The sequence below is a fragment of the Liquorilactobacillus aquaticus DSM 21051 genome, from assembly GCF_001436755.1.
In the GTDB taxonomy this organism is placed as follows: domain Bacteria; phylum Bacillota; class Bacilli; order Lactobacillales; family Lactobacillaceae; genus Liquorilactobacillus; species Liquorilactobacillus aquaticus.
The window spans coordinates 205,933-423,867 of the sequence record NZ_AYZD01000015.1 but is presented as its reverse complement, the minus strand read 5'-3'; the positions used below and the strand labels follow the sequence as shown (position 1 = coordinate 423,867).

Annotated in this window: 211 protein-coding genes, 3 tRNA genes, 1 pseudogene and 2 other annotated features (1 of these 217 only partly in view); of the genes and pseudogenes, 184 read left to right on the top strand and 31 right to left on the bottom strand. The window is 37.1% G+C overall.

Going from position 1 to position 217,935, the window contains the following annotated elements; genetic code table 11:
• Nucleotides 1-420: 420 nt before the first annotated feature.
• From FC19_RS05445 to FC19_RS05420, 6 genes are all read left to right on the top strand, one after another.
• A complete protein-coding gene (locus FC19_RS05445; protein WP_057875975.1) occupies nucleotides 421-723 on the top strand; it encodes a hypothetical protein in 303 nt (100 codons plus the stop codon).
• A 54-nt stretch (nucleotides 724-777) separates the two neighbouring features.
• Nucleotides 778-1,224, top strand: a complete 447-nt coding sequence (locus FC19_RS05440; protein ID WP_057875974.1) for a universal stress protein — start codon at nucleotides 778-780, stop codon at nucleotides 1,222-1,224.
• A 38-nt stretch (nucleotides 1,225-1,262) separates the two neighbouring features.
• Nucleotides 1,263-1,595 (top strand): hypothetical protein, encoded by a 333-nt coding sequence (locus FC19_RS05435; RefSeq protein ID WP_057875973.1) that lies wholly within the window; start codon nucleotides 1,263-1,265, stop codon nucleotides 1,593-1,595.
• Between the two features lie 159 nt (nucleotides 1,596-1,754).
• Nucleotides 1,755-2,180, top strand: a complete 426-nt coding sequence (locus FC19_RS05430; protein WP_057875972.1) for a hypothetical protein — start codon at nucleotides 1,755-1,757, stop codon at nucleotides 2,178-2,180.
• 373 nt (nucleotides 2,181-2,553) lie between these two features.
• Complete coding sequence (locus FC19_RS05425) at nucleotides 2,554-4,002, top strand: APC family permease (protein ID WP_057875971.1); 1,449 nt, start codon at nucleotides 2,554-2,556, stop codon at nucleotides 4,000-4,002.
• Nucleotides 3,999-5,336 carry an aspartate aminotransferase family protein gene (locus tag FC19_RS05420; RefSeq protein ID WP_057875970.1) on the top strand — a complete coding sequence of 446 codons (1,338 nt, stop codon included), beginning with the start codon at nucleotides 3,999-4,001 and terminating at the stop codon, nucleotides 5,334-5,336. Before FC19_RS05425 ends, FC19_RS05420 begins: the two co-directional genes overlap by 4 nt.
• A 317-nt stretch (nucleotides 5,337-5,653) precedes the next feature.
• Here FC19_RS05420 and FC19_RS05415 read toward each other — a convergent pair whose 3' ends face one another.
• On the bottom strand, nucleotides 5,654-6,211 hold the full coding sequence (locus tag FC19_RS05415) for a nucleotidyltransferase family protein (RefSeq protein WP_057875969.1): 558 nt from the start codon (nucleotides 6,209-6,211) through the stop codon (nucleotides 5,654-5,656).
• Between the two features lie 181 nt (nucleotides 6,212-6,392).
• Between FC19_RS05415 and FC19_RS05410 the strand changes: the two genes are divergently transcribed.
• The 27 genes from FC19_RS05410 to FC19_RS05280 all read left to right on the top strand — a co-directional run bounded on the left by FC19_RS05410 (nucleotide 6,393) and on the right by FC19_RS05280 (nucleotide 37,313).
• Complete coding sequence (locus FC19_RS05410) at nucleotides 6,393-7,619, top strand: acetate/propionate family kinase (protein ID WP_057875968.1); 1,227 nt, start codon at nucleotides 6,393-6,395, stop codon at nucleotides 7,617-7,619.
• Between the two features lie 161 nt (nucleotides 7,620-7,780).
• On the top strand, nucleotides 7,781-7,984 hold the full coding sequence (locus FC19_RS05405) for a hypothetical protein (RefSeq protein WP_057875967.1): 204 nt from the start codon (nucleotides 7,781-7,783) through the stop codon (nucleotides 7,982-7,984).
• A 414-nt stretch (nucleotides 7,985-8,398) separates the two neighbouring features.
• Complete coding sequence (purE, locus tag FC19_RS05400; protein ID WP_057875966.1) at nucleotides 8,399-8,887, top strand: 5-(carboxyamino)imidazole ribonucleotide mutase; 489 nt, start codon at nucleotides 8,399-8,401, stop codon at nucleotides 8,885-8,887.
• Nucleotides 8,880-10,001, top strand: coding sequence for a 5-(carboxyamino)imidazole ribonucleotide synthase (gene purK / locus FC19_RS05395; protein WP_057875965.1), 1,122 nt, complete (start codon nucleotides 8,880-8,882; stop codon nucleotides 9,999-10,001). Before purE ends, purK begins: the two co-directional genes overlap by 8 nt.
• A 13-nt stretch (nucleotides 10,002-10,014) precedes the next feature.
• On the top strand, nucleotides 10,015-11,313 hold the full coding sequence (gene purB, locus FC19_RS05390; RefSeq protein ID WP_057875989.1) for an adenylosuccinate lyase: 1,299 nt from the start codon (nucleotides 10,015-10,017) through the stop codon (nucleotides 11,311-11,313).
• Between the two features lie 276 nt (nucleotides 11,314-11,589).
• Nucleotides 11,590-12,315, top strand: a complete 726-nt coding sequence (gene purC / locus FC19_RS05385) for a phosphoribosylaminoimidazolesuccinocarboxamide synthase (protein ID WP_057875964.1) — start codon at nucleotides 11,590-11,592, stop codon at nucleotides 12,313-12,315.
• Complete coding sequence (gene purS / locus FC19_RS05380; RefSeq protein WP_057875963.1) at nucleotides 12,308-12,556, top strand: phosphoribosylformylglycinamidine synthase subunit PurS; 249 nt, start codon at nucleotides 12,308-12,310, stop codon at nucleotides 12,554-12,556. Before purC ends, purS begins: the two co-directional genes overlap by 8 nt.
• Nucleotides 12,556-13,242 (top strand): phosphoribosylformylglycinamidine synthase subunit PurQ, encoded by a 687-nt coding sequence (purQ, locus tag FC19_RS05375; RefSeq protein ID WP_057875962.1) that lies wholly within the window; start codon nucleotides 12,556-12,558, stop codon nucleotides 13,240-13,242. Before purS ends, purQ begins: the two co-directional genes overlap by 1 nt.
• Before the next feature lie 11 nt (nucleotides 13,243-13,253).
• Nucleotides 13,254-15,470, top strand: coding sequence for a phosphoribosylformylglycinamidine synthase subunit PurL (gene purL / locus FC19_RS05370; protein ID WP_057875988.1), 2,217 nt, complete (start codon nucleotides 13,254-13,256; stop codon nucleotides 15,468-15,470).
• Nucleotides 15,446-16,903, top strand: coding sequence for an amidophosphoribosyltransferase (purF, locus tag FC19_RS05365; protein ID WP_057875961.1), 1,458 nt, complete (start codon nucleotides 15,446-15,448; stop codon nucleotides 16,901-16,903). The genes purL and purF overlap by 25 nt, the downstream gene beginning before the upstream one ends.
• Entirely contained in the window at nucleotides 16,900-17,937 is a 1,038-nt protein-coding gene (gene purM / locus FC19_RS05360) for a phosphoribosylformylglycinamidine cyclo-ligase (RefSeq protein WP_057875960.1), read from the top strand. Before purF ends, purM begins: the two co-directional genes overlap by 4 nt.
• Before the next feature lie 10 nt (nucleotides 17,938-17,947).
• Nucleotides 17,948-18,538 (top strand): phosphoribosylglycinamide formyltransferase, encoded by a 591-nt coding sequence (gene purN, locus FC19_RS05355; RefSeq protein ID WP_057875959.1) that lies wholly within the window; start codon nucleotides 17,948-17,950, stop codon nucleotides 18,536-18,538.
• Nucleotides 18,535-20,073, top strand: a complete 1,539-nt coding sequence (gene purH / locus FC19_RS05350; protein ID WP_057875958.1) for a bifunctional phosphoribosylaminoimidazolecarboxamide formyltransferase/IMP cyclohydrolase — start codon at nucleotides 18,535-18,537, stop codon at nucleotides 20,071-20,073. Before purN ends, purH begins: the two co-directional genes overlap by 4 nt.
• Nucleotides 20,074-20,092: 19 nt before the next feature.
• Entirely contained in the window at nucleotides 20,093-21,358 is a 1,266-nt protein-coding gene (purD, locus tag FC19_RS05345) for a phosphoribosylamine--glycine ligase (RefSeq protein ID WP_057875957.1), read from the top strand.
• Between the two features lie 115 nt (nucleotides 21,359-21,473).
• A complete protein-coding gene (locus FC19_RS05340; RefSeq protein ID WP_057875956.1) occupies nucleotides 21,474-23,069 on the top strand; it encodes a putative polysaccharide biosynthesis protein in 1,596 nt (531 codons plus the stop codon).
• Between the two features lie 201 nt (nucleotides 23,070-23,270).
• The gene (locus FC19_RS05335; protein WP_057875955.1) at nucleotides 23,271-24,176 is read left to right on the top strand and encodes a LysR family transcriptional regulator; all 906 of its coding nucleotides are present in this window, start codon (nucleotides 23,271-23,273) and stop codon (nucleotides 24,174-24,176) included.
• 216 nt (nucleotides 24,177-24,392) lie between these two features.
• Nucleotides 24,393-25,784 (top strand): MATE family efflux transporter, encoded by a 1,392-nt coding sequence (locus FC19_RS05330; protein WP_057875954.1) that lies wholly within the window; start codon nucleotides 24,393-24,395, stop codon nucleotides 25,782-25,784.
• A gap of 97 nt (nucleotides 25,785-25,881) precedes the next feature.
• Complete coding sequence (locus tag FC19_RS05325) at nucleotides 25,882-26,088, top strand: hypothetical protein (protein WP_057875953.1); 207 nt, start codon at nucleotides 25,882-25,884, stop codon at nucleotides 26,086-26,088.
• A gap of 49 nt (nucleotides 26,089-26,137) precedes the next feature.
• Nucleotides 26,138-26,208 (top strand) — tRNA-Gly (locus tag FC19_RS05320).
• Nucleotides 26,209-26,507: 299 nt separating this feature from the next.
• Complete coding sequence (argS, locus tag FC19_RS05315) at nucleotides 26,508-28,208, top strand: arginine--tRNA ligase (RefSeq protein ID WP_157061260.1); 1,701 nt, start codon at nucleotides 26,508-26,510, stop codon at nucleotides 28,206-28,208.
• 252 nt (nucleotides 28,209-28,460) lie between these two features.
• Complete coding sequence (locus FC19_RS05310) at nucleotides 28,461-29,171, top strand: Crp/Fnr family transcriptional regulator (RefSeq protein ID WP_057875951.1); 711 nt, start codon at nucleotides 28,461-28,463, stop codon at nucleotides 29,169-29,171.
• Between the two features lie 65 nt (nucleotides 29,172-29,236).
• A complete protein-coding gene (argR, locus tag FC19_RS05305) occupies nucleotides 29,237-29,707 on the top strand; it encodes an arginine repressor (RefSeq protein WP_057875950.1) in 471 nt (156 codons plus the stop codon).
• 99 nt (nucleotides 29,708-29,806) lie between these two features.
• Nucleotides 29,807-31,936, top strand: coding sequence for a PBP1A family penicillin-binding protein (locus FC19_RS05300; protein ID WP_057875949.1), 2,130 nt, complete (start codon nucleotides 29,807-29,809; stop codon nucleotides 31,934-31,936).
• Between the two features lie 74 nt (nucleotides 31,937-32,010).
• On the top strand, nucleotides 32,011-32,349 hold the full coding sequence (locus FC19_RS05295) for a YlbF family regulator (RefSeq protein WP_057875948.1): 339 nt from the start codon (nucleotides 32,011-32,013) through the stop codon (nucleotides 32,347-32,349).
• Between the two features lie 191 nt (nucleotides 32,350-32,540).
• Complete coding sequence (locus FC19_RS05290) at nucleotides 32,541-33,743, top strand: metallophosphoesterase family protein (RefSeq protein ID WP_057875947.1); 1,203 nt, start codon at nucleotides 32,541-32,543, stop codon at nucleotides 33,741-33,743.
• Between the two features lie 3 nt (nucleotides 33,744-33,746).
• On the top strand, nucleotides 33,747-36,311 hold the full coding sequence (locus FC19_RS05285) for an ATP-binding protein (RefSeq protein ID WP_057875946.1): 2,565 nt from the start codon (nucleotides 33,747-33,749) through the stop codon (nucleotides 36,309-36,311).
• A 27-nt stretch (nucleotides 36,312-36,338) separates the two neighbouring features.
• Nucleotides 36,339-37,313 (top strand): 3'-5' exoribonuclease YhaM family protein, encoded by a 975-nt coding sequence (locus tag FC19_RS05280; protein WP_057875945.1) that lies wholly within the window; start codon nucleotides 36,339-36,341, stop codon nucleotides 37,311-37,313.
• 165 nt (nucleotides 37,314-37,478) lie between these two features.
• Here FC19_RS05280 and FC19_RS05275 read toward each other — a convergent pair whose 3' ends face one another.
• The 3 genes from FC19_RS05275 to FC19_RS05265 all read right to left on the bottom strand — a co-directional run bounded on the left by FC19_RS05275 (nucleotide 37,479) and on the right by FC19_RS05265 (nucleotide 39,268).
• The gene (locus tag FC19_RS05275; RefSeq protein WP_057875944.1) at nucleotides 37,479-38,357 is read right to left on the bottom strand and encodes a peptidylprolyl isomerase PrsA; all 879 of its coding nucleotides are present in this window, start codon (nucleotides 38,355-38,357) and stop codon (nucleotides 37,479-37,481) included.
• Between the two features lie 173 nt (nucleotides 38,358-38,530).
• Nucleotides 38,531-38,833, bottom strand: coding sequence for a hypothetical protein (locus tag FC19_RS05270; protein WP_057875943.1), 303 nt, complete (start codon nucleotides 38,831-38,833; stop codon nucleotides 38,531-38,533).
• A gap of 12 nt (nucleotides 38,834-38,845) precedes the next feature.
• A complete protein-coding gene (locus tag FC19_RS05265) occupies nucleotides 38,846-39,268 on the bottom strand; it encodes an HIT family protein (protein ID WP_057875942.1) in 423 nt (140 codons plus the stop codon).
• A 412-nt stretch (nucleotides 39,269-39,680) separates the two neighbouring features.
• On the opposite strand from FC19_RS05265, the gene FC19_RS05260 reads away from it, so the two are divergent.
• The 4 genes from FC19_RS05260 (at nucleotide 39,681) to trmB (ending at nucleotide 43,313) form a co-directional block, all read left to right on the top strand.
• Nucleotides 39,681-40,421, top strand: coding sequence for an ABC transporter ATP-binding protein (locus FC19_RS05260; protein ID WP_057875941.1), 741 nt, complete (start codon nucleotides 39,681-39,683; stop codon nucleotides 40,419-40,421).
• Complete coding sequence (locus FC19_RS05255) at nucleotides 40,414-41,628, top strand: ABC transporter permease (RefSeq protein ID WP_057875940.1); 1,215 nt, start codon at nucleotides 40,414-40,416, stop codon at nucleotides 41,626-41,628. Before FC19_RS05260 ends, FC19_RS05255 begins: the two co-directional genes overlap by 8 nt.
• 63 nt (nucleotides 41,629-41,691) lie before the next feature.
• Nucleotides 41,692-42,504 (top strand): phosphotransferase family protein, encoded by an 813-nt coding sequence (locus FC19_RS05250; protein WP_057875939.1) that lies wholly within the window; start codon nucleotides 41,692-41,694, stop codon nucleotides 42,502-42,504.
• Between the two features lie 170 nt (nucleotides 42,505-42,674).
• Nucleotides 42,675-43,313 (top strand): tRNA (guanosine(46)-N7)-methyltransferase TrmB, encoded by a 639-nt coding sequence (gene trmB, locus FC19_RS05245; RefSeq protein ID WP_057875938.1) that lies wholly within the window; start codon nucleotides 42,675-42,677, stop codon nucleotides 43,311-43,313.
• An 8-nt stretch (nucleotides 43,314-43,321) separates the two neighbouring features.
• Here trmB and FC19_RS05240 read toward each other — a convergent pair whose 3' ends face one another.
• Nucleotides 43,322-43,648 (bottom strand): hypothetical protein, encoded by a 327-nt coding sequence (locus FC19_RS05240; protein ID WP_057875937.1) that lies wholly within the window; start codon nucleotides 43,646-43,648, stop codon nucleotides 43,322-43,324.
• A gap of 150 nt (nucleotides 43,649-43,798) precedes the next feature.
• On the opposite strand from FC19_RS05240, the gene FC19_RS05235 reads away from it, so the two are divergent.
• From FC19_RS05235 to FC19_RS05100, 28 genes are all read left to right on the top strand, one after another.
• A complete protein-coding gene (locus tag FC19_RS05235) occupies nucleotides 43,799-44,119 on the top strand; it encodes a thioredoxin family protein (protein WP_057875936.1) in 321 nt (106 codons plus the stop codon).
• A 203-nt stretch (nucleotides 44,120-44,322) separates the two neighbouring features.
• Nucleotides 44,323-44,937, top strand: coding sequence for a YtpR family tRNA-binding protein (ytpR, locus tag FC19_RS05230; RefSeq protein WP_057875935.1), 615 nt, complete (start codon nucleotides 44,323-44,325; stop codon nucleotides 44,935-44,937).
• A 120-nt stretch (nucleotides 44,938-45,057) separates the two neighbouring features.
• Complete coding sequence (locus FC19_RS05225; RefSeq protein WP_057875934.1) at nucleotides 45,058-47,361, top strand: DNA translocase FtsK; 2,304 nt, start codon at nucleotides 45,058-45,060, stop codon at nucleotides 47,359-47,361.
• A gap of 87 nt (nucleotides 47,362-47,448) precedes the next feature.
• Nucleotides 47,449-48,774 (top strand): UDP-N-acetylmuramate--L-alanine ligase, encoded by a 1,326-nt coding sequence (gene murC / locus FC19_RS05220; protein WP_057875933.1) that lies wholly within the window; start codon nucleotides 47,449-47,451, stop codon nucleotides 48,772-48,774.
• A gap of 203 nt (nucleotides 48,775-48,977) precedes the next feature.
• Nucleotides 48,978-49,460, top strand: a complete 483-nt coding sequence (locus FC19_RS05215) for a MaoC/PaaZ C-terminal domain-containing protein (protein ID WP_057875932.1) — start codon at nucleotides 48,978-48,980, stop codon at nucleotides 49,458-49,460.
• Nucleotides 49,460-50,164 carry a Bax inhibitor-1/YccA family protein gene (locus tag FC19_RS05210; protein WP_057875931.1) on the top strand — a complete coding sequence of 235 codons (705 nt, stop codon included), beginning with the start codon at nucleotides 49,460-49,462 and terminating at the stop codon, nucleotides 50,162-50,164. The genes FC19_RS05215 and FC19_RS05210 overlap by 1 nt, the downstream gene beginning before the upstream one ends.
• 138 nt (nucleotides 50,165-50,302) lie before the next feature.
• Complete coding sequence (gene polA, locus FC19_RS05205; RefSeq protein WP_187327535.1) at nucleotides 50,303-52,978, top strand: DNA polymerase I; 2,676 nt, start codon at nucleotides 50,303-50,305, stop codon at nucleotides 52,976-52,978.
• Nucleotides 52,979-52,992: 14 nt separating this feature from the next.
• Entirely contained in the window at nucleotides 52,993-53,820 is an 828-nt protein-coding gene (mutM, locus tag FC19_RS05200; RefSeq protein ID WP_057875929.1) for a DNA-formamidopyrimidine glycosylase, read from the top strand.
• Nucleotides 53,821-54,420, top strand: a complete 600-nt coding sequence (gene coaE / locus FC19_RS05195; protein ID WP_057875928.1) for a dephospho-CoA kinase — start codon at nucleotides 53,821-53,823, stop codon at nucleotides 54,418-54,420.
• Nucleotides 54,421-54,458: 38 nt separating this feature from the next.
• Nucleotides 54,459-54,968, top strand: coding sequence for a transcriptional regulator NrdR (gene nrdR / locus FC19_RS05190; protein ID WP_057875927.1), 510 nt, complete (start codon nucleotides 54,459-54,461; stop codon nucleotides 54,966-54,968).
• Nucleotides 54,969-54,982: 14 nt separating this feature from the next.
• Nucleotides 54,983-56,365, top strand: a complete 1,383-nt coding sequence (locus tag FC19_RS05185) for a replication initiation and membrane attachment family protein (protein ID WP_057875926.1) — start codon at nucleotides 54,983-54,985, stop codon at nucleotides 56,363-56,365.
• Nucleotides 56,366-56,391: 26 nt separating this feature from the next.
• Nucleotides 56,392-57,321, top strand: a complete 930-nt coding sequence (dnaI, locus tag FC19_RS05180) for a primosomal protein DnaI (RefSeq protein ID WP_057875925.1) — start codon at nucleotides 56,392-56,394, stop codon at nucleotides 57,319-57,321.
• Nucleotides 57,322-57,630: 309 nt separating this feature from the next.
• Nucleotides 57,631-59,583, top strand: a complete 1,953-nt coding sequence (gene thrS / locus FC19_RS05175; protein WP_057875924.1) for a threonine--tRNA ligase — start codon at nucleotides 57,631-57,633, stop codon at nucleotides 59,581-59,583.
• A gap of 70 nt (nucleotides 59,584-59,653) precedes the next feature.
• Nucleotides 59,654-59,786, top strand: a sequence feature (ribosomal protein L20 leader region).
• A 45-nt stretch (nucleotides 59,787-59,831) separates the two neighbouring features.
• Nucleotides 59,832-60,332: a translation initiation factor IF-3 gene (gene infC, locus FC19_RS05170; protein ID WP_057875923.1), complete on the top strand. Its 501-nt coding sequence runs from the start codon at nucleotides 59,832-59,834 to the stop codon at nucleotides 60,330-60,332.
• 29 nt (nucleotides 60,333-60,361) lie between these two features.
• Entirely contained in the window at nucleotides 60,362-60,562 is a 201-nt protein-coding gene (gene rpmI, locus FC19_RS05165; RefSeq protein ID WP_057875922.1) for a 50S ribosomal protein L35, read from the top strand.
• Nucleotides 60,563-60,726: 164 nt separating this feature from the next.
• Entirely contained in the window at nucleotides 60,727-61,086 is a 360-nt protein-coding gene (rplT, locus tag FC19_RS05160) for a 50S ribosomal protein L20 (protein WP_057875921.1), read from the top strand.
• A gap of 158 nt (nucleotides 61,087-61,244) precedes the next feature.
• A complete protein-coding gene (locus FC19_RS05155) occupies nucleotides 61,245-61,778 on the top strand; it encodes a YqeG family HAD IIIA-type phosphatase (protein ID WP_057875920.1) in 534 nt (177 codons plus the stop codon).
• Nucleotides 61,771-62,889 (top strand): ribosome biogenesis GTPase YqeH, encoded by a 1,119-nt coding sequence (gene yqeH / locus FC19_RS05150; RefSeq protein ID WP_057875919.1) that lies wholly within the window; start codon nucleotides 61,771-61,773, stop codon nucleotides 62,887-62,889. Before FC19_RS05155 ends, yqeH begins: the two co-directional genes overlap by 8 nt.
• Before the next feature lie 17 nt (nucleotides 62,890-62,906).
• Nucleotides 62,907-63,218, top strand: a complete 312-nt coding sequence (yhbY, locus tag FC19_RS05145; RefSeq protein ID WP_057875918.1) for a ribosome assembly RNA-binding protein YhbY — start codon at nucleotides 62,907-62,909, stop codon at nucleotides 63,216-63,218.
• A 30-nt stretch (nucleotides 63,219-63,248) separates the two neighbouring features.
• On the top strand, nucleotides 63,249-63,878 hold the full coding sequence (locus tag FC19_RS05140) for a nicotinate-nucleotide adenylyltransferase (RefSeq protein WP_057875987.1): 630 nt from the start codon (nucleotides 63,249-63,251) through the stop codon (nucleotides 63,876-63,878).
• Nucleotides 63,871-64,470 carry a bis(5'-nucleosyl)-tetraphosphatase (symmetrical) YqeK gene (gene yqeK, locus FC19_RS05135; protein ID WP_157061258.1) on the top strand — a complete coding sequence of 200 codons (600 nt, stop codon included), beginning with the start codon at nucleotides 63,871-63,873 and terminating at the stop codon, nucleotides 64,468-64,470. Before FC19_RS05140 ends, yqeK begins: the two co-directional genes overlap by 8 nt.
• Before the next feature lie 10 nt (nucleotides 64,471-64,480).
• Nucleotides 64,481-64,837: a ribosome silencing factor gene (gene rsfS, locus FC19_RS05130; protein WP_057875916.1), complete on the top strand. Its 357-nt coding sequence runs from the start codon at nucleotides 64,481-64,483 to the stop codon at nucleotides 64,835-64,837.
• 2 nt (nucleotides 64,838-64,839) lie between these two features.
• A complete protein-coding gene (locus tag FC19_RS05125) occupies nucleotides 64,840-65,580 on the top strand; it encodes a class I SAM-dependent DNA methyltransferase (protein WP_057875915.1) in 741 nt (246 codons plus the stop codon).
• Between the two features lie 13 nt (nucleotides 65,581-65,593).
• A complete protein-coding gene (locus FC19_RS05120; protein ID WP_057875914.1) occupies nucleotides 65,594-66,742 on the top strand; it encodes a nucleotidyltransferase in 1,149 nt (382 codons plus the stop codon).
• Nucleotides 66,743-66,821: 79 nt separating this feature from the next.
• The gene (locus tag FC19_RS05115) at nucleotides 66,822-67,355 is read left to right on the top strand and encodes a YceD family protein (RefSeq protein ID WP_057875913.1); all 534 of its coding nucleotides are present in this window, start codon (nucleotides 66,822-66,824) and stop codon (nucleotides 67,353-67,355) included.
• A gap of 88 nt (nucleotides 67,356-67,443) precedes the next feature.
• Entirely contained in the window at nucleotides 67,444-67,623 is a 180-nt protein-coding gene (gene rpmF, locus FC19_RS05110) for a 50S ribosomal protein L32 (RefSeq protein WP_034986545.1), read from the top strand.
• Nucleotides 67,624-67,779: 156 nt separating this feature from the next.
• Complete coding sequence (yihA, locus tag FC19_RS05105; RefSeq protein WP_057875912.1) at nucleotides 67,780-68,364, top strand: ribosome biogenesis GTP-binding protein YihA/YsxC; 585 nt, start codon at nucleotides 67,780-67,782, stop codon at nucleotides 68,362-68,364.
• A 19-nt stretch (nucleotides 68,365-68,383) separates the two neighbouring features.
• Nucleotides 68,384-68,683, top strand: coding sequence for a nucleoside triphosphate pyrophosphohydrolase family protein (locus FC19_RS05100; RefSeq protein WP_057875911.1), 300 nt, complete (start codon nucleotides 68,384-68,386; stop codon nucleotides 68,681-68,683).
• 164 nt (nucleotides 68,684-68,847) lie between these two features.
• Here the strand turns inward: FC19_RS05100 and FC19_RS11620 are convergent, their stop codons facing one another.
• The gene (locus FC19_RS11620) at nucleotides 68,848-68,994 is read right to left on the bottom strand and encodes an SPJ_0845 family protein (protein WP_169790473.1); all 147 of its coding nucleotides are present in this window, start codon (nucleotides 68,992-68,994) and stop codon (nucleotides 68,848-68,850) included.
• 232 nt (nucleotides 68,995-69,226) lie between these two features.
• Between FC19_RS11620 and FC19_RS05095 the strand changes: the two genes are divergently transcribed.
• From FC19_RS05095 to uvrC, 3 genes are all read left to right on the top strand, one after another.
• The gene (locus FC19_RS05095) at nucleotides 69,227-70,687 is read left to right on the top strand and encodes an ABC transporter substrate-binding protein/permease (RefSeq protein ID WP_057875910.1); all 1,461 of its coding nucleotides are present in this window, start codon (nucleotides 69,227-69,229) and stop codon (nucleotides 70,685-70,687) included.
• The gene (locus tag FC19_RS05090; RefSeq protein WP_057875909.1) at nucleotides 70,680-71,417 is read left to right on the top strand and encodes an amino acid ABC transporter ATP-binding protein; all 738 of its coding nucleotides are present in this window, start codon (nucleotides 70,680-70,682) and stop codon (nucleotides 71,415-71,417) included. Before FC19_RS05095 ends, FC19_RS05090 begins: the two co-directional genes overlap by 8 nt.
• Nucleotides 71,418-71,585: 168 nt before the next feature.
• A complete protein-coding gene (gene uvrC / locus FC19_RS05085; RefSeq protein ID WP_057875908.1) occupies nucleotides 71,586-73,367 on the top strand; it encodes an excinuclease ABC subunit UvrC in 1,782 nt (593 codons plus the stop codon).
• A 13-nt stretch (nucleotides 73,368-73,380) separates the two neighbouring features.
• Here the strand turns inward: uvrC and FC19_RS05080 are convergent, their stop codons facing one another.
• Nucleotides 73,381-74,292 carry a cation diffusion facilitator family transporter gene (locus FC19_RS05080; protein ID WP_057875907.1) on the bottom strand — a complete coding sequence of 304 codons (912 nt, stop codon included), beginning with the start codon at nucleotides 74,290-74,292 and terminating at the stop codon, nucleotides 73,381-73,383.
• A 347-nt stretch (nucleotides 74,293-74,639) separates the two neighbouring features.
• Between FC19_RS05080 and obgE the strand changes: the two genes are divergently transcribed.
• Together obgE and FC19_RS05070 are read left to right on the top strand one after the other, a co-directional pair.
• Nucleotides 74,640-75,953, top strand: a complete 1,314-nt coding sequence (gene obgE, locus FC19_RS05075; RefSeq protein ID WP_057875906.1) for a GTPase ObgE — start codon at nucleotides 74,640-74,642, stop codon at nucleotides 75,951-75,953.
• A gap of 47 nt (nucleotides 75,954-76,000) precedes the next feature.
• Nucleotides 76,001-77,908 carry an acyltransferase family protein gene (locus FC19_RS05070; RefSeq protein WP_057875905.1) on the top strand — a complete coding sequence of 636 codons (1,908 nt, stop codon included), beginning with the start codon at nucleotides 76,001-76,003 and terminating at the stop codon, nucleotides 77,906-77,908.
• Between the two features lie 109 nt (nucleotides 77,909-78,017).
• On the opposite strand, the gene FC19_RS05065 is transcribed toward FC19_RS05070, so the two are convergent.
• Nucleotides 78,018-78,302, bottom strand: a complete 285-nt coding sequence (locus FC19_RS05065) for a hypothetical protein (protein WP_057875904.1) — start codon at nucleotides 78,300-78,302, stop codon at nucleotides 78,018-78,020.
• Between the two features lie 237 nt (nucleotides 78,303-78,539).
• Between FC19_RS05065 and rnz the strand changes: the two genes are divergently transcribed.
• From rnz to FC19_RS05035, 6 genes are all read left to right on the top strand, one after another.
• Nucleotides 78,540-79,478, top strand: a complete 939-nt coding sequence (gene rnz / locus FC19_RS05060) for a ribonuclease Z (protein ID WP_057875903.1) — start codon at nucleotides 78,540-78,542, stop codon at nucleotides 79,476-79,478.
• A 14-nt stretch (nucleotides 79,479-79,492) separates the two neighbouring features.
• Entirely contained in the window at nucleotides 79,493-80,302 is an 810-nt protein-coding gene (locus FC19_RS05055; protein WP_057875902.1) for an SDR family NAD(P)-dependent oxidoreductase, read from the top strand.
• A gap of 25 nt (nucleotides 80,303-80,327) precedes the next feature.
• On the top strand, nucleotides 80,328-80,675 hold the full coding sequence (locus FC19_RS05050) for a lipopolysaccharide assembly protein LapA domain-containing protein (RefSeq protein WP_057875901.1): 348 nt from the start codon (nucleotides 80,328-80,330) through the stop codon (nucleotides 80,673-80,675).
• 26 nt (nucleotides 80,676-80,701) lie between these two features.
• A complete protein-coding gene (gene recJ, locus FC19_RS05045; RefSeq protein WP_057875900.1) occupies nucleotides 80,702-83,020 on the top strand; it encodes a single-stranded-DNA-specific exonuclease RecJ in 2,319 nt (772 codons plus the stop codon).
• Between the two features lie 13 nt (nucleotides 83,021-83,033).
• Nucleotides 83,034-83,552, top strand: coding sequence for an adenine phosphoribosyltransferase (locus FC19_RS05040; RefSeq protein WP_057875899.1), 519 nt, complete (start codon nucleotides 83,034-83,036; stop codon nucleotides 83,550-83,552).
• Between the two features lie 131 nt (nucleotides 83,553-83,683).
• Complete coding sequence (locus FC19_RS05035) at nucleotides 83,684-84,346, top strand: potassium channel family protein (RefSeq protein ID WP_187327538.1); 663 nt, start codon at nucleotides 83,684-83,686, stop codon at nucleotides 84,344-84,346.
• A 141-nt stretch (nucleotides 84,347-84,487) separates the two neighbouring features.
• Here FC19_RS05035 and FC19_RS05030 read toward each other — a convergent pair whose 3' ends face one another.
• Complete coding sequence (locus FC19_RS05030; RefSeq protein WP_057875897.1) at nucleotides 84,488-87,136, bottom strand: YfhO family protein; 2,649 nt, start codon at nucleotides 87,134-87,136, stop codon at nucleotides 84,488-84,490.
• A 259-nt stretch (nucleotides 87,137-87,395) separates the two neighbouring features.
• On the opposite strand from FC19_RS05030, the gene FC19_RS05025 reads away from it, so the two are divergent.
• From FC19_RS05025 to FC19_RS04995, 7 genes are all read left to right on the top strand, one after another.
• The gene (locus FC19_RS05025) at nucleotides 87,396-89,459 is read left to right on the top strand and encodes a peptidoglycan D,D-transpeptidase FtsI family protein (RefSeq protein WP_057875896.1); all 2,064 of its coding nucleotides are present in this window, start codon (nucleotides 87,396-87,398) and stop codon (nucleotides 89,457-89,459) included.
• 140 nt (nucleotides 89,460-89,599) lie between these two features.
• The gene (gene rpmG, locus FC19_RS05020; RefSeq protein ID WP_057875895.1) at nucleotides 89,600-89,749 is read left to right on the top strand and encodes a 50S ribosomal protein L33; all 150 of its coding nucleotides are present in this window, start codon (nucleotides 89,600-89,602) and stop codon (nucleotides 89,747-89,749) included.
• A gap of 54 nt (nucleotides 89,750-89,803) precedes the next feature.
• Entirely contained in the window at nucleotides 89,804-90,358 is a 555-nt protein-coding gene (locus FC19_RS05015; protein WP_057875894.1) for a 5-formyltetrahydrofolate cyclo-ligase, read from the top strand.
• Nucleotides 90,359-90,364: 6 nt separating this feature from the next.
• Complete coding sequence (locus FC19_RS05010; protein ID WP_057875893.1) at nucleotides 90,365-91,024, top strand: rhomboid family intramembrane serine protease; 660 nt, start codon at nucleotides 90,365-90,367, stop codon at nucleotides 91,022-91,024.
• Between the two features lie 33 nt (nucleotides 91,025-91,057).
• A complete protein-coding gene (locus FC19_RS05005) occupies nucleotides 91,058-91,270 on the top strand; it encodes a YqgQ family protein (RefSeq protein WP_057875892.1) in 213 nt (70 codons plus the stop codon).
• Nucleotides 91,271-91,290: 20 nt separating this feature from the next.
• Entirely contained in the window at nucleotides 91,291-92,250 is a 960-nt protein-coding gene (locus FC19_RS05000) for an ROK family glucokinase (protein WP_057875891.1), read from the top strand.
• A gap of 66 nt (nucleotides 92,251-92,316) precedes the next feature.
• Nucleotides 92,317-92,727: a rhodanese-like domain-containing protein gene (locus tag FC19_RS04995; RefSeq protein ID WP_057875890.1), complete on the top strand. Its 411-nt coding sequence runs from the start codon at nucleotides 92,317-92,319 to the stop codon at nucleotides 92,725-92,727.
• 85 nt (nucleotides 92,728-92,812) lie between these two features.
• On the opposite strand, the gene FC19_RS11320 is transcribed toward FC19_RS04995, so the two are convergent.
• Nucleotides 92,813-92,989: a DUF3042 family protein gene (locus tag FC19_RS11320; RefSeq protein WP_083488359.1), complete on the bottom strand. Its 177-nt coding sequence runs from the start codon at nucleotides 92,987-92,989 to the stop codon at nucleotides 92,813-92,815.
• 122 nt (nucleotides 92,990-93,111) lie between these two features.
• Between FC19_RS11320 and miaA the strand changes: the two genes are divergently transcribed.
• The 4 genes from miaA (at nucleotide 93,112) to glnA (ending at nucleotide 97,158) form a co-directional block, all read left to right on the top strand.
• Nucleotides 93,112-94,041 carry a tRNA (adenosine(37)-N6)-dimethylallyltransferase MiaA gene (gene miaA, locus FC19_RS04990; protein WP_057875889.1) on the top strand — a complete coding sequence of 310 codons (930 nt, stop codon included), beginning with the start codon at nucleotides 93,112-93,114 and terminating at the stop codon, nucleotides 94,039-94,041.
• A gap of 6 nt (nucleotides 94,042-94,047) precedes the next feature.
• A complete protein-coding gene (locus FC19_RS04985; RefSeq protein ID WP_057875888.1) occupies nucleotides 94,048-95,310 on the top strand; it encodes a methionine gamma-lyase family protein in 1,263 nt (420 codons plus the stop codon).
• Nucleotides 95,311-95,400: 90 nt separating this feature from the next.
• Nucleotides 95,401-95,790 (top strand): MerR family transcriptional regulator, encoded by a 390-nt coding sequence (locus FC19_RS04980; protein WP_057875887.1) that lies wholly within the window; start codon nucleotides 95,401-95,403, stop codon nucleotides 95,788-95,790.
• A gap of 24 nt (nucleotides 95,791-95,814) precedes the next feature.
• The gene (glnA, locus tag FC19_RS04975) at nucleotides 95,815-97,158 is read left to right on the top strand and encodes a type I glutamate--ammonia ligase (protein WP_057875886.1); all 1,344 of its coding nucleotides are present in this window, start codon (nucleotides 95,815-95,817) and stop codon (nucleotides 97,156-97,158) included.
• A gap of 121 nt (nucleotides 97,159-97,279) precedes the next feature.
• Here glnA and FC19_RS04970 read toward each other — a convergent pair whose 3' ends face one another.
• Complete coding sequence (locus FC19_RS04970) at nucleotides 97,280-97,597, bottom strand: hypothetical protein (protein WP_057875885.1); 318 nt, start codon at nucleotides 97,595-97,597, stop codon at nucleotides 97,280-97,282.
• 183 nt (nucleotides 97,598-97,780) lie between these two features.
• Here FC19_RS04970 and gmk point away from each other — a divergent pair, with 183 nt between their 5' ends.
• The 11 genes from gmk (at nucleotide 97,781) to FC19_RS04915 (ending at nucleotide 109,878) form a co-directional block, all read left to right on the top strand.
• Entirely contained in the window at nucleotides 97,781-98,401 is a 621-nt protein-coding gene (gene gmk / locus FC19_RS04965) for a guanylate kinase (RefSeq protein WP_057875884.1), read from the top strand.
• Nucleotides 98,398-98,610, top strand: coding sequence for a DNA-directed RNA polymerase subunit omega (rpoZ, locus tag FC19_RS04960; RefSeq protein WP_057735979.1), 213 nt, complete (start codon nucleotides 98,398-98,400; stop codon nucleotides 98,608-98,610). Before gmk ends, rpoZ begins: the two co-directional genes overlap by 4 nt.
• Before the next feature lie 274 nt (nucleotides 98,611-98,884).
• Nucleotides 98,885-100,081, top strand: coding sequence for a bifunctional phosphopantothenoylcysteine decarboxylase/phosphopantothenate--cysteine ligase CoaBC (coaBC, locus tag FC19_RS04955; protein ID WP_057875883.1), 1,197 nt, complete (start codon nucleotides 98,885-98,887; stop codon nucleotides 100,079-100,081).
• A 16-nt stretch (nucleotides 100,082-100,097) separates the two neighbouring features.
• Nucleotides 100,098-102,515, top strand: a complete 2,418-nt coding sequence (gene priA, locus FC19_RS04950) for a primosomal protein N' (protein ID WP_083488367.1) — start codon at nucleotides 100,098-100,100, stop codon at nucleotides 102,513-102,515.
• A 23-nt stretch (nucleotides 102,516-102,538) separates the two neighbouring features.
• Nucleotides 102,539-103,495, top strand: a complete 957-nt coding sequence (gene fmt / locus FC19_RS04945; RefSeq protein ID WP_057875881.1) for a methionyl-tRNA formyltransferase — start codon at nucleotides 102,539-102,541, stop codon at nucleotides 103,493-103,495.
• Nucleotides 103,485-104,828: a 16S rRNA (cytosine(967)-C(5))-methyltransferase RsmB gene (gene rsmB, locus FC19_RS04940; RefSeq protein WP_057875880.1), complete on the top strand. Its 1,344-nt coding sequence runs from the start codon at nucleotides 103,485-103,487 to the stop codon at nucleotides 104,826-104,828. Before fmt ends, rsmB begins: the two co-directional genes overlap by 11 nt.
• A gap of 16 nt (nucleotides 104,829-104,844) precedes the next feature.
• Nucleotides 104,845-105,597: a Stp1/IreP family PP2C-type Ser/Thr phosphatase gene (locus FC19_RS04935; RefSeq protein ID WP_057875879.1), complete on the top strand. Its 753-nt coding sequence runs from the start codon at nucleotides 104,845-104,847 to the stop codon at nucleotides 105,595-105,597.
• Nucleotides 105,594-107,582 (top strand): Stk1 family PASTA domain-containing Ser/Thr kinase, encoded by a 1,989-nt coding sequence (pknB, locus tag FC19_RS04930; RefSeq protein WP_057875878.1) that lies wholly within the window; start codon nucleotides 105,594-105,596, stop codon nucleotides 107,580-107,582. The genes FC19_RS04935 and pknB overlap by 4 nt, the downstream gene beginning before the upstream one ends.
• A gap of 103 nt (nucleotides 107,583-107,685) precedes the next feature.
• Complete coding sequence (gene rsgA / locus FC19_RS04925) at nucleotides 107,686-108,561, top strand: ribosome small subunit-dependent GTPase A (protein WP_057875877.1); 876 nt, start codon at nucleotides 107,686-107,688, stop codon at nucleotides 108,559-108,561.
• 11 nt (nucleotides 108,562-108,572) lie between these two features.
• Nucleotides 108,573-109,229: a ribulose-phosphate 3-epimerase gene (gene rpe, locus FC19_RS04920; RefSeq protein WP_057875876.1), complete on the top strand. Its 657-nt coding sequence runs from the start codon at nucleotides 108,573-108,575 to the stop codon at nucleotides 109,227-109,229.
• Nucleotide 109,230: 1 nt separating this feature from the next.
• On the top strand, nucleotides 109,231-109,878 hold the full coding sequence (locus tag FC19_RS04915; RefSeq protein ID WP_057875875.1) for a thiamine diphosphokinase: 648 nt from the start codon (nucleotides 109,231-109,233) through the stop codon (nucleotides 109,876-109,878).
• A gap of 233 nt (nucleotides 109,879-110,111) precedes the next feature.
• Here FC19_RS04915 and rpmB read toward each other — a convergent pair whose 3' ends face one another.
• Complete coding sequence (gene rpmB / locus FC19_RS04910; protein ID WP_057875874.1) at nucleotides 110,112-110,297, bottom strand: 50S ribosomal protein L28; 186 nt, start codon at nucleotides 110,295-110,297, stop codon at nucleotides 110,112-110,114.
• 285 nt (nucleotides 110,298-110,582) lie between these two features.
• Here rpmB and FC19_RS04905 point away from each other — a divergent pair, with 285 nt between their 5' ends.
• From FC19_RS04905 to rplS, 15 genes are all read left to right on the top strand, one after another.
• Nucleotides 110,583-110,945: an Asp23/Gls24 family envelope stress response protein gene (locus FC19_RS04905; protein ID WP_057875873.1), complete on the top strand. Its 363-nt coding sequence runs from the start codon at nucleotides 110,583-110,585 to the stop codon at nucleotides 110,943-110,945.
• Between the two features lie 44 nt (nucleotides 110,946-110,989).
• Nucleotides 110,990-112,681, top strand: coding sequence for a DAK2 domain-containing protein (locus FC19_RS04900; protein ID WP_057875872.1), 1,692 nt, complete (start codon nucleotides 110,990-110,992; stop codon nucleotides 112,679-112,681).
• Between the two features lie 99 nt (nucleotides 112,682-112,780).
• Nucleotides 112,781-114,820 carry an ATP-dependent DNA helicase RecG gene (recG, locus tag FC19_RS04895; protein ID WP_057875871.1) on the top strand — a complete coding sequence of 680 codons (2,040 nt, stop codon included), beginning with the start codon at nucleotides 112,781-112,783 and terminating at the stop codon, nucleotides 114,818-114,820.
• Between the two features lie 10 nt (nucleotides 114,821-114,830).
• Nucleotides 114,831-115,862 (top strand): phosphate acyltransferase PlsX, encoded by a 1,032-nt coding sequence (gene plsX, locus FC19_RS04890; protein ID WP_338037339.1) that lies wholly within the window; start codon nucleotides 114,831-114,833, stop codon nucleotides 115,860-115,862.
• Nucleotides 115,863-115,895: 33 nt separating this feature from the next.
• Nucleotides 115,896-116,138 carry an acyl carrier protein gene (gene acpP, locus FC19_RS04885; RefSeq protein WP_057875869.1) on the top strand — a complete coding sequence of 81 codons (243 nt, stop codon included), beginning with the start codon at nucleotides 115,896-115,898 and terminating at the stop codon, nucleotides 116,136-116,138.
• A 223-nt stretch (nucleotides 116,139-116,361) separates the two neighbouring features.
• The gene (gene rnc / locus FC19_RS04880) at nucleotides 116,362-117,057 is read left to right on the top strand and encodes a ribonuclease III (RefSeq protein WP_057875868.1); all 696 of its coding nucleotides are present in this window, start codon (nucleotides 116,362-116,364) and stop codon (nucleotides 117,055-117,057) included.
• 33 nt (nucleotides 117,058-117,090) lie between these two features.
• Nucleotides 117,091-120,636 (top strand): chromosome segregation protein SMC, encoded by a 3,546-nt coding sequence (smc, locus tag FC19_RS04875; RefSeq protein ID WP_057875867.1) that lies wholly within the window; start codon nucleotides 117,091-117,093, stop codon nucleotides 120,634-120,636.
• A gap of 49 nt (nucleotides 120,637-120,685) precedes the next feature.
• Nucleotides 120,686-121,693 (top strand): signal recognition particle-docking protein FtsY, encoded by a 1,008-nt coding sequence (gene ftsY, locus FC19_RS04870; RefSeq protein ID WP_057875866.1) that lies wholly within the window; start codon nucleotides 120,686-120,688, stop codon nucleotides 121,691-121,693.
• A gap of 22 nt (nucleotides 121,694-121,715) precedes the next feature.
• On the top strand, nucleotides 121,716-122,054 hold the full coding sequence (locus FC19_RS04865; protein ID WP_057875865.1) for a putative DNA-binding protein: 339 nt from the start codon (nucleotides 121,716-121,718) through the stop codon (nucleotides 122,052-122,054).
• A gap of 16 nt (nucleotides 122,055-122,070) precedes the next feature.
• Entirely contained in the window at nucleotides 122,071-123,504 is a 1,434-nt protein-coding gene (gene ffh, locus FC19_RS04860) for a signal recognition particle protein (RefSeq protein WP_057875864.1), read from the top strand.
• Between the two features lie 121 nt (nucleotides 123,505-123,625).
• A complete protein-coding gene (gene rpsP, locus FC19_RS04855) occupies nucleotides 123,626-123,901 on the top strand; it encodes a 30S ribosomal protein S16 (protein WP_057875863.1) in 276 nt (91 codons plus the stop codon).
• 11 nt (nucleotides 123,902-123,912) lie between these two features.
• Nucleotides 123,913-124,161: a KH domain-containing protein gene (locus FC19_RS04850; protein WP_057875862.1), complete on the top strand. Its 249-nt coding sequence runs from the start codon at nucleotides 123,913-123,915 to the stop codon at nucleotides 124,159-124,161.
• A gap of 67 nt (nucleotides 124,162-124,228) precedes the next feature.
• On the top strand, nucleotides 124,229-124,744 hold the full coding sequence (gene rimM / locus FC19_RS04845; RefSeq protein WP_057875861.1) for a ribosome maturation factor RimM: 516 nt from the start codon (nucleotides 124,229-124,231) through the stop codon (nucleotides 124,742-124,744).
• On the top strand, nucleotides 124,744-125,481 hold the full coding sequence (trmD, locus tag FC19_RS04840) for a tRNA (guanosine(37)-N1)-methyltransferase TrmD (RefSeq protein ID WP_057875860.1): 738 nt from the start codon (nucleotides 124,744-124,746) through the stop codon (nucleotides 125,479-125,481). Before rimM ends, trmD begins: the two co-directional genes overlap by 1 nt.
• 99 nt (nucleotides 125,482-125,580) lie before the next feature.
• Nucleotides 125,581-125,931 (top strand): 50S ribosomal protein L19, encoded by a 351-nt coding sequence (rplS, locus tag FC19_RS04835; protein WP_057875859.1) that lies wholly within the window; start codon nucleotides 125,581-125,583, stop codon nucleotides 125,929-125,931.
• Nucleotides 125,932-126,108: 177 nt separating this feature from the next.
• Here the strand turns inward: rplS and FC19_RS04830 are convergent, their stop codons facing one another.
• The gene (locus tag FC19_RS04830; protein WP_420805486.1) at nucleotides 126,109-127,056 is read right to left on the bottom strand and encodes an ISL3 family transposase; all 948 of its coding nucleotides are present in this window, start codon (nucleotides 127,054-127,056) and stop codon (nucleotides 126,109-126,111) included.
• Between the two features lie 650 nt (nucleotides 127,057-127,706).
• Here FC19_RS04830 and FC19_RS04825 point away from each other — a divergent pair.
• Both FC19_RS04825 and FC19_RS04820 read left to right on the top strand, forming a co-directional pair.
• Nucleotides 127,707-128,009 (top strand): hypothetical protein, encoded by a 303-nt coding sequence (locus tag FC19_RS04825; RefSeq protein ID WP_057875858.1) that lies wholly within the window; start codon nucleotides 127,707-127,709, stop codon nucleotides 128,007-128,009.
• Nucleotides 128,010-128,103: 94 nt separating this feature from the next.
• Nucleotides 128,104-128,175, top strand: a tRNA-Asn gene (locus FC19_RS04820).
• A 129-nt stretch (nucleotides 128,176-128,304) separates the two neighbouring features.
• On the opposite strand, the gene FC19_RS04815 is transcribed toward FC19_RS04820, so the two are convergent.
• The 3 genes from FC19_RS04815 to FC19_RS04805 form a co-directional block, all read right to left on the bottom strand.
• On the bottom strand, nucleotides 128,305-128,613 hold the full coding sequence (locus tag FC19_RS04815) for a hypothetical protein (RefSeq protein WP_057875857.1): 309 nt from the start codon (nucleotides 128,611-128,613) through the stop codon (nucleotides 128,305-128,307).
• Between the two features lie 385 nt (nucleotides 128,614-128,998).
• The gene (locus FC19_RS04810) at nucleotides 128,999-129,436 is read right to left on the bottom strand and encodes an ImmA/IrrE family metallo-endopeptidase (protein ID WP_057875856.1); all 438 of its coding nucleotides are present in this window, start codon (nucleotides 129,434-129,436) and stop codon (nucleotides 128,999-129,001) included.
• A gap of 43 nt (nucleotides 129,437-129,479) precedes the next feature.
• Nucleotides 129,480-129,797: a helix-turn-helix domain-containing protein gene (locus FC19_RS04805; protein ID WP_057875855.1), complete on the bottom strand. Its 318-nt coding sequence runs from the start codon at nucleotides 129,795-129,797 to the stop codon at nucleotides 129,480-129,482.
• A gap of 251 nt (nucleotides 129,798-130,048) precedes the next feature.
• Here FC19_RS04805 and FC19_RS04800 point away from each other — a divergent pair, with 251 nt between their 5' ends.
• Nucleotides 130,049-130,258: a MarR family transcriptional regulator gene (locus FC19_RS04800; RefSeq protein ID WP_057875854.1), complete on the top strand. Its 210-nt coding sequence runs from the start codon at nucleotides 130,049-130,051 to the stop codon at nucleotides 130,256-130,258.
• 584 nt (nucleotides 130,259-130,842) lie between these two features.
• Here the strand turns inward: FC19_RS04800 and FC19_RS11315 are convergent.
• Nucleotides 130,843-130,962: a DUF4044 domain-containing protein gene (locus tag FC19_RS11315; protein WP_083488357.1), complete on the bottom strand. Its 120-nt coding sequence runs from the start codon at nucleotides 130,960-130,962 to the stop codon at nucleotides 130,843-130,845.
• 205 nt (nucleotides 130,963-131,167) lie between these two features.
• Between FC19_RS11315 and asnB the strand changes: the two genes are divergently transcribed.
• From asnB to recD2, 29 genes are all read left to right on the top strand, one after another.
• Complete coding sequence (gene asnB / locus FC19_RS04795) at nucleotides 131,168-133,051, top strand: asparagine synthase (glutamine-hydrolyzing) (protein WP_057875853.1); 1,884 nt, start codon at nucleotides 131,168-131,170, stop codon at nucleotides 133,049-133,051.
• 36 nt (nucleotides 133,052-133,087) lie between these two features.
• On the top strand, nucleotides 133,088-134,287 hold the full coding sequence (gene dapG, locus FC19_RS04790) for an aspartate kinase (RefSeq protein ID WP_057875852.1): 1,200 nt from the start codon (nucleotides 133,088-133,090) through the stop codon (nucleotides 134,285-134,287).
• A gap of 4 nt (nucleotides 134,288-134,291) precedes the next feature.
• Nucleotides 134,292-134,660, top strand: coding sequence for a DUF3397 family protein (locus tag FC19_RS04785; protein WP_162261182.1), 369 nt, complete (start codon nucleotides 134,292-134,294; stop codon nucleotides 134,658-134,660).
• A 268-nt stretch (nucleotides 134,661-134,928) separates the two neighbouring features.
• On the top strand, nucleotides 134,929-135,360 hold the full coding sequence (mraZ, locus tag FC19_RS04780) for a division/cell wall cluster transcriptional repressor MraZ (protein WP_057875850.1): 432 nt from the start codon (nucleotides 134,929-134,931) through the stop codon (nucleotides 135,358-135,360).
• A gap of 10 nt (nucleotides 135,361-135,370) precedes the next feature.
• Nucleotides 135,371-136,324 (top strand): 16S rRNA (cytosine(1402)-N(4))-methyltransferase RsmH, encoded by a 954-nt coding sequence (gene rsmH, locus FC19_RS04775; protein WP_057875849.1) that lies wholly within the window; start codon nucleotides 135,371-135,373, stop codon nucleotides 136,322-136,324.
• Between the two features lie 18 nt (nucleotides 136,325-136,342).
• A complete protein-coding gene (gene ftsL, locus FC19_RS04770; RefSeq protein WP_057875848.1) occupies nucleotides 136,343-136,708 on the top strand; it encodes a cell division protein FtsL in 366 nt (121 codons plus the stop codon).
• Nucleotides 136,705-138,855, top strand: coding sequence for a penicillin-binding transpeptidase domain-containing protein (locus FC19_RS04765; RefSeq protein WP_057875847.1), 2,151 nt, complete (start codon nucleotides 136,705-136,707; stop codon nucleotides 138,853-138,855). Before ftsL ends, FC19_RS04765 begins: the two co-directional genes overlap by 4 nt.
• A 16-nt stretch (nucleotides 138,856-138,871) precedes the next feature.
• On the top strand, nucleotides 138,872-140,356 hold the full coding sequence (locus FC19_RS04760) for a UDP-N-acetylmuramoyl-L-alanyl-D-glutamate--2,6-diaminopimelate ligase (RefSeq protein WP_057875846.1): 1,485 nt from the start codon (nucleotides 138,872-138,874) through the stop codon (nucleotides 140,354-140,356).
• Between the two features lie 3 nt (nucleotides 140,357-140,359).
• Nucleotides 140,360-141,322 carry a phospho-N-acetylmuramoyl-pentapeptide-transferase gene (mraY, locus tag FC19_RS04755; protein WP_057875845.1) on the top strand — a complete coding sequence of 321 codons (963 nt, stop codon included), beginning with the start codon at nucleotides 140,360-140,362 and terminating at the stop codon, nucleotides 141,320-141,322.
• Between the two features lie 44 nt (nucleotides 141,323-141,366).
• Nucleotides 141,367-142,743, top strand: a complete 1,377-nt coding sequence (murD, locus tag FC19_RS04750) for a UDP-N-acetylmuramoyl-L-alanine--D-glutamate ligase (protein ID WP_057875844.1) — start codon at nucleotides 141,367-141,369, stop codon at nucleotides 142,741-142,743.
• On the top strand, nucleotides 142,740-143,840 hold the full coding sequence (gene murG, locus FC19_RS04745) for an undecaprenyldiphospho-muramoylpentapeptide beta-N-acetylglucosaminyltransferase (protein WP_057875843.1): 1,101 nt from the start codon (nucleotides 142,740-142,742) through the stop codon (nucleotides 143,838-143,840). Before murD ends, murG begins: the two co-directional genes overlap by 4 nt.
• A gap of 31 nt (nucleotides 143,841-143,871) precedes the next feature.
• Nucleotides 143,872-144,720 (top strand): cell division protein FtsQ/DivIB, encoded by an 849-nt coding sequence (locus FC19_RS04740; protein WP_057875842.1) that lies wholly within the window; start codon nucleotides 143,872-143,874, stop codon nucleotides 144,718-144,720.
• 150 nt (nucleotides 144,721-144,870) lie between these two features.
• A complete protein-coding gene (ftsA, locus tag FC19_RS04735) occupies nucleotides 144,871-146,193 on the top strand; it encodes a cell division protein FtsA (RefSeq protein ID WP_057875841.1) in 1,323 nt (440 codons plus the stop codon).
• 24 nt (nucleotides 146,194-146,217) lie between these two features.
• Nucleotides 146,218-147,480: a cell division protein FtsZ gene (gene ftsZ, locus FC19_RS04730; protein ID WP_057875840.1), complete on the top strand. Its 1,263-nt coding sequence runs from the start codon at nucleotides 146,218-146,220 to the stop codon at nucleotides 147,478-147,480.
• 35 nt (nucleotides 147,481-147,515) lie between these two features.
• Nucleotides 147,516-147,941: a cell division protein SepF gene (locus tag FC19_RS04725; protein WP_057875839.1), complete on the top strand. Its 426-nt coding sequence runs from the start codon at nucleotides 147,516-147,518 to the stop codon at nucleotides 147,939-147,941.
• A gap of 20 nt (nucleotides 147,942-147,961) precedes the next feature.
• Nucleotides 147,962-148,240 carry a YggT family protein gene (locus FC19_RS04720; RefSeq protein ID WP_057875838.1) on the top strand — a complete coding sequence of 93 codons (279 nt, stop codon included), beginning with the start codon at nucleotides 147,962-147,964 and terminating at the stop codon, nucleotides 148,238-148,240.
• A 12-nt stretch (nucleotides 148,241-148,252) separates the two neighbouring features.
• Nucleotides 148,253-149,038, top strand: coding sequence for a YlmH family RNA-binding protein (locus FC19_RS04715; protein ID WP_057875837.1), 786 nt, complete (start codon nucleotides 148,253-148,255; stop codon nucleotides 149,036-149,038).
• A 24-nt stretch (nucleotides 149,039-149,062) separates the two neighbouring features.
• Nucleotides 149,063-149,785, top strand: a complete 723-nt coding sequence (locus FC19_RS04710) for a DivIVA domain-containing protein (protein WP_057875836.1) — start codon at nucleotides 149,063-149,065, stop codon at nucleotides 149,783-149,785.
• A gap of 265 nt (nucleotides 149,786-150,050) precedes the next feature.
• On the top strand, nucleotides 150,051-152,849 hold the full coding sequence (ileS, locus tag FC19_RS04705) for an isoleucine--tRNA ligase (RefSeq protein ID WP_057875835.1): 2,799 nt from the start codon (nucleotides 150,051-150,053) through the stop codon (nucleotides 152,847-152,849).
• A 216-nt stretch (nucleotides 152,850-153,065) separates the two neighbouring features.
• Nucleotides 153,066-154,058, top strand: a complete 993-nt coding sequence (dapF, locus tag FC19_RS04700; RefSeq protein ID WP_057875834.1) for a diaminopimelate epimerase — start codon at nucleotides 153,066-153,068, stop codon at nucleotides 154,056-154,058.
• Nucleotides 154,055-154,603 (top strand): NUDIX hydrolase, encoded by a 549-nt coding sequence (locus FC19_RS04695; protein ID WP_057875833.1) that lies wholly within the window; start codon nucleotides 154,055-154,057, stop codon nucleotides 154,601-154,603. Before dapF ends, FC19_RS04695 begins: the two co-directional genes overlap by 4 nt.
• 6 nt (nucleotides 154,604-154,609) lie before the next feature.
• Complete coding sequence (locus FC19_RS04690; RefSeq protein ID WP_057875832.1) at nucleotides 154,610-154,894, top strand: hypothetical protein; 285 nt, start codon at nucleotides 154,610-154,612, stop codon at nucleotides 154,892-154,894.
• An 11-nt stretch (nucleotides 154,895-154,905) separates the two neighbouring features.
• On the top strand, nucleotides 154,906-155,592 hold the full coding sequence (locus FC19_RS04685; protein ID WP_057875831.1) for a 5'-methylthioadenosine/adenosylhomocysteine nucleosidase: 687 nt from the start codon (nucleotides 154,906-154,908) through the stop codon (nucleotides 155,590-155,592).
• Nucleotides 155,593-155,606: 14 nt separating this feature from the next.
• Complete coding sequence (locus FC19_RS04680) at nucleotides 155,607-156,779, top strand: cysteine desulfurase family protein (RefSeq protein ID WP_057875830.1); 1,173 nt, start codon at nucleotides 155,607-155,609, stop codon at nucleotides 156,777-156,779.
• The gene (locus FC19_RS04675; protein ID WP_057875829.1) at nucleotides 156,766-157,110 is read left to right on the top strand and encodes a DUF1831 domain-containing protein; all 345 of its coding nucleotides are present in this window, start codon (nucleotides 156,766-156,768) and stop codon (nucleotides 157,108-157,110) included. The genes FC19_RS04680 and FC19_RS04675 overlap by 14 nt, the downstream gene beginning before the upstream one ends.
• A gap of 121 nt (nucleotides 157,111-157,231) precedes the next feature.
• The gene (gene mnmA, locus FC19_RS04670) at nucleotides 157,232-158,359 is read left to right on the top strand and encodes a tRNA 2-thiouridine(34) synthase MnmA (protein WP_057875828.1); all 1,128 of its coding nucleotides are present in this window, start codon (nucleotides 157,232-157,234) and stop codon (nucleotides 158,357-158,359) included.
• Between the two features lie 174 nt (nucleotides 158,360-158,533).
• The gene (locus FC19_RS04665; protein ID WP_057875827.1) at nucleotides 158,534-159,193 is read left to right on the top strand and encodes a histidine phosphatase family protein; all 660 of its coding nucleotides are present in this window, start codon (nucleotides 158,534-158,536) and stop codon (nucleotides 159,191-159,193) included.
• 16 nt (nucleotides 159,194-159,209) lie between these two features.
• On the top strand, nucleotides 159,210-159,881 hold the full coding sequence (locus FC19_RS04660) for a tetratricopeptide repeat protein (RefSeq protein ID WP_057875826.1): 672 nt from the start codon (nucleotides 159,210-159,212) through the stop codon (nucleotides 159,879-159,881).
• The gene (gene recD2 / locus FC19_RS04655; RefSeq protein ID WP_057875825.1) at nucleotides 159,881-162,364 is read left to right on the top strand and encodes an SF1B family DNA helicase RecD2; all 2,484 of its coding nucleotides are present in this window, start codon (nucleotides 159,881-159,883) and stop codon (nucleotides 162,362-162,364) included. The genes FC19_RS04660 and recD2 overlap by 1 nt, the downstream gene beginning before the upstream one ends.
• A 46-nt stretch (nucleotides 162,365-162,410) precedes the next feature.
• Here the strand turns inward: recD2 and FC19_RS04650 are convergent, their stop codons facing one another.
• The 3 genes from FC19_RS04650 to FC19_RS04640 form a co-directional block, all read right to left on the bottom strand.
• Nucleotides 162,411-163,421: a diacylglycerol kinase family protein gene (locus FC19_RS04650; protein WP_057875824.1), complete on the bottom strand. Its 1,011-nt coding sequence runs from the start codon at nucleotides 163,419-163,421 to the stop codon at nucleotides 162,411-162,413.
• Between the two features lie 261 nt (nucleotides 163,422-163,682).
• Nucleotides 163,683-165,359, bottom strand: a complete 1,677-nt coding sequence (rnjA, locus tag FC19_RS04645; protein ID WP_057875823.1) for a ribonuclease J1 — start codon at nucleotides 165,357-165,359, stop codon at nucleotides 163,683-163,685.
• Nucleotides 165,356-165,574, bottom strand: coding sequence for a DNA-directed RNA polymerase subunit epsilon (locus tag FC19_RS04640; RefSeq protein WP_057875822.1), 219 nt, complete (start codon nucleotides 165,572-165,574; stop codon nucleotides 165,356-165,358). The genes rnjA and FC19_RS04640 overlap by 4 nt, the downstream gene beginning before the upstream one ends.
• A 255-nt stretch (nucleotides 165,575-165,829) precedes the next feature.
• Here FC19_RS04640 and FC19_RS04635 point away from each other — a divergent pair, with 255 nt between their 5' ends.
• Nucleotides 165,830-166,309, top strand: coding sequence for a hypothetical protein (locus tag FC19_RS04635; protein WP_057875821.1), 480 nt, complete (start codon nucleotides 165,830-165,832; stop codon nucleotides 166,307-166,309).
• Nucleotides 166,310-166,416: 107 nt separating this feature from the next.
• Here FC19_RS04635 and def read toward each other — a convergent pair whose 3' ends face one another.
• Nucleotides 166,417-166,971 carry a peptide deformylase gene (def, locus tag FC19_RS04630; RefSeq protein ID WP_057875820.1) on the bottom strand — a complete coding sequence of 185 codons (555 nt, stop codon included), beginning with the start codon at nucleotides 166,969-166,971 and terminating at the stop codon, nucleotides 166,417-166,419.
• A gap of 182 nt (nucleotides 166,972-167,153) precedes the next feature.
• Here def and FC19_RS04625 point away from each other — a divergent pair, with 182 nt between their 5' ends.
• The 15 genes from FC19_RS04625 (at nucleotide 167,154) to holA (ending at nucleotide 183,998) form a co-directional block, all read left to right on the top strand.
• Nucleotides 167,154-167,438 carry a UPF0223 family protein gene (locus FC19_RS04625; RefSeq protein WP_057875819.1) on the top strand — a complete coding sequence of 95 codons (285 nt, stop codon included), beginning with the start codon at nucleotides 167,154-167,156 and terminating at the stop codon, nucleotides 167,436-167,438.
• A 15-nt stretch (nucleotides 167,439-167,453) separates the two neighbouring features.
• Nucleotides 167,454-168,239, top strand: coding sequence for an inositol monophosphatase family protein (locus FC19_RS04620; protein WP_057875818.1), 786 nt, complete (start codon nucleotides 167,454-167,456; stop codon nucleotides 168,237-168,239).
• Between the two features lie 156 nt (nucleotides 168,240-168,395).
• Nucleotides 168,396-170,246 carry a translational GTPase TypA gene (typA, locus tag FC19_RS04615; RefSeq protein ID WP_057875817.1) on the top strand — a complete coding sequence of 617 codons (1,851 nt, stop codon included), beginning with the start codon at nucleotides 168,396-168,398 and terminating at the stop codon, nucleotides 170,244-170,246.
• 313 nt (nucleotides 170,247-170,559) lie between these two features.
• Nucleotides 170,560-170,835, top strand: coding sequence for a DUF1507 family protein (locus tag FC19_RS04610; RefSeq protein WP_057875816.1), 276 nt, complete (start codon nucleotides 170,560-170,562; stop codon nucleotides 170,833-170,835).
• Nucleotides 170,836-170,847: 12 nt separating this feature from the next.
• On the top strand, nucleotides 170,848-172,020 hold the full coding sequence (locus tag FC19_RS04605; protein ID WP_057875815.1) for an FtsW/RodA/SpoVE family cell cycle protein: 1,173 nt from the start codon (nucleotides 170,848-170,850) through the stop codon (nucleotides 172,018-172,020).
• 76 nt (nucleotides 172,021-172,096) lie between these two features.
• The gene (locus tag FC19_RS04600) at nucleotides 172,097-175,528 is read left to right on the top strand and encodes a pyruvate carboxylase (protein ID WP_057875814.1); all 3,432 of its coding nucleotides are present in this window, start codon (nucleotides 172,097-172,099) and stop codon (nucleotides 175,526-175,528) included.
• A gap of 44 nt (nucleotides 175,529-175,572) precedes the next feature.
• On the top strand, nucleotides 175,573-176,676 hold the full coding sequence (locus tag FC19_RS04595) for a CAP-associated domain-containing protein (protein ID WP_201782313.1): 1,104 nt from the start codon (nucleotides 175,573-175,575) through the stop codon (nucleotides 176,674-176,676).
• 11 nt (nucleotides 176,677-176,687) lie between these two features.
• Complete coding sequence (locus FC19_RS04590; protein WP_057875812.1) at nucleotides 176,688-176,990, top strand: YlbG family protein; 303 nt, start codon at nucleotides 176,688-176,690, stop codon at nucleotides 176,988-176,990.
• A gap of 3 nt (nucleotides 176,991-176,993) precedes the next feature.
• The gene (gene rsmD / locus FC19_RS04585) at nucleotides 176,994-177,551 is read left to right on the top strand and encodes a 16S rRNA (guanine(966)-N(2))-methyltransferase RsmD (RefSeq protein WP_057875811.1); all 558 of its coding nucleotides are present in this window, start codon (nucleotides 176,994-176,996) and stop codon (nucleotides 177,549-177,551) included.
• Nucleotides 177,552-177,556: 5 nt separating this feature from the next.
• Nucleotides 177,557-178,033 (top strand): pantetheine-phosphate adenylyltransferase, encoded by a 477-nt coding sequence (gene coaD, locus FC19_RS04580; RefSeq protein WP_057875810.1) that lies wholly within the window; start codon nucleotides 177,557-177,559, stop codon nucleotides 178,031-178,033.
• Nucleotides 178,034-179,050, top strand: a complete 1,017-nt coding sequence (locus FC19_RS04575; protein WP_057875809.1) for a SepM family pheromone-processing serine protease — start codon at nucleotides 178,034-178,036, stop codon at nucleotides 179,048-179,050.
• A gap of 377 nt (nucleotides 179,051-179,427) precedes the next feature.
• Nucleotides 179,428-180,138 (top strand): helix-hairpin-helix domain-containing protein, encoded by a 711-nt coding sequence (locus tag FC19_RS04570; RefSeq protein ID WP_057875808.1) that lies wholly within the window; start codon nucleotides 179,428-179,430, stop codon nucleotides 180,136-180,138.
• A gap of 66 nt (nucleotides 180,139-180,204) precedes the next feature.
• Nucleotides 180,205-180,681, top strand: a complete 477-nt coding sequence (locus FC19_RS04565; RefSeq protein ID WP_057875807.1) for a ComE operon protein 2 — start codon at nucleotides 180,205-180,207, stop codon at nucleotides 180,679-180,681.
• A gap of 56 nt (nucleotides 180,682-180,737) precedes the next feature.
• Nucleotides 180,738-182,957 (top strand): DNA internalization-related competence protein ComEC/Rec2, encoded by a 2,220-nt coding sequence (locus tag FC19_RS04560; RefSeq protein WP_338037338.1) that lies wholly within the window; start codon nucleotides 180,738-180,740, stop codon nucleotides 182,955-182,957.
• Nucleotides 182,958-182,969: 12 nt separating this feature from the next.
• Nucleotides 182,970-183,998: a DNA polymerase III subunit delta gene (gene holA, locus FC19_RS04555; protein ID WP_057875805.1), complete on the top strand. Its 1,029-nt coding sequence runs from the start codon at nucleotides 182,970-182,972 to the stop codon at nucleotides 183,996-183,998.
• A 189-nt stretch (nucleotides 183,999-184,187) separates the two neighbouring features.
• On the opposite strand, the gene rpsT is transcribed toward holA, so the two are convergent.
• Entirely contained in the window at nucleotides 184,188-184,442 is a 255-nt protein-coding gene (rpsT, locus tag FC19_RS04550) for a 30S ribosomal protein S20 (RefSeq protein ID WP_057875804.1), read from the bottom strand.
• A 288-nt stretch (nucleotides 184,443-184,730) separates the two neighbouring features.
• On the opposite strand from rpsT, the gene rpsO reads away from it, so the two are divergent.
• The 11 genes from rpsO (at nucleotide 184,731) to FC19_RS04495 (ending at nucleotide 198,567) form a co-directional block, all read left to right on the top strand.
• On the top strand, nucleotides 184,731-185,000 hold the full coding sequence (gene rpsO / locus FC19_RS04545; protein WP_057875803.1) for a 30S ribosomal protein S15: 270 nt from the start codon (nucleotides 184,731-184,733) through the stop codon (nucleotides 184,998-185,000).
• A 191-nt stretch (nucleotides 185,001-185,191) separates the two neighbouring features.
• The gene (locus FC19_RS04540) at nucleotides 185,192-186,241 is read left to right on the top strand and encodes an aspartate-semialdehyde dehydrogenase (RefSeq protein ID WP_057875802.1); all 1,050 of its coding nucleotides are present in this window, start codon (nucleotides 185,192-185,194) and stop codon (nucleotides 186,239-186,241) included.
• A gap of 15 nt (nucleotides 186,242-186,256) precedes the next feature.
• On the top strand, nucleotides 186,257-187,129 hold the full coding sequence (gene dapA / locus FC19_RS04535) for a 4-hydroxy-tetrahydrodipicolinate synthase (protein WP_057875801.1): 873 nt from the start codon (nucleotides 186,257-186,259) through the stop codon (nucleotides 187,127-187,129).
• 15 nt (nucleotides 187,130-187,144) lie between these two features.
• Entirely contained in the window at nucleotides 187,145-188,857 is a 1,713-nt protein-coding gene (locus FC19_RS04530; protein ID WP_057875800.1) for a ribonuclease J, read from the top strand.
• A 169-nt stretch (nucleotides 188,858-189,026) separates the two neighbouring features.
• Nucleotides 189,027-189,929, top strand: coding sequence for a hypothetical protein (locus FC19_RS04525; protein ID WP_057875799.1), 903 nt, complete (start codon nucleotides 189,027-189,029; stop codon nucleotides 189,927-189,929).
• A gap of 209 nt (nucleotides 189,930-190,138) precedes the next feature.
• Complete coding sequence (gene tuf, locus FC19_RS04520; protein WP_057875798.1) at nucleotides 190,139-191,326, top strand: elongation factor Tu; 1,188 nt, start codon at nucleotides 190,139-190,141, stop codon at nucleotides 191,324-191,326.
• A gap of 442 nt (nucleotides 191,327-191,768) precedes the next feature.
• Entirely contained in the window at nucleotides 191,769-193,085 is a 1,317-nt protein-coding gene (gene tig / locus FC19_RS04515) for a trigger factor (RefSeq protein ID WP_057875797.1), read from the top strand.
• Between the two features lie 180 nt (nucleotides 193,086-193,265).
• Nucleotides 193,266-194,513 carry an ATP-dependent Clp protease ATP-binding subunit ClpX gene (clpX, locus tag FC19_RS04510; protein ID WP_057875796.1) on the top strand — a complete coding sequence of 416 codons (1,248 nt, stop codon included), beginning with the start codon at nucleotides 193,266-193,268 and terminating at the stop codon, nucleotides 194,511-194,513.
• A 165-nt stretch (nucleotides 194,514-194,678) separates the two neighbouring features.
• Nucleotides 194,679-196,100, top strand: coding sequence for an NADP-dependent phosphogluconate dehydrogenase (gene gndA, locus FC19_RS04505; protein WP_057875795.1), 1,422 nt, complete (start codon nucleotides 194,679-194,681; stop codon nucleotides 196,098-196,100).
• Nucleotides 196,101-196,327: 227 nt separating this feature from the next.
• The gene (locus FC19_RS04500) at nucleotides 196,328-197,014 is read left to right on the top strand and encodes a response regulator transcription factor (RefSeq protein WP_034986724.1); all 687 of its coding nucleotides are present in this window, start codon (nucleotides 196,328-196,330) and stop codon (nucleotides 197,012-197,014) included.
• Nucleotides 197,015-197,025: 11 nt separating this feature from the next.
• The gene (locus FC19_RS04495; RefSeq protein ID WP_420805489.1) at nucleotides 197,026-198,567 is read left to right on the top strand and encodes a HAMP domain-containing sensor histidine kinase; all 1,542 of its coding nucleotides are present in this window, start codon (nucleotides 197,026-197,028) and stop codon (nucleotides 198,565-198,567) included.
• Between the two features lie 91 nt (nucleotides 198,568-198,658).
• On the opposite strand, the gene yidC is transcribed toward FC19_RS04495, so the two are convergent.
• Nucleotides 198,659-199,588, bottom strand: coding sequence for a membrane protein insertase YidC (yidC, locus tag FC19_RS04490; RefSeq protein WP_057875793.1), 930 nt, complete (start codon nucleotides 199,586-199,588; stop codon nucleotides 198,659-198,661).
• A 148-nt stretch (nucleotides 199,589-199,736) separates the two neighbouring features.
• Nucleotides 199,737-200,009: an acylphosphatase gene (locus FC19_RS04485; RefSeq protein WP_057875792.1), complete on the bottom strand. Its 273-nt coding sequence runs from the start codon at nucleotides 200,007-200,009 to the stop codon at nucleotides 199,737-199,739.
• Between the two features lie 117 nt (nucleotides 200,010-200,126).
• On the opposite strand from FC19_RS04485, the gene FC19_RS04480 reads away from it, so the two are divergent.
• From FC19_RS04480 to FC19_RS04435, 10 genes are all read left to right on the top strand, one after another.
• Complete coding sequence (locus FC19_RS04480) at nucleotides 200,127-200,897, top strand: TrmH family RNA methyltransferase (RefSeq protein ID WP_057875791.1); 771 nt, start codon at nucleotides 200,127-200,129, stop codon at nucleotides 200,895-200,897.
• 131 nt (nucleotides 200,898-201,028) lie between these two features.
• Complete coding sequence (locus FC19_RS04475; protein ID WP_057875790.1) at nucleotides 201,029-201,529, top strand: HD domain-containing protein; 501 nt, start codon at nucleotides 201,029-201,031, stop codon at nucleotides 201,527-201,529.
• Between the two features lie 98 nt (nucleotides 201,530-201,627).
• A complete protein-coding gene (locus FC19_RS04470) occupies nucleotides 201,628-201,966 on the top strand; it encodes a winged helix-turn-helix transcriptional regulator (protein WP_057875789.1) in 339 nt (112 codons plus the stop codon).
• A 42-nt stretch (nucleotides 201,967-202,008) separates the two neighbouring features.
• Nucleotides 202,009-202,247 (top strand) — a binding site (T-box leader).
• A gap of 77 nt (nucleotides 202,248-202,324) precedes the next feature.
• Nucleotides 202,325-203,371 carry a phenylalanine--tRNA ligase subunit alpha gene (pheS, locus tag FC19_RS04465; protein WP_057875788.1) on the top strand — a complete coding sequence of 349 codons (1,047 nt, stop codon included), beginning with the start codon at nucleotides 202,325-202,327 and terminating at the stop codon, nucleotides 203,369-203,371.
• 12 nt (nucleotides 203,372-203,383) lie between these two features.
• The gene (gene pheT, locus FC19_RS04460) at nucleotides 203,384-205,795 is read left to right on the top strand and encodes a phenylalanine--tRNA ligase subunit beta (protein ID WP_057875787.1); all 2,412 of its coding nucleotides are present in this window, start codon (nucleotides 203,384-203,386) and stop codon (nucleotides 205,793-205,795) included.
• A 135-nt stretch (nucleotides 205,796-205,930) separates the two neighbouring features.
• On the top strand, nucleotides 205,931-207,070 hold the full coding sequence (gene mltG, locus FC19_RS04455) for an endolytic transglycosylase MltG (protein ID WP_057875786.1): 1,140 nt from the start codon (nucleotides 205,931-205,933) through the stop codon (nucleotides 207,068-207,070).
• Nucleotides 207,071-207,134: 64 nt separating this feature from the next.
• The gene (gene udk / locus FC19_RS04450) at nucleotides 207,135-207,785 is read left to right on the top strand and encodes a uridine kinase (RefSeq protein WP_057875785.1); all 651 of its coding nucleotides are present in this window, start codon (nucleotides 207,135-207,137) and stop codon (nucleotides 207,783-207,785) included.
• Between the two features lie 104 nt (nucleotides 207,786-207,889).
• The gene (greA, locus tag FC19_RS04445; RefSeq protein ID WP_057875784.1) at nucleotides 207,890-208,366 is read left to right on the top strand and encodes a transcription elongation factor GreA; all 477 of its coding nucleotides are present in this window, start codon (nucleotides 207,890-207,892) and stop codon (nucleotides 208,364-208,366) included.
• A gap of 294 nt (nucleotides 208,367-208,660) precedes the next feature.
• Nucleotides 208,661-209,413, top strand: a complete 753-nt coding sequence (locus tag FC19_RS04440) for an NADPH-dependent oxidoreductase (RefSeq protein ID WP_057875783.1) — start codon at nucleotides 208,661-208,663, stop codon at nucleotides 209,411-209,413.
• Nucleotides 209,414-209,469: 56 nt separating this feature from the next.
• A tRNA-Ser gene (locus FC19_RS04435) sits at nucleotides 209,470-209,557 on the top strand.
• A 381-nt stretch (nucleotides 209,558-209,938) separates the two neighbouring features.
• Here FC19_RS04435 and FC19_RS11465 read toward each other — a convergent pair.
• On the bottom strand, nucleotides 209,939-210,214 hold the full coding sequence (locus FC19_RS11465) for a hypothetical protein (protein ID WP_157061257.1): 276 nt from the start codon (nucleotides 210,212-210,214) through the stop codon (nucleotides 209,939-209,941).
• Nucleotides 210,215-210,388: 174 nt separating this feature from the next.
• Here FC19_RS11465 and FC19_RS04430 point away from each other — a divergent pair, with 174 nt between their 5' ends.
• Complete coding sequence (locus FC19_RS04430) at nucleotides 210,389-210,919, top strand: GNAT family N-acetyltransferase (protein WP_057875782.1); 531 nt, start codon at nucleotides 210,389-210,391, stop codon at nucleotides 210,917-210,919.
• Nucleotides 210,920-211,390: 471 nt separating this feature from the next.
• Here the strand turns inward: FC19_RS04430 and FC19_RS04425 are convergent, their stop codons facing one another.
• Entirely contained in the window at nucleotides 211,391-211,606 is a 216-nt protein-coding gene (locus FC19_RS04425; protein WP_057875781.1) for a DUF378 domain-containing protein, read from the bottom strand.
• A 478-nt stretch (nucleotides 211,607-212,084) separates the two neighbouring features.
• Here FC19_RS04425 and FC19_RS04420 point away from each other — a divergent pair.
• Nucleotides 212,085-212,360 (top strand): annotated as a pseudogene (locus FC19_RS04420) (hypothetical protein); the annotation flags it as partial.
• A 307-nt stretch (nucleotides 212,361-212,667) separates the two neighbouring features.
• On the opposite strand, the gene FC19_RS04415 reads toward FC19_RS04420, so the two are convergent.
• The 5 genes from FC19_RS04415 to FC19_RS04395 form a co-directional block, all read right to left on the bottom strand.
• Nucleotides 212,668-212,883 carry a hypothetical protein gene (locus FC19_RS04415; RefSeq protein WP_057875779.1) on the bottom strand — a complete coding sequence of 72 codons (216 nt, stop codon included), beginning with the start codon at nucleotides 212,881-212,883 and terminating at the stop codon, nucleotides 212,668-212,670.
• Nucleotides 212,884-213,267: 384 nt separating this feature from the next.
• On the bottom strand, nucleotides 213,268-213,630 hold the full coding sequence (locus tag FC19_RS04410; protein WP_057875778.1) for a DUF2513 domain-containing protein: 363 nt from the start codon (nucleotides 213,628-213,630) through the stop codon (nucleotides 213,268-213,270).
• A 688-nt stretch (nucleotides 213,631-214,318) separates the two neighbouring features.
• A complete protein-coding gene (locus FC19_RS04405) occupies nucleotides 214,319-215,974 on the bottom strand; it encodes a hypothetical protein (RefSeq protein WP_057875777.1) in 1,656 nt (551 codons plus the stop codon).
• A 26-nt stretch (nucleotides 215,975-216,000) separates the two neighbouring features.
• Complete coding sequence (locus tag FC19_RS04400; protein ID WP_057875776.1) at nucleotides 216,001-217,362, bottom strand: CotH kinase family protein; 1,362 nt, start codon at nucleotides 217,360-217,362, stop codon at nucleotides 216,001-216,003.
• A 24-nt stretch (nucleotides 217,363-217,386) separates the two neighbouring features.
• Nucleotides 217,387-217,935: the 3' portion of a DUF4956 domain-containing protein gene (locus FC19_RS04395; protein WP_057875775.1), read on the bottom strand. Its footprint extends 129 nt past the window's final position; only the last 549 of its 678 coding nucleotides appear in the window; its start codon lies off the right edge, out of view — the gene reads right to left on this strand; it ends in the stop codon at nucleotides 217,387-217,389.

The window sequence follows — 217,935 nt, the reverse complement described above, 5'->3', positions numbered from 1 at the left end:
TTGATCCATTTAAAAAGTCAAAACGAGATTAGAATAATGCGGTAGCGGTTGGTAGTCTTTTGTTGAGGCCTTTTAAAGGGCTTTTTGCGTTGGATAAGTCCTTCTAGGGCTAATAAAAAGTCACCAGCTATGCTGGTGGATATTTACTGTTTATTATTAATATCACTTGCAATTGAAAGATAAGAAATGCACATAAAAAATAGGATTTCTTTGATTAGATACGTGAAATTAAAAAAAATGGAAAGATTTGCTATAAGAAACTAGTACATACGGCTGTTCAATTTTTAAATACGATATTTTGGTATTTTACGCGAGCGCCAACTTCGCTGATAAAATTATCCGCTTGCATTCGAGTAGCTGTTAAACTAGAATTAACATTAAATGTAAGCGAAATCATTATAGAGAGTGGGGATTTTTGTTATGCACGAAACGACTAGAAATTATCTGATTGAAAGGGCTAAAATTTATCGTCAAGAAGCACAGCGTGCAATTGAACTTTTCGTGTCCGATGAAGAATATCGCGCACAATTGATTGAGAAAACGATAATTAAATCGTGCCGTTCCGAATTGGAAAATAAATTACAAGGTCTAGATACAAATGATTATTATAAATTACTTGGGGAAATGGACTTGTTTTTGAACAGCCCAAATACCCTATTTGAGCGTTTGGACTGGGTTCGTATAAATTGTCGAATCTATATAGATAGCGCAACCAAGTGTTGAAGACAAGTGAATGTAATAATGTTATAATTAGGTAAAGAGAAGGGGTGGAGGTTGATGGCACAAAAATATCAGAAAATACTGGTACCGGTGGATGGTTCGGATAGCGCTGAAAGAGCATTAGAGCGTGCAATAGCAATCGCTAAAAGAAATGCTGCACATCTTGATATTTTGAATGTAATTGATGTAAAACATTTTGCCAGCAATGTGGGAGGAGTAATTGATCCAACCGGTGATATTATTTACTCAACTTTTGAAAATGTTCAGTCATATTTAAAGGAACTTGAAGAAAAGGTTTTAAAAACTGGATATAAAGATGTTTCTATCCATGCTCGCTTCGGTTCGCCACGAACGATAATCTCAAAAGAGTTTCCAGATGAATATAATTCAGATCTGATTGTCATTAGTAAAACAGGTTTGAATCCTGTTGAACGGATACTGATGGGAGCCATTACTGATTATGTGATTCGTATGGCCCGTTGCGATGTGATGGTCGTTCGTTAAAAATAATACAGGTGGAAGTGTTGAAGGGGGATTGATCAATGACATGGCTTGAAATCATCGCTGTTGGCAGTTTGGGAGTTTTGATTGTTTATAATTTAAAGACAAGTTTAGCAGTTAAAAAACTTCGAAGTAAGATGAATGTTGCGAAGGCTGAAAAAATAGCTGTCACTGATGATCAGGAATTGTTGGGTGTTGCTGCCGATAAGAAGAGATGGCTGCTTTTAGGACAGATTCTTTTCTGGATTTCAGTTGCCATGGCATTTTTTGCATCATTGATTGAGGTGGTGTATTTTCTAGATTTGTATACGATTACCTCGATATATGTTAATTATTTGGATAAAAAAGTTATTAAAACTATTAATAAAGCATAGCTGAAGGATAGGTGCACCTGGTTTTTGTGTGCAAAATCTATCTGGAGGTTATTTTTTTTTTAAGTCTCATTTAAACTTATCGTAAACAAACTTTTTTATGTTAAAATTCCCGTATATCTCATGATATAGCTCAAGTAAATTGAATTGGAGATTTTAACAATGAATATTATGAAAGAATACGGAATTTCACTTTTGAAAGCCCTAGTTTCTTTTATTGTTTTATTAGCGCTAGTTAATTTAATAAAAAATACAAACTGGGAACTACTTTTGAATTATTATTTAATCAGCAATTATATAATGCTTTATCCATTCAACCAGCGTTTTCTTGAAAAAAAGAGCGTAGATATAAGAGAAAACGATGAGAAACTGTCACGAACACGAAAAAGCAAGGATTCAGGGCCGAGAGTGGATTCAAATGAGGAACAAGATACAATGTCACGTGTAAAAAATGTGCAGACAATCAAAAACGATCCAAGAGATCTTCTAATGAATACAGGGCTTAGTTTTATAAAATACGTGTTTTTGATTATCTGCGCTCCGGTTATTTTTATGCAGTTTTATCTATTGGGAAAAAATATATTATGATCGTTACTAGACTTTATTTTTTAGCGATTGATTGTTAGATGGTAATTTTTGTAAAAGCAGGGTGTTGAATTAATTTTTTTGAAAGTTGAATATCATGGCGAGAAAAGACTATAACAGGTCGAGCAAGCATTTCAGAATATGCTTGTGTAGTTAAATGATGTCGTTGGGTATTTTTTTAAATTAACCTAAGGAATATATTTTATAATATTTAAAAATATTATTTTTAATCTTCACCTAATAAAAATAAGCCTAAAGCGCTCTGGGTACTTATTTTATGAGAGTTTCTCTTAGCAACTTACATTGACTTTTCTAATATATTTGTTATAATTTCTCTAACTTGTTGTAATTTTATTTATATTGTGGAGGAATACATATGAGAAATCTCATAAAAAGGCTTTTCTTGAAAGAGGATCCTAATGTCTATCAAGACAAGGACTCTCATTTAGAGCGCGTTTTAACTGTCAAAGACTTTCTGGCATTAGGTGTGGGTACGATTGTATCGACTTCTATTTTTACGCTACCAGGTGTTGTTGCTGCATCTCATGCAGGTCCTGCAGTTGCGCTATCGTTTCTTGCAGCAGCTATTGTAGCAGGATTAGTGGCATTTGCATACGCTGAAATGTCATCTGCTATGCCCTTTGCTGGTTCGGCATACTCATGGATCAATGTTATTTTCGGTGAGTTTTTTGGTTGGATTGCTGGGTGGGCTTTGTTAGCAGAATACTTTATAGCTGTGGCTTTTGTTGCTTCCGGATTGTCAGCTAACTTTAGGGGATTGATCGAGCCCTTGGGAATAAAGCTTCCGAATTATTTAGCCAATGCACTTGGAACTAACGGTGGGTTTATTGATATTATTGCTGTTATTGTAGTTGTGTTGATTGCATTATTATTGTCACATGGAGTTTCTGAAGCTGCACGTGTTGAAAATATTTTGGTTGTACTAAAGGTTTTAGCAATTTTAGTTTTTATTTTTGTTGGACTGACAGCTCTGCATAAGGCAAACTATACTCCATTCATTCCAGAGTATCATAAGAATGCTGATGGTTCTGCTTTTGGTGGATGGCAAGGAATTTATGCAGGAGTTTCGTCAATCTTCCTGTCATACATTGGTTTTGATTCGATTGCCGCAAACTCTGCAGAAGCAAAAAATCCGCAGAAAACAATGCCACGTGGTATCTTAGGATCACTTTTGATTGCGGTCGTTCTTTTCGTTGCCGTTTCATTAGTTTTGGTGGGAATGTTCCATTATTCTAGTTACGCTAACAACGCTGAACCAGTTGGTTGGGCTTTGCGTCAAAGTGGGCATCCAATTGTTGCAATAGTTGTACAAGCGATTGCAGTGGTCGGGATGTTTACAGCCTTGATCGGTATGATGTTGGCTGGATCACGTTTATTGTATTCATTTGGTCGTGATGGCATGCTACCAAAATGGTTGGGTGTCTTGAACGATAAAAAACTTCCAAACCGTTCCTTATTAGTTTTAGGGATAGTTGGAGTTGTTTTAGGAGCGCTTTTCCCATTTGCGTTCTTGGCTCAACTGATATCAGCAGGAACGCTCATTGCGTTTATGTTCGTTTCTTTGGGGATTTATGCCTTGCGCTCACGTGAAGGCAAAGATATACCTGAACCAGCCTTCAAAATGCCTTTTTACCCAGTTCTACCAGCTGTAGCATTCTTAGCTGCATTAGGAGTTTTCTGGGGTTTGGATTTTGATGCTAAGATATATGCGTTGGGCTGGTTTGTTCTAGGCCTAATTATCTATTTTGCTTATGGTATGCATCATTCATACCTTAGCAAACGCGCAGAAGGACCTAAAAAATGACTGCCAACAAAAAATTACTAGATAAAGAATCTAACGCGCTTGCTAAAACATCAAGAATCAATTATTTTGATGTTGTTATTGAGTCAGGGAAAGGCGCTGTTGTCAGAGATGTTGAGGGGCATCAGTATATTGACTTATTATCCAGTGCTTCAGCAACGAATACGGGGCATGCGCATCCACATGTTGTTAAGGCTATTCAAGAGCAGGCAGCAAAATTAATCCAATACACACCAGCATATTTTGCAAATGCTCCGGCTGCAAAGTTAGCTGAAAGGTTGTGCGCTTTAGCTCCAATAAGTGGGGCTAAAAAACTGGCATGGGGGAATTCAGGTTCAGATGCAAATGATGGAATTATTAAATTTGCCCGTGCTTATACGCACCGTCCTTATCTTGTCAGCTTTATGGGTGCATACCATGGTTCAACATATGGTTCGATGACCTTATCTGCTGTCAGTCTGAATATGGCACGTAACATGGGGCCATTATTACCGGATGTAGTTAAGGTTCCATATCCTGATCCATGGAATCGATTAGCTGGCGAGACTGAAGATGCTTTCGTTGATAGAATGTTTGCTGAATTCAAACGTCCATTTGAAACATTTCTTCCGGCTGAAGAAACGGCATTGATTATCATTGAACCAATCCAGGGAGATGGCGGAATTGTTAAGGCTCCGGTTGCCTTTGTACGTAAAGTGGCTGAGTTTGCACATGCACATGGCATTTTATTTGCTATCGATGAAGTCAATCAAGGTTTGGGAAGAACAGGGAAATGGTGGTCAATACAGCATTTCGGAATTGAACCAGATTTGATGTCTGTTGGGAAATCACTTGCTTCAGGACTTCCTTTAAGTGCTGTGGTCGGTCGCGCAGAGATAATGGATTCCTTGGATGCTCCTGCCCATTTATTTACAACTTCGGGAAATCCTGTTACTACTGCTGCTGCGATGGCGACTTTAGATGTTATCGAAAATGAGCATCTTGTGGAGCGATCTGCTCGGTTGGGTGAAGAAGCAAAAGAGTTTTTTGAACGTGAGAAAACCAAGCATGCATTTATAGGTCAGTATCGCATGTATGGGCTTGACGGTGGGATAGACATAGTTGATCCGACAACCGAAAAACCGGATGCAGATGCAACGACTAAATTAATTTACCGAATTTTTGAACTCGGAGCAATTATGATTAGTCTTAAAACAAATGTTTTGCGGTTTCAACCACCGTTGGTCATAACAGATGAGCAATTGCATAAAGCGTTCAACATTATGGCACAAGCTTTTTCGGAATTGGAAGAAGGAAAATTGAGCTTGCCTGATAATGCTGATAATATAGGATGGTAATGAAAAAATATTCTCAGTTATAAAAATTAAGGTCTGAGTCAAAATTTATTTTTTGACTCAGACCTTTTATATTTGCAATATCCGCGTTAATGTAGCACAGCAATCAGAGAATTCCACCTAATGTTGAATTGTTCACTATCAGTGCAAGACCAAATGCACAATTCGTTATTAGTATCTAGCTTTTCTTGATTTGATCTAATTAATGTTTTTAATTAATGTATCTTAAAGAATATTCTCGGGCTCAAGAAAATTAGTAGTATGAAAAAAGCAAAACGCTTTTTTGTTTCTAGCCCCAGTCATCTCTGATTTTTGAACTATTAGTTATCAAAAATCGCCGTTTCTGGCCATTTAGCAGGCCAATTTTTTCTAAGCATACGTTTACGATAATATTGCATTTTTTTAGAGTCTGCCATAAACAAATTTGTTGGATGAGCTTCTAAATTAAATAGATCTTCTAATCCATATGGAGCAATTATTTCGATGTTAGCATTTTCAAGATAAACACCAACAGCACTGCATGTTTCAGGTATTGATGCAATGGCCGCACGTAAATTTTTGCCATAAGGTTGTCTGCTATCAGAGGTGGTTAAAGCAATGTTTTGCAAGTTCCAAAGATATTTTGAATATTTTTGTGTAACAATCGCTTGTTGTGTCAGTAATTGCTCATAAGTTTCTGATTGATCACTATATATGATATCAATATTGTTTTGCAAAATTGAATAAGGTTGTTGCATTTTCGCGCACCACACAAGGTTTCGAACGGTTCCTGCGCAGAGTGCCCAATTTTGAAGATGTAAACTATTGATAATTCTTAATAATTCCATGAATTCTGGGGTTTTTTTAATAAAATTGTTCAATTCTTGTTTATATTTCATGCTGTTCCTCCAACAAAGTTCTAACAATTATTGTAATTTGTTTTTGGAAAGAATAAAAGCCCATTTTTGGCTAAAAGGACTAATAAAATATTGGATTGGCAAGATACTAGTGAATTTTGTTGCTAAGTTTGTTATATTATATATATGAAAACGGTTTAAATAAGAGCTGGGAGGAATTGTTATGCAAAAAATTATTGCAATTAATGCTGGAAGTTCGAGTTTAAAGTTTAAGTTATTTGAAATGCCGAAAGAAAAGGTGATTGCTAAAGGTCTTTTCGATCGAATAGGTTTGGATGAAGGAAAAATAAAAATCGAATATAATGAAAAACAAAGTTTTGAAAAAAAGGAACATATCGAAAATCATTCTAGTGCAGTTAAAAAACTGCTTGATTTGTTGTTAAAGCTTGATATTATAAAAAATTATGCCGAAATAACAGGGGTTGGTCATCGAGTTGTTGCTGGAGGAGAATTCTTCAAAAAATCAGTAGTGATTAACACAAAAGCGATGCGTCAAATCAATGAATTAGCTGAGTACGCTCCTATTCATAATCCAGCTAATTTAATGGGGATCAAAGCTTTTAAAAAAATACTTCCTGATGCGATCGCTGTTGCGGTCTTTGATACTTCATTCCACCAAACTATGCCTAAAGAAAATTTTCTTTATAGTGTTCCATATGAGTGGTATCACAATTATGGAGTGAGAAGGTATGGAGCGCATGGAACCAGCCATCGTTATGTTGCAAGCGTGGCGGCAGAAATGATGAAGAAACCCATAGAAAAGCTTAAAATTATTACTTGCCATTTGGGAGCTGGAGCATCGATTTGTGCTGTAAAAAAGGGTAGGTCTTTTGATACCTCAATGGGCTTTACACCATTGACGGGAATTACAATGGGGACTCGATCTGGTGATACGGATGTTTCTATGATTTCTTTTATGATGCAGAAATTAAAAATGCATTCAATGCCTGAAATTATATATGATTTGAATAAAAAATCAGGTTTATTAGGTATCTCGGGTCTTTCTTCAGATATGCGTGATATAGAAGAAAAGAAAAAGACGAATATGAGAGCGCAGCTTGCTGAAGATATTTTTGTTAAGGATGTTGTTAAATACATTGGAGCCTATACAGCAGAAATGGGCGGGTTGGATGCAATTGTCTTTACAGCAGGAATTGGTGAAAACTCATCTCAAATTCGAGAACTTGTGATGAAGAGACTTTCTTATATGGGAATAACAATCGATGAAGAAAAAAATAGCCAAAGGGGTAAAGCAGAATTTATCTCAAGCTTGGATTCGAAGGTTGCGGTTTTGATGATTCCCACAGATGAAGAGCTCATGATAGCTCGAGATGTTCAAACCTTAGCTAATCAAAACGAAGATACGCGGGCAAAAAAATACGTCAGATAAAACGTAAAAAGATTTTATTACAAAAACATTAATTTTTTTAAAACGTTATTTTTTTGACAATTAACTGTAAACTAACCGTAACATAAAATGGTTCACAAACATGTCAAAACGTGTTAGATTAGTCAAGTCATCTAATCAACTAATTTTTAGGGGGTTTTGTCATGAGCAACAAATTTGATCTTTTGGAAGAGTATCAGGCTGCAGAGGCAAAAATTGCTGAACTTAACGATGTTTGCGAAAAAATAAGTCATAGCAGCCGTGGACGCCATCTTTTGGATGCTTACGATGAAAAAAGACGCGATGCGCAAGCGGAGCGTGATCGCCTAGGGGTTATACTGGAAGCTATGTCTGCGGCTGAAGATTAAAATTTAAATAAGTAAACTACCTGAGGGGTCATAGCTAAGAATTTTCATAGCTGTGGCCTCTTTTTTAAAAATAAAATGTTTCAGGTGTCAATACTAAATTGCCTATCACTTATAAAAGCAAAAGTGAATATTCCATTTTAAGCTATGACTGTTTTGACAAAGGTCATAATTTATCTTTTGTTGAGAAGTCATCTTAATTTGTGAGAGCTTTTATTAGTTATTAAGATTTCTACTATAAATAAAAAATTGAATATTTTTTTTAAATAGCTAAACGAAAGCTGTATGCATTATCAAGTCTAGATGCTTTTTTGAGTTTAACACGTACAAATGTACAAATTCAGATGAAATAGTTCGATTTTTATTTTGACATTCATTTTTTGATTTGTTAAGCTAAATGAAAATGGAGGGATAGATGTGAGCAGTGAAATAGACATTGTTATGGGTAGTATTTCAGATTGGGAAACCATGAAACAGACTGCGCTTGTTTTAGATCAATTTCAAGTTAATTATGATAAACGTGTGATTTCGGCACATCGGATGCCGGATGAAATGTTCGCTTTCTCTAAGAAAGCAGCATCTAATGGTACTAAAGTTATTATTGCGGGTGCCGGAGGAGCTGCTCATTTACCAGGGATGATAGCAGCTAATACGATTTTGCCAGTTATCGGTGTTCCCGTGCAGAGTCATGCACTTAATGGTCTTGATTCATTGTTATCAATTGTTCAAATGCCAGCAGGAGTTCCAGTTGCAACGACAGCGATCGGAACTGCAGGGGCAAAGAATGCAGCTTTATTGGCAGTGCAGATATTAGCTGTTAATGATAAAAAGTTGCAATCAGAGCTAAGTGATTTTCGTGAGAAGCAGCACGATAAATCTGTGGAAAGCGGTGAAAAACTTGTCTAAATTCGTTGCACAAGGTAAAACAATAGGTATTATTGGTGGCGGCCAATTAGGGCAAATGTTGACATTCTCAGCTAAAAAGGCTGGATTCCGTGTGATTATTTTAGACCCGAATCCTGATTGTTCTGCTGGTCAGGCTGCAGATGCGCAGATAGTGGCACCATACGCTGATTTAGAGGCAATTGAGAAATTAGCACAGCGTTCTGATGTGCTTACTTACGAATTCGAAAACGTAGACTTGCAAGCTCTGGAAGATGCAAAGCAGCTGGCTTCTATCCCTCAAGGTACGAAATTACTCGCTATTACTAAGGATCGAATAAAAGAAAAAACATTTTTAAAAGAACATGGTTTGAGAGTAGCCCCTTTTGCAGCAATCAATAGTGTGTTAGATTTAAAAGAGGCAGTAGAAAAAATTGGATATCCATCGGTGCTGAAGACGTGTCAAGGCGGTTATGATGGGAAGGCTCAAGTTGTGTTGAAACAAAAAAGTGATTTAGCTGAAGCTGCGGAACTTATTGAAAGGGGCCAGTGCATTCTTGAAGGTTGGGTTCCTTTCGATAAAGAGTGCTCGGTGATGGTTGGGAGAAGCATAAGTGGTGAAATTTCAGTCTTCCCAGTAAGTGAAAATATTCATCGTAATCAAATCTTGCATGAAAGTATCGTGCCAGCCCGTTTGCCAAATAGCGTTCTGAAAGAGGCACAAAAAATGGCAATTCGTATTGCTGAGGGAATCGACCTATGTGGCATTCTTGGAGTGGAAATGTTTGTTAGTTCCGAAGGCAAGATTTTTATTAATGAGTTAGCTCCGAGACCACATAATTCCGGGCATTATTCGATTGAAGCATGTAATTTTTCACAGTTTGATATTCATAATAGGGCTATTTGTGATTGGCCGATGCCGAAAATAAAGCTGCTTCAGCCAGTTGTGATGGTAAATGTTTTAGGGCAACATGTGAATGGATGCGCTCAACTAGTTAAGGATAAACCGCAATGGCAATTTCACGATTATGGTAAAGGTGAGGTTCGTAAAGATCGTAAAATGGGTCATGTTACGATTTTAACAGATAATATTGAGGAAACTTTGAGTGAAATCAATAATACAAAAGTTTGGAATTGAAGGAGAAAAAATAATGATTTCGAGATATTCACGACCAGAAATGGCAAAAAAATGGACTGATGAAAAAAAATATGAATGTTGGCTTGAAGTAGAAATCGCCGCCGATGAAGCGTGGTCTAAACTTGGGCATATACCCGAAGAAGATGTGGCTAAAATTCGGAAAAACGCACGTTTTAGCGTTGATCGTATCTTGGAAATTGAGCAAACAACACACCATGATGTTATTGCATTTACGCGCTGTGTTTCTGAATCTCTGGGTGATGAAAAAAAATGGGTTCACTATGGTTTAACTAGTACAGATGTTGTTGATACAGCTTATGGTTATCAATTAAAGCAGGTTAATGAGTTGCTTCGTCAGGATTTAGCTCAATTTAAAGAAATAGTCGCTAAAAAGGCTAAAGAATATAAATATACTGTTATGATGGGACGAACACATGGTGTTCATGCCGAACCAACCACGTTCGGACTAAAAATCGCACGTTGGTATTCTGAAATAAAGCGAGATATTGAACGTTTTGAACATGCTGCCGAGGGAATAGAAGCTGGAAAAATCAGTGGAGCTGTGGGGACCTTTGCAAATATTGATCCATACGTCGAAAAATATGTTTGTCAAAAGCTAGGGATTCGAGCACAAGAAATCTCAAGTCAGGTACTTCCGCGTGATTTGCATGCTGAATACATATCTGCGTTAGCATTAATTGCAACAAGTCTTGAAAAATTTGCAACTGAAATCCGTGGGTTACAAAAGTCTGAAACGCGTGAAGTTGAAGAGCATTTTGCAAAGGGCCAAAAGGGGTCCTCGGCTATGCCGCACAAGCGAAATCCGATTGGCTCTGAGAACATTTGCGGATTAGCCAGAGTGGTGAGGGGACATATGGTCACTGCTTTTGAAGATATTACTTTATGGCATGAACGGGATATTTCTCATTCATCTGCTGAACGGATTATTTTACCCGATACAACTATCTTGATCGATTATATGCTTCATCGTTTTGGAAGCATTTTAGATAGTTTGACGGTATTTCCAGATAATATGAAGCGTAACATGAAGCGAACGTTTGGATTGATTTATAGCGGACGAGTTTTACTTAAATTGATTGATACTGGCATGAGCAGAGAAGAAGCCTATGATTTGATCCAGCCAAAAACCGCTGAATCTTGGGATAAGCAAGTCCAGTTCAGGCCATTACTTGAAAGCGATCCAAAGATTATGGCAAGCTTAACTCCGGAGGATCTCGACGATGCTTTCGATTATCATTGGCATCTACGACACGTCGATGATATTTTTAAACGCATTGGCTTAGATGACTAAAATATATCAAATAAAAGAGCTAGAGCAAAATGAGAGTTTTGCTCTAGCTCTATTTTTATTGTTCGCTTTTAAAGAAATTAATTTTTAATTTGGACTATTGTACTAACTTATTTAAATTTAATGAAAACATTTTTTTTGAATTATTATCTAAAGTTCGGCAATCCGCTATTGACTATTAACTAAAAAATTGTTAACCTTTAACACAAATAGCGATTGTTTAAACTGCTTTTTTAACTTATAATTCGCGTTTTAATATAGAGGAGACGATTTTTTATTATGGATAAGCTTGTTTATTCTGGAAAAGCCAAACAAATGTGGACAACTGATGACGATGACATACTTCGTGTTATTTATATGGACCAAGCGACAGCATTGAACGGCAAAAAGAAAGATCAGATTGCTGGCAAGGGAAAACTTAATAACCAGATCTCAACTTTAATTTTCGAATATCTAACAAAAAAAGGTATAAAAACACATTTTATTCGAAAAATTTCTGATACTGAAGAACTGGTAAGAAAGGTTAATATCGTGCCGCTCGAAATGGTTACGCGTAATATCGCAGCCGGTCATTTTTCAACACGTTTTGGAATAAAAGAAGGACTAGCTTTCGAGACCTCTGTAGAAGAAATGTATTTTAAAAGTGACGAGTTGGATGATCCGTTTATAAATGAGTCACAAGCAAAGGCTTTAAACGTTGCAACTCATAATGATTTGTCGACGATGTGGGCAATCTCACGTGAAGTAAATAAGTTATTAACAGAGCTTTTTAAAACAGTAGGGCTTCAATTAGTAGATTTCAAACTTGAATTTGGAAAAACAAAAGATGGCGAGATAATTTTAGCGGATGAATTTTCACCTGACAATTGCCGCTTATGGGACTTAAAAAACAAGCAGCATATGGATAAAGATGTTTATCGACGTAATTTAGGAGATTTAACTTCTGTTTACAAAGAAGTTCTTGAACGTTTGCAAAAGCAATTAGGAGGATCAGTAAATGATTAATGTCCGTATATTTGTGACTTACAAGGAATCAGTCTTTGACCCACAAGGGGAAACGATTACTGAAGCAATTCATAGTTTAGGTCATAGTGATGTAAAACAAGTCCACGTCGGCAAGTTTTTCGATGTTCAAGTTGATAGTAGCAAGGAAAATGTGGAAAAAACAATTTCTGAAATTTCTGAGCAATTGTTGGTGAATTTTAATTTGGAAACTTATCATTATGAGATTATGGAGGAAGCCTGATGAAGATCGCTGTTGTTGTGTTTCCTGGTTCAAACTGTGACGTTGACCTTTATGAGGCATTGCATACGGTTTGTCGTGCAGATGTTGAATATGTATCTCACAAACAGAAAAGTTTAGCGGGATTTGATGCGGTGATGCTTCCTGGTGGATTTTCATACGGAGATTATTTGAGAAGTGGAGCAATCGCACGTTTCAGTAATATTATGCCTGCAATCATTGAGTTCGCAAATGAAGGAAAACTTGTTTTTGGAACTTGCAATGGCTTCCAGATATTAACTGAAGCAGGGTTGCTTCCTGGGGCACTGAAACAAAATAACAGTCTAAAGTTTATTTGTAAAACAGTTGAACTGGAAGTTGTCAACAATCAAACACCATTTACTTCATTGTATGAAGCAAATGAACATATTAAACTACCGATTGCACACGCAGATGGAAGTTATTATGCAGAAAAAGATGTTTTAGAAAAACTTGAAGAAAATGGGCAGATTGTTTTTCGTTATGCAGGTGAAAATCCGAACGGAAGTTTAAACAATATAGCAGGGATTACTAACGAGAAGGGCAATGTTTTAGGGATGATGCCTCATCCGGAAAGGGCAGTTGAAGCTCTACTTGGTAATGAGGATGGTTTACGTCTTTTCAGATCATTACTCGCTAATGGCAAGAAAACAGAGGAGGCTGCACGTTGATTGCAACTGAGATGAGTCCGCAAGAAATAAAGAGCAAGAAACCATACTTGGAATGGGGTTTAAGTGAGAAAGAATATAATTATATTTGTGAAAAATTACTTAAACGATTACCTAATTATACAGAAACAGGACTTTTTGCGGTTATGTGGAGTGAACATTGTTCATATAAAAAATCTAAACCTGTGTTACGTGAATTTCCAAGCAAAAACGAACGTGTTTTGCAAGGGCCAGGTGAAGGAGCGGGAATCGTTGATATCGGAGATGGACAAGCAGTTGTTTTTAAGGCAGAAAGCCACAACCATCCTTCAGCCGTAGAACCTTATGAGGGTGCAGCCACAGGTGTTGGCGGAATTATCCGTGATATTTTCAGTATGGGAGCTCGCCCAATCGCTGCACTTGACTCTCTGCATTTTGGCGAAATTAATCAAGCACGTACAAAATATCTAATTAACGAAGTTGTTGCTGGCATTGGTGGGTATGGTAACTGTATGGGAATACCAACTGTTGGCGGTGAAATGACTTTTGATGAATGTTATACTGGGAATCCCTTAGTTAACGCTATGTGTGTCGGTTTGATGGAACAAAAAGACATGCAAGTCGGCCGTGCCAAAGGAATTGGAAATGCTGTTATGTATGTTGGAGCTAAGACTGGACGAGATGGAATTCATGGGGCAACATTCGCGTCTGCTGACTTCAGTGATGAAAAGGAAACACAACGCTCTGCAGTTCAGGTTGGCGATCCGTTCATGGAAAAATTATTGATGGAAGCTTGTCTTGAATTAACGAACAAGCACGCTGACTGGCTTGTTGGAATTCAGGATATGGGTGCGGCTGGGTTAGCTTCATCCAGTTGTGAAATGGCTTCTAAGGCAGAAAGTGGTCTTGAATTAACCCTGGATAATGTTCCCCAGCGTGAGCCGAAAATGTCTGCTTATGAAATCATGCTAAGTGAATCGCAAGAGAGAATGTTACTTTGTATTCGGGCTGGATTTGAAGAAGATGTTGAGAAGCTTTTTGAGAACTATGGGCTTGAGGCTGTTGTGATCGGCAGAGTGGTCGAAGGTCATCAGTATCTTCTTAAACATAAAGACAGAGTTGTAGCAGATATACCTGTTAGCAGTTTGACTGATGACGTTCTTGAAGAAGAAAGCCAAGAAAAAGTACCTTTACGTATTCTTCAAACGCGAGAAAATCAAAATTGGATACCTCAAATTAACGATGTAGGGGAAACTTTGAGAAAAATGTTGCAGCAGCCTACTATTGCTTCTAAAAAAATGTTCACTCAGACGTATGATTCGCAAGTAAGGACGAATACCGTAGTTGGGCCTGGAAGCGATGCAGCTGTCCTTCGTATTCGTGGGACAAAGAAAGCTTTAGCTATGACGACTGATGGGAACGGGAGGTTTGTCTATCTTGATCCGAAAATTGGTGGAAAGATGGCAGTTTTAGAGGCAGCTGCTAATTTAATTGCCAGTGGAGCATTGCCTTTAGCTCTGACAGATTGTTTGAACTATGGAGACCCCAATGATCCAGAGATTTATTGGGAGTTGCATCAGTCTGTTCTGGGGATGGCAGCAGCTTGTCGTGCCTTGAATACGCCGGTTATTTCAGGGAACGTTTCGTTATATAATGAAAACAACGGAGAGGCCATTTATCCAACTCCAATGGTTGGGATGGTAGGCTTGGTTAAAGAGCTTAAATATGCTGTACCGTCTTTTGTTCAGCAACAAGGTGATCTTGTCTTTATAGTCGGTAATACCGAAGAAGATTTTGCGGGGTCAGAACTACAAAAAATGATCACTGGAGAAATTAAGGGCAATTTGAACGATGTTGATGTTGCACAAATGTCTTCTAGAATGATGAAACTTTTAAGTGCGATGAAAAAAGGCTTGGTTAAAAGCGCACATGATTTAAGTGAAGGTGGACTTGCCATTGCATTAGCTGAAACAACGTTTGGAACAAAGTGTGGTCTTGACATCAAAACGCATTTGAATGGTGAGGAACTTTTCAGTGAAACACCAGGAAGATTTGTTGTTACGGTTGCACCAGAAAGTCAAAAATTATTTTTAGATGAAATACAAGATGAAGAAGTAACGTATGTCGGTACAGTTACGAATAATAAAAAGTTGACTGTTGCGTATGAAAATGGACAATTTGATCTAGACTTGAAAAAAGCTGAAGGATTGTGGGAGGAAGCAATACCATGTCTTATGAAATCAAAGGACTGAATGAAGAATGCGGTGTTTTTGGAGTTTGGGGAACATCAGAAGCAAGCCATCTAACGTACTTCGGACTTCACAGTCTTCAACATCGTGGTCAAGAAGGAGCCGGAATTGTTACTAGTGACGGGAAAAAATTGCAGCAGTTCAGAGGACGAGGATTGCTAGCAGAAGTTTTTTCTAATAAAGATGATTTAGAAAACTTAAGAGGTGATGCAGCTATAGGGCACGTTCGTTATGGTACAAGCGGAAACAACACGCTTGCAAATGTTCAACCATTTCTGTTTCATTTTCATGATGGGGATGTTGCCTTGGCTCATAATGGAAACTTGACAAATGCTGCTTCATTAAAACGAAAGTTAGAAGACGAGGGAGCTATTTTTCAATCAACGTCTGACACAGAAATTCTAATCCATCTTATTAGACAAAAAAAAGATATGGATTTTGTAGAAGCCTTAAAAAAGAGCTTGAATCAGATACATGGTGGTTTTGCTTTTGTTATTCTGCGTAAAGATAGTTTGATTGCTGCACTTGATCCAAATGGATTTCGTCCTCTTTCAATTGGACGTTTAGCTGGCGGTGAATATGTTGTCGCGAGTGAAACCTGTGCCTTTGATATGATCGGTGCACAATTTGTTAGAGATGTTCAACCAGGTGAACTGATTACCATCGATAAAAATGGGATGCATATTGATCATTACACTCAAGAAACGCAGCTTTCAATTTGTTCCATGGAGTACATTTATTTTGCGAGACCTGATTCGATTATCCACGGTGTAACTGTTCATAACGCACGCAAGAAGATGGGAAGATTATTGGCAAGACAATCTCCAGTTGAAGCTGACATGGTAATCGGAGTTCCTAATTCGTCATTGTCAGCGGCCAGTGGTTTTGCGGAAGAAAGCGGATTGCCGTATGAAATGGGGTTGATTAAGAGTCAGTATATTGCACGGACTTTTATACAACCAACCCAAGAACTTCGTGAACGCGGTGTAAAAATGAAGTTGTCGGCTGTTAGAGGTGTCGTTGAAGGAAAACGTGTCGCAATTGTCGATGATTCGATAGTTCGTGGAACTACCAGCAAACAATTGGTTCATTTGCTTAAAGAAGCCGGAGCTAAGGAAGTCCATATGCGTATTGCCTCCCCGCCGTTGCGTTTTCCATGTTTCTATGGTATCGATATTTCTACACGTTCAGAATTAATGGCAGCAAATTATACAGTTGACAAAATGCGTAAGATTATGGATGCAGACTCGCTTTCGTTTTTAAATATTCACAATCTGATTAAAGCTATTAATCTTCCAGACGCTAAGGGCGCTCCAAATGGAGGACTATGTGTAGCTTATTTCGATGGTAAATACCCGACACCATTATATGATTACGAAGCCGGTTATTTGAAGTCGTTGAAACAGCAGCGAACACGGGAGGTTATTGGTAAATGAGTCGTTATCAAGATGCAGGTGTGGATGTTAATGCAGGTTATGAGCTTGTTCGTAAGATTAAAAAAGATGTTGCTCAAACTGCAAGAACAGGCGTCATGGGGAAATTGGGCAGTTTTGGTGGGTTGTTTGATTTGAGTGCAGTAAATGTAAAACAGCCAGTTCTAGTTTCAGGTACAGATGGTGTAGGAACGAAATTAATGATAGCTCAAAAAATGAAAAAACATGATTCAATTGGAATTGATTGTGTAGCGATGTGTGTGAACGACATTTTAGCACAAGGAGCGCAACCGTTGTTTTTCCTAGATTATATTGCAACCGGTCATAATGATCCCACCAAAATCTCGGAGATAGTGCATGGTGTAACTGAAGGCTGCCAGCAATCCGAAGCATCACTTATTGGAGGCGAAACAGCTGAAATGCCTGATATGTACAAACCTGATGAGTATGATTTAGCTGGGTTTGCAGTAGGTGTGGCCGAAAAAGAAGCATTGCTGACGCCGGTCCTGCCTCAAACAGAGGATGTATTAATTGGTTTGCCTTCCAGTGGTCTGCATTCAAATGGTTTTTCATTAGTAAGGAAAATTTGCTTCAAGGATAATGATCTTGCGCTTACTGATAGACCAGAACAATTTCAAGGGGAAACACTTGGAGATGTTTTGTTAAAACCAACTAAAATTTATGTAAAAACAGTTTTGCCATTGATCAAAAAAGGGCTTATTCATGGTGTTAGCCATGTTACAGGCGGCGGTCTAATCGAAAATCTGCCGAGAATGTTTGAAGATAAGTTTCAAGCCGTTGTAAAAAATGGATCATGGCCAGTATTACCTGTTTTTGAATATTTAGCAGATTTGGGGAATTTAAGTCAACAAGATTGTTTTGAGACTTTCAATATGGGGCTAGGAATGGTTTTAGCGATCGAACCAAGTAAAGTGGATGAAGTTAAAAAGATATTGACGGCTGAAAATGAGCCATTTTACCAAATTGGGAAATTAGTTGAACGTTCTGAAAATGAGGGTAAAATAAAGATCAAGTGAGGAATAAATAATGAAGGTTGCAATATTTGCATCAGGTAATGGAACGAATTTTGAAATTTTAGCGCAAAAATTTGAAGATAATGAATTGGCTGGAAAATTAACTCTTTTATTTTGCGACCATCCAGATGCACCTGTTGTCACACGTGCCAAAAACCACCACGTTCCTGTGAGAGCTTTTACTGTCAAGGAATGCGGGGGTAAATTACCATACGAAAAAAAAATAATGGAACTTTTAAAAGAATTTCAAATAGATTTTATTATTTTAGCGGGCTATCTGCGTGTTATTGGCCCAACGATTCTGCAGAATTATGAGGAAAAAATTGTGAATTTACATCCAGCGTATTTGCCAGAATATCCAGGGTTGCATTCGATTGAGCGGGCTTTTTCCGATCATCGGACGCAAACTGGTGTCACAGTTCATTTTGTCGATGATGGACTAGACTCAGGCCCCATTATTGTGCAGCAGCGGGTTCCGATCTTAGCAACAGATAGCGTGGAGACTTTAGAGCGGCGTGTGCATGAATGTGAACATCAACTCTATCCACAAGCTATCAAAGAAATTTTACTTGAAATTAACAAAAAGGAGCAAAATGATCAATGAAAAGAGCATTAGTCAGTGTTTCCGATAAAAAAAATTTAGTCCCTTTTGTCAGCAAATTGGTAGAGCATGGATTTGAGATTATTTCAACTGGCGGAACTAAGCACGCTTTGGAGGAAGCTGGTATTAGTACAATCTCAGTTGAGACGGTGACAGGGTTTCCTGAGATTCTTGATGGACGTGTCAAGACTTTAAATCCTTTTATTCATGGTGGCCTCCTAGGTCGACGTGACCTGCCTGAGCATGTTGAAACTATGAAAAAATTGCATATTAAGCCAATTGATCTGGTATGTGTCAACTTATATCCTTTCAAAGAAACAATTGAGAAAAAAGATGTCGATTTTGAGACGGCAATTGAAAACATCGATATTGGCGGTCCAAGTATGCTGAGAAGTGCTGCGAAGAATTTTCATGATGTGACAGTTGTTGTGGATGCTGACGACTATGCCTTAGTCATCAAGGAACTAGATGAGCGAGGCGAAACAAGTCTCAAAACGCGGTCAAAGTTGTCTGCAAAAGTCTTTAGACATACAGCAGCTTATGATGCATTAATAGCAAACTATCTGTCAGAGCAGGCTGAAATTGAAGCACCAGAAAAATTGACCTTAACATATGAACTAGAGGACACGATGCGTTATGGCGAGAACAGTCATCAAAAAGCTTGGTTTTATAGAGATGCTCTTCCTAAGGAATATTCAATAACTAATGCAAAACAATTGCATGGAAAACAGCTTTCTTATAATAACATCAAAGATGCTGATGCCGCTATCAGAATTGCGCGTGAATTTGCTGAGCCAACGGTGGTTGCATTGAAGCATATGAATCCTTGTGGGATTGGTCGTGCTGAACAGATTGAACAGGCATGGGATCGAGCATATGAGGCAGATTCTATTTCTATTTTTGGAGGTGTTATCGTTTTGAATCGCAAGGTCGATTTGAAAACGGCAGAAAAAATGCATAAACTGTTTTTGGAAATTATCATTGCTCCTGGGTTCGACGACGATGCGTATACAATTTTAGCTAAGAAAAAGAATTTACGACTGCTGACGCTTGACTTTGCTAAAAAGGATGAACCTGCCAAAAAAGAAGTTGTTTCAGTTATGGGCGGTTTACTAGTTCAAGAACAAGATGTTTTGCAGGAAGATCCTAATAATTGGGATGTAGTTACAGAAAATGCACCTACAAGATCGCAGCTGCAAACACTCCTGTTTGCATGGAAGGCTGTTAAACACACTAAAAGTAATGCAATTGTAATTGCAAATCAAGAAAGAACTTTAGGAATTGGTGCAGGTCAGCCTAATCGTATTGATTCAACCAAGATTGCAGTCAAGCATGCGCTTGATGCGATCAATGATGATGCTGTACTAGCAAGTGATGCATTTTTCCCGATGGATGATTGTGTCCAATATGCCGCAGAGCATGGTATTAAGGCAATTGTGCAACCTGGTGGGAGTATCCGTGACAAGGATTCAATTGCGATGGCAGACAAGTATGGGATTGCGATGGTTACGACAGGAGTTCGCCATTTTAGACATTGATCTAGGAGGATGAAAACTAATGAAGAAAGAATTTAAAGTATTAGTTGTAGGCTCCGGTGGACGGGAACATGCAATCTGTAAATCACTACTTCAAAGTCAAGGTGTTGAGAAGGTATATTGTGCTCCTGGCAATGTTGGAATGAAAGCCGATGGAATCGAGGTTGTTGATATTCCTGAATTGGATTTTGACAATTTAAAACATTTTGTTAAAAAAAATTCGATTGCTTGGACTTTTGTTGGGCCTGAAGATGCTCTTGTCGCTGGAATTGTTAATTCATTTAAAGAGGAAAATCTAAAAATATTTGGACCTGATGCAATAGCCGCACAGTTAGAGGGATCTAAAGATACGGCTCTTCAGTTTATGCAGACTTATCATGTGCCGACGGCAAAGTTTGCATCATATAGTACTGTGAAAGATGCATTACTTGGGCTTCAGCAATTTGATTTGCCGGTAGTAATTAAGGCAGATGGTTTAGCAGCAGGTAAAGGTGTAACAATTGCGCAAAATAAGAAACAAGCAGAAATGGTAATCAGAGAACTATTTACAGGTGATCAGAGCAAGGTAGTTTTAGAGGAATTCTTGGATGGTCCAGAGTACTCACTCTTTGTCGTAGTTAATAGTAAGAATTACCGTATACTTCCGGTAGCACAAGATCATAAGCGTGCATATGATCTTGACAAAGGTCCTAATACGGGAGGAATGGGTGCTTACAGTCCGGTCCCTCAATTAGCGAAGAACGATTACCAGTTGATGTTAAGAGATGTTGTTGAGCCTTCAATCAAGGGCTTGCGGGAAGCTAAACTCAATTATTGTGGTATTTTGTATATTGGCCTTATCTTGACATCTAAGGGCCCTAAGGTAATCGAATACAATGTTCGTTTGGGTGATCCAGAGACACAAGTTGTTTTGCCGCGATTGAAGAATGATTTTGCGGAATTAATAAGTGCCTGCGTTAACAATGAAGAACTGCCTAAAATTTCAATTTCAGAAAAAGCATGTTTAGGTGTTGTGGTTGCAGCTGAAGGTTATCCTCAGAATCCAATAAAAGGTCAGAAACTACCTGATTTTTCAACTAGTGAAGGAATTGAAGTTGATTACGCTAATGTTAATGGAGACTTAGCTGCTTTAAAGGGAAATGGTGGAAGACTTTTAACCGTTTTAAGTAAAGGTAAAACAATTGAAGAGGCACAAAGGAATGTTTATGGTTATCTCAAAGAAAAAGCTTTTGAAAATTGTTTCTATCGTAAGGATATTGGTAGGAGAGCAACTAAAAGAGCGTATTAATGGCTAATGGGTATGTTATTTTTAAAAATATTTACAAAACTTTGGATAATCTTCTAAAAAAAGGGCCTACAAAATGTTAAAATGGGTTTTGATTTGCAAATAGGAGTTATCTGAGATGAAAAATAAATTACTTTCTGGTGCTTTTTGGATGTCGTTTGGGAGCATTTTCTCTCGAGTATTAGGTATTGTTTATCTAATCCCTTGGTTGATAATGTTTGGAAAGGACCAAAATCAAGCTCAAGCTGTTTTTAACTCGGCGTATACGCCATACTCTTTATTCTTAGCTTTAGGAACTGCAGGTTTTCCTACTGCGATTGCACGACAAGTTGCTTCTTACAATTCGCAGAATAAATTTCGCAATAGTATTCGTATTTTTAAGTACGGTTTTCTTTTTATGATGATGACTGGTGTTTTTTGTGGAGTGCTATTGTATCTTGCAGCACCATTCATTGCAGCGCACAGTTCGGTTGTCTCTAAAACAGCTGCTACTACGGCTATTTATTATTTAGTTCCAACAATGATTATCCTGCCTCCTATGAGCTTTATTCGAGGATTCTTTCAAGGTAATCAAGATATGAAACCGTTTGGTGTTTCGCAGTTATGGGAGCAGTTTGTACGTGTTCTTTTTATTCTTGGTGCAACTTTTGTTGTACTTGAGGTATTCCACAAAAGCTACATCGCAGCTGTTAATTTTAGCACATTTGCAACCTTTGTGGGAACAATTGCGAGTTATATTTACTTATTGAATTATGCGCGGACTAAGATGCCTGAATATCGCTTGCTTTATCAGGAAAGTATGCCGGTAGAAAAGCAAAATATTTTGATACTGTTTCGAAATATTGTTTCAGAAGCTTTGCCATTTGTGCTTATTGGTTCAGGAATAACAATCACTCAATTTTTTGATCAAGTGACGTTTAAAAACATTGTCACTAATTTGCTTGGGGCAACTGTCCAACAGGCGGAATTAATGTATACGTATTTTGCGGCTAATCCAAATAAAATTACAACTGTGGTCGTTTCGTTGACGATTGCGATCTCTGAAACGACTTTGCCTTTACTGGCACGTTATTATGATCGGAAAGATAGAAAAAAAGTTAGTGAAGTCATCGGTCAGAATATTGATTTAATGTTTTTGATTCTTCTACCGGCAGTAACATTACTGTTGGCCTTGTCATGGGAAGTAAATGGAATATTTTTTCAGTTTGATACCTATGCCGCGAAGTTGTTGGCGATGGCACTAGTTTCAAGTATTAGTCTCGCGCTTTTTACAGATTTTTTCACAATAGTACAAGCTATGGGAAAACATCGTCTGGCTATCCGTTATTTATTTGTTGGATTAATTTTGAAATTAGTTTTGCAAATTCCTTGTGTTTCACTATGGGGGGCTTTTGGTGCAATTATAAGTACGATGATTGCTTTTTTGGCTATCAGTTTATTGGCGTTCAGGAGAATAAATGAAGACAATCTATTGCCTGGACAGTTGAAAAACGTCAAAAAAGTAATTTTTATGAATGTATTGTTGTTTTTGACGGCTTTTTTAGTTCAATATTTAATGGGCTTTGTGTACATTCCGCATACTAAAATAACAGCTTTCCTGTATTCTGTTATTTTTGCACTTTTGTTCGGTGTTGCTTATGTTGTGATGCTTGACAAAACAAAACTTTCACAGAAGATACTGGGTAAAACATTTATTATGAAAAAAAAGCACTGACCAAAAAATTTACTATGATTAAGAACTAAGGCTGGAGAGCATCAATCGCTCCAGTCTTTTGTATATTTATAATTCTCAGATTAAACTATTTTTGAAAAAGTCTTGCATTTGCTTTAGTATGAGTGTACCTTAGTTCTATAATTAAAATTACTCAATAATATTGTTATAAAATGAATTGAATTCACTTAAGGAGAATCTTTAATGTCTACGTTTGCTTACGAAGTATTTAGTGAGGTAGCAAAACAAAAAACTTTTTTTGCTACTGCGACGCAGCTGAACGTTACACCTTCAGCAATAAGCCATTCAATTGCGGGCCTAGAAAAAGAACTCGGTTTTTCGCTTTTTATTCGCAGTCGTACAGGTGTTAGATTGACTCCTGATGGGCAAAAAGTTTTGCCGATTATCCAAGGAATTTTAAATGCAGAAGCAAAGCTTGCTGAAGAGGCTGCGCGAATTAATGGATTGAATGAAGGTCGAATTAGAATTGGTGCATTCAGTAGTGTGTGTATTAATTGGCTGCCAGATATCATTCGCGGTTTTAAAAAAATGTATCCCAACATTGAGTTATCTGTAACGCAAGGAAATTTTAACGAAGTAGCCGAGCAAGTCAGACTGGGAACGTTAGATATTGGATTCAGTGCTCTTCCTATTAAGGAAAAACTTGAAGTGATTCCACTTCATAAGGATCCAATATACTGCATTGCGCCAGAGAAATTCAAACCGCAAGAAGGAAAAATAGTAACACGTAGTGATATCAAAGAGAAAAATTTTATTTTGCAACAAATTGATTATGATCGAGATACGAAAAGAGCATTGGACACGTACAATGTCTCTGTTAACTCAATTCATTATAGTATTGATGATGCTTCTATTATTGCGATGGTCGAAAGTGGACTAGGTTTGGGCATCTTACCAGAGCTGGCTCTGCAGAAATTATCTGGGAATGTTAATCATTATCCCTTCAAAGAGAAGTTTTACCGAACTATCTGCCTAATCTCGCATTCAGAAGCACAACAAACTCCTTCCACGCGTGCATTTGTAAAGGTTATTCAAGAGTATCTGTTTGAACGGTACGGAGATGAAATTAAGCCCTTTGAGAATATATAGTGGATGCAGCGAAAAATAAGCCATTTCTCTTCAATTTGAGATAAAAACGGTTGTTTATAAAGACAAGTATTACATTTTCTTTTCAATCAGAAAAACTGCTGGTATACACTATCGTTATAGAAATAATTGTGCTATCATGAAAAAACGTAATTTCTAGAGCTTATAGTATAATATTTGTTCGGGTAAGATACATTTGATTTAATAAGGAGGCAAAGAGTGAAGGAATTAACTGAAGGAAGTCCAATAAAGCTTATTTTGATGTTTACCATCCCCTTGCTAGTTGGGAATTTGTTTCAGCAGTTATACAGTATTTCAGATACTTTGATTGTTGGTCAGACTCTTGGAGTTAACGAACTTGCAGCGGTCGGAGCGACTGGAAGTATTCAATTTTTGATTATTGGATTTGCACAAGGATTGACAGCTGGATTATCGATAATGACGGCTCAATATTTTGGAGCGCATGATTATCAAAAAGTTAGGGTTAGTTTTGCAGCCAGCATCATTATTTGTTTAGGGGCGACTCTGATTTTAACTTTTTTAAGTTTGTTTTTTATTAGTGACATTTTAAATTTGATGCAGACACCAGCAGCAATAAAACAAGATGCTCAATTGTTTATCTCAATCATTTTTGCAGGTATTTTTTCTTCGATGGCTTTTAATTTGTTAGCTAACATTATTCGCGCCCTAGGAGATAGCAGGACGCCACTTTACTTTTTGATAGTCGCTGCAGTAGTTAACATCATACTTGAGTTGATTTTTATATTGATTTTCGGGATGGGTGTTGAAGGAGCAGGTTTTGCTACTGTGATTGCGCAGATTTTTTCAGTTGTATTATGTGTTATATACATTATGAAGAGAATGCCTTTATTGCAAGTGCGAAAAAGCGACTTCAAAAAGGTGACTAGTCAGGAATTGCGGAAACATTTATACGTTGGATTACCAATGGCCTTCCAAACTTCTATTATTGCGATCGGTTCGATAATGATACAGGCGGCACTTAACAGTTTGGGAACGACAGCAGTAGCGGCAACAACTGCTGCTAGTAAAATAGATCAGGTTGCAATTCAGCCAATGATGTCTTTTGGGATAGCAATGGCAACATTTACTGCTCAAAATTTTGGAGCTCACAAATATGACCGCATATTGAAGGGTGTGAAGCAGAGTCTTTTAGTTTCTGGGGCTTTTAGTATTGTCGCGGGTTTGTTAATTATTCTATTTGGCAGAGATTTAGTTGTACTATTTGTTGGGAAATCAGCAGAAGAAGTTTTAAACCTGTCGCAACTTTATTTCAATGTCAATGGTTCGTTTTATTTAATACTCGCAACCGTGTTTATTTTGCGTTACACGTTGCAAGGACTAGGAGAAAGTGTCATTCCGACACTAGCAGGAATTGCGGAGTTGTTAATGCGTTGTTTGGCTGCCTTACTTTTAGCGACTTCTGTCGGTTATGTTGGAACTTGTTTTGCTAATCCCTTGGCTTGGTTTGCTTCATGTCTTGTATTGATTTTCTCCTATGCAAAGGCCATGAAAATGCTAAAACAAAAACAAGGTGATATCACGATTGAACAGCAGAAGGTAGAAACACAGCGAGTTGAATTACGCCAATAAGTTGTTAATAGTAAAAGCTGTTAAAATTAAGTAAAAAAGTTGCATGCATGTTTTATATTTGATATTATGCTTAAGATGTATGAATGAAGGTGAGTTAATGGAGGCAAACTTCGAAATCGGTGAAAAAGTAAAATGCAAAAAATTTGGTGCATTAAATCACGATTTTGTTGGATCAATTGAAAAAATCTATGAAAATTCTGCAATGGTCTCAATAATTGAACATGATGATTCTGATGAGTTAGCAGTCAGCGATTTTCACAAGAGAGCAATTGTCCGTTTAAAAAGTATGAAGAAAATTTCTTAAGAATGAAGCTGACACATCTGTAGTTTTGTGATATACTACTTTGTGTTGTGCGGGTGTAGTTTAGTGGTAAAATCCCAGCTTCCCAAGCTGATGTCGCGAGTTCGATTCTCGTCACCCGCTTTGTAAAAGGTTGCGTCCTGCGAAGGGCGTTTTTTTATTTCAGGACTAGGAATTGCATTTTTTTTTTGATACAATTAGGCAGAGCTTAAGAAGAAAGAGTAGTAGGCTATCTAAGTTGAAAGCGAGCCTGGGATGATGAAAGCCGGGTAATTGAAATAGCTGAATCGCACTTTCTGGAATGTCCAATTAAATAGTTGAGTGGATTACTGATCAATTAGAGTGGTACCGCGGGAAACTTTCTCGTCTCTTACATTTATTTAGTGTAGGAGTTTTTTTATTGTCAAAACAAGGAGGAAATTATGAATTATAAAGAGATCGTTGTTGATGCATTATACGCTGCATTGGAAGGACAGTTGGAAAGAAGTATAATTGAGGATGCAATAGAAAACCCTAAAAGTTTAGCTTTAGGCGACTTTGCTTTTCCAGCTTTTCCGTTAGCGCGCATATTTAAAAGGGCTCCTCAGATTATTGCAAGCGAAATTGCAAGTAAAGTTGATCAAGGAAATTTTGATAAAGTGCAAGCTGTTGGCCCATATGTTAATTTTTTCCTAGACAAAAAGGCATTCAGTAACGATGTTTTGCATCAAATTCTTGCTGAAGGTTCAAGTTATGGAGACCAAGATTTAGGAAATAATGGCAATGTTACAATTGATATGTCTTCGCCCAACATTGCTAAACCAATTTCAATGGGGCACTTGCGTTCGACAGTAATCGGAAATTCAATCGCAAAAATTTTGGAAAAAACTAACTATCATCCTATTAAGATAAATCATCTCGGTGATTGGGGAACTCAATTTGGTAAATTGATTGAAGCATATAAACTCTGGGGAACTGAGGAAGAAGTTAAGGCAGACCCCATCAACAAATTGCTTGAGTACTATGTACGTTTTCATAAAGAGGATGTTGAGCATCCGGAGCTCGACGATGAAGCACGTGCATGGTTCAAAAAACTTGAAGATGGTGATCCAGAGGCAGTCCGCTTATGGAAGTGGTTCCGTTCCGAATCATTGAAATCTTTTATGAAAATTTATAATAAATTAGGTGTTGAATTTGATTCATTTAATGGTGAAGCCTTCTACAATGATAAAATGGATGAGGTTGTCTCACTTCTTGAACAAAAAAAATTACTTCAAGAAAGTAGAGGAGCGCAAATTGTTGATTTAAGCAAATATGATTTAAATCCGGCCTTGATTAAGAAAACTGATGGAGCTACTTTGTATATTACACGTGATTTAGCGGCTGCTATTTATAGAAAACGGACCTATAATTTTGTTCAATCACTTTATGTAGTTGGCAACGAGCAGACCAATCATTTTAAACAGCTCAAAGCAGTTTTAAAGGAATTAGGCGAAGAATGGTCGGATGACATTCACCACATCCCATTTGGCTTGATAACACAGGGAGGCAAAAAGCTCTCAACACGTGCAGGCCGCGTGATTCTTTTGGATGAGGTTTTGGATGATGCGATGACACTTGCTAAGAAACAAATTGAAGAGAAGAATCCAGATTTGAAAAATAAAGAGAAGGTTGCTAAGCAAGTTGGTGTAGGGGCTGTTATCTTCCATGATTTGAAGAATGAACGTATGAATAATTTTGATTTTGACTTGGATGAGGTGGTCCGCTTCGAGGGTGAGACTGGGCCATATGTACAGTACACGCATGCGCGAGCAATGAGTATTCTACGCAAGTCAGAAGACAAAGCCTTAAGTGGAGGTAAAGAAGAAAATTATCAGTTGGATGATGAAGAATCTTGGGAAGTTTTACGCCTATTAGAATCATTTTCAATGATTGTCAAACGTGCTGTCAAAGAATATGAACCTTCTGTGGTTGCAAAATACTCTTTGCACCTAGCTAAGTCTTTTAATAAATACTATGCGCATACTAAAATTTTGAAAAATGATGAACAGTTGACGGCTAGATTAGCACTTGCCAAGAGTGTGGCTTCAGTGTTGAAAGAATCTCTACGTCTTCTGGGCGTTCAAGCACCTGAAGAGATGTAATTATTATTAAGTACTGAATTGCTTATTTAAACAAACTATAAAATAATATATTTCAAATATACGAATTGGGATCCTTTGACGAGATGTTGGTTTAGTCATGGGGTCTTTTTGTTTAAAAAAATTAGAGAAAAAATAATCTAAATCATTTAAGAAAACGCTTTCTAAAAATTTCACTGTGTTGTAAAATATCTATATAATATAATTTAGTTTTATTCATTTAAAAAACTACTAAGTTTAATGGAGAATACACAGATGGAAAAAGCACAGCAAGTTTTAGTAAGAGAAAAGTTAAAGCAGCTGAGAATGAAGTCATTGTTAGATCGGCAATCAATTGATGATGTTTCATCTATTAGCACATTCAAGGAATTCAGCCATAAAAGTAATATGGGGTATAGAGCAGGCGATTCTTCTAAGGTTTATCTGATAGTAAGTGGAATTGTCAGTGTGAAGGTAAGTAACGAAAAAGGTAGAAATGTTCGCTGTTTTTTACTAGGGAGAGATGATTTTTTTCCAGTACTCATGTTTTCAGCTAACGATACGAGTAATGTCTTATTTGAAATAAGTACTTGTTCGAAGGTCGAAGTATTAGTAATACCTGCGGAAGAAATAAAAAGGCTAGCTAAAAGAAATAAGACAATTCATAAATTATATATGCAAATGAGAGACGAGCTTATTGCAGAGCGTACGAACCATGCTATTGATGTGTCTGCGCCGCAAATGAAAGAGCGAGTCATCGAGGAACTGCTTTTTATTGGGAAAAAATTTGGTGAGACATGTCCTGAAGGAGTAAGAATAAAAAATCACTGGATAACAAGAGAAATACTTGGATATGTGGTGGGAACAACACCTAAAACTGTCAGTGCAACTTTTTCGAGGTTAGAGAAGGATTCATTGGTAACTTTGTCACGACATGTATGGATTTTAAAACCCATTTTTTTTGAAAAGTATAAGTACTTAGGGTAATGGCTCGTTTAAACTGAAGAGGTTTGATATAATAGCTCTAAAACAGTGTTGGAGAAAGGTGCATTATGAAAAAAGAGGAAAGACAAGCAAAAATAGAGCAGATAATCAATCAGAATGAAATTGCAACGCAGGATGAACTAATGAAGGCCTTGTCAAACATTGGAATTAAATCGACTCAGGCGACTATTTCACGCGATATTCGCGAAATGAGAATAGTTAAGGAACAAGGTGCAAGTGGGCAACTTCACTATGCAATTTTTAAGGGGAATCGTCAATCTGAAGAGGAGAAACTTTTTGAAAACATCCATGAAATGGTAACGGATATTACACAAGTGGAGTTTATAAATATAATTCATACATTGCCGCGAAATGCTAATGTGTTGACAGCAATCATTGATGATCTGAAACTCAAAGAGGTTGTAGGAACGATGGCAGGATACGACACAATTTTGATTATCAGTAAATCACGTGAGGATGCTGAAGCTGTTGAAAGACTGTTTATGAAATATATTGATAAAAATAATTTGGACGATTAATCTTTTAATTATACATTAAAGTTATTCTTTTCAATTTGATAATTTAAACCGTATGATAAAATGTAGTAAATAATCCACGAAGAGGTTGAGCATAAAATTATGAAGTATGATTCATGGATAGATTTTATCAAGGAAAATGTTAGAAAATTCTATAAGTATGCAACTAACTGGATAAAAAGAAAGTTTTGGCGCTACCAAATTTGGCGGTGGCTAGCAGTTGCTTTCTTGAGTGTTTTTTTAAGCATAAGTATTTACCTTATTTTTGTTGCGAAAACTGCGAATGTCGGCGATTTAAAAGCTGAGTTAGAGCAATCAACTGAAATATATGATTATCAAGGTAAGAAGGCTGGACATTTATATTCGCAGAAGGGGACTTGGAAATCTCTTGATAATATCTCAGTAAATATGCAGAATGCTGTGTTGTCAACAGAAGATCGTAATTTTTATCATGAGTACGGTTTCTCCTTTAAAGGGATTGGCCGTGCTGGTATTCTGTACTTGAAAAATAAGTTGCTGGGACGCAGTTACATTAGCGGTGGTGGAAGTACCTTAACACAACAGCTCGTAAAAAATGCTTTTTTATCACAAGAACAAACTTTTTCACGTAAAGCAAAAGAAATATTTATTGCGATGCAGGTTGAAAATGAATACTCAAAAAAAGAAATATTAACTATGTATCTCAATAATGCGTATTTTGGGAATGGTGTTTGGGGAGTCGAAGATGCTTCAAAAAAATATTTTGGTGTTAGTGCCAGTCAATTAAGCGTTGATCAAGCTGCAACTTTAGCAGGAATGTTAACGAACCCAAGTGGTTTTAATCCGATTGATCATCCTCAAAGATCTAAGCAACGTCGAAATGTTGTTATTGAGTTAATGGCAGAAAATCAAAAAATTTCTAAATCTCAAGCAAAAGTGTACAAGGCACAAAACATGGTAGTGGATGATGAATATCAGTATGAATCTGGTTACAAATATCCTTACTATTTTGATGCAGTAATTAATGAAGCAATAAAAAAATACGGACTTACAGAATCACAGATTATGAATAGAGGTTACAAAATTTATACATCTCTTAATCAAAACTACCAGACAAGTCTACAAAATAGTTTTGCTGATTCTAGTTTATTCCCCTATAACGCTGAAGATGGAACACAAGCGCAAGGAGGGTCAGTTGTCATGGATCCTCAAACCGGAGGTGTAGCTGCTGTAGTTGGCGGTCGATCCGGCTCGCATGTTTTTAGAGGTTATAACCGTGCTACACAGCTTGTTAGATCACCAGGTTCGACGATTAAACCGATTGCGGTGTATACTCCGGCTCTTGAGGCAGGATATCACTATGATTCTGTTTTACAGGATAATTTAAAGTCATACGGAACAAATAAATATACCCCACATAATTGGAACAATGTTTATTCAGGAAAGATTTCTATGTACAAAGCTTTGGCAGAAAGTAAGAATGCAGCAGCTGTGTGGCTTTTGAATAAAATTGGAGTTCAGTCTGGTTATGACATGGTTAAAAAATTCGGACTAGGTGTAACAAAAAGTGACGATAATCTAAGTTTAGGTTTGGGCGGACTCACAAAAGGTGAATCTCCTTATCAGATGGCTAGTGCCTATACTACTTTTGCTAATGAAGGTGTTAAGAATGAGTCGCACTTTATTACAAAAATTATTGATGCTTCAGGGAAGGTCATTGTTGATAACACGTCACCGTCTTCAAAGAGAATCATAAGTGCTAAAAACGCTAAGGAAATGACGAGTATGATGATGGATGTCTATAATATTGGAACTGGGGCAGATGCTAAACCGAGCGGATATACGATTGCCGGCAAAACTGGAAGCACACAGAGCGCAGACGGAACCACAACTAGTGATAAAGATCATTGGTATGTCGGATATACTCCTGACGTAGTAGTTGCAACATGGGTTGGTTTTGACTCATCTAAACATTCATTGACAGATGAGGGGACCCGAGGAGGAGCGTCACTTTTTAAGGATGAAATGGAATCTATAATTCCAGCGACTAAACAAACATCATTTGGGATAAAAAGTGCATCAAGTAAAGTAGCTGCTTCTGAAAAGAAGAATAATGGTATATGGAATAGCTTGAAAAATGCAGGAGAAAGTGCCAGTGATAATGTATCTAAGTCAACTTCAAGTATAAAAAAGAAGGCCGCCGATTTATTTGATTCGGGCAAGAAGAAGATACAGGAATGGTTAGGACAATAATTGATGCTTTGGAAGTGCAAGATATAATGTTACAATTAAAGTGTGTTTAATAACGAAACAAGGAGGAACTTTTTATGATTAATATATACGATTCTGCTAACCAATTAGAACAGAACTTACGTAAAACAGAAGAATATCAAGAATTAAAACAAGCCTATGCAGAGGTAAAGGCTGATGAGCTTTCTTACAAGCAGTTCAAGGACTTTCAAAAAGCTCAAATGGAATTTCAAAGCAAACAAGCTAAAGGTGAATTGAAAGATAGTGATATCGATACAATTAAAAGTTTAGGTGAAAAGATTGAAAAGAAAAAGGTCATCATGACTTTGATGGAAAAAGAGCGTAAACTTGCGCAGGTTATGGACGAAATTAATAAAATAATGTTTAAACCTGTGAATGAATTATATCAAGATTAAACATAGCAAAATTTGTAAGCACACAAAATAACGTGCAGGAATGGGGTAATGTTCACTTGGCCGCTATCTGGGCGTTGACACTCCAAATTTTGATCAAGAAGCACGAATTATTTTTGAATGATATAATTCGTGCTTTTTGTGTTCGTTAATAAAGAATGAAGAAGGTAATTTTTTGAGAAAGGACGATAGTAGTGAAATTTATTCACACCGCTGATCTTCACTTAGACAGTCCCTTTGAGGGATTAAAGAAGATTCCAGATAATTTCTCGAAGCAATTATATAAAGCTTCAATGACCGCTTTTGATGAAATGATCAAAGATGCGATTAATAAAAAAGTAGATTTTATTCTTATTGCAGGTGATCTATATGACAATCCGCATCCAAGTGTCACTGCCCAACTTTTTCTGCAGAAAGAATTCACTAAACTTAAGCAATTTGGAATACCGGTTTATCTTTGCCTTGGCAATCATGATTTCCTTGATTTAGAGAAGACAAAACTGGTTTATCCGGAGAATGTATATGTTTTTCCAAATAAAGTTGTAACAAAAGAATTTTTTGCAGATGGGCAGCCTGTGAGCTTAACCAGTTTTAGTTATGGAAAACAATGGGTTAAATGTCAAACTAGTTATTTCCCTATAAAAGGTTCTGAAAAATGGCATTTGGGAATGTTGCATGGAGAAGTGAGTTCCAATTTTGAAGAAGCTAAGTATGCTCCTTTTTCATTATCACAGTTAAAAAGCAAGAATTATGACTATTGGGCTTTGGGTCATATCCACAAGAGAGAAATTCTTAGCGAAGACCCTTGGATTGTTTACTCCGGTAATATTCAAGGAAAGAATATCAAAGAAATTGGAGTTAAAGGGTACTATTTAGTTGAAGAGCAGGAAGGTCAATTAGTTCCAAATTTTTGTCCGCTGACTGGAATTCAGTGGGTTGAAACAGTTTTAGGATTTGAAAAAGAAGACACATTCGAACAACTAAAAACTAAAGTTGAAACTAAACTGATTGATATCAAAAAGGCCACGCCATCTGCGCGGGCATTTGTTATGAGAATAATTTTGAAAGCCCCTCTTGATTTCGATTCTAGTTTAAAAGAACGTATTATAAAAGGCGTATTGTTGGGTCAAGTTCAGAGTGATATGCAGGATGACCACAGTTTGTTTTTGTACGATATTGCTATAAACACTGTCCGCTCACAGCAGAAAAATTTTTGGGATATAGATACGGAAAAAGAGGCAGCTAACTTAGTTTTTCAAGAAACTACTTTGTATCGATTAGCAGACAATTTGGTAAAGTATCGCTTTATCGATGAACATTTTGCACAGCCTTCAATAGCCAAAAGTATCAAAAACAAATCAAGGGCGTATCTTGAGGAAGAAATGGATGGAGAATAGTTTATGAAAATCATAGCCGTTAAAATTTATGGTTTTGGAAAATGGAGTGATGTTTCATTTGATTTAAATAAAAAACTAAAGTTCATTTATGGAAACAATGAGGCTGGAAAGACAACTTTAAGGGTTTTTATAACCAGTATTTTATTTGGATTTGCAACAAAGCGTAAGCCTTTTGAACAGTATCACCCTAAAAATGGCTCAAGGTACGGTGGTTGTCTCAAGGTAGAAACTATCGATGGGGAGTTTATCATTGAGCGGATTGAAGGAGGTCACGGTGGAAAACTGAAAATTACAAACGTGCAGACAGGTCAGCTTTACCCTGAAACTTTTCTTGAAAAGTGGCTCGGACCAGTAACGCTCAAACTTTTTAATGAAATTTATTGTTTCGATCAAGATTCACTACATCAAATTGGTTTACTAGAACCTGAGGAACTTGAAAAAAGCCTTTTGAGTGTGGGTACCAGTGGAAGTCAAAAAGTTTTTGAAATTCAGGAGAAGTTTCAAAAAAAAGCAGATGAATTATATAAACCCAATGGGCGTGTTCCAATACTGAACAAATTGTTAAAACAATATAAGCAAAAGAAAAAAGAAGTAGATGAAGTGCGCTCGAAAACAAGCCTTTTCAGTGAATTTACTCTGGATATTCAAAACGAAGCAAAAAGTAAGCAGAAGCTCGAAGAAGAAATAAAAAAGTATGAAAATGAATTATTAAAAATGCAAAAAGCAAAAAGCCTGTGGTCAGCGTATAGTCAATATCAAGCTCTTAATAAGCAAAAAAAGAGCAACTCTTTTGACATGAAAGTAACGGAAGAAGATTATCAAGTAGTTACAGAGGCAAAATTGGCTATTGACAGTGAGAAAAAAATGTTGCAATTGGTCGAAGATAAAATCAATTCATTAGTTGGTGATAATCAGAAGATAGAATCAGATGATTTGAGCTACTTTAAATTACATGAAGATGAGTTTAGTAATGTTTTTCAAATGTTGGATAGAGTGAGTGGATCGATCGAACGAATAAAACAGCTTAGAAGTCAGTTGGCAACTTTAGAAGAAGAACGTAATCAACTCATAGAAAAGAACAGTTGGGAAGATAAAACAATACAAGCTTTTTCAAGAATGGACATTAAACGTTTGTTATTTCTATTGAAACAAAATACAAGAGGAGTCGAGAATGATACTCAGTTGGTCAGAAGACGGCCAAAAACAAAAAGTGTTAAATCTGAATATTCTTTTACGCTGTGGGGCGGTTGTGCAGCATTATTATTCTTGATCGGTGCCTTAATTATACCAAGTGGCATGACGAAAAGTGCATTTATAGGATGTTTCTTAATTACAGGAATCGTCCTGCTTTCAAAATATTTTTCTAGAATACAGAACGGTGGAAATAATTTTGAGAATGTTGGAACAAATACGGCTGAGATTACGAAGATATTAGAGGAAGCGGGGTGTCAACTGTCTTTAAATTATCTTCAAACTAAACAAATTGATCTTAATCACTGGTTTGAATTAACAGAAAAAGTTAATGAATGTAGATTAAATGTAGCCGAAAAGGAAAAACAGTTAGTGGCAATCAAGGAACAAACATTTTTCTGTGAAAAAAAGTTGGTGTTATCAGCAGATTCCTTACAACGAGTGGAGCAGTTGCAAGCATATAAAAGGAGAATTTCACCTTTACTGCGTGAACAGCAAGGGCATTCACGTATGATAGCTTCTTATGAAGAAGAAAAGAAAAAAAGAATTTACAAGATTAAGGTTTTATCTTCAGAGTTGCATAAGAAGATTACGGCGTATGGGAAGAATAGCATTACCGATTTTGAAAGAGATTATGCGGCACAAAAAGAACATTTTGAAGATAATATTAAATTAACTAATCTTGAATCACAAATAGATTCTCAAACAATGGGTATTTTAGATAATAAACGTAATCTAAGCAATTTAGAGGCAGACTATGAGACCATTTTAGAAACTTTAGAGTCCGAAAGAAAAGAATTGAAACGAATTGTCACTGATATTACAGAGAAAAAGGTGCGTCTTGAGCAGTTGGGTCAATACGATAAATTGCAGGTAATGGAGCAAGAACTAACAAATCTTCAAACAGAGATTATTGAGCAGTCAGAAAATTGGGTTGCTTTTAATGCAACAAAGCAATGGCTTAAGCGTATTTTAGAATTGTCCTCGCAAAATAATCTTCCAGAAGTAGTTCGATTGGCTGAAAAATATTTTATGCGTTTAACAAATCATCATTTTGAAAAAATATTGCTTTCTAAGGGACATTTAAAGCTTGTTTCAAATAACAAAATTAACTATGATGTCGGAGAATTATCACGAGCAACCACGGAACAGCTTTATATAGCTTTACGTTTCGCATTTATTGCTAAAGCAAACAAGAAATACCGTCTGCCACTCATCGTTGACGATGCTTTCGTAAATTTTGACAAGAAACGCAAGGAAAGTATGTTCGCGTTATTACAGGAAATCAGCAATAAAACGCAAATTTTATGTTTTACAGTCGATATTGAGCCATTCTATGATAAAGTTAATGAGGAAGAAGTTTTAATGATCGGATAGAACGAGAATGGAGAGGCAGGAACAGAAATGAAGCAAAGAAAAATATATGATTATGCGGTTGATGAAAATGTTGAATTATTTGTTTTAATCAAATCTGCAGAGGTACGACTAGCTAAAAATGGGAAAAAGTTTATTGCATTTAATTTCTCCGACAGTTCTGGAGAAATCAGTGCAAAGTTTTGGGACGCTTCAAAAGATGATATCGCTAATTTTAAACCTGGTCAAGTCGTTTTATTAAAGGGAAAAAGAGAAGTGTATAAGAACAACCCACAAATAAAGATTTACCATATGCGTCAAACAACAGAAGAAGAACCTATGAATCCAGAACTTTTTGTTAAGACAGCTCCGGTTCCAAAAGATGATATGGAAAAGGAAATTAATCAGGCACTTTTTGAAATTACTAATCCAAACTGGAATAGGGTCGTAAGATATTTGTTGCGTGAGCATCATGATGCTTTTTTTAGTTTTCCTGCTGCTAAAAAAAATCACCATGCATTTGATGGAGGTTTAGCGTATCATACACTTTCAATGTTACGTTTAGCCCATTCAGTTGCAAAACAGTACTCTGATGTGATTAATGCGCCATTACTATACGCAGGCGCGCTTCTCCATGATCTGGGGAAAACAATTGAATTATCAGGACCAGTTGCTACAAAATATACACTTGAAGGCAACTTGATTGGTCATATTGTTTTAGTCGATGAAGAAATTGTCAAAGCTTGTCAGCATTTGAAGATTGATCTTGCAAGCGAAGACATGATTTTATTGAGACATATGATTCTTTCCCATCACGGGCTGCTTGAGTATGGCTCTCCAGTTCGACCACACTTGATTGAGGCAGAAGTCTTACATCAAATCGATGAGCTTGACGCGTCTATTCAAATGTTAAAAGGTGCATTAAATCACACGGAGTCAGGGAACTTTTCTGAAAGAATTTTTGGGATGGACGGACGTAATTTTTACTGTCCGCAGGAGAAAACGCAAGTCAGTGAAGATGATTGAAGTATTAAGATGGATCAGAAGATTTAAATAGTTTTGGGTGTAGATGAAATGTAATATTAAAATTTAGTCCAAGTTTTTTCTATATCTGAATTTGGCGAAAAAAAAGAAGTGTGGCTGGGAGAAATAATCTCCGTTACAGCCACACTTCTTTTTATTTAAGCAAAATTAATTTGATGAGCTTGATGTTGAAAGATAGTTGGAAAGAATATCTTTCAAGTCTTTATCTTTGATCGAAACGTTACCCTTTTTCAAAACTTTAGAAACAACACTTTGAAGAGAGGAAGAACTGTTCATCTTGTTATCGATGATTTGAGTCTTCAATTCAGCAGTGTGATCAGACATCTTGCCTTTAGCAGGTTTCTTAATAGATTTGATAACGTGATACCCGTAACTTGTTTTGATTGGATCTTTTGTATATTCACCTTGTTTTAAAGCAAATGCAGCTTTTTTGAAGGTTGAGTCTAAAGATGTATCAGTGTTGTCAAAGGCAGAAAGTTTACCACCCTTGTTCTTTGTAGCTGAATCCGTCGAGTATTCTTTAGCAAGTTTGGTAAAATCTCCACCACTTTGAAGTTTTTTAATAACTTCTTGAGCGGTTGCCTTTTTGGCTACAAGAATATGAGCAACAGTCGTTTTAGGTTCATAAGATTTCCATTGCTTTTCAAGCTGCTTATTGGTGATCTTCGTATTTGCTTTAACAGCTTCACGAAGGAGTAGACTTGAGCGGATTTGTTTCTTTAAGCTAGACTTAGTCATTCCATTTTGTGTTAAAACAGAGCTAAATGAAGAACCATATTGACTCTTATAAGTATTATATTGCTGTGTTACTTTTTTGTCGGAAACTTTGTCGCCATATTGTTTTTCAAGAACCTTGTCTAAAATCATTTGTTGCAAAATTTGTTTGCCAGACGAAGTCTTTTTCATACTATCGTAGTATTCACTTTCGGTGATTTTTCCACCAGATGTCGTCGCAACTGTTTTTGAACATGCTGCAAGACTTAACGTCATAAGAACTCCTGCTACACCAAGAACCCATTTTTTCATTATAGAAAACACATCCCATTCATAATTTTCTTTGTATGCTTACAGCTGAAAACATACAAACTAACGATAATAACTATAACACAATGACAATAAAAGATTGGGTAAAATGGAAAAGTTTACCAAAATTTCAGTTTTTGCCCAATCTTTACGAAAAAAATAATAAATTAATTTTATTATTTAGATTGTGATTTTTCAATTTTATCGAGATGTGGTTTTATTAAGAATTGAAATTCATTAATTTCGTCCATTAATTCTTCAAAAACTGGTGAGTATTTGTCAATATCGTGTGAGAGATTTTTAAAGTTTTTGGAGACACGGCCGGTTTTATCGATGATTTCATGCAGATCATCTTTCAACCCCATATACTGTGCCTTAGCTTGTTTTCCTTTACGATGAAGCTGATGATGAGAACAATATACTATGACAGCAGTACTTGCAATAACTCCAATCAAACCAATTTTTTGAGATGTTTGCAATCTTCATTCCTCCTAGAATTGTTTTTTTATTTGAGCTGCAATTTGAGTAAGTTTCTCCTGCTTGTAGTTCGCAGAATTATCTACAAAAATCATTTTAAAGTCATCTTTGCTTGAGTAACGTGGAATAAGATGAAAATGGGAGTGAAAAACTGACTGGTATGCTATTGCCCCATTGTTATTAACAATATTCATACCCTTTATGGAACTATCGCTAGCTTTTATGGCACGAGCAATTTTAGGAATACGCTCAAACACAGAGGCTGCCAGAGTTTGATCGTATTCAAAAATGTCGGCAACATGTTTTTTAGGAACGACCAGAGTATGACCTGGAGTTGTTTGTGAGATATCTAAAAATGCTTTGACTGCCTCATCTTCGTAAATAGTGGTGCTCGGAATTTCACCGGCTATTATTTTACAAAAAATACAATTTTCCATAGTATAACCTTCTTTCAGACTTATTCAATAACAAGTATACACTATATGTGGCCTTCAGGGTGTCCTTTTAGAGTGTTTAGATCATGTTAGTCGGGCATATACGAGTAAAAAATCAACAAGAACTTCTGAATGATTTTAAATAGCTACATTCCGTATCCTATAGGTAAGCTGGGTGTATTTGATTGATCCATTTCCTTTATCGATTTTGTCTAAACGAGTTCCGTAAGTCAAAATACTCTGCCTAATGTCGAATTATTCACAGTAAAAAAACACGCCATGTCCGTAATCTTGCGTTAGAACTTAAATTTTACCGACTTACAGCACACGCTTATTTTAAACTGCTTCCTTAAAAATATATGCTATAATATCCCTAAATTATCACTAACAAAAAGCTGAAAGGAATATATTTGTAATGACATTAAAAATTAATGGTCTAGTTGGAGGATATTCCCAAGTGCCAGTTTTAAAGAACATTTCTTTTGAGGTTCGTGCTGGCGAAGTAGTTGGTCTTATAGGCTTAAATGGTGCAGGGAAATCGACAACAATTAATCATGTTATTGGATTACTGACTCCACAAAAGGGCAGTATTATCATCGATGGTGCAACATTAATGAAAGATCCAGAAACCTACAAAAGTAAAATGGCTTATATTCCTGAGATCCCGGTATTGTATCAGGAACTGACATTAAGAGAGCATATTGATCTGACAATAATGGCATATGGTTTGAATAAAGGAAAGGCATGGCTAAGGGCAGAATCACTGCTTAAAATGTTCAGACTTTCAAACAAACTAGAATGGTTTCCTGCTAATTTTTCAAAAGGGATGAAACAAAAAGTAATGATTGTATGTGCTTTTTTGACAGAGGCAGAACTTTATGTAATCGATGAGCCGTTTCTGGGGCTGGATCCATTAGCGACCAGGGATTTATTAAACCTAATTCAAAGTGAAAAAAAACGCGGGGCTGCTGTATTGATGTCGACTCATGTCCTTAGTACTGCGCAAGAACATTGTGATTACTTTGTACTTCTTCATGAAGGGAAGATAAAAACACAGGGTACATTTGAAGAGCTTCGCAATGTATATCAGAATCAGCAGGCTACATTAACAGACATATACCTCGGATTGACTCAGGAAGTGACAAACCATGGATAATTTGTGGAATGTGCGTTTGAAAAAATATCAGCGTGTGCTCTTGCATTATTCAAGATTTGTATTGAACGATCATTTTGTGTTAGCGCTGTTGTTCTTTGTTGGTGGCTTGGGTTTAGGATATTCAAATTTTTTAAGATCATTACCTAATACACTTGAGTGGTGGAGCAGACCATTAATGGTAGTGATCTTTGTTTTAATGCTTCAAATGGGTAGTTTTGTGTCTCTTTTGGATGAACCCGACACTATTTTCCTTTTGCCGCTTGAAAATAAAATGTTTTCTTTTTTAAAACGAGCTTTTACGCATTCGTTTTTTATTGCGCTCTTTTTTCAGTCGTTGAGTATGTTGATTTCAATTCCCTTTCTACAACAGGGGGTGCATTTAAGAACGGCAGAAATTTGGTTGCTTTGGTTAACACAATTATTGTTAAAGGCGGTTTACCTTGGACGTTTTCTCATTATTAGTTATGATGTTAAGGTTGACAAATGGTGGATGAAATTATCTGTCGAATTTATCATTCCAGTGTCAGTTATGATTTTGACTTTCTATTTGTCGGCATTTATTGCGTTGTCGTTGACATTGGTTAGCTTGGTAGTAATGGTATATCTCATCAGAAAAGCTGCTAAAAAAAATGTATTTCGTTGGAAACGAATGCTGCAAATTGAAAATCATCGAATGATGAGCCTATATCGTTTTATAAATCTTTTTACAGATGTTCCACAGGTAAAGGGAAGTGTTCACCGTTTCAAATTACTTGATGCTTATTTGCCAAAAATGAAAACTTCAAAAGATGTTTTCAAGTTTCTATATTGGCGTGCTCTAGTAAGAAAAAGTGAATATAGCAGTCTGTATTTAAGACTTAGTGTGCTGGGGTTTGTCGTTCTGATTTTTATCCCGAACATTATATTAGCGATAATATTGACGATGCTTTTTATGTATTTAGTTGGTTTTCAATTACTACCGCTCTATAATGACTATGATGATATAATCTTTACACATATCTATCCGTTAAAAAAGGCTGATAGACTTGCCAATTTTAGAGGGGTTCTCCGCTGTTTATTATTACTGACAGGTGTATTATTAGTTGCGGCAAGTGTGCTTGCAACGCATGCTTTGGTTGAGACACTAGGAGTAGCTGGAACCGTTCTTTTGATGATTGTCTTTCTAACGGGTAACTTTTTGACAAAATATGCAGTAAAAAATACTTGACACTCAGTAAGCGAGTTTGTAGACTTGTACTAGTTAGGTATCGTGTAGAGGAGATTGGCCAATATGGATTTCAGACTGGATGACGGTTGGCAAATTCGGCCGATTGGCGGTAACACTGGCATGGCTTATGTGGGTACAAAAGAACAGGAAAAGCTTTTTATAAAGCGAAACACTTCTCCTTTCTTGGCAGCTCTCTCTTTAGAGGAAATTACTCCACGTTTGGTGTGGACACGGCATATTTCGACGGGGGATACATTGACAGCACAGGAATGGCTTAATGGCCGTTGCTTGACTCGTGAAGAAATGAAGGATAGGCGAGTTGTGGAGCTGCTGACTAGAGTACACAGATCAAATGTACTTAAGAAAATGCTGTGGCAGGTTGGCGGTCGCTATGTTTTCCCTGAAGATTTGTTAGCAAGTTATTTTCGGGGGTTAAGCAGTTCACTGCGGCAGCACCCTTTACTGAAAAATGTCGCCAATAGGTTGAGATCTAACCAGCCCAAGTTTGATCATCGGGATTATAGTGTTTGTCACGGTGATCTGAATCACAAAAATTGGTTATTATCAGATTCGAATCGACTGTATTTGGTTGACTGGGAGTCAGCAGCATTGGCTGACCCGGCCATGGATCTGAGTGTGTTGATGTGTCAGTATGTCCCACGTAAGGACTGGAAAGAATGGTTGACAGCTAATTTTGATAAAAACCTGACCGATACGTTTCAACAGCGCATCGCTTGGTATTGCAGGTTGAACTTGCTGTTATCAGTCAAAAATCAGTGTGAGCGTGGTCATTTCATAGAAATGAACCAAGACATATTAAAGCTTGCTGACATATCAAAGAACCAGGGGGGCTATGACTTTACATTATTTGTCTAATTACCTGAGTCAAGGGTTCAATTGATTATAAAGGGATGGGACATGTAATTGTTGTAGATCATTTTCTGGTCCAAAGGATATTTTTAATGTTATGGTGAGCTGAAACAAATGTTTTTTTGTTCCAGCTTTTTTTATTTTTGTATGATTATTTAATTACTAGGAGGAAAAATATGCGTTTACGTAATAAACCATGGGCGAGGCCTTTGATCGAAGCCAATCCGCAGTTTATCACAACAGATCCAAAAAAATATCGAAGTGAATGGCAAAAACGATTCAAAAAAATTGCGCCGTTATTTGTTGAGATCGGGACAGGTAAGGGACAGTTTATTATTGAAATGGCACAAAAGCATCCAGAACGTAATTTTATTGGTATCGAACTTCAGACTTCTGTGGCAGCAGTTGTTTTGAAAAAACAACTTGAGCTGAAATTGGATAATTTACAATTAATTTGTGCGAATGGCAGTGGGGTAAGTGAGTACTTTGAAGATGGTGAAGTTGCTGTTATCTATCTTAATTTTTCAGACCCATGGCCAAAGAAAAAGCAAGCCAAGCGAAGGTTAACCTACCCGACTTTCCTAGAACAGTATAAAAATGTATTGGAAAAAAAGGGACATCTTGAATTCAAAACCGATAACCGTGGACTGTTCGAATACTCCTTAAAAAGTATGAATAACTTTGGAATGATTTTTGACAAAATTTCGTTAAATCTTCATCAAAGTGACGAGGCAGAGGACAATGTTATGACTGAGTACGAGGAAAAATTCAGTCAAAGAGGACAGGTTATTTACAAATTAGAAGCTCATTTTTGATATTTTGTTCATAAACGCTGTAAATCGAGCACACCACCTGTTTTGGCATCCGCTAAAAATTTGTATTGAATAAGCTGGTGATCTTCCATGCGGGAAAGCCCGCCGCTGTAAACCTGTGTTTTAAAAGCAAATTTTTGAAATGGCTGAGTGAATGTGCTAATCCAAGCTCCTTGAATAGGTGTCTCTTCTTGGAAAGTTCTTTTGATTTGTTTAAGTATCTTTTGCGGTGAGATGTAACTTTTTCTCTTAGCTAATCTATTTGCATAAATACCAGTGGCGAAACCCACCAGAAGTCCTAGGGACAAGGGTATATTGTTTGATTTGAAATCTATCATAGCGTTTCTCCTGAAAAATTAATTTAATGTTTAAAGTATAGCACCAACCGCAACTAAAAAAAACGTTTTAGATTTCATAACATAAACAAAAAATTTTTTTTAATTTTAAAAAACGTTATAATGTAAATCATAAATAATAGGGAGGATATTATGAAAATTCTAGAAAAAATAAATGCTATTGATTTGGAAAAAAAATTGAGTTCAGGTACTTACGTGCTTTTTTTTACAGCCGATTGGTGCCCTGATTGTCGTTTTATCAAGCCGGCAATGCCGCAAATTGAAGAAAAATATACTGAATCAACTTTTATTCAGGTCGATCGGGATGAGAACATTTCTTTATGTCAAGAATTAGGTATTATGGGGATTCCCAGTTTTGTGGTATATCGTAATGGTAAGGAAATTGCACGTTTTGTTAACAAAGATCGGAAAACAAAAGAAGAGGTAGAGCGTTTCTTAGATCAAGCAGTATAATTACTTTGGTGAGTTTTTTCAATATGAAGTATATCTCAAAAAAACAAAAATATTAGCTGTATTAAGCTGATATTAAAAAGCAGATTTCTGTTGTAGTAATTCGGGTTTGTTAAAAACATATTTGAAAAGCACAGAGTTGGGTTGAGTGGTATAAGAAAAAGTTTAAATGCGACTCTGTTGCGAAAAAAGGAGAATTAGATTTAATGTTGATTGCTAGTTACAATCCTAGTAATTTGGGAGATATATTGATCACAATCACGCATGCAGACACACTGCAACAAAAAGTAGACATAAAAAATAATATCGTTCGCATCAGAGATGCTGAGACCGGTAATTTACTAGGTTACAATTTTTTTAATGTTTCTGATATTATTGGTTCTTTGAACGGACAGGGACAAGTTAAATTGAATGATGATCAACTGGCTGATCTTAATAAAATATTGGCTGAAACTGGGTTTGAAGATAAGTTGGTAGCTGATAACAAGCCAAAATTTGTTGTTGGGTTTGTTGAAGAACTGAAGGAACATCCAGATTCGGATCATCTTCACGTAACCAAAACAAGGATTGATAATGGAGAAGTATTGCAGATTGTTTGTGGAGCGCCAAATATTGCTCAGGGTCAGACTGTTGTTGTTGCTAAAGTTGGGGCAATGATGCCGAATGGAGAAATTATTTGGCCAGGAAAGCTGCGCGGTGTTCAAAGTGAAGGCATGATTTGTTCTGCGAGAGAATTAAATCTTCCAAATGCACCTCAAAAAAAAGGTATTTTAGTGCTTTCGCATGAAAAATATCCTACAGGCAAAGAATTTGTTTTTTAAAGAACTGATGTGATTTTTTCAACTCAAAAGATAGAATGACTTTTCTATGATAGAATGGGCTAGTAGAGATGGTAAATAACATTGATACTAGCCCAATTTTTAGTGTTAGGATGAGAAGCGATGCAACATTACGATGGCCCGGCTTTTTATCGTATGCAAAAAGCTGAGGGAAAAGATAAAAAGCATATTGAAAGAAGTATGCAAGAGCAGATTCATAAAAATAGGAATAAAGAACAGCACAAGACAAAGATCAATCAATTTAAACAGGATCGGAAGGTTAGCGGACATGCTTTTCGGCCAACATATGTTCCTCCGCCTATTTTAAAACTGCAAAAATTTGCTAGTGAACAGGCAAAGTATGATCATCTTTTTGTGCAGCTAAAGAAGGAAAGAGAATCCTTTCTTCTTTTCGGAGGAGAAGGTGAATATCATAAGAACAACGTAATCATCCTCGAAGATGAAAATACTGCGCAAAAAGTTATACCAGAACCAGAGCAGCATGTTGAAGTAGAAGCAAAGAGTGTTACAAATGCGGACATGAATCAAGCTGTATTTGGGAATGTAGCTGATGAATCAGAAACTGAAGAACAAGACGAAAAGCTACTGAAAAAGAAAGACAGTTTGGTTGAAAATAAAGAAGCAAAGATTTTAAATAATAGTCAAAATGAACAAAGTATTGCTGAACATGTTGATATATCAATTGATAAAAGCGATAAAAAAACAGTATCCACAAATAATAACAATAATTTCTTTTTGCCGACGGTTGGCAAAAATGAGGTGAATGATACTGATGTTGAAGAGAAAGGCATCGAACGTGAGCTTGTTTTAGCGCAGACAGTCACAGATGTGAAAATTGACAATGACGAAAAAAAGATTGGACCGCAATCTGATAAAATCATTGTCCCGAAAAAGAACGAACTTTATGAAGGTAATGAAAACGAGACAGAAGAAAAAACTCTGCTTAAGTCGGATAGAGAGATGGAAGGCTGCCCAGCTCAAAGTGTAAATGAAGAGTATCAATATCCTCCAGTTTCATTGCTACCAGCTCCAATAAAAAATGAAGATGAATCAATGGATGAATGGGTGCTTTCCCAAATCGATGTTTTGAATGAAACCTTAAAGTCGTTCAATGTGAAGGCGAGTGTAAAGGATTGGACAATTGGCCCAGCAGTAACTCAATTTGAAATTGTTTTAGGCAGGGGAGTCAAGGTCAATAAAATAACTAATTTAAGTGATGATTTGAAACTTGCACTTGCTGCTCAGGATATTCGGATTGAGGCTCCGATTCCTGGGAAAAGTAGTGTTGGTGTTGAGATCCCTAACCTGCATTCTCGACCGGTCATGTTGTCAGAGGTTTTGACCTCGGACCTATTTGTTAAGAAAACATCCCCACTTACAGTTGCTTTGGGAGTCGACTTGTTTGGAAGACCCAAAGTTACGGATCTCCGAAAAATGCCGCACGGATTAATAGCTGGAGCAACTGGTTCAGGAAAATCAGTTTTCATTAATAGTATCTTAGTTTCATTGTTATACAAAGCTACACCTGCCCAGGTAAAATTACTACTGATTGATCCTAAGGCAGTTGAATTGGCCCCATACCATGAAATTCCGCATTTATTATCACCTGTAATTTCTGATCCTGCAGCTGCGGCAGCGGCATTGAAGTGGGCCGTAGAAGAAATGGAAGAGCGCTACCAACGTCTTGCAGCAGGTGGTGCAAGAAATATTGAGGGCTATAATTCAAAGGCTGAAAAGCATGGTGACTACGGATTAAAAATGCCGTATATTGTGATTATAATCGACGAGTTGGCGGATTTGATGATGGCTGCATCGTCAGAAGTTCAAGATTATATTGCAAGGATCACACAAAAGGCTCGGGCGGCAGGCATCCACCTGATTATTGCGACACAGCGACCAAGTGTTGATGTGATAACAGGAACGATAAAGAACAATATTCCCACGCGAATAGCATTTATGGTTTCGAGTCAAGTGGATTCCAGAACCATCTTAGATTGTTCCGGGGCCGAACGACTTTTAGGTCGTGGGGATATGCTCTACCTAGGTAATGGTGAAAGCCAGCCGACGCGAATACAAGGAACATTTGTAGAAAATGAAGTCGATCAAATTAGTGATTTTGTACGTACTCAAGGGAGCCCAAAATATGCATTTGATCCGGCAAGTCTTAAAAAGAAGATAGAACGTAATGATCAAGAAGATGAACTTCTTCCACGTGTATTAGATTACATTGTGAATGAAGAAAATATTTCAACATCGAAATTGCAAAGGGTCTTTTCAATTGGCTATAATCGTGCTGCCAATATCATTGATGATCTTGAGCAAAAGCAATATATTTCACCTGCAAGAGGTTCAAAACCGCGTGATGTTTTTTTAACACAAGCTGGTTTGGATAAGTTAAAAGATTAAATAAGATGTTCAAGGTTTTAAAACAAATGCTGTCTATTTATGGTAAAATATGCAATGATTGCGATGATAGAAAAGAGGATAATTATAATGGACACCACTTACTATTTTGTTGGGATCAAAGGTACAGGAATGAGTTCTTTGGCGTTGCTCCTGCATGACCAAGGGCTGAAAGTTACTGGTTCTGACATAGAGAAATACACTTTTACACAACGCGGATTAGAGTTAGCTGGAATAAAAATATTACCTTTTGATGAAAATAATATTCATGAAGGTTTGACGATTGTGGCAGGAAATGCCTTTGATGACAATCAAAAAGAAATAAAAAAAGCCCGTAAAATGGGATTAGAGGTAATTCGTTACCCAGATTTTTTAGAAAAATTGATACAGAAGACGACAAGTATTGGAGTGGCGGGTGCTCACGGTAAGACAAGTACCACTGGACTTTTGGCGCATGTTTTAGGTGGTGTATCTCCAACAAGTTATCTTGTGGGCGATGGTTCAGGCAAAGGGGTACCTAACGCACGTTTCTTTGTTTTTGAAGCTGATGAGTATCGGCGACATTTTGTGGCGTACCACCCGGACTATGTAATTATGACAAATATTGATTTTGATCATCCTGATTACTTTACTGGGATTGAGGATGTTTGCGCAGCATTTTCAACGCTTGCCTCACAAACCAAAAAAGGAATTTTTGCCTGGGGAGAAGACAAGAATCTTCGTAAACTAAAATCAGAAGTTCCAATTCATTACTATGGAACTGAGGAAAATGATGAGTTTAGAGCTACTAATATCAAACGTACGACGAAGGGATCTTCCTTCGATGTATATCGACATGATGTGTTCTTAGGAAATTATCAAATCCCATTGTTCGGTGAGCACAATGTCTTGAATAGTTTAGCGGTGATAGCTGTTTCGTACTTTGAAAAAGTTGATCAAGAGGAAATAAAGCATGAGTTGTTGAGTTTTAAAGGTGTAAAACGTCGCTTCACAGAAAAGTATGTCGCAGACGTAACTATTATTGATGACTATGCGCATCATCCTTCGGAAATTAAAGCAACCCTTGATGCCGCACGCCAAAAATACCCGAAAAAGAAGATTATTGCGGTTTTCCAACCACATACATTCAGTCGAACAATTGCCTTGATGGATGATTTTGCAGCTAGTTTGAATATGGCTGACCAAGTCTTCTTGACAGATATATTCAGTTCGATTCGTGAACATGGTGGAAATGTGTCTAGTGCCGATTTAGGAAATAAAATTACTAAGGGTGGTTCAGTTCTGAAGTTGGACAATATGTCGCCCTTGCTGGATTTTCATGATGCAGTTGTTATCTTTATGGGCGCGGGTGATATTCAGAAGTATGAGTATGCATATGAGAAATTGTTGAGCAACTTAAGCTATAAAAACAATTAAATAATCAAACGAGCAGCGATAATGCTAATATAAGCGATGGTGTGTAGGTATTTTTAACATCAAATTTAAAGATGGGACTTTGCCTGAACAGTACTTCGATTTAGTTTTTCACTCTGCTCGTTTTTTATTTGGCACATATACATTGAGCACGTGAAAATGATATGCTAATATATAGACAAGACTATATGGAGGTGGCGCAATCTATGTCAGAAGATTCGCATAGAAAGGGTAAAACGATTGATGAAATAGTGGAGGGGGATTCTCTTACAGTCAATGAGAGCCTTTCAGATCGAGACATATTACTTTATTTGGGAATGACGAATGATAATAATCCTTTGTATATTCAACATGAGTACGCAAAAGAGATCGGTTACAAAGGGCCGGTTGTACCTCCTGTATTATTAACCGGTATCATTACTAGTTCTATTTCCAAACTTTTGCCAGGCCCTGGGAGTGAAGTTGTCAATTTATCTGTCAACTTTATGCTACCTGTTTACCATGATGAAAATGTAACACTAAATTTTGAGGTTATTAAGGTCGATATGATGAAGGAAGTAGTTACGCTTTCCATTACTGGGACTAAAAACGAAGATGAGCGTATTGTGGATGCCATAGTGATGGTAAAACCTCCGAAAAAAAGGTCAGTTTCGCTCAATGGTATAAATATTGAAGAGGTGAATGCTTAATGAACAATGAACAACAAATAGTAAATTCAAGTCGTGAAGGATTAAACAGTTTTTTAACAAAAATGTATAGTTTTATGGCTGGCGCTGTTGGTATATCTGCGGTAGTGGCGTATCTTGTTTCGAACGTTTATTATCAGCAAACAATGAGTTTTATGGCTCAAAATCGTTACATGATGTGGCTCTTGATTGCAGCTCAATTTGGTATTGCAATCGGAATGTCATTTAAGGCTGATCGTTCGCCGCTTGCTTCTGGAGCGGGGTTGGTATTGTTTTCCGTAATTGAAGGCTTGTTTTTTGGGATAATCCTAACGGCTTATGCTTATCAAGATGTAACAATGGCCTTTGTTTCTGCCGCAGCTGTTTTTGTCGTCCTAGCCATTATCGGAACGATTACAAAACGTGATTTGTCACGTATTGGAACTCAGGCTTTGGCAGCATTGATCGGATTGATTGTTGTTTCAGTTATTAATATTTTTCTCCAAAGCTCTATGATTGCTTTTGTATTTTCCTTCGTAGGAGTGATTATCTTTACTGCTTTAATCGCTTGGGATGCACAAAAGTTTAAACTTCTTTATCATCAGACCGCTGGGCAAGTCAACACTAACAGTTTGGCTCTGATGGGAGCTCTGCAGCTCTATCTTGATTTTGTCAATTTGTTTATCAGTTTGCTGAATATTTTCACAGGTTTTAATGGTAAAAATTAGATTTAAAAAAGCTAAGGAGGCTAGGGCGTGTTAGTATTTTGCCCTAGCCTTATTTATTTGAAAAAGAAAACAGTAAGGATTTACGATTGTGACGATAATTTGCAGGTAATGAAGATAGTCTATTTAAAGGAGTTTTAAGTGGTGGAAGATAAAAAAAAATTATTGTTAATTGATGGAAATAGTGTAGCATTTAGGGCTTTCTTTGCTTTACATCAATCGTTGGAGCGTTTTGTTAATCATAATGGACTGCATACAAATGCAATTTATGGTTTCAAAACCATGTTAGATAACATCATTGAAAACGTTAATCCAACGCATGTTTTGGTTGCTTTTGATGCGGGCAAGAAAACATTTCGCAATGGTAAGTATTCTGATTATAAAGGTGGACGTTCAAAAACTCCAACAGAGCTCTCTGAGCAATTTCCTTATGTAAAAAAAATGTTGGATGCTTATGGCATGAAACATTACGAACTCCAAAATTATGAAGCAGATGATATTATTGGAACGCTTGCACAACAAGGTGAAAAAAAGGGATTTGAGACAACAATAGTCACAGGAGACCGTGATTTGACACAGTTAGCGACTAGTCAAACAACTGTTGCAGTAACACAAAAAGGTGTAACGGAAGTTGAAAATTATACACCGGATCATGTTGAAGAAAAATATGGTTTGACACCTAGTCAAATTGTAGACATGAAAGGATTAGTTGGGGATAATTCAGATAACTATCCAGGGGTTGCTAAGATTGGGGAAAAAACAGCGGTTAAACTGTTAAAACAATTTGAATCAATTGAGGGTATTTATGCAAATATTGACGATATAAAAAAATCTAAAATGAAGGAGCACTTGATCGAAGACAAAGAGAAGGCCTTTATGTGTAAAGATCTTGCTCGTATCAGGTGTGATATACCACTTGAAGTGGGCCTTGATGATATTGCATGGACAGGAATAGATGAGAAGGAGCTTGTGGAGTTTTTCCAAGAAATGGATTTTAAACGCTTCTTGGAAAAAATGAAAACAGACAGTCAAAATGATACTTCACGCAAAGTCATCGAAAATGTTGATTTCATTGCTTTATCACAAAAAAAGTTGGATCAAATTGATCTTAATGAGGATGAAGAAATTTCTTTTTACCTAGAAATACTTGGTGAAAATTATCATAATGCACCTCTAGTCGGTTTTGCTTTGAATATTGGAACTAAATATTATGTTGCTAGAGATACAAAACTTTTAAAAAATTCAAAACTGCGCAAATTTTTAGAGAATGAAAACTGTTCCGTTGATGTGTTTGATGGAAAAAGAACTTTTGTGGGCCTTAATCGCCTCGGAATTCATCTGACGGCAGTAAGATTTGATTTGTTATTGGTCTCATACCTGCTTGATACAAGTGATAATAGCAATGATTTGGGAAAACTGGCTCAAATGCATAACTATACGCAGGTACTTGAAGATGAAGAGATCTATGGAAAAGGAGCCAAGCTTAAAATTCCAGAAAAAGATGCAGAATATTTCGGACATTTGTGCAATAAAGTTCGAACAATTAAAGAATTAAGAAAGTCAATGATGCAAAAGTTGGCCAGTAACCACCAAGAAGAACTTTATTACAATATTGAACGTCCCTTGTCAATTGTCCTAGCTGAAATGGAAATAGATGGGATAACGGTTGATACCAATAGATTGGAAGAAATGGGGAGCGAGTTCAAAGAAAGAATCAGTGAAATCAAAGAAACGATTTACCAGGAAGCTGGAGAGAAATTCAATCTTAATTCACCTAAGCAACTAGGCGTCATTTTATTTGAAAAAATGAAGCTGCCCGTAATAAAGAAAACAAAAACAGGCTATTCGACTGCAGTCAGTGTTCTAGAAAAACTGCGTGGGATGGCACCGATCATTGACAATATTTTGAAATATCGCCAAATTGCAAAAATACAATCGACATATATTGAAGGTTTGCTGAAAGTAACTTTTAAAAAAGATAGTAAAGTCCATACGCGCTACACGCAAACCCTAACATCGACTGGACGTCTTTCTTCAGTAGATCCTAATCTGCAAAATATCCCGATTCGTTTACCAGAAGGAAAGAAGATCCGACAGGCTTTCATACCGCAGAAGAAGGGATGGCAAATTTTTTCTTCTGATTATTCACAAATCGAATTACGCGTACTGGCCCACATCTCACATGATGCTAACATGCAAACTGCCTTTTCAGAAGGACAAGACATTCATGCGAATACGGCTATGAATATTTTTGATCTTGATTCACCAACGGATGTAACGAGTAATATGCGTCGTCAAGCTAAGGCGGTAAACTTTGGAATTGTCTATGGAATCAGTGATTACGGATTAGCGCAGAATATTGGTATTTCAAGAAAGCAAGCTAAAGAATTCATTGAAAAATATTTTCAAGTATTCCCAGGAGTCAAGGAATATATGGAGCGTATTGTTGAGAGTGCACGTGAGAAGGGATACGTTGAAACTTTGTTCAAACGTCGCCGCTACTTGCCAGATATTCACAGCAGTAATTATAATGTCCGTTCTTTTGCGGAAAGAACGGCGATGAATACCCCTATTCAAGGAAGTGCAGCCGATATTATAAAGGTTGCAATGATTAATATGCAGAAAATGCTCAAAGAAAAGGGACTTAAAACTAGGATGTTGTTGCAAGTTCATGATGAACTCATTTTTGAATCTCCAAATGCAGAAATTCCTATCTTGGAAAAAGTTGTCCCAAGTGTGATGGATGCGGCAGTATCGCTTGATATACCACTCAAAGTTGAGAGTTCACATGGAATAACATGGTTCGATGCAAAATAAGGGAAGTGTAACAAATGCCAGAATTACCAGAAGTTGAAACAGTTCGCCGGGGACTAGAGAAAATGGTTTTGGGGGATACAATTGAACAGGTTAGTGCCTTGTATCCTAAGATAATCCAAGGTGATCCAAAAAATTTTTGCCAGCTCCTTAAAGAGCGCAAGATACTATCCATTGATCGCCGAGGAAAGTATTTGATTTTCAATCTTAGTGGCGAGCTCTCGTTGATTTCACACCTTAGAATGGAGGGAAAGTATTTTGTGAAATCAAGCAGCGATCCATTAGAAAAACATACTCATGTTGTTTTTTCGCTACATGGTGGAAAACAGTTGCGTTATAATGATGTGCGAAAATTCGGACGAATGGAATTGGTACCAACATCCCAAAAGTTCGAAGTTTCAGGAATAAAAAAATTGGGACCAGAACCAACCAAGGCCGCTTTTGACACAAGTGTTTTTTATCACAAGCTGAATCAAAAGAAAAAGGTTGTTAAAACAGCGCTTCTTGATCAAACACTTGTAGCTGGATTGGGTAACATCTACGCAGATGAGGTCTTATGGTTAAGCCGTATTCATCCAGAAACACCGTCATACCGGTTAAATGAACAAGAGGTCAAACTACTACACGATAATATTATTATAGAACTTGCAAAAGCAATCAGAGCCGGTGGAACTACTATTAGAACATATACGGATGCTTTTCAGCATCTTGGATCGTTTCAATTTGAATTGCATGTATACGGGAAAAAAGGCATGCCCTGTGAACGTTGTGGCGCTTCTATTGAAAAAATCGTTGTAGGGCAGCGTGGAACTCACTTTTGTCCAGTTTGTCAGAAGGTTAAGTAAATGACATATATTTTGGGCTTAACTGGTGGAATTGCAAGCGGGAAATCAACTGTCAGCGAGTTCTTGAAAAAAAAAGGTGCAACGGTGATTGATGGTGATCGTATTGCTCGACAAATTGTTGAACCTGGAACGGTTGGTTTGGAAAAAATAAAGCAGACTTTTGGAAATGAAATCGTTAAAACTAATGGAAAGTTGGACAGAGGACGGTTAGGAAAAAATGTTTTTGCTAACAAAAAACATTTAAAACAATTAAATGCAATAACTGGGCCGCTTATCAGACAAAAAGTTGAAGAATTGATTGATCAATCAAGAAAAATGAAAGTCAAATTGCTTGTTTTAGAAATCCCCCTTCTTTTTGAAGGACATTATGAAAAATACTGTGACAGTGTTATGACAGTTTGTGTTCCATATAGTGTTCAATTAAAACGCTTGATGAAACGAAACGGTTTAAACATTGATGAAGCCGAGAAGAGAATTAAATCGCAAATGAGTCAGGCTGAACGTAACAAACGTGCAGATGTTGTCATTGACAATTCTAAACAAGTTGAAGAAACCTTAATGCAAGTGATAGAATGGCTTATAATGAATAAGTTTGCATAGCACAAGAAAGAAATAATTCTTTTAATGAGGTGAAGGATATGAGATGTCCCCATTGCCATCATAATGGTTCACGCGTTGTCGACAGTAGGCCTGCTGACGATGGTCATGTAATTAGGCGTCGTCGGGAGTGTGAGGCTTGTGGTTTTAGGTTTACGACTTTCGAGAGAGTGGAAGCCACACCGCTGTTGGTAATCAAGAAAAATGGCACGCGTGAAGAGTTTAATCGCGAAAAAATACTTCGTGGGGTGATTCGATCAGCCGAAAAAAGGCCAGTTGGAATGGATGAAATCACACGAATTGTTGATGAAGTTGAAAACAAAGTGCGTTCTCTTGGAGAAAATGAAGTTTCCAGTCAATTAGTCGGTGAATATGTAATGGGTTTACTGGCAGATGTTGACGAAATATCTTATATTCGTTTTGCGAGTGTTTACCGCCAATTTAAGGATATGAGTGTTTTCCTAAAGGAATTGCAGGAAATGATGGCTCGTGATAGGAAAAATAAGAATAACGGTGACAATAAGGAACAGACACCAGATGACAAGAAGTAAAGGATGTGTTTGTCATGAACGGAGGCTGGCAGGAGATGTCTCCTAGAGATGGTTACGTGGTTGTCTCAAACGAAGTAATATTTGATAGTGATATGGATGTTATACTGCGTCTTTACCAGCCATTAATGGGGGTAACTGCATTTGGATTGTATTCCTTACTTAGGACGCAGATTGAGATGAAACCGCAAATCTCTGTTCGTAAAATGCACACAAGGCTGTTTGATCTGTTAGGAATAGGATTACAGCCTTTTTTTGAAGCACGCTGTAAGCTTGAAGCATTGGGATTACTGCGAACTTTTGAAAAAAAAGATGAGTTGGGAAAATTAGATCTTTACATTGTTCAACCGCCCCAGAAACCACTGGCTTTTTTTAAAGATGATTTATTGCGAGCCTTACTTTTAGAGACGGTCGGTGAAGAGTATTTTAATGAGCTGCAGTCAACTTATCTTCCAAATAGATTAACAAATTTCAAGGGAACTGAAACAACAAAACATTTTTTAGATGTTTTTTCGTTACAGACACAAGCTTTGTACAATGCTGCGAACGCTGAACAAGGCCAAACTGAAGAAATTCCCAAAGGTATAATTTTAGATGAGGACAAAAGTGGGTTTGATATGAGATTTTTGCAGCAAATGCTAGCCAAATCATTTATCGATGTCAAACAAGTTATGGAACGAAAAGAAAAAGTTCTAGTAGCTCATGAAGTTTACGGCCTTGATGAGCTTGAAGTAACGCAGCTTTTGGAAGAAGCCGCTAATGTACAGACAAATAAAGTTGACTTTCAGGTTTTTATGTCTCTGCTACATCAAAAATATAGTGATCGAGAGCATCTGCGGTCAATTATACCTAAAGATAAAACAGATATTGTAGCGTCGAAGACAGCCGCCAGTGAAAATAGTGGTCTGAATAAAGCTGATCAGGCACTATTGAATGCATGTAAAGCATATGCTCCAGCAGAATTTTTGCGAGTTTTAAAGTCAGAGAAGGGAACTTTTGTTACGACAGCGGAGAGAAATACGCTTGAATGGGTATCAGCGAAAAGGTTATTTAATAATGCAGTTATCAATATTTTAATTCACTACATGATAGTTGATCGTGGCATGTCTGTTTTGAACCGTGCTTTTTTTGAAGCAGTTGTGGCGGATTGGGCACAAAAGAAAATCAAGGATCCAAAAGAAGCAATGAAACAGGTACGAACATTTAATTCGAAAAAAAGGCAAAAAAACTATCCATCTTCTGGTTACTCTAAGAAAAGCAGGCGTACTAATGTCGTTCAAAAAGAGGAACTTCCTGACTGGGCTCAAGAAGGGTACAAACCTAAGCAGGTTTCAACTGTAAGTGAAGAGGAACGGAAAAAAATCAAAGAAAAGTTAAGTCGTTTTCGTAAAAAGAAATAAAAATTGTGGTTGAGGGAGATGACGGAATGAAAGATGTTGGTGAACAATTAGCTGAAAAATTGAAAAAACGTAATTGGAATAAAAACTATCGTCAATTGATTCGTGATGCGTTTGAAGATGAAGAAGTTAAAAATTTCATCCGTGACAATCAAGCTGGACTCTCGCAAGAAGATATTGCCAAGAGCGCTAGTAAGGTGTATGAATTTGTTAGCGTAAAAAACAAAATAAAAAGAGGCGAAGAAACACTTGCTCCAGGATATGACCCGCAATTGACTCTCAACAATCATTTAATAGATGTCACCTATGTTCCTAGTGAGGCTCTGATAATACAGAAAAAGAGACAAGCTATTTATAATCGTGTCCACTCAATCAACATGCCGAAGGATATCCGTGATGCGGAGTTGGCCGACTATGATCTTGAAGGACGAGAGCTGGCGGCTGAGGCAGCTGGCCGCTTTATTGTTGAGTATACGAATGCCCCTAAAAAATTTCATCGTGCGATGTATTTGCAAGGAAGTTTTGGTGTTGGGAAAACTTATCTTCTAGGTGCGATTGCGAATGGTTTAGCTGAAGAAGGTGTGACGTCTACATTACTACATTTTCCTAGCTTTGCAGTTGAAATGAAAAATTCAATTGGAAGCAATGGAACAATGAAAATGGTCGATGAAGTTAAAAGAACACCTGTTTTGATGTTAGATGACATAGGAGCGGATCAGCTTTCAAGTTGGATAAGAGATGATATTTTAGGAGTAATTCTTCAGTATCGAATGCAAGAAGAATTACCAACTTTTTTTAGTTCCAATTTAGATATGATACAGCTTGAAAAACAATATCTGACAACAAATAACCGCGGTGAAGCGGAGCCGCTTAAAGCCAAACGTATTATGGAGCGAATCAGATTCTTGGCTGAGGAGTTTAGGATTGTTGGTCGAAACCGCCGTCAATTTAAAAAATAATTTTGACTTGAACGGCAAGTCTATTAGTGGTTTAATATTAGATAGTTGATGTAGGAGATAAAAGGTTTATGAATTCAGGGATGAGTAATCTTGACTGAAAATTACTCAGGCTGTAAGCTTACCACTTCTATTTTTTATCTGGTGAAAAGTCAGATCGGGCTGCGTCCGTTAACAACGTGTTTGAGGAGATTGCAAAGTCAGTTTTTCTTATGTAATCTTGAATTTGGGTGGAACCGCGTTAATTAACGTCCCTAATGTGTTTTAACACATTAGGGCTTTTTTATTATTATAATTTGGAGGAAACTTAATATGGGAAAAATTAAAATTACATTTCCAGATGAAACGATCAAGGAGTTTGACAAGGGAATTACAACTGAGGATATTGCTAAAACAATCAGTACAAGTCTTGCCAAAAAGGCCGTTGCAGGTTATTTTAATGGAAAATTGATCGACTACCAACAGGGATTGGTTGAAAATGGAACGTTGAAAATCATCACCAAAGATTCAGAAGACGGGGTAAAAGTTCTATGGCAGACAGGTTCAATTTTATTGGCAAGTGCATTGTCTGAATTATATCCTAAAATGCACTTTGGCGAAGGAAAAGTGACAGAACATGGTTTTTATTTTGATACAGATAATGCTGAGGGTCAGGTAGCTGAAACTGAGTTTGATAAAATTTCACAAAAGATGAAAGAGCTTGTGAAAGCGAATATGGCAATCAAATATAAAGTTCTTAACGAACAGGAAGCTTTAAAAGCTGTTGATGGTGATCCTTATCGGATGGAACTGGTCAAAAAAGCAGCAGCCGAAAATGATGGTCAAGTAGCTGTCCATGTGCTCGGGGATTTTGTCGATGTCTCTGACGGTGCAAAATTAGCAACCACCAAAGGAGTTAAAATTTTTCAAATACTCTCTGTGGCGGGGGCATATTGGAAAGGCATTTCAAGCAATCCAATGCTTCAACGTGTTTATGGAACATCATTTTTCAAGCAAAAAGATCTAGATGCTGAATTAAAACGTCGTCAAGAGGCGCGTGAGCGTGATCACCGTGTTATTGGCAACGATTTGGATTTGTTTTTTGTAGATCCTAAAGTTGGCGCGGGTCTGCCTTATTGGATGCCAAAGGGTGCAACAATCAGAAGAACGATTGAACGATACATTATTGACAAGGAAGTTTCACGTGGTTATGAACACGTTTATACTCCAATTCTTGCAAATCTCGATTTATACAAACAATCTGGGCATTGGGATCATTATCGTGAAGATATGTTTCCACCAATGGACATGGGTGACGGAGAGATGCTTGAACTGCGTCCAATGAATTGCCCCTCACATATTCAAATTTATAACCGCCATATTCGATCATATCGTGATCTTCCACTTCGGATTGCAGAATTAGGCATGATGCATCGCTATGAAAAATCTGGTGCTTTGACAGGCTTATCTCGTGTACGTGAGATGACATTAAATGATGGTCATACGTTTGTTACGCCAGATCAAATCGAAGAAGAATTCAAACAAACACTTCAGTTGATGGTTTCGGTCTATAGCGATTTTGATATTACAGATTATCGTTTCCGTCTCAGTTATCGTGATCCTAAAAATACACATAAGTATTTTGATGATGATGAAATGTGGGAAAAATCACAGAAGATGTTAAAAGCTGCAATGGATGATCTTGGCCTTGACTATTATGAAGCAGAAGGTGAAGCTGCCTTCTATGGCCCTAAACTGGATGTTCAGACAAAAACTGCACTGGGCGGCGAGGAGACGCTATCAACTATTCAATTAGATTTCTTGTTGCCGGAAAAATTTGACTTACATTACATCGGTGCTGATGGCGAAGAACATCGACCAGTTATGATCCATCGTGGAATCGTTTCTACAATGGAGCGTTTTACAGCTTATTTGACGGAAATTTATAAGGGAGCATTCCCAACTTGGTTAGCACCGCAACAAGTTACAATTATCCCTGTGAAGAATGACTTGCACTTGGAATACTGTGAAGCATTGCGTGACCGCCTGGTAGCAAATAAAATTAGAGTTAATATTGATGAAAGAAACGAGAAAATGGGCTATAAGGTCAGACAGGCACAAGTCAACAAAATCCCTTATATTTTAGTAGTCGGTGATAAGGAAGTTGCAGAAAAGGGTGTTTCAGTTCGTCGGTATGGGCAAGATAACACTAAAGAAGTAAAGATAAATGATTTTGTAAATGAAATACTTGCAGATGTAGCCAGCTATAGTCGAGAAGCAGAATAAATGTAAGCCTGATAAACTTGAATAATAAGCTTGACTTGTGTGTATGACAATGATAATATAAGAAAAGTTGAGAAAAAAGCAGAAGCACCCGCTTCTCGCCTTGAGAACACTTTTGTTCCCGGGCACTTATAAAGTGAGTTTCGGATTGAACGAAGTGAAGAAAGCGGGAGGCTTAGTGATAAGTTTCCCGTTTTTTCTGCATTTTCTCTGATTATATTTGGAGGTGAAACACCATAGCAGTTGATAAAATGGTAAACGAAGGTATTCGAGCACGTGAAGTGCGTCTGATTGCTAGTGATGGCTCTCAGCTTGGTGTTAAGTCCAAGCAGGAAGCTTTGCGCTTAGCTGAACAGTCGAATTTAGATCTAGTTTTAGTTGCACCGAAAGCAAAGCCGCCAGTTGCCAGAGTCATGGATTATGGAAAATATCGTTTCGAACTGCAAAAGAAGCAGCGTGAAGCAAGAAAGAAACAAAAGGTCATCAATGTTAAAGAAGTTCGGTTAAGTCCAACGATTGATATTAATGATTTTAATACCAAGATGAAAAATGCACGCAAGTTTCTTTCTAAAGGAGACAAAGTTAAGGTATCTATCCGATTTAAAGGTCGTGCAATTACACATAAGGAAATTGGTTATGATGTTTTGAACCGGTTCTCAAAGGCAACTAATGATATTGCGACGGTTGAATCAAGAGCTAAAATGGATGGGCGTAGCATGTTTTTAATGTTAGCGCCTAAAGCCGAAAATTAGGCTTTTTAACATAGGAGGAAGAAAGTATTATGCCAAAACAAAAAACACATCGTGCTTCAGTAAAACGTTTCAAACGAACAGGAAATGGCGGCTTAAAGCGCTCAAACGCTTTTACTAGTCATCGTTTCCATGGAAAGACGAAAAAGCAACGTCGTCAATTGCGTAAAGCATCAATGGTATCTGCTTCAGATATGAAGCGTATCAAACAAATGCTTTCACAAGTTAGATAGCTTATGCATTTTTCGGATTTTTAAGGTTCATTAATTGAAAAATAAAATCACATGTGTGATTAGTAATACATCTCAAAAAAGAGATATGTGTTCTAAGGGCAGATCCGCATATAGCGAATAATATTGTAATTTACACCCTTAGACTAATTTAAGGAGGAATTTTCATGCCACGTGTTAAAGGTGGAACAGTTACACGCCAACGTCGTAAAAAAATGATCAAATTAGCAAAGGGATATCGTGGGTCAAAACATATCCAGTTTAAGGTTGCTAAGCAACAAGTTATGAAATCTTACCAATATGCATTCCGTGATCGTCGCAAGACTAAATCTAATTTCCGTAAATTATGGATTGCTCGTATTAATGCTGCTGCTCGCAATAATGATATCAGTTACAGCAAATTGATGCATGGTTTGAAACTTGCAGAAATTGAAGTAAACCGTAAAATGCTAGCAGACTTAGCGATTAATGATAGTGCTGCTTTCACTTCTATTGTTGAAGAAGCAAAGAAAGCTTTAGCTAAGTAGACAACGTAAGCAAGAAGAGAGAGTCTAGGACAAAATTTGTTCTAGACTTTTGTTATATCTAGATAAATTAACTGTACAAGTAGCAATCATAAATTTTTGCGCAATTTAATAAAAGTAGCATATAATAAATAGGTCAAGAAAAAATAGGAGTGTGTTATATGTTTGCACGTTTCAAGCCAACCTGGATGCTTGAATCAATTTATGATTTGACACCAGGAGATTTAAGAAGAAATGGGATCAAGGTTATATTAACAGATTTGGATAATACTTTGATTGCATGGAATAACCCTAACGGAACATCTGAATTAAAACGCTGGTTAGAAATAATGCGTGCGGAGTCAATTCCCGTCATCGTTGTATCTAATAACAGTAAGAGACGTGTTGCCAAAGCCGCGGCGCCCTTAAAACTTCCCTTTGTTTCACGTGCACTAAAACCCTTTTCGCGAGGTATAGATGAAGCAAAGAAAAAATTCAAACTGGAAAGTAGCGAACTAGTATTGGTAGGCGATCAGCTTGTGACGGATATTGCTGCTGCTAATTCAGCTGGTATTAAAAGTATTTTAGTTAAGCCCATTATTGAAACTGATGCATGGAATACTAAAATTAATCGCTTTTTCGAAAGAATTATTAAAAAAAATTTGATAAAAAATAATGTTATTTCATCAACATGGGGGCATTCATTAGATGAATAAAGAGAACGAAGAACTGTATTGTATTGGTTGTGGGGCATTGATTCAAAGTACTGATCCTAAAGGTGTAGGATATGTTCCAAACTCAGCGGTTCAAAAAAAAGGTGAAGAAGAGGATTTATATTGCAAACGTTGTTTCAGATTGCGTCACTATAATGAAGTGTCTGATGTAGCATTAACAGATGATGATTTTTTGAAAATCTTAACACAGATTGGCGAAACAGATTCATTAATAGTTAATGTGGTTGATATTTTTGATTTCAGTGGTTCAATTATACCAGGGCTTCAGCGTTTCGTCGGTGATAATCCGATATTGATCGTTGGTAACAAGGAAGATCTATTGCCAAAGTCTCTGAAAAGATCTAAGTTGAGGGATTGGATTAGGCAAAATGCTAATATGCAAGGACTGCGACCAGTTGACGTTGCCTTGGTAAGCGCCAAAAAAAATCACATGATAGATTCTTTGTTAAAGTTAATTGACAAACATCGTAATGGACGTGATGTTTACGTAGTAGGGGTTACCAATGTTGGAAAATCGACGTTAATTAATCAAATTATCAAGCAAAAAACAGGAATTGCTGAATTAATTACGACCTCCCATTTTCCGGGAACAACTCTTGATAAAATTGAAATTCCTCTGGACGATGAACATTTTCTCATTGATACACCGGGAGTTATTCATCAGCAGCAGATGGCACATTTTCTTTCAGGTAAGGAACTAAATATTGCTGTACCGCAAAAAGAAATTAAACCTAAAGTTTATCAACTGGGAGCGGGACAAACACTTTTCCTAGGTGCTTTAGCACGTTTTGATTATTTGGCTGGGGAAAAGAAGGGTGTAGTGGTTTATGTCGACAATAATCTGATGATTCATCGAACAAAGACAGTTAATGCTGAAGTTTTCTACGAGAAGCATGCAGGAGAATTATTACAGCCACCAATTGCTGAAAATATAGAAAAATTACCGAAGCTTGTTCGTTTTGAATTTAAAACAACTCAAAAAAGTGATCTTGTTTTTTCTGGATTAGGGTGGATTACGGTCAATGCAGATACGATTATTGCTGGATGGGCGCCAAAGGGAGTCGCAGTTACATTACGAAGAGCAATGATATAAATTTTAAGGAGGAAACCATGTCGTTAACTGGGAAACAAAAACGTTTTTTAAGAGCACAAGCACACTCATTGAAGCCGCTTTTTCAAATTGGGAAAGAAGGATTGAATACAGTTTGGATTAAAGAAGTTAGAAATGCTTTAAATAAGCGCGAGCTAGTAAAGATCAATCTTTTACAGAATGCTCCATCAGATACCGGTGAAGTTCGTAAATATTTAGAGGCAAAGACAGATATTCAAGTCGTTCAAGAAATAGGGCATATTCTGGTTCTTTACCGACAAGCGGATAATATAAAAAATCGGGATATCTCGAATAAATTGAATGAAGTATAAATTACTGTTTTGGAGGTATGAGAAGTGACTGTGCAAACAGTGAAAGACCCGCAGACTTTGACTATATCAGAACCTGATTTTGGTAGAAATAAAAAAAGAATTGGAATTCTGGGAGGGACTTTTAATCCGCCGCATCTAGGACATTTAATTATTGCTGAACAGGTTGCAGATCAATTAGGTTTGGAACGTGTACTTTTTATGCCGGATTCTAAACCGCCGCACGTTGACCATAAAGAGTCAATCAGTCCATTCGAGCGTGAACAAATGGTTGAGTTGAGTATAGCTGGAAATGATCTTTTTCAGATGGAAAAATGTGAATTGGAACGAGGAGGAATAAGCTATACCTATGACAGCATCAAGCTTCTACAAAAGTGTCATCCTGAATATGAGCTTTATTTTATCATCGGTGGCGACATGGTTGCCTACCTCCCTAAATGGCATAAAATTGAACAGTTGATCAAAATGGTTCATTTCGTGGGTGTCATCCGTGAAGGCTATCCTCAGAAAAGTCAATATCCAATTATGTGGGTTGATATTCCGTTGATTAATATCAGCTCAACTTTAATTCGTCAAAAACTGAGCCAGCACTGTTCTATCAAATATCTAGTACCTGATGCTGTTGAAAAATACATTTATGAAAGGGGACTATATGATGTTTGATTTAAAGTATCACAAAAAGTACTTTGCTGGGAGCAGAGTGGAGCTATGTACTAAAGTTCAACAGAGTGTCGGTGAAAAACGCTATCGGCATATTTTAGGAGTGGAGAAAGCTGCTATAGAACTTGCGGGAAAAAATGCTGTAGATGTTGAAAAAGCAAGTATTGCGGCCTTAGTTCACGACTATGCCAAGGAACGAAGCGCTGAGGAATTCAAAAAGGTAATTGACAGAAAGCATTTAGATCCAGATTTATTGAAATGGAATAATTTTATTTGGCATGGGGTTGTTGGTGCCGAGATCATTGAGGATGAACTTAAGATAAGTGATCCAGAGATATTAAATGCCGTCAGACGTCATACTGTCGGTTCTGTAAAAATGACGCAGCTAGATAAAGTAATTTATGTTGCTGATTTTGTTGAAGAGGGGCGCGTATTTCCTGATGTAGATTTTGCACGTACAATTGCATTCAAAAATTTAGATCAGGCAGTTGCTTTTGAGACTAAACACACACTGCAATATTTATTGTCTGCGAATAAGACAATTTATCCCACGGCGATTGAAACGTATAATCGTTGGGTAGTCGCAGTAAATTAAGGAGAATTAGATGAATAGCAAAGATATTTTAAAGGTAGTTGTTGAAGCGGCAGATCGTAAAAAAGCGGAAGATATTATTGCGCTTGATGTTCATAAAATAAGTTATGTTGCTGATTATTTTGTGATTATGCAGGCTGATTCCGAGCGTCAAGTAAAAGCGATTGCTGATACGATCGAGGAAAATGCTGAGAAAAATGGAATTGTAATCAAGCAGGTTGAGGGAAAAAATAGCGGTACTTGGATACTTATAGATCTATCCGATGTAATTGTACATGTTTTTAAAACAGAAACACGTCGTTTTTATAATTTAGAAAAACTTTGGTCAGAAGCGCCTCTTGCTGACGTTACTGAATGGGTAACTGATTAAAAATGGTTTATACAACATTTGCTCAACTATATGATGAATTGATGGAACCGAAAATGTATGAACAATGGTGTTCATTTATTGAAAAACAAGTTCCAACGCTCTCAACGGCTCAGATTTTAGATCTTGCTTGCGGAACGGGAAGACTAGCTGTTTTGCTGGCTCAGAAGGGCTATGATGTTGTCGGCTCCGATTTGTCTGCGGATATGTTAACTTTGGCCGAAGAGCATGCAAGAGATAAGCAGGTAAATATTCCCTTGATAGAAGCCGACATGCTTGATTTAAGTGAACTAGCTGATTTTGATGTTGTCACTTGCTGTTTGGATTCTCTGTGTTATATGGATGACGAAGAGAGTATGCTAAAAGTTTTCAGGCAGGTGTATGAACATCTACGAAAGGGTGGTTACTTTATTTTTGATGTAATTTCTCCTTATCAAACAGATGTCGTGTATCCTGGATATATGTATAACTATACGGATGATAACCGTGCTTTTATCTGGCAGTCGTATGAAGGTGACCAGCCTCACAGTGTGATCCATGATCTAACTTTTTTTGTGTATGATAAACACAAAAAAGGTTATGCGCGTTTGAATGAGACACATTATGAACGGACCTATTCTTTACCAGAGTATAGAAGAATTTTAAGTGAAGCAGGATTCAAAAGCATAAAAGAATTTGCTGATTTTGGAGATGCTGAGCCTTCCGAGACAACAGAAAGATGGTTCTTTGTTTGCCATAAGATATAGGAGGAGAGTTGCGGTGACAGTAGTTGGGATAATTGCCGAATATAATCCTTTTCATAATGGACATCTGCACCAGCTTGAGCAGATACGCACTCAGTTTCCAGATGCTACGATTGTTGTGGCAATGAGTGGTAACTTTTTGGAACGGGGAGAGCCAGCCTGTATTGATAAGTGGACACGGACTAAGCTGGCTTTAAGTGCAGGTGTGGATTTAGTTGTTGAATTACCGCTTGTTTTCTGTGTGCAACCAGCTGATCGCTTTGCACTAGGTGCAGTAAAAATTTTGAAAGAATTGGGTGTTCAAAAATTGTTTTTTGGTGCCGAGCACGCTGCATATGATTTCAATTTGATGGCAGAGAAAACTATGAAGATTCATGGGGATTTTTCTAAATATAATGAATCTTACGCTGCTGCATATCAACGAGCCGTTCACGAAAAATTAGGATACAGTGTTGATCAGCCTAATGATCTTTTAGGTTTGGCATATGCACGAGCAAATCGAAAAATGGGATCTCCTTTCGAGCTAATACCACTTCAGCGGGTAATTGCAGGGCATCATGATCTTTTTTTAAGGGAAAAAAAGCATATTGCTAGTGCATCTGCTATTAGGAAACAGCTGGAAAAACAGAACGTGAGGGAAATACGTAAATATGTTCCTAGTTGGACCTTTAATAGCCTGACCGAACAAAGAATAACTTCCTGGAAGAATTTTTGGTTACTGCTGTACTATCAGATCAAGACAAGCAGTTTGGAGAGGATGAGGAAGTTATACGATGTTTCAGAAGGGCTTGAATATCGTGTAAAGCAACAAACCGAAAAACTTCCAGAGAATGCAGTGTTTGATGACTGGATCAAAGCGGTCAAGTCGAAGCGGTATACATATACTCGTTTGTCACGATTAGCGGTGACCATTCTTATCCAAGTTACATCAGAAGAGGTCAGAAAGATTGAAGAAGATCCTTATATTAGACTGTTGGGTTTTAGCGATAAAGGCCGCTTTCATTTGAACAGGGCAAAAAAAAGATGCAGATATCCCATAATAACGAAAGTCGATAAAAAAACTAAAGAGGACCTTCTAGCCGTTGACTACCGCGCAGGAACAGTATATTCATTGGTAAATAAAGTTCCACAGGATTTAGGTCGTTTTCCTTTGTATTTTGAATAATTAGCTGTCAAGGAATAAACGTTGACATTGCTTTGTGAGACAGGTATAATTACTCTTGTTGTATTAGGAGGAGATTTGTATGAAGTGGTCTCTGAGTGAGTTGAGTCAAAAGGGAGCAAAGCCTCTCCATATTGATACAATGGTTGACGTTACTGCATCGATTAAGAAACGGAATAAGGATATTCTTGCTATTTCGTTGGCGCATGTTAACGGGCTGTTTTCGATGGATAGCTTAGGTTTGTTGGGGTATTTAGAAGTAGCGGTTACCGTGACTGTACCTTCAACAAGATCTTTAAAACCGGTCGAAATACCGCTTAAGTTTAATACGAGTGAATATTACGTCAGTCATCATGAATCTAATATGGAGCGCTTTGGTAGTAATGATGTTGTGATTATTCTAGATAACGACGTTATTGACTTAGATCAGATTGTTGAAGACAACGTTTTGTTGCAGATTCCGATGAAAATTCTAACCGCAGAAGAGAAACAACAAACGGCGGAATTTCGTGGTGTAGATTGGAATCTATCAGAGGAAGATCATAAACGCAACGATGATGATCATATTGATCCTCGGATGGCAAAACTGAAAGATTTTTTTAAAACTGATAAATGAGTCAGCGGATGGTTGCAAAATTAGTGAATACAAAGTACAATTCTTCTTGTTGAATAATTTATAATTAACTTAAAGGAGGTGGCTGTCAATGGCAGTACCAGCACGTAAAACTTCAAAAACACGTAAGAGATTACGTCGGACACATTACAAGCTACAAGTGCCAGGAATGAGCGCTTGTCCAAATTGTGGTGAATTAAGAAAATCACATCATGTATGTTCAAGTTGTGGTTACTATGGTGACAAGGAAGTCGTTAAAGTATCGAAATAAAACGAGTTTCAATTACAATGAAATAGTAGCATTCCAGGCTTATATGTCGTGGAATGCTTTTTTTCTATAACTAATTATAAAAAAATATTTGAATATTTTAATAGGGATAAAGCTAAGATATATGGTAGAATTTATCAAGATAAGGAGGCAACACAGATGAAAGTGCATAATGTTGAATTGACAATTAGCGCAGTCAGACCAGAACAGTATCCTGGTGATGGGTTTCCAGAAATTGCATTGGTTGGTCGTTCTAATGTTGGAAAGTCATCACTAATCAATACCTTAATTGGTCGTAAAAGCTACGCGCGTACGTCTGGTCAGCCCGGAAAAACGCAGACGCTGAATTTTTATAATGTTGAATCAAAGTTATTTCTAGTTGATGTCCCGGGATATGGTTATGCGAAAGTTTCAAAAAAAGAACGTGAGAAGTGGGGGAGAATGATTGAAACCTATTTAACAAAGCGCCCCAGCCTCAAGGGTGTAATTTCATTGATCGATGCTCGACACGAACCTACTGAACTTGATATTCAAATGTTGGATTTTCTACATTATTATCAGTTGCCAGTTTTGACCGTCGGTACAAAAATAGATAAGGTATCGCGTTCCAAGTGGAACAAAGTGACAAGCAGCGCATTAAAAAAGATAGGCTTTTTGAATAAAGATGCTTTTACTTTGTTTTCTGCTGTTGATAAAACTGGAAATGATGCGATTTGGGCTTGGATTGAGAAGATGACAAAATAAGATTGAAAGGGTGCTGGCAATGGAATTTAATGAGTATCAAAAGGCTGCAAAAAGAACTTTATATGGTAATGAACAAGTTCTGACAAACTGTGCATTGGGTCTTGCAGGTGAAAGCGGACAGTTGATCGATCTGATTAAAAATTACACCTTTAAAGGGAAAGATCTAAATCGCTCTGAGATGGTGCATGAGTTAGGGGATGTTCTTTGGTATTTATCTCAAATTGCAGCTTGGGCAGATATTCCATTCGATGAAGTGGCTGAAGATAATATTCAGACACTCAACAGACGTTATCCACATGGATTTTCACAAGATAAGTAGAAAATTTTTAGTATTAAGTTACATAACAAGAAATTTTTTATAATAGAATAGTAAAAAAATCTCATCCAAGGCTACAAACTGCTTTTAACGAATCAGAGTTACGGTTAACTCTTCGGAAAAAAGTTTTTAGCTTTGTTTGAGATTCTTTTGCATAGCCTAATATGTTACTGGGCAGAGTCTTTATTTTGGTGGGAATCTTTTTTTGCTTTTTCACTATTTTTTTCTTTTTTCTTTGGAGGTTCAACAGGATCGACTGCAAATTTTTCAAACATCTTATCTAACTGATTTTGACGGTTTACTGTAAGTCCCATAGTGGTATAATCACTCCTTTATCCTTAACTAGTGGTTGACTTTAGTCACTCAGTACAGGATAACAGTTTTTAAAACTAATTTCAATTAATTAACTTGTTGTATAAAAATGATAATAATATCATTTTTATGAATAAAAAATGCCTTTTTGAGTATTTTATTGCATAATAATTCCTGGTGAGGTATAATTTTTCCTGGTGGTAGCTTGTATTATCCCAGAAGGAGAAAGAATGCATGAAGAAAAACAAGTTTTTTTTATTTATAATTATTTTTTTATTAGCACTTATCATACCTTTTACACATGTGAAAGCTGCGAGTGATAATTACTTACAGAAAGTGAAGGACAAAGGCACGTTGGTCGTAGGAACAAGTGCCGATTATCCTCCATATGAGTTTACAGCAAAAGAAAATGGCAAAACAAAATACGTAGGGCTTGATATTTCGATTGCGGAAAGATTTGCTAAGGATATTGGCGTCAAATTAAAAATTAGGAATATGAACTTTGATTCACTTCTAGTTGCGTTAGAAACACATAAAATCGATATGGTAATCGCAGGAATGAATCCAACACCTGAGAGAAAAACGAGTGTTGCTTTTTCCAAGATATACTATACCGGTAATCAGTATATGCTCATCAATAAAAGTGATGCGGCACGTTTTAAAAAAATCAAAGATTTTAAAGGTCAAACAATTGGTGCTCAGACAGGTTCATTGCAATATTCGTTGGTTAAACAGCAGATGAAGGGCAATGATGTTAAGGGTTTGGCAAAATTAAATGACTTAGTAATAGCTCTACAATCACATAAAGTGAATGCTGTCGCAATGGAAGAGGCAACCGCAAAAGCATTTGCCGAAAATAATCGAAATCTAAAAGTCATTAATCCAGGCTTTGATATTGATGCAAGTCAAACTGGCTCAGCAATTGGTTTTTCTAAGGGAGCAGATAGTCTTGTAACAGCAGCAAATAAAACAATTGATGAGATAAAAAAAGACAATCTTATCAATAAGAAATACATTCCAGCTGCAGCTAAAAATATGACTGCTAACAGCAAAAAGAAGTCAATGATGAACTATTGGACATATTTTGCCAAAGGGATTGAATATACCTTGATTATCACGGTAGTCTCGGTGTTCTTTGGTTTTGTACTCGGGACGCTATTCGCTTTAATGCGATTATCTCGCAGCAAATTTGTACATGGTTTGGCAGTTTCATACATTGAGTTTGTGCGTGGGACCCCTCTAATGGTTCAGGTCATGTTTGTTTATTTTGGCGTTGGTGCAGTTATCCAATCTTTACCAGCTTTGGTTGCAGGTATTATTGCGGTTTCTTTAAACTCCGCTGCTTATGTTGCTGAAGTCATCCGCTCAGGGATTGAATCAATTCCTTCCGGGCAAACGGAGGCTTCAAGAAGCTTGGGAATGTCTCAAAAAGAAACATATCGCTATATCATTATTCCTCAAGCTTTAAAAAACATTTGGCCAGCATTAGGAAATGAGTTCGTGACCCTCATCAAAGAAAGTTCTATTGTGTCAATTATCGGTGTGACCGATCTGATGTATCAAATGCAGTTGGTGCAATCTGCAACTTATAAAGGGGTTATTCCGATTTTTATCACAATGGTTATTTACTTTTTGATGACGTTTGGTCTGTCTAAAGTTCTGGGTTATTTTGAAGGGAAGATGAAACATGCCTAATTTAATTGAAGTTCAAAATCTAGGAAAGTCTTTTGGAGATAATGAAGTTCTTAAAAATATTAATGAAAGTGTCAAGAAAGGCCAAGTAATCTGTGTGATCGGTCCTTCAGGTTCTGGAAAGAGTACATTTTTGAGATGTTTGAATGTGCTTGAAACGCCCTCAACTGGGAAAGTGTTGTTTGAAGGCAACAGTCTAACAGGTATCAGTGAATCTGAACTAAACAATCTTCGCGAAAAAATGGGAATGGTTTTTCAAAGCTTTAACCTTTTTCCAAATATGAATGTTATTGAGAATATTAAATTGGCACCTCTCCGAGTTAAAAAAATTTCGGATACTGAAGCAACTCAGCGAGCAAAGGAATTGCTTGAAAGAGTTGGGCTGGCGGATAAGGCTGAACAATATCCCCAAAGCCTTTCTGGGGGACAGCAACAACGGGTCGCAATCGCTAGAGCACTGGCTATGAATCCAGAAGTTATGCTTTTTGACGAACCTACTTCAGCGCTTGATCCAGAGATGGTGGGGGAAGTCTTGAAAGTTATGCAGGATTTGGCAGAATCTGGAATGACGATGGTCGTTGTTACCCATGAAATGGGTTTTGCCAAAGAAGTAGCAGACGAGATTTGGTTTATGGCAGATGGTTCTATCCAGGAAAAAGGAACCCCAGAAACATTTTTCAAAACACCCAAAACGGAAAGAGCCCAAGATTTCTTATCCAAAATTTTAAATTAGTATTTAAAGTAAGGTTCAAATAAACATTATACAGGTCTAGAAAAAAGCAATGTTTTCGTTTTTTGAAAATATTGCTTTTTTATTGAAAAGTTTTGTTTCATTCTATAAAGTTAAAGGTGCTTGTAATATAATATGAAAGTAATTACACAGTGAAAGGATGGTTCTAAAGTGGCAACAAAGCATATTGAAAAAAAGTTGAAATTATTGCCCGATCTGCCAGGTTGCTATGTGATGAAGGATATTAATAGTCAGATTATTTACGTTGGGAAAGCGAAGAATCTAAAAAATAGGGTGCGTTCTTATTTTAAAAGTGCTCATGAGGGGAAAACCGCGAAACTGGTTTCTGAGATAAGAGATTTTGAAACAATCATAACCTCAACTGATAAAGAAGCCTTTCTGCTTGAAATAACACTTATTCAGAAGCACAAGCCTTATTATAATATTAAATTGAAACGTGGAACAGGTTATCCATATATAAAAATAACTAATGAAAAAGATCCAATTATAAAAATTGTTAGCCGAGTAAAAAAAGATGGTGGTTATTATTTTGGACCTTATCCAAATGTTTATGCTGCGGAAGAAACAATGCAGCTTCTGCAAAAGGTTTATCCACTGCGGCGTTGTAATGGATATCAAAAGCGCCCTTGTTTATATTATCATATGGGGCAGTGTTTAGGAGCTTGTTTCAAAGAAGTGCCGATGAAAGATTACAATGAACAAATCAAAAAGATAAAATCTTTTTTGAATGGAAATGTTGGCAGAATTAAGCAGACATTAACAAATAAAATGAAACAAGCCTCTACAAGTTTGGATTTTGAAAGAGCTGCTGAAATAAGAGATCAAATTCGGTACATTGAAATTACAGTCGAAAAGCAGCAAATTATTTCGAATGATAATACACCGCGCGATTTGTTCAATTTTTATATGGACAAAGGATGGATATCTATTCAAGTCTTCTTTATACGGCAGGCGAGACTGATAAAGCGAGAGAAAAGAATTTTCCCTTGTATTGATACTCCAGAGGCAGAATTAGAGTCATTTATTTTGCAATTTTATAATAGAAAAAATAACGTTATGCCTAAGGAGATTTTGGCCCCCGAAACTTTGAATAAGGATGTTCTAGCAGATATTTTGAATCGACCAGTTAGAACTCCATATCGAGGGCAGAAAAAGGAGCTCCTAAACCTTGCTGAGAAAAATGCACGTTTAATACTGGAAGAAAAATTCAGGTTACTTGAATTGGATGATCGAAAGACAACCGGTGCGATGGATGAAATAACAGAAGCTTTAGGGCTCCCTAATGGGCATCGGGTCGAAGCTTTTGATCATTCGCACATTCAGGGGGCAGACATTGTTTCTGCCATGGTTTGTTTTATAGATGGTCGTCCAGAGAAAAATGAGTATCGCAAGTATAAGCTGCGAACTGTTAAACATGCAGATGAGGCTGCAAGCACACGTGAGGTAATTAGAAGACGTTATACACGTCTGTTGAAAGAACATGCTCAGCTGCCAGATCTGATTTTGATGGATGGTGCTGAAATTCAAATTGAGGCTGCCAGGGATGTACTTGAAAATGAATTGGGTCAAAAGATACCTGTAGCAGGAATGGTCAAAAATGAACATCATAAAACTGCTGATCTGATGAATGATAAGTTTATGAAAGTTCAGCTTGATCCAAAAAGTGAAGGATTTTATTTGTTGCAAAGAATTCAGGATGAAGTCCATCGTTTTGTTATAACATTTCACCGCAAGACACACTCAAAAAATTCTTTGGCTTCAAGATTAGATCTGATTCCAGGGGTAGGACCGAAATCGCGCGTCAAATTGCTGCGCAAATTTGGATCGATGAAAAAAATTGAGACAGCTACTGTGAATGATATTCAGGAAGCAGGAATTTCAAAAAAAGTGGCACAAACTATCAAAATTAGTCTAAAAAAAAATAGTCATTAGCTGTGAAACACAGTTAATGACTATTTAATTCGTTGGGACGGACAGGTTCATAGTCGACATCCCAAGGCTCTACGTGGACATCTGTATCAAGAACACCATATTTGCGACGCAGCAAACTTTCAATTTTCTCAGTGATATGGTGACTTTCGCGAACGGACATCTGTGGATCAACCCAGATAATAATATCTACAAAAATATTCGCACCATACGAACGTCCTTGGATATTGTGAACCAATTCGACTCCAGAAATCTTGCTAACAGCATTTGTATATTTAGCAAGAAGATCATCATCAAAACCATCTGATAGTGAAAAAGCACTGTCGGAAAAAATGTTGTAAGCAGTCTTTAAAATGGTTAGGCCGATAAGCAAGGCGGCGACACCATCTAACCAAGGCATTTTAAAGTTTGCCCCGACGATCGTAATCGATGTTGCAAAACTGGTTAAAGCATCGTTCCGAGTATCCTTTGCGATTGCAAGCAGTGAGGCAGAGTTGATTTTTTTCGCCAAATAAGAATTGTGTAGATATACACCAAACATAACACAGCCACTAAACAATCCAACGAAAAGAGCGTAAATATCAGGAATTTCTTTCTGACCAAATACAATGTCGTTGACAGATGAATAGAGTACACTGAGAGCAACCAACAGCATGATAAAGGAAGTGATTAAAGTTGCCAATGTTTCAGCACGCCAGTGTCCGTATTGATGATTTTGATCAGGAGGCTGTTGAGCTAGACGCAAGCCAATCATAACTGCACATGACGAAAAAATATCTGTTACGTTTCCAGACCCATCAGCTAATAGGACTTCTGAGTGGCTTATTTGACCAATAGTGATCTTCAAAAATGATAGTGTAATATAAGCAATGAGGCTTATAATTACGCCCTTTTGAGCAATTTTTAAGTTTTGATAGCGCTGTTGCATAGTCAAAAGGCTCCTTAATAATATTTTGTATAGAAAATTAAAAAAACTTTTGCTGTTCAAACGAAAATGCGACACAAACTTTATTATAATATGTTTTGGTATCACATAATCGATTATAGAATAATTTTGGCTCAAAGCAAACACTAGTACATCATTTGTGAAAAAAATTAAAGTAAATTTGTGTTAATATGCAAATTTTGACCGAACACTTGAAAACTGTTATAGTTGTGCAAGGCAGTTTAGCATTAATTGCTGAAAAATAAAGAAGTTTAATTTTTAAAGTTAATGAGAATGAGAATGATAATTTTTTATCAAGTCCCCCATCTATAGAAAGGTGAGTTGTTTAATTGTTTGTAGATCAGGTAAAAATAAATGTTAAAGCCGGAGATGGTGGCGACGGAATGGTTGCTTTTAGAAGAGAAAAGTATGTTCCGAATGGCGGACCGGCCGGCGGTGATGGTGGAAAAGGCGGAAGTATTGTACTGAAGGTTGATGAAGGCCTGCATACTTTGATGGATTTTAGGTATCATCGTCACTTTAAAGCCAAGAGCGGCGGAAAAGGTATGATTAAAGGAATGTATGGAAGAGGTGCTGGAGATCTGTACGTTTCTGTACCTGAAGGAACAACGGTGACCGACGCTGAAACTGGGGAAGTCTTAGGTGACTTGCTACATAATGGCGATGAACTAGTAGTTGCTCGTGGCGGCCGTGGTGGGCGTGGCAACATTCATTTTGCAAACCCCCGAAATCCAGCACCTGAAATTGCAGAAAATGGTGAACCAGGAATTGAACGTGTTTTAAAACTTGAACTAAAAGTGTTGGCAGATGTTGGATTAGTTGGATTTCCATCTGTTGGTAAATCAACTTTGCTTGCCGCTGTGACTAGTGCTAAACCGAAAATTGCGGAATATCATTTTACGACCTTAGTCCCAAACTTGGGAATGGTACGATTAGAAGATGGGCGTGATTTTGTTATGGCTGATCTGCCGGGCTTGATCGAGGGAGCATCCCAAGGTGTAGGTTTGGGAATTCAATTTTTGCGTCATGTCGAACGGACAAGGGTCATTTTACACGTGATTGATATGAGTGGCACAGACGGCAGAGATCCATATAATGATTTCCTCAAGATAAGCGAGGAATTGCTTAATTATGACAATACTTTATTAGAAAGACCACAAATCATCGTTGCAAGTAAGATGGATTTACCAGACTCGCAGGATAAATTAAAAGAATTTAAAAAAGCAATGAAAAATGATCACACGCTAAAAGAAAATCCAGAAATAATTGAAATCTCATCTGTTACACATATCGGGCTGAAGAAACTACTTCTTAAAACAGCTGAGCTCCTTGATAAAACACCCACATTTCCAACACTTGCTGAACGCGAACAGCAGAAGCAAGAAGAGGTTGCTGAATATGTTTATTCAGAGAATAATGGAGAATCTTTCCAAATTACGCGTGATCCCGATGCAACGTGGGTACTAAGTGGCGAAAAAATTGAAAAGTTATTTAAAATGACAAATTTGGATCATGATGAAAGTGTTATGCGGTTTGCACGGCAGCTTCGAGGCATGGGCGTCGATGAAGCTTTGCGGCAGAAAGGTGCCAAGCAGGGTGACCTTGTAAGAATTAATAAGTTTACCTTTGAATTTGTTGAATAAGTACGATGGTATCCAAAATGTTTTTAAACTTTGAGGTTGATTAAGGGATGGACAGAAAATTTAAAAAACGCCGTTATATTGACGGTTTTGACGGTATTCGAACTTTAGCTGTGGTAGGGGTAATCTTATATCATTTGATGCCTTATAATATTCAAGGAGGCTATTTGGGAGTCCCTATTTTCTTTGTTTTGTCAGGTTATTTGATTACAGATTTATTAAATCAAGAAATGCAGCAGAATGGACGAATCGATATTTTAGCGTTTTATAAACGGCGAGTAAAGAGACTTTATCCAGGACTAGTGACAATGGTCTTGGTAACAGTTGCTTATATAACATTGTTTCAGCGGGAGTTACTGACCAATATTCGACAGATCATGATTACAAATTTTGTCTATGTTTATAATTGGTTTCAGGTTATTCACCGTGAGTCCTATTTTGACAGATTTGGTCCCCAGTCTCCATTCACACATTTATGGTCTCTTTCGATTGAAGGTCAGTTTTATTTGTTTTGGCCACTATTGTTAACGTTCTTATGGGTTGTTGTTCGAAGAAAACAGCCTATTTTTGACGTTATCTTTGTTGGTGCTTTTGTCTCAGCAATTTTAATGGCATTACTCTATAAGGAAGGTCAGGACCCCTCTAGAGTTTATTACGGAACAGATACGCGAATGTTTTCAATTTTGTTGGGTGCGGCACTATCGATTTTGTGGCCTAGCACATCTTTGAAGAAAAAATTGCCAAGTATTGCAAAACATACTCTGAATCTCGCAGGTATTATCTCGCTGATATTGATTGTATGGATGTTTTTTAACATGTCTGGCGAAAGCGGGTTGACATATCATGGAGGAATGTTTTTCTTCTCCTTGCTTTCAGTAATTTTAGTAGCAACCGTTGCTCATCCAGGCGCGAATATGAATGACCTAATGACCAACCGTTTCTTTTCTTGGTTAGGGAAGAGAAGTTACGGAATATATTTGTATCAATACCCGGTAATGGTTTTTTACGAAGCACGTGTTACCAATATTGCAGCTCATCCATGGATGCATGCATTATTTGAAATTATAATTATAGTAGCTGTTAGCCATTTTTCATACACCTATATTGAGCGACCATTGCAGCACTTTAATTATGCGTATACACGAGAAGCTTTATTGGAGTTCTTCAAAAAAAATTCACACTATGGCTGGAAGAGGTTTTGGGGTACGGGTGCATTGATAATTGTTTTTCTTGCATTGTTAGGTGTGATACAACAACCAGGCGCAAGAGCTGTGTCAGGCACTCAAAAGTTACAGAATACTCTTCAGAAGAATGAACAAAAAGTCGCGGAAAATAATAAAAAAGACAGCTTGAAAACAAACAAAAAAGCTCATGCGCAGAGTAAAGAAAGTTCTTCTCAAGCCCAGAAAAAGGTTGAGTACAAAGAGAGTGTCGGGAGTAAGGTCTCGACCAATGGCAGTTTAAGCGAAACAATGAAGAAAAAAGCACAATCTTTGAATATTACGGCGGTAGGGGACTCGGTGTTGGCTGATGGTTCTGTAAAATTGCAGGATATCTTTCCTCAGATGTACATTGATGCTAAAGTTGGTCGCCAAATGTCTGATGCAATTGCGGTACTTCAAGGATTAGCGAATAGCGGTAAATTAGCGGATTCAGTGCTGCTAAGTATTGGAACAAATGGTCCTTTTACACATGAGCAGCTGAAATCAATCATGGACATTGTCGGCAGCAGAAGAAAAGTTTATTGGATAAATACACATGTTCCGACACGTCGTTGGCAGGATCAAGTCAATGAGTCGCTGAGTTCAGCTTCAAAAGAATATCCTAATTTAAAAATTATTGATTGGTATACTTATAGCAAAGATCATGCAGATTGGTTTTATGATGATAATGTGCATCCAAATGAATACGGGTTAAACTATTACAGCACATATATTGCTAAAAGTATCCTGAAATAAGAGCAGTGTTCTAAGGAACATAAAGTGATACACATAATTTTTATTTGAAAGGGCTGAGCAATTCGTTAATAATTGCTGGCCTTTTCTATTTAATTAGACAAAAAAATTTTTATGAAAAAAGAATTTGTGTCTGGGTTAGTCTGTAACCAAAGACTAATGCTTTTTGACTGCCGCAAGAAACACTTATTTTTAAATGGTCATCTGGTAAGCTGGCAAGCGATTCTTTCAGATAACCAAGGGTTAAGGGTTTACCAGCTGTAGCTGAAACAAGAATAATGTCTTGAGCAGTTTTTTGAATTGAAATGATCGGGAGCATCTTGTTTTGTGACTCGAAAAATACTTGAAGATGATTTTTTAGATCTGCAAGTGAAAGTTTAAAATCCATCGTGCGCATTTATAAGACTCCTTGAGGGTTGTCTGCTACTGATTTATGATGATATTATAATATTCGGCAAGAAATCAAACAAGCTGATTGGAAATTTTGTTGAAGATTAGCGTATATTTTTGAATAGAGTATAATCTATGGTATGGATGAATCACAAAATAGGTTATGCTAATTTGGTAATTTAATTAAAAAATAGTCATTGTTTAGAGTTTAGATTAAATCATGACTAATGGATTGGAATAGGGTATGGAATTAGAATTTTTAGGAACAGGTGCTGGCTCTCCAGCAAAAACGCGTAATGTAACAGGAATTGCATTAAAATTACTCGAAGAAATCAATGAAGTTTGGCTTTTTGATGTTGGTGAAGGGACACAGCATCAGATTTTAAGGACCACGATTCGTCCACGCAAAATTAGTCGTATTTTTATCACACACTTGCATGGGGATCATATCTTTGGATTACCCGGTTTTTTGAGTAGCCGTTCCTTCCAAGGGGCTCAAAAAAATGAGTCATTAACAATATATGCTCCAAGAGGTGTACAAGATTTTGTGCAGACGGCTTTGCGGGTTTCACAAACTAAGTTGTCTTATAAAATAAACTATGTTGTTTTGGATCAAGAAAAAGTTATTTTTGATGATGAACGTTTTCGTGTAATTGCTAGACATTTAGACCATCGTATTGAGTGTTTTGGCTTTCGAATCGAGGAAAAGGATTACCCAGGAGAATTAATGGTTGCTCGTTTGCAAGCTGACCATGTTCCAGCTGGGCCCTTGTATGGACAATTAAAGGCAGGCAAAACTGTTACACTTGAAGATGGACGTATTATTAGAGGACAAGACTATTTAGGAGCCCCCAAAAAAGGACGAACTATTGCAATTTTAGGCGACACACGTCAAACTGGTAATATCGCATTATTGGCCCAAGATGCAAATGTTTTGGTGCATGAAAGTACTTTTGCGAAAGATGAGGCGCAGCTTGCTTATAGTTATTACCATTCTACATGCGTCCAAGCAGCTCAAATTGCAAGAAAATGTGATGTTAAAAAGCTTATTTTGACACATATATCTGCACGTTACGTTGGTCAGAAAGCACGTTTGCTTGAAAAAGATGCAAGAAAGATTTTTAAAAACACTAAATTAGCAAATGATTTTGATGTTTTTAAAATTCCCTTTTCAAAGAAATAGGAGGACAAAACCAAATGAAGAATTATAAGGATCTGAAAGACTTACGAAATCGGATTGCACTTGTGACAGGGGCTTCTTCAGGATTGGGCGAGCAAATTGCATACCAATTGGCTAAAAGAGGCGCTATTGTTGTGGTGTGCGCACGGCGAGTAGATCGCTTAGAAGTTGTTAGTCAAAGATGTCAGGAACTGTCAGGAAGGCTTTCAATGGCTTTGAAACTCGATATTGCACAGCCAAATCAGATCGAACAGGTCGTTAAACGAGTTGAAAGCGAGTTAGGACCAATAGATGTCTTGGTTAATGATGCAGGATTTGGTTTAATGGAAAATGCACTTGACTTTGATATGGATGTTGCCGAGAAAATGTTCAGAGTAAATGTTTTGGGCTTGATGTATATGACTAAGTATACTGCGCTGAAAATGGCGGGCCGAAAGAGAGGTGCAATTGTTAATGTTGCTTCTGTTGCTGGTAAAATAGCGACTCCTAAGTCAGCGGTTTATTCTGCTACAAAAGCAGCAGTTTTAGGATACTCAAATGCTTTGCGTTTAGAACTAAGAGCATTAGGGATAAGTGTTTTAACAGTTAATCCAGGACCTATCAAGACAGATTTCTTTAATATAGCTGATAAAAGTGGACATTATCTTGAAAACGTCGGCTTGTTTGTCTTGGATCCTGAAGAGACGGCAGAAAAAGTTGTGAAGACGATCGGGACATCACGTCGAGAATTAAATTTACCTTACGTGTTTCAAGTTATGCATCATTTCTATCAATTATGTCCTTGGATGGGAGATTACTTAGCAGAAAATTTATTTAATAAAAAATAAATTTAAAATAGAGGGGGAGTTCAATATGAAAAATCAAGGACGTCTTTTGACTGCCTTAGTGGTTGCTTTATTAATCGTTATTTTTGCTTTGCTCAATACACAATCAATTGAAATTAGTTTTGGCTTTTGGAAATTTAGTTTACCTCTAGTCTTAGTCCTCATTGTATCGGTTCTACTGGGTGTTCTTATAACAGTTTTAATGTCAACAGTAACAACTTTGCGTTTGAAGTCCGAGCTTAAAGAGAGCCGCAGAAAAAATGCCGAAATAAAAAATAATGAAAAAAAACGCTATGAAGAAGAACTAGCGAAAGTTACCGCAGAATATCAGCGTAAAATGAATGAACGTAGTACAAAAAAAACACAAACGGATTAGTCAGGCAGTAAGTAGGAGTTGATTTTTTGTTTGAGGCACAGTATGCTTGGAGATTTTCATCAACTGATTTTGGAGATGACGTAAAAGAAATATCTGAGAAAATGAATTTGAACCCTTTAGTTGTTCAGCTTTTAACGTCCGAGGGTTTTAAGAGCGCAGATCAGATAAAACACTTTTTAAGTCCAGATGTTACAGATCTAAATGATCCTTTTCTAATGCACGACATGCAAAAGGCCGTTGAAAGAATTCAAAAAGCTATCGTACATGGACAGCAGATTGTTGTCTATGGGGATTATGATGCGGATGGCATTACAAGCACAACATTGATTTATGAGGCATTGGAGCAGCTTGGGGCAAAGGTAAAATATTACATTCCCGATCGTTTTAAGGATGGTTATGGCCCAAACAAAAGTGTTTATAAGCAGCTGATTAAAGATGGAACGGAATTGATTTTAACTGTTGACAATGGAGTTTCAGGGTTTGACGCAGTCCAATACGCGAACACTCACAACGTTGATGTTATCATCACTGATCATCATGAATTACCACAGAAGTTACCGGAAGCCTATGCAATTGTTCATCCTAGGTATCCTGGTCAGAACTATCCTTTTGGACAGCTAGCTGGTGTCGGGGTCGCTTTTAAATTAGCATGTGCTTTACTTGATGAGCTTCCTTCTGAAATGTTAGATTTAGTTGCAATTGGCACAGTTGCCGATTTAGTGCCCCTAGTTGCGGAGAATAGGGCACTGGTCACATTTGGCTTGAATATGTTGCAGAATACTCAGCGTCCAGGACTTGAAGCGCTATTTAAAGTAGCGGGTTTGACGCAGTCAATGATAAATGAAGAAAATATTGGTTTTGCGATAGCCCCGCGCCTCAATTCATTAGGGCGTTTAAAAACAGCATCGCTTGGGGTTAAGTTGTTAACAACTTTGGATAATAAAATTGCACAAGAAATAGCACAAGAAGTCCAACAGTTGAATCAGAAACGTCAGCGGTTGGTTGAAATGACAACAATTGAAGCTCTTGACATATTAGAAAAACAAGATAAGCATCTTGTTAATGTCGTTTGTAAAAGAGATTGGCATGAAGGAATTCTAGGAATTGTAGCTAGCCATTTAGTTCAGAAAACTGGGAGACCCTCAATTGTTTTAAGTGCTTCTGCGAAAGAAGCCAAGGGATCAGGCAGATCCGTTGAAAAATTTCAGATGTTTAAAGCTTTAGACAATCATAAAGAACTAATGCAAAACTTTGGCGGACATCATATGGCTTGCGGGCTAACTATTTCATTGGATAAGCTTGATGAGTTTCAGAATGCTCTTGATCAAGAAGCCCAGAAGCAAGACTTAGATAAAGTTGAAAAACCAAGCCTGCAGATAGCAGCAGAGTTATCATTCAATGATATTGATGAAAAGTTGATCAATGATTTAAAATTATTGGCACCTTATGGTAATGGAAATTCTAAACCAATCTTTGCTTTCACTGATTATAAAATTTATGAAGCAAAGCTAATAGGGAAAAAAAGAGATCATTTAAAACTTTCAATCGGTCAGAAGGACAAGAAGATAGATGCACTTGCTTTCTCGGTGGGTGAGAAGGGAAAAGCAATTGTTTCTGACAGCACTCCTTTGAAGTTTGTGGGTCAGTTGAGCCAGAATGTGTGGAATGGAAGAGTCAAGCCACAAATTTTAATATCTGACTTTGCATATCATGGTCAAGCTTTTTCGTTGATTGACAAACGAACAAAGAAATTGCAAAAAACGATGTTTACAAATAACGGCACTTATGTTTTTTTTAACGAGAAATTATATCATCAATTGCAAGATTATCTCCCTGTATCAGCAAGAACGCTGATCGGTGAAAATTGTGCAATGGATAAGTTTGAAACAACAAATTTAATTTTGGTTGATTGTCCGCCTTCACTTAGTTTGCTTGCAGCTTTGTTAGAAAAAGTTTCAGTAACGAAAATAACAATGATTTTTTATCCATACCAGTCTGCTTACTTAGAGGGTATGCCAACAAGACACGATTTTGCAAAAGTTTATCGTTTTGTTATGTCACATCAGAAAATCGATATAAAGAAAAAATTACCACAATTAGCGACGTATTTGAAGTTAAAAAAGGATCTGTTGATTTTCATGTTACAGGTGTTTTTTGAAGTTGGATTTGTTAAAATGGATAATGGATTAATGACGGGATATATCACAGATCAAGTTATTGATTTAAAAGAAGCACCCACCTATCACTCTAGGCAACAATTGATTGAGGCCGAAAGTGTACTACTGACAAGTAGAACTGAGGAGTTGAAAAGATGGGTTCTTCAGCATATGACAGTTGAAAACTAAAGGAGCGTTCTTAATGGCATTAGATTTGACAAAATATGTGTCCAGTATACCGGACTATCCAGAAAAAGGGATTATTTTCCGGGATATCTCCCCTTTGATGGCTAATGGTGAAGCTTATAAGCAAGCAACAGCGCAAATTGTACAGTTTGCACGTGATAAGGGCGTTCAAATGATTGTAGGGCCTGAGGCACGTGGATTCATTGTGGGCTGTCCAGTGGCCTATGAACTTGGTGTAGGTTTTGCTCCGGCACGTAAAAAGGGGAAGTTGCCTCGTGAAACAGTAAAAGCAACTTACACTTTAGAATATGGAACAGCAGAACTTTATATGCATAAAGATGCTGTTAAACCAGGGCAGCATGTTTTGGTAACTGATGATTTGCTAGCTACAGGTGGCACAATTGGAGCTACTATTGATTTGGTTGAACAATTGGGCGGAATTGTTGTTGGATGTGCATTTATAATTGAATTGGATGCGCTAAAAGGACACGAAAAAATAAAAGATTATGATGTGTTGACCTTAATGCATTATTAAATCGGGCAGTCCAAAAAAGAAGGTCAAAACAAATTTCTTTGTTTTGACCTTCTTTATTGTATTTATCAATTTTTGAAAAAAGAATATTATAAAAAAAGCTATGGATTTAAATTAAGGAGTTGATAGCGATGATAAAACAAAATTTTGCAATTATTGGTCTAGGCAGATTTGGCGGAAGTATTTGTGAAACTTTGGCATCTGCAGGAGCAGAAGTTTTAGTGATCGATAAAGACGAAACGCGAATTAACGACTACAAGAATATTGCAACACAAGCTGTTATTGCTGATGCTCAAGATGAGAATACACTAAAAGAGTTAGGGATCCGTAATTTTGATCATGTTGTGATTGCGATTGGGGAAGACATCCAAGCTAGCATTTTAGTAACATTGATGGTAAAGGAACTTGGTGTGAAGTATGTTACAGCCAAAGCTCAGAATGAATATCATGCACGTGTTTTGACTAAATTAGGAGTTGATAAAGTTGTCCATCCTGAGCGAGACATGGGCGTTCGTATTGGTCGAAACTTGATTTCAAAGAACATGTTAGATTACCTAGATCTTTCTTCTGATATTAAAGTTGCTGAAATTCGTGTGACGAGTCGAAAATTTGCAGATAAATCACTTGAGTCGCTTAATTTCCGCAGTAAATACTCATTAAATGTAATTGCCATCCGACGCGAAAAAAAGGTTGAAATAGCACCTCAAGCTTCGATGGCACTTGAATTAGGTGATAGTTTGCTTGTTGTTGGCCGAAAAAAAGATGTTGAAAATTTTGATAAATTGATGGAGCAATGAGTAATAAAAATAGGAGCAGCCCCCAAACGTGATTTGGGCTCAGCTCCTATTTTTTTAAGTATTTGTACAACATGTTTTGGTAGTTGGGTAATTTTTCTAAACAAACATTACGTTCCAAAAATATTTATGGTTCAATGTGGATTACCGACGTTTGGAAATTCTTTTTTTAAGCTTTAAACAGGATGGCAAAAGGATTAGGACCAGAGTCAGCAAAGTTATCAATAGTCCAGTGCCGAAATAAGGTGGCCAGTAACTTAATTGTATTTTATTCTTTCCCTGCGGAAGATCAAAGCCGAGAAAGGTACCTTGAACTTTATACGTCTGAACCTTTTTACCATTTAATTTAACATGCCACCCTTTGCTGTAAGGAATTGTTGATGCGAAAATTTGATTGTGACCGGAGACCTTCACTTCTCCTGAAAGGGAACGTTGAGATGCATGGTTGAGCTTCACCTGCTGTTTTTTGATCTGAGTCAGTTGTTGTTTGACCAATCTGTTGTTTAAACGATACAGAACAAAATTATTAAGCCAAAGTGAAGGCTTCTTGAATTTGGCAGTTAAAATAATTTCGTTGTTTTTTGAATGATTGGCAATATTTACGATGACAGTGTGCCGGAAAGTTCCATATTGTTTAAGTGGTTCATTATTAAGAAAGAGAGTGACATTGTCTGAATCCAAGGAAGAACCAAGCGTCAAATAATATGAATCATTAGTCTTAGGTGTAAATTTGAAAACAACTTGTGCATCTTTTGAAAGATCATTTCTACGTAATGTAGCATCAGTGAGATTTACTTGCTGATTTACATTCTGAAAAACAACCTCGTTAAAATCAACAGCATTGAAATATTTTACATTTGTGGATGTATTAGTGATATCTGATAGCCATTGAGTTTGATAATTGATAGGATTATCATAGAATTCTTTCAATGTCTTCAATTTCTTATTAGCAACATATCCTAAGCTGATAGCATTAGGGTTGCGATAAATTTTGGTCAGATTATTGGTTGAAACAGGTGTATAAGTTTTCAAATCAGGTTTTTCTGTTAGTGAAGTAAGTGGCTGTTTACCAGAGACTTCGCTTTCATCTTTAGCAGATATAAAATATTTCATATTTAAAAGAGCATCAGAAATAATGGTTCCATTGGAGTATGTAACGTAGTTATCTCCATCAGGGCTGCCTAACATACCATAGAAATCAGGGATTGACTTTTCAAGAGCTGAACTAAAGTAAGATCCGCTATTCAAACCATTTGCTAGGCCATCATTTTTGGTGCGACTATATACTTGGCCTGTGCGATATAATGATTGATCTCGTGTGCTCAGTGTTTTACTGTTTTTACTTAAAGATGAAGCAGGCTGACTATATTCTGACTGAGTTAAATAACTGAGATTATTTAATGAATAAACAGCATTTGCACTGACTTCGATCACTGAAAGAAACAAAAGGAGATAAGGAATTAACTTAGAATATTTGGTATTTGGATGAGCAAAAGCACCTAAAACAATTAGTGTCAGCGCAGCAAATAGGGCTGTAAAAGAAAGATTCTCCTTTGAGATATAGCTGAATTTCTTGATATTGTCTAAAACATACCAGATTATTCCAGCATAAATAAAAGCTGCAAGTCCAATTTTCCAAGTTTGAGGAAGTTCCATCTTTTTAAAAGATCTTGCGGCGAGATAGATCATCCAGAAGCTAACAATGAAAGAAAATCGATAAGGATACCAGACCGGAAACTGGAAACCATGCCAGAGCAGATCAAGTGGCTCGAAGCATAAGGACAAAAATAAAAATGCTGTTATAACGAAAGCTACAAAACGTTCCTTAAGTTTAAATCTATTATTTATAAAATATGTCAGAAAACCAATCAATGCTAGTGATCCAACAAAAAGATTAGGATAGCCTGAGGGCATTTGTTCGAAGTTGAATGAACCAATAATAAATTTCGAGAGCATTTTTAATGGCTGATATTCAAATTTGAAACTAATTGATTCTTGGGTGTACTGCCCTTTGCTGTCCAGCAGGGAAAAAAAGGTTGGTATCAAGATAACTGCAGCAAGACAGATTGCAGATAATGAATGTAGTATAAAGAGCCACAGATGGGTAAAAAAAGTTTTTGCATTTTGATAACTGACAGTTTCATGCCAGCAAAAGAAAAGCAACAAAAACAAGCAAATCATATAACCCATATAATAATTATCGATCAACATCAGACCAAGCATTAGAATATAAGCGATGCTCTTTCCCTTCACAGTAAGCTGTATTAAACAATAAATAATAAGCGGGAGAAAGATTGCTGCATCTAACCAGAGGAGATTGAGCTGATTTGCGATGAACCAGCCCATGAGAGCATAGCTAGTTGAGAAAAGTGGCAAAGCAGCTCCCTGTTGCATTTTTGTTTTTTTCAAAAGGAATGCAAAAGATAATCCCGCACATCCATATTTAGCAAGTGTTATAAACATGATGCCAGCAGTAAGGGTTTTGCCAGGAAAGAAAAGAAGAAGCAAGTTAAAGGGACTCATCAAGTAATAGGCCCACTCACCCAACATGCCACCCCCAAGAGCTTTGGAGAAAGAATAAAAGAAGTTGCTGGGATCATGCAGAAGTGTTCTTCGGAAAAACGCAAAAAAATCGATATACTGCTGGCCCAGATCAACCGTGAGTAGGCTGCTTTTTCCAAAAGGATACATTTGACGAAAAATAAAATATCCCAACATGATAATAACGGGCAAAAAGAAGCTGCATATTAAAGCACGATTCTTTTTCAAAAAACTATCAGATTTTGTTCTCATAAATATAGCTCCTAATAAAAATTATTTTATCTTATACACCTAACTTTAATATAGATTGTATGTAAAGTTTAGCACAAGCACATAAGTTTTATTAAATTTTACATGATTAAACCTTCAATTTATAATCGTTTATGGTAGGATATAACTTGAGCTGTTAAGGGCTGACTCTCTTGTTCAAAGTTATTTAGTACATTCTAACTAAATATACATAAGTTAGGATTTGTTAATGAATTCATAGTCACAGTAAGGGGTACGAACGGTGAAGTTTTTAAAGAAAACAACTAGAAAAAATAAACAAGGTAAATCGCAAATTCCATTTCGTTTAAATTTTCTTTTTTTTGTGGTCTTCCTTCTTTTTGCTGCATTGATTGCACAATTGGCGTATTTGCAGATTATTAATGGAACAAAGTTTGAATCAGAGGTAAGCAGTACTGATACACAGACTGAGACTAAAAACGTGCAACGGGGCATGATTTATGATTCTACTGGTAAAGCGCTGGTTGCCAATAATGCATCTCGAGCAATTACTTATACCAAGCCATTAAGTGTGACCTCACTGCAAATGTATAATATTGCGAATGATTTGGTAAAATATACCAGTATTGATACCAACACTTTAACGGCTTCCAACAAGGCAGACTACTATCTTGTAGTTCCACAACATCTAAAAGATGTTGAGAAAAGGATTGCTGGGTATAAAAAATTGAGTGATAGTGAACTTTATAGTGCTTCAGTTGCTTATGTCAAGAAAAATAAACTGACAGAGAACATGAGTTTAAAACAGAAAGAAGCAGCCGTTGTATATTCGAAGATGAGTGGAGCATATTCTTTGTCAACGGTCTATATCAAATATAGTGGAGTTACAGATACTGAGATGTCGCGAGTCGGAGAAAACCTTGCATCAATGCCTGGGATTAAGGTTGGGACTAGCTGGTCGCGTAGCTATCCGAATGGAGAATCGGTTAAAAGTGTTATTGGGACAGTTACTAGTGAAAAACAAGGACTGCCAAGTGACCAGATTAATAGCTTGCTTGCACAAGGTTATTCACGCGATGACAGCGTAGGATCGAGTTATATTGAATCTCAATACGAGAATGTCTTAAAGGGAACTAAATCAGTTACGACTCTTGAAACTCAAAATAACAAAATAACACGTGAAATTAAAACTTATGGCGGTAAAAAAGGTGACAATGTAGTGTTAACTATTAATGCTGCATTCCAGCAGAAGGTTCAAGATATAATGAAAAGTGCTGTCGAAAGTGTTGGCAGTGCAAATCCATACCTGCCAGGAGCCTATGCGGTAGTAATGAATCCGAATACTGGAGGAATATATGCATTGGCCGGGGTAAGTCGCAATCTGGAAACTGGGAAAGTTTCCGAGAATGCGCTTGGCGCAATCAATCAATCATTTGTTATGGGTTCTGTTGTCAAAGGTGCTACGGTCATGGGTGGTTTGATGTCAGGCGTTATCTCTCCGGAAGATAGTACATTAGTTGATGAACCTATTAAATTGCAAGGAACCGCTACAAAATCTTCTTGGTTCAATAGTTCAGGTTCAAATAACATGTCTTTGACCGCTTCAAATGCGTTGATGGTTTCTTCTAACTCGTATATGATGCAATTGGCGATGAAAGAAGGGGGCTTCAAGTACAGCTCTGGTTCAGCTTTAAGCATGTCGACCTCGATTTTCAGCAAACTGCGTGGTTTCTTTAATCAGTTTGGTTTGGGTGTGAAAACGGGAATTGATATTCCAGGTGAATCGACGGGATATGAGGGCCCATCGACTCAGTCTAATATAGGTAAGGCACTTGACCTTTCTTTTGGGAACTATGATTCTTACACGACTATTCAGCTTGCACAATATATCTCAACAATTGCTAATGGTGGTTACAGACTTCAACCTCATGTACTTCAATCTATCCACGGGACGAATAAAGATGGGACATTGGGGCAAACTAAGGCTGAATTTTCACCCAATGTATTAAACGTTGTCAGTGCCAGTCAAAACCAATGGGGTGTTGTTAAGACAGGACTATGGCGCGTAGTTCATGGTTCTAGCACTTACAGAACTGGTGGAACGCTGTCAGGTGTAAAACCTGCAGTTGCCGCCAAAACAGGTACAGCTCAAACTTATCATGGAGAAACACCAACGGAAACATTAAGTGCAGTTTCTTATGCACCTACTAAGAACCCACAGGTTGCAGTTGCTTTAGTTTTTCCTGGGATGGCAGATAGTACTACTAGTCATATTAATACACAAACGGTATCATCGATTTATTCTGCATTTTGGAAATATGTTCAATCAAGCGATGGGTTGGATTAAGATAACTTGAATGGACTGTCAAGTCTTTTTCCTTAACAAATTCTAAAAAGGTCTAGCATCGCGTACAAAAAAATGATATGATATTACCGTTAAAGGCTTAAAAGCTTTATTGAATGAGTGTAGTTTGGAGGTTTGAGAAAATGCGTGTACACATTACATTAGAATGTACTGAATGTCATGAACGGACATATCTATCAAGCAAGAATAAGCGTAACAATCCAGATCGCTTAGAACTCAAGAAGTTCTGTCCTCGTGATAACAAAGTAACATTGCATCGTGAAACAAAGTAGCAACAGGATTTTTCTCCTGTTGTTTTTTGTTATAGATAAGGGAGTTTTAACCGAGTGGAAACTAAAGAAGCAATTAGACATGCACAATTAAATAAGATCTCAAAAAATAATAAAACATGGACAAATTCAATAAATGAAATAAAGTTATATGAGTCGCTTTTTGCAGATTCGATATGGAAAACGGCTCAAGTTGTTGGTGTGACACTCAGTTCAGATAATGAGATTGATACAAAGCCAATTATTTTACAAGCAAGGTTACAGTCTAAGAAAGTGTGTGTGCCACGTACACGCGATCAGTATCAGATGGACTTTTTCAAGTTGGAGAGTAGAACTGTTATCAGAAAAAATGATTTTGGAATCTATGAACCACGGGAAAATATTAACCTGATTCAAAAAAAAGAAATTGATTTAATGATCGTTCCCGGCATAGCTTTTTCTCTTATGGGTGACAGAGTAGGGTTTGGCGGCGGCTACTACGATCGCTATTTATCAGATTTTAAGGGAACAACGGTTTCTCTAGCAGATCCTCTGAGATTATATGAGGACCGAACATGGAGACTGGAGAAGACTGACCAACAAATAGATAAAATCGTGACAGTAGAAAGGTGAGATTGGATGGGTTCTTGGACACACAAACCATATATTACGTATGGTTTAATTGTTATTAATGTAATCGTTTTTTTACTAATGACTCTTTTGGGTGGGAGCGAGAATATCTCTGTTCTAGTAGCCTTTGGAGCTAAAGTAAACAATCTGATTCTTGAAGGACAGTGGTGGCGCTTTATTACACCAATGTTTATCCATATTGGTTTCGAGCATATTTTGCTTAATATGATAACCCTATATTTTATTGGTACTCAAATCGAAAATTTTTTTGGTAGTGGACGCTTTTTGACAATCTACTTAATTAGTGGGATAGGTGGAAACATTGCAAGTTTTACCTTCAATCCAACAGCACTTTCTGCTGGCGCAAGCACTGCTCTATTTGGACTTTTTGGAGCATTTTTAATGTTAGGTGAATCTTTTAGGGAAAACCCATATATTCGGGCGATGTCAAGACAATTTCTCCTACTCGTGATTTTGAATGTTATTTTTGGATTTTCTGGTAATGTTGATTTAGCTGGACATCTTGGGGGTCTTTGTGCAGGCTTTTTAGCAGCATATATTGTAGGAGTGCCCATGATCGGTAAAATACCCGCAGTAAAGCGAATTGTGAGTTTATTGACAATTATTTTTGTCAGCGGCTTATTATTAACGATGGGTTTTAAATTGTAGAAATATCCATTATAATTGATGGGAGATGTTTCCATGAAAGAACTTTATGATGTACAGCAATTGCTAAAAAAATTTGGAGTGTTTGTCTATGTTGGGAAACGTTTGTGGGATATAGAATTAATGGCGCTTGAGCTAGATCATTTGCACAAGGCAGGTGTGATTGATAATCAAACGTTTATAGCGGCTAAGCTGGTTCTATCGCGTGAACATAGGTTTGAAGAGAAAAAAGAACGAAATCGCAAATGACGACGGAGGGATATTATATTATGGAAAAAAAAATAATTGGTGTTGATCTTGGTGGAACAACGATTAAGTTTGCTATCTTAACTAAAGAAGGAGAAATTCAGCAAAAATGGAGTATTGAAACTAATATTCTAGATGAAGGGGCACACATCGTGCCTGATATTGTAACTTCAATCAAGCATCACTTGAGGTTGTACAAAATGGAGCCTAAACAGTTTATCGGTATTGGAATGGGTTCACCTGGTACAGTGGACCGTAAAAAAGGAACGGTTACAGGAGCATATAATTTAAATTGGAAGAGTGTCCAAGAATTAAAGAAAGTGATCGAACAGGAAACAGGGATCAAATTTACAATTGACAATGATGCAAATGTGGCAGCTTTAGGTGAGCGCTGGAAAGGTGCCGGTGAAAATGATGCTGACGTTGCCTTCATCACCTTGGGAACTGGGGTTGGTGGTGGAATTGTTTCAAATGGAACCTTAGTTCACGGAGATGGGGCTGCTGGGGAAGTCGGACATATGAACGTTGAACCAAACGGATATTTATGTACTTGTGGAAACCGTGGTTGTCTTGAAACATATGCTTCCGCTACGGGAGTTGTCAGGGTTGCACGTGATATGGCTGAGGAGTTTGCAGGCAACTCGCAATTGAAGAAACAATTAGATGACGGTCAGGAAATTACCGCAAAAATTGTCTTTGATTTGGCAAAAAAAAGTGACATCTTAGCTAAAATGGTTATTGAAAGAGTATGCCATTATTTAGGAGTGGCATGTGCTAACATCGGCAATTTACTGAATCCTTCCTTTATCGTTATTGGCGGTGGTGTTTCAGCAGCTGGAGATTTTTTATTGAACAACGTAGAAAGTAACTTTAGAAAGTATGCATTTCCATCAGTTCGTGAAACAACGCAATTGCGTTTAGCCCAACTTGGAAATGAGGCAGGGGTAGTTGGCGCTGCTTCGTTGGCACTATCTTTGGAATAGTGTTTTTGTGAGAAGTGTTATTAAACAACAGAGTTGATTATTTTATTTGAGAGGAAGATATAGACGATGATTTTACAAAAAATATCGGTTTGGGGAATTATCGATGTTGTATTATTAGTGATCTTGCTAGCTATCGTTGGCAATCAGCTGTATTTATGGCAGAAAGGCCGACGGGTTGCTAAAATAGTTGAGAATGATGAGTTCCAGAAAGGAATGCATCGGGGGCAATTAATTGATTTGCGCGAAAAGGACAGTTTCAATGCTGGTCATATTATGGGGGCCAGAAATGTTCCGTTTGGTCAGTTTCGGGTCATGAAAAATTCTATTCGGAAAGACATGCCCGTTTATTTATATGACCAAGGTAAATCTTTAAGCACAAGGATAGCGATTAAATTACATAAGGATGGCTACAAGGATATTTATATTTTGAAGTCAGGTTTTGAGCGCTGGAATGGTCGCGTTAAAAAAAGTAAGTAATTTAATTTGAAAAAAATGCGAGTTATTTGCAATGGCAAATAGTTCGCATTTTTGTTCGATACTAGATAATTTAGAGAAACGACCTTTAATATTGGTGTGCTGAATGACGCTTGCGAATTGCACGACGGCGGTGTTCATCGATCATAGCTTCTTTTTCTTCAACAGGATCGACAACAGTTTTTTTAAAAGCATAGAAACAACCTGCTGTGACACCAACAGTAGCTGCAACACCGACAAAAATTCCTTTAGCAAAGTTTTTCATAAGTTAACCTCCTCAACCTAAGACTACACTGCACATTATGAATGATTTGAAGACAAATATCCAGTTTTATGTACTAAATTAAATACTCTAAAAAAAATAAATCTATAAAGGAGCTTGATACAGTGGGAAAAAGAATACTTCTTATCGTAGGTCCGACAGCAGTCGGAAAAACAGCTCTTTCGATTGATGTGGCGAAGAAATTCTCTGGTAGTATTATCTCAGGTGATTCAATGCAGGTTTATCGTCAGTTGGACGTTGGTACTGCAAAAATTAAAAAAGATGAAATGAAGAATATCAAGCATTATATGATTGATATTAGAAATATCGAGGAACGTTTTTCTGTTGCTGATTTTGTGAAAGAATGTCGAAAAAAGATCAAGGAAATTCAAGATGCTGATCGTCTTCCAATAATTGTAGGAGGGACAGGCTTTTATTTGCAGGCACTGCTGGATAATTTTCACTTGGGAGATGACTCCTACGATGGAACACTAACGTTGCGTTCTAAATGGCATAACTATGCACATAAATATGGTAAAAAGGAACTTTGGGAGAAATTAGACAAAATTGACCCGGAAGCGGCGGCTAAAATCCCTCCAAATAATGAAAGAAGAGTGGTGCGGGCTTTAGAAGTATTTGAAAAAACAGGTAAATTATTTTCAAAGCAAGCTGATCAAGCAAACACTGAGTTTAGTCCTTTGATCATAGGTTTGAGAACGGAGAGAAAACTGTTGTATGAAAGAATAAATGCTCGTGTTGATTTAATGCTAAGTGCTGGGCTAGTTGAGGAAGCACGTTGGATATATGATAAAGGAGGAGAACAGCTTCCTGCTGGCCGGGGTATAGGCTACAAAGAGCTTTATCCTTATTTTGATGGAAAAGTAGAGTTAGAAGAGGCAGTTGAAGAAATCAAGAAAAATTCAAGACATTATGCTAAACGTCAGTTAACGTGGTTTAGAAATAAAATGGACGTGAATTGGTTTGATGTTTTAAATGACGAGAGAGCTAGTCAAAAAATAGATAAAAAAATTGATAAATGGATAAATAAGGAGTAATTACTAATGACATTTTCTTGGAAAGAGAAGTTACCAGAAGAATTACGGCAGAAAGTCGTGGCTGTTGAAAAACAAATTTCGTCAAAGTTGAATGAAATAGATGAACAGGTTGGATATAATCAGATGCGTGTTTTGGAATGTTTTAGAAAACACCGTGTTGCTGAAGAAGATTTTGCTGGTTCTACAGGATATGGATATGATGATTTAGGACGCGACAAACTGGATGCTATTTATGCGGATTATTTTCATACCGATGATGCGATTGTTCGGCCACAATTGATTTCGGGAACGCATGCGATAACAACAAGTTTGTTTGGTGTTTTACGGCCAGGAGATACACTTTTTTATCTAACTGGAATGCCATACGATACAATTCAGCAGGTGATAGGTGTTGTTGGAAATGAGTCGGGAAATATGAAAGACTACAAGATAGATTTTGATTATTCTCCATTGCTTAACAATGGAGAAGTTGATTTTGAGGCAGCAAGGAAAAAGCTAAGCAAAAACAAAAAAATAAAGGTTGTTGCAATTCAAAGATCACGTGGCTATGCACTTCGGAAAAGCTTTACTGTTGCGAAAATAAAAAAAATGATTTCCTTTATTCGTGAAATACTGCCTAATGTAATTGTCTTTATTGATAATTGCTATGGTGAGTTTTCGGAAATGCAAGAACCAACAGAATTTGGTGCTGATTTGATGGCAGGCTCTCTTTACAAGAATGCGGGAGCAGGGATAGCTAAAACAGGTGCGTATATCGTTGGAAAAAAAGAATTAATAAAGCAGGTAGGCAATCGGCTTAATGTTCCAGGTGCTGGTAAGAATGAAGGCGCAACAATTGGGCATATCCGCGACATGTATCATGGCTTTTTTGTTGCTCCCAGTGTAACAGGTGACGCAATAAAGGGAGCTATTTTTACAAGTGCCTTGTTAGAAAAGATGGGATTAACTGTTTCGCCTAAATGGAACGAACCAAGAACTGACTTAGTCCAGACAGTTAATTTAGGGACACCACAGGCTATGATTGATTTTTGTAGTGCCATTCAGCATTATTCACCAGTAAACTCATTTGTAGATCCTGTTCCTAGCGAGATGGATGGCTACGAAGACAAAGAAATAATGGCATCTGGCAGTTTTACGGAGGGTTCAACGATTGAATTGTCCTCTGACGGCCCAATGCGCTCACCATATACTTTGTATATCCAAGGTGGACTTACTTATGCGCATGTAAAGATAGCGATTAGTAACGCTGTGGAAGAGACTTTTTTTTAAAAGAAAATCATGTAAGAAAAAGTAACATTGAATGTTGACAATCAATTTGTGACTTGCTATGATAGGGTCGTAGCTCAGAGGAGGGTTGTTATGAAAGAAAAGGAACTCAGACGCTCACTTGCTGTCTTGCCTATTGGAACTGTTATGAAGCTAACAAATCTTTCGGCCAGACAGATTAGATATTATGAAGAGCAGCAGTTGGTAACACCTAAAAGGAATGAAGGAAATCGACGAATGTATTCTTTGAATGATATTGATCGGTTGCTGGAAATTAGAGACTTCCTTGACGAGGGTATCAACATGGCAGGTATCAAACATATTTATGATGACGAAGCACGGAAGAAAGCTCAAAAGAAAGCACAGTTGGAAAAACCGTTAACTGATACTGATGTTCGCAAAATATTGCGGGATGAATTCATGTCTGTCAGTGGTTTGGCACGAGATGATGAGTTTTCTTTCAAACATAACAAGAACTTCTAAATTCCAGATAAGGAGTGATTCACAATGGTAAAACCTAGTTATACAAAGGATGACATTCGAAAAATCGCGAAAGATGAAAATGTTAAGTTTTTGCGCCTGATGTTTACAGATTTGTACGGTGTTATTAAAAATGTTGAGGTTCCGATCAGTCAATTAGACAAGCTTCTAGATAACAAGTTGATGTTCGATGGTTCATCAATAGATGGTTTTGTCCGTATTGAAGAAAGTGACATGTGGTTGTATCCAGATCTCTCAACATGGATGATTTTTCCTTGGGGAAATGAGCATGGTAAAGTTGCTCGTATCATTTGTGAGGTTTATAACGCAGACCGCACACCTTTCGTTGGCGATCCCCGCAACAATTTAATTCGCGTTCTTTCCGAAATGAGAAAATTAGGTTTTACCGAATTTAACATCGGGCCTGAGCCAGAATTTTTCTTGTTTAAGCTCGATCCTCAAACTGGGAAACCAACAACGGATTTGAATGATAAGGGAAGTTATTTTGATTTAGCACCAGTTGATCTTGGCGAGAACTGTCGTCGTGATATTGTGCTTGAACTTGAAAATATGGGCTTTGATGTTGAGGCATCTCATCATGAAGTAGCACCGGGCCAGCATGAAATTGACTTTAAGTATGCGGATGCACTTCATGCTTGTGATAATATTCAAACATTTAAATTGGTTGTTAAAACGGTCGCAAGGAAACATGGCTTACATGCGACATTCATGCCTAAGCCATTGGATCGAATCAATGGTTCAGGTATGCATATTAACATGTCACTCTTTGATAAGAATGGGAATGCGTTCTTTGATGAAAACGACAATATGGAGTTGTCTGAAAAAGCACGTTATTTCCTTGGTGGACTTTTGAAACATGCACGCAGTTTCACAGCTATTACAAACCCAACAGTGAACTCTTACAAGCGATTGGTTCCAGGTTATGAAGCACCGGTCTACGTTGCTTGGTCTGGCCGTAACCGTTCACCACTCGTACGTGTCCCAATTGCGCGTGGCTTATCGACACGTCTGGAATTGCGTAGTGTTGACCCTTCAGCAAATCCATATTTAGCAATTGCTTCAATCCTTGAGGCTGGTCTTGATGGCCTTCGCAATAAAATTGAGCCGCCTAAGCCAGTTGATCGCAACATCTATGTTATGGATAAAGAAGAGCGTGAGTCGAATGGTATCACTGATTTGCCATCAACATTGCATAATGCTCTAAAAGCACTTGAAAAGGACGATGTTATTGCAAAATCAATGGGACCGCATTTGTATCAGAGTTTCCTTGAAGGTAAGCGTCTTGAGTGGGAAGCGTACCGCCAAGAAGTGTCACAATGGGAAAGAGATCAATACTTAGAACTGTATTAAGCTTCACCTCTAAGTGTTAGAAATTTACTTAACTGAAAGTGTTTGAAAGAACAAAAAAGGCACCAGCGTATTCATGAAGTGTGAATGTGCTGGTGCTCTTTTATGTCTAGCTAGATAAATGTTAAGCTAGAGATACGTATTTTATCTGTTCCAAGTTTACTAGGTATGAAATATTTGTTGAGAAACTATCTAATTTGAAGTAGTTCTTCTTGCTTCTGCTACAAGCAATGTAGCCAGTTGCTAAAAACTCGTTGTTTTTGTTGTCAAGTAAGCACATTTTGATCATTTTATGTTTTTGGCTGGCCTGCTCGATGAAAAAGTTTAACTGAAATTTAGGCATTTGCTGGAAAGAACTGGTTTTATTTACTTCTACAAGGTTGAATTGATTTTGGAGTGTGTGCGTTAATTGCTGAAAAGTTGTCTTTTTTAGTTCAAGCATGGTATTAACTCCTTTCAGAACAAATGTTCGATAATGCTATTATAAGAACAAATGTTCGAATTTGCAAGGGGTATTTAAGTTTAAATGAAATAATAATTGAATTTTGTCAAGATATGCTTGAAAAAACACACAAAATAGCACATTATTAACTTAATACATTATTTTAGAGGGGAAATTAAAAACATGTCTAAAAGGGGAATGCTGATCGTACTGTCTGGTCCTTCGGGAGTGGGGAAGGGAACTGTGAGAAAAGCTATTTTTGAGCAGGATGGTAACAAATTTCATTATTCTATTTCGATGACTACAAGGGCTATGAGACCCGGTGAGGTCAATGGTCGTGACTACTTTTTTGTTTCAAAAAAACAGTTTGAAAGTGAAATTGCTTCAGGTGGTATGTTAGAATACGCGCGATATGTTGACAATTATTACGGTACACCATTAAAATATGTTAATGAGATGCTTGATAGTGGAAAAGATGTTTTTTTGGAGATTGAAGTCAACGGTGCCATGCAGGTTAGAGAAAAATCGCCTGATGGGTTGTTCATCTTTTTAACACCGCCGGATTTGATGGAATTACGCCATCGCATTATTGAAAGAGGGACAGATGATTTAGCAACGATTGATAAACGCATGGAAAAAGCAGTTGATGAAATTGAAATGATGCAGAATTATGATTACGCCGTTGTTAACGATGAAGTTCCGTCTGCTGTTGAGAAAATCAAAACAATTATTCGAGCAGAACGTTGGCGTGTAAAACGCTTTTTACCAGACTATAAAAAACAATTAGGAGATGTTTTAAAATGATTTTATATCCATCTGTTGATGATTTACTAGAAAAAGTTGATTCACGCTATTCACTGATTATGCTGGCTAGCAAACGGGCACATGAGCTTGATGCTGGTGCTTTGCCAATGTTGAGTGAATATAAATCAGTAAAAAACGTCGGTAAGGCGCTGGAGGAAGTTGTTAGTGGAGATTTGATCATTGATCCTGATGAACGTGAAAAAGTGTGAGCTTATTAGAAGAAATAGCTAAGGTTTAAGTACAGCGGATAAGAGAATCGAGATAAAGTCAGCGTGTGTCTTATATATTGAAGGTTTTTTGACTCAGTATAGTGAGGCATTGGTTGGATTTGTCGTGGTTCTCTTATTTTGCTATCTGAAAGCTTGTCTTTCAATAAAGCTGGTGTTATCCAGTTGATGAAATACATTTTTTAGGGATGAAAGTCTTAAAAAAGAAATTTAAAATTGATACAATAAGGAGAATGAGTTTAAAGGAGGAAACAACGTGAAAAACAGACACGTAGCTGTGTATATAACAGGGGGAATAGCGGCCTATAAAGCAGCTTATTTCGTAAGAGCTTTAGTTAAAGATGGGGCAAAGGTTAGAGTCGCAATGACCAAGTCAGCAACCAAATTTATTACACCTATGACATTTAAAACACTGAGCCGGCATCGTGTTTACACAGATGAAGCGTTGGTTACCGATGATGAAATTGTACCGCATATAGAATTAGCGGATTGGTCGGATACGGCCGTTATCATTCCTGCAACAGCGAATGTAATCGCTAAAATGTCCCATGGATTGGCCGATGATTTTGTTACAAGCGCGTTATTGGCTTCGGACTGCCCTAAATTTGTTGTTCCAGCTATGAATGAAAAAATGTTGAAAAACAAGGCAACTACTCGTAACATTAAGAGCTTAAGAATGGATGGTATCAAAGTGTTGGACCCTGATGTCGGTTTTCTGGCAGAAGGGTATCAAGGAAAGGGCAGATTACCCTCAACAAGTACCATTCTAAAATGGATAAAGCAAGAAAATAAAAATCAAATTTCAACGGTCAAAGATTTGACAGGAAAAAAAATTCTTATCACAGCTGGGAAAACACTTGAAACAATTGATCCTGTGAGGTATATCACAAATCGTTCAACTGGTAAGATGGGTTATGCTTTAGCTCAAACAGCTGTGGAACGAGGGGCGGAAGTAACCTTGATTTCTGGTCCAACTAATCTTCCGGAAATTTCCAATGTCAATTTTATATCTATCATTACGACTGCTGAGATGTTTGAAGAAGTTAATAAATTTTTTGAACAAATGGACATTGTAATTATGGCTGCAGCCGTTTCAGATTATCGGATTGAAAAACCGGCAACTCAAAAAATAAAAAAGAAAAGCGCTACCTTAGAAATAAAACTAGTTAAAAATGTTGATATTTTAAAGAGCTTAGGACAAAAAAAGAATAAGCAGATTTTAGTTGGTTTTGCTGCTGAGACACAAAATCTTTTAGAAAATGCTTCGCGGAAAATGCAGGAAAAGAATGTAGATCTATTAGTAGCAAATGATGTTTCGCGTGCAGACATTGGTTTTGGGAGCGATCAGAATGAAGTTACTTTTTTGCGTCCAGATCATAAACCAGTCTTAATCGGAAAAAGTGATAAAAAGCGTATAGCAGCAAAAGTTTTTGATTGCATAATTGGTTTCTGAAAGAAGGTCGTTTAACATTACACAGTATGCAGAAATAATTGTAGACGTACCGACGATGCAAACAGATAAACCCTTCACATATAAAGTGGATGAACATCTAAGAAATCGAATTAGTATTGGAATGCGTGTTATTGTTCCCTTTGGAAAGGGAGATCGATTGATCCAAGGATTCGTCGTTCGCATTTTTGATAATCCAAAATATCAAGGTCAATTAAAAAAAATTATTTCAGTTATTGATTTAGCTCCAGTTTTAAACCAGGAATGTTTAAAATTGGCTGAGTGGATGGCACAAGAAACTTTTTCTTTTCGAATAACCTGTATGCAGGCAATGCTGCCTAGTGCAATGCGTGCACAGTACCAAAAGAAACTAGTTTTGCTGTCAAATGACATTAACAAAGATGTAAAATCTTTTTTTTCGGGAGAGGGTGAAAAAGATTTTGATGAACAAAAAATTCCTACTAGGATTCTAGGCCAGTTGATCAAAGCGCGTCAACAAAATAAGGTTGAGATTCGGTACACAGTTAAAGATAAGGCACGAGTCAAAAAAATAATTGCAATTAAATCAATTTTGACGGAAGCCAGTGTTGTAAAGGAAAGAGCTTTATTGCGAGCCAACGCTGACAACTTAAAGAAATTGCTAAAATTCTTAGAATCACATCCAAATGAGATGATGCCACAAAGAAAAGTGGAAAAAGCAACAAATCTATCCTCCAATGTGTTACGAACCGGCGAAAAGAAGGGCTGGTTAACACGTGAAAAAATTGAGGAATACCGTGATCCAAGAAAGAATTTGAATATAACGCGGACCCTCCCTAAAATGCTCACTTCTCAACAAAATCAAGCTGTAGAAACGGTTGTTAGCGAGATGAAGCGTGAAAAGGCAACCACATTTCTTTTGCAAGGAGTAACTGGAAGTGGAAAAACTGAGGTGTACCTTCAGGTTATAGCGAATGCCCTGACCAATAAGAAGACGGCCTTAATGCTTGTTCCAGAAATAGCATTAACTCCTCAGATGGTTGAACGTGTGACGTCACGTTTTGGTAAAAAGGTAGCATTGCTTCATAGTGGTCTATCAAGCGGTGAAAGATTTGACGAGTGGCGGCGAATAGAAAAAAATGAGGCGCAGGTTGTTGTCGGAGCACGTTCAGCTGTTTTTGCTCCGTTGAAAAATATTGGAGTTATTATTATAGATGAGGAACATGAAGCAAGCTACAAGCAAGATAATATGCCACGCTATCATGCACGAGATATTGCTAAATGGCGAGCAAAATATCATCACTGTCCCGTCCTGCTTGGAAGTGCGACCCCTTCATTGGAGTCAAGAGCTCGGGCTCAAAAAGGAGTGTATCGTTGGCTTCATATGGATACAAGGGTCAACCAGCAGCCCCTTCCTCAAGTTACGGTCATTGATATGCGACGAGAGGCACATTTTTCTAATAACATGAATTTTTCAAAGGCAATGCTTACAAATATTCAACAGACACTTGAACGGGATGAGCAGATTATTTTGATGCTGAATAGAAGAGGCTATTCCTCTTTTATGATGTGTCGTGATTGCGGTTTTGTCTTAAAATGCCCCAATTGCGATATATCCTTAACTCTGCATATGGATACACATTCGATGAAATGTCACTATTGCGGTCACGAGGAGCCAATACCACGGTCTTGTCCTAGTTGTAATGGCAGTCGAATCCGATACTATGGAACGGGAACGCAGCAAGTTGAGACAGAGTTGAAAAAAATATTTAAACAGGCAAAAATTTTAAGGATGGATGTTGATACAACCCGCCGCAAGGGTGCACATAAGAGAATTTTAGACAAATTTGGACAACATGAAGCTGATATTTTGCTAGGAACGCAGATGATTGCTAAGGGTTTAGATTATCCCAATGTTACACTTGTAGGTGTTTTAAATGCTGACACAGCTCTTGGAATGGCTGATTTTCGTGCTAGCGAGAAAACCTTCCAGTTGTTAACACAAGTTAGCGGACGAGCGGGACGGGCTGATAAGATGGGCAAGGTGATCATCCAGACATATAATCCCGATCACTATGCTATTAAGTTGGCAAAAGAACAAAATTACGAGCTTTTCTTCAGGAAGGAAATGTCAATTCGACACCAAGGTGTATATCCGCCATATTATTATACAGTCCAAATCACTGCAAGTTCGCGCGATGAAGATCAAGCTGCTAAGAAAATGTACCAAATTTATGGGGAAATAAAAAAGCATCTTAGTCAGCAAGCTGTGGTTCTAGGTCCCACACCGCAAGCTGTCGCTAGGATTAATAATAGATACTTTTATCAAATAATAGTAAAGTATAAGCACGAAAATAAATTATTTGCATACCTCGATGAAGTTCTGCATAAGAGTCAAAAAGATGAACGTGATGGAATTAAAATAATGATTGACAGAGAACCACTCAATTTTGTTTAAAAAAAGAAATGGAGAAGAAAAGAATGACATCAATTGTATTTATGGGAACACCTGCATTTGCATCTGTGATTTTAGAAGGCTTGATTAAGAAAAATTACGATATTAAAGCTGTTGTCACTCAGCCGGATCGCCTTACAGGGAGGAAACGAAAATTAACAGCATCACCGGTTAAAAAGGTTGCTTTGGAAAACAAAATCAAAGTTTTACAGCCTGAAAAAATAGCCGGTAGTCAGGAGTTGGCACAGATTGTTGCTCTTGCTCCTGATTTGATCGTTACGGCTGCATTTGGGCAATTTTTACCAGATAGACTAATTGAGGCAGCTAAAGTTGGTGCAATAAATGTACACGGTTCGCTACTGCCAAAATATCGTGGTGGTGCACCTGTTCAATATGCCATCATGAACGGGGAAAACAAAACCGGCGTAACAATCATATATATGATAAAAAAAATGGATGCTGGAGATATGCTAGCACAAGCAGAGATGCCGATAACTGGCAAAGATGATACTGGAACTATCTTTGAAAAGATGAGTGTTTTAGGGCGGGATCTACTGCTGAAAACGATTCCGAATTTAGTTGATGGTAAAATTCAAGCAAAACCGCAGGATGAATCAGCAGTCAGCTTCTCACCTATCATCTCACCTGCGCAAGAGGAACTTGCTTTGAACCAAACAGCCCAAGAATTGGATTGGAAAATCAGAGCATTAAGACCAGCGCCGGGAGCATATTTTAAAATGTTCAATGGAAAACGGACTAAATTATGGCAGATTACACCACTCGAAGAAGAAACTGATCTCGAAGCCGGATGTGTTGTTGCTGTTGACAAACACCAAATAAAAGTCGCTGCTGCAAAAAAAACTGTTTATCAAATTGATATTTTGCAGCCAGCGGGTAAACCACGGATGAAGGTAACTGATTATTTGAATGGTATAGGACAGAATATTAAAACTGGACAAAGGGTGATCGTAAATGGCAAATAAAATTCAGAGTTCTGTCCGTTTTTTAGCTGTGGAACTATTAACGAGAATTGAACAGGAAGGGGCATATTCCAATATTGTATTGGACCAAGCAATTAGAAAAAATACACTCTCGAAGAGAGATGCTAATCTGCTGACTAATATAATATATGGTGTTCTGCAGCATCGAATGACACTTGAGTATTGGCTTGAACCTTTTGTGAAAAAAGAGAAAAAAATTATTCCTTGGGTTAAACAATTACTATTAAGCGCACTTTATCAAATGCAGTTCTTGGACAAGGTCCCTGACCATGCTATTTTGAATGAGTCAATTGAAATTGCAAAGTATAAAGGTCACGACGGAATTCGCAAGTTTACTACCGGAGTTTTGCATGCCGTTTTGAGGAACGGAGTGCGGGATTTTAAGGATGTGTCGGATAATAATAAAAAGCTTTCGCTGGAAGCTAGTGTTCCTGAGTGGCTGGTTCTCAAGTTAATTGAGCAAAATGGCGCTGAAAAAACAGATAATATTTTGAATTCAATCAATAAGCATCCTCATCAAGCAGTGCGGATTAACACTTCAAATAATACCAAGAAGGAAATTTTGGAGGGGCTGAAAAGCGAAAATTTAGAATTTGAGGAAAGTCCAGTGTCTCCATCCAGTTTAATCATCACAAAAGGATTTGTGCCTGAAAGTGAAAGCTATAAGCAAGGAAAGATAGTGATACAAGACGAGAGTGCAACGCTTGTGGTTGAATCAATGGATATCCGGCCCCAGGACGTTGTTTTAGATGCTTGTGCGGCTCCAGGGGGGAAAACGACACACATTGCTGACAAATTAGTCAATGGATTAGTGACTGCATTAGATATACATAAGCATAAAGTTAAGCTGATTATGGATAATGCACGCAGATGCGGTTCGGTAAATAAAGTTGCTGCATTGAAGATGGATGCAAGAAATGCTGGATCTTTATTCGAGCCTCAAGTATTTGACAAAATATTAGTTGATGCACCATGTTCAGGTTTGGGCTTAATGAGACGCAAACCTGAAATCAGATATCAGAAGAAAAAAGATGATTTAATGAATTTGCAACGAGTTCAATTGGGGATTCTAAATAAGGTTGCTGATTTAGTGAGAGTCGGTGGAAAAATAACATACAGTACATGTTCAATAATGGATGAAGAGAATCAGGATGTTATTCAAAAATTTCTAAAAGAACATACTGAATTTGCGTGCAGTAAAACTGAGACAATTAATAATATTAAGGGCAGTCGAGCTATGAAGACCTTAGATATTTATCCAGATGATTATGGGTCAGACGGATTCTTTATTGCAACATTAACACGTCTACATTAGATTGGGGTGAAGTTCAGTGGAATTTGCTTATGAAAGCGATATTGGCCATATAAGAACTAGGAATGAAGACTATGTTGGATTATTTCAGAATAAAGTGGGAATCAAGTTCGCAGTTGTTGCGGATGGTCTGGGAGGGCATAAAGGTGGAGATGTAGCTTCTGAAATGGCTGTTTCACATTTGGGTTATCGGTTTGAAACGACTAGCTTCAACGAACCACGAAAGGGTAAGGAGTGGCTATCCCTTGAAGTTCGTAAGGAAAATCAAATGATTTTAGAACGAGCTCAACAATATAAAGACTTAAATGGAATGGGAACAACCTTAGTATGTGCTATGTTCTTTGGTGGTAAATACTTGTTAGCTAATATTGGAGATAGCAGAGGATATTTATACCGCAAGGGAGAACTAACACAGCTAACAGAGGACCATTCCTTTGTAAACGAATTAGTTAAAAGAGGCCAAATCAGCTCAGAAGAGGCGAAGCATCATCCGCAAAAAAATATAATCACACGAACATTGGGTGTTTCTGCCAAGGCTAACCTAGATGAAAAAATATTAGAATTGGAAGATGGAGATTTGCTTTTATTATGTTCTGATGGTTTGACCAATATGGTAGAAGATGAACAGATTGCGAAGGTTTTGCAGACACAGACAAAATTACAAGAAAAATGCCGACTCCTGATTAAGCTTGCTAATGAGGCTGGAGGAAATGATAATATAACGCTTTTAATTGCCCAGTCAAACAATGAGGCCGAGGTGACGGAAGGATGAAAACGGGATATATTTTGAATGGTCGTTATAAAATCAAAAATACCCTTGGTGAGGGTGGAATGGCTAATGTATATCTCGCATTTGATTTGATTCTAAAGCGCGAAGTGGCAGTTAAATTATTGAGACTGGATCTACGTGATGATCCAGGTGCGGTGCGCCGCTTCAAGCGTGAAGCCATTTCACTTACAGAACTTGCACACCCGAATATCGTTAGCATTTATGATGTCGGGGAAGAAAATGGGATGCAATACCTCGTAATGGAGTATGTACGTGGGATGGACCTCAAAAGCTATATTGCGAAAAACTTTCCTTTTAAATATGAACGTATTATTAGGATTATGGAACAGATCCTCTCAGCAGTTGCAGAAGCACATGCACATGATATTATCCATCGAGATTTAAAACCACAAAATATTTTGATAAATGTCAATGGGCAGGTCAAAATTACTGATTTTGGAATTGCACTCGTTACCTCTGAATATTCGCTAACACAGACAAATACATTGATGGGATCTGTACACTATCTTTCACCAGAACAGGCACGGGGAAGTGCGATTACTAAACAATCGGATATTTATTCGTTAGGAATTATCCTCTTTGAAATGCTGACAGGTAGAGTTCCATACCAAGGAGAAACGGCAGTTTCAATAGCACTTAAGCACTTTCAAAATGAAATGCCCTCTGTGCGAGATTTTGATAAGCACATCCCGCAGGCGCTGGAAAATGTTGTCTTGCATGCAACTGCTAAGGGACTTGCAGATCGGTATACCTCTGTTAATGAGATGGCAAATGATTTAAGTACGGCGTTATCCTTAATGCGTTCAAGTGAGAAGAAGTGGCTGCCCGAGAGAAATATTGATGAAGAAACTAAGATATTGACACCACTGAGAGAAAAGGATTTAAAAAACAACAGAGATGTCTCAGAAGGTAGCGTAAAAAAAGGAAAAAAGAAAAAATGGAGTCGAAAAAAAAGATGGCTCGTTTTTGGAATAAGCTTTCTGATTTTTATTTTGTTGACAACGGCAACAGCAATTGGCTTAATGCTTCCTAAGAATGTTGAAATTCCTGATTTGCGGGGGATGACGGAAGGCGAGGCCAAGAGTACGTTAAGAGATTTAAAATTGAAAGTTGGGAATGTCAGACACCGATACAGTAGTAAGTATTACTACGGGCAAATAGTTGCGAGCCAGCCCAAAGAAGGAAGTAGTGTTCGTCAAAGTTCTAAGGTTGATCTTATTCTTTCAAAAGGACAAGAGAAATTTAAATTTGGCGACTATAAAGGACAATCATATACTACAGTAAAGAATAAACTAGAAAATAAAGGTGTTACTGTTCTGAAAGAAAAAGAATATTCCAATACAGCTGCAAAAGGTGAGATCTTAGGACAAAGCATTTCAAAAAAGAGAAAAGTTATCTGGAATGATACAACAGTTACTTTCACTGTTAGTTCTGGCGCAAAGGAAATGGTATTACGTGATCTTACAGGATATACTAAAAAAAGTGCGCAAGATTATGCTGATGAGCTCGGGTTGATTCTTAAAGTTAAAAATAATTCTGCAAGTTCAAGTGCTGACAGTTCAGTTTTAACTGTTTCACAATATCCGGCGGCGGGAACAGTTGTTCAAAGCGGTCAAACATTGGAAATTACGCTCGCAGGAGAAACACAAAATAGTTCATCAAGCAGTTCAAGTCAAAATTCAAGTTCGAGTAGCAAGCTCAACTCATTTAATCTTAATGTAGCAATCCCATATGATAATTCTGTTCAAACATCAAATTCTGATGGAGACAAGACAAATAAGATTGAAATTTATCTTCAGGACAAAGATCATCAGTTTGATGATGTTTATGAGACACTTACAATTACAAAAGACACGAGTATAACTTTACCATTTGTTTTGAATAATGGTGCCGCGGGCAAATACAAAATTGTTCGAGATGGTACTGTTATCGCAGAGCGTGATAATATTACTCATAATGGAGATTAGCTTATAGTGCTTGTGAGATTAGCAATTAGTGTGGTTTGGGAGAGCTTTTTTAAACAACAAGAAAAGGGTAATGTCAATGAATGTGAAGGGGTAGGTCGGAAATTTGGTAAAAGGTAGAATTAGGCAATCGCTTAGTGGTTATTATGATATTGAAGTTGATGGTGTAGAGTATCGGACACGTGCACGAGGTAATTTTAGAAAAAAAGGGCAAACACCGCTGGTTGGAGACTGGGTTGAGTTTAAAGCGAAAAAGCCAGAGGAGGGATATATTTTAAAAATATATCCGCGAAAGAATGTAATGATACGTCCACCAGTCGCCAATATTGATGCAGCCATAGTCGTGACTGCGTGCAAGGAGCCTGCGTTTTCAAGTAATTTGTTAGATCGACAGCTCGTGATGCTGGAAAAAAATAATATTAAACCCATTCTTTATTTTTCAAAAGAAGATCTTCTTACCTCTGCCGAATCGGAAGAGATGAGCATGGTAATTTCTTACTATCAAAAATATTACCGATGCGTTTATTCGAAAAGTGATGCACCTAGAGCGATTCTGACCGGAATAAAAGATGATATTGTAGTTGTTATGGGACAGACCGGTGCGGGAAAGTCAACATTGCTCAATGTGTTAGCACCACACTTGAAACTCAAGACAGGTGAAGTGTCCAAGGCTCTTAGTCGTGGACGTCATACTACGCGCAAGACAGCATTGCTGCCAATTGAGGGAAACTTAATTGCTGATACGCCTGGCTTTTCATCCTTTGAGCTTTTGGACGTTGCTAAAGAGCAACTACCACTGCTTTTTATTGATTTTGCGGAAAAGCAAAATCAATGTAGGTTTCGCGGTTGTTTGCATTTGAATGAGCCACAGTGTGCTGTTAAGGAGATGGTACAAACTGGTGAGATTCTAGAAAGCAGATATAATAATTATGTCCAATTTCAAAACGAGTTAAAACGGCAAAAACCTAAATATAAAAAATGAGGTGTTGGAAAATGAAAATTGCTCCTTCAATTTTAAGTGCTGATTTCCTAAATTTACAAAGAGATATTACTATCGTTGACCAAGCAGGTGCTGAGTATCTACACATCGATATTATGGATGGACATTTTGTGCCTAATCTTTCATTTGGCCCAAGCATCGTACAAGCTATTCGGCCATTGACAGACATGGTGTTAGATTGTCACTTGATGGTAGAACAACCAGAAATATATATTCGACAATTTGCAGAAGCAGGTGCAGATGTAATTGGCGTGCATATTGAATCAACTCCGCATATTCATCGTGCATTAGCAATGATCAAAGAGAATGGTTGCAAAGCTGAAGTAGTTGTCAATCCTGGGACGCCGCTAAGTGCTATTCGCGCGGTACTGCCGATTGTGGATGCTGTTTTGATAATGACGGTTGATCCAGGATTCGGGGGGCAGGAATTTATTTCCAGCATGGTTAACAAAATTGGGCGGCTAGCTAAAATAAAAAAGGAAAATGGAATGAATTTTGAAATTGAGGTTGATGGTGGAATAAACGAGAAAACTGTAAAACAGTGCTCTTTGTCGGGAGCAACAATTGCTGTTGCCGGTTCTTATGTATTTAATAGCAAGGATCCAGCTAGAAAAGTTTCACTTCTTAAGGATCTGGTGGAAGATGAGTAATATGGATTTAAATTTATTGGTCGGAGGTCCTTGTTCTGAATGGCCTGAAGGTTTACTTGAAAGCAATCAAGAAGACAAAATATGGATTGGCGCTGATCGTGGGGCTCTCCATCTTGTGAAAAGTGGTATTAAACCAAAATGGGTCATCGGAGACTTTGATTCATCTGCACCTGCAGAAAAAGAATTGATTAAGAATGCTAGTCCTGAAATAATAACCGCTAGGCCAGAAAAAGATGATACAGATACAGAACTGGCATTAAAAGAGATTATTAAACGCTACGGATCCTGCAAAATCAAGGTATTTGGAGCAACCGGTGGAAGGCTCGATCATTTGTTAGCAAATCTTTTTTTTGTCTTACGGGAACCATTTTATAAATATATGCAAAATATAAAATTATATGACAAACATAATACGGTTAGTTTTTTTAAACCAGGAAACTACCAGTTAAAGAAAGAAAAAGATAAACGATATCTTGCATTTGTACCCTTAACTGCAGTTAAAAAATTAACATTGAAAGATGAAAAGTATCGTCTGGATAAAATGGATTTTGCTGTTCCTGTTTCTTTACCTAGCAATGAGTTCCAAGGCCCGACTGCTAATTTTAGTTTTGAAACTGGTGTGGTTTGCGTAATTCAGAGTAAAGATTGATTTAATCAAAGTATTTAGGCGGTTTTTTTACTGCTTTTCTACTATCATTTTTTTAGAATAAAAGGACCTGTGATGACTTGGCGTATCCTCAAAAAGTTAAAAAATTCAATTTTTGAGGATTATCTTAAGTTTAATTTTGTCACAGGCTTTTTTATTTTTAAGAAATGTTCCAATACAAAAAATATTAACGTTGAGCACAAAAAAAGACTCGCCATTAACGAGCCTAACATTGATTATACACGTGTAACTTTACCAGATTTCAATGTACGTGCAGAAACCCAAACTTTTTTTGGTTTACCATCAACTAAGATGCGAACCTTTTGCAGATTTGGTTTCCAGCTACGGTTTGATTGGTTTAAAGCATGTGAACGTTTTTTACCGAATGTCGTTTTTTGACCTGTAATAAAATCTTTTGCCATTATGTCGTTCCTCCTTTGTTGCTAGGATTTCGAAGCAGACTACTGCTTACTTACTAGATAAAGTTATCATAGATAGTTCTGGAATGCAAGATTTTTCTGTAAAGTAAAATAGCTTGGCAGATAAAAATGATGGTTTGAAGGATAGAGATAATATTTTGTTGTCATTAAGTTGGTTAACAACTGTGATAGCTGTGAGTAGCGCTAATTTGTTGACATGGTATTGGACTTTACTTTATGATAAAATATCGTTAATGATTGTGTGATAAATTAAGGAGGCTGTATTTTATGGCTGTAAAAATCAAAACGCAATTCGGAAGTATTGACATCAGCAATGATGTAATTGCCACGGTTGTTGGTGGAGCAGCAACCGAAATTTTTGGAATAGTTGGTATGGCTAGCAAAAATCAGATTAAAGATAATTTGAATGAGATTTTAAAACGTGACAACTACTCAAAAGGGGTAGTTGTTCGCCAAGAAGATGCTGAAGTGGCAGTAGATGTTTACATTATAGTAGGTTACGGAACAAAAATATCTGAAGTATGTCGCAATGTTCAAGACAAAGTTAAGTATAACTTGGAATCCATGTTAGGTGTAACTGCTAATTCTGTTAATGTCTTCGTACAAGGTGTGCGTGTAATTGAAGATTAGTCGAGTGTTATAGATAAATGGATTGCCAAGGAGGAAAACAGAATTTGAAAGTCACTGAAATTACCGATTCGGAATTTAGAAAAATGGTTCTGATAGGTTCGAAGAAATTAAATAAAAATGCTGAGTTCATTAATTCGTTAAATGTTTTTCCTGTTCCTGATGGGGATACAGGGACGAATATGAGTCTTTCGTTTGCAAGTGGAGCAAAATATGTAGGTGAGGCAAACTCTTCTGATGTTGGTGATTTGACAGCCAGTTTAGCGAAGGGGCTATTAATGGGAGCAAGGGGAAATTCTGGGGTTATCTTATCACAGATTTTCCGCGGCTTTTATAAAAGTACTGAAAAGAAGAAAACCTTAACCGCTAAAGATTTGGCCGATGCTTTGACAAGTGGGGTTGAGTATGCCTATAAAGCTGTTATGAAACCAACAGAGGGAACGATACTTACGGTATCGCGTAAAGCTGCAAGTGCTGCTAATAAAAAAGCTACTGAAACGAAGGATACTGTTGCTGTGATGGAAGCTGCATATGAGGCTGCTAAAAAGGCTTTAGCTGAAACTCCCAGTTTGTTGCCTGTTTTGAAAGAAGTGGGGGTTGTTGATTCTGGAGGTCAGGGCCTGACATTTGTTTATGAAGGCTTTTTTGATGCGCTTAGTGGTAACAAAACTGCAGAGGCTGAAGAGATGCATCAGCCCAATGCTGTAGAAATGGACGAAATGGTCAATGCTGCACATCATAAAAGTGTTCAGAGTCAATTAAATACGTCAGATATCCATTATGGTTATTGTACTGAAATTATGGTTCGATTGGGTGCAGGACGATTGGTCGATCGTAAGTTTGATTATGATACGTTCAGAGAATATCTAAATGGATTTGGAGACTCACTGTTAGTTGTAGCTGATGATGAAATTATTAAAGTTCATGTCCATACTGAGCATCCTGGGAAGGTTTTAGCATACGGACAGCATTTTGGATCCTTGATTAAAGTCAAAGTTGATAATATGCGTCTTCAGCATGAGACAATTTTAGAACACGATCAGGAAGAAACTCTGCAGGAAGCGGAAGAAGAAAGCAGTGATAATGGCTATGGAGTTATTGCAATCGCAGCTGGAAATGGTATCGGTCAGCTTTTTAAGAGTTTGGGCGTAACACATGTTTTAAACGGTGGGCAAACGATGAATCCTAGCACACAGGATATTGTAGATGCAATTAATAAAACAAGGGCTGAAAAAATAATTCTTCTTCCTAACAATAAGAATATTTTTCTGGCTGCTCAACAAGCGGCTGAGGTGGTAGAAATTCCTGTTGCTGTCATTAAAAGTAAAACCATCGCACAGGGAATGACAGCGATGCTTGCTTTCAATCCTGAAGCTTCGATCGATGAGAATGCAAAAAGTATGACGAATGACCTGACATCAGTTATTTCAGGGCAGGTTACTGTTTCAGTTCGCGATACAACTATTGATGGTAAAAACATCAAAAAAGATGATTATATAGGGATTGTTGATGGAAAAATCAAAGTCACTGATTCTGATAGAAAAAACACAGCAATTATGATGTTAAAAGAAATGGTTGACGATGATAAGGAAATTGTGACGATCATTTATGGTCAAGACGGTACGAAGCAGGAAGCAGAAGAAATTAAAGCGGCTATACTTGGAATAGATGAAGATCTTGAAGTTGAAATTCATGAAGGCGATCAGCCAGTATATCCATATTTGATTTCGGTAGAGTAATGATTGAGACTTGTACAGTCTGACTGATTCGAGCAGAATCAGTCAGACTGTTGGTGTTTATAAGCTATTTACTTAATGTTTTAAGGGGGTGCTGATGACTTGAAAAGTCTTGCGGATCCTGTTGCTGCGTTGAAAGGTGTTGGACCTAAAAGTGCAGTTGCGTTAAATAAACTGGGCATAAATACTGTGGGTGACTTACTATTAGAATATCCTTTTCGGTACGATGATTTTGCTGTGCGTAAGTTGAGTGAGATATCAGATCAGGAAAAGGTTACATTGAAAGGCACAGTGGCATCTGAAGCTGTTCTTACACGTTTTGGGAGAAAAAAAAGCCGTCTCAATTTCCGTTTGCTTGTTGATCACGATGTGATTATGGTCACATTTTTCAATCAACCGTACTTGGCACAAAAAGTTGAAACTGGCAAGGAAATGGCCGTTTATGGTAAATGGGATGCAAAACGTCAACGTTTAGCAGGAATGAAAATTTTATTTAATGAGGGTGCTAATGATTTAGCTGGTGTTTACCGTTCATCTAAGGATATCAAACAAACAACTGTTAAAAAGCTTGTCAAACAAGCTTATGATGGGTACAAAGATGTTCTCACTGATATCATCCCTGAGGAGACACGTTGCAAATTTAGGCTATTACCTCGAAAAGTGATGATTCACGACATGCATTTTCCTGAGGATCAAAGAACAGCTAATGCGGCACGGCGTTCTGCTATCTTTGACGAATTTTTCTGTTTTCAGGTAAAAATGCAATTTGTTCGCAAAGTTAAGCATAAAGAGCAGGGAATAAAAATAGTTTATGATAATAGTCAGTTAAAACTTTTTATCTCCTCACTGCCCTTTGAATTGACTGATGCTCAAAAAAAGGTTGTAAATGAAATATGCAGCGATATGCATCGTGACATCCATATGAATCGTTTGCTTCAAGGAGATGTCGGTTCCGGGAAGACAGTTGTTGCAGCAATTGCTTTATATGCAGCTGTTACTGCAGGATTTCAAGCAGCGCTAATGGCACCAACTGAAATACTTGCGCAGCAGCATGCAGAAAAGTTAGATCATTTATTTTCAAAATTCAATGTGAACGTCGCCTTACTGACTGGTTCAACGGCCAGTAGAACAAAAACAAGGCGAGAATTATTGAGGCATTTGAATGACGGTCAGATTGACATTGTTGTAGGTACACATGCCTTAATCCAAGATGATGTTGCTTTTAAAAAACTGGGATTAGTTATTACCGATGAACAGCATCGATTTGGAGTTAATCAACGTCAAAAATTCAAGGATAAGGGGATTACGCCTGATGTTTTAGCTATGACAGCGACTCCAATTCCGCGGACGCTTGCTATTACACTCTATGGTGAAATGGATGTTTCCACTATCAATGAGTTACCTAAGGGACGTTTGCCTATTGAAACTGTTTGGTTGAGAGAAAAGCAGTTAAACGAAGCCATTACTTTTCTAAAAAAACAGCTTAGTCTAGGTGCGCAAGCATATGTGATTAGTCCTTTGATTGAAGAGTCAGAAATGATGGATTTAAAAAATGCTGAGGAAATTTTTGCTAAGTTAAAGAAACAGCTGGAACCAGCGTACCATGTAGGTCTGCTTCACGGACGAATGAAAGGCTCAGAAAAAAATGAAATAATGACAGATTTCAAGAATAAAAAGTTTGATATTCTTGTATCGACAACTGTAATAGAAGTTGGGGTTGATGTATCTAATGCTACTATGATGTTGATTTTAGATGCTGATCGATTTGGACTTGCGCAACTGCATCAATTACGCGGACGTGTAGGTCGGGGGAAAAAGCAATCTTATTGTTTTTTGATAGCCGATCCTAAGAATGAATATGGTGTCGCAAGAATGAAAGTGATGGCTGAAACAAATGATGGTTTTGTAATTGCACAAAAGGATCTTGAGTTGCGAGGCCAGGGGGATATTTTAGGTAATAAGCAGTCGGGTGTTCCAGATTTCAGAGTTGGAGACCCAGTAACAGATTTACGCATCTTGCAAGCTGCACAGCAAGAGGCAAGCGAAATTATAAATGATTCTGAATTTACGCGTAAAAGTAGCAATAAAGGATTGATAAATTACTTACGGTATGAATTAGACAAGGGAATCAGTTTTGACTGATTAAGAGAGGATGATCGATTTGAAAATTGCAGTTGATGCTATGGGGGGAGACAATGCTCCACAATCGGTAGTTGCCGGTGTTGAGCACGCCCGTGATGAGTTTAAAGATATTGATTTTTTGCTTTTTGGGGTAGAAAACGAGATTCGTAAATTCTTGAAGGATGAAACAAGAATTACAATTATACACACAGATGAGATGATTGTAATGAATGATGAACCGGTAAAAGCCATTAGACGTAAGAAAAATTCATCTATGGTTTTAGCGGCAAAGGCTGTCAAGAATCAAGAAGCAGATGCTGTTTTTTCGTGTGGGAACACGGGTGCACTTTTGGCAGCTGGCTTGCTCATTGTGGGGAGAATAAAAGGCATTTCACGACCAGGGTTACTTTCAACCTTACCAGTCATTGGGGGAAATAATAACGAGGCTTTCAACCTTCTGGATAGTGGTGCCAACGCAGAAAACAAAGCAGAGCACTTGTATCAGTATGCGATTCTGGGTAAATATTACGCACAAAATGTCAGGAAAATCGAGAATCCGCGGATAGGTTTGCTAAATAATGGAACGGAGGCGCATAAGGGAAGCAAAGTAACTCAAGAAACATATAAATTGCTAAGCAATGATCCTGATATTAACTTTGTCGGCAATGTTGAATCAAGCTCAATTTTAAATAATGTCGCGGACGTTGTTGTAGCTGATGGATTCACAGGAAATGCAGTTTTGAAGGCAATTGAGGGAACTGCTTCTTCAATTATGCATCTTATGAAAGATATGTTTTTAAACAGTGGTGTTAAAGGTAAAATTGGTGCTTTGCTTTTAAAATCCAGTTTAATGGAATTGAAGGAAAAAATGAACCAATCACAATATGGAGGTGCTGTTCTTTTAGGTGTCAAAGCCCCAGTAGTTAAGGCACATGGTTCTAGTGATGGATTAGCTGTTTATTATACATTAAAGCAAATCCACACAATGATTGATGAAGAAATGATCCCTGATTTTGTAGATTATTTTAGTCAACATCATGTTTCTGCTAAGATAGAGAAATAATATATTTTATAGCAAAAATTTTTGGAGGAAAAAATGACAGAGAAAGAAATTTTTAATAAAATTGCTAAGATTATCAATGAGCGTTTTGAGTTAGAACAAAATAAGATTACCCCAGAACTTACTTTTTCTTCTGATCTGGATGCTGATTCAATCGACATAGTTGAATTTGTTCTTGAACTTGAAGATACTTTTGGTGCGGAAATTCCCGATGAGGATGCCGAAAAACTTTTGACGGTCGGTGACGTTGTTAAATACATTGAAAAACATCAACCATAAAGCTGGTTGAACTTTAACTCAAAAGTAAGGTACGCTGATGAGCTAGGACAAATATTTTTGTCCCGGCTTTTTTAGTACTAACTTTGGTAAATGATTTTTTTGTTATGTATATTGTTCTAATTTTATTGCATTATAAATTTTTTTGCGATTGGAGGAAACTTTGTTTCACAGCCTGTGAAAGGGTATAATATAAATACTGAAATAAGTTAAAGGAGAAGGAAAAGTGATAATCGGATTAGCAGAAAAATTAAAGAAAGATTTTGAAATAGATTTTAAAAACCAAGATTTACTAGATGAGGCATTTACACATGCTTCATATGCAAATGAACATCCTAAAGAACATCTCAAATACTATGAACGGATCGAATTTTTAGGTGATGCCGTGATGCAATTGTGTGTTTCAGAATATCTTTTTGTACGTTACCCAATGCTTCCTGAAGGAAAGCTGTCACGTCTGCGTGCGGCAATGGTTTGTGAGGACAGTTTCAGTAAATTTGCAAAAGAATGCAATTTTGATGAGTATATCCGTCTTGGTAAAGGTGAAGAGAAAGCGGACGCACGCCAACGTCCGTCTCTTCTTTGTGACATTTTTGAATCCTTTATAGGTGCCCTTTACCAAGATCAAGGGAAAAAAGCAGTTGATAAGTTTATTGCACGCATTGTATTTCCTAAATTGGATATGGGATGGTTTGATCATCTTTTAGATCATAAAACGGAATTACAAGAGTATTTACAAAAAAATGGTAATGTAGATATTGAGTATAACGAAGTTATGGATAAGGGCCCGGAACATGATAAGCAATATACGATGACCGTGAGTGTCGATGGCAAAACAATTGGCACGGGCACAGGGCATTCGAAGAAAGCTGCAGAACAGGCAGCGGCAAACGATGCATTAAAAAAAATTAATGGCAGATGACTATCATTATAGTTCAAAAAGGAGTGTCGTTTTATGAAACTCAAGTCTCTAGTCATTAATGGTTTTAAGTCCTTTGCAGATAGAACTGAAATTGATTTTCAACCTGGAATGACAGCGATTGTTGGACCTAATGGTAGTGGTAAAAGTAATATTATTGAAGCTATTCGCTGGGTATTAGGAGAGCAATCGGCCAAAAGCTTACGTGGTGACAAGATGCCTGATGTAATTTTTGCAGGTTCGAACGACAGAGTTGCCCTCAATCGGGCTGAGGTTTTAATTACTTTTGACAATAGTGATCATTACTTGAATATGCAAACCGAAGAAGTAACCATTACACGAAAAATTTATCGGGACGGAAGTAGCGAATTCTTAATTAATGGGCAGCAGGTGCGTCTGAAGGATATAGTTAATTTGTTTATGGATACTGGTTTAGGACGTGAATCCTTTTCAATCATTTCTCAAGGACGGGTGGAAGCAGTTTTCAATAGCAAACCACAGGAGAGACGGCTGATTATTGAAGAAGTCGCTGGTGTTTCAAAGTATAAAAAAGAAAAACAAAAAGCTGAATTGGAATTAGCCGAAACAAAAGAGCATTTAGAGCGAGTTGCTGATATTATTGATGAATTAAAAAAGCAACGTGAACCTTTGAAAGAACAAAGCAGTATAGCTAAAGATTATCTTTCGCAGAAGAAAATTTTCGATCAGTATAATATTAATCGTCTAGTGTTGGAAATTAAAATTAACAAGAAAGATTGCACAAAAGTACAAAACGAGCTCGAAAAACTTAACGAGCAAATAGACATAAGAAAGACGAAACTTAAGAAACAACAGAAAAAAGTTAATGATCTGCATACGAAAGAACAATGTTTAAATAAGCGAATAGACCGAATTCAAGAACGACTGGTTAAAATAACAAAAGAAAGCGAACGACTTAGCGGTCAAAAAAATATGTCTCAGCAAGAACATAAGTTTCAGGAAACTCGATATAAGGAACTTATACAGCAGAAAACTGAAAATCAAGCAAACTTGGCCGTGATTAAAAGCAAAAAGGCTGAATTGATTACAGATATCAAAGATCTTGAGTCTACGCTAAAACATTGGCGCGCAAAAATTTCAGATCTGACTAAAAAAGCAAACATTAATGAGGCGGCGGTTGAAGGAAATATTGAGGATTTGCGATCGGCAATTATTGAAAAAATGCAGGTGCAAACAACACTCAGGAATAAAGCTGCTTATTTAGAAAAAGAAGAGAAAAAGCGAACTTCGAGTAAGAAAATCGTCAATCAAAGAATCGATCAGATTCAGCAGAAAATTTCAGATCTAAAAAAAGAACAAAAACAGATAAAAAATGACTTTACACATTTACGAGAGTATATTGCGACATTAACTAAACAAATCAATGAAAATCAGAATCAATTGAATGAAACTAAAGAAAAAAGTGATACACATAAGCAACAATGGTATAAAGCATTGGAAATTTTCCAAAAAGCTCGAGCTCAATATGAAGGTTTAAAAAATATTACTGCAAACTATGCAGGGTATTATCTGGGGGTTAAAGAAGTTTTGAAGGCGCGTGCTCAGCTTAAGGGGATTGCTGGTCCAGTGGTAGAAATATTGAAAGTTCCAACTGAGATAGCGCATGCAATTGAAGTTGTTTTAGGGGGACAGCTGCAAAATATTGTTGTGACTGATGAACAAGCTGCAAAAAGAGCGATTTCTTTTTTAACTAAAAATAAGCTTGGTCGGGTGACTTTTCTTCCACGGACCACGGTTCGCCGCCATTTTATAAGTGTGTCACAACGCCAAGCTTTATCAGGAATGACGGGTGTTTTAGGAGTAGCTAATCAGTTGGTGAAATGCAATAATGAAGAAGATTTACCAATTTTGGACTACCTCTTAGGAATGACGGTTGTTGTTGAAAAAATGGATAATGCTATCCAGGTTGAGCGTGTATTGGGGCATAGTGTCAGAATCGTAACTTTAGCCGGAAGTATTATTAATTTAGGCGGCTCAATGACTGGAGGCAGCTCAAAACAGCATCGAATTGGATTGCTTGAGCAAAAGCAAAGAGTAACACAGTTGGCAGAAAATATAAAAAGAATGCAAGAAAAAATGTCTGATTTAGAGCTTAAAGGTGCAAATCTGCAAAAGAAAAAAGAAGAGGACGAAATCCTTCTGGCAACTGAGAATAAAGAATTGAAGGAAAAGCAAAAGCAGTTTGAGGAATTGAAAAGTAAACTAATAATTATTCAAAATGATTTGAAATATCAAGAAGAGCAACTTGAAATCTATCAAACTGAATTTGAGAGTTCAAACTTTGAAAGTCAAAATTTTACAGCAGATCAGAATACTCTAAAAAAAGAATCGGCCAAAATTTCACAAGAATTAGAAAAAATGCGTCAAGAGTACGATGAACAAAAAAAGGGTTTAACCAATCTTACACAGCTGCATAAGCTGAATGAACAACGTTTGCGAGAAGCACAGCAGAAATTTGCTGTCATTAAAGAAAGATCACGTGCCAAAGCTATTCAACTAGATGAAGCAGATGAGCAGATAGAACAATTAGAGAAATTGAATGTCAAGGCTCAGACAATGTTATCTGAAATTAAAAGAGAACAGTCGCTTCGGCAATTAAAGGGCTCAGATATTGCTTCTAAGGTTAAAGTATATGAAGAAGAGAGTGCTGAGGCGCGTTCTGAGCTTGAGAAGGAGCAGTTGCAAAGAGAGGAAATTCATGAGCAAGCAGCGAAAGCAGAGAGCGATTTAGAAAGGTTAAATCAGCTCCAAGAAGTTGTTTTCGATGAAAAAAGAAGACAGAGTGTTAAGTTCAGCAGATTGAATACACTGTTAGACCACAGTTTGGTTGAATTAACCGACAAATATCATTTAACTTATGAAAAAGCCTCTGCTGGCATTATTGATAATGATCTTGAACAAGTTCAGCATAAGTTAAAACTACTTAAATTAGGAATATCTGAATTAGGAAATGTCAATCTTGGTTCGATTGATGAATATGAACGTGTAAATAAACGGTATGAATTTTTAGCGACACAGCAAGAGGATTTAATGTCCGCAAAAGAACAACTTCAAAAGAGCATGTTCGAAATGGATGATGAGGTTAAGACACGTTTTGGCAGGACCTTTAAAGAAGTTGCTGCAGAGTTTAGTCGCATTTTTCCTCAGATCTTTGGCGGAGGTCGTGCGACACTGAAATTGACTACACCAGAAGACTTGTTGACAACAGGAATTGAAATAATGGCTCAACCGCAAGGCAAAAACTTACAACAGCTTTCTTTGCTGTCCGGTGGAGAACGTGCCTTGACAGCAATTACGCTTTTGTTTGCAATTTTGAAAGTCAAACCTGTTCCTTTTGTGATTCTTGATGAAGCCGAAGCTGCTTTAGATGATGCCAATGTTGAGCGCTATTCTCATTACTTACACACCTTTCATGATCGGACACAATTTATTGTTATTACGCATCGAAAGGGAACAATGGAGCATTCAGATGTTCTTTATGGCATTACAATGCAAGAGTCTGGTGTTTCCAATACAGTTTCAGTATCTTTAGAAAATATTTGATGAGATTTACTCAGGAAAATATAGTAATTCACTTTAAGGAGGGCAAAAAATGGGATTTTTTGATAAACTAAAACGTGCTTTTAGTGGTGAAAAGAAAGAACAACAAAATGAAGATTCAGAAAAGTATAACAAAGGGCTCGAAAAATCGCGCAAAACCTTTAGTGACAAACTTAATGAATTGTTTGCAAATTTTAGGACGGTCGATGAAGACTTTTTTGATGATCTAGAGGAAACTTTGATTGAAGCTGACGTCGGTTTTGACACTGCTGTTAGAATCAGTGATGAATTGAAGCAGGAGGTCAAATTAAAAAACGTAAAGTCAAAGTCTGAAGTCTCACAAACAATTATTGAAAAATTAGTTAATTTATATGAAATAGAAGGTCAAAATGAAGATAAAGAGCTGCATTTCTCCGAAAAGGGATTGACGGTTTTCCTTTTTGTTGGTGTTAACGGAGTGGGAAAAACAACCACAATCGGTAAGCTAGCACATCGATACAGGCAGGAAGGCAAGAAAGTAATGTTGGCTGCTGGAGATACTTTTCGTGCAGGTGCAACTGAGCAACTGGTCGAGTGGGGTCGACGTGTTGATGTTACCGTTGTTCGTGGACCAGAGAAGAGTGATCCGGCGTCTGTTGTATTTGATGCAATAAAAAAAGCTAGGGATGACAATTATGATATCTTACTTGTTGATACGGCTGGCCGTTTGCAAAATAAAGTTAACTTAATGAATGAACTTGCTAAAATTTCTCGCATTATTACACGTGAAATTCCAGATGCACCGCAAGAAATTCTATTAACTCTTGATGCAACAACGGGACAAAATGCATTGACGCAGGCTAAGCAATTCCGAGATGTGACACATGTGACGGGAATTGTACTAACAAAGTTGGACGGAACAGCGCGTGGAGGTATCGTGTTAGCAATTCGTAATGAATTACATTTACCAGTTAAATTGGTTGGACTAGGGGAGCAAATGGACGATCTGCGTGATTTCAAACCTGAAGAGTTTGTTTTAGGTTTATTTAAAGGACTGCTTGATGAAAATTCTGAAAGTTAATCAAAAATGGGTGTGAGTGAAAATGGCAATTGAGAAAACGAATCGAATAAACGCACTTTTTGAGTTTTACGAACCATTATTAACGAAAAAACAAGTAGTGTATATCGCACTTTATTATCGGGATGATTATTCTCTTGGCGAGATTGCCGAAAATTACAACGTTTCAAGGCAAGCTGTTTATGATAATATAAAGAGGACCGAGAAGATTCTTGAAACTTATGAGTCAAAACTGCAATTATTACGACGATTTCAATTGCAGAGTAATAAAATTGATGAACTTATGGATTATGTTCAGCAGAATTATGCAGATGATGAAGCTTTATTGAGCTTAATGAAACAATTAGAAGATTTAGAAGAATGAAAGTTGGTGGCTAGAAGTGGCATTTGAAGGTTTAACTGAACGGTTACAAACTGCAATTAGCAAATTAAAGCGTAAAGGCAAGGTTAGTGAATCAGATGTAAAAGAAGTTATGCGTGAGATACGGTTAGCTTTACTTGAGGCTGATGTAAACTTCCAAGTCGTTAAAGATTTTGTCAAAAAAGTCAGAAAAAGAGCTATTGGTTCAGAAGTTTTAGAAAGTTTAACACCTGCGCAACAGATTGTTAAAATTGTTAATGACGAGTTGACCAAGGTTATGGGGTCAGAGGTCTCCCAACTTAACCAAGCTCCTAAAATTCCAACTATCATTATGATGGTTGGGCTGCAAGGTGCTGGGAAGACAACGACTGCCGGTAAACTAGCCTTAAAATTAAAAAAAGAACAAAATGCGCGCCCCTTATTGATAGCTGGAGATATTTATCGGCCAGCTGCCATTGACCAATTGAAGATACTTGGTGAAAATATTAAAGTTCCGGTTTTCTCATTGGGAACAGACATTTCACCAGTTGAAATTGTTCGTCAGGGACTAGAATTTGCGCAGGAAAAGAAAAATGACTATGTGATCATTGATACGGCGGGACGTCTCCAAATTGATGAAAAGCTGATGAATGAGTTAGCGGAAATAAAGAAACTCGCACTTCCCAACGAAATTTTGCTGACTGTTGATGCAATGACCGGTCAAAATGCGGTTGATGTGGCCAAGGGCTTCAATGAGCAACTCGACGTCACAGGGGTCGTTTTGACGAAATTAGACGGCGATACGCGTGGTGGTGCAGCGTTGTCTATCCGTGCGGTAACAGGCAAACCGATTAAGTTTATTGGTCAAGGCGAAAAGATGACAGATTTGGATCTTTTTTATCCAGACCGTATGGCCTCACGTATTCTTGGAATGGGGGATATGTTGACCCTCATCGAAAAAGCTCAACAGGACTTTGATGAGAAAAAAGCTCTGGAAGTACAGTCAAAAATGCGCGAAAATAGTTTTGACTTCAATGATTTTATTGACCAAATGGAGCAGTTACAAAAGATGGGGCCAATGGAAGATGTTATCAAAATGATTCCAGGAATGGCTAATAATCCAGCTTTGAAGAATATTAAGGTAGACCCTAAAGACATTGAACATACTAAAGCGGTTGTCTATTCAATGACGTCTAAGGAGCGTGAAGATCCTGATTTGCTGAATCCTAGCCGGCGCAGGCGGATAGCGGCCGGTTCAGGTCGCCCTGTCCAAGAGGTCAATCGGATGATCAAGCAATTCAATCAAATGAAGAAAATGATGAATAAAGTGTCGAAAGGAAACTTTTCCGGAATGGAAGGTATGTTTGGGAAGGGTATTTCTGGAAAGCTTGCTAAAATGTCAATGAATTCCATGGCGCGTAAAAGCAAAAAAAGAAAATTAAAAAGATTACGAAGCAAAAGAAAGCGCAAGTAATTGCGCTATTTAGGGCTAGTAAAAAGCATTTTTTTGTGTCTGTCAAGAAATAATGCTTTACACCAGCTTGAATTACTGGTATATTATTTATCGTTAAGAAGATATTAGGAGGTGTATTTCAATGTCAGTTAAAATCCGTTTGAAACGTATGGGTTCCAAGAAACGTCCGTTCTATCGAATCGTTGTTGCAGATTCACGTTCACCACGTGATGGTCGCTTTATTGAGAATGTCGGTACGTACAACCCATTAACAGAACCTGAAAAAATAACGCTTGAAGAAGAAAGTATTTTAAACTGGTTGAGCAATGGTGCTCAACCATCAGATACTGTACGCAATATTCTTGCTAAAGAAGGACTCATGAAGAAATTTCATGAAGCTAAGTTTTCCAAGAAATAAGGTTGAGTAAAATGACAGAAGCGGATGCAAAACAATTAATTATAACGATTGTTGAACCACTAGTTGCTAAACCCGACAAGGTTGATCTACAGCTTGTTGAGGCAGGTCATTTTATTGATTTTAATTTAAGGGTTGCCCCCAGTGATACTGGTCGAGTGATCGGAAAGCACGGTCGAATAGCACAAGCTATTCGAACTGTTGTGTATAGTGTATGCAGAGACGATTCGCATCGCGTTCGTCTGAATATTATAAATGATTAATGAAAACCTCCTGATGAAGCAGCAATGTTTTGTTTAGAGGTTTTCTTTTTAGTAGAAAGGAGAAAAAATGGAGTACTATGAAGTTGGGCGAATTGTGAATACCCATGGTATCAAGGGCGAGGTAAAGGTCGCTGTTACAACTGATTTTGCAACTGAGCGTTTTAAAAAGGGCAAAAAGCTCTATATTCTTCAAAATGAGGGTGAAAAAATAGTTAGCTTAAAAATAAAAAGTGCCCGAAATTTCAAACAATTCCAGCTTTTAGTGTTTGAGGGAATGGAAGACATTAACTTAATGGAGAAGTATAAAAATAAGAAGTTGATGATATCTGGACAAGATCAAGAAGCTCTCTCAGATGGAAGCTATTATCATCATCAAATTGTTGGATTACATGTTGTTGATGAAAATGATCAATCTCTTGGAACAATAAAAGAAATTCTTAGCTTAGGTGCAAATGATGTTTGGGTGGTAGAGAGAACTGACAGAAAGGATCTTCTTTTACCAGCTATTAAGGATGTTATCAAGCAAGTGGACATTGAAGCTGGTATAGTGCGCGTTGAGCTTTTAGATGGGTTGGATGATTGATGAAAATTGATATTTTAAGTTTGTTTCCAGAAATGTTTACAGGTCCGCTTAATGAATCAATTGTTGGTAAAGCAATTGAAAAAAATATAGTGGATGTAGATATAACCAACTATCGCGATTATACTCAAAATCGGCAGCACCATGTCGACGATTATCCATATGGCGGCGGGGCAGGAATGCTTTTGCAAGTTCAGCCCTTATTTGATGCTTTAGATGCAGTTGAAGAAAAAAACAAGGACCTTGGGGATGTTATTTTACTTGATCCAGCGGGGCGCAAATTTGATCAGACGTTAGCTACAGAACTTTCGATGAAAGATCATCTTACGTTTATTTGTGGGCACTATGAAGGATATGATGAGCGTATTAGATCGCGAGTGACGAATGAAATTTCTCTGGGTGACTATATCTTGACAGGTGGAGAATTGGCCGCTATGGTCATTATTGACGCCACAGTCAGATTGTTGCCAGGGGCACTGGGAAACAACGAGTCAGCGCCTGGTGACTCGTTCTCGGACGGCTTATTAGAATACCCCCAATACACACGTCCCTCAGAATACCGGGGGTTAAAGGTACCTGATGTGCTGTTGAGTGGCAATCATCAAAAGATTGATGATTGGCGTCAAAGAGAATCTTTGAAGAGAACTTTTGAAAGGCGTCCAGACCTTTTGAATAAGATTGAACTAAATGATATGCAAAAAAAATGGTTGAGAGACTTGAAAAAATATGGCAGGTCTTGAACTAAAATAAGGTCTATGGTAAAATAAAACTCGGCTTATGCCACAGTAACGATATTCCGCTGCAATTGGATATGAATGTCGGTGAAAGGAAGAAAAAAAATGAATCCATTGATCCAAAAGATTACAGAATCTCAATTACGTAATGATATTCCTGATTTCCGTCCAGGAGATACCGTGCGTGTATATGCACGTATTGTTGAAGGTACACGTGAACGTATCCAGCTTTTTGAAGGTGTCGTTATAAAGCGTCGTGGACAAGGTGTTAGTGAAACATATACAGTTCGCAAAATTAGTAATGGTGTTGGGGTTGAACGTACATTCCCAGTTCACACACCACGTGTTGAAAAGATTGAAGTTGTTCATCAGGGACGTGTTCGTCGCGCTAAGCTTTATTACCTGCGTGCATTACATGGTAAAGCTGCTCGTATTCCTGAGAAACGTCGTAAATAAAAATTGCTGGAAAACCTTGCGGAAGCAGGGCTTTTTCGACTCTTCATCAACTGTTGTTGGTGAACCCATATATTAGGGTTCTAATCACTTTGTGATTAGGGCTCTTTTTGTATTAATTTTAAAAGCATATAGTACCCGAATTCTAAATCTAAAGAAGTTGCGATACCCAAAGCTGGCTCATTTGATTGCTTTGATTTTATTATTAGATCCTTCTAAAGGACCGTTTGAATACTGAGTAATAAAGGTATTATAGATTTCCTCATGATGGGTTTGAAGCATTTCAATGATACTGCTCATTTCCTCAGAAAAGCCTTCGGCTTTCCGGAAGGCGGCATTGTAGTTATTCCAGTCTTTGTGTTGAATAGCTGTTCGCAAGTGATTTAGGACTTCATAAGTTTGTTTAAGTTCGGAATCAAGGGATAACAGACTATGAACGACGTCTGTAGCAGTGATCCAGTAAGGAAAATTGGTCCATTTATGAAAATGTTCAAAGTCCAGCTGTTCAGAAGGTACTAACAATAGTTTCCAGTAGCTTTTAAGCGCGCGAAATTCACGGGAAGAAGGGGCAAACTGTTTCATCAGTCTGACTCTAGTCTTGTTAAACGCGCGATTAAGGGCGTTGATGATGTGGAATTTATCCATGACCACGATTGCGTTTGGAAAGACTGTTTTAGCAAGTTTGAGATAGGTATAATTCATGTCCGTAACGATAACCTTGACTCTTTCTCTGGCAGCTTGATCAAAGTGAAAAAAGTGCTTCTCTAGTTGATGAATGGTTCGAAACGGCAATAGGTCAATTAATTCATGCGTTTGCGCATCCATGGACTCAAAACTCATGGCACCTGTGGCTGACTTAGTGCTTTTAATCTCATCCATCAGGATGACTTCAGGTAAATAGTGCCAATTCGACCGAAAGTCCCGGACCGCATGCATCAGTTCCCGACCAACGAAGGAGTCAGATGGTGATAGCTCATTAGCAATGTGCTTCAAAGATACCGGTTCTTCAAGTTTCTCTAAGCATTCTTTTCGTGTTGGATTGGAAATCGTACAGTGTTTCGGAACTAAATCAGTTTGAGCTAAGAAGGTTGTCTGGCACTGTTTACAATGAAAGTTTCTTCGGTTCAAGTGTAAGATGACATTGTTTCCTAGTATTTTTGCGAAGCGAACGGTTGTTTTACGCCATCCATAATTTTTATATGCTTATCTTCTATACCTAGCAACAATTTGGTAGTATCATTACACATAAGGACATTTCCTTCTTTCTCTAGAATCTTCGTCGTGGTTGGTTTTAATGAATGGACAGGAATGTCCGCTTTTTTGTGTTTAATAATAATATACAAAAAAACTGTCATTAATAATAGATGAAATCTATTACCAACAACAATTATTGTAGAACCTTTTTTTCTAAAGTATATCACCTGTTAATTTTGAAATATTAAGAAGCACAGATGGTTTGTCCTAAAGAATAATATTAGGAATATTGGTTAATCTGTGGTATACTTAATTCACATTGAGCGTTATTTAATTTATAGATCGGGTTTTAATTTGTAAGGATCTTTCATGATAGAGGCGCAGTCTGGGAACTGTAATGATTCCGTAGAGGTTGGGGCGGAATCGGTGGAAGCTAGAGTTTGGATTCGGTTCTTGTAATAAAGTTTTAAAGAAATTTGATGTAACTAACTTGATTAGAGGGCACTGTACACATGCTGTATAGTGCCCTTGTCCATTATTAAGGTATGTGTTTGATTAGATAAACTATTTAGGGGGATACAGAAATGGCTAAGGTCATAAAACCAATTACACTTTTAGTTGATGGTAAAGAAGTGCAAGGTGTGTACAGAGGCACTGATAATGAGTTGATAGATGAGTCACCTAATGGTTCATATTATAGTGGAGAAGGATCATTGATTATTATTTCTAATGAAAATCACTTGGAAATAGACAGTATAAAAAATATGGATGGTAGTAGCCTTCTCAAGGAACCAAGTAAGTTTTCATTGAGTAAAATCGATGTTAGAAATGCTTTTAAAATTGATAAGGTTCTTTTTGATAATATAAAAGATAATATTATTCAATAATTAAATTTTTTTGCAGAAGAATATTTTTGAGCAAATAATTGTTTTTCTATTTACATGAAACAAATATTATGATATAAATTATAATGTTGTTAATTGCTCAGTAGTTCAGTGGTAGAATAATTGACTGTTAATCAAGAGGTCGTAGGTTCGAATCCTACCTGAGCAGTGATTAATTGGTGATAGTTCTCCAACAGTGTTTTGGGGATTAGATTGTTTTTTATGTAAATGAGTTTTTAAGAACCCATCTTCTTTATAAGAAGGTGGGTTTTTTATTGTTTAGGGAAAAATTAAATTTTTAGAATAGAATATTGTCAGTCAGTTTTCCAATGATATCACGGTTGATGTTGGTGAGAGCGTTTTGAAACTCCTCTTCATTCGTATTTAAGTAAGTCTTTGATTCATAATTAGACGCAGTGATTTTTAACAATCCACCTTTGAGTGAGAGGTCAAAAGGATAATCATTGATCGTACACTGTTTTGTTAGTAGAACAATTTGTTTGAATGTACCATCAGGTTTATATTCCAACAATAGTCTGACATTTTCACCTTGATATTTATATATTCTTATCCCTTTTAACGTAAAAAATTTTACTTTGATGTGCATGAAAATTACCTCCGATTATTAATTAATAGTTGTTTTTCCCAAAAACAATATTACTCTAATAATCGACAGTATAGTAATTTCATTTAACTTAAAATAATAAATAATAATAGATTTAAATTATATTAAAATATATAAAAAAAGAAATATACGTTTTTTAAAAGTTTGAAATTAAGTTATTTTTGATGATTGTATAAAAGTTTAAGTTATAAGATTAGTATCGCAGTTCATAGTGAATAAATTAGATGAAGATCTAATTTATAAAAATCCTAACTGTCCTAAACTCAAAGGAAATTTATAATATAATACCATTTAAGTTCTAAATGATGGGAAGCAAAATATTGAGGGGAGTAGCTTTTATATCTTTTGAATAAATTGAAGGTAGTAATTAAGTGTGTGTAGTTTGTTTCTTCTCATAATATAGAGACATTAACTTTGTTACATCTTCTGTTAGGTGTGAAGGAATATGAAGTAATCTGACAAAGTCAGGAGAGTTTGCAATAGCTGAGTTGACATTTTCGCAGTAATACGGAAGGAGAAGCTCTATGGCACCAAGATCTGCTTTATGTTCAATCAAAGCGTGGTGGTTGAAAGTTTGTTCATATAACGCTGAATCATAACGATCCCCAGTAAGAATATGCGCGATTTCATGTGCTAATTGAAAAGTAATTTCATCAGGATTGTGCCAGTTTTCATTCATGACAACACTCCTATATTTAAAAGAGGCTGTGGGAGGAGTATCTTGTTTTAACTCACTTGACCAAACAACGCGGATTCCAAGAAATTTTGCTTTACGTAATAAGGAATCTAAAATCCAATTTTGCATACTGTTCCTCTCCTACCAAAGGGAAGATTTTTAATGGTTGTTCCTAATCATTTTTACGTAAAAGTTTCTGAATTAACTCTATATCTTCCTCAGGGATCGTTTTGCCTTCAAAAGTCAATATGACATCTTTCGTATCTGCCAAATCAATTTCAGGATGGGGATCATTATTTTGTGAACGCCCCATGATGTAATCTAACGATACCCCAAAGTAATCAGCAACTTTTCTAATTCGTTCAGCTGAAGGGGTTCTTTTATTCCATTGATAAATAGTATTACGGCCAAATCCTAGTTCAGCTTCTAATTCATAAACGGACATATTATGATCTTTAGCTAATTTTTTAATACGGTCAACAGCAGTCATCTCAAGTCTCCTAAGTATAATGTTTATAACTAAAAAGTTAGAAAAAGCATTGAAAACTAACATATAAGTTAGTATAATGTTGATGAAGAAAACAAAATTCAATTTAAGTAAAATGAATTGGTTCTCGTAAGTTGTTTTCCACACTTTGAATCAATGCTTATCGTTGATTTTATAATAACGTTTGAGTATCGTCAAACAAATTAACTAACATTTTAGGTAACTAGATAACTGCACAATGAGAGGTGTAAATTATGTCATATGAATTTGCTGATGCTATTTTAATATGTTTAAAGCGTAACAAGCGAATGGGGATTAAACCAAGCTCACAAACAGATATTGCAAAACATTTTGGGCTTTCCAAACCATATGTTAACCAACTAATAAATGGACGTGTTGCTAATTCAAACAATACTAAAAAAAGATTAGAAGAAATAAAAAGATATGTTGGAATGGATAATTAAAAAATAACATTTCTGGGTTAAATGCTCGTTGATGCCACAAAATAAAGTATTTTTGAGAGAAAAGATGTTTGAAATTCTGTTACAAAAATAAAATACGTTTTTTAGACATCTAAAACCAAGTTTGTAAGTCTTAAAAAATGAATAGAAATTGCATTAGCAGTACTTTAATTACAATTAGGGGATCTGCTGCGAAGAACATTTTCTAACAACTTAAAAGTTAGAGGTTGTCTACTAAGGATAGAGTTTAATTGTTTGAAGATATTAAGACGATATGTCAAGCTGAAAATTTGCGATAAATGTAAAGCCTCACGGGTTATACTTAAAAGCTGAAGTCATTTTCAAAAGAATTAAAAGACAGAAAATAAAATCGGTGGAGTTGGTCTTCCCGATCATTGCCGATGAAGCACTAATATGGTTTGTGCCTGACTATGCAAGTAACTAATGTCTAAGTGGAAAAGATTGGTCAATTTATAAACTAAGATTGGATGGGGTCAGGCAAAAATTTTTACCTGACCCCATCCAATCTTAGTTAGTTTAAAATGTTTTTAATGGAGATAAGTTGATTATATTATCTGCAAGGTTGGTTAATAACCCATGACTGAGAAGATAGCAGATAAAACCACGGTCCCTAATGTTGCGATAATCATGACCCAAACAACCAACATGGTTATTTTTTGAAAGCGACTTTTCTTTTTTTTAGCCAAAATATATTCACCTTTCAATTATTTTACAATTTACTATACAGTTGTTGACTTGATTATGTCAAATGTATTAAAGGGACAGTAAGGGTTTCTTTAACTTTAAGAGAAAAGATGAAAAAAGGTTTATGAAATGGGAAACAAATTGAAATCAATGAGATAAACAATTATAATATAGCGAGTGGAAAAATAACCAGAAGAGGTGCAAATTATGTGCGGTTTCGTAGGGTGTTTATCTGATATTGAAAAAGACACTGGAAAAAAATATAATGAAATGATTAAAAAAATGAACAAAATGATTGTCCATCGCGGTCCTGACGATGATGGATACTTTGAAGATAAAAATATTACAATGGGTTTCAGACGCTTAAGTATTATCGACCTAGAAGGCGGTCACCAGCCACTTTCTTACGATAACGAGCGTTATTGGATGACATTTAATGGGGAAATATATAATTATTTAGAATTGCGTGCTGAATTGAAAAAAGAGGGTTATGAGTTTAAAACTGATTCTGATTCTGAAGTTATTCTGGCAATGTATGCTAAACATAAGGAAGACTGTGTGAATTTTTTCAGAGGCATGTTTGCTTTTGTTATTTGGGATCGTCAGGAAAAAACTTTTTTTGCGGCACGTGATCATTTTGGAATAAAGCCTTTTTATTATGCAATAATTGGTGACAATTTTTATTATGGATCGGAAAGCAAAGCTATTTACAAAGTTATGCAACAGAAAACTTTCGATCAGAGTGCATTACAGGATTATATGACCTTTCAATTCGTTCCTGAACCAGAAACTTTGACTCAAGAGATAAGAATGTTGGAACCAGGACATTATCTGATTAAAAAGTTAGATGAAAAAGTCAAGGAAAAGCGTTATTATTATGCACAGTTTAAGCCGGTTATCCGTCCTGAAAATGAATATATCAAAAAGGTCCGTGATGTTTTATTCGATTCAGTTGAAAAGCATATGCGTGCGGATGTCCCAGTTGGTTCTTTTCTTTCTGGCGGGATTGATTCTTCAATTATTGTTGCTATAGCTAAACACTTTAACTCGCAGCTTGAAACAATTTCAGTTGGTTTTCAGCGCGAGGGTTATAGTGAAATTGATGTGGCGAAAGAAACGGCGGAGAAATTGGGAGTTAAGAACTATAGTTCAATTATCACCCCAGAAGAATTTATGAAGGTCTTCCCACACTTTGTTTGGAGTATGGATGATCCTTTAGCCGATCCAGCTGCAGTTCCACAATATTTTGTTGCTAGAGATGCGCGTAAACGTGTTAAGGTGGCTTTGACGGGTGAAGGAGCGGATGAGTTATTCGGTGGATATACGATTTACCATGAACCCGAATCACTCAAACCTTTCCGTTACACTAAACCACTCAATGGTATTTTAAATAAAATAGCGCATCTGATGCCCGAAGGAGTCAAAGGGCGTAGTTTTCTTTTGCGCGGAACAACACCACTTGAAGATCGTTATGTTGGGAATGCTTTTATTTTTAATGAACAGGAAAAGCATCAATTTATTAAAAATTATGATGATTCACATCCATTGCAATCTGTAACAAAACCATTTTATCGTGATGCGCTTAACTATGATCCAATAAGTAAAATGCAGTTTATTGATGTGCATGCGTGGTTGAACGGTGATTTGCTGCATAACGCCGATAGAACTACAATGGCTCACAGTTTGGAACTTAGAACGCCATTTTTAGACAAAGAGGTATTTGCTGTTGCTAGTGAAATTCCCGCGGATTTGCGGATAGCACATGGGACAACCAAATATATTTTACGTAAAGCTGCTGAAGGTGTGGTTCCTGACCATGTCCTAAATCGTAAGAAGTTAGGATTTCCAGTTCCTATTCGTTTTTGGTTACGTGATGAAATGTACGAATGGGCCAAAAATATTATAAATGAATCTCAAACCGAACAATATTTTAATAAAAAATATTTCTTAAAGTTATTGGAAGATCATCGAGAACAGAAAAAAGATAATTCGCGTAAGCTTTGGACGATTTTAACTTTTATGACATGGTACAAAATCTATGTTGAAAGTCCAGATTTGATGGATTCTCAAGCCGCACAGCAACTGGAATAATTAGCATTTTTATATTGAATCAGGGGAGAAAAAGCTATGAAAATAATGGTTCAAAAATTTGGTGGGACATCTGTAAAAGACTATGCAGCAAGATGTAAAGCTGCTGAACATGTTAGTTACACTGTTTCTGCGGGCTATAAAGTTGCGGTTGTTGTTTCTGCTATTGGCCGTAAGGGAGCGCCCTATGCGACCGACTCCTTGCTGAGCCTTATTGATGGTGAAAAAACGAAGTTGAATGCACGTGAACTTGATATGCTTGTTTCAGTTGGTGAAGTTATTTCAACTGCTGTTTTTACAGAATTATTGAAAAAAAGAGGCTTTTCGGCAACAGCGATGAATGGCCCAGACGCAGGCTTCAGAACTAGTAATGAGTATCAAAATGCTAAGGTAATTGATGTAAAAACTGATGGGATTATGAATGCTTTCAAGACTAATGATGTTGTAGTAATCGCTGGGTTTCAGGGCTTATCAAAGGAAGGACATATAGCAACGCTGGGTCGTGGCGGGAGCGACACATCTGCTGCTTTGCTAGGGGCGGCTCTTGGTGCTGAAAGGGTCGATATTTTCACAGATGTGGCTGGAATGATGACCGCTGACCCAAGATTGGTTAAGAAAGCTCGTTTTTTAAAAAATGTCAGTTATGAAGAAGTAGCAAACATGGCGCATGAAGGTGCTAAAGTTATTCATCCGCGTGCTGTAGAAGTTGCGCAGCAGGCTCACGTTCCCTTGAGAATAAGATCAACTTGGGATGGGCTTGATGAGCTAGGAACACTTGTTTCTGATCGTAACCTTTCGATCCAACACTATAGGAGTGTAACAGGAATTGCACATCAATTAGGTTTAACGCAGTTCAGCGTATCTACGGTTGACTATTCTTCTGAAAAAATCTTTGATTTGTTAGCTTCAAATCATTTAAGTGTCGATTTTATTAATATTTTACCTGAAAAAATTGTTTTTAATCTAAAACAAGAAGAGGCAGAAATAGCTAAAAAGCTGCTGACAGATAAGAAAATACCTGTTAAAAGTATTAGTGATTGCGTGAAAGTTTCGATTGTTGGAGCTGGAATTATGGGCACCCCTGGAATAACAGCTAAAATTGTTTCGGCTCTTTCACAAAAAAATATCAAAATACTCCAAACGACAGATAGTTACACCACTATTTGGGTATTAGTTCGTCAAAAAGACTTAGAAGAAGCAGTAAATGTCCTGCATGATAAATTTTTATTGGATGATTAATAAAATGGAATCAATATTAGATATCTGGTATTATCAACCGCTGATTTTAATAGTTATCTGGGTGTTAATTTCTCTAGGGAAAAATAAATTTTCGCGGTTTTTCCCCAAAAAAATATTGGCAGTCGATATAATGACAGTTTTTATGTTTATAGGCATCTATTTTCTTACGCTTGATAAAAGTGGTAATTCTATCATTCCCTATATTTTACTTGGAATGGCGGTTTGGGGATTTTTTATGACATTAGTAGATGTTTTTATAAAAGGAGAGTTAATTTACAGTACTTTCTTTTTACGCTACTGGCGCTGTGTCGATCTTGTGGTCATTGTTATTTATTGTGGCCTGCTTGTTCTTAAAATAACAGGTCAAATATAATGATAAATTTTTATTAAAACGAAAAACAGTTAGAGAGTGTATCTAAATCACTTTCCAACTGTTTTTTTTGTATTTGATTTTAGTTTTGGACAGTTTGCTTATTCAACATTCTGCAAAAAAACTAACGAAATTAAATACAAGATTTATGATTGGTATAGTTGAATTTTACAAGTAAATAACAAAGGTGGTAATGACGTGTGAAAATGTGGCTTAAAGTGGGGGATTGTGGTAATATCAAGGTGTAGTACTGTCGGGGAGGTGCATCTTCATGTTTATGGGGGAATATCGACATACAATTGATTCCAAGGGTCGTCTAATTATTCCGGCAAAATTTCGTGATGATCTTGGGAATAATTTTGTAATGACAAGAGGAATGGATGGATGTCTATTTGGCTATCCTCAGAATGAATGGGAGCTCCTTCAAGAAAAACTGCAGAAACTCCCATTAACAAAAAAAGATGCACGTGCTTTCGTCAGGTTCTTTTATTCTGCCGCTACTGAGTGTGATTTTGACAAACAGGGTAGAATCAGTGTTCCTAAATCGCTGCGTGTGCATGCGGCGTTAGAAAAAAAATGTGTCGTTGTTGGTGTTTCGAATAGATTCGAAATTTGGGCAGAAGAACGTTGGGATGAGTTTTCAAAAGAAGTGGAAACAGACTTTGATGACATTGCAGAAAAAATGATTGATTTTGGATTGTGAGGAAGAACAAGTGGATAATTTTGAGCATACAACGGTCCTTCTTCATGAAGCTGTCGCGGGATTGGCTGTAAAAGAAAATGGAGTTTATGTGGATTGTACTTTAGGTGGTGGTGGACACAGCAAGCAAATTCTGAGCGAACTTTCGTCTAAAGGACATTTGTTTGCATTTGATCAAGATCAGGTAGCAATTGACTTTAATCGGGAAAAATTAGCTTTTGCTTTGAAAGAAAAAAAGCTGACTTTTATCAAAGCAAATTTTCGTGAACTAAATAAACAGCTTTCCGATCAAGAGATTAAGCATGTGGATGGTGTCTTGTATGATTTGGGAGTTTCATCTCCGCAGTTTGATAATGCACAACGTGGATTCAGCTATCGTTATAGTGCACCGCTCGATATGCGAATGGATCAAGACCAAAGCCTGAATGCTAAACAGATTGTTAATGAGTGGAGCTATGCAGAACTAGTTCGGATTTTTTTTCGTTATGGTGAAGAAAAATACGCTAAGTCAATCGCGCGTCACATTGAGAAGAAACGGGAACTTGCAGAAATCGCAACGACCGATCAGCTTGTTGAAATTATTAAAGAAGCCATTCCGGCACGTGCTCGCCGCAAGGGCGGTCACCCAGCAAAACGTGTTTTTCAAGCAATTCGAGTTGCTGTAAATGATGAGTTAGGTGCGTTGGAGGAGTCATTGACACAGGCATTAGAGATGCTTGATGTGGGCGGAAGAATAAGCGTAATCACTTTTCAATCCCTTGAGGATCGGCTTGTAAAATCAATGTTTAGAGAAAAAAGCCAGATGCCTGATCTTCCTCCTGGGTTGCCAGTTATCCCTAAAGATCAGCTTCCTGCATATCGACTTGTGAACAAAAAGCCAATTAAACCTCAGCCAGAAGAATTAACTGTTAATCACAGGGCACATTCAGCTAAACTGCGGATTATTGAACGAATTGCAATTAAATAAACGAAAGGGTGTGATATGATGCCACAAAATGCGGTAAGAAAATTAGAAGTACAACCAGAAAATAAAACAACTCCAATACATAACACTGAAATAAAAAAGAAAACAAGTCATGTTCCAATGTCACGCCTTGAAATGACTGTGCTTACAGTGGCAAGCTTGGTAGTGATGTGTCTAATGATAAGTGTGGTTTCTTCAAAAATTGCTTTGTCAAAAGCACAGTATAATTTGCAAAATGTTAATCAAAAAATTACAAGTACCCAAAATAAGAATGTTGATAAGAAGCAAGAAGTTAGTGAGTTATCAAGTCGCAGCCGTTTAATGGAGGTTGCTAAAGAAGTCGGGTTGACGATGAATGAGCAGAATATAAGGAATGTTAACAAATGAGTCTAAAAAATAAACGACAGATAGATAAACGCGAGTGGCAATATAATAGAAAACACTTTGGTATAGGAGTTTTTTTTATTGTAGGATTGATATTTGTGGTATTTATCAGTCGTTTTTTTTATATTGGAATTTACAAGAACGTGAATGGGGTGAATCTTCCGAAAAAAGCTGCCCAGCTTTATGCAACAAAAACTGAAGTAAAAGCTCAACGCGGAACGATTTATGATGCTGATAACCAGCCAATAGCTGAAGACACTTCAACCTATTCGATTTATATCATTCTTTCTAAAAAGGCAGTTGCTTTTGGGAAAAGGGAGTACTTAGCTGATAAAGATAAGGATAGAGCAGCGCGAGTCCTAAGCAAAAATTTGCCGATCAATTATGAAAGAGTAAAGAAAATTTTGAACCCAGTAGATAAAGATACTTATCAAGTTGAATTGAGTAATGCCGGTAAAAATATTTCACTTGAAACTAAGAAAAAAATAGCAGCGGCAGGAATAACTGGGATTAACTTTAAAGAATCACAGGCACGACTTTATCCAAACGGAATCTTTGCTTCTCATATTGTTGGAATTGCAGAGAATGAATCTGGAAAAATGGTAGGGGTTATGGGGCTGGAGAAGGCATTCAATAGCGATCTGACAGGTGTGAATGGCGTTAGAAGTTTTGAAAAAGATATTCATGGCACCCCCATTCCAGGTAAAAAAATAAAAACACAAAAGGCAAAGGACGGCGATAATGTCTATACGACTATCGATTCTAGATTGCAAACGTATTTAGAAACGTTAATGACGCAAGCTCAAAATAAGTATCATGCTGCTTCTTCAAACGCAATTTTGATGAATGCTCATACTGGAGAAATCGTTGCTGCAAGTCAGCGTCCAACTTTTAATGCGCAAACTAAAGATGGAATTGATCAGGTCTGGAGAAACACTTTGGCAGAAGACAGCTATGAACCAGGCTCAACAATGAAGGTCCTTACAATGTCTGCCGCGATTGATAGTGGGGTATACAATAGCAGCAGTACTTTTAAATCTGGAACGTATAAAATTGATGGAAAAACAATTGATGACTGGGATACAAATGGATGGGGCTATATTACATACCGAGATGCCTTTGTCCGCTCTTCTAATGTTGGGATGGCTCATCTGGAACAAGCGATGGGGAGTAAGGTCTGGTTAAAATATATCAAGCGTTTTGGGTTGTTGAAATCTACAGGTTCAGCCATGCCTAATGAAGCTAGTGGGAGTATCGAATATAAATATCCGATTGATCAAGCCAATACAGCCTACGGACAAGGTGTTACAGTAACAGGTCTCCAGATGATGCAGGCTTTTTCTGCAATTGCAAATGGTGGTAAGATGGTTAAACCGCAAATTGTAAAAAAAGTTGTTAACCCTAATAATGGCAAGGTAATCTTAAAGAACGGAACTGATGTTGTTGGTCAGCCTATAAAAAAAGAAACAGCTAATAAAGTATTGGAAATGATGCAGGATGTTGTTTATGACAAAAATGGAACTGGTTCAGCATTTAAGATTGATGGATATCGAATAGGTGTAAAAACCGGAACGGCACAGATCGGGAATTCTTCAGGAACTGGTTATTTGACGGGGAATACAAACTATATTTTCTCAGTGGTAGGGATGGCTCCTGCAACTAATCCCAAATATATTCTCTATGTAACGATGAAGCAACCTTCGACAATGGGGAGTGGAACATCTGGACAAATGCTGGCATCTATTTTTAATCCTGTCATGAAACGGGCGTTGGAAGAGGACAAGGAAACGACAACCTCTACTCCACAGATAAAAGTTACAGATGTTGTTGGTAAAAGCACAACAGCAGCTAAAATGAAATTAAGTGGGGCAGGACTTTTTGTAACAACAATCGGGAACGGAAATAAAATTATTGCACAATCTGTTTCTAAAAATAGTGTCTTATTGTCAGGGGAACGTATAATTATTTTGACAAATGGTGAAAAGACTATGCCAGATATCAGTGGTTGGTCACGGAGCGATGTGTTAAAATTAGCTAGTCTGCTAGGGATTAAGTTCAACATCTCGGGGGCGGGATATGTAAGTTCACAGAGTGTCGCAACGAATAAGTCACTTAGTGGTGTTGAAACAGTAAATGTACAATTAAAGTAGGAATGATGTGGTAAAGATGTTAGCAAGTAAATTGATTGAAAGTTTGAAGTTTAAAAAAGTTGAACCAGCCAGTTATGGCGATTTCGAGGTCTCAGCAGTTACACAAGATACACGTGAAGTGTCACAGAACAGTGTCTTTATTGCAATTGTCGGTTCTCAAATTGACGGGCATACACTTGTGGCTGAGGCTGTAAAAAAAGGTGCGGCAATGATTATTGCTCAAAAAAAGGTAGATTGTGATAATGTTCCTGTTGTCTATGTTGAAAATACAAACAGGGCAATGGCAATTTTGAGCGATTGTTTTTATGATTCTCCAAGTAAAGCAATGCGAATGATCGGTGTGACTGGTACAAATGGAAAAACGACGGTGACGCATATTATTGAAGAAATTTTCCGTGAACAAGGTGAAAAAACTGGACTGATCGGAACAATGTACCGGCGTATTGGTGATAAGATTTTTCCTACAAAAAATACAACACCTGATATTATCACATTGCAGCGCACTTTGAGCAAAATGCATAAACAAGATGTTTCTTCTGTTGCAATGGAGGTTTCATCTATTGCGCTTGTCCAGGGAAGGGTCTGGGGGATTGATTTTGATATTGCAGTCTTTACTAATCTAACGCGAGATCATTTAGACTACCATAAAACAATGGCTAATTATGCTCATGCTAAAAGTTTATTGTTTTCCCAGCTTGGTAATGAATATGGTTTTAAAAAGAACAGCAAAGTTGCAATTTTAAATATTGATGATCCTATGGGGAGAAAGTTGGAAGAAGATACGTCTGCCCCTGTGTTAACTTATGGAATTAAACATGAGGCGATGATCAAAGCTTCAAATGTTGTTATCCATAGTCAAGGAACCGATTTTGACCTGAGTGTTTTTGACCAAAAACAGCATTTGAAGGTTAAAATGGTAGGGTTATTTAATGTCTATAATATCTTGGCTTCTTTTGCGGCAGCATATGCCGCTGGATTAGATCCAAGTAAAATTATATCTGTTTTGTCATCTTTTAAAGGTGTCAAGGGACGGTTGCAGTTAATACCATCTTCCTCAGGAGTTAGCGCAATAGTTGATTACTCACACACACCGGACGGCTTGCTGAATGCTTTAGAAACGATTAATGATTTTGCAAAAGGAAAGGTTTTTTGTATTATCGGCTGTGGAGGAGATCGAGATCATGGTAAAAGACCCAAGATGGCTCAAATAGCATTGCAGTATAGTGATTACCCAATCTTCACTTCTGATAATCCGCGTTCAGAAGACCCTCAAAAAATTGTTGATGATATGCTTCAGGGCATTTCTCAAAATAGCAGTGTAAAGGTCATAATTGATCGGCGAAAAGCTATTGAATACGCCATTAATAAAGCACAATCTGGTGATATTGTACTGATCGCAGGTAAAGGTCATGAGGATTATCAGATTATTAAGGGGAAAAAGAATCATTTTGATGACGTAGAAGAAGCTGAGAGAGCATTCAAGAAAAGAGGAGCAGTTTAGGCAATGATAGGATTAGAGGTAGTAGTGCCCATTATCAGTAGTTTTATTATTACAGTTGTTTTTTTACCAATATTCATTAATTATGCACACAAAAAGAATCAAGGTCAGATGATTAGAGAAGATGGTCCCAAGTGGCACGAAAAAAAATCTGGGACTCCCACAATGGGTGGACTCGTCTTCAACGGTGCAATCGTAATTAGCGGAATTTTAATTCCGTTTATAATGAGGGAACTAACAGCTAGAGTTCTTGTTTTAGAGTTTATTTTGATTTTATATGGTTTACTAGGCTTTTGGGATGATTCTATCAAGCTTTGGAAAAAACAGAATGAAGGTCTGAAGGCGTGGCAGAAGCTTTTAGGGCAAATTATTGGCGGAATAGTATTTATGTTGGTCTATTTACATGAAGGACTGCCACTTTCACTCAGTTTCTTTGGTTATGAAATTCCACTTGGCTTTCTATATGTTCTTTTTGTAATTTTTTGGCTCGTTGGTTTTTCGAATGCAGTTAATTTAACTGATGGAATTGATGGTTTAGTTGCTGGGCAGTCGATTATTGCGTTTGGAACATATGCAATTGCCGCGTATGTTCAACAAGAGATTGATATTTTAATTTTTTGTTTAACCGTTATGGGAGCTTTGTTGGGTTTCTTGATATTTAACCATAAACCTGCAAAAATCTTTATGGGTGATATGGGATCATTAGCACTTGGAGGGGCATTAGCAGCAGTATCAATCTTGCTTCATCATGAATTATCGTTGTTAATTGTTGGTATTATTTTTGTAGTTGAAACGGTTAGTGTTATGCTACAGGTCGCTTCTTTCAAATTAACGGGTAAACGAATTTTTAAAATGAGTCCCATACATCATCATTTTGAATTGTGCGGTTGGAGTGAATGGCGTATTGATTTAACTTTTTGGACTATCGGGATTATCGCTGGAGCAGTTTTTCTGCTAACAAGTGTATAAAGTATTAATGTAAGCTAACATAATTTATAAGGAAGTCTTTGAAAATGAAAGAAATCACAAATTACAAAAATATGCGCATACTCATAATTGGTTTAGGGAAAAGTGGTTTTAATGCAGCTAAGCTGTTACATAAATTAGGTGCACAGGTGACAGTCAATGACTTAAAAAAACCGAAAGATGAGACAATTGTTACTGAGCTTGAGAATGCTGGGATAAGAGTTATTACGGGAAGTCATCCGTTGAGCCTTTTGGATGGAACCGAATTAATTGTTAAAAATCCGGGAATTCCCTATTCAAATATATTAGTTAGCGCTGCAGTGAAGCAAAACATACAGATTATTACTGAGCCAGAATTGGCATATGAAGTACTTGAGGCCCAAATGATTGGTGTAACCGGTACGAATGGTAAAACAACAACAACGACAATGATTTCTCTAATGCTTAACCAGGACCGCCAGAAAGGACGCGCCTATGTTGCAGGTAATATTGGTATTCCTGCTTCAGTGGTTGCTCAAAAGGCTGCTCCAGAAGATGTCATGGTCAGTGAACTATCAAGCTTCCAGTTGCTGGGGATTACAAAACTACACCCTCACATTGCTGTGTTAACTAATATTTATGAAGCACACACAGACTATCATGGAACGCGGGAAAATTATATTAAAGCAAAAATGCGAATTACGATGAACCAAGATAAAAGTGACTTCTTTGTAGTTAATTGGGATTCAGAAGAATGGCGAAATTTAAGCAAACAATCCCGTGCGAAGGTCATTCCTTTTTCACGGCAGGACAAGATAGAGACTGGTGCGTACGAAAAAGACGGTTTTCTCTACTATCGCGATGAAAAAATAATGGCCGCTGATGATATAAAGGTTCCAGGATCGCATAATGTTGAGAACGCGCTAGCAGCATTAACAGTTGCTAAATTGATGGGTCAAACTACCGAAAGTATCGTTGAGGTTTTAAAGACTTTTTCGGGTGTACGTCATCGCACACAATACGTGACAACATTCAACAAGCGTAAATTTTATAATGATTCAAAAGCAACAAATACGGAGGCTACAGAAAAAGCATTGTCTGGGTTCAAAGCGCCGATTATTTTGTTGGCAGGCGGACTTGATCGAGGTTTTACTTTTGAACGCTTAATACCATACTTTAAAAATGTGCGTAGTTTGATTGTTTTTGGAGAAACTGCAGATTTAATGGCAGAGGCTGGGAAAAAAGCTGGGATAAGTGACATTAAACATACAGAAAATGTTGTTACAGCTGTTCCATTAGCTTATAAGATGAGTCATGAAGGCGACATTATTCTTCTATCACCTGCATGTGCAAGTTGGGATCAATATCCGACTTTTGAGGTTCGTGGCGACATGTATATTAATACAATTGAAAAGCTGGTTAAAAAAGCGGAGGAAGAAAAATGAGGTTACTAGTTTCAGGCGGAGGCACCGGGGGGCATATATATCCAGCACTTGCTTTGATTGATGCTGTGAAGAAAAAAGAACCTTCCTCCGAAATCTTGTATGTTGGTACGCATAAGGGATTAGAAAATAAGATTGTTCCAGATGCAGGCATTCCTTTTAAGACTATTAGAATTCAAGGCTTCAAACGATCATTGTCGCTTGAGAATTTCAGGACAGTGTATCTTTTTTTGAAAAGCGTTCGTACAGCTAAGAAAATATTAAAAGAATTTAAACCTGATGTTGTTGTAGGGACAGGCGGATTTGTTTGCGGTGCGGTGGTTTATGCTGCAGCAAGAATGGGGATCCCAACCTTTATTCATGAACAGAATAGTGTGGCTGGAGTTACAAATAAATTTTTGAGTCATTTTGTTGATAAAATAGGTATTTCATTTACAGAAGCTGTTAAAAATTTTCCAGCCTCAAAAGTTATTTTCACAGGAAACCCTCGTGCCCAGCAAGTTGTTGGAATGAAGCCGAGCAATAGGCTTAAGGATTATGGGTTAGTATCGAATAAGAAAACAGTTTTAATATTTGGAGGATCACGTGGAGCGAGGAGAATAAACGAGGCGACAGTTGAATCATTTCCCTTTTTAAAGGACAAAGACTATCAAATTTTATTTGTCACGGGAAGTGTTCATTTTGACAAAATCAAAGAAATGATTGGTGAAAATTCACCTAAAAATGTTGCCGTCGAACCATATATACCGGATATGCCTTCGATCCTTCCTGAGGTCAGCTGTATTGTCGGCCGCGCTGGAGCAACAAGTTTGGCAGAAATAACGGCATTGGGGATACCTTCTATTTTGGTTCCAAGCCCTTATGTAACTAATGATCACCAGACGCACAACGCTCAAAGCTTGGTAAGTGCCCGAGCTGCGGAAATGATTAAAGAAGCGGATTTGAATGGAAAAAGTTTGGCAGCTATGATTAACAAGTTGATGTTGGACGATAACCTTCAAAAAACGATGAGCGAGAACGCTAAAAAAGCAGGTACGACTGATGCAGCAGACAAAATAACTGAAATTCTTACACAGTTGATTGCCGATTCTCATAGATAACAAGTATTAAGAAAAGGGGAGTGTGACTGAGATGAAGAAATTAAGGCGCTCTAAGCTTAAATCTCAAAATGCTAGTCCCCTTACTCCTTGGGAAAAAGCACAGCAGGAGCGGGAAAAAAAATCGAAGTGGAAGAAACACCAATTCTTCAATAAAAAGCGAATCGGGAACAAGTTGCCTGATTTAGTCAGACAGCGGCGAAAAGTTCTCAAGAGGCATTTAATCTGTAATCTTTTTGTGTTCTCCCTGTTAGGCTTAATGTCTTTATATTTGGTTCTCCCAGCTAGTAAAGTTCAGAAAATCGAAGTTTCTGGAACCGATACGCTTACTAAGGAGGCTGTCGTTAAAGCTGGTGGTGTTCGAAAGGGTAATTTACTTATAAGGACTTTTCTCAATGAAAAAGAAATAAAAAGTAAAGTAAAAAAACAGGTTTCTGACATTAAGGATATTAAGCTTGTCATTAGCGGAACAACAATTAGTTACGAGGTGAGTGAGTCTCCAATTGTTGGATATGTGGCAAAAAAAGGAAAATACTATTCTTTGAACAGTTTTGGTAATATTTCTAAGATTGCACGTGATGAAGCACAAGGAAACTATCCGCTTTATTATCAGTTTAAAAATCGGAACGAGTTGTCATCTTTGGCAAAGCAGGTAGCTCGTCTTTCGCCTAACCTGCGCAATGCGATGTCTGAGATTCACTATACACCGACTGATGTCAACGAGCAAAGAATTAAAATTTATATGAACGATGGAAATGAGATAATTGCCACGATTTCAACTTTTGCTAGAAAAATGGCATACTACCCAGACATCAAAGCAAAAAATAGTAATAAAATACTTGTTGATTTTGAAGTTGGAGCTTATTCATATCCACTAAATTAAAAAATAAAGGTTGAATATGATTAATTTAGGCATTTGAGACGCGAGAAGTGTATTAATGGGAAACAGTGTGGTAAAATTTAAATAATCAAATTGAGTAATTTCTTACTATAATAGTGTTTAATTAAATTTAAGAAAAGGGGGGCTCTATTGATGGAAAATTCTGGAATATATGTTGGACTCGATATTGGTACGACATCGATTAAGGTAATAGTTGCCGAACATATAAAAGATCAGATGAACATCATCGGGGTGGGAAGTGAACGTTCAGACGGATTGAGTCGCGGAGTGATCGTAGATATCGATCGTGCTGTCAGCGCAATTAAAAAGGCGATCCAGCAAGCTGAGCAAAAAGCGAACATCCAGATATCAAAAGTAACAGTTGGAATTCCAGCAAATCTTCTCGAGATCGTCCCTTGCAATGGAATGATTGCTGTTAGTGATGAAGCTGGAAGTTCAAAAGAAATAGATGAAAATGATGTTTACCGAGTTACCGAAGCGGCGCTCGTTCAAAAACTTCCTCCTGAACGCGATGTAATTGATATCATTCCGGATGAATTTATTGTCGATGGTTTTGATGGCATAAAAGATCCTCGGGGAATGATAGGTGTGCGTTTGGAGATGAACGGGGTTGTGTACACAGGTCCTAAGACAGTTTTGCATAATACGATGAAATGTGTTGAAAAAGCAGGACTTAAGATTGAGGGCACAGTTGTTTCAGCTCTAGCACTTTCAACTATTGCTTTGAGTGATGGTGAACAAGATTTTGGAGCTGTTATAATTGATATTGGTGGTGGTCAAACAACTGCTGCTGTTGTACATGATCATAAATTAAAATATACATACGTTGACCAAGAGGGCGGAATGTTTGTCACAAAAGATATTTCTGTTGTTTTAAACACCTCACTTGAGAACGCAGAAAAAATCAAGCGTAATTATGGTTATGCGACAAGCAGTTTAGCCTCAAAGGATGATGTATTTCCTGTTGAAGTTGTTGGAAAAGTTGATCCAGTTCAAGTGAGTGGAGAATATCTGAGTGAAATTATCGAAGCAAGGATGACTCAAATTTTTGAAAAATTGAGAGACGAACTTGAAGATATCAGAGCTTTGCAACTTCCAGGAGGCATTGTACTTACTGGTGGACTTGCTGCACTTCCTGGAATGAAAGAACTTGCTGAAGATATTTTTGGCGTAAACGCCAAAGTTTTCATACCACAGCAGATGGGATTGAGACATCCATCTTTTTCACAAGCAATTGGGTTGATTAAGTATGTTATGCAACAGGGTGAAATTGAAAAAATTGTAAAAAGCACCATTGCTAGTGGAGATGAACTTGATGCTTTGAAAGAAAGCAACAAAGTCGTAGCACTTAAGCCACAAGTTGAAGAAAAAGATATTAAAAAGAAACGTAATGCTGGAAAAAAGAATAATGCTTTTGAGGGTGTCAAAAATTTCTTCAACACATTTTTTGATTGATTTATAAATTGGAGGGAAAGCGTAATGGAATTTTCACTAGATGCAAATGAAAACACAGGTGCAACAATCAAAGTGATCGGTGTAGGCGGTGCTGGCGGGAATGCAGTAAATCGTATGATTGCCGATGATGTTAAGGGTGTTGAGTTTATAGTTGCCAACACGGATGTACAGGCTCTAAAAAGTTCTAATGCTGAAACTAAGATTCAACTCGGACCAAAACTAACACGGGGGTTGGGCGCGGGTTCAAATCCTGAAATTGGGAACAAAGCTGCTCAAGAAAGTGAAGAATCGATCGCTGAGTCGTTGAAGGGTGCCGACATGATTTTTGTGACCGCAGGTATGGGCGGTGGAACAGGTACTGGTGCTGCACCAATTATTGCAAAGGTAGCAAAAGAACAAGGAGCGTTAACTGTCGGGGTGGTTACACGTCCATTTAGTTTTGAAGGGCCTAAACGTGCGCGATACGCTGCTGAAGGTGTTGCACAAATGAAAGAGCATGTGGACACGCTGGTTATTATTGCAAATAACCGTCTATTGGAAATTGTCGATAAGAAGACCCCAATGCTGGAAGCCTTTAAAGAAGCCGACAATGTTTTACGGCAAGGTGTTCAAGGAATATCTGATTTAATTACTTCACCAGGCTATGTCAACCTTGACTTTGCTGATGTTAAAACGGTGATGGAAAATCAAGGTTCTGCTCTGATGGGAATTGGTTCTGCAAATGGCGAGAATAGAACTGCAGAAGCAACAAAAAAAGCCATTTCTTCACCGTTGCTTGAGGTCTCAATAGATGGAGCTGAACAAGTTCTTTTGAATATCACTGGGGGACCTGATTTAAGTCTTTTTGAAGCGCAAGATGCTTCTGACATTGTAGCACAGGCTGCAACAAGTGATGTTAATATTATTTTTGGAACTTCGATTAATGAAGACTTGGAAGATACAGTTGTTGTAACTGTTATTGCAACTGGAATTGATAAAAAGAAGAGAGAACAGGCTCAAAGACGTAACAATCGTTTGAATCCGCTGGAGGATAAAAATACACAGTCTTCTGGTATTGAACAACAGGAAGTAAAATCTGGTGAGAATGCAGACCCACTTAGAGATTGGGATCTGAGACGCGAAATTTCGGGTGAACGGAAAGTTAATCAAAATGAACGTCAAGATGAATTCCAAAATGTTGAAAAGAAAAAATTCGATATTTTTAAGATGGATGCTGCAAAAGAAAAAAATGAAAACGATGATGATGGCTTGAGTACACCACCATTTTTCCGTCATCGTCGTAAATAATAAAAAAACACATTGGCGTGATAGGAGGGGTGGATATGGCTCTTGGTGAAAAGATTGGACGCTTTTTTGGAATGGCAGATGAGGATGAAGCGTATCAATCAGATGATTTTTATGCGAAAAAAGATAAAGATTTGGCTGATACTTCCAAGAATTCAAAGGTCGTTTCGATGCATGCAAGAGGGCAAGAAAAAGTGGAGAAAAAAATTGCATTATTTGAACCAAGAATATATTCTGATGTTAAAGTTATTGCCACTCGTCTATTGAACGACCAAGCCGCAGTTGTTAATTTCCAAAGGATGGATGAGCAGCAAGCACACCGTGTTGTAGATTTCTTAACCGGGACTGTGTTTGCCATTGGTGGAGAAGTCCAACGCATAGGAGAACAGATTTTTCTATGTACGCCACATGGATTTGTTGTCGAAGGAAATGTAGCTGCCGAATTTTCCGATAATGATTTTTGAATGATTAAGGGGTTAACTAATTGATTATAACTATTTTTGATCGTTTATTTGAACTGTATTCATTGGCAATCGTAGCTTTTGTGTTGATGTCTTGGTTTCCAGGAGCTTATCAAACAAAGCTAGGTCAGTTCCTTGGTCGTATATGTCAACCATACCTAGGTTTTTTCGAGAGATTTATTCCGCCACTTGGAGGAATAAGCTTCGCGCCTATTGTTGCTCTCGTTGCATTGCAGTTCATTAAGTATGGTTTTGACGTTGTTCTTGTTTTATTACTAAACCTTTTTATGATATTTTTTTAAGTGGGATGTATAATGAGTGAAAATAGCGTTTATCAACATTTTAGAAAAGATGAAGCTGTTATTATTGATGATATTCAAGACACTCTTGATAGGGTTAGAAATGAGTATCGTCCGATTTTGACTCGCTTTTTTAACCCGCGTGAGCAACTGATTGCCACAAAACTTTTGAAAGATGATGATCAAATCAAGATGAAAAGTTTTGGACTTGCTTCTCAGGCGGAAAGAAAAAGAATTTTGTTCTACCCCGAATACTATGAACCAGTACAATCCGATTTTGAAATTTCATTAATGGAAATAAATTATCCAACCAAGTTTGCAGAATTGCGACATAGTCAAGTGTTGGGAACGTTAATGAATATTGGAATAAAGCGTGATGTTCTCGGTGATATAGTAACTGATGGCGAAAAGTGGCAGCTTGTTGTCGATGCACAGATGGTGGATTATATTCGTTTGCAGGTTGACCATATTGGCCGCATAAAAGTGAAAATGACAGTCGTTCCTAAGAAAGAATTGGTTTTGTCACAGGATGAATGGAAGGATATACTGATTTCCGCTAGTTCTTTGCGGATCGATGTTTTGATCGCAGGTGTCTACAATCTTTCTCGTAAGCACGTGAAGGACCTGTTGCAGGCGCAAAAGATACACTTGAATTGGATGCTTGTTGAAAAACCAGATTTGGAACTCGGGATAAAAGATATTGTTTCCGTTAGAGGTTATGGTCGTTTTAGAATAGATGATGTGCAAGGCGTTTCTAAAAAGGGTAAAATAAGATTGAATGTTTCTGTTTTAGAAAACTAATACATAATTGGAGGTGTTGGGGATATGACATTGACCCCATTGGATATTCATAACAAAGAATTTCGTGTTAAGTTGCGTGGGTATGATCAAGATGAAGTTAACGATTTTTTAGATCAAATCATTAAAGATTACGAACTCAACTTGAAAGAAAATGAGCATTTAGCGGAAGGTCTCAAACAAGGTGAAGAAAAGCTCAAGTATTTTAACGACTTGAAAGATTCTTTGAACCAGTCAATTATCGTTGCACAAGAGGCGGCAGACAAAGTCAAAGCAAATGCACAGCGCGAAGCCGAAATTATCAACCATGAAGCTCAAAAGCAAGCACAGGATATAGTCGATCAAGCCAATGAAAAGGCACGGCATATTGTTGATGATGCTTCTCAAAAGGCTAAGCGTTTGACTGTTGAAACTGATGACCTTAAAAAGCAAGCTCGTATCTTTAGACAGAAGCTCCAAGTTATGATGGAATCACAATTGGAGGTCGTTAGAAGCAGTGAATGGGATGAAATCCTCAAGCAAGGAGATACCAGTAACTATGAGGCTATCCAAGATGCAATTCGCCGAAATGAAGACCTTGACAAACAGGCTGCAAAGGAAGTACAATCAGTCTCAAACAATGTTCCAAATGAGACTGATGATGATAATGGAACGGTTGATCAGAAAAAAGCTGTTGTTATTTTCCCAGAAGAAAATGAAGACAACGGACAGCATTTTGATGAAAATGCCAACATCAGTGAAAATAAATAAAATTGAAAGAATAAGTTTGAGTAAAAAAAATCTTAGCGAGTTGGCGTTTTGGTGTGAGGCCGATGATTGAATTTTATCCAGATATCATCTTTCCAGATTGTTGGACTGAATTTTTAGTAGGTTCAATCGGCTCATGGTCGTTATTAAATGTTTGAGTTGGATTGATAATATGTGTTGTTATCAGTTCTGAATTTGGGTGGTACCGCGAAGATTTCGTCCCTTGGATGAAGTCTTTTTTTAGTATTTAAAAAAAGGGGAGAAAAAAATGAGAGTTAAAGATACGCTTAATTTAGGAAAAACAAAATTTCCAATGCGTGGCAATCTGCCTGTTCGTGAAGGCGAACGTCAAAAAGAATGGGAAGAAAACAAAGTCTATGAACGTCGGCAAAAATTAAATCAAGGGAAACCTACTTTTGTATTACATGACGGACCTCCATATGCCAATGGAAATATCCATATGGGACATGCTCTGAATAAGATTACAAAGGATATTATTGTTCGTTCAAAGTCAATGATGGGGTTTCGCTCACCATATGTTCCTGGTTGGGATACGCATGGGCTACCAATTGAACAGCAATTAAAAAAAGCTGGAGTTGACCGCAAGTCCTTATCAGTAGCTGATTTTCGTGAGAAATGTCGAGAATACGCTTTAGAACAGGTTGACAAACAACGTTCTGATTTTAAACGTTTAGGTGTAGCAGGTGAATGGGATAATCCTTATGTGACGCTCGATCCATCTTTTGAAGCTCAAGAAATCAGAGTATTTGGCAAAATGGCTGAAGCGGGACTGATTTATAAGGGCAAGAAGCCTGTTTTTTGGTCTTGGTCGTCAGAATCAGCCCTTGCTGAGGCTGAGGTCGAATACCATGATGTTACTTCTCCATCAGCTTTCTATGGTGAAAAGGTAATTGATGGAAAAGGAATTCTGGATGATAATGAGACTTTTATGGTTGTTTGGACAACAACCCCATGGACTATTCCTGCTTCTGAGGGAATCACGGTCGACAAGGATTTTGACTATTCTGTTGTCAAGCCCAAAGATGATCAACGTGAGTTTGTTCTTGCAACAGATTTGGTGGCTGAGAATGCGGAGCGCTTTGGCTGGGAGGAATATAAAATTGTCAAGACGCTTAAAGGAGCTGATCTTGAAAACATCTTAGCCGAGCATCCATTTTATCCAGAACGTAAACTAGTTACTATGTTGGGTGACTTTGTTACCTTAGATTCTGGTACTGGTTTGGTTCATACAGCTCCTGGTTTTGGGGAAGATGACTTTAATGTTGGGAAGCAATATGGGCTTGATATCTACGTTCCGGTTGACGACAAGGGCTATTTAACTGATGATACTGGCAAGGATTTTGCTGGAGTTTTTTATGAAGACGCGAATCAAATTGCTTTAGATAAGTTAAAGGCAGCTGGAGTATTGTTAAAATATGTTCCATATGAACATAGTTATCCATTTGATTGGCGTACTAAGAAACCTATTATTTTCCGTGCTACACCTCAATGGTTTGCCTCTGTGGATAAGATTCGTACCAATATTTTGGATGCAATCGACAAGGTCAAGTTTTTCCCTAGTTGGGGACAGAAACGGCTGCATAATATGATTCGTGATCGTGGTGACTGGGTGATCTCGAGACAGCGTGTTTGGGGTGTACCGCTACCAATCTTTTATGGTGAAGACGGTGAGGCAATCATCACGCCAGAAACTGTCCAACATGTTGCAGATCTTGTTGAAGAATACGGTTCAAATGTTTGGTTCCAACGCGAGGCAAAGGATTTACTGCCAGAAGGTTTCACAAGTGAGCATTCACCAAACGGCAAGTTTACAAAAGAAACTGATATTATGGATGTCTGGTTTGATTCGGGTTCATCCCATCAAGGAGTTTTAGCACAGCGAGATTACCTTACTTATCCAAGTGATCTGTATCTTGAAGGATCAGATCAGTATCGTGGTTGGTTTAACTCAAGCTTAATTACAAGCGTAGCTGTTTCGGGTGAGGCACCTTACAAGCAAGTTCTGTCCCAAGGCTTTACACTTGATGGACAGGGTCGAAAGATGAGTAAATCACTTGGAAATACGATTGTTCCATCAAAAGTCATTAAACAAATGGGTGCAGAAATTATTCGTCTCTGGGTTCTCAGTGTAGATTCATCTGCTGATGTCAGAGTATCAATGGATAGTTTTAAACAAATTTCTGAGGCTTATCGGAAAATCCGCAATACAGTTCGCTTCTTACTTGCTAACACAACTGACTTTGATCCTAAAGAAGATGCTGTAGCATTCGATGATATGGAATCGATCGATAAGTACATGGAAGTTTTGATTAATAAGTTTACCAAGGAAATCCTTGATGATTATGCAAACTATGATTTTATGGGAATTTATAAAAAACTATTGAATTTTGTAACTGCAGATTTGTCTGCCTTTTATCTGGATGTTGCAAAAGATGTTGTTTATATTGAAAAGGAAAACAGTCATAAGCGTCGCTCTATGCAAACCGTTTTATATGATGTCGCGGTACGCTTGACTAAGTTGCTAACACCTGTAATTCCGCATACGACAGAGGAAATTTGGAATTATTTAAAAGAACCAGAAGATTATGTTCAGTTAGCTGAAATGCCGGAAGTAGTCCACTTTAATAATGAGGCTAAGTTACTTGAAGAATGGAATGGATTTATGAACGTCCGTTCAGATGTTTTCAAATCACTTGAAAATGCACGTAACAAGAAATTGATTGGGAAATCATTTGAAGCGCATGTTACGCTTTATGTCTCCAATAATATCAAGCAAGCTTTGGATGATCTGAATACTGATGTTCGTCAAGACTTGATTGTTTCGGCTTTAGATGTTAAAGACTTGGCAGAGGCTCCTGCTAATGCAGATATTTATAACGATCTTTCTGTTGTGGTTGAACATGCCGAAGGAGATGTATGTCCTCGTTGTCGTATGGTTAAGAAAGACGTTGGGACTGATAAAGATTTGCCACAGCTTTGTGTAAGTTGTGCAACTTTGATAAAAGAAGAATATCCAGAGGCTTTGAGTGAAGGTTTGGATGATTAAGAAATAAATTGTAATTTTTGGATAAATGAAATTGAAAATAAGAGGGTTGGAGATTAGTTTTACTCTGTCCCTCTTATTTGTGTATTCTAACTAATGCGATGAAAAGGAAGCAAAAGATCAATTGCATAGAAAAAAGTTACTAATAAGATAATTTATTCAAAGTTTGTTATTATATAATATATGATATATCTGAGAAAATAAGTGGAGGTCGAGAGAATGCAAATGGTAAAAGTGCATGGTTCCAATAATGATTTTTTTATTCTTGATGAGAAAAATTTGGAAAAGAATATAACGGAAGATGAATTAAGTACATTGGCTAGAGCAGTTTGTGATCGTCAGCACGGATTACACGGAGGAGCCGATGGAATTTTGTTTGTCACTTCTGGACATACCGGTGTGGCTGGAAAAATGCGTGTTATTAATGCAGATGGCAGTGAGGCAAGCATGTGCGGTAACGGAATTAGAACGGTAGCACGTTACTTGAATGAAAAAAGCGGATTAGATGAGTTTAAGGTAGAAACGATGTATGCCGATTTGGAGGTTAAGAAGTCAGAAAACTTTGCCCCAGATGTACCAGCATTTGATGCAGAAATCTCACCTGTTAGTTTTGATGCAGCAGATTTAAAAATGCATATTGGAAACAAGGCAAAACTGATTGATGATTTAATTCCCGAGTTATCAAAGACATTAAAGTTTTCAGCGGTCGCTGTACCTAACCCTCATTTAATAACTTTTGTTTCACATGATGTTTTAATTGGCTCGGAATTGGGGAAAATTGCATCTTATTTGAATAACGGTGAAAACCCTATTTTTCCTGATGGGGTAAATGTTAGTTTTGTTGAAATTCAGGAACCAAAGCAGATTTTTGTTAGAACATATGAACGAGGGGTCGGTTACACTAATGCTTGCGGAACAGCAATGTCTGCTTCAAGTTTAATGTATGTTTTACTGCATCCTGAGCAGTGTGGAACAGAGCAGTTAATTTCGGTTTTCAATCCTGGTGGAATGGTCAAGACCTGTGTGCATCAAAGAGAAAATGGTTCTTATTGGATGTCTTTAATAGGCAATGCGACGTTTGTTGCAGAAGTTAAGTTAGCTCAGGCGGCAGCATTGAAAGGTGATTTCAAACATGTTGTTTGGAATGAAACTGGCGAGCAAAAAGCTTATGAAAAATTTGCGGCAGAGGTTCAGGGAGGCAGTCATAAATGAAGTTCGAAGAAAAAGCTTTAGAAACAAAGCATGTTTTTAAGGGCAAAGTTATTGATTTGGACGTTGAGACTGTCATTTTGCCTGATGGTAAAAAAGCTACGCGAGAAATTGTGCACCATCATGGTGCTGTGGGTATAGTTTGTATAACAGAAAATGAAAAAATAATCTTAGTCAAACAGTGGCGGCAGCCACTTAGAAAAGCGACACTTGAAATTCCTGCAGGTAAAATTGATCCTGAAGAAAAAGGCCCTTTAAACACAGCTGCGCGTGAGTTGAATGAGGAGGTGCGCTTGAGTGCGCAAAGCTTTGAATATATAACAAGTTTTTACACGTCACCTGGTTTTGCAGATGAAAAAATGTTTTTATACCGTGCTCATGGATTAAATAGTGTTGAAAAAAATTTACCGCGAGATGCTGGTGAATTCTTAAACATTTTTGAATTGTCAATGGAACAGGTTGAAGAAGAAATTAAAAAGGGTACGATTTGTGACAGCAAAACGCTTATGGCCATCTGGTATTGGAAAATGAATCGAATAAAGGAGTAATATATAGTGAGATTCAAGATGAAATTATTCAAGCGGACGAACCAGCAAGAAGAAAAAGCCAATTTAGATGTTAATGAAACTAGAAATCGAAGAAGAAGCCGGACTGAAGAAATTAGTCCCGATGATAACGCATCTGCTCAAGAAAGCAGGACAGGTCATCGGAAAGCACAATTTCAAATTGAGATGGAGCAGAAAAGAAAAAAATTGGGTCGAAAATTGAACTGGGTGATCTTCGGACTAGTCGTGGCGATTATTTTAGCGTACCTTTTTATGATTTTTGTTAATTTTTAGGAGGATTTTTGATGAAATACGGAATACTATGCGCGATGGAAGAAGAAATCAAGGCATTAAGAGCTGAACTAACTAACCAACATGAAAGCGAGCACGGAGGAATAACATTTTATGAGGGAGCTATTAAAGATCAGGATGTCGTTCTAGTTCGTTCGGGAATCGGTAAGGTTCAAGCGGGGATGACAACTGCCTTACTGATAGTTAAGTATGGTGCAACGGCTGTCATTAATTCAGGATCAGCTGGTGGAATAGGTGAAGGGTTACATGTTGGAGATATTGTTTTTTCGACAGCAGCAGCTTATCACGATGTTGATGCAACTGCTTTTGATTATTTACCGGGGCAGTTGCCACAACAGCCGCAGTTGTTTGAGGCTGATCAAAAACTGCTTGACAAATTAGCACAAGCAGCAAGAGTGATCGAGTTGAGTGTTAAGCAAGGATTGATTGTAACGGGAGATCAGTTCATTGCATCGGCTGCTAAAATTGATAAGGTCAAAAAAATATATCCTTCTGCTCTATGCTGTGAAATGGAAGGAGCAGCAGTTGCACAGGCTGCCTATCAGTTTAAGGTGCCATTTGTGATTGTACGTGCAATGTCGGATGTTGGTGACGAAGACGCCGGACAAACATTTGATCAATTTATTCTTGAGGCTGGTAAACGTTCAGCAAGAATGATTTTAACTATGTTAAAAGGATAAAAGGAGGCTTAGAAGTGAAACATATCTATTTGGATAACGCTGCAACTACGCCTATGGCAAAGCCTGTAGTTGAGATGATGAGCAAAATGATGTTGGAAGTTTATGGCAATGCGTCCAGCACGCATTATTATGGGCGTAAGGCACGTTCCGTGCTAGATGATAGTCGTCATGTTATAGCGCAATCTATCAATACGCGTAAAGATGATGAAATTGTTTTTACCAGTGGTGGAACTGAAAGTGATAACACAGCTATTATTGAAAGCGCGTTGGCCCGAAAGAGTGTCGGACGTCATGTGATTACAACTGTAATTGAACATGAAGCTGTTCTTAAGTCAATGGAGTATCTAGAAGAACTTGGATATGAGGTTACTTATTTGCCGGTTGATGAGAAAGGGTGTATATCCTTATATGATTTGAAAGATTCATTGCGTGAAGATACAATACTTGTTTCGATCATGGCAGGGAATAATGAGGTTGGAAGTCGGATGCCTATTCATGAAATCGGTCAAATAGTGTCTTCTTCCAATGCATGGTTTCACACTGATGCAGTGCAAGCATACGGATTAATTGATATTGATGTTCAGAAGGATAAAATAGATCTATTGTCAACTTCCGCACATAAGTTGAACGGGCCTAAATTTCTTGGCTTCCTTTATCGAAGAGATGGACTGAATTTTGCACCGCTTTTAAAGGGTGGAGATCAGGAATTAAAAAGGCGTGCAGGTACGGAAAATATTCCTGCGATCGCGGGGTTTGCAGAAGCAGTTAAAATAGTTAACAATGAAGAAAAGAAAGCTCGTCAAAGAAAATATGCAGGATTTAAGCAGCAGCTGATCAATGGACTGCGCAGTAATCAGATTGAAGTTGAGGTAAACGGAGAACTAGCTCCAGATAATTTGCAGCATGTTTTGAACCTATGGTTTAAGGGCTGCTCACGGGAGGCGCTGCTAACAAATCTTGATTTGAACGGAGTAGCAGCCTCAGCTGGTTCAGCATGTACCGCGGGAAGTATTGAACCATCGCATGTATTGACCGCCATGTATGGAAAAGATAGTCCACGAGTATTTGAATCGTTGCGTTTTAGTTTTGGCTATCAAAATACAACAGCTGATATTGAATATCTAATTAATGTTCTTACTAATATCATCAGCAGAGTGAGGAGGAGTAAAGCAGATGGCATACGTTGAACAGCTTAAAATTAAAGGCGATACACGAACTTACAAGTTGAGTGCTGACATAAAAAAATATACATTACGTGACGTGGGTTTTGTTGAAAGTAAAAGCGGAAAATTTCAACTTGAAAGATCACTTGATCCGAACTCACCCTTTAACAAGGGGCTTAAGTTCAAGCTTGTTATCACAGCTAGTCTAAAAGCTTTTAAAATGTTAACAACAAGTGCTAATGGGTTGAATGAAGTTAATATCTATAAGAGCGTGGATGCAGATACTCATATTGAGCAATTAAATTATATTCTTGAGCAATTGGAACAACGTCAAATACTTGAGAAGATTGACTAATGCTGGCTGAAAGCGAAAGCTTGTAAAAAAACTCTCAACTGGATATAATGAGAATTACTGAAATAATACGACCTTCAAATCGTAGATTCAGAATCTAGAGTGAAATGATGGTGAAATTATTATGAAAGATAGAAGCCAGACACGTGTCGTTGTCGGCATGAGTGGTGGTGTGGACTCATCTGTTGTTGCCTATTTATTAAAGAAGCAAGGATATGATGTAGTCGGTGTTTTCATGAAGAACTGGGATGACAAAAAGGACAGCGGAGTGTGTACAGCGACCGAAGATTATGAAGATGTCGCCAAGGTTGCTAATAAAATTGGCGTTCCGTATTATTCTGTTAACTTTGAAAAGGAATACTGGGACAATGTGTTTACGTATTTTCTGGATGAGTATAAAAAAGGGCGCACCCCAAATCCAGATGTGATGTGTAATAAAGAAGTTAAATTCAAAGCTTTTTTAGATTATGCGCTGCAATTAGATGCAGATTATATTGCTATGGGTCACTATGCTCAGTTGAAACGTGATCAGGATGGGACAGTTCATTTGTTGCGTGGCGCGGACAGTAACAAAGACCAGACCTATTTTCTGAGTCAATTGTCACAGCAGCAGTTAAAAAAAGCAATGTTTCCGATTGGTCACATGCAGAAAAAAGATGTACGTAAAGTTGCTGAAGAAGCAGGTTTAGCAACTGCTAAGAAAAAAGATTCGACAGGTGTCTGTTTTATAGGTGAACGTAATTTTAGTAAATTTTTAAACGAGTTTTTACCTGCAAAATCTGGTAAAATGATGACAATTGATGGTAAAGTCAAAGGCGAACACTACGGTCTGATGAACTACACAATTGGACAGCGTAAAGGTTTGGGAATTGGCGGTAATGGTCAAAGTAATGATCCATGGTTTGTAATTGGCAAAGATTTAGAAAAGAATATCTTATATGTGGGCCAAGGATATCATAATGAACATCTTTACGCGGATAGTTTAGACGGCAGTGGGGTAAACTTCATTGCTCCAATTGATGATAAGGGACTAGAATTTCACTGTACTGCTAAATTCAGATACCGTCAGAAGGACACTGGCGTACGTGTTTTTCTCAACGCTGATAAGGACAAGGTTAAAGTAGAATTTGATCAGCCGGTCAGAGCAATAACACCTGGTCAAGAAGTTGTTTTTTATGATGGTGATATATGTTTAGGCAGTGCAACCATTGATCATGCGTATCAAAGAGCACGTGTCTTGCAATATGTGTGAATAACTAAATAGTCAACGAGCTCTCAAGTTAACGAAAATACAGGCTTGGGGGTTTTATTTTTATACAACAGATTAATCTCAAGAAGATTTGTAAAAATTAGTGTGATCTATCTCCCACGAGAAGATTTCTATGTCATAATAATTAAGAGTAATTAAGGGAGAAGGGTGCCGAAGATGACAAGATTATTTTTTATTCGCCATGGAAAAACTGAGTGGAATTTAGAAGGACGTTACCAGGGAGCACATGGAGATTCTCCGCTGCTTAGTGAAAGCTATCGAGAGATTCAGCAGTTGTGTTTGTTCTTAAGAGAATATCAATTTTCTCGCATCTATTGTAGTCCAATTTTGAGAGCTAAAACGACAGCTGAGAAGATTGCGGAAGGACTTCAACAAAAAATCGATGTAAAATGTGTTGCCAGTTTACGTGAATTTAACCTTGGAAAAATGGAAGGAATGAAATTTACTGAGGTTGCAAAACTTTATCCGCAGGAATTAGAGGCCTTTAGATATCATGCAGAAAAATATGATCCGTCAAAAATTGATGGGGAATCTTTTGATGAGCTGTTTAAAAGGATGACTCCTACAATTAAAAAAATTGTTGAATTGCATGGGAACAAAAATGAAAATGTGTTAATAGTAAGTCATGGTGCTGCGCTATGTGCTGAAATTAGGCATTTACTGGGGTACCCATTAGAAGAGCTGCGGGCAGAAGGCGGTTTAGCTAATACAAGTACGACTATTTTGGAGACCAATTCCATCGGAGATTATAAATGTTTAGCATGGAATAAAACGGATTACCTTAAGCGAAAATTAGATTCTTCTGATATCGTGTAGAGAGGATGAAAGAACGTTGGAAAAACAAAATGAAGCAATTCAAGAAACTACTCATGCAGTTAGGAAACTAGTGGCAGCTGTTGATGAGGATCCTAATAATCCACAAGTCTATTATAATCTAGGTTCAATGCTGACAGAGTTAAAAAATTATCAGCAAGCGGAGGAACTGTTCAAAAAGGCATTGCATTTTTTCAAAGATAACAAGCAGAAAGCAATTCTTCACTACGGACTAGGAAATGTTTTTTATGCTAATGGACTCTATCAAGAGGCAATTGGTGAATTTCAAAAAATAAAACAAGACAAGTTAAAACTGGATGCGCTTCTAATGATTGCTCAAGCTGAGTATGCACAAAATAATTATCAAGTTTCGTTGGCTTATGCACTGACAGTTGCTGAACAAAGAAACGATCACGACTCGTTAATGCTTCTAGGTGAAAATTTTCTTGCACTTGGAAATTTCTCACAGGCTGAGAAATATTTTGATAAAGTCTTGTCTGAGTGGCCGAATGATGAAAAAGCCAATTTTCAAAGGGGAATTATCGGTTTGGTCGCAGGTGAAGACAATGAGCTGTTTTTTGAAAAGGTGAAAAAAAGCAACCCTGAATATTTTAAAAAAATGAAATCGAGATTAGTTGATGTCGAAAGATTCATTGCGGCAAGGAAAAAAGATGTTCAAGGAGGAAAATAATGCCTACAAATGAGAGTCTTGATTTATTTAGTGCCGAAAGTTCAAAAAAAGAAAATGTTATCGGCAAGGTTGAGGCAATTTTTTTTGAAAGCAGTGAGACTTTTTATAAAGTTATTCAGGTTAAAGTAAGTGAAGTTAATTTTGAATGGGCAAATGATGATATCGTTATTACTGGAAATTTTGCTGATCTAATTGAAGGAAATGATTATCATTTTGAAGGACAACTCGTTAAACACCCAAAATATGGGCAGCAATTTCAAGCTTTTAATTATCAAAGCGAGACACCTACAACCAAAGCTGGTATTATAGCATATTTATCAGGAAACAATTTTCAAGGAATAGGTCTGAAAACGGCTACTAAAATTGTTGAACATTTAGGTGCAGATGCAATTCAAAAAATACTTGAAGATGAGCAAAATCTGGCTGGTTTAAATTTAAGAGACGCTCAAAAAAAATCATTGCTAGAAACAATTCACTCTGATAATGGAATGCAACAGATTATTATTGAATTAAATAGTTACGGTTTTGGTAGCAGAATGGCTTCTGCAATATTTAATAGGTATCGTGAGAAAACGATTGAGGTTATCCACGAAAATCCATATCGATTGGCACTTGAAATTAATGGAATAGGGTTTAAAAAAGCTGATGCGATAGCGGAAAAACTTGATTTTGCAGCTGATTCACCGGGGCGTATTCAAGCCGCGGTTCTTCAAAGCATGCATGATTTGTGCCATGAAAGGGGAGATACATATACTACGGCTGAGCCACTCTTACAGCAGACTTTAGGTTTGCTGATGAGTAGCCGGCATGTTTCCTTGAGACCAGAACTGATTGCAGACCAGCTGCTGCAGATGGCAAATGATGGGAAAATTGTAGGGGAAGAAAATAAAATATATTTACGTTCTTATTTTGAAGCTGAGTGGAGAATTGCAGAAAATATTAAACGCCTGCTGAATTTGAAAGACAAAGAAAATGTCAGTGAAAAAATTTTCCAGAAGTTAATGCTGCAAGTTGAAGAACAATTGGGGATCTCTTATGGTGAAGATCAAATTAGTGCAATACAAAAGGCTTTGAATACGCGGCTCTTTTTGCTTACTGGTGGCCCTGGAACTGGTAAAACAACCATAATAAATGGTTTAGTAGCGATGTTTGCTATGTTAAATGATATTTCATTAGATATAAATGAGTACAAAAGTGATGAATTTCCTATTCTACTAGCAGCACCGACGGGACGTGCAGCAAAGAAAATGAATGAGTCGACTGGGTTACCCGCCTGTACAATCCATCGCTTGTTAGGACTTAATGGGAACGATGATGAAATAGGGGAGCCTCAGCAATTAGACGGAAAACTGTTAATTGTTGATGAAATGTCAATGGTAGACGTTAATCTTTTTGATTTACTGCTGGAGTCGATACCCAATCATATGCAGTTGATATTAGTTGGAGATAAGGATCAGTTGCCATCAGTAGGACCTGGGCAGGTTTTTGCGGATCTTCTCGAAAGTAGACTAATACCTAATAAAGAATTAAAAATGATTTATCGTCAGGAGAATAAGTCCTCAATTATTCCATTAGCTCACAGCATTAAGGAAGGCCATTTACCAGAGGATTTCGCTATTAATCAAAGTGATCGCTCATTTATTGGGTGTTATGCTTCTCAAATACCGGATGTCATTAGGCAAGTTGTTTCTAAAGCTCAGCAACGCGGTTTTTCAAAACGTGATATACAAGTCTTGGCACCTATTTATCGTGGAGCGGCCGGAATAGATAATTTAAATCTATTGTTGCAAGATGTGCTCAACCCCAAAAAGACTGGTTCAAAAGAGATTAACTTCAAACAGCAGAATTTTAGAATTGGTGATAAGGTTTTGCATCTGGTCAACAGTCCTGAAAATAATGTGTTTAATGGTGATATTGGTGAAGTAGTAGGAATACAGACTTCTAAGGAGAGTAAAGATAAAAAGGAAAAACTTATACTTTCGTTTGATGGAAATGAAATCTCTTACACCAGCAAAGACTGGAATAAATTAAAGTTGGCATATTGTATGTCTATTCACAAAGCACAGGGGAGCGAATTTAAGCTAGTTATTTTACCTCTAGTTCGCCAATATGCTAGGATGCTTAAGCGTAATTTGCTCTACACTGCAGTTACGCGGGCGCAAAACCTACTTATTCTTTTAGGAGAGCAAAGTTCTTATAAAAATTGTGTCGAAAAAGTTTCGATTAACCGCAAGACGATGATAGCTCAACGTCTTGCCAGTGTTTTGGGCAATGGCGACGAAAAAAATAAAAAAAATGCAAACAAACATCAAATAGATAGTGGAGTAGATAGGGAAATGACTGCTGATACAAATCCATCAGCAGTGAAGCGTCAGCCTCAAAATAATGAAGACAGAATACTTACTATGGATTTGATTAATAATAACGAGATAGACCCATTGATTGGAATGGATAATAAAACACCATATTCTTTTCAGAAATAAAAAAGCGTTTCATATTAGTGGTAAAAACCGCTTAATATGAAACGTATTAATTTTTGTCAAGGTACTCGGTCTCGTTTTTTTCAGACAAATCAGCCAAAGGAATACTGTCAATATCGTACCAGAAAGGGTAGCTGAAAGATTTGAAAAAAACATCATAAAACTTATTATTCATTTGTTCGCCATCTATCTGACCAAATTCAAGGGATTTGATTACTAAATGAACTTGATCACTTTCAAAATCATGAATAAATGGAAGTTTGTGGTGAAGATTAAACTTTCTAGCAATCAAGAATATAAGGTAAAACAAAAAATTCATATTATTTGCAAGTTCGATATTTAGATTGTTAGCAGAAACGCTAGAATTTTTCGAATGATGAACTTTTTGTTCAGAAATGACTGGGTTATTTTTAATAGTTACGTTAAAAGCGTGCTTGTAAAAATTATATTTTTTGTCAACACGCATTGTTACTTCAAAAACTTCTTGGTTGATATAAGATGTAAGAGTGTTCCAAGCCTTAAGCAGATACTCAAGATGAAAGCGTGTAAGAACTTGATGAGTTCGAGAGTTCATCAAGGAGTTTGAGACGTATGCGTTAAAGCCAATATCCAACCTATCAGTAAATAATCGACGCGAACTGTGCGTTGTCTCATCAACTTGCCCTAGATTGAAATAGGCTGGTTGAACTGTGTTTAATATTTGTTTTAAAGCAGCTACAGGATTAGATGAAATCCCGATTTTTTGCATAAAAGGATCTTTTTTCTTATTAGTAGTAATAAAGGCCACGGGAACTTCTTTTTTACCTGTATTTTTGATACCTTTAATGGTATCTAGCATCAAAGAATGCTCACCAATTACCATGATAACAAAATTCTCTAAATTCTGTGGTGAGTGTGTTCGCATAAATTGCTCAGCAATGCTGGTGGCAAGTTCAGGCTGTACATTAGAAACCTCATAGTTGATTTTCTGTTTGTTCAGGTAGTTTTGGATTTTATTCCAAATAGCTGCTGCTCTTTTTCCATCAGTATGTTCATCTAAAATGATAAAAAATTTCTTCACACTAATTGCCCCCGTTCTAACAATCCCCGACTATTATAATATAATTCGCCTGATTTACAAGACCTCGGAAGAAGCAAAGTAAAAATTTAGTACTTTTTTGATAATTAAGGAATTATAAATAGGTTACTTAATTTGAAAAGCAGAACAATCTGAGATTAAAACCTATTGCTTGCATTAAGATGGATACTACCTAGTAATATGAAAAAAGGACCTGACAAAAATTATTTTCATCAGGTCCCTTTTGTTTTTAAAGCAACTTTTTTAGATCATTACGAGCATAGGGATAATCATCGGATGCCGTTCCGTCTGGTCATACAAGAAACGACGAAGATCATCTATAATAGCATCTTTCAGCATAGCTTCGCTAACATTTTGCTTGCTCAGAGTGCGACGCATAACTCTAAATAAACGTCGGCGACCACGATCGATCAGCTCGCCAGATTCACGCATATAAATAAAACCACGTGAAAGCAAATCTGGACCAGCTAAAATTTGGCGCTCCTTCAAATCGATTGTAGCGACCACAATGACTAAGCCTTCCTCGGATAGTACACGACGGTCCCGTAAGACAACATTGCCAATATCGCCAACACCAGATCCATCGACATAAACATCGCCAGCATTGAAATGCCCAGCCATACGTGCAGAGTCTTTGGTGAGTGCTAGAACATCTCCGTTACCCATAATGAAAGAGTTTGATTTAGGAACATCACAACGTTCTGCCAATTCAGTATGGATCTTGAGCATTCGATACTCACCATGGACAGGAACAAAAAACTTAGGCTTGATTAAGCGTAACATTAATTTTTGCTCTTCTTGACCACCATGTCCGGAAGCATGGATGTTGTTAACTTTACCATGAATAACTTCAGCACCAGCCTCTTCGAGTTCATTGATCACGTGGTTGACACTAATCGTATTACCAGGAATAGGGGAACTCGAGAAGACAACTGTATCGCCAGGCTGAATAGCTACTTGTCGATGAGTACCATTTGCTATACGACTCAAAGCGGCCATTGGCTCACCTTGAGAACCGGTACAAAGAATCATAATTTTATTGGCCGGCAAGCTGTTAATTTGTCTTGAATCAACGAGTGCATCGTCAGGAATATCAAGATAACCTAATTCACGGCCATTAACAATAGCTGCTTCCATACTTCTGCCAAAAACTGCAATCTTTCTCCCTTTAGCAACAGCAACTTCAGCAGCCTGCTGAATTCGTGAGATATTTGAAGCAAAAGTTGCAAATATAATACGTCCTTCAACTTTTTCAAAAATACGCTTGATTGATTTTCCAACCCAACGTTCGGATTTTGTAAAGTTGGGAATTTCAGCATTAGTGCTGTCAGACAGCAAACACAAAACACCATCACTGCCTAATTTAGCCATACGCTGTAGGTTAGGTGGCTGATTAGTAACAGGTGTCAAATCAAATTTGTAATCTCCCGTTGCAACAATTGTTCCGCTAGGTGTTTTAACGGCAACTCCCAAAGTATCAGGAATTGAATGAGTTGTTCTAAAGAAAGAAACACTTGTTTTACGAAACTTTAAAACAGAATCCTCATTTATTTCGTGCAATTCAGTGGTTCTTAACAATCCATGTTCTTCGAGTTTACTCTTAATCAATGCCAAGGCAAGCGGCCCTGCATAAATTGGAACATTAATCTTTTTTAACAAGTATGGTATTCCACCGATATGATCTTCATGACCATGGGTGATAACCAAAGCTTTAATTTTTTGCTGATTGGCAACCAAATATTGATAATCAGGGATGACATAGTCAATCCCTAAAAGGTCATCTTCTGGGAATTTGATCCCTGCATCAATAACGATTATTTCATCTTGAAATTGGACCCCATAAGTGTTCTTTCCAATTTCGCCTAGCCCACCAACCGCAAAAACGGCAGTTTCATTATTTTTGACGCTGAGCTTTCTCATTTATTAAACTCCGTCAATTTGTAGTTGGGACTTGATTGTTCATACTCAAGAGCTTTGGGGTCTAGTCCCTCAATATGTTCAATGTTGTAAGAAGTCTCTTTCTCGACCATAATGCGGGCATCAACTTGCGATTTTGCCTCTACATATAGTGATTGTGTGTTCTCGCGACGCGGATTAATTTTTTTAGAAGGTTGATAAAATACTTTGAAAATCATTAATAAAAACTCCTTAATATATTAAAATTAAAATAAATTTTACGACTATGTCTGCCTACAGCAAACGATAGCGTAAAGTTAAAAACAAAAAGTTGAATTTCCGAACGTGGATTGTCTTCACAATAATTGTTACTATTCTAGCATATATATTGCGATAAGTATATAAAGGTGTTGGGATTGAAACATATCTGTTTCTTAAATGCGGTTAACAATAGGAATCATGTTATAATTGGCACAGTGAAAAGGAGTGGTCTAATGCATTTTTTTATTTGGACATTTATTTTAATATTGGTATTACTGTTCTTCTTTTTAAGCAAAAGAATGCTACGGCGCAAAGCGTTAAAAATTTTACAGTCCGAGAATAAAAAAGTGGCAGATAAAGCCGTATTTGCATGTCTTTCGTATATGCAAGTAGAGTGGTTGAAGAGTTATAAAAGCAATGATAAAAACTCAAGGCTGCTTGCAAATATTTGGGGCAAAGGTGTTATGGTTTTTGAGTATATTTTGCCAGTTCAAAAAGTTTCCAAGAGAGAGCTGAAACAATTTAAAAAGGAATTAAATCTCAATCTTGCAAAATATGCTGCTGATAATAGGATTTCCCATTTTGAGAATAATCCCACTTTTTTGATTTCAGACCTGTGGTTCTTGGCACCATCGCTTCACATCGAAGTAGCATATATTTCTAATAAGCAGACTTTAGACTATTTAAAGGATATTGATAAACTTGAAAAATAGATTTATTGAAAAAGCTGCAGCAAATTGAACCTTTTGCCGCAGCTTAGCTATGAGATGAAATTACTGTATTTGGTAAATTTGTTTAGATGAATAAGAATTTTACCTGACTATCCAAGGATAACTGTATTTTCATCCACATTGAACGGATTTTTCTTATTAATATGATCGAAAAAGAGGATCCCGTTCAAATGATCAATTTCGTGCTGACATACAATAGCTGGATAATCTCTTAATTTGGTAATATGTTTGTTGCCATCTAAATCATACCAGCGTAAGGTGATACGATCATGCCTTGGAACATAGCCAGGCACTTCACGATCAACGGAAAGACATCCTTCTCCCTCAGAAAGAGCTGCCATTTTAACGGACTCACTTAGAATAGTTGGATTAACTAAAATATGTTTAAAGAGCGGCTCGTCATTCTCATCGGGGACTAAAACTGCCGTCATCCTAATTGAGACATCTACTTGGGGTGCTGCCAATCCAACTCCTGCTCTAAGCTTGTATTTTTCGGCTAATTCTGGGTTTTGACTGTTTTCTAAAAACTCCATCATGTCATGTGCAAGCTGTTTCTGGTCATCGCTCATTGGGAAGCTAACGGCTTTTGCACGTGCCCGCAAAGTAGGATTACCTTCGCGAATTATATTATCCATAGTAATCAAAACTAGTTCCTCCATTTTTATAATCTAATCTATTCAATTATAGACTATTAGCGAATGTTTTTAAAATTATTTTAACGTTGACGCTATTTATTTATGTATAATACGGTTAAAGGCGCATTTTTAAACAGGAAAATTATTAAACTTTTATTCCAGCAGCATATTGACATGGGAGATGAACATTTATGAAATTGCCTCAAAATATCAGTTATCCGCTGAGAGATGAGTGGTCCACAGAAGATATTGTCAAGGTAACTGAGTTTTATTATGTGGTTGAAAAGCTCTACACGGCAAAGGTTGAACGGAAAGCTTTTTTGAATAAGTACGCTGATTTTGTCAAAGTAGCATCGATGAAAATGACACAGAAACAGCTTGACCGTGAATTTTATCAATTATCAGGACTTAGTATCTATCGTGCAGTGCAATTTGTCCAAAAGACAGAGAAAGATTATTTACATCTTGAGAATTAGTAGAGGGAGATTTAGATGTTGGAATCATTAAAAATGATAGACAAGCACGTAAAAAGCTGGATGGAAGAGGTCCGTGTTAAAGTAATTGCGAGCTTTAATGACAATTTGGACATTAAAACAAAATCAGGTCCAAAAGATTTAGTGACCAATATTGATCGTGAAGTCGAAGAATTTTATAAAGAAAAGATAAGAAAATATTATCCGGGATCAGAGATAATAGGGGAAGAAAGTACTCACGGGACAATGAAGTTTAAAAACTGCGGATTATTGTGGGTCATTGACCCAATAGATGGGACAATGAATTTCGTAAAACAAAAAAATCATTTTGCTAGTATGCTTGCTGTTTATCAAAAGGGTGTAGGTGTTCGAGGTTATATTTTTGATGTCATGCAAGATAAGTTGTATTGGGGAGGCCCCGATATAGGCGTTTACTGTAATCAAAAAAAAATAGAACCACCGCGCAATGATAAACTAAGCAATGGGCTTTTTGGTGTAGGTGCCCCTTTACTGATTAACAATTATCATAATTTGCAGAAAGTTGCATTAGAAAGCTGCGGGACGAGAATATACGGATGTTCAGGAATTCAATTCATCCATGTTTTAAATGGACAATGTGTTGCTTACATTTCGTATTTACGTCCTTGGGATTATGCAGCAGGAAAAGTGTTGGCAGAAACCTTGGGCTTGGTTGTGAAAACGATTGACGGACAGGCTATTGATATGTTATCATCTAGTGATGTATTAGTAGCAACGAAAAATGCTCAAAAAGACATAACTAGAATCGTGCAGTCGACTTACTAGGTCTTGAGCTGTGACGGAAGAGTCACAGTTTTTTTATGCCGAGTAATGAAAACTGGTTTTAATGGTTTTCAGTAACTGATATGTGGAGTCTTTATTGTATCTTGAGCGGCATTTTTCTTGTAGAGAGATTCATATTGCGAAAGGAAGAAAATAAATTTGAAAACACGTGATGATATCCGTAATGTTGCTATTATTGCCCATGTTGATCATGGCAAGACAACATTAGTTAATGAATTACTCAAGCAATCGGATACTTTAGATGAACATACAGAGATCGATGACCGCGCACTCGATTCAAACGCAATTGAAAAGGAACGTGGTATCACGATCCTTTCAAAAAACACTGCAGTTGAGTATAAGGGTAAGCAGATTAATATTCTAGATACCCCAGGACATGCTGATTTTGGTGGCGAAGTTGAACGTATTATGAAGATGGTCGACGGTGTACTGTTAATTGTCGATGCATTTGAAGGAACAATGCCGCAGACTCGTTTTGTTTTGAAAAAAGCCTTAGAACAACATTTAACACCAATTGTTATTATTAACAAAATTGATCGTCCAGGTGCACGCCCTGAAGAAGTTGTCGACGAAGTTCTTGATCTTTTCATCGAGCTGGGAGCAGAAGAATCACAGCTGGAATTCCCTGTTATTTATGCTTCAGCTGTGAATGGAACATCATCTTTAGACTCGGATATCAGCACACAAGAACATACAATGGATCCGATATTCAACGCTATTTTGAAGACGATACCTGCACCTATTGATAATTCTGATGAACCTCTTCAATTCCAAGTTTCAATGCTTGATTACAATGAGTTTGTTGGACGTATCGGTATTGGGCGTGTTTTCCGTGGAAAGATTAAAGTTGGAGATCAAGTTGCAGTTATGAAACTTGACGGAACACAGAAAAACTTCCGTGTTACAAAGTTATTTGGATTCTTTGGTCTGAAGAGATTGGAAATCGATGAAGCTAAGGCTGGAGATCTGATCGCCATTTCAGGTATGGAAGATATCTTTGTTGGTGAAACGGTTTGTCCATCTGATCATCCTGAGGCTTTACCTATCTTACGCATTGATCCACCTACATTGCAGATGACCTTCAGAACAAACGATTCTCCTTTTGTTGGGCAAGAAGGCGACAATGTAACTGCACGCAAGTTGGAAGATCGGTTGAAGGTTCAACTACACACTGATGTGTCTCTTCGTGTTGAAGATACAGATTCCCCAGATGCTTGGGTTGTGTCTGGTCGTGGTGAACTTCATTTATCAATTCTTATCGAAACTTTACGTCGTGAAGGTTTTGAGCTTGCCGTTTCACGCCCACAGGTTATTTATCGAGAAGTTGAAGGTAAGATGTGTGAACCATTTGAAAATGTAATTATCGATACTCCTGATGAATATTCAGGTAGCGTAATCGATTCACTTTCACAACGCAAGGGTGAAATGGTAAATATGGAGACTGGGTCAAATGGTCAGACTCGTTTGACTTTCTCAGCACCTACAAGAGGATTGATTGGATATGATTCACAATTTCTTTCAATGACAAGAGGTTATGGGATTTTCAACCATACATTTGCAGAATATAAACCTGTCATTCATAACTGGGAACCTGGTCGTCGTAATGGTGCTTTGGTTTCAATCAATCGCGGCAAGGCAACAACATATGCGATTATGGGTGTCGAGGATCGTGGAACAATTTTTGTAGATCCCGGAACAGAAGTTTACGAGGGAATGGTTGTAGGTGAAAGTTCACGTGAACGTGATATTTCAGTTAATGTTACTAAGGGCAAGAACATGACCAATGTCCGTTCTTCAAATAAGGATCAAACAGCTTCAATAAAGAAACCAACACACTATACTTTGGAAGAGTCACTAGAATTCTTAAACGAAGATGAATTGTTGGAAATTACACCTGAAAGTATTCGCTTACGCAAACGGATTTTGGAAACAAATGCGCGTGAGAAAGCTGCAAAACAAAAAAAGACTGCTGCAAAGAAAAATAAATAATTATAACTGGTAGTTGTTTAAAAAGAGCGGAAAGTTAAGATATGTGCTGTATCTTAACTTTTTTGCTCTTTTTTTGGCAACGTAAAAAACTTGTTTTTGAAACTAAACTAAGAAGTTAGTTCGTGAAATAGCTAAAAACAGTGTGCAAAAGTATTTTTTTGTTGAAAAATGCGAATTTTAGAGACATAATGTTAGCATGAGATATTGAAGTGAAAAATCTCTTTTCAAACTATATGTGCTGTTGTTTTTTGAGACACTGGAACTGAAATGTTTGTATGATATAATTGCTCTAGTTAAGAAAGGAGCAGAAAGTATGCGTGAATCTGTTTCCAGAGAAGAAGTATTGGATGCTTTAGCTAAGGACGCTGAAAAAATTCAAGCTTTGCTGGATAAACAACGAAATTTATTATGCTTGTCACAATGTCCTGCGTTTGAAGAGGTGGCTGATACTCAGCTGTATGGTTTCTCGAAAGAGGTTCATTTGGCCCAAAGCTGTGGGTTAATATCCGGAAAAGAAGGACAGAAGATAATCAAAAATCTAGAGAATATTTTGTCGGATATTTATGTTACAGCAGGAGAGGACAAGTAGTGGAAATGCATTATGAAAAAATTACGAAATAAATTACATTATTTCGACTTTTACCTGTTCATACCATACATTATTTTATGTGGGATAGGAGTCGTAATGGTTTACTCGGCAAGTTCAATCAGTTTATCTTACGCAGGCAGTGCAACTAACACTTATATGGTTAAACAACTACTATACGTTTTTTTGGGTATATTTTGTTTTACATCGGCATACATGTATCGTTTTAATAAATTTATGAGTCAGAAATTCATTATATATGGTTTTATTGTAATAGCTCTATTGTTATTATATGCCAAATTCATGACAAATCCGATTAACGGTGCGAACGGTTGGATTGATTTAAAAATTTTTAGTTTGCAACCTGCAGAACTTTGTAAATTGTACTTGGTTTTTTTTGTTGCACAGTTGCTGACTAGAAGAGAAAACAGAGCAGTCGCCGACTTAAATGGGGAAAAAAACTGGAAGCCATGGTTTCTGATAGGTACGCTGTTATTTCTAGTATTGATTGAACCAGATTTAGGTGGTTTTTCAATTAATGCAATGATTGTAGTTGTGATGGTTCTTGCGCGCGGAATAAATTATCGCAAACCATTGCTTCAGTTGACAGGGTTGCTTGTTGCAGTCGGTGCAGTCGTCCAATTGATGCGTTTTTGGAATCCTTTAAAAGGCACAGACTATGCATATATGTACAACAGGCTAGTGGCTTTTTATAATCCTTTTAAAGTTGCAAGCACGAGTGGGCAACAATTGATAAATTCATATTACGCTATTAGCAATGGCGGTTTATTAGGACTAGGATTAGGTAATAGCATTCAGAAAAGAGGTTATTTGCCTGAAGCACATACTGATTTTATTTTGGCGGTTATTAGCGAGGAACTTGGCGTTGTAGGTGTAACATTTGTGTTGATCCTTCTTACTTGGCTTGTCTTGCGGATATATTTGATTGGTGTTCGTTCTAATAACACATACGATACCTTGGTTTGTTATGGCATAGGAACTTTTATAGGTGTCGAAACATTGTTCAATGTCGGAGCCGTTAATGGGTTGCTTCCTATCACCGGCGTGACGCTGCCATTTGTATCATACGGAGGATCAAGTATGATCGTCTTATCGTTGGCTTTGGGGGTTGTTATGAACATTTCAATAAACCAGCGGCGCAGTTTGAAAAATAGGTTTAACAGCTAGGAAAATACAATATCATTTGCTTTTTTAATTTTTTGTTAGGTTGTCATTCAAGATTTTCACAGAAAGTGGGAGTTCAATGGAAAAGATATTGATTGCTAATCGTGGAGAAATTGCTATTCGAATCATTCGTGCGTGCCAAGAATTAAAAATGAAGACCGTCGCTATTTTTGCTAAAGAAGATGAATTTTCAGTTCATCGTTTCAAGGCAGATGAAGCGTATCAAGTTGGGACGGGGAAAAAACCAATCGAAGCCTATCTTGATATGGATGATATTATTCGAATTGCCAAAGAAACTGGTGCCGATGCAATCCATCCTGGATACGGCTTTTTAGCAGAAAATGAAATTTTTGCACAGAAGTGTTTTGACGCTGGAATTAATTTTATAGGCCCAACGGTCAAACAACTTGAAATCTTTGGAGATAAAGTTAAGGCTAAGTTGGCAGCCAAAAAAGCAGGTTTACATATTATCCCAGGTAGCAATGGCCCTGTGCAATCATTAGAAGAAGTCAAAGCTTTTGCTTCAAAACATGGATATCCTATTATGGTTAAGGCAGCACTTGGTGGCGGTGGTCGCGGTATGCGAATCATTGAGAATGAAAGTGAGATTGAAGAAAGCTATAATCGTGCACGGAGTGAAGCTAAACAATCATTTGGTGATGATGAACTTTACGTTGAAAAGTATCTAAAAGAACCTAAGCATATTGAGGTTCAGATTCTCGCTGATAAACATAATAACATAGTCCATTTATTTGAGCGCGATTGTTCTGTTCAGCGAAGACATCAAAAAGTTATTGAAGTGGCTCCTAGCATTTCCTTAGACACGGCAAGAAGACACGAAATATGTGAAGCAGCCGTTCGTTTAATGAAAAGTGTATCGTACCAAAATGCAGGAACAGTAGAGTTTTTGGTTACAGATGATGATTTTTATTTTATTGAAGTTAATCCTCGTGTTCAGGTAGAGCATACAATTTCAGAAATGATTACTGATGTTGATATTGTTCAGTCTCAGATTCTTATTGCTGCAGGAAAGGATCTTTTCAAAGACTTGAAGCTTCCGCATCAGGCTGATTTAAAACACCATGGTGTTGCAATTCAATGTCGTGTAACAACAGAAGACCCAGAAAACAATTTTATGCCGGATACAGGTAAAATTGAAACATATCGTTCGCCAGGTGGTTTTGGTGTACGTTTAGATGGTGGGAATGCTTACGCAGGTGCTGTTATAACTCCGTATTTTGATTCATTGCTAGTGAAGGCCTGTGTGCAGGCACGAAGCTTTATTAATGCTGTCTTAAAAATGGATCGCGTCTTAGATGAATTTAGAATTCGCGGAGTCAAAACAAATATTTCATTTATGCGTAATGTTATTAATCATCCTGTTTTCTTAGCCGGCAAAGCAAGCACAACGTTCATTGACAACACTCCTGAATTATTTAACTTTAAGCGTCAGAAGAACACAGTGAATCAGCTATTGAAATATATTGGAAATGTGACAGTCAATGGTTTTCCAGGCACAGAAAAGCACAAAAAAGTCTTCGCACCTAAGATTAGTGTCGGAAGTGAGTTTACTTTTAAGACAAATGTAGAAAATGCTAAAAGGGTTTTGGATCGTTCAGGTGCGGATGGAATGATCGATTGGCTAAAACAACAAGATAAAGTTCTTCTTACAGATACTACAATGCGTGATGCACATCAAAGCTTGTTTGCTACAAGAATGAGGACGAAAGATATGGTCCCAGTGGTGAATGTTTATGATGAGACAATGCCGCATATTTTCTCTGCTGAAGTTTGGGGCGGTGCGACGTTTGATGTGGCTTATCGTTTCTTGGATGAAGATCCATGGGAAAGATTAAAGTTAATTCGTAAAAAAATGCCGCATACTCTTTTGCAGATGTTGTTTAGAGGGTCCAATGCAGTTGGATATAAGAATTATCCCGACAATGTTTTACAACGTTTTATTAAGCAAAGTGCCACAGATGGCGTAGATGTTTTCCGTATTTTCGATAGTCTAAATTGGGTAACGCAGATGGAAAAAAGTATCCAATTTGTACGTGATACAGGTAAAATAGCCGAAGGAACAATGTGCTATACAGGTGATGTCTTGAATCCAAGTGAACACAAATACGATTTAGGATACTATAAACAATTAGCTAAAGATCTTGTTGCAGCTGGATCACAAATCATTGGTATTAAAGATATGGCTGGCTTGTTGAAACCTAAGGGTGCTTATGAATTAATCAGTAGTCTGAAGGAAGAACTTGATGTTCCAATTCATTTGCACACTCACGATACAACTGGTAATGGAGTTGCTACCTATGTTGAAGCTGTTCGTGGAGGTGTCGATATTGTTGATGTTGCGATGAGTTCGCTTTCAGGAACAACCAGTCAACCAAGTATGAGCAGCTTGTATTATGCGTTGACAGATGATCCAAGGCAGCCGGAACTAAATATTGATAATGTTGAAAAAATAAATCGTTATTGGCAGGGTATTAAGCCATTTTATCAGGATTTCATGAATGGTATAACAGCCCCTCAAACTGATATTTATCAGACAGAAATGCCAGGAGGGCAATATTCCAATCTTCAGCAACAAGCCAAAGCTTTAGGAATTAGTGATTTCGAGGTAGTTAAGAAGACATATCGTGAAGTAAATGAACTTTTAGGTGATATTGTAAAAGTTACACCTAGTTCCAAAGTCGTTGGCGATTTTGCTATTTTCATGATTAAAAATCAATTGACACCAAAAGAAATATTTGAACGTGGAGATCAGATTGATTTTCCTGAGTCTGTGGTGAACTTTTTTGCAGGAGACCTTGGTCAGCCAGTTGGCGGATTTCCTAAGAAGTTGCAAGAAATTGTTTTGAAGGGTAAAAAAGCAATTGAAGTCCGTCCGGGCAGTTTGGCTCAGCCAGTTGATTTCGATAAAACTGCTAAGGAATTGGAAGAGAAAATAAAACGTGAGCCAACAATTGAAGAAATCTTAAGTTATGTTATGTATCCCGATGTTTTCTTAGAGTATGAGGAAATGATCAATAAGTTCGGAGAATTAGAAATTTTGGATACTAATACTTTCTATCAAGGAATGAGAACTGAAGAAACAATCCATATTGACTATGGTGTAGGGAAGAAAATTATCGTTAGATTGAATTCAATTGGTAATGCTGATGAAGAAGGAAACCGTAATCTTTATTTCACGCTTAACGGTCAAGCACAGCAGATAGTGGTCCATGATATGAGCAAAAAAGCGAAAATAAAAACAGTTCTAAAAGCAGAGCCAACTAATCCAAGACATATTGGTGCGACTCTAAGTGGATCAGTCTTGAGCGTCTTAGTTTCTAAAAATCAAATTGTTAAAAAAGGTGAACCTTTGATTGTAACTGAGGCAATGAAGATGGAAACGACTATTAAAGCACCGTTTAACGGCAAAGTCACTCATATCCATGCTAAGGCTGGAGATGTTTTGGAGACAAGGGATCTATTGTTGGAAATCGAACCAATAAAGAGCTAATAATGAAAAAAAAGGTTTTTCTTAAAAGTGTATTTTATTTTGTGATGTTTTTTTTGATAATTATTGCAGGGATGTATTTCTGGACGGCATTATTTGAAGGTAACTCAACGAATTCATCCAGAGATATTTCTAGGTCAAGAAGACATATAGTGACTGATAAATCACGTTTAACGACCCCAAAGGTTGATCAAATTAAAAAACAAGGTTTTGCACGTTATATAGGTGCATCATCCGACACAGTCATGAATGATTTTGGGGAGCCACAAGAGAAGGTTCCAAGTGCGATCAATATTCAATGGTGGGTGTACAATCTAAACGAGAACTCTTATTTTAAGATAGGAATCGACCTTATGACGCATAAGGTTAGTTCAATCTTTGTAGGCGGGAAAGATGGCTTGCAACACGAAAAGTTAAAAGTCAATATGCCCTTTAAAAAGTTGGTCCAACTGAGTTCACTCTATGCAAATTTTAAATTAAATTATCATGAGCAGAGTTTTCAATTAGAATTGTCAGAAGATGATTTAAACGAACGACCATTGCTGAGTTTTAATAACAATAGTTACGCAATTACTTATTTGCATCCCAGTTCAAAAAAAGTTTACGCAATTGAATATGTAAATGCAGATATGTTATTGAAGAAGAAAATGTATCGGATCGTATCACAAACACCGTTGCCAGTCCAGTTTCAAGGAGAAACAGATTGGACAGCAATGAACGAAATGCTGCCTGCAGATTTAATAAGAATGGTTAATGTTAAACGAAGTTTGGCAGGAACGTCATCATTGATTTTGAATGATGAATTAACTCAAGCAAGTCAAACTATAATTGAGCAATTAGGCGGGAATCCTAGAAACTTTTTAAATAAAAAAAAGAGCTCGATAATCAAAAGTGTGCTAAATGGCAATTTAAATCAAAAACAAGGACTTTATCTGTATGCTCAAGCTGTTCCAAAGAAATTATATAGAACAGTTGGTTTAAATCGAAATTCTTTTGATATTTATTGTCTGGCACCAGTGTATGATAATACAGCTTTCTTTTCTGATTCTGTGTTGCTGAGATTAATCCTTCCTAGACTGGTTTCTTCGAATAGCAAGAATATAGGAATAGCGTATGATAGAGGTATGTTCGTATTTATTATCGACAAATAAGGTGGTAGTGAATGAATTTCAATATAAATGAGCGGCAAAGCATCATCGTCTATTTGTATCATTTAAAAAATAGCAAACAATTGAGACGTTATGGAACTATTCATTACGTTTCAAAACGCATGAAGTATGTTGTTTTATACATTGACCATGAAAATTTAGATGAGACACTCAAAAAGTTAAAGGAAATGCGGTTTGTAAAACGTGTGATAATGTCACCTCGTCCTAATATCAAAATTAATTTTGAAGACGAGGTAGGAAAAACATACAAATTAACAGAGGAAGATCGAGAAAAGTATAGGAGTAATAAAGAATAAATTATGAGAGTTATTGCTGGTGAATATGGAGGACGAAGACTGAAAGCTGTTCCTGGAATGAAGACTCGTCCTACTACAGATAAAGTTAAAGAATCTATTTTTAATATGATTGGCCCTTTTTTTGCTGGTGGAAGGTCTTTGGATCTTTTTGCTGGTAGCGGGGGACTGAGCATTGAAGCTGTTTCAAGAGGGGTCGCAAACGCAACGTTGGTCGATCGTCAGTATTTGGCAATCAAAACAATTAAGGAAAATATTAGTGTCACTAAAGAGCCTCAAAAATTTGATGTTTTCAAGGCAGATGCGGTTCATATTCTAACCAAACTAGTCCAAAAGAAGCAAAAGTTTAATTATGTTTTTTTGGATCCTCCGTATAAAAAGCAGCAAATACTTGAGTTTATTCAGCGATTAGAAGAGCTTGGTTTGCTAGAAAAGGGAGCACTCTTGATTTGTGAAACAAATCAGGATGCAAAGTTGCCAGCTGATGTCGAAGGCTTTGAACTGTATAAACGGGCAGATTATGGAATTACAGAGATAACGATTTACCAATATCGAGGTGAATAATCAGGATGAATGCAATTTTTCCTGGGAGTTTTGATCCTGTTACTTGTGGGCATATTAATTTAATCAAGCGAGCAAGTAAGATTTTTTCAGAGGTGACAGTGCTTGTTATGACCAACACAAATAAACACGGACTTTTCTCTCCCGCAGAAAGAGTGGCGTTGTTAGAAACTTCTGTTGCTTGTTTTGAAAATGTCAAAGTATTGTCACTTGAAGCGGATTTGACAGTTAGAGCAGCTGAAAGTCTAGGAGCTGACGTTATCATTAGAGGTGCTAGAAACGGGCAGGACTTTGAGGCTGAACGCAGTATTGCTGATATGAATAGACATTTGGCGCCGGAGATTGAGACGATTTTGCTGCCTGCCGTTGAAAAATATAGTTTTATATCCTCGACGTTAGTAAAAGAAGTTGCACGTTTTGATGGTAATCTTGCCGGATTGGTACCTGACATTGTCGCACATGCACTGAAAGAAAAGATGTGCTGAATGTTTAAAAGAAAATATATTGTAGCTACTGTTTTATTGTCTCTTGTTGCACTTTTTTGTTTTGTCCCTATACCTGCGTATATCGAAACCGTTGGCAATGCGCAAAATGTTGAAAAATATGTTTCTATTGATGGCAGAAGAGACACTCGGAAAGGTCAATTTATGCTGACTTATGTCGGTATTGGGCGGGCAACGCCCGCGTTATATGTCGCAAGCTATTTTGATAAATATGCGACAAGGCTGCCAAGTAGTGCTGTTAGGGGAAATAGTTCGACTTCAGAATATAATAAAGTACAGCATTACTATATGGATGATGCACTTAATCAAGCGAAGACAGTTTCTTTGAAGCTGGCTAGTAAACCAGTTAGGCAAAATTTTAAGGGAATGGTTGTTATGTCGTTGCTTGATAATTCTTCTTTCAAAGGCAAGCTCCAAGTTGGAGACATTGTAACTGGAGTGGACAAGAAAAAATTTGGTAAGGCTGCTAATTTCATGCGGTATTTGCAGCAAAAAAAGAATACAGTTGTTTCGTTGCATTATCGTCGTGGGAGAACTAACCATTCAACTAAGGGAAAGTTGATTCATTTACCGGGAACATCTAAAAAGGGTATAGGAATTAGTTTTGTCCAAAAGTCTAAGGTTATATCACCAGTCAAGATAAAAACCGATATGGATGGTATTGAAGGCCCATCAGCAGGGTTGATGCTTACTTTGCAAATGTATACTCAATTAAGCCATGAGGATTTAAAAAAAGGTCGCAAAATCGCAGGAACAGGCACGATGCTTTCGGACGGAGAGATCGGGGACATCGGCGGTATCGACAAAAAGGTTGTTGCCGCTGCTAATAAAAAAGCAAGTATTTTCTTTGCACCAAATAATCCACTTACTCGAGCTGAGAAAAAGGCTGGTGAATTAAATAATTATCAGGAAGCAAAGAAAGCAGCAAAAAAAATCGGCACCAAAATGAAAATAGTACCAGTCAAAAATGTTCAAGAAGCGATCAGCTACTTAAGGTAAAGACTGCAATGACTAGCAGTAATACACATAAATATAACGAGTTAAAATCAAAAAGAGTACTGCGGCAAAATATCAATTTGTCACAGTACTTTTTCATTTTTAGAATTTTACCGCTGTAAAAGTTAACCGTTTTTTTAGAATCCTTATGATATTAGGTTACTCATATTGATCGAGTTTGTTTTTTTTGCTAATTATGGATGAATTCTTTTATCGATGGATGTCGTATTATTTTTTTCAGAAGCTGATTTTTTATTTGTTCGTTTTCGCCTCCTTGCTCTGATAATCTTTTGTCCTACTTGAATTGTTTTCCAATTTCTTGTGGGTGTGTTTTGTTAACACTCTGTTTGCGTATATATTAATCAGAAGGGAGGAAAAGGTTGGAAAAAATAAAAGAATTTTGGGAAGAAAACAAAATATTTTCATGTATTACAGTGGCCATTTTGATTGCAGCGTGCGTAATGGGCGGATATATCTTGAAAAAAGATAGTTTGAGCAAATCAAATGAAATTTTGAGCCCCGACATTAGTTCTTCTGTAAAAAACACTTCTTTAAGTTCAGCTCAGGAAAAGACGAGTACTGCTTTTTTTGTGGACATCAAGGGAGCAGTTAAAGAACCAGGGATATACAAAGCAACTCATAAAATGCGAGTGGCTGATATTGTGAGTGCAGCAGGTGGTTTCGAAAAAACAGCGGATCGTAATCAAGTTAACCTAGCCTTAAAATTGGTTGATCAGCAAGTCGTATATATTCCATTTAAGGGCGAAATCGATAGAAAACCGCCAACAACGATGGAGTCGGGGGTATCAGGTCAATTAGGCAATAGTAATGCTGAAACCGAGGCAGGGCTGACCTCTACGATGAGTGCACAAGGAGATGATGGACAGAGTAATAGTAAAATGGATTTAAACAAAGTCACAAAGGAAGAATTACTAGAATTAGATGGCATTGGAGATAAAAAGGCTGATCTTATTTTAACTTATCGAACTCAACATGAAAGATTTAACAAGATTGAAGAGCTGAAGAATATTACCGGCATTGGGGATAAAACATTTGAGAAATTAAACGAACGATTGATGATTGGACCCTAACTTTGTGTATCGAAGGCATCAGGTGTTTGATATACTAGAGTTAAAATTAAATTTGAAGGTGAAGTTATGAAGGACAGAAGGATACCATGGAATCAATATTTTATGCTTCAAGCTATATTATTATCTCTTAGAAGCACTTGTGAACGGCTATCTGTCGGTGCAATTCTTGTCCGTGATCGTCGAATTATCGCTGGCGGTTACAATGGTTCTGTTTCTGGAGATGTTCATTGTATTGATGAGGGATGTTACTTGGTAGACGGGCACTGTGTGAGGACAATTCATGCAGAAATGAATGCCGTTTTGCAGTGTGCAAAATTTGGAATTGCTACTGCTAAGTCAGAGATATATGTGACAGATTTTCCTTGTTTGCAATGTACAAAGATGCTACTTCAGGCAGGAATAAAAAAAATATATTATCTGCGTAATTATCATAATGATGTTTATGCAATGAAACTATTAAAATTAAAAAATGTTGAGATTGAGCAAGTTAAAGTTGATAAAGAATATTTAAATTCAATTGCGGCAGACACATATTTTGATTAGCGTGAGGAATTACACTAATTAGAAAAATTATTTTTTTCTTAGCAATTGATGCTTATTTGATCAGCTTGTTATGTTTTTCGTTTAGTTGGGAATGGTTGCTACTATTTTTTCTGCTGCAAGCTCGGGTTGTAGCATTAGGTAATAAGCATTTTGTTGCATGTGTGTTTAGCTTTACCTGTTTTTTCTTTGCGTACTGTATTTTATGGAATCACTCTTTGCAGCAAAAAGTCTTCCAAAACAAAATGGAGATTATAAATAATGAAATAATTTTAGAGCCAGATGAGTATCAAATAAATGGAGATTTGTTAAAGTTCAGTGGTTTATGGACGGAAAAAAAGCAAAAGGTACAAGCGTATTATCGGATTGCTACAAAAGACGAAAAAAAAACTTTCAGCGAAATCGATGCTGCTACAAAACTAGTTGTTACAGGAAGAGTAGAACAGATTCTACCTCCGACAAATGAAAATCAATTCGATTATCAGAAGTATATGCGAAGTAAAAAAATTGTTAATGCGGTTCAAGTATCTAAGTTAAAGGTGAGTAATAATCCACCTAAATTGGGCAAGGCTGCCAGGATAATTGCTGCAACACATAGTTTGCGAAAAAAAATGATAAATTACTTTGCTAAATTGCCAGCGCCTTTGGACGGTTATAGTCAGATTTTGTTGTTGGGTTACTATGCTCCAAGTTTTTCAACTCAATTAGAGCAGATTAACAAGTTAGGCCTTTTACATCTTTTTAGTTTATCCGGTATGCACATTTTCTATCTTTTAAGAACAATTCGCTTTATTCTAGGATACATGCATATAACTCGCGAAACATGCGAAAATATGATTTTGTTTTTTCTACCCTTTTATGCAATTTTAGGCGGCTTATCATCTAGTTTGATCAGAGCCGTGATGATGTCTTGGCTGATGATTTTATCGAGCAAATATTTCGATAACGGATTAGACGGAGTTGAAGCAGAATCTGTTGTGTTGATTTTGAATCTGTTGTATTCTCCAGAATTAGTGCATTCAATGGGAGCACAGCTAAGCTATTTGCTGACTTTTGTTCTGATGATGAGTCGAAAAACGAGTAATTTGAAGCTTGGATTAAAGATGAATGGTTATAGTTTACCTTTAGTTCTCTGGCATACTTTTCGCTGGAACATGTTAACAACTTTTATATCCATTTTGATAATTCCTCTTTTTGAATGGGTTATTGTTCCTTCAGTTATTTTAGGTGCTCTTTTTCCTAAGTTAAGTTTTGTGTTTAATGGGATACTGTTCTGGATTACAAAAGGAATCGAAGTCACTGCAAAACTGCCAGCAAATTTCGTGTTTGGAAAGCCGCCGCTTGTGTTTGTTCTTTTTTGGATAGGATTAATGTTCGCACTTGAAGTAGTCAAAAACAAGAAAAAGATTTATTTATTAGGCTTTGTATCATATTTCTTAGTGGGAGTCATGATAAAAATGCCACTGCGGGATGAAATAGTGTTTCTTGATGTCGGGCAGGGGGACTGTACGCTTATCAGAAGACGGTTTAATAAGGAAGTTACGTTGATTGATACCGGAGGCAAGTTAAGTTTTCAAAACAAGTCGTGGCAAAAACGTCACGGAAAAAGTAATGGTGAAACAGTCGTAGTTAATTATCTGCTAAGTAAAGGCATTTCAAAAATTAACTGGTTGTTTTTAACACACCAAGATACTGATCATGTCGGAAATTTTCCAATTATTAGTCAGCTCCTTAAGGTTGAAAAAATACTGGTACCCTCTGGCATGGAAAAAAATTTTTCTTTTAAGAAGCGACTAGTAAAATCGGCAAACAAAGAACAGGATGTTATTCCTATTTCAACTGAAAAAGTTAAACAAATAGGACAATATAAGATTTTGCATCCTTTTGGTGAAGGTGAGGGTAAAAATGAATCTTCTATAGCGGTAACGACGGTTCTCAATAAAGTCAGTGTTATAATTAGTGGAGATCTTGATAAAAGCGGAGAATTTGAACTCTGCAAGCGAAATCCAGGATTACGTACTGATATTTTGAAGAACGGACATCATGGTAGTAAGACATCCACCTCAGAAGGCTATGTTGAACAGTTGCAGCCTAAGTTGGCTATTATATCCGCTGGACGGAGAAACCGCTATGGTCATCCAAATCAGGAAACATTAGAAACATTAAGGAAAAATAAAGTTGGATATTTGAATACAGCTGAGGTTGGTATGATAAAGGTAATTCCTATTGGTCCAAACAACTTTAAAATTGAGACAGGAAAGAATTTGAACGCGAGGTAGGGATAGAATTCGATGAAAGTAGCAGAATTATTAAAAAATATCCATGAAGGTAAGCTAGAGCCTGTTTATTTAGTACTTGGAAAAGAAGATTATAATTCTAAACGAATTGCTGAGGCATTTGTCAAAGCAGTGCCAGAAGATCAAAGAACAGTTAATATTGGTCAATATGATATGGAAAATACTTCTATCTCAGAGGCAATCGGTGATGCGTTATCAGCTCCGTTTTTTGGAGATAGAAGAATTGTGTTCATCAAACATCCTTACTTTTTACTTGGAAATAATAAAAAGGTCAAGAATGAACAAAATATTGATGAATTGATCGATTATCTTGAAAATCCAGAACCAACAACAATTTTTGTGATATTTGCCCCTTATGATAAATTGGATGAAAGAAAAAAATTGTCAAAAAAACTGTTGAAAAAAGCTGTTGTAGTTGAAAATGGTTTTTTGGATGAAAGGAGCACTAAAAATTATGTAAAGGCTTTGTTGCAAAAAAAGGGATACTTAATAGAGCCGCAAGCGCTTGAACTGCTAGTGCGTAAAACAGAGGCCAAACTATCATTGGCTATGAATGAGTTACCAAAATTACTGTTGTTGGCACAAAAGGATAAAAAAATAACTGAGTCAATGGTTGCAAGGATGGTTCCACAAACGCTGGAACAAAACATTTTTGATTTAAGTGATTTGGTTTTGGCTAAACAGGTCAAAAAATCGATCGATATGTATCATAATTTGATCTTACAGCACGAAGAGCCCCTGAAAATAAATGCAATTTTGTTAGGCCAGATTAGACTTTTATTGCAGGTCAATATTTTACAGAAACATGGTTATGCCCAAGGAAATATCGCGAGTTCTTTGAAAGTGCATCCGTATCGTGTAAAACTTGCAATGAAAAAAAGTCGAGAAATAAGCAGAACGGATCTGCGAACAGCATATCTGGGACTTGTTGACTTGGAAGAGAAAATGAAATCGACACAGAGAGAACCACTGGCTCTTTTTGAACTTTTTATGTTGGGATATTTTAAGGAAAAGCATGCTTAGGTATTCCTAATATGTTTGATTCTGAAGCGGTAAAGGTAGAGGTAGCAAGAAGAGATGATTGAGGCTTTGTTGTCCATTTTTGTATGACAAAAAGTGTTAAGTTGTAAAAAAAGAGTCGTGCTAAAAGCACGGCTCTTTTTGAATCTTAACTAAAATAAGCAATACACTGGAAACTTGAAAGTAAAGGAATTACTTTGCTAAACGGGCAGTCAGACGTGACTTATCACGGGCAGCCTTGTTAGCTTTGATCAAACCTTTAGACTTAGCTTTATCAACAGCGGCAACGGCTTCTTTATATAAGTCTTCAACGTTGTCAGCCCCTGTGGTTTTTGCATTTTCGAATTTCTTGATAGTACTGCGCATAGCACTAAGTTGTGCTGAATTACGTGTGTTAGCTTTTTCGTTAGTCTTGACACGCTTAATAGCTGATTTAATAATTGGCAAAAATCTTCACCTCCATGCTACATGATTCCCATACTGGTATCATAAAATTTTCAACATAGGCTATTATACAAGAGCTATTCTAACAATGCAATAAAAAAGTGAAAATGTGTCAAGGAAAATTCCTTGACTTTTGATAAAAAATTTAAAAAACAGGGCTTGAAACATAGTTAAGCTTACGGTACAATAGCTGTTGTGTTCTATGCACACTGACCTATTTCTCAGTATAACGTGGCTCACCAACGTTTTACCGGGATAGAGGCAGCAAACTACAGAAAGGTGGGAAAAACAATGGCTATCACAAAAGAAAAAAAGAATGAAATTATGGAGAAGTATGCTCGTCACGAGGGGGATACTGGTTCTACGGAAGTTCAAATTGCTGTTTTAACTGCAGATATTAATGAACTTAATGAACATATACGTACTCATAAGAAAGACTATGCTTCACAGCGTGGTTTGATGAGAAAAATTGGTCATCGTCGTAATTTATTAGCTTACTTGCGTAAAAACAAGGTTCAAAGTTATCGTGAACTTATTAAGAGTTTAGGATTGCGTCGTTAATAGATAGTGATGAAATGGTGCTTCGCTTGCGGAGCACCATTTTTTTATAGAGAAGAAGCAATTAGGTTAAAAATAAATGCTTTTTTTAATCGAAATGCAATTTTTTTGAACTGCTATTATCAAAAGAACCCAATGAAGTTACTAAATGTGGTATAATTATATTTCAATAAAGTGAGAAGAAGGTTTTCAATATGAACGGATATCGTGTCGCCGTTGTTGGCGCAACGGGTGCAGTTGGCACACGCATGATTGAGATGCTGGAACAGTCAAATCTGCCAATTGCTAGTGTGAAATATTTAGCATCAAAGCGCTCTGCGGGAAAAATTCTCAAGTTTAAAAAACAAGATATAACTGTTGAGGAATTGGTACCTGAATCGTTCGAAGAAACTGACTTGGCATTATTCTCAGCTGGCGGCGGAGTTTCTAAAAAATTTGCTCCGGAAGCTGTTAAAAGAGGAGCTGTTGTCGTCGATAATACAAGTGCTTTTAGAATGGATCCGGAAGTTCCGTTAGTCGTTCCTGAAGTTAACGAGAAGGCTCTGTATCGGCATAAAGGATTAATTGCAAATCCTAATTGTTCTACGATTCAGATGGTTGTCGCTCTTGAACCTCTTCGCAAAGCTTTTGGTTTAAAAAAAGTAATTGTCACAACACTGCAAGCAGTTTCAGGTGCAGGAAATCGTGCTATTCAAGAACTGCATGACGAGACAGAAGCAGTTTTGAAGGGGGAAAAGTACGAACCCGAGATTCTTCCGGTCGCTGGCGATAAGAAGCACTATCAGATTGCATTCAATCCCTTAGCGCAAATAGACGTATTTGAGGACGATGGATATACTCATGAAGAGTGGAAGATGATTCATGAAACAAAGAAAATAATGTCGAATGAGAACATTCAAGTAACAGCGACATGTGTACGTGTTCCTGTTGCTGTAGCACATTCCGAATCGGTTTGGTTTGAGTTAGAAAAAGAAGGTGCTACAGTTTCGAAACTACAAGAGATTCTAAAAAAGGCTCCGGGGGTTGTTTTAGAGGATGAGCCAGATAAACAGATATACCCTCAGGCAGTAAATGCAGCAGGTAAGAAGGATACTTTTGTCGGACGTGTGCGTCCTGATCAGGAACAGCCCAATGCTTTTCATTTGTATTGTGTTTCCGACAACCTGCTGAAAGGCGCTGCTTGGAATTCGGTTCAAATAGCCGAAAGACTGCATGCCTTGGATCTATTACGTGTACCAAAATAAAAGTGAGGGTTAAAAATGGATTGGAAAAAAGCTGAAGTTATGACGGCAATGGTCACACCCTTTGCGGAGGATGGCTCTGTTAGCAATTTGCGTCTGGAAGACTTGATTAATTATTTGTTAAAAAATGGGACTCAAGGAATTCTAGTTTCAGGAACAACTGGAGAAACCCCAACTTTAACAGAAAAAGAAAAACTAACGTTAATAGCTGAAACTGTTAGAATAGTGAAAAACAGGGTTCCTGTGATTGCGGGGACTGGTTCTAATTCCACTAGTGCTACAATTGAATTTACAAACAAAGTTGCAGAAATAGGTGGAGTTGATGCAGCGCTTGTTGTGGTACCTTATTATAACAAGCCTGATCAAGCAGGAATGATAGCACATTTTACTGCAGTTGCTGATAAGAGTCGACTACCAGTATTTATTTATAATATTCCTGGACGCACGGGTGTTACGATGGAAGTGGAAACAATAGCTGAACTTGCACAGCACCCTAATATTATCGGAATTAAGGATTGTACAGGAAATGTAAACTTAAGCCGGATCGTATCTGAGACACCAGATGACTTTTTGGTTTATACTGGAGAAGACGCTGACGCCTTGGCTGTGAAAACAGTTGGTGGACAGGGAGTTATATCTGTAGCGGCTCATTTATATGGAAATGAGTTGACTGAAATGTATAAGGCTGTTGAAGATGGTGATTACAAAAGGGCAGGAGATTTGATGCGTGACTTGACTCCTAAAATGGCTACTTGTTTTTCGGCACCTTCACCAAGTCCGGTAAAAGCAGCTTTGAACTATAAGGGAATTCAAGTTGGTGGATGTCGTTTGCCAATTCTGCCATTAAGTAAGAGCAGAACGGAAGAATTAGTGAAAAAACTAGGTATTTAAAAGAGAGGTGAAAGAATGAGTAAAATAAAAATCATTCCACTTGGCGGAGTACGTGAAAATGCAAAAAATATGTACGCTGTTGAAGTGAATGATGAAATTTATGTTTTAGATTGTGGGTTGAAATATCCTGAAAATGAATTATTAGGAATTGATATTGTTATTCCTGATTTTGGGTATTTACGTGAGAATGCAAATAAAATCGTCGGAGTGTTTTTAACACATGGACATGCTGATGCGATTGGTGCACTTCCTTATTTTCTCAGCGAATTTGATGTACCAGTCTTTGGAACTGAAATGACGATTGCTTTGGCAAAGATTAGTGTTCGAAATGATGCTAAGGTTGCTAAATTTGATGATTTCCATGTTATTAACGATCAAACGGAAATCGATTTTAATGATGCAACAGTTTCTGTTTTTAAAACTACCCATTCTATTCCAGAATCGATTGGGATTGTTATTAAAACGGATAAGGGAAGTATTGTTTATACAGGGGACTTCAAATTTGATCAAACTGCAACCAAGGGTTATCAAACTGACTTAGCACGCTTGGCTGAAATTGGGAGTCGTGGCGTTTTAGCATTGATGAGTGATTCCGCTAATGCTGAGAATCCAAAAGAAACAGTAAATGAAAGTAAGATATTTGAGTTTATCAGTGACAACTTTGAATATCGCAATGGACGTATTATTGTTGCATGTGTTGCGTCAAATATTTTACGAATTCAGCAAATATTTGATGCCGCAGCAAAAAATGACCGCAAAGTTGCTTTAACAGGTCACGATATTGAAGAGATCGTGGATACTGCGCTTGATTTAGGTAAATTACATCTTCCAGCAGAAGATTTATTAATTTCGATTAAAGATATTGATAAATATTCAGATGAAAAACTGGTTATTTTAGAAACGGGCCGTTCAGGCGAACCGTTAAAATCATTGCAAAAAATGGCTACAAAGAAGCACCATGAGGTTACATTGCACGAAGGCGATTTGGTGTTTATTACAACAACTCCATCGCATGCAATGGAGACTACAGTCGCAAAGACACGGGATATGATTTATCGTGCGGGGGCCGATGTTAAGGCAATTTCAGACGAACTTAATTCTTCAGGCCATGCTAGCCGTAATGATCTTCAATTAATGATGAATTTACTGAAACCGAGATATGTTATCCCAGTTCAAGGAGAATATCGACTATTAGCTGCTAATGCTGAATGGGCACGCGAGCTTGGAATCCCGAAAGATCATATTTTCATTACTTCAAAAGGTGATATTTTAGAATACGATCATGATAAACTATTACTTGCATCATCAGTAGAGGTTGGCAATACGCTGATCGATGGTAGTGGTGTCGGTGATATTGGGAATATTGTTTTACGCGATCGTAAGATTCTATCTGAGGATGGTGTTTTCATCGCTGTTGTAACAATTGACAGGCGCAAGAAAAAAATCGTTGAGACACCTAAAATTACTTCGCGTGGCTTTGTATATGTAAAAACAAGTCATGATCTAATGACAGAAAGTGCAGAACTTGTTTCAAAAGCAGTTCAGCAGAATCTTGATAACAAGGAGTTTGACTGGGGGCATTTAAAACAAGATGTTCGAGAACAGTTAAATCACTTTCTGTATGAACATACTAAAAGACATCCGGTTATCTTACCTGTAATTATGGAGATTAATCAGCATCGTCATTTCAACAAGAAGAAAAAGAAACCAGCTAGTGATGAAGGCTAATTTCTTTCTCTTTGACTGAATGCATAATGAAAATATTTTTGTTTATGAATAAAAGCATACTTTAGCTGTTCAAAAAAATATATTTAATTATTTTATTTGCTGAAGTAGGCAATATGTTTAAGGGTTAGGGCCGAAAAGGCCCCAACCCTTTTTGTTGAGGAGGGCTAATGTGGAAAATGACTACTCAATATTATTTAAACGAGGAGTTACTGCACTTAATAATAATGCATATGATGAAGCCTGTAAGATGCTGACGGAGTGCTATCTTATTAAAAAGAGTTTCCGTTGCAATTTCTTACTTGCTGCAGCATTGGCTAAAAACGGGGACTACAAAGAGGCTGGAGAACTAGCTGAAGAGTATCTTTCTGAATATATAAAAAATAATGATTATTTCAGAAAATACATCATAACAAATGCTAAAGCAGGACGTTTCGTTCATTTAAAGAAAGTTCTCATTTCAATTGATGCTTATTTAAGCAAGGAGGAACGAGAAAATTTCAGAAAATTAATTGATGAAGAAGAAAGAGAATATTTAACAGTAAATGCTAACACAATTAATAGTTTAAGAAAGCAAATCATGCACTGTGGACAAAATGAAGCGCTTGAGCAAAGAGAAATTTTTAAAAAAGTTTATTTTTTGCCTAGTAAAATATTCTTTCAAGTAGCTGAGTATCTTCTTAATGACCCGGATATTCATTCATTAATAAAGGCAAACATTATCGACGATTTTAGATTGTTGAAGGTAACGAAACAAGTTTCATTTTATTTTCTAGACCAAGAAAAACATAAGCTAGTGCCAGAAAAATTACATTCACTGGAAACTACAACTATTTATAATTATCTTAAAACAAAGCTTTTAGAGGATAAAAATCAGTTTTTGACAAGTGAAGGCTGGCATGAAGTAAGGTTAAAACTAATTTTACTTTATCCTTACGAGCAAAGAATTGTTCAACCAACAGAACTTTGGTTACATGCTCTTTTGATGGATGATCCTTCAATGCAATTTCCATCTCAAGTCAAAAAATGGTCTGCTCTTCTTGAGAATGAACTTTTAACGTGGGAAATAAGGTAATAGGCTACTTTTTGAAGACATTTTTTTTTTTTCAAACTTAAGTATTTACAAATGGTTCTTTCGTCTATATAATAGCTTAAGGATTCTTCTTTACGGGATAACTAAAATTTGGTATTTCCGTGCGGAAGTAGTATAATAAAATTTAAAGGATTATCAGCAATTGTTTTTGTTGCGGATTTTTCTTGCAAAAATACAGGAGGTTCGTATTAATGGCAAAAGAACATTATGAAAGAACAAAACCCCATGTAAATATTGGTACAATTGGCCATGTTGATCATGGGAAAACAACTTTAACAGCTGCTATTACAAAAGTTTTGGCAGCCAAAGGATTAGCAAAGGCTGAGGATTATGCTTCAATCGATGCTGCTCCAGAAGAACGTGAACGTGGTATCACAATTAACACTGCTCACGTTGAATATGAGACAGAAAAGCGTCATTATGCACATATTGATGCCCCAGGACATGCTGATTACGTTAAAAACATGATTACTGGTGCTGCTCAAATGGATGGTGCTATCCTGGTTGTTGCTGCAACTGATGGTCCTATGCCACAAACACGTGAACATATCTTGCTTGCTCGCCAGGTTGGTGTTGATTACATTGTTGTATTCTTAAACAAGTGCGACTTGGTTGATGATGAAGAATTATTAGACTTAGTTGAAATGGAAGTTCGTGAATTATTAAGCGAATATGATTTCCCTGGTGATGATATTCCAGTTATCCGTGGTTCTGCTTTGAAAGCTCTCGAAGGCGATGCAGATGCAGAAGCTAAGATCCAAGAATTGATGGATACAGTTGATGAATATATCCCAACACCAGAACGCCCAACTGACAAGCCATTCTTGATGCCTGTTGAAGATGTCTTCACAATTACAGGTCGTGGTACAGTTGCTTCTGGCCGTATCGATCGTGGTACAGTTAAAGTTGGTGACGAAGTTGAAATCGTTGGTTTGAGAGACGATGTCTTGAAGACAACTATTACTGGTTTGGAAATGTTCCGTAAGACACTTGATCTTGGTGAAGCTGGGGATAACGTTGGTGCGTTGTTACGTGGTGTTAACCGTGAACAAGTTGAACGTGGACAAGTTCTTGCTGCACCTGGTTCAATTCAAACACATAAGAAGTTCAAGGGTGAAGTTTATATCTTGACTAAAGAAGAAGGTGGACGTCATACTCCATTCTTCTCAAACTATCGTCCTCAATTCTACTTCCATACAACTGATGTTACTGGTGTTATCGAATTGCCAGAAGGCGTAGAAATGGTTATGCCTGGCGATAACGTAACATTCACAGTTGAATTGATTGCTCCAGTTGCTATTGAAAAAGGTCTTAAATTCACTGTTCGTGAAGGCGGCCGTACCGTTGGTGCTGGTGTTGTTTCAGAAATTGATGATTAATTTTTCCATTAAAAGTTCGGGATTCTCCGAACTTTTTTTGTGTCCATGATTCTAATAATTTCCATAAAGACATACTCGTCCTTGCGGCGGGTGTATTTTTTTGTTATTTTTAAGATGCGTGGTTGAAGGAGTGTATAAGATAGTTTTCAAAAAACTATTTTTCTACTTTAGATTGGAAAAGTAGTGTTGTCGAATTAAGCAAAGTAGTATTTACAAAGCAGCATATTGTGTAAGAAACAGATAAATGTTTCGTATAAGTTATAAATGAGCGAAACAGATGCTTAGGGAGTGAGGGCCAGAGGGCTGTATGTATTTCTCAAATTTAAAGGGTTTTTTGTTTTTTTAGCAAGAATTATTTACAATTTGCTTCAACTACGGTAAACTAGCTTAGTATGCAATTAGTAAATAAATTGTACAAATTTTTTCGCTCGGAGGGAAAATAATGTCTACAAAATGGGAAAAACAAGGTGCAAACACTGGAAAGTTAACCTTTGAAATTACACCTGATAAAATAAAAGAAGGCTTAGATGCCGCTTTTAAACGTGTTAAGAAAAATCTAAATGTTCCAGGATTCAGAAAGGGTAAAGTTCCTCGCCAAATTTTCAATAGAATGTATGGCGAAGAATCGCTTTACCAAGATGCTTTAAATATTTTGTTGCCTGATGCATATTCAGCAGCTGTACAAGAAGCAGAAATTAAACCAGTTGATCAACCTAAAGTTGATGTTGAGAGCTTGGAAAAAGATAAAAATTGGGTTTTAACTGCTGAAGTAACGGTTGAACCTGAAGTTGAGCTCGGAGAATATAAAGGTTTAGAAGTCACACCTCATCCTACACGTGTTCTTGTAGCTGATATTGAAGCTGAACTTGAAAAGAAACGTCAAGAACAAGCTGAATTAGTTTTAAAGGAAGATGAACCAGCTAAGAAGGGTGACACGGTTATTATTGATTTTGAAGGTAAAATTGATGATAAACCATTCGAAGGTGGGAAAGCTGAGAACCATTCACTCGAATTAGGTTCAAACTCATTTATTCCTGGTTTTGAAGATCAGTTGATTGATCACAAAGCAGGAGATAAGGTAGCTGTTAAGGTTACTTTCCCCGACGATTACCAAGCTGAGGATTTGAGAGGCAAAGAGGCAATCTTTGATGTCACAATTCATGAAGTTAAAGAAAAACAACTCCCAGAATTGGACGATGACTTCGCTAAAGATGTTGATGAAGAAGTTGACACACTTGAAGAGTTAAAAGCAAAAATCAAGGATGAACTCAAGGAGAAAAAAGTTGCAGATGCAAAGGCTGCAATCCAAGATGAAGCAATTGACCAAGCTGTCGAGAATGCCAAGATTGACGAAATTCCTGATGCAATGCTTGAAGATGATATTCATCGTCAAATGGATCAATACTTGGCAGGAATGCAACAACAAGGTATCAATGCAGAAACTTACTATAAGCTGACAGGAACAACAGAAGCAGATTTGCATAAACAATTTGAAAAAGATGCTGAAAAACGTGTTAAAACAAATTTGGTGCTTGAAGCAATTGTTGCGACTGAGGACGTAAATGTGAGTGATGATGACATCAACGCAGAAATTAAAAAGTTAGCTGAGCAGTATAATATGGAAGAAGACGCTGTTCGTTCAGCTTTGAGTAATGACATGTTGAAGCATGATATTGCTATCCGCAAAGTTGTTGATGAAATAGCTGACTCTGCAAAGCAGACTCGTGAAAAGAAGACAACGGAAAACGGGAACAAATAAATAGTTAATCAGGTTTATATTTGATATCTAATCACGTTGGACTTTTTACAGCCAACGTGATTCTTTGTTTCTTGGCTTTTCTTTATTTGTTAAGCGATTGTATTATAAAACTAACTGTTAGCGTTTAGAATATTAGTTTGTTAGAATGTAAGAATAAAGATGGTATTAAGGGGGATAAAGATGTTTGAAAATACGGATAAAAATGGACCGGTTGTCTGCTCGTTTTGTGGTAAATCTCAAGATCAAGTAAAGAAAATTGTTGCAGGCCCTGGAGTATATATCTGTAATGAGTGTATTGATTTGTGCAAAGAAATAATTGATGAGGAATTTAGAGAACAAGCGTCTGAAGAACTCTTAAGTGTACCTAAGCCACGAGAAATTGTTGATATTTTGAATCAATATGTGATCGGCCAAGAGCAAGCAAAGAAAACATTGGCAGTTGCTGTATATAATCACTACAAACGTGTCAATGCTGCCTTAGACAAAAGTGATGATGATACAGAACTGCAGAAAAGTAATATTTGTTTAGTTGGACCAACTGGTTCAGGGAAAACGTTTCTGGCTCAAAGCCTGGCTAAGATTTTACGTGTCCCGTTTGCAATTGCAGATGCAACTACTCTGACAGAAGCAGGATATGTTGGGGAAGATGTTGAGAACATACTACTGAAGTTATTGCAAAATGCTGATTTTGATGTTGACCGTGCTGAACGTGGCATTATCTATATTGATGAAATTGATAAGATAGCAAAGAAAAGCGAAAATGTTTCAATAACGCGTGATGTCTCGGGTGAAGGTGTCCAACAAGCACTTTTAAAAATTTTGGAAGGGACAGTTGCAAGTGTTCCGCCTCAGGGAGGACGAAAACATCCGCAACAGGAACTTATTCAAATTGACACAACGAATATTTTGTTTATCGTTGGAGGGGCCTTTGATGGGATTGAAACAATGGTCAAAAACCGTTTGGGTGATAAGGCAATTGGATTTGGTGTAGATACTAAGCAATCCTATGATGAGAGCAAGAGTTTAATGCAGCAGATTATTCCTGAGGATCTATTGAAATTTGGTTTGATTCCTGAATTCATAGGACGGCTTCCAATTTTAACGGCGCTTGAAAAACTAGATGAAGATGACTTGGTACGCATTTTAACAGAGCCTAAAAATGCTCTGGTTAAACAGTATTCCAAACTTTTAGAATTGGATGACGTTGGCTTGAATTTCGAACCAAGTGCCTTGAAAGAAGTTGCGCGTCTTGCGATTGAACGCAATACAGGAGCACGTGGGCTGCGTTCAATTATTGAAAACACAATGCGTGATGTTATGTACGAAATTCCTAGTCGTGATGATATCAAGAAAGTGGTTGTGGACAAAAGCAGTGTTGATGGTAATCGCTTGCCAAAATTAGTTGTAGATGACAAGAAGGCTTCCTAAGCACAGTTACTGCAGAGCCAAGAATATGAAGTTCTTGGCTTTTTGCTTGAGTTAAATGACTAATGAGTTTTTGGCTTTATCACGATAATTTGCTAATCCAGCTTTAATTTTAGTCTTGTTTTTGGTAACATTAGGAAGTAAATGAATAATGTAGGAGGTTTGATCATGGATAAGCCGCAAATTGGTGTGATCGGAATGGCTGTTATGGGTAAGAATCTTGCTCTTAATATTGAAAGCCGCGGTTACACTGTTGCTTTATATAACAGAACAGGTTCAAAAACAGAAAAGGTAGTCGCTGACCATCCTGATAAGCATTTAGTTCCCAGTTATTCGATCAAGGATTTTGTAAATTCTCTGGAAACTCCTCGTCGAATAATTATAATGGTTAAAGCTGGTGCACCGACTGATGGAATGATCAAGCAATTACTTCCTCATTTAACAAAGGGAGATGTCCTTATTGATGGGGGCAATACCTTCTTTGAGGATACAGTTCGCCGCAATGCGGAACTTGACCAATCTGGAATTAACTTTATTGGTATGGGTGTTTCTGGTGGTGAAAAAGGTGCTCTTGAAGGTCCTTCATTGATGCCGGGCGGTCAAAAAGCTGCATATGATTTAGTTGCACCAATTCTAGAAAAGATCTCAGCTAAGGCTGAAGACGGCACACCTTGTGTGACTTACATCGGACCAGATGGTGCGGGACATTACGTCAAGATGGTCCACAACGGAATTGAATATGGGGACATGGAATTAATTTCAGAAAGTTACAATTTATTACGCAACGTTTTGAAATTAAATGTTGAAGAGATTGCAGACATCTTTAAAGAGTGGAATAAAAGCGAGCTGGACAGTTATTTGATGTCCATAACTGCTGATATCCTTACACGTAAAGATGATGAAGGAACGGACAGACCAATCGTTGATGTCATTCTTGACCGTGCGGGCAACAAGGGAACTGGAAAATGGAGTTCACAAAGTGCTCTTGAATTAGGTGTACCGCAGTCGTTGATTACTGAGTCTGTATATGCACGCTATATTTCAGCTTTAAAGGATGAACGTGTGGCGGCCAACAAGGTACTCGGCGGTCCAAAATTAAGCGAATTGAACATCGATAAAAAAGAATTTGTTGAAAAAATAAGACAAGCTTTGTACTTCAGTAAGATAATGAGTTATGCACAAGGATTTGAACAGCTTCGGGTCGCTTCTGAACATTATGACTGGAACCTTAAGTACGGGGATTTGGCTATGATTTGGCGTGAAGGTTGCATTATCAGAGCACAGTTTTTGCAGAAAATTACTGATGCATTTAATAAAGACAAAGCATTAAGTAATTTGATGTTGGATCCATACTTCAAAGATATTACTGACAAATATCAAGCTGCTGTTCGAGATGTTGCTGCTCTTGCGATTAAAGCTGGAGTTGCTGTACCTGGATTCACTGCGGCAATCACTTACTTTGATCAATATCGTTCTGAAGTTTTACCAGCAAATATAATTCAGGCTCAACGAGATTATTTTGGGGCACATACTTATGAACGCACTGATAAAGAGGGTACGTACCATTATGAGTGGTATCACGAAGAGTAATAAACAAGATTTATTACTTAGAGCGCCTATTTAAACGAAAGAGCAATGAATCAAAAGGATTCATTGTTTTTTTTAAGGTTTAGATTAGGGTGAAATATCTAAAAAAATTTTTTTATTAAGATAACGAATAATTTTACTTTTTATGTTAAATTAAGCTTAGATAATATTTAATTAATGTTAATAGGTGATTAGACTAGAATAAATAGAAAGTCATAGGAGTGTACAAAATGAGTCGAATTTTAATTATTGAAGATGAAAAGAACCTAGCTCGATTTGTTGAGCTTGAATTACAACATGAAGGATACGAAACCCAGGTCCACTACAATGGCCGTACTGGCCTTGAGGCTGCTTTGGAGCAGGATTGGGATGCAATACTGTTAGACCTAATGCTGCCGGTTCTGAACGGACTAGAGGTATGCCGCCGTGTTCGTCAGACAAAAAATACGCCGATTATTATGATGACAGCACGTGATTCAGTTATTGATCGAGTATCTGGACTAGATCATGGAGCGGATGATTATATTGTTAAGCCGTTTGCAATTGAGGAATTACTAGCACGTTTACGAGCGCTTTTGAGAAGAATTGACATTGAAAGTGAACAAAATGCTTCTAAGCAGACTAAGGTTACTTATCGTGATCTAACAATTGAAAAAGAAAACAGAGTTGTTCGTCGCGGAGATGAAATAATTGAGCTGACTAAACGTGAGTACGAATTATTACTTGCTTTGATGGAAAATGTAAATGTTGTTTTGGCACGTGATGTTCTTTTGAAGAAGGTCTGGGGTTACGAATCACAAATCGAAACAAATGTTGTTGATGTATATATTAGATATTTACGTAACAAAATTGACAGGCCTGACGAAGAAAGTTACATTCAGACAGTACGCGGAACCGGGTATGTGATGCGTTCGTGATGAAAAACAAGGTGAAAAAAGCGCAGAATAGAAAACACACATACAGGTTTTCGTTAAGAATGAAGTGGTCGATTGGAACTGGAATCGGTGTTTTGTTAATTTTTGCTGTTTTTGCGACCTTGTTGTATCAAAGCTTTTCGAATATTCTATTGAGACAAGAAAAACAATATGTGACAGATGCAATTAGTGTTGTATCTGGGCGTTTAAGCCGCAAAGATGGGGAATTGACAAAGGACAAAGTAAAGCCACTTCTGAGCTCGAATTTCAATTCAGTTGAAGATAGGGAAGAGAATTCATCCAGTTTATATTCGGATTCACTTTTCGTTACGCTCTCCCGCAAAAACATTGGTGTCAGTGTGTATGATTTGAGTGGGAAAAAGCTTTTTGCTTCACGCGGGGTGCCGATTAAGTTTTCACGCACAGGTTCAGCCGAGAAAATTCAAAAAGTTGGTGAAACAAATATTTTTGTTCGACGAAGTGCAATATATTCTAAGAAGGAGCACAAGCTTCGGGGATATATACAAGTTACCAATCGCTTAGTCGAATACGATGCTGCGCGTAATAAATTACTTTTGATTTTTCTTGTGTTTGGTTTGACGGCAGTGCTAGCTAGTTCGTTATTAGGCTATGTTTTATCGTTATGGCTATTGCGACCGATTGATGATATCAATAAGACAATTGACAAGATTAATGAGGCAGAAGATGGTGATCCGGTAGCTAATATCCGAGTTCCAGCGTTACGATATAATGATGAGCTTTCGAACTTGGGCAATTTGTTCAATAATATGCTTGATCAAATGCAACGCTATATTGAGCAACAGCAGCAGTTCGTAGAGGATGTTTCACATGAGTTACGCACTCCAGTTGCGATAATACAAGGGCATCTTGAATTGCTAAATCGTTGGGGGAAAAATGATCCAGAGGTACTAGCTGAATCAATTTCTGCTTCATTGCAGGAAATAAATAGGATGAAAAGTCTAGTTCAGGAAATGCTTGACCTCTCACGTGCTGAACAGGTTGAAATTCATTTTGGCAAAGAAATTACAGATGCGCGTGAAGTAGTACTACAGGTCTTCAATAATTTTAAGATGATTAAACCAAATTTTGTTTTTGTTCTTGATGATGATTTGAATGGGTCTACGGCAGTTCAAATGTATCGTAATCATTTAGAACAGGTTTTAATTATTCTGTTAGATAATGCTGTCAAGTATTCAACGAAACGCAAAGAAATTCATTTATCTGTTGCCAAAAATGCACGGTATGTTGATATTGCTGTTCAAGATTTTGGTGAAGGTATCTCACAAAGTAATATCAAGCGTGTTTTTAACCGCTTTTATCGTGTTGATAAGGCACGAAGCCGTGATAAGGGTGGAAATGGGTTAGGTCTGTCTATTGCTCAAAGATTGATCGAAGGTTACCGTGGGAAGCTTACGGTTGAAAGCGTCCTAGGTCAAGGCTCGGTCTTTCGGATTTCATTGCCAATAGTTCAAAAACACAATGATAAGTCAACTAGAGAAAATGAAAACAAAGAAGTTGAAAAACATACAGACTAAAAAAATAGCGATATATTCGAGGTTAACGAATATATCGCTATTTTTTTTAAAGAGTCTCCAATTTGCAAACCGTGTGTCAATAATTTTCAGACTAGCGTCGTTTTTGCTTGCCTGCATTTCTTTTCCGATTGGTACTTTGAGTATCACTTTGAGTATTTTTTTGTACTGTACTTTTAGAAGACTTTTTCTGAACCGGAGGAGCGCTTGGTGTAATAATTTTTTTCGGTTGGTTTTTCTTCATTTGTGCCTGTATTTCAGCACGTATTTTTGGCCTCATCAGGTTGATAAGCAAAGTTTGGATGCAGGCAAAGATCCCTCCAATGAAAAAGTAAAGTCCTAAACCAGCAGGTGAAATAATCGTCATAAAAGTAATCATGATCGGACTGATAAGCATCATTGACTGCATCTGTTTCTTCTGCTCTTTAGGTATACCGATAGTTGAAAGGTAGCCCTGAAGTGCGTAAACTACAAATGAAAGAGCTGTAAAGACGAAGCTTGTTTTTCCTAGATTGATGCCCATAAAGTAGGAACGCGACAGCTCTGGAGAATATTGAATAGCTGCGTACAAAGCTGCGAAGATCGGCATTTGAATCAGTATAGGAAGACAACCAATACCACCAGTCATGGAAATACCATTGTCACGGTAAATCTGCATCATTTCCTGACTAACAGCAGCCTTTTCTTCTTGTGTTTTTGCTTCTTTTTGGCGTTTTTGAATGTCCGCCATTTGTGGTTTAACTGAAGCCATTTTTTCCTGTTGAATTGTTGCATTTTTTGATTGTTTGAGCATGACAGGAAGTAGTGCCATTCTTACAATAAAGGTGATGACAATAATGGCCCATCCATAACTGCCTCCAAGATGACTTGATAGCCAAACAAGTAGATGCTGTCCTGGTATTGCTAAATGGTCGTAAATCAACCCATAAGGTTTGCCGCTCTTTGTCCTTTGAACACAGCCGCTAAGTAGTAAACTGATCGTTAGAAAAGCTGGAATCAAAGTTAAATGTTTTAATTTTTTCATCATTCATACCCTTTCAAATAAACTACGATTATAACTATACTGTATTAGACCTCCTTTTTCAATCAACACACGGAAATGAGAAGCAGAAGAGTCCTTTTTAATTAAAAAGAGTAGTTTAAAAGTGGTATTGGGATAGAGACCGTTAGTATTAGTAGGTAATTTGAAAATCTGAATACTCAATTGGTGGTATCTTAGTGACAATTAATTTTTCCACTTTTCCACTTGGTGTAGGTGAAACCTTGATTTTTTCGATGAAAGTTTCTAATTCAGAGAGTTCACCCTGTGCTTCGACATAGACAGAGCCATCGGAGTTATTGCGTACAATACCTGTAATTCCAAGATGGTCTGCAACTAATTTGGTACAGTATCTGAAACCAACTCCCTGCACACGTCCAAAAATGGTTAACTTGACTGCTTGCATAGTAATTTCCCTCCCAACTTGTGATTTATAGAATCTTATTATATATTCAGTATAAACGAAGAGACGAACAATATGCTATACTTATAACTTCATTTAAAGATGTGAAAGAGGAAGATAATGAAAGTAATCCAATCAGCACAAAACAAACAGATTAAAGAATGGAAAAAACTAGCTACCAAAAAAGGAAGACAAAAACAAAAAGCCTACCTTTTAGACGGTTGGCATTTAGTAAAAGAAGCTTTTATTTCAGATATCAACATAAGCTTTCTACTTGTGACAGAAAATTTTAAATATCTTGACGAAATTGAAACCATGAATAAAGATACACACGAAACTATCATTATTTCAGAAGAAGTTGCTAATCATTTAAGTGAGACCCCCAGCCCACAAGGGGTTTTCGCGGTTGTTTCCTTAGAAGATACCCAGGATGAAAATATTGTTCTTCAAGGAGCATGGCTGATGTTGGATGCAGTTCAGGATCCTGGAAATATTGGAACAATGGTAAGAACAGCAGATGCAGCTGGGTTTTCAGGTGTAATATTTGGAGATGGGACAGCAGATGTTTATCAGCCCAAAGTTGTTAGAGCAATGCAGGGAAGCCAGTTTCATATCAAGGTGATTACAGGCTCATTGGGCAGCTGGATCCAGAAGATGCACACACAGCACATGCCGGTTTTCGGAACCGAGTTAAATCCAGATGCAAAACCGTATGATACAATCGAAAAACAGCACGATTTCGCTGTCATTATGGGAAATGAAGGGAATGGGATGCACAAAGAGTTTTTGCAAAACACGACATGTAATCTCTATATTCCTATAATGGGTCATGCCGAATCATTGAACGTTGCTGTTGCTGCTGGAATACTAATGTTTCAACTTAAAGCTTAAACTTTAAGTTTATCTAAAATAAGACAAAATTTTGGTTCATTTAGATTGCAAATTATTTAAAATCAGTTATCATGTATTTAGAATATTAAAATCAGTTATCATGTATTTAGAATATTAAAAAGGGGAATTGCATGAAGACGAATGAGTGGCGTAAAGATTCCGAATATATGAGTTATGTCGGTGAACTGCTTGAAAAACCTGAGGTTCAAAGACTTGCAGAGTTTAAACAACATTACTTTTCTAATCGGCTTGAGCATTCGATCTCTGTCTCTTATGATAGTTATCGAATTGCTAAGAAAATGCATCTGAATGCTAAAGCGACTGCACGTGCTGGGTTGTTGCATGATCTGTTTTATTACGATTGGCGTACCACTAAATTCAGTTCTGGAACGCATGCATGGATTCACCCTCGAATTGCAGTACGCAATGCAGAAAAGATAACAACTTTATCGAAATTAGAAAAAGACATTATTATTAAGCATATGTGGGGCGCAACAATGATGCCGCCTCGTTATTTGGAAGGCTATATTGTAACCTTTGTTGATAAATATGAAGCGACATCTGAAGTGAGCGTTCCTTTGCTTGAACGTTATGAGTCAAGAGTTAAACATGGCTTGGGGCTTATTAAATAAGCAGCTTTTGAAAAGATCTGCATTTTGCGAATTGTGGATCTTTTTTTTGTACAGTGATCAAATAATTACTTCAAGGACTTTATGGTGGAGGTGATTTAATGGTAAAGACAGCCAATAATTACGAGCAGTGCCCTTTTTTTGAAAAGACATTCAGCATTTTGGGTCGCAAGTGGAATGGGCTCATTATTGATGTTTTGCTGACTGAAGGGTCACAACGTTTTAAAGATATAGCAAGTAAAGTTCAAAAATGCAGTGATAGGGTGCTTGTCGAAAGATTGAAGGAATTGGAAGAGGCTGGTTTGGTACAGAGGGTTTTACTGGAAGATAGTTGCCGGTTCTGTTATCAATTGACTGAGCGAGGCGAGGATCTACGTGGAATTATGCGTAAAATACATCAATGGTCTAAAAAGTGGTATGACACAGAAGATTGTGGATGAGGCTTGACGAATGTTTAATTCAAGTTTAGAATAATGAACTAGTAAAAGACTAAGACGGAAAAGAGTACAGTTGATATTCAAGTATCTAAGAGAAGAGCACAGTGGCTGTGAGTGCTCTATGAGATATCACTCGAAATTCACTTCCTGAGTTGCCACTGGGATTCGTAATGATGAATAGTGTGCCGGTTATTTCATGGCCGTTAACATGTTGAGTGCCGGTATGCCTAAGTATATTTTGTCATACTGGAACAAGGGTGGTACCGCGAGACCTCGTCCCTTTTAGGGATGAGGTCTTTTTTGTACTTATTTATTTTTGCTAGTTCAATAATTGTTTTGATTATGAAGGGAATGAAATGTTTTGGGTTTAAAGGATAAGTTAACTGAACTGAAAAAAAACGCGCTTGAAGAAATCAATAATGCTAAAGATCTAAAAAAGATTAATGATATTCGCGTTAATGTGTTGGGCAAAAAAGGACCAATTACAGAGGTTTTGCGCGGAATGCGGGATTTACCTAAAGAAGAGCGACCAAATGTAGGCAGTTTTGCAAATAAAGTTCGTGATGAACTTTCAAGTGCTATTTCAGAAAGAAAAGAACGTATTGAAATTATTAAAACTTCGAAACGTCTAGAAGAAGAAAAAATTGATGTCACTCTGCCTGGTGTACCAGTTAAGACAGGGCAGCCACATATTATCATGCAAGTCATTGATCAAATTGAAAAACTTTTCTTAGGAATGGGATACCAGGTGGTAGATGGTCCTGAAATTGAAGAGGATCATTATAATTTTGAAATGATGAATCTACCTAAAGATCATCCAGCACGTGATATGCAGGATACCTTTTATATTACTGATAAATTCTTGATGAGAACACAGACTTCACCTGTACAGGCAAGAACAATGGAAAAGCATGATTTCTCCAAAGGTCCATTGAAAATGATTTCTCCAGGGAAAGTTTACCGCCGTGATACCGATGATGCTACGCATTCGCATCAGTTTCATCAAATCGAGGGTCTTGTGATTGATAAGAATATCACAATGGCGGATTTGAAAGGAACCTTACAACTTATTGCTAGAACAGTTTTCGGTAAAGAACGCGAAATTCGTTTGCGCCCTAGTTATTTTCCATTTACAGAGCCATCTGTTGAAGTTGATGTTTCCTGTTTTAAATGTAGCGGCGAAGGCTGTTCAGTTTGCAAACATACAGGTTGGATAGAAGTTTTAGGTGCAGGAATGGTTCATCCGAACGTTCTTAAAATGTCGGGTATCGATGCTGATGTCTATGGTGGATTTGCTTTTGGACTGGGACCTGACCGCTTTGCGATGCTGAAATACGGGGTCGATGATATTCGTGAATTTTATTTGAATGATATGCGCTTCCTAAAACAATTTTCACAGAGAGGGTAGGATAGATTAATTATGAAAATTTCAACAAAGTGGTTAAAGGACTATGTAGATATCGACATTGAGCCTCAAGTTCTTGCTGAAAAGATTGAAAGGACAGCGGTTGAGGTCGATGAAGTTTATCGATTGGAAAAGGGTCTGAAAAAAATTGTTGTCGGCGAGACACTTAAAGTTGAGAAGCACCCAAACTCAGACCATCTACATGTTTGTCAAGTCAATGTTGGTGGCGATGAACTTTTGCAGATCGTTTGTGGTGCGCCTAACATTGCGGCACATAAAAAGGTGATTGTGGCTCTTCCAAATTCACGTATTGCCGATAATGTCAAAATAAAGCGGGGAAAGATGCGTGGTGAGGTTTCAGAAGGAATGATTTGTGCACTTCAAGAAATTGGTTTTGCTGAAAATGTTGTTCCTAAGAAGTTTGTTGATGGAATATACTTTTTACCAGAAGATGCAGAACCAGGGATGCCGGTCTATCCTTATTTAGGAATGGACGAAAACATCATCGATCTTGACGTAACTCCTAACCGTGCGGATATGTTGAGTATGAGGGGAACTGCTTACGAAATAGCAGCGATATACAATAAGAAGGTCACTTTGCCGCATCTAGAAATTAAAGAAAATCAGAATGATAATGTTGCTAATTTTCTTGAAATTGAAGCAGAGCCTGAATTAGCTTCAACATATTTAATGCGCATAATAAAAAACGTGACTGTTAAAGAAAGTCCAATTTGGCTACAGAAGCGTCTCTGGAACGCAGGAATCCGTCCACTCAACAATGTTGTTGATGTAACTAACTATATTTTAATGGACTATGGGCAACCACTGCATTCTTTTGACTATGAGAAGATCAGCGGGAAGAAGATAATTGTTCGCCTCGCACAGAATGATGAAGTATTAACGACAATTGATGAACAGGAACGTAAGTTAGATGCCCATGATATTGTGATAGCTGATGAGGATGGTCCAATTGCGTTAGCAGGAACAATGGGCGGACAAAGTACGAGTGTTGATGAAAAAACGACTACGATTGCACTTGAAGCAGCGGTCTTTAATTCATCATTGGTCCGTAAAACAGCTAGAAGGCATAATCTCCATAGCGAGGCTTCAATGCGTTTTGAGCGTGGAATCAATCGTAAAACGGTTGTCGAAGCATTAAATGCAGCAGCGCAATTGATAGCGGATCTTGGCAATGGAGAGGTTGTGTCAGAAATTGCTAAGGGAGCATTGGAAGATGCGGCCCCTGTTGAAGTTTCTATTTCCCTTGATAAAATCAATAACGTTTTGGGCACAAGCTTAAAAGTCGCAGATATTGAAAATATTTTTGTGCGTTTAGGTTTTGGGGTGAATATCGCTAATACGATGTTTACTGTTTCAGTTCCACCACGCCGTTGGGATATCAGTATTCCAGCTGATCTAATAGAAGAAGTTGCTCGTATTTATGGCTATGACAAACTACCAGCGACATTGCCGAAGGGAGAGTTGACACCTGGGCACTATAATCATTCGCAAAATATCATTCGCGCAACACGACAGTTGCTTGAAGCTGCTGGCTTGACCCAAGCTATTTCTTATGGACTAACAACATCAGAAAAAGCAGGTCGTTTTCTGATGCAACCTTCTGAATCAACTCAGCTTAAATTCCCAATGAGTTCAGATCGTACAACCGCTAGAATGAACTTGATAAGTGGCCTTTTAGACGATATCGCATATAATGTTGCTCGAAAGGTTGATAATGTTGCTCTTTATGAACAAGGTCGGGTCTTTTACAGGGAAGTAGGCAATGATCGTCCCGTTGAAGTGGAACATGTTGCGGGCGCGCTGACTGGTTTATTTAAAACGGCAACATGGCATGAAGCAAAAGTACCAGTTGATTTCTTCCTCACTAAGGGTATCGTTGAACATATGCTGCGTTCGCTAGGCGTAACTGGGAGGGTTAAGTATGTTCAAGCAGACGGGCATGAGGAAATGCATCCCGGAAGAACCGCAGATATTTACGTCGGTGCTGAATTCTTAGGTTTTGTTGGAGAAATTCATCCGAATATATGTAAGGAATATCATATTAGTCGGACCTATGTTTTTGAATTGGATCTGGGGAAAATAATGGGGCTGGTCAAAAACCATGCAAATTACACACCAGTTTCAAAATACCCTGCTGTTACACGTGATGTGGCAATGGCGGTAGATAAGAGTATAAAAAACAGTGATATTGTGGCTTGTATTAAGGAAAACGGCGGCAAGAATCTAACCAAGGTTGAGTTGTTTGATGTATATGAAGGTGAACATATTGCAACTGATCTTAAATCTTTAGCATATAAACTGACTTATCAAAACAAAAAGGCAACTCTTTTAGATGAAGATGTAACAAGAGATTTCGATAAAGTTGTTGATGAGTTAAAAGAAAAATTTGCCGCTAAGATTCGTTAATATACTGATAAGCAGGTTTTATACCTATATTCTTCATAGTTACAATGGTTTTATTGCTTTTCTATTATTAATTAATGCAAAGCAAAAAAAATTTTTGTATAATGGAAAGGGCAGTTTTATGAACGGAGGGATAATTTGGATAACCAGAAGGGTGGAAACACTGACAATAATAAGGCCAACAAACCAAAACAAACAAAATTTGCGCGTCAAATAGTTATAGGTGTTGTGCTTGTTATTATATTGCTTATAATTACAGTCGGTGTAATTGGTTATCGCTATGTAAATAGGGGCTTACAGCCGTTAAATTCAAAAAGCGATGAAAAAATAGAGGTCAAGGTACCAATCGGGAGTACGACAAAGCAGATTGGTAGTATTCTTGAAGAAAAGAAAGTAATTAAAAGTGGTTTTGTTTTCGATTACTACGTTAAAACTAAGAAATATGGTCAATTTAAGGCTGGTTATTATGAGTTACAACCTTCAATGACGTTAAAACAAATTTCACAGAAACTTCAAAAGGGTGGCAGCAGCGAATCACGTTATTCAGGTAAAGTGTTAATTCGTGAGGGAGTGACTGCGGATTCAATTGGCGATGTTGTTCAAGCAAATACGCGTTTTTCAAAAAAAGATTTTTTGGCTTTGTTGAACGATCAAGAATTTGTCAATAAATTGAAGGATACATATCCAGATTTATTGTCCTCAGCAGCCAATGCTAAAAATGTCCGCTATAAATTGGAGGGATATTTATATCCTGCAACCTACTATGCCGGTAAAAATGTTTCTTTGAAGGAACTCGTTACGAAAATGGTCGCAAAAACTAATTCGGTAATGACACCATACTACAGCGAAGCGAAGAAGCGGAACATGTCCGTTCAGGAGACACTGACTTTGGCTTCTTTAGTCGAACGTGAAGGTGTGACCGAACAAGATCGTTATCGTATTGCCGGTGTTTTTGAAAATCGTTTAGACAAAAAAATGATGATTCAATCGGACATCTCGGTTCTTTATGCTTTAGGAAAGCACAAGAAAAATGTGACATACAAGGATTTGAAAGTTGACTCACCTTATAATTTATATCTTCATCAAGGTGTTGGCCCAGGCCCGTTCAACAATCCTAGTTTAACTTCGATTAAGGCGGTATTGAATCCTACTGACAGGAATAAAGGCTACTTGTATTTTATTGCTAACATGAAAACTGGTAAAGTTTATTACTCAAAAACTTATGAGCAGCATCAAGCATTAACAAACAAATTAGAAAAAGAAAACGATGCTAAATAAGAATTCAAGAATAAATTTTTTTCTGATCGAGAATCGTTGACAGCAGTGTGAGGGGTATTTTTTGATGATAGAACAGTCAATTAAGCAACGGCCAGTTATTATTGGTGTAACGGGCGGCTCTGGTAGTGGAAAAACAACAGTCAGCCGTGCAATTTTTAATCAGCTTCATGGATATTCATTAATGATGCTGCAAGAAGATTCATATTATAATGATCAGTCTGAGATGTCATCTGAAGAGCGTAGGCAAGTTAATTATGATCATCCATCTGCTTTTGACACAGATTTGTTATTAAATCAGTTACAGCAATTAATAGAGTGGAAATCAATTTCAATACCAATCTATGATTATAAATTATTTACACGCAGTGACAAAGTTCTTAAACAAGATCCGCGTGAGGTTATTATTGTTGAAGGCATTCTAGTGCTGCATGATTCGCGCTTGCGTGATTTGATGGATATCAAGGTTTTTGTTGACACTGATGATGATATTCGGATTATTCGGCGAATTAAGCGAGATATCGAAGAACGGGGACGCTCTTTGGAGTCCGTCATTGATCAGTACTTGCGGACAGTTAAACCGATGTATAATCAATTCGTTGAACCAACAAAACGATATGCAGACATAATTGTTCCAGAAGGTGGGAAAAATCAAGTGGCTATCGACCTATTAACAACCAAAGTAAGAGATGTACTTCGAAGCAATCGAGCTCAATAGTTGGTTCTTGATACGTACGCCATTCCTAAAGGGGTTATTTTTCCTATATTGTTTTTATTGTGATAGGCTTGAAACGTAATTAATTTATGAGGGGTGTTTTATTAATGGCAGAAGAAAAAAAATATCCAATGACACTTGAGGGTAAAAAGAAATTGGAAGAAGAACTTGAAACCTTGAAAACATCAAAACGTGCTGAAATTATTGAACGAATTAAAATAGCACGTGGTTTTGGAGATCTATCTGAAAATTCGGAATACGAGTCCGCTAAGGATGAGCAGTCGTTTGTTGAAGGCCGCATTAAGACGATTCAACAAATGATAAATCATGCTGAGATTATCGACAATGGGGATGTTGATGCTGATGAAATTGCGGTCGGCAAAACGATAACATTTAAAGAGCTTCCTGATGAAGAACCGGAAACGTATACGATAGTGGGAGCAGCAGAAGCTGACCCATTTTCTGGTAAAATTTCCAATGAATCACCGATTGCAAAGGGATTGGTTGGTTGCAAACTGGGACAAGAGGTAACGATCCAAACGCCCGGCGGTGATATGAAAGTTAAGATTCTAGAAGTTAAATAATATAGAAACACTAATGTATAATAAAAAGAAATTTTAGAAAATGTCTTCATATGCCTCAATAATGAGGGAATGAGGCATTTTTTTGATTATAGAAAAATTTGCGACTATATTTTATGCAACTTTGCTATAATATAAAAAATGGTAAACTGTTTTGCAGTAGCTCGCCATTCTGAGTGAGTTCATAGTTTTATTCCTAAACATAATGTTATCAGTTAATAAAACACAAATTGGAACGATCTCGCCAATATTTTAACAGTGCTCAAAGAATGTCAGCATCTATTCAGGAGGGTAAGGATGATTAGAAATCAAACAATTAACAAACAAGTAAAGCACCGTACAATTAGAGCATTTAAAGATCGTAATTTAACAGATGAAGAATTGGAAACGATCAAACAAGTTGCAGCACACACATCAACCAGCATGTTTACACAGCAGTGTTCAATTCTGCATATCACGTCTGAGGAAAAAAGAAGTACAATCAGACAAATCACGAACCAAAGTTACGTTGGAGCAAATGGGGATCTTTTTATTTTTATCGCGGACCTTTATCGAAATCAACAAATACGTCATCAAATGGGGAAAGACGATGGGCGGCTTCATAAAACTGATGTGTTTATGCAAGCTGTCCAAGATACAGTTCTTAGCGTGCAGAATGTGGTTAACGCAGTCGAAAGTATGGACTTAGGTGCTGTAATTTTAGGAAGTATTAACAATGATCCTTTCAAATTACTCCAAGAGCTTAATTTGCCTTTAATGACCTATCCTATATTAGGCCTTCAAGTCGGTGTACCTGACCAAGAGCCACAGATGAAACCACGTTTGCCATCTGAATTTACATTTTTTGAAAACACCTATGAACGAAAAGTTAAGGTAAAAAATTTGCATGACTATGATCGAATCGTACGAACGTATTATGATTTACGGGAAGCTAATCGTAGAATAGATTCATTTACAAATCAGATTGCATCTGCCAAACTTGATTTGCGTGAAACTAAACGAGATCAGTTATTAAAAGCCATTCGTTCACAAAGCCTTTGTTTGGAGTGAACAGCAAAAGACCATTGCTTTTTTTACGATAAATTGGTATACTATTTATCGTTGTTGGAGAGTTGGCAGAGTGGTAATGCACCGGACTCGAAATCCGGCGAACCGGCTTATACCGGCGCGCAGGTTCAAATCCTGTACTCTCCTTATTTTATTAATTTTACTTAATTATATACATCCGGAAACGTTGATATATCAACGCTTTTATTTTTTTACTTACGTCAATATACGTTATTTTGAAAGTGTTTGGTGCATTTTTGGTGCACTAAGAGTGTTTAAAAGGGTTTCAATTTGATTAACTGAATACATTTTATACTTGTCAATTGGGTAAGAATATATTTGACTGGTTGTCGAGATATTTGAATGGCCTAAATATTTTTAAAAGTGAGTGTGTCTGAATGAATGGAAATGGAAGCTTAACTATCTATGTCACACGCTTTTAAAGGTTGCTTTAGTGTCGTTCTTATCGCCATGCTATCAGATATACGCCATTGCTTTTTCCTTTTTTTTATGCACAATACAAGAAGTTTATAGTAGACTTATACAGCGTAGTACATCTTTCGTCTTGGTCGGGGAGAGATGTTTTTTTATTTCATAGTTAGCTCCCAAATTTCCACTCACTCCAGATGTATAAGTCAATATTTCATTAGATTGACTTCCGATATTTGTTAAACTGGGGCCATTAGGTTTCCCCAACTTGCTTTCAATGTCTTCTTTTGAAGTATCATTTGAAATGTTTTTAAAATAACTCAATGATATTTTTTTTTCACGATTAACTTTTATCCCCGTTATATTAGTTAACAACAGTTCGCCAACACTGAAGCTAACAGAAATGATTGAGAGAAATATGTGATTATGTTGATATATTTAGGAAATGATCTGTTGTAGGCAAATTAATTTTCTTAATTGAGAGTGTATATATTTTGATAAAGCGTTATTGTACAATTATTTAAAATTATATAAAAGAGGATAGACGAGATGGATGTAAAAATAATAACCAAAGATGATGAACAAAGCCTACTCCTTAAAAATAATGCTTTTGATATTTGGGGAGAAATTATTGTAAAGAGGGATAAGAAAAAATGGGACTATGAAGTAAGAAAGTATGATAAAAAAGAAATACGAAAACAAACTTTTCCGGATGAAAATTACAACCTAGAAGATATCAATAAAAATGGATTCGCCATCGGTGTTTTTGACGGCGAAAAAACAATCGGGTTGGCAGTTTTCAAAAATCAGTGGAATAAATATTTATACTTAGAGGATTTGAAAGTTAGTGAAGAATATAGACGAAAAGGAGTCGCTCGTTCACTCTTGAAATTTGCAGAAGAAATTGCAAAAGAAAAAGGGTACAGAGGTCTTTGGACAATAGGACAAAATAATAATGTCACAGCGTGTGAGTTCTATTTGAAAAGTGGTTTTGAAATTGGTGGGCTTGATACTGAGGTATATAATCATACCTCTCAAAAAGGAAAACAGAACATTCATTTCTATTACGATTTTCTTTAAGACAATTTGAAAAGTTACTAGCATCGATAATATCAAGGGACGTATAAATAAAATAGCCCTCATTCTTTAAGTAGAGTGAGGTTTTGTTTTTCTATTTAAATGGGGGGTTATTAGTTACGCAAACAAATTTAATCCTTGATAAATCAGCTTTTTAAATCCAGCACTTGTGTACTCAATTAGATTAATTTCAATTGGATAAATGTTGTTTTAATAGGACTTCATTTTTGAGTAGTTCCTTCTGTTATTCTCAAAATAAATTTGAACTCCGAAATATACTCTGGATTTAAATAGTTTTTTTGGAAAATTCATTCTTGCAGCCAGTTGGAAATTTGAACGGATTAATCCTGTTAGTACAAGGAAATACAAAAATGCAGGGGCAATATAATTTTGTCCCTACACCTTAATTTATACTTGAAAGCTGATGATTTTCATCAGTCTACTCTTGAACACAACCAATAAGAATAAAGCGACTTAGTTTTCGCGCTTAAGCGAATTCATGACAAGCGGGAAAAACTTTAATGAGTACAAAGCACAGAGCCCAACGATGACATAAATGATTCTTGAAAGTATGGCCGTTTGACCACCAAAAATTGCAGCAACCAAATCAAAGTTGAATAAACCAACAAGCAGCCAGTTTAAGCCTCCGATAATTAGTAAACCTAGAGCGACACTATCTAGAGTTTTCAAAAAAAGACTTCCTTTCTGTACAATTAAAGTATAGCAGTCTCTAGGATAGAGGGTTACTAATATGCAAGAAAACATTAGAGATCAGTATTTTGATAAAATGTCTTGGATGTTTTAGGCAAAACGAAGTATTATTGGTTATTCTGGGAAAATTAAATTAATAATTATTGAAGTTTTCTAATGGATTATATTATATTCAGTCAGGGTATTTGAGATACAATAGTCTGTTAAATGATAGACGCTCATATGTTTATTAGAAAATTAATAGGTGTATTTTTTGCGTAATTTTATTTTTTTAAATATAATACCTTTCCAACGCTTAAAATAGTTTTACTGCGTTTGAAGCATGAGAAAGATATTTAGGAGTGGATAGTAATGGCGAGAGAATTAGAAGAATTGGTTGTAATAGGATTAAAACGCAACAAGCGGTTAGGTTTAGAACCTAGGTCGCAGACCGATGTAGCAAGACATTTTGGATTATCCAATCCATAGCAAGATTACTGGGATTGAGATGGCACAGGTGGCAACGAAGGTCATCTTAGGAAAATCTTTAGCTGATTTAGGTTATGAATCTGGTTTATATCCTGAAAGCAAATCAATTCATGTCAAAGCTCCAGTCTTCTCATTCAGTAAATTGGAGGATGTTGATAGCTACCTTGGACCAGAGATGAAGTCGACTGGCGAGGTCATGGGGAGTGATCACACCTTCGAAAAAGCCCTTCTTAAAGCATTCGCAGGTGCAAAGATGGAACTACCACATGTTAATCGATTGATTACTGGAAAAGCTGCTGACACTAAAAATACCGAGAAACGAATAAACCAAATATGTGATTATATAGGTGTGACCGAAGAGTGGTATTTAGAAGAAAGAAATTTATAAAACAGGTTAAACAGCTGTTGTCACAGTAACGGTTAGACAGCACTAAAAGCCTATAATAATTTTGATGTTGGGTAAATCAAGACAAAAAGGGCAAATATAAGTAATTGAAAAGCGGTACAAAATTTTCAACCAAATAACTTATAAAAAAACGTCATCGATGTTAATGACGTTTTTTACTTTGTGATTATTTTTTGAAGCCGTTCCCAGAGGGTTTACCTGCTGGCATTTTTCCTCCTTTAGGCATACTTTTCTTACCACTCATATTTTGGCCAGAACCTATACCTGCCTGTGTATTTTTGGCGCCTAGAAAATAGCCAGTAGCACCACTTGTGGCAATTAAAAGAAGGGCAATAAGTATTAGGATAACAGTCTTCTTTGAGAAACGGACTTTATTGATCATGGTATAAAAGCTCCTTTCATCATATAAAAACAAAGGATAGTATACAGAATTTATTTTTAATTTATCATATGATAAGTTATTTTTTTATTTAATATGTTTAAAAAAGGGTAAGAGAAATAAAGACTGCAAAAGGCATCAGTTTTTCAAGAAAATTAATATCAATCAAACAAAAAGATCTCGATCCAAAGATAGTTGCTGGAATCGAGATCAACTCAAGATCATAAATCAATTAATTAATAAGATAGGAAAAAATTCTCTATAAGTTAAAACTACCTCAAATGTACATGAACTACCAAGGACATGCTTGTTTAGCAAGTAGTCAGTTCTTAATTTTTTGTCAATAAACATATGATTCGAGTACTATTTTTGATTAATTAGATGTATCTAACGAATGTGCCTGTCGTAATTGGCAGCTAAGCGTTGCAGAGCTCTGATAGTAACATGACTGGTGTGATGATTAAGAGAATCTTTTATTTTTTTGAAATTCGCATCGTCTTTCAGACTTGTTAGCAAAGCGCAACCTTCTTTTGTAAGTTCGCCAATCGAGTAATCTAAATCGCAATTTAGAAGATATTCATTTTCAACCTTAATAAGATTGCTCTCATATAAAGCTTGGACTGTCGATTCAATTAATTCTTTAGAATATATATTACTAAGGCCAAGATTGTCGCTATTAATGTATTGACCAAATGGTTTGTCAGCGACAATTTTTAATACATCACGTACACATTCGACATTAACCTCCATGATTATCAGCACCTCCTCTACCATAAATATATAACGAAGTAAGTGTTTTACAAAATATTTAATACTTTTTTATTCATTTTATTTAAATAAAATCCAGTTTATTTTATGCTTGCAATTTTAGTTGTTTTATCTTGTTACTTAACTTGTTGGAATCTGCAATTTTTTTAACTGGGTCTTGTTTAGACAGACTCAATGAATTTATAAAGATTTTTAAAAATTGACATATTAGAGATTTTATTTTTAACAAAAGAGCTGATATTTGTTAGTATATTACTGCTTGAGAATTTTATAGTTTTCAAGCATATTCAACTGATGGGCTCCAGCTAGAAATAGCTGGAGTTTTTTGTACTTAATTTATTGTTCCAATTGAAGATGCGAATAACGATATAAGTAAGTTTGCTGTGTTGAATGATAGAAAAGAACATAGTTAATTAGTGCTATTTTTTTGACAGATGATCTGTGTAAGCAAGGCAAAAATTATCGGTATATAAAAAAATGCCGTGCTTATGATTTTGAGACCCGGCATTTTTTTGTTAAGAATGATGGAGAAAAGAGTGGAGCAACCGAGTTCCTAAAAGTGCATGTTTTTGCAAAATTTAATATGGTTAGAAATTGTATTACTGCTTAGGGTTCCAAATTACGCTCAGCTTCACAGAGTTAAAAAATAGACTAGCAACGTAATTATTTTTCATGATTTTAATATAAATTTGAACCAGATGCAGAAAAAAACTAAAATTCCGCTAAAAGATAAAAGGGCAGCTATTTTAAAGCTAATTGGAACTTGATAATGAATCGCAACACTATCAGTATCTGCTGGTACTGAAAAACTAAGAGTGCCACGCTTTGAGCGGTGACTAGAAAGTTTTATATTTTGTGCAGATACTACCAAGTTACCATAATCTAAAAATGGGACATCGATCTTTTGTTCGTGTGAAGCTACGGGGATGCGATAGATCATTCCATCCGGCAGCGATCTTCTGTTATTAAAATAATATTTTTGACCGTTGATATAGCCCTCGTGTTTCTCGATACGCTTTAAGTATGGTTGGCTTTTAACTGGCTCATAATCCATATATTTTGTCTGCATTGTGAGATTCTTAAGCTGCTTGTCTGGATAGCCTAGCTTAGTATGAGTTGCATAGATTAAGCCGGTTGAAAAGGTGACAATAATCATCAATGCTAAACAAATTAGCTGCCAGTTTCGTTTATTGAGTTGAACGAGCCAATCACTCAAACATCCCGACATAAATAGATTAACAAAGATAAGCAGTCGCCAAGGATGCTGAAGTATTCGAAGTGAAGTGTGATCGAATAACTGCCATGGAAAAAGAGCTGTACAAAGGAAGAAAAAAATTATTCCACAAAGATACATTATTTTTCCAGTTTTGCTCAAATATTTGAAACCGAACGTTCCGATTAAAAGAGCAGCTAAAATAATAATTCCTAAATTGACCCCATGCGTTGCTTCACGTGGATCAATAATATTGCCTGCGCTTAAAACGATCGCTGAAAAAGTAGTCATAGCTTGTTTGCTGAGCGAACCTAACTTAGGCGCAGTTACATTAACTTTTGCTGCTGTTGTAGCGAGCGGTACAAGTAAAAAAAGTGTGTTGATTAAAATAAGCATAGAAGATTTGAGTAGTGTCAACCAGCGCTGACGGCGCTGATTTATCATGTAGGAAGTACCTAAAATGAATATCACTGTTGTGAAGGCGATAACGACAGTTGAAAGTACATGGCTGTACGCAATTATGGTAGTCGAAAAAACAAACCAATGCCAGTGTTGCCATTCTCCAAAAAGAATATCATATAAGCCGACTGCAAAAATAGGCAGAATCATCATGACAAGGCATTCACCTAAATCGAAACGAACAAGCAGGTTAAAAATAAAATAGCCGCTAAGACTGTAGGTGACTGCAAAGATGACTGATCTTCGCAAAGAATTATCGTGATATACAAGTTGTGAAAAGCGAGTCATAGCAGTATGTGCACAGACAAAACTGGCAAAAAGCAGTAATGTTAACCCAAGATTCACACTTAATGTCAGGCTTGGAATCAAAAGGTGCAGCAATGCAAAAGGTAAAAGAGTCAAATAAGGATAAAATGTATTAACGGCTAAGCCAATTTGAGAAAAGCCAGTCGTATTGATAAAACTAATTGGATGCAAGTGTCTCAGATTGGTTGTAAGATCTGTAATTCGATTTAGATGAAAGCTTTGATCCCACCCACCAAAAAAACCAGGAACTGTTAGAAGTGGCAGCATAATCAAAAAACTAAGCAACAAGTAAAAGAGATATAATTTAAGTCGCTGGTATTCTCCCTTTTTTAGCAATTTTGAAAGCATATATAAATTGACTCCCTTTATTAGAATTATTTAGTAAGAGGTGCAGTGTAGCTGAAATCAATTCGATGAACATTATTGGTAAAATTGTCAAACAGTTGATCATTTTCGTTAATCTGACGCTTAACCGACTTGGTTAGTTGATCAAGATTAGTTATTTTCTTGGAAGGTATACTGGAATTAGCTTTAAAATTATCTTGATAATTGTTTTCGCCTATAGCTAACATAGCGTCTTTAAACTTTTTGTTGATTTTATCGGTCGTAACAATTTTCTTGCGTAAAAAATGCCAGCGAGTTTGGATTTCCTGAGGGAAAGCTGCAGCTGCTAATTGCAGCAGTCGGTTTCCTTCACCGTTTCTTAAATTTCCACCATTCGGATAGTTATATTGGACTTGTTTGGCAGATGGGTAAAGTACTTTTCCATTTTCATAAAGCCCCCATGTAGCATCTAAATCATAGGCAATAGGATACCAGTGCTGACTATCATTCGTTAGATAGATCATATTTCGCCCCGCACCATCCTGATTGTGGGTCAGATTAGTAAAGATATAATAGTCGATCAATATCGAAATGTTTAGATAATCATGAGCATTTTGTTTAAACTGCTGAACAGAAGAGGTCGAAACAAAATTAATAAAACGATTTACGCTTTTTTGCTGCTTATTCGACAATTTAGAAGGAGTCAATGCTTGCCAATCTTTTGCATCAAAGCGTGCTTGGGATTGATAGAAAAGTGTATTCCGGTTGTATCCATTAGAGCGTATAGCAATATTCGATGGATCCTTTTTAGACATTCCCCAGAGCTTACGTCCCTTGGCTGTTGTCAAGGTGTATAAACCGTGATAGTTTCCGTTGATTTTAACTGTTACAGGGAATCCTTGGACAGCACCGTAGTTGTTTTTACTTTTCAACTGTTTTGGATGATTTGAATCAGAGCTAACAAAATCAGACCATAGATCAGCACTTACAAGGTTTCGGACGCTTGTTGCATCGGTATAGTTAGCCTTTAAAACATATTTGGAACTTTTTTTCCAGCCAGGATGCAATTTTACAGAAAGCTTATGTTTGCATTTAGGACCAGAGTAAAGTGTTACAGCATAATTTTTCTCTGGAAATTTCAAACTATGCTGACCCTGAAGTCGAATTTTTGCATAAGCTTTGACCTTTTTCTTGCTATTTGCTTTTTTTAGTCGGAATTTAATAACCTTTTTTTGATGTGTTTTAAGGTCTGTAAGAGATCCTGTTAGCTTAACCACGTCTAAGTCAACATTGCTGGAAGCTGATTGAGGCAGTTGTCGATCTTGATGCGTATAGAGTAAGCAGCCAATAACTAAGAGCGCAAGCGAAACAAGCGTAAAAATTAACCAATGTGGTATGTTTTTATTTTTCATTGCGTTATCCTCTTTTTTAAATTTCTAAAGTGAAACATGGCGATCAAAGTTGTCACTCGTTAAAATAATTTCTAAATTATCGTTAAGTTGCCGAAGCTCATCCAGAAAATTTTTCTCATTAGCTTCATTTTTTAACTCAATACGATAGCGCGCTTCGAATAAAGTTCCGAGATTGACAGTTTTAACAGCATCAAGCTGACTAGTCTGTGTATATTTTTCAAAAACATTATTGAACGCGCGTTGATAATCGAGCGATTCTGGGAATGTGATTTTTAATAGGCGCATATTTTGTTTAGCACTGCCAAAACTGACGAAAGTGTATAGCAGCATACTTAAAGAAACAACAAAGGTGAAAAATGCCGCATAAAGCAGGTAACCGCGACCAGTAGCTAAACCAACAGTCATTGCGAAGAAAATAGTTGCCATTTCCCGAGCATTTCCTGGTGCAGATCTAAAACGGACCAAGCTGAACGCACCTGCAACAGTGATGCCGGCACCAAGATTTCCATGAACGATCATAATTACTGATTGGACCATCGTCGGTAGTAAGGCAACTGTAAAAATAAAGTTTTT

Coding starts and splice junctions, on each gene's coding strand:
- FC19_RS05445 (WP_057875975.1), top strand. CDS start 421: ATGCACGAAACGACTAGAAATTATCTGATTGAAAGGGCTAAAATTTAT.
- FC19_RS05440 (WP_057875974.1), top strand. CDS start 778: ATGGCACAAAAATATCAGAAAATACTGGTACCGGTGGATGGTTCGGAT.
- FC19_RS05435 (WP_057875973.1), top strand. CDS start 1,263: ATGACATGGCTTGAAATCATCGCTGTTGGCAGTTTGGGAGTTTTGATT.
- FC19_RS05430 (WP_057875972.1), top strand. CDS start 1,755: ATGAATATTATGAAAGAATACGGAATTTCACTTTTGAAAGCCCTAGTT.
- FC19_RS05425 (WP_057875971.1), top strand. CDS start 2,554: ATGAGAAATCTCATAAAAAGGCTTTTCTTGAAAGAGGATCCTAATGTC.
- FC19_RS05420 (WP_057875970.1), top strand. CDS start 3,999: ATGACTGCCAACAAAAAATTACTAGATAAAGAATCTAACGCGCTTGCT.
- FC19_RS05415 (WP_057875969.1), bottom strand. CDS start 6,211: ATGAAATATAAACAAGAATTGAACAATTTTATTAAAAAAACCCCAGAA.
- FC19_RS05410 (WP_057875968.1), top strand. CDS start 6,393: ATGCAAAAAATTATTGCAATTAATGCTGGAAGTTCGAGTTTAAAGTTT.
- FC19_RS05405 (WP_057875967.1), top strand. CDS start 7,781: ATGAGCAACAAATTTGATCTTTTGGAAGAGTATCAGGCTGCAGAGGCA.
- purB (WP_057875989.1), top strand. CDS start 10,015: ATGATTTCGAGATATTCACGACCAGAAATGGCAAAAAAATGGACTGAT.
- purC (WP_057875964.1), top strand. CDS start 11,590: ATGGATAAGCTTGTTTATTCTGGAAAAGCCAAACAAATGTGGACAACT.
- purS (WP_057875963.1), top strand. CDS start 12,308: ATGATTAATGTCCGTATATTTGTGACTTACAAGGAATCAGTCTTTGAC.
- purQ (WP_057875962.1), top strand. CDS start 12,556: ATGAAGATCGCTGTTGTTGTGTTTCCTGGTTCAAACTGTGACGTTGAC.
- purL (WP_057875988.1), top strand. CDS start 13,254: ATGAGTCCGCAAGAAATAAAGAGCAAGAAACCATACTTGGAATGGGGT.
- purF (WP_057875961.1), top strand. CDS start 15,446: ATGTCTTATGAAATCAAAGGACTGAATGAAGAATGCGGTGTTTTTGGA.
- purM (WP_057875960.1), top strand. CDS start 16,900: ATGAGTCGTTATCAAGATGCAGGTGTGGATGTTAATGCAGGTTATGAG.
- purN (WP_057875959.1), top strand. CDS start 17,948: ATGAAGGTTGCAATATTTGCATCAGGTAATGGAACGAATTTTGAAATT.
- purH (WP_057875958.1), top strand. CDS start 18,535: ATGAAAAGAGCATTAGTCAGTGTTTCCGATAAAAAAAATTTAGTCCCT.
- purD (WP_057875957.1), top strand. CDS start 20,093: ATGAAGAAAGAATTTAAAGTATTAGTTGTAGGCTCCGGTGGACGGGAA.
- FC19_RS05340 (WP_057875956.1), top strand. CDS start 21,474: ATGAAAAATAAATTACTTTCTGGTGCTTTTTGGATGTCGTTTGGGAGC.
- FC19_RS05335 (WP_057875955.1), top strand. CDS start 23,271: ATGTCTACGTTTGCTTACGAAGTATTTAGTGAGGTAGCAAAACAAAAA.
- FC19_RS05325 (WP_057875953.1), top strand. CDS start 25,882: ATGGAGGCAAACTTCGAAATCGGTGAAAAAGTAAAATGCAAAAAATTT.
- argS (WP_157061260.1), top strand. CDS start 26,508: ATGAATTATAAAGAGATCGTTGTTGATGCATTATACGCTGCATTGGAA.
- FC19_RS05310 (WP_057875951.1), top strand. CDS start 28,461: ATGGAAAAAGCACAGCAAGTTTTAGTAAGAGAAAAGTTAAAGCAGCTG.
- argR (WP_057875950.1), top strand. CDS start 29,237: ATGAAAAAAGAGGAAAGACAAGCAAAAATAGAGCAGATAATCAATCAG.
- FC19_RS05300 (WP_057875949.1), top strand. CDS start 29,807: ATGAAGTATGATTCATGGATAGATTTTATCAAGGAAAATGTTAGAAAA.
- FC19_RS05295 (WP_057875948.1), top strand. CDS start 32,011: ATGATTAATATATACGATTCTGCTAACCAATTAGAACAGAACTTACGT.
- FC19_RS05285 (WP_057875946.1), top strand. CDS start 33,747: ATGAAAATCATAGCCGTTAAAATTTATGGTTTTGGAAAATGGAGTGAT.
- FC19_RS05280 (WP_057875945.1), top strand. CDS start 36,339: ATGAAGCAAAGAAAAATATATGATTATGCGGTTGATGAAAATGTTGAA.
- FC19_RS05275 (WP_057875944.1), bottom strand. CDS start 38,357: ATGAAAAAATGGGTTCTTGGTGTAGCAGGAGTTCTTATGACGTTAAGT.
- FC19_RS05265 (WP_057875942.1), bottom strand. CDS start 39,268: ATGGAAAATTGTATTTTTTGTAAAATAATAGCCGGTGAAATTCCGAGC.
- FC19_RS05260 (WP_057875941.1), top strand. CDS start 39,681: ATGACATTAAAAATTAATGGTCTAGTTGGAGGATATTCCCAAGTGCCA.
- FC19_RS05255 (WP_057875940.1), top strand. CDS start 40,414: ATGGATAATTTGTGGAATGTGCGTTTGAAAAAATATCAGCGTGTGCTC.
- FC19_RS05250 (WP_057875939.1), top strand. CDS start 41,692: ATGGATTTCAGACTGGATGACGGTTGGCAAATTCGGCCGATTGGCGGT.
- trmB (WP_057875938.1), top strand. CDS start 42,675: ATGCGTTTACGTAATAAACCATGGGCGAGGCCTTTGATCGAAGCCAAT.
- FC19_RS05240 (WP_057875937.1), bottom strand. CDS start 43,648: ATGATAGATTTCAAATCAAACAATATACCCTTGTCCCTAGGACTTCTG.
- FC19_RS05235 (WP_057875936.1), top strand. CDS start 43,799: ATGAAAATTCTAGAAAAAATAAATGCTATTGATTTGGAAAAAAAATTG.
- ytpR (WP_057875935.1), top strand. CDS start 44,323: ATGTTGATTGCTAGTTACAATCCTAGTAATTTGGGAGATATATTGATC.
- FC19_RS05225 (WP_057875934.1), top strand. CDS start 45,058: ATGCAACATTACGATGGCCCGGCTTTTTATCGTATGCAAAAAGCTGAG.
- murC (WP_057875933.1), top strand. CDS start 47,449: ATGGACACCACTTACTATTTTGTTGGGATCAAAGGTACAGGAATGAGT.
- FC19_RS05215 (WP_057875932.1), top strand. CDS start 48,978: ATGTCAGAAGATTCGCATAGAAAGGGTAAAACGATTGATGAAATAGTG.
- FC19_RS05210 (WP_057875931.1), top strand. CDS start 49,460: ATGAACAATGAACAACAAATAGTAAATTCAAGTCGTGAAGGATTAAAC.
- mutM (WP_057875929.1), top strand. CDS start 52,993: ATGCCAGAATTACCAGAAGTTGAAACAGTTCGCCGGGGACTAGAGAAA.
- coaE (WP_057875928.1), top strand. CDS start 53,821: ATGACATATATTTTGGGCTTAACTGGTGGAATTGCAAGCGGGAAATCA.
- nrdR (WP_057875927.1), top strand. CDS start 54,459: ATGAGATGTCCCCATTGCCATCATAATGGTTCACGCGTTGTCGACAGT.
- FC19_RS05185 (WP_057875926.1), top strand. CDS start 54,983: ATGAACGGAGGCTGGCAGGAGATGTCTCCTAGAGATGGTTACGTGGTT.
- dnaI (WP_057875925.1), top strand. CDS start 56,392: ATGAAAGATGTTGGTGAACAATTAGCTGAAAAATTGAAAAAACGTAAT.
- thrS (WP_057875924.1), top strand. CDS start 57,631: ATGGGAAAAATTAAAATTACATTTCCAGATGAAACGATCAAGGAGTTT.
- infC (WP_057875923.1), top strand. CDS start 59,832: ATGGTAAACGAAGGTATTCGAGCACGTGAAGTGCGTCTGATTGCTAGT.
- rpmI (WP_057875922.1), top strand. CDS start 60,362: ATGCCAAAACAAAAAACACATCGTGCTTCAGTAAAACGTTTCAAACGA.
- rplT (WP_057875921.1), top strand. CDS start 60,727: ATGCCACGTGTTAAAGGTGGAACAGTTACACGCCAACGTCGTAAAAAA.
- FC19_RS05155 (WP_057875920.1), top strand. CDS start 61,245: ATGTTTGCACGTTTCAAGCCAACCTGGATGCTTGAATCAATTTATGAT.
- yqeH (WP_057875919.1), top strand. CDS start 61,771: ATGAATAAAGAGAACGAAGAACTGTATTGTATTGGTTGTGGGGCATTG.
- yhbY (WP_057875918.1), top strand. CDS start 62,907: ATGTCGTTAACTGGGAAACAAAAACGTTTTTTAAGAGCACAAGCACAC.
- yqeK (WP_157061258.1), top strand. CDS start 63,871: ATGTTTGATTTAAAGTATCACAAAAAGTACTTTGCTGGGAGCAGAGTG.
- rsfS (WP_057875916.1), top strand. CDS start 64,481: ATGAATAGCAAAGATATTTTAAAGGTAGTTGTTGAAGCGGCAGATCGT.
- FC19_RS05125 (WP_057875915.1), top strand. CDS start 64,840: ATGGTTTATACAACATTTGCTCAACTATATGATGAATTGATGGAACCG.
- FC19_RS05115 (WP_057875913.1), top strand. CDS start 66,822: ATGAAGTGGTCTCTGAGTGAGTTGAGTCAAAAGGGAGCAAAGCCTCTC.
- rpmF (WP_034986545.1), top strand. CDS start 67,444: ATGGCAGTACCAGCACGTAAAACTTCAAAAACACGTAAGAGATTACGT.
- yihA (WP_057875912.1), top strand. CDS start 67,780: ATGAAAGTGCATAATGTTGAATTGACAATTAGCGCAGTCAGACCAGAA.
- FC19_RS05100 (WP_057875911.1), top strand. CDS start 68,384: ATGGAATTTAATGAGTATCAAAAGGCTGCAAAAAGAACTTTATATGGT.
- FC19_RS11620 (WP_169790473.1), bottom strand. CDS start 68,994: ATGGGACTTACAGTAAACCGTCAAAATCAGTTAGATAAGATGTTTGAA.
- FC19_RS05095 (WP_057875910.1), top strand. CDS start 69,227: ATGAAGAAAAACAAGTTTTTTTTATTTATAATTATTTTTTTATTAGCA.
- FC19_RS05090 (WP_057875909.1), top strand. CDS start 70,680: ATGCCTAATTTAATTGAAGTTCAAAATCTAGGAAAGTCTTTTGGAGAT.
- FC19_RS05080 (WP_057875907.1), bottom strand. CDS start 74,292: ATGCAACAGCGCTATCAAAACTTAAAAATTGCTCAAAAGGGCGTAATT.
- FC19_RS05070 (WP_057875905.1), top strand. CDS start 76,001: ATGGACAGAAAATTTAAAAAACGCCGTTATATTGACGGTTTTGACGGT.
- FC19_RS05065 (WP_057875904.1), bottom strand. CDS start 78,302: ATGCGCACGATGGATTTTAAACTTTCACTTGCAGATCTAAAAAATCAT.
- rnz (WP_057875903.1), top strand. CDS start 78,540: ATGGAATTAGAATTTTTAGGAACAGGTGCTGGCTCTCCAGCAAAAACG.
- FC19_RS05055 (WP_057875902.1), top strand. CDS start 79,493: ATGAAGAATTATAAGGATCTGAAAGACTTACGAAATCGGATTGCACTT.
- FC19_RS05050 (WP_057875901.1), top strand. CDS start 80,328: ATGAAAAATCAAGGACGTCTTTTGACTGCCTTAGTGGTTGCTTTATTA.
- FC19_RS05040 (WP_057875899.1), top strand. CDS start 83,034: ATGGCATTAGATTTGACAAAATATGTGTCCAGTATACCGGACTATCCA.
- FC19_RS05030 (WP_057875897.1), bottom strand. CDS start 87,136: ATGAGAACAAAATCTGATAGTTTTTTGAAAAAGAATCGTGCTTTAATA.
- rpmG (WP_057875895.1), top strand. CDS start 89,600: ATGCGTGTACACATTACATTAGAATGTACTGAATGTCATGAACGGACA.
- FC19_RS05010 (WP_057875893.1), top strand. CDS start 90,365: ATGGGTTCTTGGACACACAAACCATATATTACGTATGGTTTAATTGTT.
- FC19_RS05005 (WP_057875892.1), top strand. CDS start 91,058: ATGAAAGAACTTTATGATGTACAGCAATTGCTAAAAAAATTTGGAGTG.
- FC19_RS05000 (WP_057875891.1), top strand. CDS start 91,291: ATGGAAAAAAAAATAATTGGTGTTGATCTTGGTGGAACAACGATTAAG.
- FC19_RS04995 (WP_057875890.1), top strand. CDS start 92,317: ATGATTTTACAAAAAATATCGGTTTGGGGAATTATCGATGTTGTATTA.
- FC19_RS11320 (WP_083488359.1), bottom strand. CDS start 92,989: ATGAAAAACTTTGCTAAAGGAATTTTTGTCGGTGTTGCAGCTACTGTT.
- FC19_RS04985 (WP_057875888.1), top strand. CDS start 94,048: ATGACATTTTCTTGGAAAGAGAAGTTACCAGAAGAATTACGGCAGAAA.
- FC19_RS04980 (WP_057875887.1), top strand. CDS start 95,401: ATGAAAGAAAAGGAACTCAGACGCTCACTTGCTGTCTTGCCTATTGGA.
- glnA (WP_057875886.1), top strand. CDS start 95,815: ATGGTAAAACCTAGTTATACAAAGGATGACATTCGAAAAATCGCGAAA.
- FC19_RS04970 (WP_057875885.1), bottom strand. CDS start 97,597: ATGCTTGAACTAAAAAAGACAACTTTTCAGCAATTAACGCACACACTC.
- gmk (WP_057875884.1), top strand. CDS start 97,781: ATGTCTAAAAGGGGAATGCTGATCGTACTGTCTGGTCCTTCGGGAGTG.
- rpoZ (WP_057735979.1), top strand. CDS start 98,398: ATGATTTTATATCCATCTGTTGATGATTTACTAGAAAAAGTTGATTCA.
- fmt (WP_057875881.1), top strand. CDS start 102,539: ATGACATCAATTGTATTTATGGGAACACCTGCATTTGCATCTGTGATT.
- rsmB (WP_057875880.1), top strand. CDS start 103,485: ATGGCAAATAAAATTCAGAGTTCTGTCCGTTTTTTAGCTGTGGAACTA.
- pknB (WP_057875878.1), top strand. CDS start 105,594: ATGAAAACGGGATATATTTTGAATGGTCGTTATAAAATCAAAAATACC.
- rpe (WP_057875876.1), top strand. CDS start 108,573: ATGAAAATTGCTCCTTCAATTTTAAGTGCTGATTTCCTAAATTTACAA.
- FC19_RS04915 (WP_057875875.1), top strand. CDS start 109,231: ATGGATTTAAATTTATTGGTCGGAGGTCCTTGTTCTGAATGGCCTGAA.
- rpmB (WP_057875874.1), bottom strand. CDS start 110,297: ATGGCAAAAGATTTTATTACAGGTCAAAAAACGACATTCGGTAAAAAA.
- FC19_RS04905 (WP_057875873.1), top strand. CDS start 110,583: ATGGCTGTAAAAATCAAAACGCAATTCGGAAGTATTGACATCAGCAAT.
- plsX (WP_338037339.1), top strand. CDS start 114,831: ATGATCGATTTGAAAATTGCAGTTGATGCTATGGGGGGAGACAATGCT.
- acpP (WP_057875869.1), top strand. CDS start 115,896: ATGACAGAGAAAGAAATTTTTAATAAAATTGCTAAGATTATCAATGAG.
- smc (WP_057875867.1), top strand. CDS start 117,091: ATGAAACTCAAGTCTCTAGTCATTAATGGTTTTAAGTCCTTTGCAGAT.
- ftsY (WP_057875866.1), top strand. CDS start 120,686: ATGGGATTTTTTGATAAACTAAAACGTGCTTTTAGTGGTGAAAAGAAA.
- FC19_RS04865 (WP_057875865.1), top strand. CDS start 121,716: ATGGCAATTGAGAAAACGAATCGAATAAACGCACTTTTTGAGTTTTAC.
- rpsP (WP_057875863.1), top strand. CDS start 123,626: ATGTCAGTTAAAATCCGTTTGAAACGTATGGGTTCCAAGAAACGTCCG.
- FC19_RS04850 (WP_057875862.1), top strand. CDS start 123,913: ATGACAGAAGCGGATGCAAAACAATTAATTATAACGATTGTTGAACCA.
- rimM (WP_057875861.1), top strand. CDS start 124,229: ATGGAGTACTATGAAGTTGGGCGAATTGTGAATACCCATGGTATCAAG.
- trmD (WP_057875860.1), top strand. CDS start 124,744: ATGAAAATTGATATTTTAAGTTTGTTTCCAGAAATGTTTACAGGTCCG.
- rplS (WP_057875859.1), top strand. CDS start 125,581: ATGAATCCATTGATCCAAAAGATTACAGAATCTCAATTACGTAATGAT.
- FC19_RS04825 (WP_057875858.1), top strand. CDS start 127,707: ATGGCTAAGGTCATAAAACCAATTACACTTTTAGTTGATGGTAAAGAA.
- FC19_RS04815 (WP_057875857.1), bottom strand. CDS start 128,613: ATGCACATCAAAGTAAAATTTTTTACGTTAAAAGGGATAAGAATATAT.
- FC19_RS04810 (WP_057875856.1), bottom strand. CDS start 129,436: ATGCAAAATTGGATTTTAGATTCCTTATTACGTAAAGCAAAATTTCTT.
- FC19_RS04805 (WP_057875855.1), bottom strand. CDS start 129,797: ATGACTGCTGTTGACCGTATTAAAAAATTAGCTAAAGATCATAATATG.
- FC19_RS04800 (WP_057875854.1), top strand. CDS start 130,049: ATGTCATATGAATTTGCTGATGCTATTTTAATATGTTTAAAGCGTAAC.
- asnB (WP_057875853.1), top strand. CDS start 131,168: ATGTGCGGTTTCGTAGGGTGTTTATCTGATATTGAAAAAGACACTGGA.
- dapG (WP_057875852.1), top strand. CDS start 133,088: ATGAAAATAATGGTTCAAAAATTTGGTGGGACATCTGTAAAAGACTAT.
- FC19_RS04785 (WP_162261182.1), top strand. CDS start 134,292: ATGGAATCAATATTAGATATCTGGTATTATCAACCGCTGATTTTAATA.
- mraZ (WP_057875850.1), top strand. CDS start 134,929: ATGTTTATGGGGGAATATCGACATACAATTGATTCCAAGGGTCGTCTA.
- ftsL (WP_057875848.1), top strand. CDS start 136,343: ATGCCACAAAATGCGGTAAGAAAATTAGAAGTACAACCAGAAAATAAA.
- FC19_RS04765 (WP_057875847.1), top strand. CDS start 136,705: ATGAGTCTAAAAAATAAACGACAGATAGATAAACGCGAGTGGCAATAT.
- FC19_RS04760 (WP_057875846.1), top strand. CDS start 138,872: ATGTTAGCAAGTAAATTGATTGAAAGTTTGAAGTTTAAAAAAGTTGAA.
- mraY (WP_057875845.1), top strand. CDS start 140,360: ATGATAGGATTAGAGGTAGTAGTGCCCATTATCAGTAGTTTTATTATT.
- murD (WP_057875844.1), top strand. CDS start 141,367: ATGAAAGAAATCACAAATTACAAAAATATGCGCATACTCATAATTGGT.
- murG (WP_057875843.1), top strand. CDS start 142,740: ATGAGGTTACTAGTTTCAGGCGGAGGCACCGGGGGGCATATATATCCA.
- FC19_RS04740 (WP_057875842.1), top strand. CDS start 143,872: ATGAAGAAATTAAGGCGCTCTAAGCTTAAATCTCAAAATGCTAGTCCC.
- ftsA (WP_057875841.1), top strand. CDS start 144,871: ATGGAAAATTCTGGAATATATGTTGGACTCGATATTGGTACGACATCG.
- ftsZ (WP_057875840.1), top strand. CDS start 146,218: ATGGAATTTTCACTAGATGCAAATGAAAACACAGGTGCAACAATCAAA.
- FC19_RS04725 (WP_057875839.1), top strand. CDS start 147,516: ATGGCTCTTGGTGAAAAGATTGGACGCTTTTTTGGAATGGCAGATGAG.
- FC19_RS04715 (WP_057875837.1), top strand. CDS start 148,253: ATGAGTGAAAATAGCGTTTATCAACATTTTAGAAAAGATGAAGCTGTT.
- FC19_RS04710 (WP_057875836.1), top strand. CDS start 149,063: ATGACATTGACCCCATTGGATATTCATAACAAAGAATTTCGTGTTAAG.
- ileS (WP_057875835.1), top strand. CDS start 150,051: ATGAGAGTTAAAGATACGCTTAATTTAGGAAAAACAAAATTTCCAATG.
- dapF (WP_057875834.1), top strand. CDS start 153,066: ATGCAAATGGTAAAAGTGCATGGTTCCAATAATGATTTTTTTATTCTT.
- FC19_RS04695 (WP_057875833.1), top strand. CDS start 154,055: ATGAAGTTCGAAGAAAAAGCTTTAGAAACAAAGCATGTTTTTAAGGGC.
- FC19_RS04685 (WP_057875831.1), top strand. CDS start 154,906: ATGAAATACGGAATACTATGCGCGATGGAAGAAGAAATCAAGGCATTA.
- FC19_RS04675 (WP_057875829.1), top strand. CDS start 156,766: ATGGCATACGTTGAACAGCTTAAAATTAAAGGCGATACACGAACTTAC.
- mnmA (WP_057875828.1), top strand. CDS start 157,232: ATGAAAGATAGAAGCCAGACACGTGTCGTTGTCGGCATGAGTGGTGGT.
- FC19_RS04665 (WP_057875827.1), top strand. CDS start 158,534: ATGACAAGATTATTTTTTATTCGCCATGGAAAAACTGAGTGGAATTTA.
- recD2 (WP_057875825.1), top strand. CDS start 159,881: ATGCCTACAAATGAGAGTCTTGATTTATTTAGTGCCGAAAGTTCAAAA.
- rnjA (WP_057875823.1), bottom strand. CDS start 165,359: ATGAGAAAGCTCAGCGTCAAAAATAATGAAACTGCCGTTTTTGCGGTT.
- FC19_RS04640 (WP_057875822.1), bottom strand. CDS start 165,574: ATGATTTTCAAAGTATTTTATCAACCTTCTAAAAAAATTAATCCGCGT.
- FC19_RS04635 (WP_057875821.1), top strand. CDS start 165,830: ATGCATTTTTTTATTTGGACATTTATTTTAATATTGGTATTACTGTTC.
- FC19_RS04625 (WP_057875819.1), top strand. CDS start 167,154: ATGAAATTGCCTCAAAATATCAGTTATCCGCTGAGAGATGAGTGGTCC.
- FC19_RS04620 (WP_057875818.1), top strand. CDS start 167,454: ATGTTGGAATCATTAAAAATGATAGACAAGCACGTAAAAAGCTGGATG.
- FC19_RS04610 (WP_057875816.1), top strand. CDS start 170,560: ATGCGTGAATCTGTTTCCAGAGAAGAAGTATTGGATGCTTTAGCTAAG.
- FC19_RS04605 (WP_057875815.1), top strand. CDS start 170,848: ATGAAAAAATTACGAAATAAATTACATTATTTCGACTTTTACCTGTTC.
- FC19_RS04600 (WP_057875814.1), top strand. CDS start 172,097: ATGGAAAAGATATTGATTGCTAATCGTGGAGAAATTGCTATTCGAATC.
- FC19_RS04595 (WP_201782313.1), top strand. CDS start 175,573: ATGTTTTTTTTGATAATTATTGCAGGGATGTATTTCTGGACGGCATTA.
- FC19_RS04590 (WP_057875812.1), top strand. CDS start 176,688: ATGAATTTCAATATAAATGAGCGGCAAAGCATCATCGTCTATTTGTAT.
- rsmD (WP_057875811.1), top strand. CDS start 176,994: ATGAGAGTTATTGCTGGTGAATATGGAGGACGAAGACTGAAAGCTGTT.
- coaD (WP_057875810.1), top strand. CDS start 177,557: ATGAATGCAATTTTTCCTGGGAGTTTTGATCCTGTTACTTGTGGGCAT.
- FC19_RS04575 (WP_057875809.1), top strand. CDS start 178,034: ATGTTTAAAAGAAAATATATTGTAGCTACTGTTTTATTGTCTCTTGTT.
- FC19_RS04565 (WP_057875807.1), top strand. CDS start 180,205: ATGAAGGACAGAAGGATACCATGGAATCAATATTTTATGCTTCAAGCT.
- holA (WP_057875805.1), top strand. CDS start 182,970: ATGAAAGTAGCAGAATTATTAAAAAATATCCATGAAGGTAAGCTAGAG.
- rpsO (WP_057875803.1), top strand. CDS start 184,731: ATGGCTATCACAAAAGAAAAAAAGAATGAAATTATGGAGAAGTATGCT.
- FC19_RS04540 (WP_057875802.1), top strand. CDS start 185,192: ATGAACGGATATCGTGTCGCCGTTGTTGGCGCAACGGGTGCAGTTGGC.
- dapA (WP_057875801.1), top strand. CDS start 186,257: ATGGATTGGAAAAAAGCTGAAGTTATGACGGCAATGGTCACACCCTTT.
- FC19_RS04530 (WP_057875800.1), top strand. CDS start 187,145: ATGAGTAAAATAAAAATCATTCCACTTGGCGGAGTACGTGAAAATGCA.
- tuf (WP_057875798.1), top strand. CDS start 190,139: ATGGCAAAAGAACATTATGAAAGAACAAAACCCCATGTAAATATTGGT.
- tig (WP_057875797.1), top strand. CDS start 191,769: ATGTCTACAAAATGGGAAAAACAAGGTGCAAACACTGGAAAGTTAACC.
- clpX (WP_057875796.1), top strand. CDS start 193,266: ATGTTTGAAAATACGGATAAAAATGGACCGGTTGTCTGCTCGTTTTGT.
- gndA (WP_057875795.1), top strand. CDS start 194,679: ATGGATAAGCCGCAAATTGGTGTGATCGGAATGGCTGTTATGGGTAAG.
- FC19_RS04500 (WP_034986724.1), top strand. CDS start 196,328: ATGAGTCGAATTTTAATTATTGAAGATGAAAAGAACCTAGCTCGATTT.
- yidC (WP_057875793.1), bottom strand. CDS start 199,588: ATGAAAAAATTAAAACATTTAACTTTGATTCCAGCTTTTCTAACGATC.
- FC19_RS04485 (WP_057875792.1), bottom strand. CDS start 200,009: ATGCAAGCAGTCAAGTTAACCATTTTTGGACGTGTGCAGGGAGTTGGT.
- FC19_RS04480 (WP_057875791.1), top strand. CDS start 200,127: ATGAAAGTAATCCAATCAGCACAAAACAAACAGATTAAAGAATGGAAA.
- FC19_RS04475 (WP_057875790.1), top strand. CDS start 201,029: ATGAAGACGAATGAGTGGCGTAAAGATTCCGAATATATGAGTTATGTC.
- FC19_RS04470 (WP_057875789.1), top strand. CDS start 201,628: ATGGTAAAGACAGCCAATAATTACGAGCAGTGCCCTTTTTTTGAAAAG.
- pheT (WP_057875787.1), top strand. CDS start 203,384: ATGAAAATTTCAACAAAGTGGTTAAAGGACTATGTAGATATCGACATT.
- udk (WP_057875785.1), top strand. CDS start 207,135: ATGATAGAACAGTCAATTAAGCAACGGCCAGTTATTATTGGTGTAACG.
- greA (WP_057875784.1), top strand. CDS start 207,890: ATGGCAGAAGAAAAAAAATATCCAATGACACTTGAGGGTAAAAAGAAA.
- FC19_RS04440 (WP_057875783.1), top strand. CDS start 208,661: ATGATTAGAAATCAAACAATTAACAAACAAGTAAAGCACCGTACAATT.
- FC19_RS04430 (WP_057875782.1), top strand. CDS start 210,389: ATGGATGTAAAAATAATAACCAAAGATGATGAACAAAGCCTACTCCTT.
- FC19_RS04415 (WP_057875779.1), bottom strand. CDS start 212,883: ATGATCAATAAAGTCCGTTTCTCAAAGAAGACTGTTATCCTAATACTT.
- FC19_RS04410 (WP_057875778.1), bottom strand. CDS start 213,630: ATGGAGGTTAATGTCGAATGTGTACGTGATGTATTAAAAATTGTCGCT.
- FC19_RS04405 (WP_057875777.1), bottom strand. CDS start 215,974: ATGCTTTCAAAATTGCTAAAAAAGGGAGAATACCAGCGACTTAAATTA.
- FC19_RS04400 (WP_057875776.1), bottom strand. CDS start 217,362: ATGAAAAATAAAAACATACCACATTGGTTAATTTTTACGCTTGTTTCG.